Source organism: Streptomyces sp. NPDC051664, from assembly GCF_044453545.1.
In the GTDB taxonomy this organism is placed as follows: domain Bacteria; phylum Actinomycetota; class Actinomycetes; order Streptomycetales; family Streptomycetaceae; genus Streptomyces.
The window spans coordinates 1-230,686 of sequence record NZ_JBITCU010000004.1; the positions used below are offsets into that span (position 1 = coordinate 1).

Below are 230,686 nucleotides of genomic sequence, written 5' to 3' on the forward strand. Positions count from 1 at the left end.
AGGCCCTGTTCAACGACAAGGCCAACGGGTCCGAGATCAAGTCGGGGGGCAAGGTCGTCGGCTCCGAACTCATCGGCCAGACGTACAACCTGCCGCTGAAGAAGGGCGAGGAGACTGCGGCCCCGGACCTCAAGTGGTTCCAGCCGCGCCCGTCCAACGGGCTGGGCAGCAACAGCGTCAACACCCAGTACAAGCTGATCCTGTCCGGCGCGACCAACCGGTCCGGCGACAACGGCGTCAGCAAGGACGAGGACGGTCTGTACGACTGGGTCATCGCGGCCAAGGCCGCCGTGGTCAAGGACAACTCCACGGCCACGTACAAGGTGAAGCCCTCGGACGTGCCGGCCGACGCCGTCACCTCCTCCGGTTCCGGTCTGGACCCGCATATCTCCCCGGAGTACGCCGAGCTCCAGATCCACCGTGTCGCCGAGGAGAACAACCTCGACGTCAAGCAGGTCGAGAAGCTCGTCGCGGACAACACCGACGGCCGCACCCTCGGCTTCGTGGGTGAGCCCCGGGTCAACGTTCTCAAGCTCAACATCGCACTCAAGGAACTCACCGAGAAGTGATCGTCTTACGCCGGTGGGCGGAGGCCGCCGGCCCGAGGAGTTCCCTCGGGCCGGCGGCTCCTTCCCCAGTCCATGACGCGACGCTCCTCGTGCACAGCAGAAAGGCGGCACAGCTATGACTCGGGTGCTGGTGGTGGAGGACGAACTACAGCTCGTACGGGCTCTCGAGATCAATCTCAAGGCACGCAAGTACGAGGTGGACGCAGCCTCCGACGGAGAGACGGCCCTTCGGCTGGCTGCCGCGAGCCCTCCGGACGTCGTACTGCTGGATCTCGGCCTGCCCGACATGGACGGTATCGACGTGATCAAGGGACTTCGCGGCTGGAGCCGGGCGCCGATCCTCGTGGTCTCCGCCCGACGGACCTCCGACGAGAAGGTCGTAGCACTCGACGCGGGCGCCGACGACTACATCACCAAACCCTTCAGCATGGACGAGCTGCTGGCCCGGCTTCGGGCCGCATCCCGTCGAGCTGCGGCTGTGCCGGCCACCGATGATTCGGTGATCGTCGCGACCGAGGCGTTCACCGTCGACCTGCTGAAGAAGAGGGTCAATAGGGAGGGGCGCGATGTCCGTCTCACTCCGACCGAATGGCATCTGCTGGAAGTGCTGATCCACCATCGTGGGCGACTCGTCGGCCAGAGACAACTGCTCCAGGAAGTGTGGGGCCCCACCTACGGCACGCAGGCCAACTATCTCCGGGTCTATATGGCCCAGCTGCGCCGCAAACTCGAGGCAGACCCTTCGCGTCCCCGGCATCTCATCACTGCCCCAGGCATGGGCTATCGCTTCGAGATGTGAGGCGCTCCGCGGTCCGGCCGACCGCGGCGGACCTGTAAACAAGCCCCTCAACTGCAAAGATCGGAACCATGGGACGCGGCAAGCTCCGGATCTACCTCGGCGCGGCACCCGGTGTCGGCAAGACCTACGCGATGCTCTCCGAGGCCCACCGCCGGACCGAACGTGGCACGGACTGTGTGGTGGCGTTCGTGGAACACCACAACCGGACCCGCACCGAAGTGATGCTGCACGGCCTCGAGCAGATTCAGCGCCGCGAGATCGAGTACCGGGACACCGTCTTCACCGAGATGGACGTCGACGCGGTACTGGACCGTGCCCCGGCCGTCGCCCTGGTGGACGAACTGGCCCACACCAATGTGCCGGGCTCCCGCAACGCCAAGCGCTGGCAGGACGTCGAAGAACTGCTCCAGGCGGGCATCGACGTCGTCTCCACCGTCAACATCCAGCACCTGGAGTCGCTCGGCGACGTCGTCGAGTCGATAACCGGTGTACGGCAGCGCGAGACCGTCCCCGACGAGGTCGTCCGCCGCGCCGACCAGATCGAGCTGGTCGACATGTCACCCCAGGCGCTGCGCCGCCGGATGGCCCACGGCAACGTCTACAAGCCGGACAAGGTCGACGCCGCGCTCTCCAACTACTTCCGGCCCGGCAACCTCACCGCGCTGCGGGAGTTGGCGCTGCTGTGGACGGCGGACCGGGTCGACGAATACTTGCAGGAGTACCGCACCGAACACCGGGTCTCCAAGATCTGGGGCTCCCGCGAACGCATCGTGGTCGGCCTCACCGGCGGTCCCGAGGGACGTACACTCATCCGCCGCGCCGCCCGGCTCGCCGAGAAGGGCGCCGGCGGCGAGGTGCTCGCGGTCTACATCGCCCGCAGCGACGGACTGAGCGCCGCCTCGCCGAAGGAGCTCGCGGCCCAGCGGACCCTGGTCGAGGACCTCGGTGGCACGTTCCACCACGTCATAGGCGATAACGTCCCGTCCGCCCTGCTCGACTTCGCGCGTGGTGTGAACGCAACCCAGATCGTGCTCGGCGTCAGCCGCCGCAAGGCCTGGCAGTACGCCTTCGGCCCCGGCGTCAGCGCCACCGTCGCCCGCGAGTCGGGACCCGACCTTGACGTGCACATCGTCACCCATGGAGAAGCAGCCAAGGGCAGGGGTCTGCCTGTGGCCCGTGGCGCCCGCCTGGGCCGAGCCCGGATCATCTGGGGCTGGCTCGTCGGTGTCGTGGGCCCCGTCCTGCTCACTCTCCTGCTCAACGGCGTCGCACCAGAGGTCGGCCTCGCCAACGACATGCTGTTGTTTCTGACGTTGACGGTGGCTGCGGCGCTGATCGGCGGGCTCCTCCCGGCACTGGGTTCTGTCGCCATCGGCTCACTGCTGCTCAACTACTACTTCACCCCGCCGCTGCACGAGTTCACCATCGCGGACCCCAAGAACATCGTCGCTATCGTGATCTTCGTCGGCGTGGCCGTCTCGGTCGCCTCTGTCGTGGACCTGGCAGCCCGCCGCACCCATCAGGCCGCCCGGCTGCGCGCCGAGTCCGAGATCCTCTCCTTCCTCGCGGGCAACGTGCTGCGTGGCGAGACGAGTCTGGAATCGCTCCTGGAACAGGTGCGCGAGATCTTCAATATGGAGTCCGTGGCGCTGCTGGAACGCGAGAGCGACGTCGATCCTTGGACCTGCACCGGCCGCGCAGGGACGTCCCGGCTGCTCGCACGCCCCGAGGACGCGGACGTGGACATGCCGGTCGGCGACCATATGGCGCTGGCCCTCTCCGGCCGTGCCCTGCCCGCAGAGGACCGCCGGGTGCTGGCAGCCTTCGCCGTCCAGGCCGCCGTGGTGATCGACCGTCAGCGCCTGGTCGGCGAGGCGGAGCACGCACGTGAACTGGCCGAGGGCAACCGCATTCGCACCGCCCTGCTCGCCGCGGTCAGTCATGACCTGCGTACGCCACTGGCCGGCATCAAGGCCGCCGTCTCCTCCCTCAGGTCCGACGACGTGGAGTGGTCCGAGGCGGACCACGCCGAGCTCCTCGAAGGCATCGAGGCGGGCGCGGACCGGCTCGACCACCTTGTCGGCAACCTCCTCGACATGTCCCGCCTCCAGACCGGAACCGTCACCCCGATCATCCGGGAGATCGATGTCGACGAGGTCGTCCCGATGGCGCTCGGCGGCGTACCGGAGGACAGCGTCGTTCTCGACATCCCGGAAAACCTTCCGATGGTCGCGGTCGACCCGGGCCTGCTGGAGCGCACCGTCGCCAACATCGTCGAGAACGCGGTCAAGTACGCCCCCGAAGGTGAGCCCGTGGTGGTTTCCGCCAGCGCGATCGCCGACCGTGTGGAAGTCCGGGTGACGGACCGTGGTCCAGGTGTCCCGGACGAGGCGAAGGGCCGGATCTTCGCGCCGTTCCAGCGCTACGGAGACGCCCCGCGAGGGGCGGGCGTCGGCCTCGGTCTCGCGGTCGCCCGCGGGTTCGCAGAGGCGATCGGCGGCACGCTGACCGCCGAGGACACCCCCGGCGGCGGCATGACCATGGTCCTGACGCTGTCCGCCGCGGTCGATCAGCCCTCGGCCCACCCGGACCTCCCGGCGGCGGCCACATCCTGAATGGGAGCTGCGGACGCCGTTCATGGTGCCTGTCGCGCCCCTGGGCGACGGAGCGCGAGACGCCGAGCAAGCCTCGGCCATCAGCTGACCGTTTGAGGATCGACAACAGTCGGTCACTCGGCGGTGAGTTCCATGAGCTGCTCGGCGGCGGTGGTGTTGCCCTTGTCGGCGAGGCGTCGCAGTTCGCCCATGTCGTCGAGCTCGGTGGCGAGTTCGATCAGTTGGTCGGTCGCGGTGGCGTTGCCCCCGTCGGAGAGACGCCGCAGCTCATCCATGTTGCCGAGTTCGGTGGCGAGTTCGATCAGTTGGTCGGCGGCGGTGGTGTTGCCCTTGCCGGCAAGGCGTCGCAGTTCATCCATGTCGTCAAGCTCGGTGGCGAGTTCGATCAGCTCGTCGACGGCAGTCTCGTCGCCGTTCTCGGCCCGTTCCCGCAGGACGGTCAGGTCGGAGTCAGTCATGATGGGCAACCTCCAATGGTCTTGGCCCGGGCCTGTCACCCGGGGCCTGGCGTGTCCTCGCAGGGCGTCTCTCTGCTATCCGCCCGGCGTGGGCAGCTTTCCCGATGCTCGATGCTCATCGCAATGTGTAGGCCACTCATCCAGCAGCGTGGGCAGTCGCTCGCCGAGGAACTCGGCCGGCGCGACCATTTCCTCGAGCGGAGCACCGCCCGTGCGACTGGTCAACGCCACCTCACCGTCAGCGCGATGGGCGTCCTCGCCGCCGCCTTCCCGTCGCCCGACCTCCGAAGGCAGGCCCGGTCGACTCTGCCGTTCAAGTGCTCGCCCGGCTCAGCCGACGTGGACGCGAGGGCGGCGGGCCCGGTCGGGTTCGGCCTCGCGGAGGACCTCACGGGTGACGGGGGCGACCTCGCCCTGACCGAAGAGGAAGAAGCGGAGGAAGTTGGCGAAGGGACTGCCCTCGGTCCACTCGAAGTAGATGTGCGGGGTGCAGCCGGTGGTGTCGCGGACGTGCAGGAGCAGGGCGGCGAGGGCGTTGGGGATGGAGGAGCTCTCCAGGGTCAGGACGCGGTAGCGGCCGTGCAGGACTTCGCCGCGTACGTTCAGGCCCGCCTCGAACTCCGAGGGGTCGAGGACGGTGACCTCGACGAAGACGAAGTCCTCCGGGGTCGGGACGTCGTTGTCGTGACGGATCTGCTCGATCTTGTCGCGGTACTCGGCTTTGTCGCGGTTGTCGGGCTCGTTGGCGATGAACCGGATTCTGCGGCTGGCGACGTCGCGCACGAAACGTTCCGCCATGTCGTCCATGGTCACGCTGGTGACCCGCAGTTCGAAGGCGCGGGCGAGTCGTGAAAGCAGTGAGACGAGGATGATCCCGGCGATGAAGCAGGCACCGATCTTCACGCCGTCGGGGCGCTCGATGACGTTGACCACGGTGGTGTAGAGGAAGATCGCCGAGATGACGGCGAAGGCGATGGTCCAGTTGCGCTGGCCGGCCTTGCGCGCGGCGATGGTGACGGCGATGGCGGCGGAGCTGATCAGCACGAGGACGCCGGTGGCGTAGGCACCACCCTGGGCGTCGACGTCGGCATCGAAGATCCATGTGACCAGGAATGCCACCAGGGTGAACACGATCACCATCGGGCGTACGGCGCGCGCCCAGTGCGGGGCCATGCCGTACCGGGGCAGGTAGCGGGGCATCAGGTTGAGCAGGCCGGCCATGGCGGACGCGCCGGCGAACCACAGGATGGCGATGGTGGAGACGTCGTAGACCGTGCCGAAGAAGTTTCCGAGGTACTCGTGCGCCAGGTACGCGAGTGCGCGGCCGTTGGCCTGGCCACCCGACTCGAACTCCTTCTCCGGGATGAGCACGGTGGTGATGAAGCTGGTGGCGATCAGGAACACGCTCATGATCACCGCGGCGGTGGTCAGCAGCTTCTTCGTGTCCCGGATACGGCCGGTGGGCTTCTCCTCGGTGTCGTCGGGGTCGCCTTCGACGTGCGGCATGACTGCGACACCGGTCTCGAAGCCGGACAGGCCAAGGGCCAGCTTCGGGAAGACCAGCAGCGCGACGCCGACCATGGCGATGACGTTGCCGTGCTCGGTGGTCAGGGCGCTGGTCCAGTCGGTGACCACGTGCGCGGCGGCGGCGACGTGCCACAGGCCCACCACCACGACGACGACGTTCAGGGTCAGGTAGATCCCGACCAGGACGACGGCGACGCCGATGGCCTCCAGGAAGCCCTTGAGGAACACCGCCCCGAGCAGCGCGACCAGCAGCAGCGTGATCAGCAACTGTTTGTCGTGCAGTACATCGGTCAGGTGCGGGTTCTCCACCAGGTGGGTGGAGGCGTCCGCCGCCGACAGCGTGATCGTGATCAGGAAGTCCGTGGCAGCGAAGCCGAGCAGCGTCAGGACGAACAGCTTGCCCTTCCAGAACGACAGCAGTCGCTCCAGCATCGCGATCGATCCCTCGCCGCGTGGGCTCTCCTCGGCCACCCTCCGGTAGACCGGTAGCGCGCCCGCCAGGGTGACGATCACGAGCACGATGGTGGCCACCGGGGACAGGAGTCCTGCCGCAAGGGCGGCGATGCCCGGCTGATAGCCCAGCGTGGAGAAGTAGTCGACGCCGGTCAGGCACATCACCCGCCACCACCGCTGCCCCTTGTGCGCGGGCTCCGGCTCGGCAGGCGGTCCCTGCTGGTGCCTGGCCATGTCGGACAGGCCCTCCAACATCCACGCCCGCAATCGACTCGTACGGGCGTGTTCGGTGGTGGCCATCTGCGTGCTCTCCTGACGTGCTGCGCGGCGTGCGGATCCGGCCATCACGCGGACGGCTGGGCCAGCGTATGCAACCAGTGATCCACGGCCCCAGGGGGGCGCGCACGCTGAGAGGAACGTCCCTGTTCGTCCCGGCCGCTCACAGTCGCCGGCGGCGGCAGGGCGATATCAGGAGCGCATACTCAACGACATGTCGTACGACGTCTCGAGGTCGCCCTGCAGGTGATGCGGACGAGGGAATCGGCGGCTTCCGACCGGGGAGCACCGGCCGCTCGCCGGGCACGGCAACAGTCCTCGGGGACCCCGACGCCGCTGACAACCTTCTGAACAAGCTGCGCAACGTACCGGCGTCCCGGGGCTGCGGCGTCCGAAGTCATTGCGTCAGGAGTTCCTAGACGTCCGCGAGGCGCGCCTCCTCCAGGTCCAGTGAGCGTTGAAGTCGGCGGCGGGTCGTGTCGCCTATGCGGTGCTCGTCGTACAGGCGCTGGAGCTCGGCCGCCTCCACGGTGATCAGGTCGCGGCGCAGCTGGCGGTAGGTGAGGTCGGCGGATTCCGTCGGGGTCCCGTCGCCGTTGGCCTGCGTGAGCCGGTCGCGGGCGTGGTCGAGTCGAGCCGTCAGGCCGCGGCGGAGGCGGTCGAGGACGACCTCCGGGACGGCTTCCAGGTCCGAGATCTCATCCAGGCGGCTCAGCCCCGCGGTCGCCAGGCTGCAGCGGGCCTCGGCCTCCTCCCGTTCAGTGTGGTCGGGTTCCAGTGCGATGCCGGATCGGCGGACGACCGAGGAGAGGGAGAAGCCCTGAACGACGAGGGTGGCGACCACGACCGAAGTGGTGAGGACGAGGACGAGGGGGCGTTCCGGGAGCGTGGCCCCCGCCTTTGTGGTCACCGGGATGGACAGGGCGGCGGCCAGCGGTACGACACCCCGGGTGCCGGCCCAGGTCAGCACCACCGGCACGCGCCAGTTCATGCGCTGGATGCCGCCCTTGCGTTGCACGACCGCCGACAGCGGCGCCAGCCACAGCATGCGCATGGCGATGAGCGTGGCGGCAACGGCGAGCGCGTACAGCGGCCACGCCCGGTCACCGTCGGAGAGGGCGCGTACTTGGGCCGGCAGGGCCAGGCCGATGAGGCTGAAGACGACACTCTCCAGCAGGAAGACCACGGTGCCGTAGACGGCGTGCAGCTGGAGCCGTATGCGGGCGTTGGTGAGCCGATCGCCCCGGCCGCCCAGGACGACACCGGCCACCACCACGGAGGTGACACCCGACGCGTGTGCCGCCTCGGCCAGGACGTAGGCCGCGTACGGGGTGACGAGGGAAATCACCGTCTCCAGGACCGGGTCCTCCGTACGCCTACGGATCAGGGCGACCACGCCCGCAACGGCCGCCCCGATGAGCATGCCGCCGCCCGCCAGCAGCGCGAACTCCTGTGCCGCTGCTCCCCAGCCGACCGCCGCCGATGCCACGGCGACGCTCACCGCGACCCGGAACAGGACCAGCGACGTCGCATCGTTGAACAGGCTCTCGGCCTGGACCAGTACCTGCACCTTGGGCGGCAGCGCCAGTCGCCTGCCCAGCGCGGTGACGGCCACCGGGTCCGTACTGGCCAGCACCGCGCCCAGCACCAGCGCCATCTGCCACGACAGCGGCGTGACGAGGGACGCCACCGCGCCGACCGCTGCCGCCGAGGCCAGCACCAGGCCGATCGACAGCACCCCGACCGGCTTCCACACCGCGCGCAGCTCGCGCCAGGACAGCTCCTCGGCGCTCGCATACAGCAGTGGCGGCAGCACGACGAGCCCGATGATCTCGGGGCTGATCTGGATGTCGGGAGTGCCCGGCAGCAGGGCGACGGCAAGGCCGGCGACCACGAGGAGAGAGGGAGCGGGGATCCGCCAGCGGCGCGCGAAGGTCGCCACCACGGTGGCGAGTACCACGAGAGCCAGGACCGTCCCTACGCTGCGCATGCCGTCCCCTTGGTCATGAGAAGGAGACCTTGTGGCTCCTTGCCGACCAGACTTCCCGGCGCACCGCTTTCACTCTATCGGTCCAGGGCTTGTCAAAGCGGTGTCAACGTCCACGTGACCGGCGCCAAGGTTGCGTCAAGGGGCCCGCCGAGCGACTCGCACAAGCGCTTCGGTAGGGGGAAGGAACCCTTCCCTCCGGGGAGTTGATCGCCAGTGAGCGGAGCACATCGGCTGCGATGAGTGACGTACGGGCCCACATGAGTGGCGCATGGACCGGCGGGAGTGAGGAACGGACCGGCGGCGGGGATGTACGCCCCGGACGCCTGAAGGTCTACCTCGGGGCCGCCCCCGGGGTGGGCAAGACCTACCGCATGCTCGACGAGGCGCGACGCAGGGCGGCGCGCGGCGCCGATGTCGTCGTGGGGTTCGTCGAGTGCCACGGGCGCCCCAGCACGGAGGCGATGCTCGATGGCCTGGAAGTCGTCGAGCGAGCCCCGTGCTCCTACCACGGCGCCGAGTTCGCGGAGATGGATCTCGCCGCGGTCCTCGCGCGCCGCCCACAGGTCGCGATCGTCGACGAGTTCGCCCACAGCAACGTCCCTGGCGGCGGCCGCAACCCCAAGCGCTGGCAGGACGTCGAGGAGCTGCTCGCGGCAGGGATCGATGTCATCAGCGCGCTCAACATCCAGCATCTCGAATCCCTCAACGACGTCGTCGAGAAGATCACCAGGGTGCCGCAGCACGAGACGGTGCCCGATGAGGTCGTCCGAAGAGCCCATCAGATCGAACTGGTGGACATGCCGCCCGAAGGGCTGCGCCGCCGGATGGCGCACGGCAACATCTATGCGCCCGCGAAGGTGGACGCGGCGCTCGCCAACTACTTCCGGCCCGGCAATCTGACGGCGCTGCGTCAGCTTGCCCTGCTGTGGGTGGCCGACCGCGTCGACGAGGCGCTTCAGTCGTACCGCTCCGAGCACGGCATCGGTGGGGTCTGGGAGATTCGGGAGCGGGTCGTGGTCGCGCTGACCGGCGGCCCCGAGGGCGGCACCCTCATCCGGCGGGCTGCCCGCATCGCCGACCGGTCGGCCGGTGGTGATCTGCTCGCCGTCCATGTCACGCGCAGCGACGGGCTCGCCGCGGGCTCCTCGCACGCTTCCCTGGTCCGGCAGCGGCGGCTGATCGAAGACCTCGGCGGCAGCTACCACTCCGTGGTCGGCGATGACGTCGCCACCGCCCTCGTGGAGTTCGCGCGTGCCGAGAACGCCACTCAGCTCGTGCTCGGCACCAGCCGCCGCGGCCGCCTCGAACGCTTCGTCACCGGACGCGGCACCGGCGAGACCGTTGTCGAACTCTCCGGCGACATCGACATCCACACGGTCACGCACGAACGCGCCAGGCGCGGCACGCTGCTGCCCTCGCGCAGACGTACTCTGTCGACCGCACGCCGGATCGCGGGCCCGGTCGCCGGCCTGCTGCTGCCGGTGGCGCTCACCTTCCTGTTGGATCTGGGCGCAGCCCGGGACAGACTCAACCTCACCAGCGAGGCCCTGCTCCTCCTGCTCGCCGTGGTGGGGGTGGCCTGCATAGGTGGGGTCGCGTCGGCGGTGATCGCGTCGGTGACGGCGTCCCTGCTGCTCAACTACTGGTTCATCCCGCCCATCGGGCAATTCACGCTGGACGATCCGAATGCCCTGCTTGCGCTGGCGGTCTTCGCGGTGGTGGCCGCCATAGTGGCTGCTGTCGTCGACCGTTCCCTGCGTCTGTCACGGCGCTCGGCGCGGGCCACCGCCGAGGCGGAGACCATGTCGTCCCTCGCGGGCACCATCGTGCGCGGCGGCGCGACGATCCCGGCGCTGGTGGAACGCACCCGCGAGACCTTCGGCATGGACTCGGCGGAGCTGGTGGACGAGCCGCCCGGCGGGGACGACGTGACGGCTGTACCCGCGGGACCCGGCGCCTTCCTGGTGCTGCGCGGCCGCCCCCTCCCGTCCTCCGAACGGCGCGTCCTGGCCGCCTTCGCGGCGCACGTGGGCGCCGCCGTCGAACGGGCCCGGCTCGCCGAGGCCGCCGCCGAGGTCGAACCGGTCAAGGCCGCCGATCGGATGCGTACGGCGCTGCTGCGGGCGGTCGGCCACGACCTGCGCACCCCGCTCGCCGCCGGCTGGGCAGCCGTCTCCTCGCTGCGCAGCCGTGACGTGGAGTTCTCCGACGAGGACCGGGGCGAGCTCCTAGCCACTGCCGACGAGTCGATGGCCAAACTGAACCGACTGGTGGAGAACCTGCTCGACCTCAGCCGATTGCAGGCAGGGGCGCTCGCCCTGAACCTGCGCGCCACCACGTTCGAGGAGATCCTGCCGGCGGCACTGGCGGACACCCCTGAGGTCGAGGTGGGGGACCTGGAGGAGGTTCCGGCCGTGCTGGTCGATCCGCCCTTGCTGGAGCGGGTGGTCGCCAACCTCGCGGGTAACGCCGCCCGCCACAGTCCGGCCGGGCACAAGGTGCTGCTGACCGCCAGCACCCACGCAGGCCGCGTCGAACTGCGCGTCGTGGACCGGGGACCCGGCCTCCCGCCCACCGACCGCGACCGCATCTTCGAACCCTTCCAGCGCCTCGGCGACACCGACAACACCACCGGACTCGGCCTCGGCCTGGCCCTCTCCAGGGGCCTGACCGAGGCGATGGACGGCACCCTCACTCCGGAGGACACACCCGGTGGGGGCCTGACCATGGTGCTGTCCCTGCCCTTCGCCGAGCGGGCGGAGCACCGCGGTGGCACGCAGAGCGTAGGAGGGCGGGGCGGCCGGTGAAGTACGGCTGAAACCCGGTCGGCACGGGCGGCCGGCCCGCGGTACGCCGGACACGCCCACACCGCTGACGGGCACATACGGAATGTTGACGCCGAACCGCTCGGTCACTCGGAACCGGGCACGTCTGCCCTGTCGTTCCTGACTGATGTGACGTCAACTCTTCATCTTCCAATGGGACTTGGTCCCCGCTCTCAGCACATGGTGATCGGCGGCGACGACGGGCTCGCGCGTCGGCCCGCCGTCGAACTGGACGCCGTGTGCGGCGAGGCCGTCACCGTCGTGCTGCCGTCACGAAGGGACGAGCACGGCGCCGAGATCGCCGCGCTGCACCGCGACCCGCGCTCGCCCATCGAGCTGCTGGTGGCGGCACGCCTGGACGAACAGACCCTGCGGGCCGCGGGCGTACAGCGTGCCGCGGCCCTCGCGCTGACCTACGCCGACGACCAGGTCAACATGACCGCGGCGCTGCTGGCCCGAGGCCTCAACCCCTCCGTACGCCTGGTCATCCGTATGTTCAACTGCGAGCGCGGACGCCATCTGGAACGCCTCCTGGACCGCGCGGCCGCTGAGGCCAGGGCCGGAAACCACGACGATCCCCGGCCGGACATGTCGACCACGGTGCTGCGTCCTTCGAGGTCGGGATACCGCGTCGTGCCGGCGACGACGCGGCGTGGCCTGGACATCCTCATGACTGGGGTGCAGCCGCATCCGGCGGACAGGGATGAGGTCTGCCGCTTTCGCCGACACCGGTGTTGCGGCCACCCGACCATTCTGCGGTGCGGGACTTCGTGTGACGGGCGCGGCGGGCTCAGTCCAGGTCGGACCCCGAAAAGGCGTGCAGCCTTGGCGCGTCCTTGACGCATCTCGTCGTGGTGGCCCGGTCAAACTGGCCCCGAACAGCACGCATCCCCCGCACCCTGCACCGCGAGGTCCCTCATGGCGTACGGCATGGCCCGCCGCGAACTGCGGCCGAGAGTTCCGTTGCGGCCCGGGGAAGGTGAACGGCACCACCTGACCAGCGCCGAAGGGCTCGCCGCGCTGTCCCTGGACGCGTTGAGCTCGGTCGCGTACGGACCCGAGGCGATCGTGCTCGTCCTGATCGCCGCCGGGACCGGGGCGCTGACCGCCACGCTGCCGGTGACATTGGTCATCGCCGCACTGCTGGCGGTGCTCGTCGTGTCCTACGGGCAGGTGATCGCTGTTCACCCGGACGGGGGCGGCGCCTACGCGGTGGCGAAGAAGGATCTCGGCCCCAGGACGAGTTACCTCGCGGCGGCCAGTCTCGTCGTCGACTACGTGCTGACCGTGACCGTCAGCCTGGCGGCAGGCGCGGCCAGTCTCGCCTCCGCCTTTCCTTCCCTCGGCTCGCATCTGCTGGAAATCTGTCTCGTCGGGCTTGTTCTTCTCACCGCCGTGAATCTGCGCGGCGTGGCCGAGAGTGCGCGGGTGCTGATGCTGCCCACGGCGCTGTTCATCGTGAGCATCCTCGGCATCATCGTGCTCGGGCTGTTGCGCTCCCACCCCGCGGCCGTCGTCGGGACCGCCCAACCCGCGCATGCCACTGAGGCGTTGGGCGTGCTGCTGCTCCTGAAAGCGTTCTCCTCCGGATGCTCCGCGCTGACCGGGGTGGAGGCCATCGCCAACGGTGTGCCCGTCTTCCGCGAGCCGCGCGTCAAGCGGGCGCAGCGCACCGAGCTGATGCTCGGCGCACTGCTCGGGCTGATGCTGATCGGGCTGGCCGTCCTGATCCGCCGCGACCATGTGGCCCCGCGTGGCGGCGTGACAGTACTCGCGCAGCTCACCGCGGGCTCGTACGGGACGGGCTGGCCGTACTACGCGACCAACCTCATCGTCACCCTCGCGCTGGCCTTCGCCGCCAACACCAGCTTCGGCGGCCTGCCCGTCCTGATGAGCCTGCTCGCCAGGGACCACCGGCTGCCCCATCTCTTCGGTCTGCGCAGAGAGCGCCCTGTCTACCGCTGGGGAGTGGTGGCCCTCGCTCTGCTCGCGGCGCTGCTTCTGATCGCCGTGAACGCGGACACGCACCGGATGATCCCGTTGTTCGCGATCGGGGTGTTCATCGGCTTCACCATCAGCCAGATCGGGCTTGTACGGCATTGGGCGCGGGAGCGGCCGTCGGGCTGGGTGCGGCGCGCGGTGCTCAACGGGGTCGGCGCGATCCTGACCACCGTGGCGGGCATCGTCCTGCTGGCCACCAAGTTCCTGGAGGGGGCCTGGGTGGTGGTTGCCGCCGTTCCGCTGCTGATGCTGCTGTTCGCCCGCATCCAGCGGTACTACACCGCGGTCGGCAGGGAACTGGGGCTGGGTGAGGTCCCGCCACCCGTGCGCGTCACCGACTCCCTCGTCATCGTGCCGGTCGGCGAGGTCAGCAAACTCACGCAGCACGCGCTGACGGCCGCCCGTGCCCTCGGCCACGAGGTCGTCGCGGTCGCCGTGCACGGCGATCCCGCCAAGGCTCGTGCGTTGGAGGAGAGTTGGGCCCGCTGGCATCCCGGTGTACGGCTGGATGTCATCGACAGCCCGCAGCGCTCACTGGTGCAGCCCATCGTCGACTACGTCCAGCGGGCGGCGGAAGGAGGACGGCAGATCGCCGTCCTCATCCCTGAGGTGGAGCCCCTCCACCGCCGCTACCAGATCCTGCAGAATCAGCGGGGCCTGCTGCTGGCGGCAGCGCTGAGGGCCCGCACCGACGTCGTCGTGTGTGTCGTGCCGTACCGGCTGAGTCTGTGAGGATCGCAGGCTCAGCCGGTACTCGGGCCGCTACAGCAGTCCGCCGGCGATGGTGCCGAGGGACAGCGCCGGAAGGAAGTTGAGCAGCGCCAGGATGACGGCAGCCGCAGTGGCAAGGACGACGAAGTTGATGCCCTGCGCGCGCAGCGTGCCGACTGTGACGACGCCCGGTTGCTGCTTGGCGAGGCGTCCGGCCAAGGCCAGGACGCAGGCCATCGGGAGGTAGCGGCCGGCCAGCATCGCGAACACCATCAGCAGGTTGTGGAAGTCGGTTGCGCCGTTGAAGCCCGCCATCGCGCTGCCGTTGCTGTTGGTGTTGCTGGTGTAGGCGTAGATGAGCTCGGTCAGGCCGTGCGCTCCCGGGTTGCCCATCGAGGTCCGGCCGTCATCGAAGGCGAGTGCGATACCCGTGCAGGCGAGGATCACCGTGGGCGGGATCAGGGCGTACACGACCACCCACCGCATCTCCCCGAAACCGATCCGTTTGCGCAGGTATTCGGGCGTGCGGCCGACCATCAGGCCGCCGATGAAGACGGCCACCAGGACCACCATGATCAGGCCGTAGAGCCCGCTGCCGGTGCCGCCAGGTGCGATCTCGCCGAGCATCATCGCGGACAGCAGCACCCCGCCGCCGAGGCTGGAGAAGCTGTCGTACGAGGAGTTGGCCGCGCCGTCCGCCGAGCCCGTGGCGCTCACGCCGAACAGGGTGGAGCCGGGGATGCCGAACCGGGTTTCCGTGCCCTCGTACTGTCCGCCGACCGCCTGCGTGACCGTGCCGGTGTGCGCGGTCTGGGCCAGCGTGCCAGCCGCGAGGAGCAGGCCGAAGAGGATCCCGACGACGGTGAGCAGGGTCCAGCTCTGCTTCAGGCTGCCGATCATCCGGCCGAACATGCGGATGCAGGCCGTAGGGATGAGCAGCATCAGCACGATCTCGAAGGCGTTGGTCCAGGCGCTCGGGTTCTCGAAGGGGTGGGCGCTGTTGGCGTTGAAGACACCGCCGCCGTCGCCGGTGAACAGCTTGATCGGTTCCCAGGAGCCGACCGGTCCCTCGAGGATCGTCTGCTTGCCGCCCGCGACCGTGGTGAAGGTGTGTCCGGTGCCGAGGCTCTGGACGACACCGCCGGCCATCAGGATCAGGCCGCCGACGACCGCGATCGGCACCAGGACGCGGAAGATCGTGCGCAGCAGGTCGACCCAGAAGTTGCCGAGGTCGTCCGTGGACCGCCGGATCAGGCCCCGGACCAGGGCGAGGGCCACACAGATGCCGACCGCCGCCGACGCGAACGCCTGGACACCCAGGCCCGCCATGACAGCGAGATGCCCGGTGGCCGACTCGCCCGCGTAGTTCTGCCAGCTGGTGTTCGTCGTGAAGGAGACAGCGGTGTGCAGCGCGAGCCGCCACGGCATGCCCTCGTGCCCCGTCGACCAGGGAAGCCTTCCCTGGAGCGTGAACAGGGCGAAGAGCGCTGCGATGCTCATGACGGAGAAGGCGACCAGGGCGGTGAGATAGTGCCGCCAGGTCTGCTCCTTGTCCGGGTCGATTCCGCAGACGCGGTAGAGGGTTCTCTCTCCTCGCCAGTGCATCCCGCCGTCGAGGACGCGGGCCATGTGGTCGCCGAGCGGGACGTGCAGCCCCACGACCACGGCGAGGACGAGCGATGCCTGGATCCAGGCCGCCATGATCAGGCTCCCTGCTTCGGATACGTACGGTCGAGGGCGATGTTGAGCTCGACGACATTGATGCCGCGCTCGCCGAGCACGCCGAGCGCGCGGCCGGTGGTGTATTGCTCGATCAGCTTGTGTACGTCGGCCGCGCTCGCCCCGCGCTCACGAGCGATCCGCGGTGCCTGAAGGTTCGCGTACGCCGGGCTGATGTGCGGGTCGAGGCCGCTGCCGCTCGCGGTGACCGCGTCTGCGGGGACGGCAGGGTCCGCCGGGGCGTTCCCGCGCACGGGGACGATCACAGCGTGGCTGTAGTCCGCGCCGGGCTTCGCGCATGTGACGCGAACTCTCCTGTAGCGGGTGAGGAACGGCTTCGCCGGGCAGGCCTGGTTGAGGCTGACGGCCTGGGTGGCACGTCCGCTCGTGCCGCCGTCGTAGAAGACGCCGAGGACCGCACCCACGCCGTCGTCCGTACAGTACGGGCGCGAGCTGTCGACGCCTTCGAGGCCGCCGACGGCCTTGCTGCGCCCGCACACCAGGGTGAGCAGGCTCGGCCTGTCCTTGGTGTCGACGACGGACTCGGGGCCCTGGTTGCCGGCGCCGGACGCCGTGGCGTCGTATCCCGTACCGGCGTTGGAGGGCCGGGACTGGAAGTACTTCTTGATGGGGTTGCCCTTGGCGTCCGTGAACGTCTGGCCGATCAGCGAGGATCCGGCCGGTCTGCCGTCGGCGCCGGTCACTTCCGACGTGCCGCCGAGGCCCGGGACCTGGGCTGCCGCCACCATGGCCAGCGGATAGGCCAGGCCGGTAAGGAGAGTCAGCACGAGGACCACCCGCAACGCTGCGATGTGCTGGGCGAGCCAGTGTGGGATACGTGTCATGGTCAGATCCCCGGGACGAACTGGACGAGGGCGAAGTCGATGAACTTGATGGCCAGGAACGGGGCGATCACGCCGCCGAGTCCGTAGATCCACAGGTTGCGGGTGAGCAGGGTGGAGGCGGAGGAAGGCCGGTAGCGAACGCCGCGCAGGGCGAGCGGGATCAGCGCCACGATGACCACCGCGTTGAAGATGACCGCCGAGAGGATCGCGGACAGCGGCGAGTGCAGGTCCATGATGTTGAGCCGGTCGAGCCCCGGGTACACCGCCGCAAACATCGCGGGCAGGATCGCGAAGTACTTGGCGATGTCGTTGGCGATCGAAAACGTCGTCAACGCGCCTCGCGTGATGAGGAGTTGCTTGCCGATCTCGACGATCTCGATGATCTTCGTGGGGTCGGAGTCGAGGTCGACCATGTTGCCGGCCTCCTTGGCGGCCGACGTACCGGTGTTCATCGCCACGCCGACGTCCGCCTGCGCGAGTGCCGGGGCGTCGTTCGTACCGTCGCCCGTCATGGCGATGAGATGGCCGCCGGCCTGCTCGCGCTTGATCAGCTCCAGCTTGTCCTCGGGGGTCGCCTCGGCCAGGAAGTCGTCGACACCCGCCTCCTCGGCGATCGCCCGGGCTGTCACCGGGTTGTCACCGGTGATCATCACCGTGCGGATGCCCATGCGGCGCAGCTCGTCGAAGCGTTCGCGCAGGCCCGGTTTGACGACGTCCTTGAGGTGGACGACGCCGAGTACCTCGGCCGTGCCGTCACCCCTCGACTCCGCCACCACCAGCGGCGTACCGCCGGACGCGGAGACGTGATCCACGGTGGCGTCCAGCGCGATCGGTACCTTGCCGCCCTGCTCGCGCACCCATGCCGCGACCGACGCCGCGGCGCCCTTACGCAGCCGCTGACCGCTGGGGAGGTCGACCCCGGACATGCGGGTGGCGGCGGTGAACGGCACCCACTCGGCGCCGTTCGCGGAACGGGTGTCCTCGACGACCGAGGGGTGCTCGGTGTGGGCGTACTCGACGATCGACCGGCCCTCGGGCGTCTCGTCGGCAAGGCTGGAAAGGAGCGAGGCCTCAGCCAGCCGCTCCATGGAGACTGCCCCGACCGGAAGGAACGCGCTCGCCCGCCGGTTGCCGAAGGTGATCGTTCCGGTCTTGTCGAGCAGCAGGGTGTTGACGTCGCCCGCGGCCTCAACTGCCCGTCCGGACATGGCCAGTACGTTTCTCTGCACCAGCCGGTCCATGCCCGCGATGCCGATCGCCGAGAGCAGCGCACCGATGGTCGTCGGAATCAGACAGACCAGGAGTGAGACCAGCACGATGGCGGTGACGCCGTCCGCGGTCAGCGCCGCGGTGTCGTGCGCGGCGGCCATCGCATCCTTGGAGAAGATGGCCATCGGCTGCAGGGTCACGACCGCGATCAAGAAGACGAAGGTCAGCATGACCAGCAGCAGGTTGAGCGCCAGCTCGTTGGGGGTCTTCTGCCGGTTGGCGCCCTCGACCAGGGCGATCATCCGGTCCAGGAAGCTCTCTCCGGGTTCTTGGGCGATCCGTACGACCAGGTGGTCGGAGAGCACCCGGGTGCCTCCGGTGACGGCGCTGCGATCGCCGCCGGACTCGCGGATGACCGGCGCGGACTCACCGGTTATGGCGGACTCGTCGACGCTGGCGGCGCCCTCGATGACGTCGCCGTCACCGGGAATCAGATCCCCGGCCGGTACGGACACGATGTCGCCGCGCCTGAGCTCGGAGGCGGCGACAGCCTCTTCGACGTAGGAGTCCTCCGCCGCCCCGGGCTCCCAGCCCGCGAGCCGCCGTGCGGTGGTCTGCTGCCGGGTCTCGCGCAGAGCGTCGGCCTGCGCCTTGCCACGGCTCTCGGCCACGGCCTCGGCGAGGTTGGCGAAGACCACCGTCAGCCACAGCCAGCCGGTGATCAGCCAGCCGAAGAGGTTGGGGTGGACGACCGCTATGCCGGTGGTGAGCGCAGCACCGACCTCGGTGACGAACATGACCGGATTTCGGAACAGGGCCACCGGATTCAGCTTGCGGAGCGCCTGGGGGAGCGCGAGCCACAGCTGTTTGGGATCGAGCATTCCGGCACCGACCCGGCGCGGCCGTTCTTCGCGCGGAGGTGGCACGTCGTGGACGGGGGCGGGTTCGACCGTGGCGGGGGCGGACATCAGAACTTCTCCGGCTTGATCAGGGCAAAGATCAGATAGGCGAGCAGTGCGACGGCCACGACCAGGCCGACGGTGTTTTCGACGGTCATCGAGACCTCGTCCTCACACATTGGGGTATGCGAACAGGGGGCACTTGGTGACCTTTCGGGCCATTCGTGGTGTGGGTCGAGCGGCGTCCGCCGAGAGGGGGGTTTCGGCGGACGCCGGGAATGGGGGCTGGTGGACACCGCGACGACGGGCGGTCGGCCGACCAGGTTGTATCCGGAGGCCATGGAGAGGTGGTAGGCCCCGGCTGTGGGAACGGCGAGAAGGTATGTCGCCCGGGAGGGCTACGTCGTCGGCGAGGAGGTAGCCGGCTTCGCAGTGCCGGCCCACGACGGTGACGAGGCGGGGCGGCGCCGACGAGGGGCGGCCGATGAGACGGCACCGACGTGCTGGGGATGCCAGCGGCTCCAGGAGTTCTCGCGCTCACGGACCTTGGCCGCGGTGCGGTGGGCCGCGGGGGCGGAGAACTGCGGGTCGACGGTGAGGGTGGTCACACCCAGGGAGGCCGCGAGAGCGCGCAGTGCGGGTTCGGAGAGCCTGATGCCGGCCTGGTCCGTGCCCAGGGTGGCGGTGAGCTTCTCCGCCGAGGTGAATCCGACGGCCGTGCGGCCGCCCAGGGGGGTGCGGAAGAACCGCGTCGTACATCCGGAGGGCCCCGACCGGACAGGGACGTAGAGAAGTCCGGCCGGGAACCGTTCAGAAGGCTCGGGGTCCTCGGGAAACTCGATGGGAGACATGGTGCTGCTCCTCGCAGGAGGCGACTGGTGTCGTCCGGTCGGACCGGCCGGGCGTTTCACTGAAGCTATGCCCGCCTGTCGGAGACGGGCCGCCACACTGACGGATACTTGACGCCGAGCCCCCACCCCGTAACGCGACGCTGACGGGCCACGGCGTTCCTGGTCAGCCTGGCGCCAGGGCCTTCGGGCAGACCTCACAGGGACGGCGCCCTCACGGTAGGCGTCGCGGACCTGGGCGAGGACGGCGACAAGGGCACCTGCCACTCGCCCTTGTGCGACAGGCTCTCAACACCCCTGCGGGGCTGCCCGCTGCCCGTGGGCGCCACGGAGGATCGGCCGCGCGCGACGCCACATGTCCTGGTGCACCGCACCACACGGTAGATCCGCTGTATGCCGCGCGGATTCGGGTCGCCTCCTCGGTGATGTTCTCTCTTCAGAGTTCTGCGCCTTGCGGCAACACGACATCAGGCTGCGCCGAGTGAATCCCTGCAGTTCACCGTCATCCCATCGGCCCACAGAGCATCAGGGCATTCTCGGGGTCATCTGATATAGCGTCAGAATCGCATCGACCTCGCATTCCACGTCAACGCCAAATCCCAACCGGGTGGGCCGAACAGGCCTGCCCCGATGACTCTGCGGGGTGTCTCGCGCATGTCGGACGTCGCGTACATCGGCCTCACGGTCGTGGTGTTTGCCCTCATCGGCCTGGCCGCCAAGGGGGTCGGACGCCTGTGAGCGTGGAGAACATCGTCGGCCTGATCGTCGCCGCGTGCCTCGTGGTCTACCTGGTCGTCTGCCTGATCTTCCCTGAGAAGTTCTAGGAGACAGCCCGATGACCGACACCCTCGCGGGATGGCTCCAGGTACTCGCCCTGGTGGTCGCGCTAGGTCTCACGTTCCGCCCGCTGGGCGGCTACATTGCCCGCGTCCTGACCACCGACCATCATTGGACGGCTGAACGCCTGATCTACCGGGCAGGTGGAGTGAACGGCGACGCCGACCAGAAGTGGTCGGTCTACCTGCGCAGCATCCTGGCCTTCTCCGCGGTCTCGGTACTGTTCCTGTACGCGTTTCTGCGCCTGCAGAACCATCTCCTGCTGTCCCTGGGAATGAAGCCCGTCACCACGGACCAGTCGTTCAACACCGCGGCATCCTTCGTCACCAATACCAACTGGCAGTCGTACTCCGGCGAGTCGACGATGGGTCATCTGGTCCAGATGGCGGGCCTCGCGGTTCAGAACTTCGTCTCCGCGGCCGTGGGTATCGCCGTCGTCGCGGCGCTGATCCGGGGCTTCAGCAGGAAGATGACCGATCGCGTCGGGAATTTCTGGGTGGACCTGACACGAATCGTGCTGCGCGTTCTGCTGCCCCTTGCGTTCGTCTTCGCGATCGTTCTGGTGGCCGCCGGTGCCGTTCAGAATTTCCATGGCATCCACGACATCACCACCATCGCGGGCGGGCACCAGAGCATGACCGGCGGCCCCGTCGCCTCCCAGGAGACCATCAAGCAACTGGGCACCAACGGCGGTGGTTTCTACAACGCGAACTCCGCGCACCCCTTCGAGAACCCCAACGCCTTCACCAACTTGATCGAGATCTACCTCATGCTGGTCATCGCGTTCTCGCTCCCGCGGACCTTCGGGACGATGATCGGTGACAACCGCCAGGGCTACGCGATCGTCGCCGTGATGGCATCGCTCTGGGTCGCGTCGGTCGCCATCGTGACCGCCAACGAGCTGCACAGCGTAAGCAGCGCGGCCGGTCATGCGGCCGGCGGAATGATGGAGGGCAAGGAGACACGGTTCGGGATCTGGGCCTCGGCTCTGTTCGCCGTGTCGACCACCCTCACGTCGTGCGGAGCGGTCAACTCCTTCCATGACTCGTACACGCCGGGCGGCGGCGGAATGACGATCTTCAACATGATGCTGGGTGAGATCGCGCCCGGCGGCGCCGGCTCGGGGCTCTACGGGATCCTGATCCTGGCGATCGTCGCGGTGTTCGTCGCCGGGCTGATGGTCGGCCGTACGCCCGAGTACCTGGGCAAGAAGCTTCGGGGCCAGGAGATGAAGTTCGCCTCGCTCTACATCCTGACCACGCCCGCGCTCGCGCTGGTCGGCGCGGGGCTGGCGATGGCGTTCCCGGGGGAGAGGGCGGCCATGCTCAATTCCGGGCCGCACGGCTTCTCCGAGGTCCTGTACGCCTTCGCGTCGGCTGCGAACAACAACGGCTCGGCATTCGCAGGGCTGAGCGTCAATACCGTCTGGTACAACACCACACTTGGTGTGGTCATGCTCGTCGGCCGGTTCCTGCCGATGGTGTTCGTCCTGGCGCTCGCCGGCTCGCTCGCCGGGCAGCAGCCTGTACCGGTCACCGCGGGCACCCTGCCCACTCACCGGCCGCAGTTCGTCGGGCTGTTGACCGGAGTGATCCTCATCGTTGTCGGTCTGACATACTTCCCGGCGCTCGCGCTCGGCCCCCTCGCGGAGGGTCTGCACTGATGTCCACGACCGCCACTCCCGCTCCCACCCCGCCGAGCGCCGGGCGTCAGCAGCACCGGGTCTCGGGCGGACTGCTCGATCCCAAGCAGCTACTGACGTCCTTCCCCGACGCCTTGCACAAGCTGGATCCGCGCTCGATGGTCCACAACCCCGTCATGTTCGTGGTGGAGGTCGGGGCGGTGCTGACCACGTTGTCGGCCATCAGGACGCCCAGTGTCTTCGCCTGGGTGATCACGGCGTGGCTCTGGCTGACGTCGGTCTTCGCCAATCTCGCCGAAGCCGTGGCCGAGGGACGCGGCAAGGCCCAGGCGGAGACTCTGCGCCGCACGAAGACCACGACGATGGCCCGCCGTCTCACCGGCTGGCGGCCGGGCGCGACCGACGCCGCAGAGGAGGAAGTTCCGGGTGTCGACCTCCGACTGAGCGATCATGTCGTCGTCGAGGCCGGGCAGATCATCCCCGGCGACGGCGATGTGGTCGAGGGCATCGCGAGCGTCGACGAATCGGCCATCACGGGCGAGTCGGCGCCGGTGATCCGCGAGTCGGGCGGCGACCGGTCGGCGGTGACGGGCGGCACCAAGGTGCTCTCGGACCGGATCGTCGTGAGGATCACCTCGAAACCGGGGGAGACCTTCATCGACCGGATGATCGCACTCGTGGAGGGGGCAGCGCGGCAGAAGACGCCGAACGAGATCGCGCTCAACATCCTGCTGGCATCGCTCACGATCGTCTTCCTGATCGCGGTGGCGACCCTGCAGCCCTTCGCCGTCTTCGCAGGGGCCGAGCAGACCATCGTCATCCTCGTCGCCCTCGTGGTGGCCTTGATCCCCACGACGATCGGCGCGCTGCTGTCGGCGATCGGCATCGCGGGCATGGACCGGCTCGTGCAGCGCAACGTGCTGGCGATGTCCGGGCGTGCGGTGGAAGCCGCGGGTGACGTCAACACGCTCCTGCTCGACAAGACCGGCACCATCACCCTCGGCAACCGCCAGGCCGCCGAATTCCTGCCGGTGGACGGGGTGAGCGTCGAGGAACTCGCGGACGCCTCCCAGCTGTCGTCGATCGCCGACGAGACGCCCGAGGGCCGCTCGATCGTCGTCCTCGCCAAGCAGGAGTACGCGCTACGTGGCCGTAGCGAGGGAGAGCTGGCCCAGGCACAGTTCGTACCCTTCACCGCTCAGAGCCGGATGAGCGGTGTCGACCTCAACGATCCTCAGGAGAACCGGTTCTTGCGCAAGGGAGCGGCGACGGCGGTGATGCGCTGGGTCCGTGAAAACGGCGGCCAACCCACGGCGGAGGTCGGCGGCATCGTCGACGGAATCTCTGCGAGCGGCGGCACCCCCTTGGTCGTCGGCGAGGTGATCCGGCATGGCGATGCGCCCGGCGCCCGCGTTCTCGGTGTCATCCACCTCAAGGACGGCGTCAAGGAAGGGATGCGCGAACGCTTCGACGAACTGCGCCGCATGGGCATCAAGACCGTCATGATCACCGGCGACAACCCGCTGACCGCGCGCGCCATCGCCCAGGAGGCAGGGGTGGACGACTTCCTCGCCGAGGCCACGCCCGAGGACAAGATGGCCCTGATCCGGCGTGAGCAGGCGGGCGGCAAGCTGGTCGCGATGACGGGCGACGGTACGAACGACGCGCCCGCGCTGGCTCAGGCGGACGTCGGCGTGGCGATGAACACCGGTACCTCGGCCGCCAAGGAGGCCGGGAACATGGTGGACCTGGACTCCAACCCGACCAAGCTCATCGAGATCGTCGAGATCGGCAAGCAGTTGCTGATGACCCGCGGTGCGCTGACGACCTTCTCGATCGCCAACGACGTGGCGAAGTACTTCGCGATCATCCCCGCGATGTTCGCGGTGGTCTACCCGGGCCTGGACAAGCTGAACATCATGCGCCTGCACAGCCCGACCTCGGCGATCACCTCCGCGATCGTCTTCAACGCGCTGATCATCATCGCACTGATCCCGCTCGCGCTGCGTGGCGTGCGATACCGGCCGTCCTCCGCCGCGAAGCTGCTCAGCCGCAACATCTGGATGTACGGGCTCGGCGGGCTGGTACTGCCCTTCGTGGGCATCAAGTTGCTCGACCTCGTCATCCAGTTCATCCCCGGCCTGCGCTGACAGACGGCCCGACGAGAGAAGAAGGCGATCCCACGGTGCGCACCAACCTTCCCCGCGTACTCCAGCACCATCTGACCGCCTTGCGGATGCTGCTGGCGTTCACCGTGATCACCGGTATCGGCTATCCGCTGCTCGTCACCGGCATCGCCCAGGCCGGCCTCTCGCACCAGGCCAACGGCGCCCTGCTGACGACGAACGGCACGCCGGTGGCCTCGAGCCTGATCGGCCAGAACTTCGCCCTGCCGAAGAAGAATCCAGACGACGCGCAGGAGCCGCTGCGCCCGGACCCCAAGTGGTTCCAGCCCCGGCCGTCCGTGGGCGGCTACGACCCCATGAACTCCGGCGCCTCCAACCTGGGCCCGAACAACACCGACCTGATCAAGACCGTCAGGATCCGCCGCGCCGCCGTCGCGGCCTTCGACGGGGTCCCGCCCGCATCGGTCCCCGCAGACGCGGTCACCGCCAGCGGTTCCGGGCTCGACCCGGCGGTCTCCCCGGCCTACGCGTACGAACAGGTCGATCGCGTCGCGAAGGTCCGCCACCTCGCCCCCGTCAAGGTCAGGACGCTGGTCGCCCACCACGTCCAGGCACGTGTTCTCGGTTTTCTGGGTCAGAGAAGCGTCAACGTCGTCGAACTCAACCACGCGCTGGCCAACCTGATGTGACCAGAATGTGGGGGCGCCTGTGCGAGGGCGGCCAAGGCGAGGACACACATCGGAGCGGGGCGTGACATGGACGTGGGTGCCGTGGCCGAACTGGCGGGGATCGCCGCGTTCGGAGGCATGTTCGCCGTCCTTGTGGGGGTCTACGGCTTGCGCCAGGCACGACGAGTGAGCGAGACGGGCGTACGTGTCCAGGCGCTCGTCAAGCGACACCCGGGAGAGGTCCGTGAGGAGTCGGCCCTGCTGCGCCCGCTGCTCCAGTTCGTGACGGAGGACGACAGGGTGATGGAAGTCGTCTGTCCCGTTCCCTCCACCCGGCGACAGCCGTTCAGTGACGGCGACAACGTACATGTCTCCTACGATCCGGCCGACCCGCGAAACGTCGTGGTCCACGGGCGGGAGCGCTTGGGTCCTGAACGCGTATTCATCGCCGGGGGCGCCTTCGTCGTGCTGCTCTCGGTGACTCTGCTCGTTGTCGTGATCGCGGGTCGGTGACGGATCCGGAGCGCTTTTCGTCGTGCCCCTCCGGACGGCGTCCGAGCAGAGGTCCACCGAGCCGGTCGATGCGGACTACGTCGGCGCCCAGGCCGATGAGGATCACACAGGGGAGGGCGAACTGGTCCAGATCCGTGCAAAAAGAACGTTCAACCCCGTGCGGCGACGCATTCCGTGCCGTGGTGTGGCCATGGGGTCCGGTCGCGGGATGCGCTCAGGCGGCACCGTTTGAATGTTCAAAGTAGCGGGGGGTTGCGAGCTGCTGTCGGTTTACTGCATTGAAGTGAGTGATGGTGAGCGGGAGTGAGTCCTGTGGGTGGGTTTGTGGGGGTGGGAACGAAGGTTCTGGGGTCGAATTGGTGACCTCGGTGGCTGTCGCTCGTTGGGTCGGGTGACAGGTGTACGGCCTTGAGCGAGGGGTGATGTGGTGGGCGGCGTGCGGGAACTGGCCGTGTCCTTCGTGGTGTCTGGGCCGTGCGGGGTGGCGGTCCGGGACCGTCTCAAACACCTGACCGCCCAGGACGAGAGGGTGCTGCGTGCGGTCGGTGCGCATCAGGGTGCGCTGGCTTCCGGTGATCTCAAGGCCCGCTGTGCGGATGGTCTGGAGCACGGTGCGCAGACCTGGGCGGCGCGTAAGCGGGAGCTGACGGCACTGTCGTCGTCGCGGATCGCGGGTGCGATCACCAAGGCCACGCATGATCAGTGGGCGCTCGCACGCCGCTGCCAGGCGGCGTACATCCAGAACCTGGCGGCCGGGATCAAGACGCTGCGGCACCGGCTGTCCCTCCCGATCGGGGAGAGGGGCACCAAGCGCGCGGCGGGTGGCTACCGGTCGAGGAACGAGTGGTTCCACAAGTCCCGCCGCCTCGCGGCACTGGTGGCGCGGCACACGGCGGCTGTCGCCGAGTGGCAGGCCGGGCGGGTGCGGGTGGTGCGGGGCGGCAAGCGTCTTTTGAACACCCGCCACCACCTCACCGAGGCCCGTCTCACCGAGGACGAGTGGCGGCAACGGTGGGAGGCGGAACGCGGTTCCTCGCTGCCGATGGTGAGTCGGGGAAGCGGTTCGGGAACGAGACGATCCGCGTCACCCTGGACGGCGAAGTGTCCATCAAGCTGCCCGTTCCGCTCGCGCACCTGGCCAACACCCGGCACGGCCGGTACATCCTCACCGCCCGTATCGCGTTCGCGCACCGGGGTGCGGAGTGGGCCGACCGCATCGAAGCCAACCGGGCCGTGGCCTACCGCATCCACCTCGATACGGAGCGAGGCCGCTGGTACCTGACCGCATCCTGGCAACGCCCCATCGTGCAGACCATCCCGTTGGAGACCGCCCGCGCCCGGGGCATGATCGGTGTCGACACCAACGCGGACCACTTCGCCGCCTACCGGCTCGACCGGCACGGCAACCCCATCGATGGGCCCCGGCGGTTCTTCTACGACCTGTCCGGGACCACCGGTCACCGCGACGCACAGATCCGCCACGCCCTGACCCGACTGATCAACTGGGCCAAGTGTGCCGGTGTCGCCGCGATCGGCATCGAAGACCTCGACTTCACGCCTGAGTAGACGGCAGCTCATCTCCGGCATGCCGACCGGGAAGCTCAAGGCCCGGCTGGTATCGATGGCCGCCGAGCACGGCCGAGCGTTGTCGCGGTCGACCCCGCCTACACCAGCCTGTGGGGTGCCCAGCACTGGCAGAAACCCCTGACCACCCCACACCGAAAGATGTCCCGTCACGATGCCGCCGGTATCGCGATCGGGAGACGCGCCCTCGGACACCCGGTCCGGCGTCGGACGGCACCGGCCCCACACGACCGGAGTGATCGTGCGGGGCATCGGACCGCCCAGGCCGGACCAGGCGACCGGGGACGTGAAGGAACCCGCCCACCCACCACGGACCGGCCCCCTGGAGGGCCGTCGCCGAGCGGGAAGCGAAAGCGGGGGACCAGTGCATCCAACACCGTTCGGGATGCGCCCAGTACGCAGCAGTGGGTCCAGGACTCACTTATGTGCACTGGCTAGGAACGGTTAGCATATGAGCACCGCCTAGCTCGAAAGATAAACCTGTGACTGTCAATGAGGACTCGTTCACCAGCTGGAAGAACCGCGAGAGGATCGCGGAGTCGATGATCCCGATCATCGGGAAGTTGCACCGGGAGCGGGACGTCACGATCCTGCTTCACAGCCGCTCCTTGGTGAACAAGTCAGTGGTCAGCATCCTCAAGACCCACCGATTCGCCCGGCAGATCGCCGGTGAGGAACTCTCGGTCACCGAGACGCTGCCGTTCCTGCAGGCTCTCGCCACGCTCGATCTCGGCCCTTCCCAGATCGACATCGGCATGCTCGCCGCAACGTACAAGACCGACGACCGCGGTCTCTCGGTGGAGGAGTTCACCGCCGGAGCCGTCGCCGGCGCCACGGGTGCCAACAAGATGGAGCGCAGCGAGCCGCGCGATGTCGTCCTTTACGGCTTCGGCCGCATCGGCCGCCTCGTCGCCCGCCTGCTCATCGAGAAGGCCGGCTCCGGCAACGGCCTGCGGCTGCGTGCCATCGTCGTCCGTCAGGGCGGCGACCAGGACATCGTCAAGCGCGCCTCCCTGCTGCGCCGCGACTCGATCCACGGCCAGTTCCAGGGCACGATCACCGTCGACGAGGCGAACAGCACGATCATCGCCAACGGCAACGAGATCAAGGTGATCTATGCCAACGACCCGTCGGAGGTCGACTACACGGCGTATGGCATCAAGGACGCCATCCTCATCGACAACACCGGCAAGTGGCGCGACCGCGAGGGCCTCTCGAAGCACCTGCGCCCCGGCATCGACAAGGTCGTCCTGACCGCTCCGGGCAAGGGTGACGTCCCCAACATCGTGCACGGCGTCAACCACGACATGATCAAGCCGGACGAGCAGATCCTGTCCTGCGCGTCCTGCACCACCAACGCGATCGTCCCGCCCCTGAAGGCGATGGCGGACGAGTACGGCGTCCTGCGCGGCCACGTGGAGACCGTCCACTCGTTCACCAACGACCAGAACCTGCTGGACAACTATCACAGCGCCGACCGCCGCGGGCGCTCGGCGCCGCTCAACATGGTCATCACCGAGACCGGTGCCGCCTCCGCCGTAGCCAAGGCGCTGCCCGACCTCAAGGCGCCGATCACCGGCAGCTCGATCCGGGTCCCGGTGCCGGACGTCTCGATCGCGATCCTCAGCCTGCGGCTCGGGCGCGAGACCACCCGCGAGGAGGTCCTCGACTACCTCCGCAACGTCTCGCTGACCTCGCCGCTCAAGCGCCAGATCGACTTCACCACCGCCCCCGACGCGGTCTCGAGCGATTTCATCGGCTCGCGCCACGCCTCGATCGTCGACGCCGGCGCCACCAAGGTCGAGGGCGACAACGCGATCCTCTACCTGTGGTACGACAACGAGTTCGGCTATTCCTGCCAGGTCATCCGGGTCGTCCAGCACGTCTCCGGGGTGGAGTACCCGACCTACCCGGTTCCGGCGGTCTGATCTCGGTGGACTGTCCGATCCGCTGTCCCGGCGGGTAGGGCGGCGGTGGGGCGGCAGCCGATCCCGATGGGTATCCGGTTGCTCTCCCACCGCCGGCCGGGCTGGTGTCGGCCTCGCACCGGCCAGGGAGCTCGCCGGCACTCGGACGCCGCGGAAGACGTGGTTGACGAGGGATGGCGGCCTCGGCCTGGGGCATTTCGGTCTCCAGGGGCGTGAGCAGGTCCTCACCCCAGGAATGTCGTAGTGGTCGCCACGAACCGGTCGGCGTCGTCGAGCCAGGGATAGTGCCCCGCCCCCGGCTGCACCACGAGCGTGGCGTCAGGGAACAGCCCCGCGAACTCGGCCGCCGACTGAGGTGGGCTGTTCAAGTCGCACTCTCCGGCGACCAGCAGGACGGGTGCCTCGCAGGAGGCGAGCGCCGCACGAGTGGCCTCCGGGCTGAAGGCACCCTCGGCCGCGAAGAGAGCGACAGCTTCCTGGTTGCTCGGCCGGCCGGCTGCGTGGTGCTTCTGTGCCACGGCGTCCCAGCGGCCGTAGAAGAAGGGGGTGATGGCCTCCGAGTCGCTGCCCGTGCCCGTGGTGAGCGCCTCCAAGGCGGCGAACGCCGCCGGGAACCACGGCTCGTTTCTACGAAGCTGTGCGAGCTCGCGTCGCGTCTCCCCGGTGATCGCTATACCGACAGCTCTCGTGCTGGGGCCGATCAAAGCGAGCTTGCTGACGTTCTTCGGGTACCGAGCCACGTACTGCGTCGCAATGTTCGTGCCGGCGGAGTGGCCGAGCAGGTCCATCCGGGGAAGCCCGAGGTGTTCGCGCAGCGCCTCGACGTCGTCGACCAGGCGATCGCAGCGGTAGGAGGAGGTGTCTTCGGGAATCGCGGACCGGCCGGTGCCGCGCAGGTCCAGGACGATCAGCCGGCGGTGCGTGGACAGGCCGCCGAGGTCGCCGAGGTAGCGGGAGTCCGTGGGACCTCCCGGGAGGCAGACGACCGGGTCGCCGTCTCCGATCATGCGGTAGGCGAGCCGGGTTCCGTCAGCTGCGGAGAAGGTAGGCATGACAGGAACCCTGCCAGCTACAACCAGGTTATACAACCCGGTTATGACTGTGGAGCGCTCGGGTATATAACCGAGCTATGGCAGGCGAAGAGGACACACATCGGAACCCCGAGACGCTGACCGAGGAACAGGCCGAGCGGATGCTCGCCGGCATGAACGAGGTCATCCGTGCGGGCGAGGAGATGCGGAAGCTGCGCACCGAAATGATCAAGCTGTTCGCCGGCTTCGGCTGGACCCAGGACAGAATTGCCCAGCTCACCGACATGAGTCAGCCCGCCGTGTCCAAGCAGGTGACGAAGTACAGGACGGGCGACCCGCTGCCCCCGACGAATCTCTCCCTCGATCAGCACGACGAGCCCTGGCTCGAAGGACGCCTGTGGGGCCTTGCCGAGGAAATCTCCGAGATCTTCTACGACACCGCCCGTTGTACGCGCTACGTCCACGCCATCGCCCGGGGAAAGAAGCGCTTCACGCCCCAGAATGTCGACGAGTTGCGGCGCCTCGTCGAAGAGGACCTGATGCTGCATCAGGCGGAGATGCCCGGCAGCTACCGGAACGCCTACGACCAGATCAGCCGTGGTCTCGACATCCCCTCGAAGGTCACCACCACCACCGCTTCGGCGTCTGTGCGTCGCGCCCTCGCACACCAGATCCAGCGCGACCGTCTCAGGGGTGACGCCTGAGAGCCTGTCGGGTGGCCTTCGATCGGATAGCGGGCGCGGTCTGGTGCGTGCGATTCCAAGGCGCCGGAGTGTCCTCGATGGGGGTCCCCTGCTCGAGCGAAGCCGAGAGCTTGGGGGAGGAGCTACTAGGGCATTTCGGCAACGCGGGAAGCGTGCTTGCCAGGGCGTGGCCGCCCGATCAGAGGTCACCCGACAGGCTCTGAGTCCCGCGGATCGGTGGCCGTCCGGCCACCGCTCAACGGCCGGTATTCCAATGGATCGCCGTGGTGGCACGTTGTTACAGTCCGCGAATGACTCGACGTGTTCCCGCCACAGGCGGCGAAAAGGAAAGTTTGCGCATCAGTCTCGACCGGCACCGCGATGTCGTGCTCTGGAAACTCCGGGGTCTCGACGAGGATCAGGTGCGACGGCAGATGACGCCGTCCGGGACTTCCCTGTTGGGGCTCGTGAAGCACTTGGCGGCCACTGAGTACGGCTGGTTCAGCGAGACCTTCGGACGCGAGACGGAACCACTCCCGTTCGACGACGACGACCCGGAGGCCGATCTGCGCCCGACGCCCTCGGAGACGACCGCGGACATCGTGGCGTTCTACGGCCGCGCCCGTGCCGCGTCCGACAAGGTGATCGACGAGCTGGAGATCGACAGCGTAGGCACCGCGTGGCACGGCGAATCCGTGTCGCTGCGCTGGACGCTCATCCATATGATCGAGGAAACCGCGCGTCACGTCGGGCATATGGACATCGTGCGCGAACTCGTGGACGGGCGAACCGGCGACCACCCGCAGGACTGAAACCGCATCGTCCGCTCCTGGCCGCGCCGCCGTGGCATCCGGCATGTGATCCCGGAGAAGTCGGACCCCAAGTCCGCCCGCCTGCGGCGTGGTTCGGCAGGCGGACGGCCACCCGGCTTCGATTCCGAGGGGTGCAAGAAGCGCAACACGGTCGAGCGGGCGATCAATGAGGTGAAATGCTTTAGGGTCGTGGCCGCGCGTTATGACAAGCGCGGGTACGTCTATCCGGGCACCGGCCCCTGCGCTCGGTGCAGATGGTGCGTTTCTTGAAGTCATGGTTGTGCCAGGAGTCGGTGCGCTCGACAACCTGGCGGGCGCGGGCTCGACTCCATTCCGTCGCGGCGTACCAAGTAGCCTTGCGACGTGACGATGCACAGGACCGTCGACGTGACTGTTGACGCGATGATCGAGGACCTCAGGAAACTCGTCGAAATCGAGTCTCCCTCGCGCGATCTCGACGCCCTGGCAGCATCGGCCAAAGCCGTCGCTGCTGTCATCGAGAGCCGCCTCGGTGGGCAGGCCGTCCTGGTTGAGAGCGAAGCCGGGCCGCACGTCCACTGGTCAACTGGTGACGATCCCGAAGTTCTGATCCTCGGTCACCATGACACGGTGTTTCCGCTCGGCACCCTTGAACGCCGCCCGTTCATGGTCGAAGACGGGCACGCAACCGGCCCCGGGGTCTTCGACATGCTCGGCGGTTTGGTCCAGGCCGTTCATGGCCTGGCAACGCTCGACGACCTGTCAGGCGTCGAAATTCTGGTGACCGCCGACGAAGAGGTCGGCTCCCGCTCCTCTCGAGCGCTCATCGAAGAACGAGCCCTTGCCTGCGGCGCGGTACTCGTGCTCGAGGGGGCCGCTGACGGCGGAGCCCTGAAGACCGGCCGTAAGGGCTGTGGCACGTTCCAGGTCTCCATCGCGGGCCGGGCGTCGCACGCAGGTCTTGAACCCGCAGCCGGGGTCAACGCCCTGATCGAAGCGTCGCATCAGGTGCTGGACATCGCAGCGCTTGGTCGACCCGATATCGGCACGACTGTCACCCCGACCGTCGCGTCCGCAGGAACTCTGGACAACGTCGTTCCCGCGGAGGCGACCGTCATCGTCGACGTCCGGGTCGAGTCGACCGGTGAGAAGGACAGAGTCGAATCTGCGTTCGCGGCACTGGCTCCGCATCTCGACGGGGCGGCGATCGCGGTTCAGGGAGCTGTCGGCCGACCCCCGATGCCCGAGTCGGCGTCGGCCGAGCTCTTCGCGGTGGCCAAGCAGCTGCTTCCTGACCTCGAAGGCAAAGCAGTCGGCGGCGGAAGCGACGGCAACTTCACGGCCGCACTGGGGGTGCCGACGCTCGATGGCCTCGGAGCAGTCGGGGGCGGTGCCCACGCCGACCACGAGTACCTGGTGATCGAAGCCATGGCCGAGCGGGCGAATCTTGTTGCCGGACTGGTGAACGCGATTCGTGTCAGTCGGCGGTGAGCACCGCGGCTCCGTTCACCCGGTCCGCGGCCAGGTCGGCCAGTGCTTGATCGGCCCGCTTCAGGGGGTACCGGCTGACGGTGACCTGGATACCGATGCGCTCGGCGAGCTCGAGGAACTCGCGGCCGTCCTGGCGGGTGTTGGAGGTGACGCTGCGCAGATTCCGTTCCTGGAAGAGATGCCGCTGGTAGTTGAGCACGGGAATGTCGGAAAGATGGATTCCGGCGATCGCGAGGGTGCCCGACCGGTCCAGCGCCTCCAGAGCCACCGGGACCAGGTCACCCACCGGAGCGAACAGGATCGCCGAGTCCAACGGCTCGGGTGGACTGTCGTGGGCACCGCCGACCGATGAGGCACCCAGCGACATGGCGAGTTCACGCGCCTGCGCGGAACGCGTCATCACATGGACGGTCGCGCCCTCGGACAGGGCTACCTGGGCGGCCAGATGGGCCGACGCGCCGAAGCCGTAGATTCCGAGCCGGCCGCCCGTCGGCAACGCGCTCCGCCTCAGCGACCGGTAGCCGATGATTCCGGCGCACAGGAGAGGAGCGAGCAAGGCCGCGTCCTGTGCCTCGGGGAGACGATAGGCGAACGCCTCGGGAACGAGGACGAAGTCTGCGAATCCGCCGTCCCTGTCCCATCCCGTGTACGTGGACCTGGGGCATAGATTCTCCCGTCCCGCTCTGCAGTAACGGCAGGACCCGCAGGTATGGCGCAACCAGGCGCCGCCGACCCGGTCACCCACGCGGAACATGCTGACCGACCCGCCGACGGACGCCACACGGCCGACGATCTCGTGGCCGGGAATGGTCGACGGACGGTGGGGGGTGAGATCACCCTCGGCGAGGTGAAGGTCCGTGCGGCAGACACCGCACGCTTCAACCTCCAGCAGAAGTTCATCCGGGCCGGGCGCGGACACCGGGCGATGTGTCGGTACCAGGGGACCCGTACGCATGGGCCCAGGTGTCCCGACGGCCCAGCCGTTGAGCATCTGTGTGGCGTGGTCGGATCGCCCCATGGTCCCAGCCTGCGGCTGCCGGGCGGGTCCGGCAAACCGGCCGTCGTCTCGCTCGAGCACCCCCGTGCGCCGCCGGCATGGACGGATCGGAGTGCAGCCTGCGGGCAGCGGGCCGGTCAGCGGCGAGAGCAGAGCGGATGCGACCACCGCCCTGCTTGTCGTTTCTCGGCCCGCCTCGTGACGCTCGGTCCGGAATGGTTCTACGGTTCGATCCCGGTTGGGCCGGCCGACACGACGGTCCTCCGACGTGAACGTGTGTCCCACCGCAGGATTGCCGTGGACGCGCCTGGGCACATACCCGGTGAGCGCCAGGAGGTGGTGGCAGTGAGCCGCATCAGAATCGTCCGCCGCCCACCGCCGGTCTCGGGGCCGCCGCCCCTCGACCTGCGAACCCCGTCCGGGCGGCCTCTTCCCTACTGAGAACCACGACGCGCCCGCGTCCTGGAACCGTGATGCCAGAATCTGCCGGCCGCACCCGAGCCCCGACGTCCGCGTGGACTGCTCTTCGCCGACCTGGTCAGTAGCGGGCGCTGCTGGCCTGCAGCAGCGGGGACACCGTCGAGGGGCGCCCGTCCACGGTGGCTCCGCCGAACTGGATCATCGGCGCCAATGCCCTGTTGTTGTCGGCGGGGAAGTTCAGCATGGGGGCGGACACGTCATCCAGCACACCGCGCTGGGCCTCGGTGAGGGTCAGGTCCAGGGCATGCAGGTTCGCCTCGAACTGGTCGATGCGGCGCGCGCCGACCAGAGTGGAGGTGATCCCGGGACGACCCTGCACCCAGGCCAGGGCCACTGCGGCGGCGCTGGCGCCCACTTCGCCGGCGACGGCGTTGAGCGCGTCGATCACGACATAGTCGGCCTCGCTCGGGGCACCGACCAGCTGCGTGCGCGTGGTGTCGACCGGGCCCGTGGCGGCGCTGGAGTACTTGCCGGACAGGAACCCGCTCTTCAGCGGGCCCCATGGCATCACACCCATGCCCAGAGCCTGAGCCATGGGGATCAACTCCCCCTCCGAGGTGCGCTCGAGCAGGGAGTACTCCAACTGCAGCGCGATGATCGGAGCCCACCCGCGGAAGCGCGCGATGGTTGCCGCCTCGGCAGCAGCCCACGCCGGCACGTCGGAGAATCCGACATAGCGGACCTTGCCGTCGCGGATCATGTCATCCAGTGCGCGGAGCGTCTCCTCGACCGGCGTGGCCGGGTCGAAATTGTGCAGCCAGTAGATGTCGACGTAGTCGGTCTGCAGACGCCGCAGCGAGTTCTCCAGCTGTTGCACGATCGCCTTCCGGCCGGGTCCGCCGCCGTTGGGGTCGTTCTCGTACAGGTTGCCGAAGAACTTCGTCCCGATCACGACCCGATCACGCAGCGTGGACCGGCTCGCGAAGTAGTCGCCGATGATCTTCTCGGAGTGGCCGTTGGTGTAGATGTTGGCGGTGTCGATCGAGTTGCCGCCCCGGTCCAGATAGGCAGCCAGAATGTTCACGGACTCCTGTGGGCTGCTGCCCCACCCGAGATCCTCACCGAAGGTCATCGTGCCCAGCGTGAAGGGGCTGACGCGCAGACCCGAGCGGCCGAGCGTTACGTAGGAATCGAGCGACATGGCGGAACTCCCTGGTGGAACGATGTTCGGGGACGCCGTGGAGGCCGTCCCAGTGCCCCTCCATTCGACCCCGCCGCCTGGCGATCTCCTAGACCGATGTGCGCGGATCGTTGCACAATCCGCTCAACCTTGCCCCGATCGCGTTGGCCTCGCGCACCATGCCATGGTCCACTGGTGTGGTGCATCACCTGGACGAAATCCGTAGCCGGATCGCGCGGCTTGCCGCAGGCAGCCCACGCCCGGTGCGGGTCGAGGGAATGACGGTGTTCTCGACCGAGCACGTGACCGAACCGCTGGGCACGGTCACCGAACCCGTGATCGCTCTGGTGGCCCAGGGGGCGAAGCGCTCGGTTCTCAATGACCGCGTATTCGACTACCACTCGGGCCAGTACCTCGTCGCGACTGTCGACCTTCCCCTGACCTCACAGATCACCGACGCCACGCCCACCGAGCCGTTTCTCGCGTTCGGGCTTCCGTTGCAACCGGAGATCGTCGCGCAACTGCTGGTGGAAGCCGGCCCCACCGGCCACCCCTCTCATGACGGACCGGGCATCGCGACCAGCAATGCCGACGACGAGCTGCTCGACGCCGTCGTCCGGCTGCTGCGCCTGCTGGACGAGCCACGTGACATCCCGGTGCTGGCGCCCGGCGTGCGACGCGAGATTCATTGGCGACTGCTGAACGGGCCCCAGGCGGCCCTGGTCAGGCAGATCGGCCTGGCCGACAGTCGCATGACCCTCGTCGCCCGTGCGACCGAGTGGATCAAGAATCATTATGACCAGGTGATCCGCATCGAGGACCTCGCCCGCGAAGTCGGTATGAGCGTCTCCTCGCTCAACCGGCACTTCCGTGCGGTGACCGCCATGAGTCCGCTGCAGTATCAAAAGCAACTCCGACTCCAGAAGGCCCGCATTCAGCTCATCGCGGCGTCGCACGACGTGGCCACGATTGGACACGCCGTCGGCTACGACAGCCCGTCGCAGTTCAGCCGCGAGTACCGGCGCATGTTCGGAGCCCCGCCGGGACAGGACGCGGCACGCCTCCAAACCGCAGTGATCGTCCAGGAGTAGACGCTCGGTCACGCCGCCTCCCGCCGTCGGACCGCGCCTGTCAGGGGCACGGGACCAGCAGGGCCACGCCCGGAGACGTAACAAGGCCTACGGGTCGTCCAGGAAGCCCTTGGCTGACGGCCAGGGCGGGTTGGCGGGGCGTGGGCCGCGGGCCACACCCACGGCTTGAGATCTCCCGGGGTGAGGGGGCGTTTCAGAAGAGCTGGACGAAGCAGCCGAAGGCAATGGTCACCACACCCACGGCTACCGACACCCTCTTCAGCGCCATCGACATTTTCATGGGAATCCCTTGCTGGATGGTCGGAGCGTCTGGCACGTCACAGACACATGCGGGCGAGCCACTCGTCGTAGTTGTACGCATTCCTCGCCGGATCCAGGACTGTGGCTGCGTGCCCTTCGGTCGTGTCCTCCAGGCGGATGCGCTCCGGCAGTTTGCCGAACCGGGCGTGACGGGCCACTTCGGCGTCGCTCGGAACCTTCTCTGTTCGCGACATGGGTCGCCTCCTGCGCTTGTTGTGCTGAAGCGTGGGTCGTTACCGGTTGCCGGGGATGCGGCACCGTCGAGGGTGATGGCCCGTGTGATCACGTGTACGGCGCCGAAGACGAACTGCCGAACTTCCGGAGAGTCCGTGTCGGACGCCGCAGGTGCTACGTACTCACAGTTGCATCACTGGTCAGAGTGGTGACGATGTTTGCACGCAAGTTCGTCACCTGTCAAGGTGGTGACATGGAACACGTCTTTCCCAGTGGCACCGTGTCGCTCGACTTCGTGGGAACGCTGCGGGCGCGGCGCAACGCCGTGCCCTGGGACATGCTCAGATCGCCGGAGAGTCTCGACTCCTGGTTCCGCGAATCCGGAACCACTGACGGGGGCACGAACTGCAAGGCGTCGGACGTCGAGGAGGCGGTCGCTCTTCGAGAGGCGATCTATCTGCTGGTCACCGCCAGGCTGGCGAACGAGAGCTACGACGAGGGGGCGCTTTCGTCGGTGAACCGCGTAGCGAACACGCCCCCTGCAGTTCCGCAGCTCACTCCGGCGGGGCGCCGGATCGAAGCCACCCCGCAGCAGGCACTCTCCTCCGTGGCCCGGGACGCCATCGACATCCTCAGCGGGGTGGACATGCCGCTGCTCAAGGAGTGCGCGAATCCCGAGTGCACGCAGATCTACATCGACCGTTCACGGGGAGCGCGCCGAGAGTGGTGCGCCATGGATCCGTGCGGCAACAAGATCAAGGCGGCGGCCTACCGCGCCCGCAAGCGTGCGGGCAAGTCGGCATCAGTCGCCACGCGTCCTTGATCGGGGCGGGGTGACGATCTCGATCCCGCTCGTCGAGCCGCAGCAGCCGGCGCTCCGGTCCGGTTGCAGGTCCGCCGGCTGACAGCGGCGAGGCGTTCCGATGAGCCGGAGGTTGGTGACGTCGAGTTGCGCGGACGGACATCCGTTGGACGGCCGTAAGCAGACAGCGGGTTGCCCGATCAGAAGCCGTCGACCTCGACGACGGCTTGGGTAAAGGCTTCGGGGGCCTCCTGCGGCAGGTTGTGGCCGACGCCCTTCAGCGTCCGGTGGGCGTATTTGCCCGTGAAGCGGCCGCGATAACTGGCGCCGTCTCCGGGAGGAGTGAAGGGATCCAGCTCACCGTCAAGGGTGATCGTCGGGAGCGAGATGACGGGGCTTTGGGCAAGTTGCTTTTCGAGATGATCGAATTGTGGGTCGCCCCCGGCCAGGCCAAGTCGCCAGCGGTAGTTGCGAATCACGATGGGGACCCAGTCGGGATTGTCGAAGGCCGCTGCAGTGCGCTCGAACGTTGCGTCATCGAAATGCCACGTCGGGGAGACGTTCTTCCAGATGAGCTTCGCGAAAGGGTGCTTGTACTGCTCGAGGCCGAGCCTGCCCCTTTCCGTGGCGAAGTAGTACTGATACCACCACGTCCACTCGGCCTCCGGCGGCAGCGGCGCCTTGTTGCGCTCACGGTTGGTGATCAGATAGCCGGTCACCGAGACCAGCGCCTTGCAGCGTGCCGGCCAGAGCGCCGCGATGATGTCGGCCGTCCGTGCGCCCCAGTCGAAGCCGGCGAGGACCGCCTTCTCGATCTTCAGCGCATCCATCAGCGCGATGATGTCGAGAGCGAACACCGACTGCTGAGCATTCCGGAACGTCTTGCTCGAAAGGAAGCGCGTCGTGCCATGACCGCGCAGATACGGGACGATCACCCTGTAGCCCTTGGCGGCCAGCAAGGGTGTCACGTCGACATAGCTGTGAATGTCGTAGGGCCAGCCGTGCAGAAGGACGACCACGGGGCCGTCGGCGGGGCCGGCCTCGGCGTATCCGATGTTCAGGACTCCGGCATCGACCTGCTTCAGTGGACCGAAAGACGTGTGACCCGGCCCGCCTATGGGGGGCACCGTGTACTTTTCCCGGTCGGGCGCCGAGGCGGATGTCACCGACAGTGCCGGCAGCGAGGCTCCGACAGCCCCTGCGGTGAGCATTCTGGAAAACGCGCGCCTGTCCATCGGGTTTTCCTTTCTACGAAGTCTCTACGCGCTCATGCATGCCGGGCGAGCGGCCACATCGGACGTGGCGGACGAATCAATTGGGTACCTGCGTGACGTCATGGGCCGACGGCGCAAGTTGGCCATCGGGTTCCATGACGGCCTCATTCGGGGCTCATCGCCGGTGACTGAAGCTCCCGGCTTGTGGACGCGGTTCGCGGTCCGCCCGTGCCCCGTCACTGGCCGCGCCAGATGTTGTCGAAGGCCGCATCTTCGATGGCTCGCCGTTGCCGTACGGCCTCCAGTTCCATCACTGCGTCGTTGACGGCGGCGAGCACCGTCTCGACCGCGTCGTCGGCCACGCTCGGGGAGGCCTCAGCAGGCATTTCGCGGATTCCGACGGCGGCGGCGAGGACCGCGAGGACGGGCTCACCCGACGTCCAGCGTTCCGCCGCGTGGCGGCGAGCGGGCGAGTCGACCAGTGCCGTCCGAGCGGTCCGCGCGGGACTCCAGCGGCCGTGCTGCCGGGTGACCTGTCCTTCCGCCTCCAGGGCGGCCAGATAGGCCGAGGACAGTCCGCGGCCCCGGCGCCACAGCCAGTCCTCGACCGACTCGTAGGGAATCTGCCGAACAAGCGACGACGCGGCCTCGTCCAACAGGCGATCAGCCAGTGTCGACCGGGCACTCGGCACGATGCGGTCGTCATCCAGTGTCAGGGCCCGGGCGTCGATGAGGTCGATCACCTCGGCTCCCGCGAGCGCGAGCGACAGATCGCCCTGCTCCACGGGACGGCTGGGTTCCACGTCCAAGGCGACGATCAACAGATCTTGCGGTGTGGTCATGAAGGGCTCCACGTCAGAAGCATCGGTGACGATACGTCGCTGAGCAGCTGGCCCGGCACCGGGCGCGAGGCCGAACGCGGTCGGGCCTGAGGACCGGCCGGACACCGGGGACGGTGTCCGGGGATGTCCGGGGATACGAGCTTCTTGTACCTGGCCGACTGTAGCCCGGTCGCGTCGGCGGCGGTCGGTCGAAGCCGGGGCGGTTACTCCGGTGCGGGCCATCCGGGGAGTGCGCGCCGCACGAGCGCCATGGCGGTACGGGAAGCCGATCCGCGGGACAGCGACTGCAACGCGGCGGCGCGGATCACGAGGGCGGCCGGGGCCAGGGACCGGATCCCGTTCCGGGCGTCCCCACCGGCGAGGCCGTCGCTGTCACTGGTGGCGCCGTGCCCGTTCAGGGTGTGGGCCGGTGTCGACGCGCCCGATGCCGTGCTCGGCGAGCGGGCCGGCCGTCAGACCGAGTCGGCGGCACTCGGCGAGCAGGCCGGGCAGCGCACCCAGCGCGGCCCGCCAGGCGCCCGGCGCGCTCCACCCGTCCGCGTCGTGCAGCAGCACGGTGCCACCGCCGGCCAGATCTGCGAGGACCGATGCCCGCACGGAGCGGGCATCGGCGTGCGCCGTCCAGTCCCGGCCCCAGGCCGACCACAGCACCGGTCGCAGCCCGGCGCGGCGGGCAGCGGCCAGGCGGCCGCCGGTGAGGATGCCGTAAGGCGGCCGGTACCACTGCGGAACGGTCCCGCAGATCTGCCGTACCGCGCCGACGGTGCGCGTCACCTCCCGTACGTCGCGCAGCGGCGTGGGGAACCAGGGGCGCTCGTGCTGCCAGCCGTGCACCGCGACCTCGTGACCACCCGCCACAAGCGCCCGGCCGAGGGCCGGATGCCGTTCCAGTGAGCTGCCGATGACGAAGAAGGTGGCCCGCACCCGGTACTCGTCCAGGACGTGCAGGAAGTGTGGGGTGCTGGCCGGGTCCGGCCCGTCGTCGAAGGTCAGCGCCACGTGGGCGGGATGGCCGCGGCCGTCCAGCGCCGGGCTGAGGATCCTCCGTACGGGCGGCAGCCAGGTGGCGGCGGGCCCGATGTGCCACGCGGCAGCCACGGCAGCGGCCGCACCCACCGCGCCGGCCACCGCGCCGGACGACACTGCCGTCCGCCCTGCGTCGGAGCGTCCTACCATCGCTGTTCCTCCTTTCCGGAGACAACCGGTGAACTGCTCAGATGCACGCTGGCGAGCGCGATGAGCCCCAGTGCCGCAGCCTCCGGCAGCACCCGCCAGCCCAGGTCGATCTGCTCTTCGAAGAGCGCGACGCCCAGAATGACGCTCAGCAACGAGTCGCCGAGCGTGAGCGCGGGCTGCGACGCCGCCAGCGAGCCGGCCCGCAATGTGGCCTGCAACAGGAGGAAGGAGCTCAGGCCCACGGCCGCGGCCGTGTAGATCTGCCACGTCGCGAACAGCCCCTCGACCCCGTCGGACACCAGGCCGAGAGTGTCCTTGATCAGCGCCGCGGTGAAGGCGAAGCCGATGGCGGTCGCCGACCCCAGTACCGCCGCACGGGCGGAACCCCGCAGTCGCATTCCCACCACGATCAGCACGGTCGACACGGCGGCGGTGGGCACGGCGCTGAACAGCCACCTCTTCGGCGGCACGGTATCCAGGCCGCCGGTCGGACCGGCCAGCACGAGGAAGACCGCCAGACCCAGCGCCATCCCGAGGAACGCCCCCCATGTACGCAACCCGGGCGGCCGCCGGAAGACGATCGCAGCCAGTACCAGCGTGAACAGCAGCTCCGTCGTCATCACCGGCTGCACCACAGCCAGTGGGCCGTTCGCCAGGGCCAGGACCTGTGCCAGCCCGGAGACGACCAGCAGCCCCGCGCCCCAGCGCCAGGCAGGCCGGCGGATGAATCCCATCTTTCCGAACAGACGGCTGCCCGGGAGGCCGGGCAGGTCGACCGCCGCGGCGCGGCGCTGCAGCACGGAGGCTCCCGCGTTACCCAGCGCGGCGAGCAGCGCCAGTACGACGGAGAGGATGATCACGTGTCACCAACCCTGCGCGCGTGTCCGTTGCCGTGGGCCCGCTCAGCCAAAGCGCGTGGCCAGCCTGCGGAACAGCCGCGGCGCCACACCCTGCACCCGTCCCGGCACGCCCAGCCAGCGCGGCACGGCGATCTCGTCCCGCCCACCGGTCAGCGCCTCCTCGACCGCAGCCGCGACCCGCCCGGCGGGTACCGGCCGGGGCCAGGACCGTGTGTAGGGGGTGCCACGGCGGGTGAAGAACGGCGTGTCGACGGGACCCGGCAGCACCAGGCAGAGCTGGACGCCGGTGCCCTGGAGCTCGTAGCGCAGGCTGTCCGCGAACGCGATCAGCGAGCCCTTCGTCGCCGCGTACGCCGCCTCACCCCGCACGCCGAACCGGCCGGCGACAGAGCCGATGAGCACCAGCCGGCCCGATCCGCGGGACACCATTTGCGGCAGGACCAGGCGCACGAGATGGAGAACGGCGCAGACGTTGACATTCACCAGGCGTTCCACGGTGGCGGGCGGCATCTCTGTGTAGGCCCCCGCCCAGCCGAGCCCCGCTGCGGCGACGAGTGCGTCGACTCGGCCGCTGTGCGCCAGTGCAGCCTCGGCCAGCTTGCGGCAGCCCTCCCCGGAGGCCAGGTCCATCGGCAGCGCGACACCGGAAGTACGCGCGGCGACACTGCCGAGCCGGTCTTCGTCCCGTCCGTTCAGCAGCAGCTCCCATCGGCCGCCGACTGCGAGCCGCGAGGCGACTTCGGCGCCGATACCGGAGGAGGCCCCGGTGATCAACACGACCGGACGTGGGCCGCGGGCAGACGGACCGGCCGCAGCCGACAGCGACACATCGGCCTCGGCTGCGGGCGTACCGCGGGGTAGGGGGCTCTTGCGCATGGGCCTTCCGTCCTCCGGGGCCGCCGACATCCTGGTGCTCTCGAGGCACCGCCTGTACCGACCCGTACTGAGTAATCCTTCGGTGCAACGGACGCACCGGCAAACGCGCTAGACCGCACTGGGCTAACGGCCCGCCCGTCCGGGTGTGGCGCACCGGCTGCCATGCGCGGATCCTCCATGCGGGGGAACATCCAAGAATGGGACGTCGGATTCTGATCGTCAGCGCGAGCATGGGCGCCGGACACGATGCCGTCGCCGCCGAACTGGCCGTGCGTCTGCGGTCGGGCGGCCACCTGACGGCATGTGTTGACCTCCTCGACCTCCTGCCCCCCGGCGCCGGGCGCGGGCTGCGCGCCCTCTACCGCACGACGCTGCGCCGCTGCCCATGGGCCTACGGAGCGGTCTATTCGGCATTCTTCCGCGAGCGCGGAGACCCGGGCGACCGGAACAACTGGGCGCTGGGCACCGGGCCGCTGGCCGCAGTCCTGGAGCCACGCCTGCGCAACGTCGTGGAACGCCGGCGACCGGACGCGCTTGTCTCCACCTTCCACCAGGCTGCTCAGGTCACGGGGCGGCTGCGATCCCGGGGCGGTGTCTGCCCGCCCAGCACGGTCGTGGTCACCGACTTCGCCGTGCACCGACAGTGGCTGCATCCCGGCAACGACCTGCACCTGTGCCTGACCGAGGCCGCCGCGGCACGAGTCCGCGCCACGACCGGACGCCCGGCGGATGTGTGCGGCCCGATCGTGCCGCCGGCCTTCGCCTCGGTCGGCCACGAGACCCCGGGCGGTCAGCCGTCGCGCTGGGCGCGGGAGTTCGCGCGGCGCGGCCCCGGCCGCCCACCTGTGCTGATTTCGGCCGGGGCCTGGGGCGTGGGACACGGGCTGACCGACACGGCGCTGCTGCTCGCCGGCGCGGGCCACATACCGGTGCTGCTGTGCGGCAGGGACGAACAGCTGCGGGAGCGTGCCGCGCTGCTTCCTGGCGTTCTGGCGCTGGGCTGGGTCGAGGACCTGCCCGACCTCATGGCGGCTTCGAGCGCCCTGGTGGACAACGCCGCGGGGCAGACGGCCCAGCAGGCCCTCGCCGCCGGCGTACCGGTCGTCGGATACCGGCCGATCGCCGGTCACGGCGCTGAGGGCGTCAGCGAGATGGCTGCCGCAGGCCTCACCGATCATGCTGCCGACGAGATCGCGCTGCTCCGCTCGCTGGATCGGCTGGTGCGCCCCGGCCCGGACCGGGACCGGCAGGTCGCTGCCGGGCGGGCTGTCTTCACCGTGGACGCGGCCGGACTGGTCGCCTGCTCCTGACGACCACTGACGACCGCCTGTTGTTCGGGGTGCGGGAGGGCGCCACCCACCAGGGCAGGCCGCACGGGCCGGCCGGTCGCCACCTCGTGTGAGCCGCAATTCGGCTCGTACGTCCGACCCCGGACGCCGGCGACAGCGACCGTGGCCCCTGCGGAAGGCTCAGGATGGGGTGTCGCCGGCCGCCGGCCCGGTCGGGGACGTGGCCGGCGTCGGGGTCCCGCTCGTGGTCGCGAGGCGCTGGAGCCACTCACGCAGCAGCACGGCCTCGCCGGGCGAGAGCGCATCGGAGAGGTCCGGCAGGACGGCGGCCAGGGCGATCGCCCTGGCGGCTGGCGTGTCCAGGTCGTTCGCGGGCCGGGGATCCGTGACGGGTGCCGCCCCTCATCGGCGGCGCACGGCGACCACCCCACCCGGAGCCGCCCCATGTCCTCCGCACCCGCTGCCTCCCCGGCTTCGTCGGTTCTCGGCGACGTCTGCCGGCGCATCGTGGCGTCGTCATTCCCGCCGACCGGCGAACATCTGCAGGGGCCCGTGTTCGGGAGTGGCTGACCCCATGGACTGCCGTCGGACTCACACCGAGGTCGGCTACGTCGTACTCGCCTGCATGCAGTAGTCCGGCGCGCGCGGCGAACCTCCTGCCGCAAGGCTGAGGGCTGTCCCGCAATCCCTGGCGGGCGCGCGACGACACCTACGGCGCCCCGCCGCGTCGCCGGAACGCCCGAATGCATCCAGTATGCGGACGTCCCTCCGCCTTGCGATGCACCGCATCTGACGCCGTGCGCTGACCCACCAGGGATTACGGGACAGCCCTTAGCGGGCTTACGTGCTCCCCGCCGCCCGCTCGGCGAAGAGGAAAGAAGGCCCCCTGTGCGTATGTGGCGAATCGTGCTGCCCCTCACGGCTTCCATAGCGGCAGTTCCACTCGTGGCGGCACCGGCCAGGGTGACGATGGCCGGGGCCGTCGGCGGGACGATGCCGCGTAGCCCTGCTTCGGTGCTGCCGGCCGGTACGGGGCCGGCGCCGACCGTCGATTCCACGCGGTCACTCGTTGCGCTGAGTGCGATGGTGGTGGCGTTCCCCCACGCGGCACTTCGCCCCACCATCGTGTCGCGTGCGCAGTGGCGGGCCGACGAGACCAAGCGCGATCCCCGGGCCCACTACGCGAACGGGGTGACGGCGATCTTCATTCACCACACGGACACCCCCAATGCCTACGACTGCGCCGACGTGCCACATATCCTGCGCAACCTGTACACGGGCCAGACCCGTGATCAGCAATGGGGGGACTTCGGTTACAACTTCCTCGTCGACCGATGCGGCAACATCTACGAAGGCCGTGCCGGAGGTATCGACCGTCCCGTCGTCGGCTCCCACACACTCGGGTTCAACCAGGGCACTGCAGGGATCGCGGCGATCGGCACCTTCGGGCCAGGGACGAAGGTGCCGGCGCCCATGGAACATGCGATCGCGGCCCTCGCCGCCTGGAAACTCGGCCTGCGCGGTGTCGACCCCCGCAGCAAGGTGCGACTCACGTCCACCAATGACAAGAGCCGCTACCCCAAGGGAACTTCCGCCAGTTTTCATGCCATCTCCGCCCATCGCGACGGCTTTGCCACCGACTGCCCGGGGGAGGCGCTGGTCGCCCGTCTCCCCGCGATCCGGGACCTCGCGGCCCGCCTCCAGGGCAGGGTTCTGCGCGAACCCGCTCGTGTCCAGCTTTCCCAGGCCTTGCCGAGCCTCGACGGCTGACCGCCCACCTGTACGGGGGCCAGCGGCCCCTGGAACCTGCCGGTCAGCCGCCTCCGGCCCGCTCCAGCACCTCGTGCAGATCCTGGGCGGCTTCGACCGTGCACAGGACGGCAGCCGTGAGGTAGGCGGCGGTGACCATCGCTCGCCACTTCCCGCCCGTCGGTGCGGGGGACAGGAGCGCAGCCACCCGCCGCGGCACAGGTCCCGCCTTGTCCAGCCCGGTTGGCTCCCCGTCCATCCGGCGCTCCGCGCCCCGGCGGCCGAGAAGTCCCAGGGCCGCGGCAGGCAGTCGTCCCAGACCTCCGGAGCGCTTTGTCGCCAGCGCCGCCTTTCCCACGGTGACCGCCACCCGCCGCCGGTCGCCGGTCGTGCTTGCCGCGGCCTCGTCCGCCCACCGCTCCACCGTGTAGGAGACCTGAGCCGCCAAGGGGCGTACCAACGGGTTGGCGGTTGCCGCCAGTTGGGCGGCCGCGGCGAACAGATAGTGGTGCGCGCGCAGATGGGCCCGCTCGTGCGCGAACAGGATTGCCCGCTCGGTTTCGTCGAGCGTGGACAGCATGCCCGTCGAGACCACGATGCGGCCGGGCAGTCCAGGCATCGCGAACGCGTCGGCGGCCGACTCCTCCATCACCACGAGCGGATCCTGACCCGGGAAGCATGCGGACTCCAGAACAGCCGCACACACCGCCCGCACCCGACGGACCAGGAAACGGGAGGCGACCACGGTCACGGCGAGCAGCAGTACCGCGGCCGGTACGGCCACCGGTACCCACGCCGGATCGTCGCGTCCCAGCACGGCCGGTGACAGATCGGCGAGCCGGGCGATCCTCGGGATACGCACCAGACCGGCGAGGGCGAGCAGGCCGAGTACCGTCGTACTGCCCGCGGCCAACACCACGGACGCCGTCGTCAGCACCCAGGTGGCCAGCCGCGGTTCCAGCCGGTCGGCAAGCGGCCGGGCGGCGGGTCCCGCCAGCAGCGGGAAGAACAGCGGCAGATAGATGGCGAGATGCATGGCAGCCTCCGTGGCCCTACCGGCCGGAGTCCAGGTCGCCGCCGAGCAGGCGGCGCAGAAGCGCCTCGTCACCGCTCGACAGGTCGTCGACGAAACGGGTGAGAACCGTCTCGCGATCCGGAACCTCCTCCATGGCCTGGCGCATCCGCCGGGCCGCGAAACCCGGTTCGTCGGTCGCGGGCGCGTAGGCGAAGGCCCGGCCTCGTGGGACCCGGGTGAGGACGTCCTTCTCGTACAGCCGGGTCAGGATGGTCACGACGGTGCTGTACGACAAGTCGTCGTCCATGACTTCACGTACGGCTCTCGGGGTGAGCGGCTCCTGCGCCGACCGGAGCACGGCGAGCACCTCGGCCTCCCGCCTCCCGTTGGCCAGGCGGCCGTCCGTCTCGTGTGTCCCGGCACGCTCGACCGCATCCACCGTTGGCTGCCTCCTTGCTCATCCTCTACAGTCACACCCGTCTTCTACGCGCGCGTAGAAGACGCTGGCCTTCCCCGAGTGTGCCACGCATGCTCTTGGACCCGTGACGCCCGCCGCCATGACAGGAATCCCATGCTCCGTCACACGCCCGAGCCCAGGGCACTGCCCGGCCCGGGACGGGTGCAGCCGCCGACCGGCTGCCGGCGGCTGCGCGGGCCTTGCTTCTCGGAGCTGCGGGCCTGAGCCGATAGCGCCACCGCACCGCACCACCACCGTCATCCCATCGAATGCTTCGCAAGGACGGAACACTTGAGCGCCATCACCATCGGACAGGCCATCGTTCTCGGGATCGTGGAGGGGGTGACCGAGTTCCTGCCGATCTCCTCCACCGGGCACCTGAAGATCACCGAGGGGCTGATGGACATCCCGGTGGACGACAAGGGCGTCGTTGCCTTCACCGCCGTCATCCAGGTGGGTGCGATTGCCGCCGTCCTCGTCTACTTCTTCAAGGACATCGTCCGATTCGTCACCGCGTGGGTACGGGGCCTGGCCCATCGCGACCAACGGGACAACCACGACTACAAGTTCACCTGGTGGGTCATCTACGCCACGATCCCGATCGTGATCGTCGGACTCGCCGCGAAGCCGCTCATCGAAGGACCGCTCGCCTCGCTGTGGGTGGTGGCCGGATCGCTGATCGTCGGCAGCGGTGTGATGTGGGCGGCCGATCAGATGGGCCGGCACAGGCGCGGCGAGGAGGACACCACGCTCAAGGACGCGATGCTGGTCGGCTGCTCCCAGATCCTGGCGCTCCTCTTCCCCGGCTTCTCCCGCTCGGGCGCCACCATGTCCACCGGCCTCATCCTGGACCTCAACCGGGTCGCCGCGACCCGCCTTTCGTTCTTCCTCGGAATCCCGTCACTGACCGGCGCCGGGCTTTACGAGCTGAAGGACGCGGTCGGCGGCGGGGCGGGCGCGGTTCCGCTCGCCGTGGGCACGGTGGTCTCCTTCGTCGTCGCGTACGCCTCGATCGCCTGGCTGCTGAAGTTCGTTGCCAAGCACTCGTTCAACGCGTTCGTGATCTACCGCATCATCGTGGGCGTGCTGCTCTTCGCTCTGCTGGGCGCGGGTGTCCTCAACGCCTGAGGGGCGACTGCACCGGAGACGGCGAGGCCGATGGGCCTCGCCGTCTCGGCGTCGGTGGACCGTCGTGCCCCGTCACCCAGGGGACGGCGGGACTCGAGGGCCGGGGTTCGTCAGGTCGGGCCGGAAGTGGTCACCTCCGTCGCCGACGCCGGCTCGGCCGTCGCGGATCTGCCGCGGCCGGCTGTGTGGTTGAAGAGCAGGTTCAGGAGGAACGCGGCGAGGGTGGCGCTGGTGATGGCGCTGCCGCCGATGATCTGGACCCAGGTCGGGAAGGCGTGATAGATCGACGGCGCGACGACGGGGAGCATGCCGATCCCGATGGAGACAGCGACGACCATCAGGTTGTTGGTGCCCTCGAACTCCACTGTGCGCAGGGTCTTGATGCCCACGGCGGTCACGGTGGCGAACATGACCAGACCGGCCGCACCGATCACCGGTTCGGGGAGCGAGGCGACGATCTCGCCGAGCTTGGGGACCAGGCCCAGCAGGACCAGGATGCCTCCGGCGACGGCGGCGACGTAGCGGCTGCGGACCTTGGTCATTCCGACCAGCCCGACGTTCTGGGCGAATACGGTGTCCAGGAAGCCGTTCATGATGCCGCCGAGGATGCCGGAGACGCCGTCGGCGGCAAGACCTCGGGCCAAGTCACGCTTGGAGAGCGAGCGGCCGGTCATCTCACCGACGGCGAGCATGTCGGCGGTGGACTCGGTGAACGTCACAAGCATCACGACGCACATCGAGATGACGGCGGCGATCGGGAACTGCGGGGCGCCGAAATGGAACGGCGAGGAGACGCCCAGCCAGCCGGCCTGCCCGACGGAGGAGAAATCGGTCAGGCCCATCGGAACGGCGACCAGGGTGCCGCCGACCAGGCCCAGGAGCACGCCGATCTGCGCGAGGAAGCCGCGGGTGAATCGGCTGACGACGATGATGAGCAGGATGATGCCGCCCGCCAGCGCGAGGTGGCTGGGGGCGGCGTAATCCTTGGCTGTGGGGTCGAGACCGGCGATCAGGCCGGCGGCGACTCCGATGAGCGAGAGCCCGATGACGGTGATCACCGAACCGCTGACCAGCGGCGGGAAGAACCGTACGGCGCGGGCGAAGGGCACGGCGACGAGCAGGCCGAAGACGCCTGCCGCGATCATGGACCCGTACACGGCCTGGATGCCGTACTCGCCCGCGATGAGGATCATCGGGGTCACCGCCGTGAAGGTGGCTCCGGCGACGACCGGCAGCCGCACGCCGAGGAGTTTGCCGATGCCGAGCGCCTGGATCAGCGTGATCAGGCCGGCCACCAACAGGTCGGCGTTGATCAACAGCCCGATGGTGGACGTGTCCAGCTTGGCGGCGGAGCCGAAGACAAGCGGGACGGTGACGCAGCCTGTGTACATGACCAGCACGTGCTGCAGACCGAGAATCCCGAGCCGGCCGGGTGGCAGCACCTGGTCGACGGGGTGGCGGGCGGGGGCGGGCGAGGACGGTGCCTGTGACACGGATGCCTCCGTAACGGGGCGGGGGACGGGTGCGCCTGAGAACGGGTGGGTGCGCGTGAGCGCGGACGGACGGCGTGTTCGAGCGTGGGGGAGCGGTGACGCGACAGCGGGTCAACTTTCTGTTGAAGGTGTTTCCCGTTCGTTGCCGCATTCCTAAGGCGCGGTTGCGGCTGCGCCCCGCGTCCCCGGCCACCGAGCGGTTCCACTGCCGGTACTCCGCGAGGCCCGCGAGCCCCGGATCGGCCGGCCGATCCGGGGTCTTCGGTGTCGGCTGCGCCGGTCGATCTCGACACATCGGCACCCGTCCGGTCGATTCGTGGGGCTGCAAGTGGTCGCGCAAGGGAAGGGGAGTGAGATGCCAGAACTCTCCGCACCTGTGGTCAAGCTCGTACGGCGAACCACCGAACCTGTCGCGGCGCAGACCCTGCGCTCGACGGCGGCGGCAGTCATCGCCTATGTCGTCGCGGTGTGGACCCTTCCTCAGCCCGCTCCGCTGACAGCTCCGCTCACCGCGCTCCTGGTCGTTCAGGTCACCCTGTACGCGACACTCACCACGGGCATCCGGCGAGTCAACTCCGTCGTCGTCGGGGTGCTCATCGCCATCGGATTCAGCGCTCTGGTGGGGCTGACCTGGTGGAGCCTGGGGCTGACCATCTTCAGTTCACTGATCATCGGACGCATGGTGCGGGTCGATGAGTTCGTGCCCGAGGTGGCCATCAGTGCGATGCTCGTCCTCGGCGTGTCCCAGATCGCCTACACCGCGTGGGACCGCGTACTCGAGACTCTGATCGGTGCGGGCGTCGGCCTGTTGTTCAACCTGCTGTTCGCACCGCCCGTATGGGTGCAGACCGCCGGGGCGTCCATCGACACCCTGGCACGGGAGATGGGACGGTTGTTCCGTGCCATGGGCGAGGAGACCGGCGGACACATCTCCGTCCCCCAGGCGGCGGCCAGACTGCACGACGCCCGCCGGCTGGACCACGACATCGTGGCTGTCGACGCCTCGCTGCGGCAGGCCGAGGAGAGCCTCATGCTCAACCCCCGGGTCCGCCAGGGACTCCTCTACCGGATCGTCCTGCGTACCGGACTCGACACGCTGGAGATCTGCGCAGTCGTGCTCCGCGTGCTGGCACGCACCCTGACGGATCTGGCCAAGGCCCGCACCGAGGAATCGCTCTTCCCCGAGGACGTGGCGCTGTCACTCCGAGAACTCTTCGCCCAGATGGCCGAGGCCATCGAAAGCTTCTCCACGCTGATCACCACCCCGGTGTCCGCCAATGCCGAGGAAGCCGAGTCGCGGCTGGCCGCCGCACTGGTGTCCAGCCGCGCCGCCCGGGACGTGGTGGCCGACCTTCTGTTGGAGGACGTCCAGGAACACCCCAGAGAGTGGCAACTCCACGGTGCCCTGCTCGCCGAGATCGATCGCATTCTGGATGAGCTGGACATCGACAAGCGCGCCGAACGGCTCGGTCACGAACTCGACCGCCACTCGGCCGAAATGCATGAACGACATCCCCGACTCGCCGCACTCCGACGGCGGCTGGTCGACAGCCGGGAGACGCAGCCGTCGGCCCCGGTGGGGTGAGGGACGACCGACACAGGCGCACCGTCCCACCAGGCCTTACGATGCAGAAGGGGAAACGGAAGGCCTCAGCGTGTCGAGCCAAGACCTTTGAGGTCCGTGTGCTCACGCCTGATCACGGAGGCACGTCCCATGGCACCTGACCGGATTCCAGGTATCGATCCCACCGCGGCTCCCAGTGGCACAGGGTGTGCGGACTGTCTGGCGGGCGACGCACCGGGGTGGTGGTTCCACCTGCGTCGCTGCGCCGCCTGCGGACACATCGGATGCTGCGATTCCTCACCCGGGCAGCACGGAACGAAGCATGCCCGCGACGCGGGACATCCGTTCCTGGCCAGCTTCGAGCCGGGGGAGAGCTGGATGTGGAACGTCGAGACCGAGGAGTACTACGAGGGGCCGGATCTGCTCGCACCCACCTGCCACCCCGCGACTCAGCCGACCCCGGGTCCGCAGGGGATGGTCCCGGCGAACTGGGAGGCGCAGCTGCGCTGAGCTCGCACGGATCCGCGCCGCGTGATCGTCACTCGTGCTCTTCGTTCACGAGCAGCGGGACCTGTGGAGCGGAAGCGCAGGAGTGGATCCGTCACCCTGCCACGTACAGCGAGGGCATCGCTCCCACCCACCCGATGACGGCACCGCTGTCCCGCCCGCGTCCCGACGCTCGCGGAACCGAACTGCCGCTGTGACACGCGTACTCGCCCTGGTCCCGGGACGGCGCGATGATGAAAGAGTTCTCGGTGCAGCGGGACACATCGATGTCCGCGCTGCCCGAATTCCGACGATGGGACAGATGCCATGCCTCTCAAGGGTGAGTACGAGCCGAGCCCCGAGCAGTGGGTCCGCGATCAGGTCGAGCTGTTCGAGAGTTCGGGAGGGGCGGAGGGGACCGCGATGCGGGGCATGCCGGTCATCATCCTGACCACGCGCGGAGCCAAGAGCGGCAAGATCCGCAAGACACCGCTGATGAGGGTCGAGCACGACGGCGCGTACGCCGTGGTCGCCTCGCTGGGCGGAGCTCCCCGGCATCCCGTCTGGTATCACAACATCACCGCGGATCCCCGGGTGGAGCTGCAGGACGGCCCGGTCCGCCAGGACATGAACGCCCGTGAGGTCACCGGCGACGAGAAGCGTGTGTGGTGGGAGCGCGCGGTCGAGGCCTTTCCCGACTACGCCGACTACCAGGAGAAGACGGACCGGCAGATTCCTGTCCTCGTCCTGGAACCGGCACCCGAGAGCCACTGACCACGGCCCGGAGGAGGCGTCGGCCCGGTGCCCGCCGCGTCTCCTCCGGCGCGCCGCCCGCCCGGTGTTCGTCAGCGGCTGAGCGGGAGCGTACGAGACGCCGCCGCCTGGGGGTTGTGCCGACGTGGGAAGGCCCCCGGTGCGCAGCCCCGTCGTGTCGTGGCGGGACGGGAGGTACCGATGGACCCGGTCGACGCCCTGCGCCGGATCGCCTTCCTGCTGGAACGCGACCGGGCAGCCACGTACCGCGTACAGGCGTTCCGTACAGCGGCTGGTGCGATCGGAGCGATGACGGGCCACGAGATCGCGCAACGCGCAACTGCGGGGATGCTGGAGTCGGTCAGAGGCATCGGGCCGAAGACGGCACAGGTCGTACGGGAAGCCCTGGCCGGGGAAGTCCCGGGCTACCTCCGGCAGCTGGAGGACACCGCCGCTCCGCTCACCGAAGGCGGCAGCACGCTGCGTGCCGTGCTGCGCGGCGACTGCCATCTGCATTCCGACTGGTCGGACGGCGGAAGCCCGATCGAGGAGATGGGCCGTACGGCCATGGAGCTGGGACACGAGTGGGCGGCCCTCACCGACCACTCTCCCCGGCTGACCGTGGCACACGGCCTGTCGCCGGAACGGCTGCGCCGCCAGTTGGCGGCCGTGGCCGAACTCAACGAGCGCTGGGCGCCGTTCCGGCTGCTCACCGGAATCGAGTGCGACATCCTCGCGGACGGCTCCCTCGACCAGGAGGAGCAACTGCTGGAACAGCTCGACGTGGTGGTCGTGTCCGTGCACTCCGAACTGCGCATGGACGCGCGGACCATGACCCGTCGGCTGGTCGCCGCCGTCCGGCATCCGCAGGCGAACGTTCTGGGGCACTGCACAGGCCGTCTGATCACCGGCCGGGGGCGCCCGGAGTCGCAGTTCGACGCGGACGAAGTGTTCGCCGCGTGCGCCGAGTCCGGCACCGCCCTCGAGATCAACAGCCGGCCCGAACGGCTCGATCCGCCCCGGCGTCTGCTGCGTCGCGCCGTCGATGCCGGAGTGCTGTTCGCCATTGACACCGACGCCCACGCACCGGGCCAGCTCGACTGGCAGATCTTCGGCTGTGCCCGGGCCGAGGAGTGCGGTGTGCCGGTGGAACGGGTCATCACCTCATGGCCGGCGGGCAAACTGCTGGCCTGGTCAGGACGGTGAGCCCGGTCCCTCCGGGGCGACCTCGCCGTTCGGGCCCGGCGGGCGGGGCGCCGAGGTGGTCGTCGGCGGTCAGGAGAGCGTCGTAACGTACGCGTTGAGATCGCTGCGATCAGGGTCGAGCGGGTCGCGGCGAGTCGTGGATGCTGAAGCACACGTCAGCCATTCGGCCGAAGGTATGCGGAGCCAACTCCGGACGGCCACTCAGTTTTGCCGCACCCAGTGGCTTCGAAATGGCCACCGTCCGTGGCACGCGTCGGTTGCCTCCGCCCCTCCGGCCGTCTCTCACGGAACATGAGCGGCATCGGTGAGCCGGTCGTCCGAGGAGAGAACCTGGCCGATGCCTGGCATGAACGGGCCGTCCGGTCGGCACATGAAGCGGTCGGGTGCCGTACGGCCCCTGGTGGGCCGTTGCACCCCAACAGGCACACGACACGCGATGATGGCCCCGTGACACACGCCGCCCCTTCCTCCCCTCCTCCCTTCCAGGAGCAGAGCACGCGTGACCCGGGGACCCGGACACCGCTACGCGCGTTCCTCGCGACCGAGTCCGGCAGCGCGGCGGTGCTGCTGGCCGCCACCGTGGCGGCGCTGGCGTGGGCGAACGCGGCTCCCGTGGGGTACGCATCCTTCTGGGAGACGCATTTTTCGGTGACCCTGGGATCGGCAGGGGTGTCGCTGGACCTGCGCGAGTGGGTGAACAGCGGCCTGATGACGTTCTTCTTCTTCGTCATCGGGCTGGAGGCGCGCCGGGAGTTCGACACGGGCGAGCTACGGGAGCGGCAGCGGGTCATGCTGCCACTGGCCGCAGGGCTCGCCGGCATGATCGTCCCCGTCGGTGTCTACCTCGCATTCAACGCGGGCGGTGCCTCGGCCCACGGATGGGGTGCGGCCATGTCCACGGACACCGCATTCGCCCTGGGCATGCTGGCGATCCTGGGGCGACGGTTCCCCGACGCGCTGCGCACGTTCATCCTCACGGTGACCGTGGTCGACGACGTGCTGGCCCTGGTGGTCATCGCCCTCGTCTACAGCGAGCACATCACCGTGCCCGCCCTGCTGGCGGCCGTGGCCTTGTTCGCCTTGATCCTGCTGGTCAGGGCGGCGGGCGTGCGCCGCGGATTGACGTACCTGCTGATGGGGGTCGCGACCTGGGTCGCCCTGCTCAAGTCCGGTGTCGATCCGGTGGTCGTGGGCCTGGCCATGGGGCTGCTGACCTATGCCTACCCGGCGGCGCGCAGCGACCTGGAACGCGCAAGCGATCTCTTCATCTCATTCCGGGAGCAGCCCACACCCGAACTGGAGCGTTCGGCACGCCAGGGACTGGCCTCGGCGGTGTCGCTCAACGAGCGGCTGCAACAGATGTACCACCCGTGGACGAGTTATGTGATCGTGCCGCTCTTCGCCCTCGCCAATGCCGGCATCACCATCGACGCAGGACTGCTGTCGCGGGCGGCAACGTCCCCGGTCACTCTGGGCATCCTGCTCGGCTATCTGGTCGGCAAGCCGGTGGGTATCACCGGTGCCTCCTGGCTGCTCACCCGGCTGAGCCGCAGTCGGCTGAGACCTCCGGTCGGTTGGGGCGCCCTGGCCGGGGGCGGCACCATCGCCGGGGTCGGGTTCACCGTCGCCCTGCTGATCTCCACGCTCGCCTTCGAAGGAGACCGGCTCGAAGAGGCGAAGATGGGCATCCTGAGCGCGGTGATCTGTTCCTTCCTCGCAACCTGCGCCGTGGCGACGGCGATCAGGCTCCTGTCGCCGCACAGGCGTGCACGGGTGCTGCTCGGCACCGCCGAGAGGGTGATCGATCTCGCGGTCCCGGTCGACCCCGCCCGTGACCACGTCCGGGGCCCGATGAACGCCCCGGTGACCCTGGTCGAGTACGCCGATTTCGAATGCCCCTACTGCGGCCAGGCCGAACCCGTGGTCCGCGATCTTCTCGCCGACTTCGGTGATCTGCGCTACGTGTGGCGGCATCTGCCGCTCACCGACGTCCATCCCAGCGCGCAACTCGCCGCCGAGGCGGCCGAGGCCGCGGCGGAGCAGGGGGCCTTCTGGCAGATGCACGACCGCCTCCTGGAGCACCAAGGCGCGCTCCAGGCGTCCGACCTGAAGCGCTACGCGGACGAACTGGGCCTGGACGCCAAGCGCTTCCATCGCAGTCTGCGCACTCATGCGGGGGCCGGCCGGGTCGCCGAGCACATGGAGTCCGCCGATCTGAGCGGGGTGTCCGGAACTCCCACCTTCTTCATCAACGGCCTGCTGCACCGCGGCGCCTACGACATCGACGCATTGTCCGCCGCAGTGCGAACAGCCCGTGCGCGTGCAGGACTGACGCGGTAGATCCGCCGGACGGCACCGGTGGCAGCACGGCGTTCCTTCAGTAGCCGGGCTCGAGGAAGGTTTCGCAGCTGTCGGCTCTGCGTTCCCGGGTGGGGACGGAGGCGTTCGAAGCCCTGAAGCCAGGAAGAGGATGCGTTCGACCACCCGTCTGTCGGGACGATCTGTCGCGATCTGCGCGGCGGGCCGGGGCGGTCTACGGTGAGAGGTGATGCCTCTCAATCGGCTGGGTCTGGTTGTCCACCAAGGCCGGCCCGCCGCCGTCGCGGCGGCGCGGACTGCCCGCCTGTGGTGTGCCGCTCGCGGCATAGCCTGCACCGATATCGACGTGTGGCGGGAGGGGGAACCGAGGCACGGAGGCCAGGAAGAGGCCGAGGCGGCGGGACATCCTGGGTCGATCATCACGTTCGGTGGTGACGGTACGTTTCTGCGTGGGGCACGGATCGCCGCCAAGGACGGGGCGTCGGTGCTGGGCGTGAACGTGGGCCGGGTCGGCTTCCTGACCGAGATCACCACTGACCAGGTGGAGGACGCTCTGGATGTTCTTCACCGGGATCAGGCGGTGATCGAGGAGCGGATGGTGCTCACGCTGCGCGCGTCGCGCCCGCTTCAGACGCCCGTCGGCATGGACACGGTGCTGTGCTACGGGCGCGGCCCCGCGCTGCCGGCGCCGACGCTGCGTCCCGCCGGGCCGCAGCCGGTCGGCTGGGGTGTCGCCCTGGACGTCACCGCCGTGAACGACGTGGTCCTGGAAAAGCTCGCCCGGGACCGGCAGGCGAGCGTGGCCGTATACCTGGCCGGGCAGCTGCTCGCCTCCTACTCGGCCGACGCGGTGATCATGGCAACCCCCACCGGCTCGACCGCCTACAACTTTGCCGCGGGAGGGCCGGTACTGGACCCTGCCGCCGACGCCATCGTTTTCACCCCGGTCGCCCCGCACATGGCCTTCGGCCGTACCGTGATAGCCGCCGCCGACGAGGCGGTCGCGGTCCGCGTGCTGCCGCATTCCGGCCGGGTGGCCGTCAGTATCGACGGGCAGACGCGCGGAGTGCTGGACCCCGGGGACTGGGTTGCGGTCTACCGGGCACCGTACCGGCTGCGCCTGGCCCGTCTGGCGCCGCTGGAGTTCTACCACCGGCTGCGCGAACGCTTCCAGCTGGCTGACGCCCCGGCGGCCGCCATCGACCAGACCCCGCTTTTCCACCGGCCCGACAGCCCGCCACCCGACGATCTGGCCCACCTGCGCCTGCCCACGCCGCCTGCCGCATAGACGGACGGATGGTGACGATCGCGCGGTCGCGGCACGGCACACGGCGCTGGTGCAGCTGAGGAGAGAAAGATAAGTCCGATTGTGTGGCGATTTAGACTCTTATCAGGATTGTTTTCGGTTTCACGGCGGTGGCGCCGCGGTGGCAGGGAGGCCTGGCATGGCGTTCGAGAATGCCGGATTCGGTGGATACGGGCAGGGAGCGGGGTCCGGACGCTATCTGCCGATCGCCGAGCACGGCCTGATTGGCGACCTTCGTACCGTCGCGCTCGTGGGCACCGACGGCACGATCGACTGGTACTGCTGCCCGCGATTCGACGCGCCCAGCGTGTTCGGCTCGATCCTGGACGCGGACCGGGGCGGATCCTTCGAGCTGGCAGCCGACGTGCCTGCGCGGACCCGACAGTTCTATTTTCCCGACACCAATGTGCTGATCACGCGATTCTTCGCCGCGGACGGGGTGGGCGAGATCCAGGACTTCATGCCCATCGGTGATGAATCGGGCGAGGCCCACCGGCACCGGCTGATCCGACGTCTGCTGTGTGTCCGGGGATCGCTTCCGTTCACCGCGCGGGTGGCTCCCCGCTTCGGTTACGGGACCGAGCCGCACAGCGCCCGCCTGCAGGGCGACAGCGCGCTGTTCGTATCCGAGAACCTGTCCTTGGCTCTGACGGCCACCGTCCCGCTCGAATGCGACGGCACGGATGCCTGGTCACACTTCAAGTTGCTGGAAGGCGAGTCCGCGGTCTTCGCCCTCGACCGGGTGGGGGAAGAGGTCGCTCAGCGGGGGTGTGCCAGGCGTGAGGCGGAGGACGAGTTCCAGGCTACGGTCCGCTACTGGAGGCAGTGGCTGAGCGCCTCCCGCTACCACGGACGGTGGCGGGAGATGGTGCACCGGTCCGCGCTGACGCTGAAGCTGCTCGTCTACGCGCCGACCGGCGCGATCGTGGCTGCGCCGACGACGAGCCTGCCCGAAGAGATCGGATGCGAGCGCAACTGGGACTACCGGTACACCTGGGTCAGGGACGCAGCCTTCTGTATCTACGCCATGCTCAGGCTGGGCTTCACATCGGAGGCCGAAGCGTTCATGGGCTTTCTGTCCTCCTGCATCAAGTGCGGGGACGACGCCAACGGGCCGCTGCAGATCATGTACGGCATCGACGGGCGCCGCGAGCTGCCCGAGCGCGAACTGTCGCATTTCGAGGGGTACATGGGGTCGTCTCCGGTGCGGGTGGGCAATGGTGCCGCGACCCAGCTCCAGCTGGACATCTACGGAGCGCTCATCGACTCCATCTACCTGTACGACAAGTGGGGGCAACCCATCAGCAGCCACCACTGGGACGAAGTCTCCACCGTGGTGGACTGGGTCTGCAACCACTGGGACCAGCCGGACGAAGGTGTCTGGGAGACCCGTGGGGGGCGACGAAACTTCTTGTACTCGCGCCTGATGTGCTGGGTGGCGATCGAGCGGGCCATGCGCATGGCGACCCGGCGTGGCCTGCCTGCCGATCTTGTCCGGTGGGGGCGGAGCCGTGACGCGATCTACCGGCAGATCATGACACGCGGCTGGTCGGCCGAGAGCGGCGCCTTCGTCCAACAACTGGACGGCGACGTCCTGGACGCCGCCGTGCTGATGATGCCCTTGGTCAAGTTCGTCTCCCCTGTCGACCCCAAGTGGCTCTCGACGCTGGACACTCTTGGTGCGAACCTGGTCACCGACTCGCTTGTCCACCGCTACGACGTGGGAGCAAGCCCGGATGGCCTCCTGGGCACGGAGGGGACTTTTTCGATCTGCTCATTCTGGTACATCGAAGCCCTCACCCGAGCCGGCCGCCTGGAAGAGGCCCGCCTGGCCTTCGAAAAAATGCTCACCTACTCCAACCATCTCGGCCTGTACGCGGAGGAGATCGGCCCCACGGGCGAACAACTCGGCAACTTCCCGCAGGCCTTCACTCACCTTTCCCTCATCAGCGCTGCATTCAACCTCGACCGTGCCCTCGGCTGAGCACCGATCAGGCGTGCTCGGCGTCAAGCGGTCATTCGGGGGGCGCGACGGCATGCCTGTCGGATTCCGGCAGGAGCGGAGCCGGGATGTCGGATCCGTGCATCGTCTGTGCGGTCCAGATGCACTTGCCGGCAGCGGTGTAGCGAGTGCCCCACCGCTGGGAGAGCGCGGCGACCAGCTGCAGTCCCCGGCCGCCCTCGTCCGTCTCGGACGCGTGGCGGACCCTGGGCATGGTCAGGCTGCCGTCGGAGACCTCGCAGATCAGGTCGGCGTCGAGTAGCAGCCGCAGTTGCAGCGGTCCCCTCCCATGTCGTACGACGTTCCCGACCAGCTCGCTGACGAGCAGTTCCGTGGTCGTCGCCATGTCGTCCAGCCCCCACGTGGACAGCTGCTCCCGGACGTGCCTGCGGGCCAGGCCCGCTGCCTGGGGGTCTTCCGGGAGTGGCCAGGAGGCCATCCGGTCCGAGCTGAGCGCGTGCACACGGGCGACCAGGAGGGCGGCGTCGTCGCTGGTGTGCTGTCCGGCGGGGAGCAGGCCGGCGATGAGGTTCTCGCAGAGCCGGTCCAAGTCTTCGTTCTCCGTGGCGTGCAGGAGCTGCGCCAGCTCGGTCATGCCCTGGTCGATCTCGCGCTCGGACGATTCGATGAGGCCGTCGGTGTACAGCACGAGGAGGCTTCCCGGGGGCATCGTCAGCTCCACCGTCTCGAACGGCGGCTCTGCCACGCCCAGAGGCGGATCCGGGACCGGATGCAGGAAGTGCACGGTGCCGTCGGGGTGGACCACTGCCGCCGGTGGGTGGCCGGCGCGGGTGATGGAGCAGGTCCGGTTGGTGGAGTCGTACAGCGCGTACAGGCACGTGGCGTACGAGTCCTCCCCGAGGCCACTGACGATGTCGTTGAGGTGGCTCATGATCTCGTCGGGTGGCAGTTCGAGGTCGGCCAGCGTGTGAACGGCCGTGCGCAGCCGCCCCATCGTGGCAGCTTCGGAGAGGCCGTGGCCCATCACGTCGCCGATGACGAGCGCGACCCGTCCGGCGGAGAGCGGGATGACGTCGTACCAGTCGCCGCCGACGTCCATGCCGTGTCCGGCGGGCAGGTAGCGGGCGGCGGTGGTGCACGCCGGCAGGTCGGGCAGTGTCCGGGGGAGCAGTGCGTGCTGCAGCTCCCGGGACCGGGTGTGCTCGGCGTCGTAGAGCCGTGCACGTTCCAGGGCGTGCGCGACCAGGGCGCTGATGGCGGTCAGCAGGGTGCGCTCTTCGTCGGCCAGGTGGCGTGGCTGGTCGAACGCGATCACGCAGACACCGAAGGTGTGTCCGGAGGCGGTCAGCGGCAGGAACGCCCAGGACTGCTTGCCGATGTCCTGCGGGTGGTCGGCCATAGCGGGATAGCGCGCCACGTACTCCTGGACCGAGGAGACGAACAGCGGCCCCTGAGTGGAGATCGCGTCCCAGACGGGGTCTTTCGCGACTCGCGAACGGCCGTCGACACGCTCGAGGAACGCGCGGGGGTAGCCGACGGCTCCGACGTTGTGGACCCGGTTGCCCTCGACGGCCTGTACGAGCAGTCCGGTGGCGCGGAACGGCGGCAGCACCCGCTGGGCCACCGCATCCACCACGTCCCGCGAGGTCGTCGCCGTGGCGAGTGCTGCCGTCAGCTCCGTGATCCGGGAGGCGCGCTCGGCGGAGGCCGTCTCGGCGGCGATCCGCTCGGCCTCGTGCCTGCGCATCTCGGTGACGTCGGTGAAGTACAGCGTGACCCCGTCGGGCACCGGGACGAGCCGCAGGTGGTAGCAGCGTCCTGTATCCGGCATGTGCACGTCGAAGCCTGCGGGCGTGGCCGTTGCGGCGGCCCGGCGACACCGGGCCTCCATGTCGGCGACCTGCTGCACGGCGGGCAGTGTCCACAGCACGCGGCCGAACAGCTCCTCCTCGGAGGAGCCCAGCATGCCTTCGGCCTCAAGGTTGACGAAGGTGATCCGCCAGTCGTCGTCCGCCGAAAGGAAGCCGTCGCTCATATGGCGCAAGGCGTGGCTGAGCGCGTCACGGGCGGACCGGGACTCGTTGCTGTCCCATGCCGTCCCGATCATCCGGTAGGGCTCGCCCGTGTCATCGAGCACCACCCTTGCGCGAGCCTGGGTCCAGCCGTAACTGCCGTCGGGGCGTCGTACTCGGTACTCGGCCTGGAATACACCGTGGTTGCGAATGGCCTTCTCGACGGCGGCGAGCGCCCACGGCACGTCGTCGGGGTGGACCACCTTCATCCAGCTCTCGACCTGGGGCGTGAAGTCGGCGGGCTCGGTGCCGTAGATGGCCATGGCCGCATCGTCCCAGGACAGGGCGCCGGTGCGGATGTTCCAGTCCCAGGTACCTACCTGGACGGCCTTGAGCGCCTGCCGCAGGAAGTTGCCGCTCGGCTCCTCCCGGGCAGGGCGAGCGGGTGGCGGAGCCTGGATCATCCGCTCCTTCGCCCAGGCGGCCACCGCTGTGAGGAAATCCCAATGCTTCCTGGTGGGCTCTCCCGAAGCCCCTGTCACCACGGTGAGGGCGCCGACCGGGCGCTCCGCGCCGAACACCGGTACGGCTGCCAGGCCCGTGCCGGGCCAGCCAGTGGCCGACGTGGGCGGGCGGGTGCCTGAGGGGTCGTGGAACTCCCACACGCCGGTGCCCTGGCGCACGGCGCGGGCCGGGACCGCGGTGTCCTCCTGGTCGATGATCTCCCACGGCCGGACGAGGGCCGGAGGCAGTCCGGTCACTGACACCAGACGCAGCGCCGACATGGGACCACGCAGGTGCACCGTCCCGCCCAGGCCGTCCAGCTCGGCGACGGCGTGCTGAAGCGCGAGCCGCAGCACCTCACCTTCCGTGACGCCCTGTTCCACACTGTCGAGCAGGACCAACCGAGCATTCATGGATCAACTGTATATTTCGGGCGCGAAGTCGGTAGGGTGTGGCGTTACGCCGCGGCTCTCTGCGGGTGAGGCGATCGGTAACTCGATGTACGGCCGTACTGCGCCCGCGCCATCGACCGCGACACTTGTGGAGGCCGGACTCCGGGGCCTGCCCCGGAGTCCGGCCTGGCGGCTCCGGCTCCGACTTCGGTCGACGTCAGTGTTGTCACCACCTCCGCTTCAGCTTGCGTCATCCTCCGCCCGGCGCTCGCCCTCGGCCTGGGACGGCTGGGTGCGTGTCGTGGCGGGATGCCGTTCCTCGGCCGGATTCAGATCCTCTTCCAACCTCTCGCCCTCGGCCTGCGACGGAGTCGGGTACTCGTCGGTAGGGCGCATGGCTGCCTCCATAGTCGGATGAATGCATACAAATTGAGCGTAACGCTGCGGGTGATCGGCTGCTGCTGCACGTACCGCGTGGGCGAAGAGGTTCTTGGTGAGTCCGGGCCTCGTTCGCCTGCCGTGGAGAGAAGCAGTCAGGATGTGTTCAGGTTCTCCGTGCCAGCCTCACCGGTCATGACGAATGAAACAGCTGCGTATCCGGCACGCGCCGGAGCGCGGCAGATGCTGAACAAGGTCCCCGAAGTCACGGTGTACTTCTGGGTGATCAAGGTGCTGTGCACGACGGTGGGCGAGACCGCGGCCGATCTCCTCAACGAAAACCTCGGTCTGGGTCTGACGAACACCTCGCTGGTCATGGCAGTGCTGCTGATCGGCACGCTTTGGTTCCAGTTCCGGGCCAAGAAGTACGTTCCCGGGCTCTACTGGCTCGCCGTGGTGCTGATCAGCGTGGTCGGCACGCTCGTGAGCGACAACCTCACGGACAACTTCGGGGTGGCGCTGGAGACGACGACAGTCGTCTTCGCCGTGTTGCTCGTCGCGGTGTTCGCCGCCTGGTACGGGAGCGAGCGGACGCTCTCCATCCACTCCATTCACACGGTCCGCCGCGAGGCGTTCTACTGGGCGGCGATCCTCTTCACCTTCGCTCTCGGCACCTCGGCGGGCGACCTCACGGCCGAGCGGATGGACCTGGGGTACTGGGTGTCCGCGGTGCTGTTCGCGGTGCTCATCGCCGCCGTGGCCGCCGCCCACTACGGGCTCGGCCTCGCAGCCGTCCCGGCGTTCTGGATCGCGTACATCCTCACCCGCCCGCTGGGCGCCTCGCTCGGCGACTTTCTCTCCCAGGCGCGCGGTGACGGCGGCCTCGGCCTCGGTACGGTCGGGACCAGCGCGATCTTCCTCGTCCTGATCCTGGCCCTGGTCAGCTATCTGACGGTGACCCGGCGGGACGCGGCCACCGCTTCCGTCAGCCTGCCGGAAGGCTGACCACGAACCGCGCGCCGGTGGCGGCCGGATCCCACTCGATGTCGCCGCCGGACGCGCGGGCCAGCCGCCGGGCCAGCGCCAGTCCGAGACCGGCCCCGTCATGACCGTCGTCCGGATCCGCCCGGCGGCCCGGCTCGAAGACAGCCGGGCCGGTCTCCGCGGGCACACCCGGGCCGTCGTCGGTCACGGCGAGCTCCACACCGTCCGGGGTCTGTGCGAACGTCAGGGTGACGGCGGTGGCGGCATAGCGGCGGGCGTTGTCGAGCAGCGGCGTGAGCATGCGTTCCACGAGTGCGGGGGAGACCCCCGCGGTGACGGCCGCGTCGCCCCGTACGGACAGCGGCGGGGCGTCGGGGTGCTGACGCGCGTACTGCTCGGACAGGTGATCGGCCGTTGCGGGCAGTCGGCAGCGGCCGGGGGGTTGCGCGGTGCGGGCGCGCGCCTCGGAAAGCAGGGTGTCGCAGATGTGCCGCATCGTGCCGGCTGCGGCAGCGATCGCCTGGTGGGAGGCGTGCTGTCCGGTCGCGTCCCGTGGCCGGGCGGTGAGCCAGTCGGTCTCGGCGACGATGCGGGCCAGCGGGGTGCGCAGCTCGTGCGAGAGCTCGGCGGTCTGCAGCTGTTCGTGGCGCAGTACGGCGGCCAGCCGGTCCAGGAGTTCGTCGAGGTTGGTGGCGAGCGAAGCGAGCTCGTGCGGGCGGTGGCCGGTGCCGAAGCGTTCCGCGGCACCGAGTTCACTCCAGCGGGCGGCCCGGGTACTCATCTCGGCGACCGGGCGCAGGGCCCGGCCGACGATGGTGCGGGTGAGCAGGTACACCCCGGCCAGGAGCAGCAGCCCGAGGACCGCCGAACCGGCGAGGGCGGCGCGGGCGGTGCTGCGGTACGGGTCGAGGGAGACGGCGACGACAACGGTGCCCGTCTGGCGGTTGCCGACGTGCACCGGCAGGGCGTAGAGCCGGGAGGCGTTCCTCCCGCCGGACTCCTGGTATCTGCTGCCCCGACCGGTGAGCCGGTCGGCCTGCCGTTGGAGGGCGGCGGGCGCGCTCGGCCGTTCGACGGCCGTGCTTCCGCGGTAGATCCACGTGCCGACATCCAGGGCGCGGTCGTCGGGCGGTTCGTGGACGACGATCCCGCCGTCCGGGCGTGCCTCGACGGTGGTGGCCACCGCCGCGGCTCGGGTCTGCAGCAGGTCGGCGGCCTGGCTGCTCAGTCGTCCGGCGAGGACGATGTCGAACGCGACGGTGAGCGCGGCGACCCAGGCCGTGGCGGAGGCCAGGGCGAGCAGGGCGAGGCGGCCCCGCAGAGTGCGGGGCCGCGCGGTGCGGAGCCGTCCGGTGACGCGGAGCCGCCTCATATCAGGCGGTACCCGACGCCTCGAACCGTAGTGATCGCCTGTGGGCTGTCCGCCTCGCGCAGCTTCCGGCGCAGCCGGGCCAGGTACTGGTCGAGCGTGTTGTCGCTGACCTGAGCCCCGTCCGGCCAGGCCACGCGAAGGAGTTCCCGTCTGCGTACGGCGGTTCCGGGCACGGCCATCAGCGCGGCCAGCAGGCGGAACTCCGTGGGGGTGAGTGCCACCGGCTTGCCGTGCACCTCCAGCAGGTGGCGTACGGGGTCGAGCCGGAGCTCCGCCAGCTCGACCACAGGGTCCGGCCCTGCGCGGCGGAGCGCAGCGCGGATCCGGGCGGCGAGTTCGGCAAGGTGGAAGGGTTTCGCGAGGTAGTCGTCGCCGCCCGCGGAGAAGCCCGAGAGCCGGTCGGTGAGCGTGTCGTGCGCGGTGAGGAAGACCACCGGGGCCTTCAGCCCCGTCGAACGCATGGCCTGGCACACGTCCCGGCCGTCCGAGTCGGGCAGTCCGACGTCAAGGACGACGGCATCCACCCGGTCATCGAGGGTGCGCAGGGCGCCGGCCCCACTGGCGGCGGTCACGACGGCGAAGTTCTCCTCGCGCAGTCCGCGGGCGAGCACGTCGCGCAGCCCGTGGTCGTCCTCGACGACCAGGACGCGGCGTTGCACAAGGTCCTTCACGGCAGTCGAGTCCTTCTGTCGGGGCCCGCAGTCCGGCGGCATGGCGTTCGTCTACAGGACTGTAGACGAAACCGATGGCCGCGCGCTCCGCGGCTGCGCAGATCGCGTTCCCGACACTCCTGCGGCGCAGCGAGGACGGGGGCGGGGGAGTGCAGGACACATAGTTGAGACGACGTTCGGCCGTGGCGGCCACCGAACGGAACGGGAGAGCATGTGACTACACCACGGATCGACTACCAGGCGCTGTTCGCCGCCACGCCCAGCCCCTACCTGGTGCTCGGTCCCGACCTGGTGATCATCGACGTCAACCGGGCGTACCTGACAGCGACCGGCCGCACTCGGGAGCAACTGGTCGGGCAGTACCTCTTCGACGCCTTCCCCGACAACCCTGCAGATCCGGGCGCGGACGGGGTGCAGAACCTGGGCGCCTCCCTGCGCCGGGCCCTGCGCTCCAAGGAGTCGGACACGATGGCGGTGCAGAAGTACGACATCCCGGTTGCGGACAGGCCCGGCGCGTTCGAGGAGCGATGGTGGTCCCCGATCAACACCCCTGTGCTCGGGCCGGACGGACAGGTGGCGTGGATCATCCACCGGGTGGAGGACGTGACCGCGTTCGTGCTGTCCCATCCCTCCCGTCCGCGAGGAGGCGGGGAGCTCAGCAAATGGGAGGTGATGGAATCCGAACTGTACGCACGGGCGCGTGAGCTCCAGGGGTTGAACGAGGAACTGCGCCAAGCCCACGCCCGTGAACGCCAGGTCGCCGTCACCTTGCAGGAGGCCATGCTCTACTCGCCCGACCTGGCCCGGCATCGAGATGTCGCGGTCCGCTACCTGCCCGCCGCCGGATCTCTGAACGTGTGCGGCGACTGGTACGACCTGGTCGACCTGCCCGACGACGGCTGCGCCCTGGCCGTCGGTGACGTTGTCGGCCACGGCCTGGAGGCCGCTGCCGTCATGGGAATGCTTCGCAGCGCGCTGTCCGCCGCCGTCCGAGCCCGCCCCGAGCCCGCCAAGGCGCTGGAGGTTCTGGGTCTGTACGCGCGCTCGGTCGAAGGTGCGCTGGCCACCACCGCGGTCCAAGTCGTCATCGCCCCCCACGACCACCGCATCACCTACAGCAGCGCCGGCCACCTCCCGCCGGTCCTGGTCCACCACGACGGCACCTTCGATCTGCTCGACCAGGCCACCGACCCGCCGCTGGGAGCCCGCCCCAAACACGTCCCCCGCCCCCAGGCAGAGCTGTCCTACACCCCCGGCGACACCCTCGTGCTCTACACCGACGGCCTCATCGAACGCCGCGGTGAGGACATCGATGCCGGTCTGCACCGCCTCACCGACGCACTCGCCCGCTTCACCCGCCTCAGCCCCCAACGCCTCGCTGACGCCGTGCTCGCCCGCCTCGGCGTCAGCGCCGGAGCCCGCGATGACATCGCCCTGGTCGTTCTCCGCCTGTAGGCCCAGGGGCCCGCCTGACCCCAGGCCGACAGCGCCGACTCCACCGCCGATGTCACCAGGACCGCCGATTCCCCGGCCCAGGCCGCCCGGACCGTCCGCCGACGAGGTCTGCGACGCCGGTACGGCCGCCTGCCCTGAGCACGTGTGGGGCGTGGAGCCGACCACCGGCGCTGGGTCCCGTGTCGGCGCATGGAGCCACGGAGTGTCCCTCTACGGCTGGCAGCTAGGCCGCGACGCCGGTTTCGCCACGCGCCACCCCGCGCTCACCTCAGGCAGGGCGACCATCCGGCTACGACCCGACGACGCGGCTTCCATCCCGGATGACGAGCTCCGCGACCGGGCGCGGGCCGCCTTGGACAACTGAGCCGTCGGCGCGACCGGTGACTGCGCCTGCTGGGTGACTTCGCGTGTATGCAGCCGCGGGAGCTGGGATGATGCGTCGCCGACTGGTACCAGCAAGGAATGCCCAGGCGATCGCATCTGCAGCCCGACGACCCGGACCCCGGTTTCCGGCCTGAAAGACGGAGGCACCGGGCTGGTGCGGCGTCGCGCCAGGCGCTGCGTGGCATCAACGGCCATGCTTCCCGGGGCCAGGGCTCGCAGCATGCGCCAACCGACCAGCAGGGGCCGCGTGTGTCCCCTGCGCTGCGGACGGCCGCTGCCTACGCCTGGCGGACCCTCGTCGTGGGAGCTGTCGTCTACGCCGGTTTTTCGGCGCTGGGACGGTTCCACGAGGTTGCGGTGGCCGTCTTCCTCGGGCTGGTCGTCACCGCGGTGCTGCGCCCGCCGACGGACTTCTTGGCCCGTGTGCTGCCGCGGCCGCTCGCAGTGGCAGTGGCGCTCCTCGGCAGTTTCGTCCTGGTCCTGGGTGTGCTGTCTCTTGTCGGTGAGACGGTCGCCGGAGAAACGGCCGGGCTGGAGCGGCAGTTCAGCGACGGCCTCGCCAGGATCGAGCGCTGGCTGGCGGAGCCACCGTTCCGTCTGAACCCCGGGGCGCTGAAAGACCTGCAGGCGCGGATCGGGCAATATCTGTCCAGCCATCGGTCCACCCTGATCAGCTCGGCACTCAGTGGCGTGGGCCGACTGGTGGAGGTGATGACCGTGTTCGTTCTCGCGCTGTTCTGCTCGGTCTTCTTCATCTACTCGGGCGACCGGCAATGGGACTGGGTGTGCGAACAGCTGCCGGGGACGGCGCGGGAGCGGGTGGAGATCGCGGGCCGAGCGGCGTGGCGGACGTTCACGGGGTACACCCACGGCATCATCGTGGTGGCTGCAACCAATGCCGTACTCGTCGGACTCGCCCTGTTCGCACTGGGAGTGCCGCTGGCGCTTCCGCTGGCGCTGCTGGAGTTCTTCGCGGCTTTCGTACCCCTGATCGGCTCACCTATCGCCCTTGGAATTGCTGCCGTTGTGGCTCTGGCGTCGAAGGGCCCGATCGTAGCGGCCGTCGTCGTCGTGCTGATCGTCGTCATCGGCCAGATCGAGGGGCACCTGCTCCACCCGATCGTGATGAGCTGGGCCGTCCGCCTGCATCCCGTCGTGATCGCGCTCTCCGTGATCGCCGGCGCGATCGCGGCGGGGGTGCTGGGAGCGATCGTGACGGTGCCGCTCGTGTCCGTCGTCTGGTCGGTCCATCAGGCTCTGCAGCGGGCGCGGAGATCCACACAGGCGAAGGCCACCCGTGCGCGGTCGGCGACCGGCATCCGAAGGGGACGAGGGCCGGACCGTCCCAGCACGTAGTGGACCCAGGAGGGGGACGCCTCCGGGCCGGGGGCGTGTTCAGCGGATCGTGACGGTCCGAGTGCGTTCCTACATCTCGCGTTGCGCCATCAGCCGTCCTACCGCCTGTTCCAGCTCGACGATGCGGTCGGCGAGGTCCGCCCCGCCCGGACCGTTGGTATCCCGTAGCAGGAGTTCCGCCTGGGCGAGTTGGCCGACGACCTCAGCGAGTCGGTCGGGCTCTTCCGGGGGTGCAGGGCGTTCTGCGGACTCCGTAGTGTCCTTGAGGCCCGTATCGTATGACGGCTCAGTGGATGCGCAAGCCGGGGCGGGGGCGGCCGGCGCAACCCCGGGGTGGCCGCCGTCCGCCGTCAGGAGGCGCGTCAACTGTTCGGACTGGTCCACGAGTTGGCGGTTCTTACGGAACAGATCGAGGAAGACGTTGACCTTGGTCCGCAGCAGCCAGGGGTCGAAGGGCTTGATCAGAAAATCGGCTGCGCCCACCGTATAGCCGCGGTAGGCGTAGTTCGGATCGACTGCGGCCCCGGTCAGCAGGATGATCGGGACGTCCTTCGTCTGGTCGAGGCCCTTGATGTTGGCGGCGGTCTCGAATCCGTTCATGCCCGGCATCAGCACGTCGATGAGCACGACCGCGAACTCCTGGCGCAGCATCGCCTTGAGGGCGTCCTCACCCGAGTGCGCGCGGACCACATGGCCCAGCGAGCCGAGTACGGCTTCGAGGGCGACCAGGTTCTCCTCCATGTCGTCGACGATGAGGATGCTGGCGGTCTCCGGTGCTGCTGGCTGTGTCGCCGTCATGATGGCCGTCCTGTCGCCCCGTCGTCATCGTCCTTGTTCCTGAGAGCGTCGCCGTCGTCCCGGTCGATGGTGCCGACGTTGTCGGACGGATCCGGCCTTGGCTCCGGCAGAGTGCACTGGGGGTCGAGGAGCCGGCAGATCACCGACAGCAGGCGGTCGACGTCCACCGGCTTGGGGACGTAGTCGTCCGCGCCGCTCTCGATGGCCTTCTCGCGGTCACCGGGCATGGCCTTCGCGGTGAGCGCGATGATCGGCAGGTCCGCGAAACGAGGTGTGCGCCGGATCGCTCTGATCATCTCGTATCCATCCATCTCGGGCATCATGATGTCCATCAGCACCAGTGATACGTCAGGTGTCCGATCAAGGACCTCGAGGCCCTCGCGGCCGTTCTCCGCGTACTTGACGCTGATGCCGACGCGGCCCAGCACATGCGTCAGTGCGAAGACGTTCCGGATGTCGTCGTCGACGATGAGGATGCAGCGGTTGGCCAGCACCCCGGCGAGGCGGCCACTCAGCCAGTCCCTGAGCCGGGTCGTCTCCGGCCAGTTGACGCCGTCGTCGCCGCTGTCGGGCCGGGTTCCGGTGCGGGGCGCGGTCTCCTGGGGCCTGAACACATCGATCTGCGACGCGGGCCCGGCCGCGGCCGGGGCTCCGGGCCGGCCGGTCAGGGCGGTGCCCCCGGCGACGGCGCGGGTGGTGCCGCTCGCGGGGCGGGCTTCCACCGCGGGGAGGACACCGGAGGGCGGACCCTGGTAGTGCACGGGGACGAAGAGGGTGAAGGCGGAGCCGACGCCCGGTTCGCTCTCGGCGATGATCCGGCCGCCGAGCAGTCCCGCCATGTCGCGGCTGATGGAGAGGCCGAGCCCGGTGCCGCCGTATTTGCGGTTGGTGGTGCCGTCGGACTGCTGGAAGGCCTCGAAGATCCCGTCGAGCTTCTCCGGCGCGATGCCGATTCCGGTGTCCTTGACCGTCAGGGCGATGACGGCGTCGGCGTCGCGCAGCGTCTCCTCCTCGAAGTCCGAGACCGTCCCGCGTTCGACGATCAGTTGCACTCCGCCGGACGAGGTGAACTTCATTGCGTTGGAGAGGAGGTTGCGGAGGATCTGCTGGAGCCGCTGCTCGTCCGAGAAGAGTTCGAGCGGTACGTTCTCGCCGACCTTGATGTCGAACGACAGGCCGCGGTCCAGAGCGAGCGGCTGGAACGTCGCCCGTACGTAGTCGAGCAGTTTGATCAGCGGCAGCTTCTTGGGATGCACATCCATCCGGCCCGCCTCGATCTTCGACAGGTCGAGGATGTCGTTGATCAGTTGCAGCAGGTCGGAGCCCGCGCGGTGGATGGTGACGGCGAACTCCACCTCCTGCGGGGAGAGGCGGTCGTCGGGGTTGTCGGCGAGGAGCCGCGACAGCACGAGGAGCGAATTGAGCGGGGTGCGCAATTCGTGCGACATGTTCGCCAGGAATTCCGACTTGTACTGGGAGGACGTGGCCAGCAGCGCCGCCTTCTCCTCCAGCTCGGCGTTGGTGAGCTGCAACTCGTCGGAGCGCTTGCGCAGTTCGGCGGTGAGGCGCTGGGATTCCGAGAGGAGGGACTCGGTGCGGGAGTTGGCGATGATGGTGTTGATGGAGACACCGATGGTGTTCACGAACTGGTCGACGAAGGCCAGGTGAACCTCGCTGAAGCTGCTGAACGAGGCCAGTTCGATGACTCCGAGCACCCGGTCCTCGAAGAGGATCGGCAGGATGACGACGCTGGCCGGGGGCGCGGCGCCGAGGCCCGAACTGATGGTGATGTATTCGGTGGGGACCGCCTCGATGAGAATCCGCCGTTTCTCCGTTGCGGCCTGGGTGACCAGACCCCAGCCCGGGGCGTCGAGGCTGAGCCGGGTACGCCGGCGCCGGCCTTCGGGCTGGCCGGTGCCGTAACCGGCCAGGAGCTCAAGGTCCTCGCCGGGCTCCGTACTTGCTTCTGCCAGGAAGAATGCTCCGTACTGGGCGTTCACCAGAGGGGTCAGCTCGCGCAGGATCAGGTCGGCGACTTCGACCAGGTCGCGGTGGCCCTGCATGAGTCCGGCGATGCGGGTCAGGTTGGACTCCAGCCAGTCCTTGGCCCGCGTGGTCTCGCGGAGGTTCGCCACCATGAGGTTGATGTTGTTCTTCAGGGCGGCGACCTCGCCCTGGGCCTCCACCGAGATGGAACCGGACATGTCGCCCTGCGTGACGGCGCTGGCGACCTCGGCGATCGCGCGCACCTGGGTGGTCAGGTTCAGTGCCAGCTCGTTGACGCTGGTGGTCAGCCGCTTCCACGTCCCGAAGACGCCCTCCACCCGGGCCTGGCCGCCCAGCTGCCCTTCGCTTCCCACCTCGCGGGCCACTCGTGTCACTTCGGAGGCGAACGCGGAGAGCGTGTCGACCATGGTGTTGATCGTGGACTTGAGTTCCAGGATCTCGCCGCGCGCGTCCACGTCGATCTTCTTGGACAGGTCGCCCTCCGCGACGGCGGTGGCCACCTGGGCGATGTTGCGGACCTGGGAGGTGAGGTTGTCGGCCATGAAGTTGACGTTGTCGGTGAGGTTCTTCCAGACCCCCGAGACACCGTGGACCTGGGCCTGGCCGCCGAGTCGCCCGTCGGTGCCGACCTCGCGGGCCACCCTGGTCACCTCGTCCGCGAAAGCCCTCAGCTGCTGGACCATCGTGTTGACGGTGTCCTTGAGCTCCAGGATCTCGCCGCGTGCGTCGACATCGATCTTCTTCGACAGGTCGCCGTTGGCGACGGCGGTGGTCACCTGGGCGATGTTGCGGACCTGGGAGGTCAGGTTGAGCGCCATGCGGTTGACGTTGTCCGTGAGGTCCTTCCAGACCCCGGAAGCGCCCCTGACCTGTGCCTGACCGCCGAGGTTGCCCTCGGTGCCGACCTCGCGGGCGACGCGGGTGACCTCGTCGGCGAAGGCGGAGAGCTGGTCGACCATGGTGTTGATCGTCGACTTCAGCTCCAGGATCTCGCCCTTGGCCTCCACGGTGATCGTCTTGCCGAGGTCGCCCTCCGCGACGGCGGTGGCGACCTGGGCGATGTTGCGGACCTGGGAGGTGAGGTTGTCGGCCATGAAGTTGACGTTGTCGGTGAGGTCTTTCCAGACCCCGGATACGCCCCTGACCTGGGCGCGGCCGCCGAGCTGGCCTTCGGTGCCGACCTCGCGGGCGACGCGGGTGACCTCGTCGGCGAAGGCGGAGAGCTGGTCGACCATGGTGTTGATCGTCGACTTCAGCTGCAGGATCTCGCCCCGTGCGTCCACGGTGATCTTCTGACTGAGGTCGCCGTTGGCGACGGCGGTGGTCACCTGGGCGATGTTGCGGACCTGGGACGTCAGGTTCGACGCCATGAAGTTGACGTTGTCGGTGAGGTCCTTCCAGACCCCGGATACGCCCCTGACCTGGGCGCGGCCGCCGAGCTGGCCCTCGGTGCCGACCTCGCGGGCGACCCTGGTCACCTCATCGGCGAACGCCCGCAGCTGGTCGACCATGGTGTTGACCGTGAGCTTCAGCTCCAGCAGCTCGCCGGTGGCTTCGACCGTCACCTGCTGTGTCAGGTCGCCGCGCGCCACCGCCGTCGTCACGACCGCGATGTCCCGCACCTGCGCCGTCAGCCGGGACGCCATCGTATTGACCGCTTCGGTCACATGGAGCCAGTCACCCGACAGTCCCTGCGCCTTGGCCCGGCCGCCGAGGCGCCCCTCGGTGCCGACCTCGCGGGCGACCCGGGTCACCTCACCGGTGAAGAGCGAGAGCTGGTCCACCATGCGGTTCACGCCGATGCCCAGGCGCCGCAGGTCACCGCGGAGCTGGCGGCTTCCCTCGTGCAGATCGACGTGCTGTGTCAGATCACCGTCCGCGACGGCGTCTAGCACCCGGGTGGCCTTCGCGACGGGTACCACCAGTGCTTCGAGCACCGTATTGGCGGCCTCGATGTTCGTCGTCCAGGTCCCCGTGCCGGGACTCGCCGAGATCCGCTCCTCCAGCCGTCCCTGTCGGATGATCTCGTGGCGCACCCGCTGGAGCTCCGAGGCGAGATGTGCGTTCCGCGCGACGATCTGTTGGAACACCCCGGCCATTTCGGCCAGCACCCCGTCCGGCAGGGCGTCCCCGCCCCGTTTCTTCGGGTCCTCCACGCGCGCTGTGAAATCACCGTCGCACAGGGCCTTCATCGCGGCGAGCAAGGGGCGCAGATCGCTCGTACGAACCTGTTCGTCCGGCTCTGTGTCGGGCCGGGTCGAGTCCAGTGTCATGGAGCACCCTCCGCCCAAGATCCATTGGTGCACACCAGAGGTTCATTGGTCACACATGTCATAGTATAAAGCGCACGAAAATACTGCTTTTCAGGCGTATTTGGTACATAGGGGGGTGAGGGGTTTCGTTGTCCGTCCACGCGACCGAATCCGTGTCCAGGAAGGGGCTGCCGGCGAACCAGCTGGCGGCCGCCCGGGCGCGGGAATTCGTGTGTGCGGCGCTCCAGGGGTGGACGGTGCCCGTGAACGGGGACAGGGCGCCGGCCGCCGATGCGGATCTCGATGCGGGCGCCGCCCCTGTTCCGATGGCGGTCCCCGAGGAGCTCGTCGACGACGCCGTCCTGCTCGTCAGCGAGCTGGTCACCAACGCCGTCATGTACGCCGGCACCGATATCGACGTGGTCTGCCGCCTGGAGCGGAACCCGGCCACCCGGTTGGGTGTCGTCGTGGAGGTCGCGGACCGCCACCCCTCCAGGGGGGTACGCGGCGGAGTGGACACCAAGCGTGGTGAGCCCGGCTACGGCCTCCAGCTGGTGAGCGCGCTCTCGGAGTCCTGGGGCGTGACCTACCGGCGGGCGGAGAAGAGGGTCTGGTTCCGGCTGGAGGCCGCGGAGGGAGAGACTGCTGCGACAGATTCGGCCACTACCGGGCCCGGTGTCACCGAGCCCGGTACCAAAGGACGCGACAGCGACGCACAGCCCCATGGCGCAGGGCCATCCCTGCATCCGGCGCATGCCGCGGGGTACGCCGCCGAGTGGGACGACCGCGGCGGCCCGTCGTTCCTCGCCGAGACCAGCGAACTCCTGGCAGGCCAGCTCGACGAGGCCATGGTCACCGCGCTCGCGGCCCAGATGCTCGTGCCCCGGCTCGCAGACTGGTGCGGCATCTGGCTGAGCATGCCGGGGATGGGCCTGCAGCTGTCCCGGGTCTGGCATGCCGACGAGCTTCGCATCACTCCGCTGCGCGAGGAACTGGAACGGATTCCGCCGCCCGCCGCGGTCCGCATCGGGGGTACGCCCTGGCCGTGGCCGGAGAGCGCCGGCATCGACCATGAGGGTGGGTCGGCGTTCGCCTTCCCGCTCATCGCCCGCAACACCGACCAGGGTGTACTGCTGCTCGGCCGGGCCGGGCAGCCGCAGATGACCGACGCCGTGGTGCGGATGGTCCAGGACGTTGCCCGCAGGGTCGCGCAGGCGGTGTTCACCGCCCGCCAGTACACCCGGCAGCGCAGGATCAGCGCCGCGCTCCAGCGCAGGCAGCTGCCGGCGACGCTGGCCAGGATCGTCGGCGTCGATACGGCGATCGTCTACGAGCCGCACGGCGAGGGGCAGACCGTCGGCGGCGACTTCTACGACATCTTCCCGAGGGGCGAGAACCACTGGTGCTTCCTGCTCGGCGACGTACAGGGAAAGGACCCGGAGGCGATGTCCGTCACCGGCCTGGCCCGCCACCTGGTGCGGCTGCTGGCGCGCGAGGGCCATGGCGTCGAGTCGGTGCTCGGCAGGCTGAACGCCGCCATGGCGGAAGAGAGCGCCGAGGCATTCGCGCTCGGCGCCGAGCAGACCGGCTCCCGCTTCCTGAGCCTGCTGTACGGGGAGCTGACGGTCGACCCGGGCGTGCCCGGAGCCCACTGTACGGTCGCCACTGCCGGCCATCCTCCGCCGCTGCATCTGTGCGCCGACGGCAGGGTGGAACCGGCCTCCGTACCCCAGATGCTGCTCGGCATCGATGAAGGCGCTGAATTCCGGGCCGTCACCTTCGACCTCGCGCCCGGTGAGACGTTGCTGTGCGTGACCGACGGCGTCACCGAACGCCGCTGTGGCAACTGGCAGTTGGACGACAACGATGGCCTGGCCGACGTGCTCCGGCAGGGTATGGGGCTGGGCGCGAAGGCACTTGCGGAGCACGTACGGCGGGCGGCGCACGACTTCGGGACGGGTCCGGTCGAGGACGACCTCTCGGTACTGGTGCTGCAAGCAGTGGCGGAGGAGAAAACCTGTGCGAGGCAGACCTGAACGTCGACGGGCAAGCCGAGAGGCCGCTCGCTCAGGCCCGATCGCCGTCGTCGAGAGCTACGGATGCCGCGCGAAGTGACCCGCCGGCGGCGAGCAGTTCGCGCAACACCTCGGACCGGACGAGACCTTGGGCGGTAACGTGCGGATCGACGGTCCACTCGTCGGCAGGACATACAAGAGCGTCAGCTGAAGGAGCGCCGGTAGGTGTGGGGGCTGACGCCGGTGGTGCGCCGGAAGCGGTCGCGGAAGGCGGTGGGCGATCCGAAGCCGACCTGGGCACCGATGCGTTCGACGGAGTGCCGGGTGGTCTCCAGAAGGTGCTGGGCCTGGCGGATGCGGGCCCGGTGGAGCCACTGGAGCGGGGTGACCCCGGTCTGTTCGCGGAAGCGCCGGATCAGGGTCCGGGTGCTGATTCCGGCCTGAGCGGCGATGTCGGCGAGGGCCAGATCGCGGCCCAGGTTGTCCTGGAGCCAGATGAGCAGGGGGTCGAGGGCGGAGCCCTGCGGGGTGGGTATGCGGTCGTGGACGATGAACTGCGCCTGACCACCCTCACGTTCGAGAGGGACGACGGACAGGCGTGCGGCGTCGGCGGCGACGGCCGAGCCGTAGTCGCTGCGGATCATGTGCAGGCACAGGTCCAGGCCGGCGGCGGCTCCTGCCGAGGTGAGGATCTGCCCGTTGTCGACGTACAGGACATCCGGGTCGACGTCGATGTCCGGGTGGGCGGCGGCCAGGAGACCGGCCGCGATCCAGTGGGTGGTGGCGCGCAGGCCGTCCAGCAGGCCGGTGGCGGCGAGGGGAAAGGCGCCCGTGCAGATGGAGGCGATACGGGTGCCGTCCTTCGCCGCGGCGCGAAGCGCGTCGTGGACAGCGGGGGTGAGCGGGGCGGCGGGGTCGGCGGTGCCGGGCACGATGATCGTGTCGGCGCCCTTGAGGCCGTCCAGCCCCCAGGGCGCTCGCAGTCGGAAGGTGCCTGCGTCGATATCCGGCTGCTCAGCACACACGCGGACCTGGTAGCCGGGGCGCCCGTCCGGGAGGCGGGTGCGGGCGAAGACCTCGATCGGGGTGGACAGGTCGAAGGGGATCACCTGGTCCAAGGCGAGAACAGCGACGGTGTGCATGGCCAGAACATACCTGCCCGCCCTGTGGCCGACTCGCCATCAGAGAACCAGGCTCGGCCATTTGTCCAGCTCAAGGCCCATGATCTGGCGATGGCGATATCCCGTTGAAACATGTCACTAACGCCACTGGGCGGTCGAATGAAACATGTTTAGCGTCGAGGTCTACCCGGTGCAGACCGGTCCCTCGCACGTGAAGGAAATTCCATGCACGCCCAGATCGTCCTGTTCGACGGTTTCGATCCGCTGGATGTCATCGCCCCCTACGAGGTGCTGTACGCCGGTGGAACTGCCTCCGGCGGGGCGGTGAGTGTGGAGCTGGTGTCCGCGGAGGGGCCCCGCGCTGTGGTCAGCGGAACCGGGGGGCTGGCACTCCAGGCGGTTGCCGCTCTTGACCCCGGCCGTGCGGGCCTGGTCCTGGTTCCCGGCGCCTCGGGCCGTGTCGGGGCGCCTGGCGAAACACCTGACCTGGAGGCCGGGACAGGCGATCAGAAGCAGGACGAGCTCATCCCCGTGCTGCTGGGCCGCACCTTGAACACCGAACTGCCGGCGCTGCTGAAAGCGGCCATGCGCAATCCACTGGTGACGGTCGGCGCGGTGTGCGGCGGCTCGCTCGTGCTGGCCATGGCCGGCCTGCTCGAGGGCCGCCACGCCACGACCCACCACATGGGCCTGGACCTGCTCGATGCCACCGGCGTCCACGCGGTTCACGCCCGTGTCGTCGACGACGGCGACCTGGTCACCGGCGCCGGTGTCACCTCCGGGCTCGACCTGGGCCTGTACCTGCTGGAGCGCGAGGTGGGCCCCCGGATCGCCCACGCCGTCGAGGAGTTGTTCGCCCACGAGCGTCGCGGCACCGTCTGGCGCCCCCAGGGCCCGGCTCCCACCGGCCTCTGACCATGCCCCTTCTTTGGCACCTGTTCACCGCACGCACCGTAAGGAAGTACAGCAGCATGTCTGTCGAAGGTACCTGGGACCTGTCCATCTCGACCCCCATCGGCACGATCAAGGCAGTGGTCGAACTTCGCCGACAGCACCGTGTCCTGACCGGAGTCGCCCACGGGGCGGCGGAGGAGGTCCCGCTTGCCGAAGTCGCCCTCGACGGCCAGCTACTCACCTGGAGGCAGGCCGTCACCCAGCCCATGCGCCTGAACCTGGCCTTTGCCATGACGGTCGACGGAGACACCCTGATCGGCACATCCAGGGCCGGACGGCTGCCCGCCTCCAAGGTCACCGGCCGGCGCCGGGCCACCCGGCCGACGGCGGAACACTGACCATGACGAAACTCCTCCTCTCCCTGCACGTGCTGGCCTCCGTACTGGCCATCGGCCCGGTCACCGTCGCCGCGAGCATGTTTCCCAGAGCTCTACGCCTCACGCACACCGACCCGGGCGACCGCGAGGCGCTCACGAACCTGCGGATGCTGCACCGCATCTGCCGCGTCTACGCGGCCATCGGCATCGCCGTCCCGGTCTTCGGGTTCGCCACGGCCGGCAGCCTCGGCGTCCTCGGCAGCGGATGGCTGATCACATCGATCCTGCTGACCGCGGCGGCCGCGGCCACCCTCGTCCTGCTGATCCTGCCCGCCCAGGACCGCGTGCTCGCCGCCGTACAGACCCCGGGCTCCGGACCCGGGCCCCGCTCAGCCGGCCGCCTCGCCATGCACACCGGCGTCTTCAACCTGCTGTGGGCCACCGTCACCATCTTGATGATCATCCGCCCCGGCTCCACGACGGGAGTGTGACCCGTGCACCTCCGTAACCTGCGTATTGCGGCCCAGGGCGAACTCATCTCACTGATCATCCTGCTGACCAACCTCGCCACCGCCCACCTCAAACCCATTTCCTCCCTGATGGGCCCCACCCACGGCTGTGCCTATCTGTTCGTCGTGGTGGCCACCTGGCGCCTCAAGCAGGCCACACCCGTCACCAGGGCCACGGCCGTCATCCCTGGCATCGGCGGCCTCCTCGCACTGCGCCGGCTCAACCGCCCCGACCTCGTCGATCAGCAAGGTGAGGACGCCATCCGGCCGTGACCCGCGCTCCACGGTGAGTGACAGCCCGGCGGGAACGGGGCCGGTTCAGTCGAGATGGTCGTACCTGTCCGGCTCCCAGTCGGCGAACAGCGTCAGCGCCTTCTCCGTCTCGGTGCGTTCCGGTGCGGTGGAAGTGGCCGGCCACCAGTTCTCCACCTGATGTGCGTCCACGAGGACGAAGCCGCGGTACCCGTCGAAGTCACCGGGGTCGCTTGCCACACCGATATGGATGGGCGCGTCATCGGGAAGATCCTTGAGGGCATCGCGCAGCTGGGCGGCGTTCCAGATCTGAGGGGTGTGCTCGAAGGTGTCGGTCATGCGCACAGGTTGCCGCAACGGGGTGTCCTGCCGGCGGAGACACGGCTGCTTCCCGGGCCGAAGCGCTGATCCGGTGCAAGGGCGGGGCAAGGCTCGGACGAATCGCCGGGGCAGGCGGCAAAGAACAAGCTAAGAGGGCGCTTCACCGACGGCAGGGCCTGCCGGCAGGGCCTGCTCCACCCAAATGGTCTTGCCGGTGGGCGTGTAGCGCGTGCCCCACTGCTGCGCCATCTGGGCGACGATGAACAGGCCACGGCCGCTCTCGTCGTCAGTGGCGGCATGGCGCAGATGGGGTGAGGTGTGCCCGGTGTCGGCGACCTCGCAGATCAGGGTTTCGTCACGGATGAGTCGGACGTGGATCGGACCGGCGGCATAGCGGATGGCGTTGGTGACCAGCTCACTGACGATGAGTTCGGTGGAGAACGCCAGCTCGTCCAGCCCCCATGCGCCGAGTTGCCCCGTGGTCACGGCCCGGGCTTTGCCGACCATCGCCGCCTCCGCGGTCAGCTCCCACGTAGCCACCTGGTGTTCGTCGAGCATCCGTGTGCGTACGAGGAGCAGGACCGCGTCGTCGTTCGCCGGCCCTGGCACCAGGGTCGCGACTGCGCGGTCACAGAGTTCTTCCAGGGGACGCCGGTACTGGGCGAGGGCTTCTGTGAGCAGCCCGAGTCCGACGTCGATGTCATCGGCGGCCGCCTGGACGAGGCCGTCGGTGAAGAGGGCGACGAGGCTGCCCTGCGGCAGCTGGAATCCCGTGGTCTCGTAGGGCAGACCACCCAGCCCCAGCGGAGGGCCCGGCGGGAGATCCGGGTAGGTGGCGACGCCGCTGTCCGACAGGACGACCGCAGCCATCGACTGGCCGGCGCGCGCCATGCTGCACTGTCCCGACACCGGGTCGTACACCGCGTACAGGCACGTCACCCCCAGGGCGTCGTCCTGCCGGGGCCCCGTGCCGCCCGCACCATGAACGGCTGCCCGCTCCTTGGCGGTCTGCCCGACCAGGTCGTCCAGGCGCGAGAGGAGCTCGTCCGGGTCGAGGTCCAGGCGGGCGAGGACGCGAACGCCGGTGCGCAGGCGCCCCATGGTGGCGGCGGCGAGCAGTCCGTGGCCGATCACCTCCCCGACGACCAGGCCGACTCGCGTTCCCGACAGTGGGATGACGTCGAACCAGTCACCGCCCACCCCGGAACGGCTGTCGGCGGGCACATAGCGGCTCGTCATCTCGACAGCGGTCGGTTGCGGCAGCCGGTGAGGAAGCAGACTGCGCTGAAGTCTGAGGGCCGCGGCGTGCTCGCGTGTGACGACCAGCATCAGCACGACGCCGAGCAGCAGGGCTCCGAGGCCCACGACGGTGACCCCGCCCGTCCGTCCGATGAACGGCAGGTCGATGGAGGTCGCACCGTAGCTGGGGTCGGCGTAGACGACGAAGGCGGCGTAACAGAAGAGGAAGAGCATCGTCAGCGCGCCCAGACCCGGCAGTAGGCCCTTGAACAGGAAGTCTCTGCGGCTACGGGTGAGCACCCTGCGGAAATACCAGACACAGGCGAAGCCGGTGAGGCCGTAGTAGAACGTGATCGCGAGCCCGACCGACTCGATGGAGTCGGCCAGGACGTTGTTGCTGATCGCCGTCAGGAGGACGAGGAAGGCGACGGAGGCCAGGCCCAAGGAGACGGTCGACCAGGTCGGGGTGAGGAATCTGCGGTGCACTCGGGCGAATCGGGAGGGGACGGCCTTGTGCGCCGCCATGGAGAAGACGGTCCGGGCCATGGGGAGGATGGTGGTCTGGGCGGAGGCCACCGCGGAGGTCAGCACCATGAGGATCAGCAGCTTGGAGAAGAAGGGCCCCGCCCCGTGGCTGCCGAAGACGGCGTTTCCCAGACCCGAGAGCACGTCGCCCGCGTTGTCCCTGTTGCCCAGCCCGGTCCCGGCGGGGCCGACTCCGGCGAAGGCCTGCGCCGAGGTGGCGACCAGGGCGTAGATGACCAGCAGCAGCACGACGGAGATGACCGCGGCGCGTCCGGGGGTGCGCGTGCTGTCCGCGGTCTCCTCGTTGACCGTGACGGCGGTGTCCCAGCCCCAGTAGATGAAGACGGCGGCGAGGATACCGGCCGTCAGCGCTTCGGCCGATGGCACGTGGAGGGGGTTGAACCAGGAGGCGGAGACGTGGATCGCCATCTCGGGGTTGCCGGTGTAGACCTTGACCAGGGCGGTGACGGCGAACAGCAACAGTACGGCCACCTCGATGAACAGGAGCCAGCGCTGAACGGCAGCCGAGATCTCGATGCCGATGTAGCAGATCGCGGTCATGACGCCGATCCAGATGACACCCGCGAGGGTGGTCCACACCCTGTTTTCCGTGAGGGAGTCGTAGCCCAGGAGCCGGAAGCCGTAGATGCCGGCGATCTCGGCGAGGTTCGCCATGACGATGATGTCGGCGACGATGATGCCCCAGCCGCCCATCCAACCGGTGCGCGGGCCGAAGGCGCGGGTCGCCCAGGTGAAGGTGGTCCCGCAGTCGGCGTTGCTCGCGTTGAGTTCCTTGTAGGCGTACGCGATCATCAGCATCGGGACGAAGGCCAGCATCGTGATGATCGGGGCCTGCAGTCCGACCCCCGCCACGATGAGGCCCAGCGTGGCCGCGAGGCTGTACGCCGGGGCGGTGGACGCCAAGCCGATGGCAACGGAGGAGAGCAGTCCCAGGGCACCGGATTTGAGCCCTTTCTCACCCGCGCCCGAGTCGAGCGCGAGCGGCGCGTCGGACGCGCCAGGGCTACGGGAGAGCTTCACACCGGATGCCAACCTCCTCATTTGCCTTCCGACCACCATTTTCGCCGCAGGCGAGGAGGCCTGCCACGGGAAACCGGCTGGATGATCCACGCCGCTGAAAAACAGGACCAGTGGTACCGGACTGCCGAACGTCCAGCCCGAGGGGTCCCGGGGGAGTACGCGGGTATCCGGAGCTGTGATGCCGTCCTCGATTTCCATCCTGGACCTGCGCCTCACGTTCCTGGGGCAAGGCGAACTGCTCGTGTCGGTGGCGAGCTGCTCGGGCCGGCCGCCGGCTGACTCCGTTGCCGCCGCCTCACCCCGTCGAGCAGTCGGCTCCGCTGGGCCTGCGACGTCGCCAGACCAGCACCGGTCAGGGCGAGCGCGGTCGCCCCGTCGAGCACCGCCCGGTCGGCTCCCGGGCTCTTGCCGTACGCGGTGAATTCGGGAGTGTGCTGCTTGGCGCCGTCTGTGTCGTAGCCGATCGTGGGGTGGATCGTGGGGATGAGCTGCGAGACGTTGCCCATGTCCGTCGACGCCATCGTCTCGCCGCACCGTGACATCGCCGTACGGCCCAGTTCGCCGAGCGCCCTGACGTAGAGCTCCGTCATGTCGGGGTCCTGGCGCAGATCGGCGAAGTTCCTTCCGTGCGGGCGCAGCTCGAGCTCGGCACCTGTGGCGAGCGCCCCGGCCTCGAAGCAAGCGCGCACCCGCTGCCACGCCTCGCCGAGCTGCTCCACGGTCAGCGCCCTGACCTCGCAGCGCGCGCGGGTGCGGGCCGGGATGACGTTCACGGCCTGGCCGCCGTCGGTGACGATGCCGTGCACGACCACACCGGGCGGCAGCTGCTGGCGGAGCAGTCCGACCGCAGTGTGGGCGACGGTCATCGCGTCGAGGGCGTTGATGCCTTCCCATGGGGCGAGCGCGGCGTGGGAGGGCTTGCCGCGGTAGGTGATGTCCCAGGCCCCGATGGCCAGTGAGGAGGCGCCGACGCTGTCGTCGGGGGCAGCGTGCACCATCATCGCTGCAGCTACGTCGTCGAAGACTCCGGCATCGAGGAGGAGGACTTTCCCTCCGATGTCCTCCTCGGCGGGGGTACCGATCAGCTTCACCGTCAGATCGAGTTCGTCCGCGACGGCGGCGAGTGCGAGCGCGGCGCCGACGGCTGCGGCCCCGTTGACGTTGTGCCCGCAGGCGTGGCCGATGCCGGGCAGGGCGTCGTACTCGGCGCAGAATCCGATGACGAGGTCGCCGGATCCGCGGGTGGCGACGAGGGCAGTGGGGAGGTCGGCGGCGCCCCGGGTGACGGTGAAACCGGCTGTCTCGAGGAGATCGGCGATCCTGGCCGCCGAGCGGTGTTCCTGGAGGGCGGTCTCGGGTTCGTCGTGCAGCCCGTGGCTGAGGGCCACGAGCCGATCGCTCCAGGAACGCACTGCTTCGGTCACTGTCCTCTGCATGCCCAGGGGGTTCGTCATGCGAGCTCTCCACTCTGCGCCGGCTGCTGTCCGTATGTCGCGTGCGCTTCGCGTGGGCTGCGATAGCGCAGCGCGAGGGCCGTGCCGACAAAGGCGGCGCAGGCGCACGCGCCCCAGCCCCACAGGTAGCCGGACTCGGCGATGCGCGTGGTGCCGCGCACGGCGTGGGCCGCGAAGAACGCGCCGATCACGGCGGCGCCGATGGCCGCGCCGAGGGAGAGGGCCAGTTCGTTGAGGCCGACGGCGAGAGCGGTCTCCTGTTCCTCGACGACCTCCGCAGACAGGGTCCGGGTGATCGACTCGAAGAGCCCGGTCGCGAGGCCCACGACGAGGGCGCAGGCCACGTACTGGGTGAGGGTGTCGTGGAAGAGAGCCATCCCCAGGAAGCCGAGCGCGATGAGTCCGCCGCCCGAGGCGAGTACGGCGCGGTCGCCGAGCCGCCGGGCAAGGCGCGGGGTCAGCGTGGAGCCGGCGAATCCCGCGGTCACCATGGCCAGCGAGATGGTGGCGATCGCCTGCGGTCCCAGACCCATGCCGTAGCCGTTCGCGGACCGTGAGGCACCGAGAAAGAGGGCGTTGGCGCCGAGGAAGCCGATGGTGCCGAAGGAGGCGCAGAAGGTGTAGCCGCTGACCACCGCGAGACGGGGATTGCTCAGCATCCGCACGCTGACCAGGGGATGTGCGGACCGCTGTTCGACCGCCACCCAGGCCGCGAGGACGGCGAGGGCCGCGACGCCGAGAGCGATTGTGCGCGGCGCGCCCCAGCCCCACGTACTGCCCTGCGCGAGGACCAGGACGAGCGCCACCAGGCCCACGGTGAGCAGCGCCGCCGCCCCGTAGTGGAAGCGCCCGCCACGCGGGGCGTCGCTGTCAGGCAGGACGAGGCCCGCGACCACGGCGAGGACGGCGACCGGGACGGCCGTCCACAGTCCGGCTTCCGCATGGTGCTCGCTGAGTGCACCCGCCACGAGGCCGCCCACTCCGATCGCGATGAGCAGGACACCCACGAGGAGGGAGATGCCGATGCGGTTCCGCTCGGGTGCGCGGGAGCGGAGGATGCCCACGAGGAGCGGGAAGAAGCCGACCAGGGCGCCCTGGAGCGTCACGCCGACGGCGAGGGTCACGGCGGACGGCCGCACGGCGATCAGGAGCGAGCCGCCCGCCACCATCGCGAGGGCCACCCGCAGGAGTTTGCGGTGCCCGTACAGGTCGCCGAGCCGGGAGAGCAGCGGCGTCATGACCGCGAAGGCCAGTTGGGACAGCAGGTAGATGTTGTTCTGCCCCACGGCGCCGATGTGCAGGCGCAGGCCGACCTCGGGCAGCAACGGCGTCAGATAGCCCTGGACGATGCCGCTGAACAGGATGACCACAGCCATCGTCGCGAGCATGCCCGAGCCGGAGCTCAGCGCTCCGGGTCCGCGTCGTGTTCCCGATATGCGTGTGGACACAGGTTCACCTCTGGATCATCTGGTGGCCGGAACCGAATGTGGTGGCTACTGTGCGGGCCGAGGCACACATGGCCCCGAATATTCATGGATTCGTACGTACGGAGTGCTTGTGATGCGAGAAACGGTCACCGCCAGCGAGCTCGACCTCGCTCTCGTGAACGCCCTCCAATTGCGGCCCCGGTCCTCCTGGTCGGAGCTGTCACCGCTGCTCGGCGTGACCGCGGGAACGCTGGCGCGGCGCTGGGAGCGGCTGACCGGGGCGGGGCTCGCCTGGGTGTACGCGGCGCCCGGACGAGAGTTCACGCGTAACCGCTGTACGGCCTTCGTGCTGCTGCGCTGCCTTCCTCAGGAGCGGTCCCGGCTGATCACGGAGCTGAGCGCCCTCCCGGAAGCAGTGACGATCGAGCTGACCGGGCCCGGCAGTGCCGACCTGCTCCTCGACGTGCTGGCCCCGGACCTGCCCTCGCTCAGCCGATTCCTCAACGAGAAGCTGGACCGGCTGTCCGGCATCGTCTCGGTGACCTGTCTGTTCGCCACGTCGCTGTACGTCGAAGGCAGCCGCTGGCGGCTACGCTCCCTGGAACCCGCCCAGCTGACCACGCTCGGCAGCGCGGAGGGGGCGCGGGAGCCGGTCCGTACGCTCGCACTCGATCCCGTCGACCGGGCCCTGCTCGACGAACTGGTCCGCGACGGCCGCCTCGGCCTGTCCGAACTCGCCGAGCGCACGGCCACCAGCCCGGCCACCGTCCGCCGCCGCCTGCGCCGTCTCACCGACTCCGCCGTCCTGACCTTCCGCTGCGACATCGCCTCCGCGCTCGCCGGGCACCCCGTCCCGGTCTCCCTGCTCGGCCAGGTGCCCGCGCGGGACATCGGCACCGTCCACCGCACCTTCGCCGCCCTGCCCGAGTGCCGTCTGATCGCGGCCGTGACCGGTCCCGCGAACATCTTCGCCACGCTCTGGGTGCACGACCTCGGTGACATCCAGCGGCGCGAGACCGCCCTGTGCGCCCGCTTGCCCACCCTCACGGTGACCGACCGCATCGTCGGCCTGCACACAGCCAAACGCATGGGCCACCTGCTCGACGAGCAGGGGCGCCGCATCGGCGTCCAGCCGATCTCGCCCTGGTAGCCGGTGCGAGGGGGCTCGCGCGAGACAGGCCTGCTCGGCCGCGTCCAGGGCGCGGCCGAGCAGGCCTGTCACGAATCCGACACGAGCGGGCCAGAACATTCCGGACAGGCATAGCGTGAGCGGACTCAGGACCACGCGCATCCCATGAGGGGATCACATGTCGTACGGCTACCCGCCTCAGCAACCCGGCCAGCAGCCGGGTCAGGAGCCCCAGCAGCCGCCCCAGTGGGGGCAGCAACCTCCTCCGCCGCCGTATCAGCAGTGGCCCCAGCAGGGCGCGGGGTGGGGCGCGCCGCCGCCCAGGAAGTCGAATACCGGGCTGATCGTGACGCTGTCGGTGCTCGGTGGGCTGGTACTGCTCGGCGGCTGCGGTGCGCTGGTGGCAGTCACGGTCAGCCATGCACCGAAGACGCGGACGCTGCCGACGACCGAGGCGCCGCAGGACAAGGCACCTGGGAAGGACGCACCCTCCGAGAAGCCCGCCGTCGAGGAAGGGAGCCCCGAGGCGGATGTGAAGCTCACCAAGTGCGTGGTGGATTCGCTGACGACGTGGCCGGTCGCTGATGTGGAGATCGTGAACCACGGCGACTCGAAGGCGACCTACGTCGTCAACGTGGAGTTCGTGGACGGTTCCGGTACACGTCTCGGCGAGGGCTTGGCCGCAACCGACAGCCTGGCCGTGGGGCAGAAGGCCAAGGAGAAGGCGCAGGGCCTCGTGAAGGTGCCGGCCAACGTGACGTGCAAGGTGTCGAAGGTGACGCGTTACCCGACGAACTGACGGCATGACGATGCCCTGTCGCCCATGGTGGTGGCGGGGCATTCGTGTGATCGGTGGTGCCCGCTCCGGCTCTGCTGCAACTCCGGCCGCACCTGTGACGAGGTCAGGTGCGGTTCCGGCGTCGGCTGCGGATCATCGACATCAGCAGCCCGTGGGTGTCGGCGTCGGCGGCCACGACAAGCCCGCGGCCTGCCCGCCCGATCGGGGCGCCGTCGATCCCGGTGACGACGCAGCCGGCGGCCCGGCACACGGCGATGCCCGCGGCGAAATGCACGCTCCCGGAAAGGTCGCCGCCATCGGTGACATACGCGGCGCGCTTGCCGGCGGCGACCCAGGCCAACGCCAGCGTCGTGGACACGACCCGCGGCCGGAACCGCTCGACGAACCCGGGGTGGCCCAGCAGGTCCACGGCCCGGAACCCCGGTGCACTCGGGAACGGCGGATCCAGGTTGACGTCCACCAGTTGGGTGGCGGGCGTGGGCGTCAGCCGCGCGTCTGCGCCGTTCCGCCGCACCCCGGCGGTCTCACCGTCGGTGAAGAAGACCTCGCCGCTGAACGGGTCGGCCACCGCCGCCGCCCCGTCGCGGAGTGCCACGTTGACGGCCACCAGCATGTTGCCGACGGCGTAGTTCAGCGTGCCGCACAAGGGATCCACCAACCACTGGCGCGCCGCGTCGGCGGCACCCTGCTGCCCACCCTCCTCGCCGAGCACCGCATCATCGGGCCGGGCGGCACGGATGACGCCGAGAATCGTCTTCTCGGCCTCCACGTCTGCGGCGGTGGCGAAGTCTCCGGCGCCCTTGTCGATGCGGGTGAGATGCCGGCCGTACATGGTGTGCACCACGTCCGCGCCGGCACGTGCCGCAGCTATCGCAACACCTGCATCGTCAAGGCCCGCACATGAGTTGATCACGTCCTGCAGAATATCGGCGCGAAGCCTGTCCCCGTCGGTCGGACCGGCATCGTCCCGAAGTATGGCCGGGACATGGACATGGCACGGCGGGTGCCAGGGCTCACACCCCCTGGCACCCGCCGCGATTCAGCCGGTCAGGTCCGCGCTACCGTTCCCGGCGCCTCATGCGGTGCCGCGCTGCAGGTACGCGCGGTCCACTGTCTGCCGGACGGTGTTGCCGGCCGCGTCCTTCGCGGTCACGCGCAGCGTCACGTACGCGTCGCCGTGCATCCGGGCCGGCCGCTCCACGACGGCGGTGAAGCCGCTGCCCTTGCGGGCCGTGGTGGCAGTGGTCCAGGTCCGCCCGTCGTCGTAGGACGTCTCGACCTTCAGCGTCACGCCGCGCGGCGCCGCCATGCCGTCCTGCATCCGGACGTCCAGGCCGAGAGTGTGCCTGCGCTGCGAGCCCACCGCGTTCCGGACGTCGACCGGCACGGTGTAGTCGACCTGGAGCATCGGCAGCAGGGCCGTGTGGGCTGCGGTGTCGGAGCGGAAGGTCCACGACGTTCGCGTGCCGGTGCCGAAGCGCCAGTCGTCCGAGGTACGGGCGGTCGTCAGGTCCATCCGGTATTCGGCGTCGCCCGCGGGTACCTCGAAGTTGCCCCACGCGCCCTGGTCGGACTCGGCGATCCGCTTTCCGTTCCGGTACAGCGCCGCCGTGGCCGTGTCGCTCACCGCGGCCGCCGTGACGCCGGTGCCGACGCCGCCACCGAAGGGGTCGGCCTCCGCGAACGACCAGTGGCCGGCGCCGGAGTCGTTGAACTCCGGCACGTACACCGACAAGGTGTCGCCGTTGCGCACCGACGGCAGTTGCCCACCACGCGGGATCGACGGGCGGACCACCGCTCCGTACCAGCGCTCCGTGGCGCGCTGGCCCGGCCGGTAGGTACGCGTGTCGTCGTGCATGCCGGCCGCCAGCGGGAAGTCGGGGACGTCGATGACGTTGTGGTGCACGACATGCTTCCACAGCGTGTCACCGCCGGTCACGTACTCGACGCGTTCCTGTCCCGCCGGAACGTAGCGCGTGTACTGGTTCCACGCGGTGTCCTGGTACGGCCGCCATCCGAAACGCTGCTCGCTCGCCCAGGACGAGGCACCGGTGCGGGTGTACGTGCTGCGGACAACCGCGCTCTCGCGCTCGGAGACGGTGTACACCAGCCGCTTGGGGACGGAGCCCTTGGACACCTGCATCACGTCGTACAGGTACGGGCTGCGGACCGTGCCGGAGAACTCCACCGTCGTGGTCCGCTGCTTGGCGCGCTCGAGCAGCGCGGTGCCTTCCGCCGTGCCGGCGCGCATGGTGGGCACGGCCATCCGGTCACCGGTCGGGTTCCACCGCGTCCAGGGGTAGAAGCCTTCCTCCACGACCAGCATCAGTGCCTTGGCCCCGGCGTCCGCCGCGGCCTGCGCGAGCGCCCGGTCGTCGGAGAAGTCCCAGCGGACGACGGCCAGCTTGCCGCGTACGTGTGCGGCGCGAAGCTCGGCGCTCGTGCCCTTGCCGGCGTCCACGGCGGTCAGCCGTGCTCCCTTGTCACTGAAGGCCGGGGAGGTGTTCACGTAATACGGGCTGAAGTCCAGCGACGTACCGGACACCTTCGCCTGCAGCTGCGGGGCCACCATCTGCCAGCGAGAGGAGAACTCGAAGTCGCCGTCGGTGACCTTGGCGGTGGGGCTGACGTAGATCCGCTTGGCGATGTCGAAGAACATCACGCCCTGGATCAGGCCGTTGCCGTCGATCTTCCGGTACGTCTGGTAGCTGAGCACACCGCGCTGCTCGGCCGGGCGGGGCGTGCGGATCTGCACCGGGGTGGTGTCGGCGGCGTTGAGCGTCACCGACATGTCCTTGGTGACCTTCACCTCCGGGTTGACCACCTCGCGCAACTCCTGGCCGTCGGCCGCCCGGTCCAGCGTGCCGAAGCTGAGCTGGTAGGTGCCCTCCTCCACTTCGGCGACGGCCGGCTCCAGGCTCGTGTAGTTCACGAAGCCGTCGGCGCCCCAGATGACCGGAGCCGCGCCCTCGATGACCTTGCCGTCGCGGTCGCGGGCGACCACGGTGAGCTTGTGCACCGGGGCGTGCACGTTCAGGGCCACAGTGGTGTGGGCGAGCACGGTGCCGTCGGCAGATGTGGCGGTTACGTAGCCGTAGTACTTGCCGCGGACGGCGTTCGCCGCCTCGGTGCGCAGCGGTACTTCGGCCGTGGCGCCGGGGGCCAGCCGCACCGTGTCGGAGCCGAGGGTGACCACGCCGCCGGCGAGGGTGCGCCCGGTGTTGGTGGCCAGGGCGGCAGCCAGGGAGAGCGTCACCGCCTTGTCGCCGGTGTTGGTGTAGCGGACGGTGGCCCCCTGCTGCTTCCCGCTGCCGCCGGTGTAGACGGGAGCGAGGGTGACGCTGCCGGTGGCCGTGACAGGGCCCATGGCCGTGGCCAGGTCGATGCGGCCGCCGCCCTGCTCGGTCACCTTGGTGCCGGGCACCGTGTGCGAGGTGCTGATCAGGGCGTCCTTGAGTTGCTGGGCGCCCCAGTCGGGGTGCTGCTGGGCCAGCAGTGCGGCGGCGCCGGCGACATGCGGGGTCGCCATCGAAGTGCCTGACGCGGAGGTGTAGTTGGCATCGACCGGGTCGCCCATGGTGGTGCCGGACGCGCGGGCGGCGACGATGCCGACGCCGGGGGCGGTCACGTCGGGCTTGACCGCCGCGTCGCCCAGACGCGGGCCGCGGCTGGAGAAGGAAGCGAGGGAGTCGTCGCGGTCGACGGCCCCGACGGTCAGCGCGGCGTCGGCCGCACCCGGCGACCCGACTGTGGACGGGCCCGGGCCGGCGTTGCCCGCGGCGACCACGAAGAGCGTGTCGGTCGACGCGGTCAAGGTGTTGACGGCCTGGCTCATCGGGTCGGTGCCATCGGTTTCGCTGTCCGAACCGAGGCTCATGTTGACGACCTTGGCGTGCTGGGAGGCAGCCCATTCCATGCCGTCGATGACGGACGACTCCGAGCCGTAGCCGTCGTCGCCCAGTACCTTGCCGATCAGCAGGTCGGCGCGGGGCGCGACACCGCGCCGGGTGCCCGAGGACGCGGCGCCCGTGCCACCGACGGTCGCGGCGACGTGCGTGCCGTGGCCGAAGTGGTCGTCCGTGCTCGGGCTGCCGGAGAAGTCCTTCGCCTCCGCAACGCGGCCGGTCAGGTCGGGGTGGTTCGCGTCGACACCGGTGTCCAGCACGGCCACCTTCACGCCCTGGCCCTCGTAGCCGGCCTTCCAGGCGGCGGGCGCGTTGATCTGCGCGGTACTGCGGTCCAGCACGGCCTTCACCTTGCCGTCCAGCGAGACCCGCGGAGCGACCACGGCACGGGCGGCGTCAGACTTTCCGCCGGGGTTCAGCGTCTTCCAGAAGCGGCCCAGGTCGTCGTCGGCGACCCGCAGCGACCGCGCGTCGAGGCTCTCCAGCCTACGGGCAGGCGTCGCGGCCGCCTTGAACGCCACCAGCCGGTCAGCGGTCGCCGCGGCGGCCTTCGCCGCCTGCGAGCTGACCCTGGCCCCGACCCGTGACGGCTCCGAGGAGACGATCAGCGGAAGCACGGAGGCATGGGCCTCGTCGTAGCCATCGGCGATCAGGGCCGTCACATTGAAGAGGCGGCGGTCCAGCGTGCCGGCGGACACCAACGGCTCGGCGTCGAACGGGATCACGGTCAGTGCCTTGTCGTCCCCCTCCAGCGTCCGGAAGGGGACACGCTCGCGCCCGGGGCCGGGCTGCACCGACGCGGTGTGCCGTCCGCCGGGCAACGACGTCACGGTCACCCGGTCACCGGTCACCAGTCGCACGGTCGCGGAGCGAGCCCCCGGCACGGTGGCGGGACGAGTGGCGGTCCCGGTGGCTGCCTTCCCTGCGGTGGTGGCAGCGGCCGGCACACCTCCGCCAACCAGCAACAGCCCTGCCGATATCGCCCCCGTCAGGCGTATCCATGTCATCAGTGAAAACCCTTTCGTACAGCTGGGGGTCACAACCTGTCCGAAAGAATCCACTGATGAAGCTGACGTGTCGCCGACCTCACGTGTCACAACGGCGACATGTCCCAACGGCGACACGCGCCGCCGACGCGCCTGACCCACGTGGGAACCCGGGTTCGGGTCGCTGGGGCTGCGGCGACTCACGCAGACCCTCGAGCCCGTCCGGCGTGCTGTGACCTACGAGTTCCGCGAGCTTCCGGCCGTTCTTCCGGCCGACCGGCTCCGGCAGTCCGCGCACGTGGTCACGCATCCGCGGCCGCAGCTCGAAGTGTCAGTCGACACGGAGTCTCACACACACGTCGTGAAACCCTCCACGTCCACCTTGCGGGCCCCTCGGATCGCCCCAGTCGCCGTTCCGGCTCCCGGATTCAGCGGTGTTCGGGGTTCTCGAAGTCGAAGTGGCAGCCGGCGTCCCCCTCCGAGCGCTGGTTCCCGTGCGCCGGAATGCCACCCGCGTCCTTGAGCAGCCGCGCCAGGTGCAGCAGATTCCACATCATGAACGTCGATTCAACGCCGGTTCCGATACCGCGTGGACCGTCCTCATCTGCGGACTGCTGGTGTCGTCGGTGCTGACGGCGGTGAGCCGGCTCCTCTCGTGGAGACGGACCCGGGCCGCCGTCGTCCGGTCCTGGCCGTCCTCGCCCCGCCATGGTGATCTGCACTTGTACGGTGTTCGTGGGGCTCGTCGACCGGCCCATGGAGGCGATACGCCACAGGAGGTGAACGGGCCCGACGGGGCGGGTCACCGCTTGCTCAGCGGGCGATCGCAGCCTCGGCCGCCGCCTTGATCCGCTGTCCGAACGCGGGGGCGTCCTTGCGCGCGGCACCGGCGGCGAAGCCCACGAGGAGCTTGCCGATGCCGTGGCCCTCCAAGACGTTGAAGATCCGCACCTTGGTCGTTCCGTCGGCTGTGGCCTCGAGGTCGTAGCCGCCTTCGGCGGCGGTGACCAGGTTCTTCGAGAGCTCCTCCCAGCGGATGCGGGTGGGCGTCGCCAGTTCCTTGATCCGGAACTCCCGCCGGGTCTTCATGCCGGCGTCCTTGACCGTGCTCCGAAACATCGTTCCCACCGCCGTCGGCCCGGCCGGCGACTTCTCGATCCTCATCACACGTGGACTGAACTCCGGGTCGTGCTCGCCATCGGCGAGATAAGCGAAGACTTCGGCGATGGGCCGGTCGATCTCGACCGTAGCCTCGAACTGAGTGGCCATGACTTCTCCTCGTCACCCTGATCAGGTGCGCTCGGGCTGCGGGGGCGGTACGCGAACGCAGGCCCGCGAAGGCGCGGGACGGCGATCATAAGTCCGCCGGGGGCGGACGGCAGGCAGAACGACATGCGGCGGTGCTGCCTGTTACCCCGGCCAGACGGTGGCGGCTCCGAGGGCGCCCGGGCGCGCCGCCGCCCCGTCGGCCGTGGCGGCACCGGAGCAGCCGCGGGGCCGCCCGGTCCGACGGCATGCGATCGCCGCGGGGTCCGCTCCGGCCGGCCGCGCAGCCCCCGAACAGTCGATCAAGGCGCGCGGCTCCCGCCTCGCCGCGCTCCAATGAACACGTGACCGCGCCACCCGACGACTGCCTCGCGCGCAACGACTGGCTCTGCGGGGCCTATCTGACGAGCCGTCGCGAGATCCTCCAGGACGCCGTCATCCAGCATCTCCAGCTGACCGCGGTCTCCGTGCTCGTCGGACTGCTCCTCGCCGTCCCGCTCGCTCTCGCCGCCCGGCGCCGGCGCTGGGCGGCCGGACCCGTGCTCGGCGTGACGACCATCCTCTACACCGTGCCGTCGCTCGCGGTGTTCTCGCTGCTGCTGCCGGTCTACGGACTCTCCGCCTCGCTCGTCGTCGCGGGGCTCGTCCTCTACTCGCTCACCCTGCTGGTACGGAACATCCTCGCCGGACTGCGCGCCGTGCCCGAGGAGACCCGGCAGGCCGCCCGCGGCATGGGTTACGGGCCCATCCGTCTGCTCGTCGCCGTGGAGCTTCCACTCGCTCTCCCCGCCGCCATGGCCGGGCTGCGGATCGCCACCGTCTCCGCGGTCTCCCTGGTCACCGTCGGCGCGATCGTCGGCTACGGCGGGCTGGGCAATCTCATCTACTCCGGGATGAACACCTACTTCAAGGCCCAGGTGCTCACCGCATCCGTCCTCTGCGTCGTCATCGCCGTCTGCGCCGACCTGCTGCTGCTCGGCGTCCAGCGGCTGCTGACCCCATGGACCCGGAGGCAGCCGTGAAGACCCTCTCCGACACCTGGTCCTGGCTCACCAGCCCCACCCACTGGGCCGGCGACAACGGCATCTGGCACCGCCTCGAACAGCATCTGTTCCTCACCGTCGTCTGTCTGCTGATCAGCTGCCTCATCGCACTGCCGGTGGCCCTGGTCCTCGGCCATCTCGGCAAGGGCGGCGCGCTCGCCGTCAACATCTCCAACGTCGGGCGGGCCGTCCCCACCTTCGCCGTCCTCGTCCTGCTGCTCCTCACCCCGATCGGCAGGTACGGCGAGGGGCCGACCGTCGTCGCCCTGGTGCTCTTCGCCGTCCCGCCGCTGCTCACCAACGCGTACGTGGGGATGCGGGAGGTCGACCGCGATGTCGTACAGGCCGCCCGCGGCATGGGCATGACGGGCCGGCAACTGCTGGTACGCGTCGAGGTGCCGCTCGCTCTGCCGCTCATCCTGACCGGCGTACGGATCGCCGCCGTCCAGCTCGTCGCCACCGCCACCCTTGCCGCACTGGCGGGCGGCGGGGGACTCGGCCGGATCATCACCGCGGGCTTCAAGCTCGCCTCCACGCCGCAGGTGGTCGCAGGAGCGATCCTCGTCGCCGTCTTCGCCCTGATCGTCGAAGGGGCCTTCGAGATCGGACAGCGGTTCGCCCCCGCCCGGGTGCGCGGCGAGGACACCGGATGAAGGCCTGCCGGACCGTACCCGTACTCCTGACGCTGCTGCTGACGGGGACCGCGTGCGCCACCGGGCCCGCCCTGGAGAACCAGGGAGACATCACAGCCCCGCCGGGCGACAGCAGACACCTCACCATCGGCTCCGCGGGCTTCACCGAGAGCGATCTGCTCGCCCAGATGTACGCACTGCTGCTCGACCGGGCCGGTTACTCCACGAAGATCATCTCTGTCACCGACCGGGAGATCTACGAACCGGCGCTGGAGAGCGGCCAGATCGACGTGGTACCGGAGTACGCCGCCACCTTCGCCGACTGGCTGAACGCCAAGAAGAACGGCGCCGACGCCACCCCCGTCGGCTCGCCCGACCTCGGCACCACCATGAAGGCCCTGCGCGCCCTGGTCGCCCCCCGCGGCCTCACCGCCCTGGACCCAGGACGCGCGGTCGGCCGGAACGCGTTCGCCGTCGCCGCCCCGTACGCGGCCAGGCACCGGCTGAAGACGCTCAGCGACCTCGGCAGGTCCGGGCTGCCGGTGCGGCTCGCCGCGGGCGACGAATGCGTGCAGCGGCCATACTGCGCACCCGGGCTGAAGAAGACGTACGGCATCGACATCACCACCGTCGACCCCAAGGGTGCCGGCACCACCCAGGCCAAACAGGCCGTGCAGAGCGGTCGGGACCAGATCGTTCTGACCACCACCACCGACGCCACCCTCGACAACTTCGGGCTCGTGCTGCTCGCCGACGACAAACACCTTCAGAACGCCGACTACCTCGTCCCCGTCGTCGGCCGGTCGCGGGCCGGCAGCGCCGGGGTGCGCGATGCACTTGACCGGCTCAACATTGAGCTGACGACCTCCGACCTTGCCCACATGAACGAACAGGTGGACAGCTGGCGACGGCTGCCCGAGGACGTCGCACGGAACTACCTGGAGTCCAAGACGCTCCTTGTGGGTGGCTAGGGCCTTTCTTCGGGATCAGGCTGTCAGCTTCCCGGGCAGCCAGCCCAGCTGCGCGGCCTCCTGGAACGGCCCACCGCCCTCGTGATCATTGAAGTCGTACACCTCGATGGCCTTGTCCTGGTGGGCGTACGCGTTGAAGGCGGCGAAGACGGTCGAGGGCGGGCAGGTCATGTCCTCCAGAGCCGTCGAGAACAGCGCCGGTGCACGCCCGCGTGCGGCGAAGTGCACCCCGTCGAAGTAGGACAGAGTGGCCCTCGCCCGTTCGGCCCGGCCCCGGTGCGTCTTGAGGTAGCTGCCCACCTCGCGGTACGGGTTGCGGTCGGTGACGGTGAGCGCGCGGGGGAAGTCGCACAGGAACGGGACGTCCGGCGCGATCGCCGTGAGGTCGGGTATCAGCCCGCCGACGGCGAGCGTGATGCCGCCGCCCTGACTCACACCGACGGCCGCGGTGCGCGCCGCATCGCTCAGCGGATGCGAGCGCGCCGCCTCCACCGCACGTACCGCGTCGGTGAACACGCGCCGGTAATAGAACGCGTGCGGGTCCTCGATGCCACGGGTCATGAAACCGGGGTACGAGGGCGCGCTGCCCACCGGGTCGGGGGTGTCGCCGACGAGCCAGCCGCTGCCCTGGCCCCGGGTGTCCATGACGAAGTGGGCGAAACCGGCCGATGCCCAGAGCAGATGGGTGTGGACCAGGCCCCGCCCGCCGCCGTAGCCGATGAACTCCACGACCACTGGCAGTGGTTCGGTAGTGCCCGCCGGGACGACGAACCAGCCCTTGACCGGGTGACCGCCGAAGCCCGCGAACGTCACGTCGTACACGTCGACGGTCGTCAGCCCTGTGCCGGTACGCAGCTCGAACCGGGCGTCGAGGTCGTGGGACCTGGCCTCGTCGAGGGTCTTCGACCAGAACGCGTCGAAGTCCTCCGGCTCCACCGAACGGCTGCGATAGTCGCGCAGTTCGTCGAGGGGCAGATCGAACAGCGACATGCGGAACCGCCTTCTTCGCAGGGGTGAGTGATCACCGTGGGGATGGTTGATCACACCGTACGGGCTGGCGGCGCGCGGGCGGGGGTGCCCTTGCGCCGGGGAGAAGTTGTGTCCGAACCCTTGACGGGCACCGGACCGACCTTCACAGTACTCGTTAATGCGCATTACTAATACGCATTACCTGATCTGAGGAGCCATGGTGGAGGAACCCAGGAAGCGGGCCAGGCCCGGCCGTTCACCCGCACCGGCAGGCCGCACGGCCCGCCCGCGTCAGGCCGAGGTCGCACGGCTCGCCGGGGTATCGCAGGCCACGGTCTCGCTTGTGCTTGCGGACAAGAAGCAGGGCGCCACGATCTCGGAGGAGACCCGGCAGAAGGTTCTGGAGGCGGCACGCAGCCTCGGTTACGTCCCCGACCCGGCGGCCCGCAGACTCGCGGCGGCGCGCAACAACCTGCTGGGCGTCTTCAGCTTCACCGCGACGTTTCCGACCGATGTGCAGCACTCGTACTACCCGTTCCTGGTGGGCGTGGAGCGCGAGGCCGCGGAACGCGGTTACGACCTGGTGCTGTTCACCGGTTCGAGCACCGGCGGCGCGGGGGCCGCCGGGCCCGACGCGCTGAGCCGGGTCCGCCTCGCCGACGGCTGTCTGTTCCTGGGCCGGCACGCGCCGGCCCAGGAGCTGCAGAGGCTGGTCGCCGACGGCTTCCCGGTGGTCCATCTCGGCCGCCGGGACGAACTGGAGGGCCTGGCCTGGGTCGGCGCCGATTACGTGAGCGCCAGCCGCGAGGTCGTCGCCCGCCTTGCCGCACTGGGGCACCGGCGGATGCTGCTGATCCGCGAGGACGACGAGGCAACCGCCTCCACCGACCGTGAACACGGCTTTCTCAAGGGGCTGGAGGCGGCCGGGCTTCCCGGCGGCCCCGAGACAGTCTTCCGTTCCGCGGACCCGGAACGAGACCTCACCCCCGAACGGCTTCGGGACTGGCTCGCCGAGGGCGTCACCGCGCTTGTCGCCGAGGAGACCGACACCGGAGCTGCCTGGCGCGCCCTGCGCCGCGCCGTCACCGAAACCGGGATCGACTGCCCGCGCGACGCCTCGCTGGCGCTCCTCGGCAGCCCGCCCGCCGACCTCGCGGACGGCCCCGAGCCCACCGGCTTCGACATCCCCCGCACCCAACTCGGCGCGGCGGCTGTACGGATGCTCGCCGCGCTGGTCGCGGGGGAGGAGGCCACCGAACCCCTGGTGGCCTGCGCGTTCCGGCCCGGCGCAACGGCCGGACCACCGCCCCCGGCCCACCGAAGCTGACCGACCGCACCACCTGTACGTACTGCACAAGGAGACCTGTGATACCCGAACCGGACATCCTCATCGTGGGCGCCGGACTCGGCGGCGTCGCCGCCGCACTCGCCGCCTGCCGCGCCGGACGCACCGTCGTCCTCACCGAGGAGACAGACTGGATCGGCGGCCAGCTCACCTCCCAGGCCGTCCCACCGGACGAGCACCCATGGGTGGAGCAGTTCGGCACCACCGCCTCGTACCGCCGACTGCGCGAAGGCATCCGGGCGTACTACCGTCAGTGGTACCCGATGCGCTCCGAAGCCCTCGCCCTCACCGACCTCAACCCGGGCGCCGGCCGGGTCAGCAAGCTCTGCCATGAACCACGCATCGCGCTCACCGTGCTGGAGGCGATGCTCGCCCCGCACCGGGCGGCGGGCCGGCTCACGTTGCTCACCGAACACCGGGCCGTGACGGCGGAGGCGGAGAACGATGTCATCAGGGCGGTGACCCTGGAGAGTCTCCGGACCGGCGACCGCACCACCGTCACCGCCCGCTACGTCATCGATGCCACCGAGACCGGCGAACTCCTCGAACTCGGCGGCGTCGAGCACGCCATCGGCGCCGAGGCGCAGAGCGAGTTCGACGAACCGCACGCTCCCGAACAGGCTCAGCCGCTCAACCAGCAGGGCATCACCGTCTGCTTCGCGCTCTCGCACCACGAGGGCGAGAACCACACCATCGACCGCCCTGCCGACTACGGGTTCTGGCGCTCCTACCGCCCCGACTTCTGGCCCGGCCCGCTCCTCGGCTTCCAGGCGCCCGACCCTCGCTCCCTGGAATCGGTGCCGCGCACCTTCGTCCCCAACCCGGACATCGACCCGCTCGCCGTCAGCGCCGACCAGAGCGCGGACGCGGGCGACAAGGAACTGTGGGGCTTCCGCCGCATCCTCGCCCGCGGGATGCACCGCCCCGGCGCCTTCGACTCCGACCTCACGCTCGTCAACTGGCCGCTGAACGACTACTGGCTCAAGCCCCTCGTCGGCTCCGGTGAAGAGGTGTCGGCCCAAGCCGTCTCCGAGGCGCGGCAGTTGTCGCTCTCGCTCCTGTACTGGCTGCAGACCGAGGCTCCGCGTCAGGACGGTGGCACCGGCTTCCCCGGACTGCGGATCCGCCCCGACATCACCGGTACCGACGACGGCCTCGCCAAGGCCCCGTACGTACGCGAGTCCCGCCGGATCAAGGCCGTCACCACCGTCACCGAGCACGACGTGGCGATCGACCTCGTCGGTCCGCACGGCGGGACACGCCACCGGGACGCGGTCGGAGTCGGCAGCTACCGCATCGATCTGCACCCCTCCACCGGAGGCGACAACTACATCGACATCGGCTCGGTGCCGTTCGAGATCCCGCTCGGCGCCCTCGTGCCGCGCCGCGTCCGCAATCTGCTGCCGGCCGGCAAGAACATCGGCACCACCCACATCACGAACGGCTGCTACCGGCTCCACCCGGTGGAGTGGAACATCGGCGAGGTCGCCGGTGCCCTGGCCGCCCACTGTCTCGCCGAAGGCGTCGAACCGCACCAGGTCCAGGCCGAGGACAAGCGGTACGAGGCGTTCGCGCGGCTGCTCGACCGCGACGGGGTCCAGCGCCACTGGCCCGACGTACGCGGTTACTGACCGCCGGCCCCGCCGGACCCGAACCAGTGAAACGCCGGGTGGGACAGCTCCACCTGTCCCACCCGGCCCGCCCACGCATCAACCCACTCGCACAAGGAGGTGCCCAGCTATGACCACCCACCGCATCCGCGTCGGTATCGACGTGGGCGGAACCTTCACCGACGCCGTGGCCGTCGACGCCACGACCCTCGACCTGCTGGGGCAGGTGAAGGTACCCACCAGCCACCACCACGAGGACGGGGTCGCCCACGGCATCGTCCAAGCGCTCGACCGGCTGCTGGAGCAGACCGGCCGTGCCGCCGAGGACGTCGCCTTCCTGGCACACGGCACGACACAGGCTACCAACGCCCTGCTGGAGGGCGATGTCGCCACCGTCGGACTGATCGGCATCGGAGCGGGGCCGGGCGGTGCGCTCACCCGCCGCCTCTCCTCGCTCGGCAGGCTCGAACTCACCCCGGGCAAGCGGCTCCCGCTCTCCTACGCACATGTGGCCGACCCCGACGACCCGGACGAGGTGCGGCGGGCCGTCGACGCGGTCACCCGTGACGGCGCCCAAGTCCTTGTCGCCAGCGAGCCGTTCAGCGTCGACCGCCCGGAGGGGGAGCAGGCGGTCCTCGAAACGGCCCGCCCGCACGGCCTCCCGATGACGGCCGCGCACGAGATCACGTCTCTGTACGGACTCGCCAAACGGACCCGTACCGCCGTGGTCAATGCCGCCATCCTGCCCCGCATGCTCGCCACCGCCGACCTCGTCGACGCCTCCATCACCAAGGCCGGGGTGAGCGCACCTCTGATGGTGATGCGCTGCGACGGCGGTGTGATGTCGCTCGACGAGATGCGCAGGCGCCCCCTGCTGACCGTACTGTCCGGGCCTGCCGCGGGGGTGGCGGGTGCGCTGATGCAGGAACGGATCAGCGAGGGCCTGTTCCTGGAGACCGGGGGCACCTCCACCGACATCAGTGTCGTCCGCCGCGGCAAGGTCGCCGTCCGGCACGCCACCATCCTCGGGAAGGCGTCGTACCTCTCCGCACTCGATGTGCGGACCGTGGGCGTCGGCGGCGGCTCCATGGTCCGGATCGGCGGCGGAAAGGTGATCGGCGCCGGGCCGCGCAGCGCGCACATCGCCGGGCTGCCGTACGCCTGCTTCGCCACCCTCGACGAACTGCGCGACGCGCGCATCACCACCGTCCGGCCGATGGAGGGCGACCCCGACGACTACGCCGTCATCGACGCGGCCGGTGGCAGGTACGCGATCACGATGACCTGTGCGGCCAACGCGCTGGGCCGGGTACCCGAGGGCGACTTCGCCCGCTGCGACCAGGACGTCGCCCGTGCCGCCCTGGCCCCGCTGGCCGCCGTACTCTCCACCGATGTCGCGACGGCAGCCGCCCAGCTGCTCGACAAAGGTGCCGAACAGGTCAGGGCCGTGACCGACGCGATGATCCGCGACTACCGGCTCGACAAGGACACCACGGTACTGGTCGGAGGAGGCGGAGGCGCTGCATCCGTCACCCCCCATCTCGCCTCGGTCACCGGACAGGAGGGCCGGATCGCCCAGCACAGCGAGGTCATCAGTCCCATCGGGGTCGCCCTCGCCCTGGTCCGTGAGCAGATCGAGCGGATCATCCCGGGCGCCGGCCAGGAACAGATCCTCGCCGTCCGCGCCGAGGCCGAGGCAGCCGTCGTTGCACAGGGCGCCGCGGCGGACGGGGTGGAGGTCGAGGTGACCGTGGACCCGCAGACCAGCACCGTACGGGCGGTGGCCACCGGCGCCACCGAACTGCGCACCCAGGACCGCGCACACCGCGCCGACGAGAACGAACGGCTGCACGCCGCGGCGGCCAGTCTGAAAGCCGACCCGTCGGCCGTGAGCGTCCTGGCCAGGACCCCTGCCCACACGGTCTACGGCACCGAGATCCGCCGCCGGTTCCGCACCGCCCGGCACCCGGTGCGGGTCGTCGACGCCGACGGCGTCGTCAGGCTGCACGCCCTCGACGCCCTGGTGGAGACCACCACCGTGGGAAGCGCCCCCGAGACCCTGGCCCGGCTCGTCGCCGACGCCACCTCGTACGGCGACGGCGGTGTCCGCGCCCCCGCCCTGCGGCTGCTGCTCGGTTCCCGCATCGCCGACCTCTCCGGCGTCCTGGACCCGCAGCCGCTGCTCGCCCTGGCCCGCAGCGAACTCGGTACCCGTTCGGCGGACGAGTCCGTGGTCGCGGTCGTGGAGGTACGCACATGAGCGCGCTCATCGATCTCTCCGCCACGGACGACATCGAGTTCGGCGTACAACTTCTGGCGGGAACCCCCACGCACGAAGGCCGCGACCGTGACCTGCTGCGCCACTGGGCCACCGTGGCAACGGAGTTCGGCGCCCGGCTCACCCCAGTTCCGTCCCGCGCCCGCATCGTCGAACGCGACGGCGGACTGGAGCACGGCCTCCTCGCCCGCTACACCTCACGCCCCGCGACCGTGGAGCTGTACACCGACACGCTCGCCCGTGCCGAAGCCCTGATCGACGAGCGCGGCTGGCGCCATTGGTACCCGGCGGGCTCGGTGCGCGCCGCAGCCCTCGCGCACGAGGCCGTCCATGAACAGCTCCATCACGGCCCGGCGAAGGCGGCGCTGAAACGCGCGCTCGGCCATGTCCTGCTGAGCGCCGGACGCAGGCGACTGTACGGCCATGTCGCCGGGGCAGAGGAGATCGCCGCTCACGCCTACGCCCGTACCGCCTGTGGACTCGGCCGCAGCCCGCTGCTGCTGACCGCCGCGCTCGCCGAAGCCGGCGACCGCACCACCCTTGCCCCGCACGGAAGAGAGAAGTAACGCCATGGGCGTCGTCATCCTCCTCGTCATGGCGGCCGGTGTCGCCGCGATGCTCACCCGGAAACTCCCCACGGCCTTCGCGCTCGTCGTCCTGGCCCTCGTCATCGCCTTCGTAGCGGGGGCCCCGCTCACCGGCAAGAACAGCGTTCTGGACACCGTCCTCCAGGAAGGCGCCCCGGCCCTCGCGGCCACCATGATCGCCATCCTGCTCGGCTCCTGGCTCGGCAAGCTGCTGGACGAGACGGGCATTGCGGGCACCCTCGTCCGCAAGATCGTCGAATTCGGCGGTGACCGCCCGGTCGTGGTGGCCCTCGGTGTCCTCGCCGTCTCCACCCTCGTCGGTACGGTGACGGGCTCCGCGCCCGCCGCGATGCTCGCCGGGATCATCGGCATCCCCGCGATGATCGCCGTCGGCATCCCCAAGGTCACCGCAGCCGGCACGATCCTCATGGGTATCGCGGCAGGAATGCCGTTCGAGCTCCCCATCTGGCAGTTCTTCTCCACCGCGCTCGAACTGCCCGTCCCCACCGTCCGAGGCTTCATGATCAAACTGTTCCCGTTCGCACTGGCAGCCGCGGTCCTCTTCGTCCTCATCGAGTCCCGCCGCCGCGGCGTCGAACACGCCTGGTCCGCCAAGTCCCTCGCCGCCAAGCCGCGCCCCGGCCGGCGCGTCCGGCTCGGTGACGCCCCCTGGTACGCGCTGCTCACCCCGGTCGTGCCCCTGGTCCTGGCCCTCGGTCTGGAAGTAGCCATCATTCCGTCGCTGCTCGCGGGCGTGCTGTACTGCCTGGTCACCACCACCCGGCCGCGCGAGATGAACAAGCGGCTGCTGCGCACCCTCTACGGAGGCTTCGAGGTCGCCGCCGCACCGATCGCCCTGTTCATCGCCATCGGCATCCTGCTCGCAGCCGTGAAACTGCCCGGAGCGATCGACGCGCTCGAACCCCTCGTCAAGGCGGTCAGCCCGCAGAACGCCGTGCTGTTCGTGCTCGTCTTCACCGTCCTCGTACCGCTCTGCCTCTACCGCGGCCCGCTCAACGTCTTCGGCCTCGGCGCGGGCATCGCCGGTGTCCTGATCGCCGCGGGAATCTACCCCGCCACCGCGGTGCTGGGTCTCGCCACCTCGTACAACCAGGTGTTCGGCGTCGCCGACCCCACGAGTACCCAGACGGTGTGGAGCGCGCAGTACGCGGGCGTCACGCCCCAGCAGGTGATGGTCCGCACGCTGCCGTACGTCTGGGTCGTCGCCCTCGGCGGCTTCTGCGTGACCGCCGCCACGTACCTCTGACACGTTCACCACTCCTGGGACGGAGTTCACCCATGAACGAACCGCAGATCCACCCCGAGAGCGAGCCGCGGATGGGCCGCCGCCTCTTCCTGCGCTCGGCCGCGGCCGCCGGTACGGTCCTCGCTGTCGGCGCCACCACGACCGGCACCGCGGCCGCCGCGCCCGCCGGCTTCCCCGACTACCGGTACGTCAAGACGCTGCTGCAGCCCTCGCAGCTGAAGTACAACCCCACCGGTGAGATCATCTTCCCCTGCATCAGGGGAGCGGCGGGCCGGGTGCCGGCGCCGCTGGGCCGGTACTACCTCTATTACGCGCCGCACGACGCCCCCGGTGGCATCTGCCTCGCCTACGGCGACGACATCGAGGGCCCCTTCACCGAGTACCCCGCCAACCCGATCGTGGCCAACGACTGGCAGCCGCACTACAAGGTCAGTCATGTCTCGTCGCCGCACGTCCTGTGGAACGAGGACGCGCAGGAGATGTGGCTCTACTTCCACGGCGAGAACACCACGACCCGCCTCGCCCGCTCGAAGGACGGCATCCACTTCACGTACGACAAGGTGGTGCTGACCACGGCGATGCTCCCGGCCGGGACGACGGAGACGTCATACGCCCGGGTCTTCCGGCACGATCTGCCCTCGCGCGGCGCCCGCTACGTGATGCTGTTCATGCTGAACAACACCACCAATCACCGTGACATCCACTGGGGCTGGTCCGCCGACGGCCGTGACTGGACGTTCGACCAGAAACCACTGGTCAGCCATGCCGACGTCGGTGCCGTGAATGTCGGGGGCCCGCATCTTCTCACCCGGAACGGCAGCGCGTACGTCGTCTACAACAACGACAAGGAGAGCGGCGGCAACCTCCTGATCACCGAGGTCGGCAACGACTTCTCCCGCCGCGACCACCTGGGTCTCTTCCATGACTCGCTCTCCGGCGCACCGGACAACGGGCGCAGCGCCGCGCCGAGTTTCGGTACGCAGGACGGGGCGGCGTACATGGTCTACGAGGCGGGCGAGCGGCTCCAGGGGGCCATTGCGGTGGCCCGAGCGGTCTAGGGCCTGCCCGGCGGATCGGGGTCGCCAGGCCCCGTCCGCCATCCGGCCCGCGGGCGCGGCGAAGGCACGTTGCCCGCGGGCCGGAGGCCTGCGACGCTCCCTCTGACGCCTGACAACGTCTGACGCCTGACAACGTCTGACGCCTGACAACGATTCGAGCGGTTCGCATCAGGTCGTGGCGCTCTTCCCGTACGGCCGTCCGACGGTGATCCCCCGCAAGACGGCCCGCCGCGAGCAGTTGCTGGTCCAACTCGTCGAGACGCTCTTCGAGCGGGGCCGGACCTACACCGAACGTGAGGTCGACGACTCACTGCTCACGGTGCACGAGGAATGCTCGGCGCTGCGCCGCTACCTGGTCGTCGCCGGTCTGCTGGCCGCCCCAAGGACGACAGCAGCTACTGGCGCGGGCGGTAGGACGAGTCCTGTCGGGCGCGTGGCGTGCGACGCGCAGCGCGCTCCCTACGCGTCCGCGACCGAGTCGAACCGCACCTCGTCGCGTGCCACTCCTCGCGCGTCCGCGTCCACCGACCGACGCAGCGCCTCATGGAGCTTTGCCGGAGTCAGTACGCCGAGGAAACGCGCACCATCCAGCACCGCCACCCACCCGGCGTCCTGCTGGAGCATCTCGCTGAATGCCTGCTTCAGCGGGGCGCCGACCGGTACCCACGCGTCCATCCGGCGGGCCAGGTCCCCGACTGTGCCGTGTTCCCCGGCGGTCCGCAGCGCGTCCGCCGACACCCAGCCGTGCAGCTCGCCCTTGCCGTTCAGTACGACCGCCCAGCGGGCGTCCGCACCGTTCAGCCTGGCCGCCGCCGTCCGGGCGGGTTCGTCGAGCCGCGCGACCGGCGGTTCCTCCAGGTCGTCCGGCTCGATCGTGGTGACCGACAGCCGCTTCAGCCCCCGGTCCGCGCCCACGAAATGGGCCACGTACGGAGTCGCGGGCCTGCCGAGCACGGCCGCCGGGCTGTCGAACTGCTCGATGCGCCCCTCCCCGTACACGGCGATCCGGTCGCCCATCCGGACCGCCTCCTCGATGTCATGGGTCACCAGCAGGACCGTCTTCCTGACCGCCGCCTGCAGGCTCAGGAACTCGTCCTGCAGCCGCTCGCGCACCACAGGGTCGACCGCGCCGAACGGTTCGTCCATCAGCAGAACCGGCGGGTCGGCGGCCAGCGCCCGTGCGACGCCCACCCGTTGGCGCTGGCCGCCGGAGAGCTGGGCGGGGTAGCGGGACCCGTACGTCTTCGGGTCCAGTCCGACCAGAGCCAGCAGCTCGGCCGCCCGCTCCCGCGCCCTCGCCCGCTTCCAGCCGACCAATGAGGGGACGGTCGCCGTGTTGTCGAGGACTGTCCGGTGCGGGAAGAGCCCGACCTGCTGGATGACATAGCCGATCCGGCGGCGCAGCTTCACCGGGTCGACCTCCGCGATGTCATCGCCGTCGACCAGGATCCTGCCCGAAGTCGGCTCGATCAGCCGGTTGACCATCATCATCGTGGTCGTCTTGCCGCAGCCGGACGGTCCGACCAGCGTGACGAGTTCCCCCTCGCCCACCTCGAAGGACAGCCCGTCGACCGCGGTCGTCCCGTCCGGATAGACCTTGCTGACCTGCTCGAACCGGATCATGACTGCACGCTAGGAGCGCCCCGCGCGCGGCGCACACGGGCCGGGACTGTCCGAGTCACGGCCGTGTGCTGAACTGTCCGTGAAACATCTGATACAGGAGCATCTCTTGAGCAGTTACCGGCAGCCCGGCGTCGTTCTCACCGACCGTCATTTCACGGTTCCTCTCGATCACACCGATCCGGGCGGTGAGCAGATCGAGCTCTTCGGCAGGGAAGCCGTCGCCCGCGGCAAGGCCGAAGAAGAGCTGCCGTGGCTGGTCTATCTGGAGGGCGGACCCGGCTTCGGGGCCCGCCGTTTCGTCGGTACGGAGGCCTGGCTGGGGCGGGCGGTGGAGGAGTTCCGCGTGCTGCTCCTCGACCAGCGCGGCACCGGTCTTTCCACCCCCGCCAACCGGCAGACGCTGCCGCTGCGTGGCGGCCCGCGTGAGCAGGCCGACTATCTCGCTCACTTCCGCTCCGACAACATCGTGCGCGACTGCGAGCTGATCCGGCCGCAGCTGACCGGCGGCGCCCCGTGGACCGTGCTCGGCCAGTCGTTCGGCGGCTTCTGTGCGGTCCACTACCTGTCGGCCGCCCCCGAGGGGCTCAAGGCTGTCCTGATCACCGGCGGGCTGCCCTCGCTCGATGCCCACGCGGACGACGTGTACCGCGCCGCGTACCCACGGATCGAGCGCAAGGTCGCCGCCCACTACGCCCGCTACCCGCAGGACGTCGAGCGCGTCCGCGAGATCGCCGCGTACCTTGCTGAGCACCGCCCGGAGAGCGCCGGACACCGGCTCACGCCCGAGGGGTTCCAGTCCCTGGGCATCATGCTCGGCAGCGGAAACGGCAGCCACCAGCTGCACTACCTGCTGGAGAACGCCTTCGTCCGCACGCCGCTGGGCGTCGAGCTCTCCGACACGTTCCAGGAAGCCATGCGCACCGCCAATTCGTTCGCGGGCCACCCTCTGTACGCCCTGATGCACGAGGCGATCTACGGCCAGGGCAAGCAGCCCACCGGCTGGGCCGCCGAGCGGGTCCGCGCCGAATTCCCCCAGTTCGACGTCGCCACCGCCCTGGCGGGCGACGGCCCGGTGCTCCTCACCGGCGAGACCATCCACCCCTGGCACTTCGACGTCGACCCGGCGCTGCGCCCACTGCGCGAGACCGCCGAACTGCTCGCCTCCCGTACCGACTGGCCCGAGCTGTACGACCCCGAGCGCCTCGCCGCCAATCAGGTGCCGGTCGCCGCGGCCGTCTACCACGACGACATGTACGTCGACACGGAGCACGCGCTGCGCACCGCCGCGTCGATCCGCGGACTGCGCACCTGGGTGACGAACGAGTTCGAGCACGACGGTCTGCGCGCCGGGGGACCGCGGGTGCTGGACCGGCTGCTGGCCCTCGTCCGGGACGACGTCTGACCTGTTTGCTCACGGCGGGAGCCGGTCACGCGGGTGGCGTGACCGGCTCCCGCCGTACGGGCACTTCCTTACCGCTTCAGTTCTGCAGTGCGTCCAGCGTGGTGTGGAAGTCCGCCGCCGAGTGCGGGGCCCGGTTGTGCGGCAGCTTCGAGAGAACGGCGGCCATCCCGCAGGTGTTGGTCACCGCGGAGAAGACCAGACCGGAGCCGATGCCCGCCGACAGCCAGCGTGCGGCCGGGAAGCGCCGGCCCGCGAGCAGACCGGCCACCACGAGCGAACCGGCGGCGAACCGGACCTGACGCTCCATCGGCCAGGTGGCCCGGGCTCCGGCGGGGCGGTCCAGGCCGTGGCCCTCGCCCTCCCATGCCGACGTGCCGCCGGACAGCGTGACGGCGTCGATGTCCGCCGCGGAGAGAACGTCGCAGGCTCGGGTGGAACGGACACCGGAGGCACACACCACGAGCAGGGAGCCGCGGGCCGACGCCGCCTTCAGGGCGGGCAGCGCCTCGTCGAGACGGTCCAGCGGGATGTTCAGCGCGCCCGGCACGTGCCCGGAGGCGTACTCGCCCGGGGCGCGCACGTCGATGACGGTGAATTCGGCGATCCGGGCTGCGGCCTGGGTGGGGGAGAGAGAGGCGGGGCTGGTCACGAGGGGGGCTTCCTTTCGTCGCCGGGGCGTACCCCGGACAGGCTAGAATACCCCTTGGGGTATTCGGAGGAGGATGTGTGGAACTCGACATGGCGGCCGACGAACTGAAATCGGTCCTCAATCGCCTTCGCCGCGCTCAGGGCCAGCTTGCCGCGATCATCAGGATGATCGAGGAAGGCCGGGACTGCGAGGACGTCATCACCCAAATGGCAGCCGTTTCGCGCGCGCTCGACCGGGCGGGTTTCGCGATCATCGCGACGGGCCTTCAACACTGCATGGCCGACGACACCGCCGAACCGGCCGACCGGAACCGGATGCGCGCCCGGCTGGAGAAGCTGTTCCTCTCGCTCGCCTGAGTACGGATCCCGGTCCGCCGGCCACGGCGTGGCGTGGCCCGGACCACGGTATCGACCAGCATGAAGAGGGCGACGGCGAGCAGCGATGAGCCGAAGATCCGCTGGAGTGCGGCAGGGGACACCTTGGTGGCCAGGCGCTTGCCGTCCCGGGCCTCGCGGACCGTCGCCGTGGACGGGGCGGCCACCGCCCGGTCCAGCGAGATGGGCGCCACGCGATGGTTCTCCCGGGTGGTCATGGAAACGGGAACGCCGGGGGCGGGTAGTCAACAGATCTGTGCCACCCGTCCTTTCCCCTCAATCCTCGACGGAGCCGCCGTGAAATTCGGGGTATCGACCTTTATCACCGACCAGGGAATCGGCCCGACCTCGCTCGGGGCCGCGCTCGAAGAACGGTCTTTCGACTCGTTGTTCATCGCCGAGCACAGCCACATCCCTGCCGACCGTCAGACGCCCTATCCGGGCGGTGGTGAACTGCCGGACATCTACTACCGCACCCTGGACCCCTTCGTGGCCCTGACCGCGATCGGCGTGGTGACCGAGCGGCTGCTGCTGGGCACCGGCATCGCCCTGATCCCGCAGCGGGACCCGATCATCACGGCGAAGGAAGTCGCTTCGCTCGATCTGATCTCCGGTGGCCGCGTGATCTTCGGTATCGGTGTCGGCTGGAACCGTGAGGAGATGCGGAACCACGGCACGGATCCCTCGACGCGTGGCCGGCTCACCGACGAGCGGCTGCGCGCCATGCGAGAGCTGTGGACCTCGGAGAGAGCCGAGTTCCACGGTGAGTTCGTGAACTTCGATCCGGTCTTCGCATGGCCCAAACCCGTACAGCGGCCCCATCCGCCGATCTACGTCGGCGGCGGCGAGGGTGCGTTCCCGCGGGTGGCGCAGCTCGGAGACGCGTGGCTGGCCAACAGTGCGTCGCCGCAGGAGCTCGGTCCACGGATCGAGCGGCTGCGCGCACTTGCCGAACGAGAGGTGCCGGTGACGGTGTACGCGGCTCCCGACGACCCCGGTCAGATCGAGGGCTACATCGGTCTGGGCGTCGAACGGCTGCTGTTCTACGTGCCGACGATGCCCGAACGGGAGACGCTGGAGTACCTCGACCGACTGGCCGATGTGGCTGCCGGGTACCGCTGAGACGCCGGAGACGGCTGCGCCTCGGGGCGCGGGACCGATCCGGAAATCCCCGGCTGTCCGCCGTGACTGCCGCAACTGTCGTAAGGGGTGCGATGCCCGCTCTGACGAGCGCTGAGGCCCGGGAGAGGTTCGCCGCGGCGCGCATCGCCCACCTGGCGACGATCGACACGGCCTCCCGCCCGCACCTGGTGCCGGTGGTGTTCGCCCTCGACGGCGACACGGTGATCCTGGCCGTGGACCACAAACCGAAGCGGACGACGCGGCTGAAACGCCTGGCCAACATCGCCGCCCACCCTTCGGTCTGTCTGCTCACCGACCACTACGAGGAGGACTGGGACCGACTGTGGTGGGTGCGGGCCGATGGCGGGGCCCGGGTGCTCCCGTCACCCGACCGCTCCTCCGAGGCCGCCCGCTGCATCGGCCTGCTCAGGGCGAAATACCAGCAGTACGCCGAGCACCCTCCTGACGGACCGGTGGTCGAAGTCTCGGTCCTGCGGTGGAGCGGCTGGCGCGCGTCGTGAGCCGGCCACACACGTGGTCCGGCGCCCGCCGAGCGATCGGCTACAACTCCGCTGCGGGAGAGCGGTAGTTGGCCGACGCGTTGTTGGTCAGCACGTCCGGTGGACCTCGTACCGCCTCTGCCGTGTCGAACAGCTCCGTGATCTGCCCCCGCCCGGATGCCGCCGCCCGGGGGCGTCACTGTACCCGCCGTGAGCTCCGCCGGCTCCTCCCGCGTCTCTGGCCCGCGGCCCACGACCCGTCGGGCTACGTGCGTCTCGCTACCCCGCTTGCGAAGACAAAACCCCAGGTCCAGGCATTGATGTTGTCCAGACCATTGACATGTCGGCGCCACGATGTTGAATTCGGTCTCGTTGTGTTGCGCGACTCTGGTGACTTGAGTGACCCATGGAGGACCTGTGACGCCTCGCCCACCCCGTCTCACCGCGCTTGCCGCGGCCGCGAGTCTGCTCGTCGGCGGCCTGCTGACCGCCGCGCCAGCCGCCCGGGCCGCCGACAGCGGCCGGACGGACGCCCTGAGGAATGCCGCGACCGGCCAACGTACTCCGGCCATCACCCCGACCCCGCAATCGGTCAAGACCCGGTCCGACCGGATCACGATCAGCCCCACCGTCACCCTCGTGACGGGCGACACCTCCGACGAACCCTCGGTGAAGGCCGTCGAAGCCGCGTTGCGCCGCGCCGGTGCGCAGCGGATCGTACGGAGCGACAGCCCCGGCAGAGGTGGACTCACCGTTCACATCGGTGTCTCCGCCGCCCTCGCGGCCCAGCACATCGAAGGACCCGACGCGCTGCCCGCCGACGGATACGTCCTGGGCATCGGCGCCGACCGCATCGTCCTCGCGGGCAAGGACACCACCGGCACGTACTACGCCGCCCAGACCCTCCGTCAGATCCTGCCGCGGCAGAACCACCCCGGCGCCAAGGTCGACGGGCTTGCCGTGCGCGACTGGCCGGGCACCGCGCTGCGCGGCGTCATCGAGGGTTTCTACGGCACGCCTTGGTCCCATGCGGCGCGCCTCGACCAACTCGACTACTACGGCGAGCACAAGATGAACATCTACGTGTACTCGCCGAAGGACGACGCGTATCTCCGCGCGAAGTGGCGCGACCGGTACCCCGCCGATCAGCTGGCGCAGATCAAGGAACTCGCCGACCGTGCCGTGCAGCGGCACGTCGAGTTCACCTACGCCCTCTCGCCCGGACTTTCCGTCTGCTACAGCTCCGACGCCGATGCCAAGGCGCTCGTCGACAAGTTCCAGACGATCTGGGACATCGGTGTACGCACCTTCGCCGTCCCGCTCGACGACATCAGCTACACCGACTGGAACTGCGCGGCGGACAAGGAGAAGTGGGGGACCGGCGGCGGTGCGGCGGGCGCCGCGCAGGCGTACCTCCTGAACAAGGTGAACAAGGAGTTCATCGCCACTCACCCGGGCGCCCAGCCGCTCCAGATGGTGCCCACCGAGTACTACAACGTCTCGGCCTCGCCCTACAAGACGGCGCTCGCCGAGCAGCTCGACCCCGATGTCCTCGTCGAGTGGACGGGTGTCGGCGTCATCGCGCCGACGATGACCGTCGCCCAGGCCAAGGCCGCCCGCACGGTCTTCAACCACCCGATCCTGACCTGGGACAACTACCCGGTCAACGACTACGTCACCGACCGGCTGCTGCTCGGCCCGTTCAACGGCCGCGAGAAGGGGCTGCCGGAGGAGCTGGCCGGGATCACCGCCAACCCGATGATCCAGCCGTACGCCTCCAAGCTCTCGCTCCACACCGTCGCGGACTACTCCTGGAACGACGCCGCGTACGACGAGCGGACCTCGTGGCTGCAGGGGCTCAAGGAGTACGCGGGCGGCGATGCCCGCACCGAGAAGGCGCTGCGGGCCTTCGCCGACATCAACTACAGCTCGGCCCTGAACAAGCAGGAAGCACCCGACCTGGCAGCCGAGTTCGATCGCTACTGGAAGTCCGGCGACGCGGCGCGGCTCACCTCGGTGCTCCGTGACCTGGGCAACGCCCCGGACCGTCTGCGCAGCAGCCTCCCGGACCGTGGGTTCATCGACGACTCCGGACCCTGGCTGGACGCCACCGAGGCCTGGGCAACCGCGACCCGCACCGCCCTGCGCATGGTCGAGGCGGCGCGCGGCGGAAAGGGCGCGCAGGCCTGGGAGCTCCGCCAGCAACTGCCCGCACTCGTCGCCGAGGCGAAGTCCTTCACCTACACGGGCCTTGACGGCCGCAAGGTGCCGGTCGTCGTCGGCAACGGGGTGCTGGACGGATTCGTCGACAAGGCGAATGCCGAGCATGACCGGATCATCGGTGTGAGCGGCAGGCCCACGGCATCGACCAGCCTCGGTACGTACCAGACCAACACCGTCGCCCGGGTGCTCGACGGCGACGACTCGACGTACTTCTGGAGCGACGCGGCCCCCGCCGCCGGTGATCAGCTCACCGTCGACCTGGGCCGGGCACGGGAGATCGGCGGCATCACCCTTGCCATGGCCAAGCCCGGCAGCGTCGGCGACTACCTCCACGACGGCGTGCTGGAGTACTCCGTCGACGGCCAGAGCTGGCAGCAGCTCACCGCGTTCTCCGGAAAGCCGGACGTCACCGCGACCGCCCCCGCCGGTACGAAGGCCCGCTATGTGCGGGCACGGGCGACCGCGGGCCAGACGAACTGGCTTGTCGTGCGTGAGTTCGCCACCGAGCTGAAGGACGGTGCGGTGGCCGGCGGACCGCCCGCCGCCACCGGATCCGCTCTGCGCTCGGCGGCCGACGGTGACCCGGGCACCGTCTACCGGGCGGCGCGCGCGCCCGAGGCCGGTGAGGCGCTGGAGCTGGGGCTCGGCTCCGCGCGCTCCGTGGGGTCCGTCACCGTGCTGCAGCCGGCCGGGTTGGACGCCCTCGCCGACATCCAGCTGCGGGGCGCCGACGGAACCTGGCACACCGTCGGTGAGCTCGACGGTCCGTACACCAGGGTGAACACGACCGGTCGCACAGCTGATGCGGTACGTCTGGCCTGGCGCGCCGGGTCTGCGGCGCCGCAGGTCGCCGAGCTGGTGGCCGGCTGAACCGGTAGGGGCCGTCGGAGCGGCCCTCGACACCGGCCGGCTCCGCTCCGGCCGCGCGCCCGGCATCCCCGGATCTCTCTCGGTGCGTGCCGGGCGCGCAGTCATGTCCCGGCCCGGCCGAATCGGTCCGGGCAGGCTGTTCCCAGGTGGGCAAGCGACCGCTTAGTATGCGGCGGAGCAGTGGTAATGCCGACAGTGTTGTGGAGGCCCCTCATGCAGGCATGGCGAGTGCACCGGAACGGCGAGCCGAGCGAGGTGATGCGGCTCGAGGAGACGGACCGGCCCACGCCCGGCAACGGACAGGTGCTCCTCAAGGTGCTCGCGGCGAACATCAACTTCCCGGACGCGCTGCTCTGCCGCGGCCAGTACCAGGTGCGGCCGCCCCTGCCGTTCACCCCGGGGGTCGAGATCTGCGGCGAGACGCAGGACGGGCGCCGGGTCCTCGCCACCCCCGCCCTGCCGAACGGCGGCTTCGCCGAGTACGTCGTCGCGGACGAGGCGGCTCTTCTGCCCGCCCCGGACACCCTGGACGACGCCGAAGCGGCTGCTCTGCACATCGGCTACCAGACGGGCTGGTTCGGACTGCACCGCAGGGCGCGCCTCCAGGCGGGCGAGACCCTCCTCGTGCACGCCGCGGCGGGCGGTGTCGGCAGCGCGGCCGTCCAGCTCGGCAAGGCCGCCGGGGCCAAGGTCATCGGTGTCGTCGGAGGCCCCGAGAAGGCGAAGATCGCCCATGACCTCGGCTGCGACCTGGTCATCGACCGCCGCACCGAGGACATTGTCGCGGCGGTCAAGGAAGCCACCGGTGGGCGCGGTGCCGATGTCGTGTACGACCCGGTCGGCGGCGACGCGTACGCCAAGTCGGTGAAGTGCATCGCCTTCGAGGGCCGGGTGATCGTCGTCGGCTTCGCGAGCGGCGTCATCCCCACCCCGGCGCTCAACCACGCACTGGTCAAGAACTATTCGATCGTCGGGCTCCACTGGGGTCTGTACAACACCAAGGACCCGGCCGCGGTCCGCGCCTGCCACCAGGAGCTCACCGCGCTCGCGGCGCGCGGTGTCATCAAGCCGCTGATCAGCGAGCGTGTCGCGATGGACGGCGCGGCGGACGCGGTCCAGCGTGTCGCCGAGGGCACGAGCACCGGCCGTATCGTCGTCCTTCCGGCGGGAGCCGCCCGATGACGGCCGTCGACGCGAAAGAACTCCGCCGCCGCACCCGGGAGCTGCTCGCCGCACACCCCCTGGCCACCACCGAGCGCACGGACTTCCTGCGGGCCCGTTTCGACGCCGGCCTCGCCTGGGTGCACTATCCGGCCGGGCTCGGCGGACTCGACGCACCGCGCTCCCTGCAGCCGGTCGTCGACGCCGAACTCGCCGCAGCGGGCGCCCCCGACAACGACCCGCGACGCATCGGTATCGGCCTCGGCATGGCCGCTCCCACCATCCTCGGCTTCGGCACCGATGAGCAGAAGCGGCGCTTCCTGCGCCCCCTGTGGGTCGGCGAGGAGGTGTGGTGCCAGCTCTTCAGCGAGCCGGGCGCCGGGTCCGACCTGGCCGCGCTGGGCACCCGCGCCGTGCGCGAAGGGGCCGACGGGGACTGGATCGTCGACGGCCAGAAGGTCTGGACGTCCAGCGCCCATGTGGCCCGCTGGGCGATCCTCATCGCCCGCACCGACCCGGACCTGCCCAAGCACCGCGGCATCAGCTACTTCATCTGCGACATGACCGACCCGGGTGTCGAGGTACGGCCGCTGCGTCAGATCACCGGCGAGGCCGAGTTCAACGAGGTCTTCCTCACCGGCGTACGCATCCCCGACAGCCGACGGCTCGGCCCGGTCGGCGCCGGCTGGAAGGTCGCCCAGACCACCCTGATGAACGAGCGCGTCTCGATCGGCGGATCCCGGATCCCGCGCGAGGGCGGCATGATCGGCCCGGTTGCCCGGACCTGGCGCGAACGTCCCGAACTGCGCACCCACGATCTCCACCAGCGGCTGCTCACCCTCTGGGTCGAGGCCGAGGTCGCCAGGCTCGCCGGTGAACGGCTGCGCCAGCAGCTCGTCGCCGGGCAGCCGGGCCCCGAAGGCTCCGGCATGAAACTCGCCTTCGCCCGCCTCAACCAGGAGATCAGCGGACTGGAGGTCGAACTCCTCGGCGAGGACGGCCTGTTGTACAGCGACTGGACGATGCGCCGGCCGGACCTGGTCGACTTCACCGGACGCGATGCGGGCTACCGCTATCTGCGGTCCAAGGGCAACTCGATCGAGGGCGGCACGAGCGAGGTTCTGCTGAACATCGTCGCCGAGCGCGTCCTCGGGCTGCCCGCCGAGCCGCGCAACGACAAGGACGTCGCCTGGAAGGACCTGTCCCGATGACAGCACAGACCGAAGAGACCGTGGCGCCCGATCTGCTGTACTCGGAGGCCGAGGACGACCTGCGGGCCGCCGTACGGTCGTTGCTCGCCGACCGGTCCGACGCGCCGACGGTGATCGCCCGCATCGAGTCCGACACGCCGTACGACCCGCAGCTGTGGAAGGCTCTCGGTGCCGACATCGGCGCCGCCGGGCTGCTCGTGCCGGAGAAACTCGGCGGCCAGGGCGCCGGCCATCGCGAGGCTGCGGTCGTCCTGGAGGAACTGGGCCGCAGCGTTGCCCCCGCCCCCTATCTGACCAGCGCGGTCGTCGCGACCGAGACGCTCCTCGCCCTGGGGAGCGAGGACGGTCCGGTCGGCGGACTCATCGGCGATCTGGCCGCAGGACGCAAGGTCGCGGTCCTCGCCGTGCCGTTCCCCACGGCGCCGGAGAACAGCTCTGCAGCCGAGGCGGTGACCGGCACCCTGGACGGCACCGTCACCGCCGTCGCCGACGCGGCGGCAGCCGATGTACTGCTCGTGCCGACCACCGACGGCCTGTACGCGGTCGAGGCGGATGCGCCCGGCGTCACCGTCGAGCCGCTCGTCGCGCTCGACCAGACGCGCCCGCTCGCCACCATCACCCTCACAGCCGCCACCGGTACCCGCCTCGCCGGCACGGAAGCGGCACGCTCCGCCGTACGCCGCGGGCTTCTCGCCGGTGCCGGACTGCTCGCCTCCGAGCAGCTCGGCCTCGCCGAGTGGTGCCTGACCGAGACGGTCAGGTACACCCGCGAGCGGCATCAGTTCAACCGGCCCATCGGGTCGTTCCAGGCGCTCAAGCACCGGATGGCGCAGCTCTGGCTGGAGGTCGTCTCGGCCCGCGCCGCCGCGCGAAACGCCGCGGACGCCCTCGCGACCGGCAGCCCCGACACGCCGCTCGCGGTGGCCGTGGCACAGGCGTACTGCTCCAAGGTCGCGGTCCACGCCGCGGAGGAGTGCGTCCAGCTGCACGGTGGCATCGGTATGACGTGGGAGCACCCCGCGCACCTGTATCTGAAGCGGGCCAAGGCCGACGCGATCGCGTACGGCACGGCCGGAAGCCACCGCGAGGCGATCGCCGAACTGATGGAACTGCCCGCGCCGTAGCGGAACTGCGGCCAGGCCGGCGGGATGTGGGGCAGGGACACGTGTCATGGATCCCTGCCCCTTCGTCGTTCCGGGCGGGTGGCCGGGCGGTGCAGAGTGCGCGCCCGACCGGACAGGACCATGCAGACCGGACACGCCCCGCTCCACCCGCGAGCCCGTGCGCCCGGGGAACGGCAGTCGACAGACGGTCGACGACCACGGCAACTCTTGGCAGGTACCTGCCCAGCAGTGTCGCTCCGGACCCATACTCGGTCGCGTCCGCCCGTCCGGTCCGCACCTCGTTCCCGGGAGAATCCATGGTGTTCCCGAACCGCCGACGCGTCGTCACCACCGCCCTTGCCGCCCTGGCCGCAGGAGCAGCCGTCCCCCTTCAGCCGGCCGCGGCCGCCGCGCCCGTCGCCGCGCGGCACCGTCCGCCCCTACGCCCGCTGCGACAGGCCCACGCGCACAACGACTACCTCCACACGCACCCACTCCACGACGCCCTCTCCCACGGGTTCACCAGCGTCGAGGCGGACATCTTCCTCGTGGACGGGGAGTTGCTCGTCGCCCACGAAGCCACCGACCTCGACCCCACCCGCACCCTTGCGTCGCTCTACCTCGACCCCTTGCTGGCCAGGGTCGGTGCCAACCACGGCACGGTGTACGCCGGCTACCGCGAACCCGTGCAGCTGCTCATCGACATCAAGACGGATGGCGCCGCCGCCTACCTGGAGCTCGACCGGCAACTGCGGCGGTACCGCCGGATGCTGACCTCGTGCCACGACGGCCGGGTACGCGCAGGCGCAGTCACCCCCGTCATCTCCGGCGACCGGGCCGCCCGGGTCCCGATGGAGGCGCAGCGCACGCGCCTCGCTTTCTACGACGGCAGGCTCGACGACCTCGGCACCGCGGCCACGGCCTCATTCATCCCGCTCATCAGCAGCAACTGGACCGAGAGCTTCGGCTGGCTGGGCACGGGCCCGTTCCCCGCCGCCGAACGGGACAGGCTCCGCGCCCTCGTCGGCGCTGCCCACCGCGGCGGCCAGCGCGTCCGCTTCTGGGCGACACCCGACGTCGCGGGGCCCGAGCGCGACGCCGTCTGGACCGAACTGCTGGCCGCCGGGGTCGACCATCTCAACACGGACGACCTGGCCGGGCTCGAGTTCTTCCTCCGTGCGAAGAACTGGGTACCCGGGACGGCGTCTGAGGGGTCGTACGGCCTGCGGCGGTGACAGTCAGTCAACACCCGGATGGCGGACACGCCAGTCCGCCGGATGGCCCCCTCGTTACGCCACACTGGCGGCCGAATGCCGCATTCCGGCGCGGCGGAGGAGGTTGGCCATGGCCATTTCGATCTCACTGGTGTTTTTACTGCTGGTCCTTGCGGTGATCTTCCTCCGCAACGGCGGGCTGAAGCTCTCGCATGCGATCGTCTGTGCGCTGCTCGGATTCTTCCTGGCGGGGACGAGCATGGCGCCGAGCATTCAGGAGGGACTGACGGCCACGGCCGACGTCGTCAGCAGCCTCAAGCCCTGATCGGACTCGTTGTGGCGCAGTGAACCAGTCATGAGACACAGGGCACTTCCGTGGACACTTCAAGGGGGTCGCTCCGGCGCCTGGCGGCGGTGCGACCCCGCACGCAAGCCGACCTCTTCGGCGACGGCGACACCTGGCACCCCGCCGCGGTCGACTTCAGCACCGGCGAAGCCGCCGGCGCAGGCTGACGGGCACGGGCCCCTTGTACAAGAACAACTCGGCGCCGATCACCATCGGTCGCGATGGCGCAGCCTGCGTCGGCGTGTTCGACGGCATCGTGGCGGTGCGCGACACGCGGTACGGACAGCGTCGGGGGCGCGGCTTGCGCGGATCAGGCGCCGACGAGGCGCGACCGGATCAGGAACCGGACCCCCTCCGGTGCCTCCAGCGAGAACCCGCTGCCGCGCCCCGCCACCACATCGACGATCAGCCGGGTGTGCGCCCACACCTCGAACTGGCTCTTCGACATCCAGAAGGGGACGCGCTCCGCGACCCCGTCGACGGTGAGTGAGGCGAGCAGCACGTCGGAGTTGCCGGTACGGAACTCGCCGTCCTGGTAGCACATGGGCGCACTGCCGTCGCAGCAGCCGCCGGACTGGTGGAACATCAGCGGCCCGTGGGCCTCGCGCAGCCGCCGCACCAGATCGGCGGCTGCGGGGGTGAGCTCCACGAGCGGTGCGTCCGAGGGGGTCACGTGTCGGCCTTTCACTGTCCGATACCGATGCGGTGGCTCCAGGTAACCCCGCACGACGTTGCGTGGAGGTTGCACGGCAACAACTGCGAGCCCTGAGGGTTGCGCTCATATGAGCGCCGCTTCATTACGGTTGCGTCTCGCTGTGCCGGTAGGGTCTTGCTTCTGAGGCATGTAATCGTTTCCAATCGTTCGTGTAATCGTTTCCACGAGGTGCGGCGCCGACCGCGCCCTCTGGATCCGATGCTCACGGAAACCACAAGGAGGTGGTCCGGCAGTGGCGAGCATCAAAGATGTCGCAGCCGAGGCGGGCGTGTCCGTCGCCACGGTGTCGCGCGTCCTCAACAGCCATCCGTCCGTCAGCCCCGACGCGAGGGCCCGCGTCCTCGCCGCTGTCGACGCGCTCGGCTACCGGCCCAATGCCGTTGCCCGGTCGCTGCGCACCGACCAGACGCGCACCCTCGGGTTGATCATCAGCGACGTACTCAACCCGTACTTCACCGCGCTGGCCCGCTCCGTCGAGGAAGCGGCGCGCGCCCTCGGGTACAGCGTCATCATCGGAAACGCCGACGAGCGGCCCGAGCTGCAGGACCACCACATCCGTACGCTCCTCGACCGCCGGATCGACGGGCTCCTCGTCTCGCCCACGGACGGCGGCTCCCCGCAGATACTCGACGCCGCACGTGGCGGCACCCCCATGGTCTTCGTGGACCGCTGGATTCCTGGGGTGGACGTGCCGGTCGTCCGCGCCGACGGATGTCCCGCCGTGCGGGACCTCGTCGCCCATCTGTACCGGCTCGGCCACCGCCGGCTGGCGATCATCGCCGGCCCGGCTGCCACCACCACCGGCAGCGAGCGCGTCGAGGCCTTCCGCGACGCCTTGGGTGAACACGGGCTTCCGCTGCCCGACGCCTACATCGGTCAGGGCGACTTCCAGGCGGACAGCGGACGCCGTGCCACCGAGCGGTTCCTGGCCCTGCCCGAGCCGCCCGACGCGGTCTTCGCCGCCGACAACCTGATGGCCCTCGGCGCACTGGACGCGATCCGTGCGCGCGGGCTGCGGGTTCCGCAGGACATCGCGCTTGCCGCGTTCGACGACATCCCGTGGTTCGTCCATACCGATCCGCCGATCACGGCGATCGCCCAGCCGACCGGAGACCTCGGCCGAGCAGCCGTACGGGCGCTGGTCGACGTCATCGAGGGCCGGCCCCCGCAGTCCGTGACCCTTTCCGCCCGTCTCGTCGTACGCAGGTCGTGCGGCGAGCCCGCTTCGAACGTGAGGAGCAACCTGTGAGCAGCCAGGACGAGTTGCTGCGCATCGAGGGAATGCGAAAGACCTTCCCCGGCGTGGTCGCGCTGGACTCCGTCGACTTCGACCTGCGCCGCGGCGAGGTGCATGTCCTGCTCGGTGAGAACGGCGCAGGCAAGAGCACGCTGATCAAGATGCTCTCCGGTGCCTACCGCCCGGACAGCGGACGGATCCTGGTCGACGGGAACGAGGTGCGTGTCCACGGCGCACAGGACGCCGAACGGCTCGGGATCGCCACCATCTACCAGGAATTCAACCTGGTGCCCGAACTGACCGTCGCCGAGAACATCTTCCTCGGCCGCCAGCCGCGGCGCTTCGGCATGATCGACCGCAAGAAGATGGAGGCGGACGCCGAGGAACTCCTGCGCCGGGTCGGCGTGCAAGTCTCACCGAAGGCCAAGGTGCGTGAACTGGGCATCGCCCGGCTCCAGATGGTGGAGATCGCCAAGGCACTGAGCCTGGACGCCCGCGTCCTGATCATGGACGAGCCGACCGCCGTGCTGACCAGCGAAGAGGTGGACAAACTCTTCCGGATCGTCCGGCAGCTGCGCGCGGACGGAGTGGGGATCGTCTTCATCACCCACCACCTGGAGGAGATCGCGGCGCTCGGCGACCGGGTCACCGTTCTGCGCGACGGCCGCAGCATCGACCAGGTGCCCGCCTCGACCCCCGAGAACGAGCTCGTACGACTGATGGTCGGGCGCAGCATCGAGCAGCAGTATCCGCGCGAACGCCCGGAGACGGGCGAAACGTTGCTTTCCGTGCGCGGGCTGACCCGGGGCGGCGTCTTCCACGACATCAGCTTCGACGTGCACGCCGGAGAGGTCGTCGGACTCGCCGGACTCGTCGGCGCCGGCCGCACGGAGGTCGTCCGCGCCGTCTTCGGCGCCGACCTCTACGACGCGGGGAGCGTCGAGGTGCGTGGCGAGCGGCTGGGCAAGGGCGACGTGAACGCAGCCATGGGTGCCGGGATCGGGCTCGTGCCCGAGGACCGCAAGGGGCAGGGCCTCGTGCTCGACGCCTCGGTGCAGGAGAACCTCGGCCTGGTCACGCTGCGTGCGGCCAGCCGCGGCGGTCTCGTGGACCTCAAGGGGCAGCGCACCGCCGCCGCCCGGATCGCCGAGGAACTCGGCGTACGGATGGCAGGCCTCGGCCAGCACGTCCGCACTCTGTCCGGCGGCAACCAGCAGAAGGTCGTCATCGGGAAGTGGCTGCTCGCCGATACCAGGGTGCTCATCCTCGACGAGCCGACCCGAGGCATCGACGTCGGCGCGAAGGTCGAGATCTATCAGCTCATCAACCAACTGACGGCTTCCGGCCACGCGGTCCTGATGATCTCCAGTGACCTTCCCGAAGTCCTCGGCATGAGCGACCGGGTGCTCGTGATGGCTCAGGGCCGGATCGCCGGCGAACTGCCCGCGCACGAAGCGACCCAGGACGCGGTGATGGCGCTCGCCGTCAGCGGCGCGTCCGTAACAACGACCCCAGATGTGAACGATGAAGTGGAGGGCTCCCGTGGCCACTGACACGCTCAAGAGCAATACGGGCGCAAGTGGCGCCTCGGCGCTCCGCCGCATCCTGCTCGACAACGGCGCACTGAGCGCCCTGGTGGTCCTGGTAGTGGCGATGTCGCTGCTCTCCGGTGACTTCCTCACGACTCAGAACCTGCTGAATGTGGGTGTGCAGGCCTCTGTGACGGCGATTCTCGCGTTCGGCGTGACCTTCGTCATCGTCTCGGCAGGCATCGACCTGTCCGTCGGCTCGGTGGCGGCGCTCTCGGCGACCGTACTCGCCTGGATGGCGACGTCCGAGGGCGTCCCCGTGTGGATCGCGGTGATCCTTGCCGTGGCAACCGGCATCGCCTGCGGTCTGGTCAACGGCGTTCTCGTCTCGTACGGCAAACTCCCGCCGTTCATCGCCACGCTGGCGATGCTCTCGATCGGCCGCGGCCTGTCCCTCGTCATCTCGCAGGGCAGCCCGATCGCCTTCCCCGACTCCGTCTCGGTGCTCGGCGACACGCTCGGCGGGTGGCTGCCCGTCCCCGTCCTCGTGATGGTCGCGATGGGGCTGGTGACGGCGGTTGTCCTCGGGCGTACGTACATCGGCCGTTCGATGTACGCGATCGGCGGCAACGAGGAAGCGGCCCGGCTCTCGGGCCTGCGCGTCAAGCGGCAGAAGCTCGTCATCTATGCCCTGTCCGGTCTCTTCGCCGCCGCCGCGGGCATCGTCCTCGCCTCCCGCCTTGCGTCCGCGCAGCCGCAGGCTGCTCAGGGCTACGAGCTGGACGCGATCGCCGCGGTCGTCATCGGCGGCGCGAGCCTCGCGGGCGGCGTCGGCAAGGCCTCCGGAACGCTGATCGGCGCGCTGATACTCGCCGTGCTCCGCAACGGCCTCAACCTGCTGTCCGTCTCGGCCTTCTGGCAGCAGGTCGTCATCGGCGTCGTGATCGCACTCGCGGTCCTGCTGGACACGGTGCGCCGCCGGACCGGCGGTGGGTCCGCGTCGTCGGCGTCCTCGCCCGGGGCATCCGGGCCCCGGGGCAAGGGGGCCGCGAAAATCGCGATCGCCGCGGTCTGCGTGGCGGCCGTCGTCGCAGCCGTGTCCTTCTTCAACTCCGGCAACTCCGGTACGACCACCAAGGTCGGAATGTCGCTCTCCACGCTCAACAACCCCTTCTTCGTCCAGATGAAGGCGGGCGCGCAGGCCGAGGCGAAGGACGCGGGCATCGACCTCACCGTGACGGACGCGCAGAACGACGCGTCGCAGCAGGCCAACCAGTTGCAGAACTTCACCGGCGCAGGCATGCAGTCGATCATCGTCAACCCGGTGGACTCGGACGCGGTGGGACCTGCGGTGCGGGCCGCCAACAAGGCAGACATCCCGGTGGTCGCCGCCGACCGCGGCGTCAACAAGGCAGACACGGCGACGCTCGTCGCCTCCGACAACGTCGCGGGCGGCAGGCTCGCCGCGAAGGCGCTGGCCGAGAAGCTCGGCGGCAAGGGCGACATCGTCGTCCTCCAGGGCACCGCGGGCACCTCCGCCAGCCGGGAACGCGGCAAGGGATTCACCGAGGGTCTGAAGGCCTACCCGGGGATCAAGGTCGTCGCCTCCCAGCCCGCGGACTTCGACCGCACGAAGGGACTGGACGTCATGACCAACCTGCTGCAGTCCCACCCGCGCATCACCGGTGTCTTCGCCGAGAACGACGAGATGGCGCTCGGCGCGGTCAAGGCGCTCGGCAGCAAGGCTGGCAACTCCGTCGACGTCGTCGGGTTCGACGGCACCCCCGACGGCCTGAAGGCGGTCGCCGCGGGCACGCTGTACGCCTCGGTCGCCCAGCAGCCGAAGGAACTCGGCAAGATCGCCGTGCAGAACGCGGTCGAGGCCGCGCGCGGCAAGCAGGTCGACAGCATGGTCAAGGTGCCGGTGAAGGTCGTGACGGAGAAGAACGTCGCCGACTTCTCCTGAGCCGCTCCACCCCCGCACCTCAGTGAAAGGAGGACAGTGATGCGCGACTACGACCTGCTGGTCGTGGGGTCGGCCAACGCCGACCTGGTGATCGGCGTCGAGCGTCGACCCGCGCCGGGCGAGACCGTGCTCGGTTCCGATCTTGCCGTCCACCCCGGCGGCAAGGGAGCCAACCAGGCCGTCGCCGCCGCCCGCCTCGGCGCCAGGACCGCGCTGCTCGCCAGGGTCGGCGACGACGCCCATGGGCGACTGCTGCTGGAATCGCAGCGCGCAGCCGGTGTCGAGACCGGTGGTGTCCGGGTCGGCGGAGCGCCCACCGGCGTCGCACTGATCACGGTGGACCCGTCGGGTGACAACAGCATCGTGGTCTCGCCCGGGGCCAACGCCCGGCTGACCCCCGGCGACATTCGGGCTGCCGACGGCCTGCTCGCCGGCGCCCGGGTCATCTCGGCGCAGCTGGAGATCCCCCTGGAGACCGTGGCCGAGGTAGTACGCACCCGGCCGGCCGGCTCGCGGTTCGTACTGAATCCGTCGCCGCCCGCACCGCTGCCCGCGGACGTACTCGCCGCCTGCGACCCGCTGGTCGTCAACGAGCACGAAGCCCGGTTCACGCTCGGCGATGCGGCGGGGCCGGCCCCCGAGGACTGGGCGCGGGAGCTTCTCACGCTCGGCCCGCAGTCGGTGGTGGTCACGCTGGGCGCGCAGGGCGCGCTGGTCGCCGACGGCCGTACGGGCACCGTGGTGCTGGTCCCCAGCCCCCGGGTCGACGCCGTGGACACCACCGGCGCCGGTGACGCCTTCACCGCCGCCCTCGCCTGGCGGCTCAGCCTGGGCGAGGACCTCGCGACGGCTGCCGCCTTCGCCGTGCGGGTGGGCGCCGCCGCCGTCACCAGGGAAGGCGCGCAGGCGTCCTTCCCGACCGCCGAGGAGGTCTCCGCGCTGTGAAGAAGGCCGGAATCCTCAACCGTCATCTGGCCGGGGCACTGGCCGAACTGGGCCATGGCGACAGGGTCCTCGTCTGCGACGCGGGCATGCCCGTCCCGGCCGGTCCGCGCGTCGTCGATCTGGCCTTCCGTGCCGGGATCCCTTCCTTCGCCGACGTGCTCGAAGGGCTGCTGGACGAGCTGGTGATCGACGGCGCCACGGCCGCGCGCGAGGTACGGGAGGCGAATCCTGCAGCCGCCCGGCTGCTGGCAGGGTGCTTCCCGGATCTGGAGCTGGTCGCACACGACGAGCTCAAGGCGCTGTCGGCAGGGGCGCGGCTGGTGGTACGTACCGGAGAGGCACGGCCCTACGCGAACGTGCTGCTGCGCTGCGGCGTCTTCTTCTGATACGCGTGCGTACGAGTGAGGCCCGGGCCCCCCCCCCCGGGGGGGGGGGGCCGGCGGGGGGGGGGGGGCGGGGACCAGGAGCGGGGGGGGGCGGCGTGGGGTGATGGGGGGGGGGCGGGGGGGGGGGGGGGGTGGTGTCGGCCGGCCCCCGGCGGGGGGGGGGGCCCGACACCCGCCCCCCCCCCGGCGGTCGAGGGCGAAACGGCGGCCGGGCGTACCCGGCCGCCCTCATCTCACAGCCCGTACTTCTCCCGGGCCTCCTTGACGGCCGACGCGGGCACCTCGCCGCGCCGCGCCAGCTGGGCCAGCGCCGCGACCGCGATCGACGGGGCGTCGACGCCGAAGTGGCGGCGGGCCGCGTCACGGGTGTCGGACAGACCGAAGCCGTCCGTGCCGAGCGAGGACCAGTCCTGCTCCACCCACTGGCTGATCTGGTCCGGGACCTGGCGCATCCAGTCGCTGACCGCGAGGACCGGACCCGGCGCACCGGACAGGGCCTGCGTCACGTACGGCACCCGCTGCTCACCGCGGAGCAGCGCCTCGTCGCACTCCAGCGCCTCGCGGCGCAGCTCGCCCCAGGACGTGGCGGACCAGACGTCGGCCGTGACGCCCCAGTCCGCGGCGAGCAGCTCCTGGGCCTCCAGGGCCCAGTGGATCGCCGTGCCGGAGGCCAGCAGCTGCAGGCGCGGCGCGTCCGCCGAGGCGGGCGTGCCCTCCTTGAAGCGGTAGAGACCCTTGACGATGCCGTCCTCGACGCCTTCCGGCATCGCGGGCTGCGGTTTCGGCTCGTTGTAGACCGTCAGGTAGTAGAAGACGTTCTCGGCCTCGGGGCCGTACATCCTCCGCAGACCGTCCTTGACGATCACCGCGATCTCGTACGCGAACGCCGGGTCGTAGTTGAGCGAAGCCGGGTTCGTGGCCGCGATCAGGTGCGAGTGGCCGTCCGCGTGCTGCAGGCCCTCACCGGTCAGCGTCGTACGGCCCGCCGTGGCGCCGACGATGAAGCCCTTGCCGAGCTGGTCGGCGAGCTGCCACATCTGGTCGCCGGTCCGCTGCCAGCCGAACATCGAGTAGAAGATGTAGAAGGGGATCATCGTCTCGCCGTGCGTCGCGTACGACGTGGCGGCGGCGATGAAGTCGGCCATGGCGCCGGCCTCGGTGATCCCCTCGTTGAGGATCTGGCCGTCCTTGGCCTCCTTGTAGTACATCAACTGGTCGCGGTCGACCGGGTCGTACGTCTGGCCCAGCGGCGAGTAGATACCGGCCGACGGGAACAGCGACTCCATGCCGAAGGTACGGGCCTCGTCGGGGACGATCGGAACCCAGCGCTTGCCGGTCTCCTTGTCCCGCATCAGATCCTTGGCCAGGCGGACGAAGGCCATGGTGGTGGCCATCTCCTGCTTGCCGGAACCCTTCTTCAGCGCGGCGAACGCCCGCTCCTCCGGCTCGGGCAGCGCCACCGCGTGCACCCGGCGGGCCGGCGCGGGGCCGCCGAGGGCGGCGCGGCGCTCCTGGAGGTAGCGGACCTCGGGAGAGCCCGCGCCCGGGTGGCCGTAGGGCACCAGGCCGTCCTCGAAGGCGCTGTCCGGGATCGGGAGTCCGAGCAGCTCGCGCATGCCCTTGAACTCGTCGATCGTCAGCTTCTTCATCTGGTGGTTGGCGTTCTTGGACTCGAAGCCCTTGCCGAGCGTGTAGCCCTTCACCGTCTGGGCGAGGATCACGGTCGGCGCGCCCTTGTGCTCGACGGCCGCCTTGTACGCCGCGTACACCTTGCGGGCCTCGTGGCCGCCGCGGGAGGTGTAGAAGCACTCGGCGATCTTCGCGTCGGTGAGCAGCTTCGCCAGCTCGGCGAGCGCCGGCTCGGCGCCGAAGAAGTGCTCGCGGATGTACGCGACGTCGCGGGTGGCGTACGTCTGGAACTGGGCGTCCGGGACCTCCCGGAGCCGACGGACCAGCGCGCCCGTGGTGTCCAGCTGGAACAGCTCGTCCCAGGCGTTGCCCCAGAGCGTCTTGACGACGTTCCAGCCGGCCCCGCGGAACGCACCCTCCAGCTCCTGGACCACCCGGAAGTTGGCGCGGACCGGGCCGTCCAGGCGCTGCAGGTTGCAGTTGATGACGAACGTCAGGTTGTCGAGCTGCTCACGCGCCGCGAGGGCGAGGGCCGCGGTCGACTCGGGCTCGTCCATCTCGCCGTCGCCCAGGAAGGCCCAGACATGCGAATTCGACGTGTCCTTGATGTTGCGGTTGGTCAGATAGCGGTTGAAGCGCGCCTGGTAGATGGCCGCGAGCGGGCCGAGGCCCATCGACACGGTGGGGAACTCCCACAGCCAGGGCAGCCGCCGCGGGTGCGGGTAGGACGGCAGACCGTCGCCGCCCGCCTCCTGGCGGAAGTTGTCGAGCTGCTGCTCGCTGAGCCGGCCGTCGAGGAAGGCGCGGGCGTAGATGCCGGGGGAGGCGTGGCCCTGGATGTAGAGCTGGTCGCCGGAGCCGTCCCCCTCCTTGCCGCGGAAGAAGTGGTTGAAGCCGGTCTCGTACAGCCAGGCCGCCGAGGCGAAGGTGGCGATGTGGCCGCCGACGCCGTGCCGGGCGCCACGGGTGACCATCGCGGCCGCGTTCCAGCGGTTCCAGGCGGTGATCCGGGACTCCATCTCCAGGTCGCCGTCGAACGCGGGCTCGGCGGCGGTCGGGATGGAGTTGACGTAATCGGTCTCCAGCAGCTTGGGCAGCGCGAGACCGGCACCCTCGGCGTGCTGGAGCGAGCGGCGCATCAGGTACGCGGCCCGGTGCGGGCCCGCGGCCTTGGTGACGGCATCGAGGGAGGCCGCCCATTCGGCGGTCTCCTCCGGGTCACGGTCCGGGAGCTGGTCGAGCTCGCTCGGAAGCTTTCCTACGGGGTCGGTCATGATCGCCGCCTTCCGGAGAGGAGGGGGGTGGAGAAAGGCCCTGACTGGCAGGACAGGGCGATGGGGCCGGTGGGCCCGCGAAGTGAACTCTAAGTCGCTGATCGATGATCGATCAAAGGATGAAAGGCAAAACTTCTCGATATGGAGAAATTGGCATCCGGTGCCCTGTTTCGCGGCACGGAGTGACGCTCCAAATGGGAACAAGCCGGGCGCGTGACTGCACGGTCGAGCACCCCTGCCCACATCTGCGCACGGGCCTCAGGCGCGCGGCGCGCACCCCAGGACATGCGCCTTCACCAGCACACCGATGTCCGGGTCCTTGCGGAGGAACGCGTCGATGAGCGCCTCGTGCTCCTCCGCGTACGACTTCTGCACCGTCCCCAGCCAGCGGATCGAGAGCGCCGTGAACACCTCGATGCCCAGTCCCTCCCAGGTGTGCAGCAGCACGGCGTTCCCGGCGGCCCGCACCATCTCCCGGTGGAACGCCACCGTGTGCCGTACCTGCGCCTCGCCGTCGGCCAGCCGGTCGGCCTCGTACAACGCCGCCACATGCGGCGACAGCCGCGAGCAGTCCTCGCCGAGCGTCGGAGCCGCCAGCTCCGCGGCGATCTGCTCGAGACCGGCCCGTACCGGGTAGGACTCCTCCAGGTCGGCCGCGGTCAGATTCCGTACCCGTACGCCCTTGTTGGGCGCCGACTCGATCAGCCGGAGGGTCTCCAGTTCCCGCAGCGCCTCGCGTACGGGCGTCTGACTGACCTCCAGCTCGGTGGCGATCCGTCGCTCCACGATCCGCTCGCCCGGCTTCCAGCGCCCGCTGACGATCCCGTCCACGATGTGCTCGCGGATCTGTTCGCGCAGCGAGTGGACGACGGGCGGGGTCATGAGGGGCTCCTTCGGGGAAACCGACGCTGCCGACCGGTCGGCGCCGAAGCGGCGACCGGTGGTGTCTAGACAATACGGCGGCGCCCCCGCCCGGAAGTGGTCCGGACGGGGGCGCCGCTGGTGAGGCTGGTTACAACGAGCCGTACTCCGCCTTACAGGCCGAGCTCGACCTCGAACTCGCCGGCCTCCAGGATCGCCTTGACCGCGGTCAGGTAACGGGCGGCGTCCGCACCGTCCACCAGCCGGTGGTCGTAGGAGAGCGAGAGGTACGTCATGTCGCGCACCGCGATCGTCTCGCCGAGGTCCGGGTGGTCGATGACCACCGGGCGGCGGACCGTGGCACCGATGCCCAGGATGGCGGCCTGGTTCGGCGGCACGATGACGGTGTCGAACAGCGCACCGCGCGAACCGGTGTTGCTGATGGTGAAGGTGGCACCGGACATGTCGTCCGGGGTCAGGCCGCCACCGCGGGCCTTGCCGGCCAGCTCGGCGGTCTTCTTCGAGATACCGGCGATGTTCAGGTCGCCCGCACCCTTGATGACCGGGGTCATCAGACCCTTCTCGGCGTCCACGGCGATGCCGATGTTCTCCGAGTCGAAGTACGTGATGGTGCCCTCGTCCTCGTTGATCCGGGCGTTGATGACCGGGTGGGCCTTCAGCGCCTGGGCCGCCGCCTTCACGAAGAACGGCATCGGGGACAGCTTGACGCCCTCACGGGCGGCGAACGCGGCCTTCGCCTGGTTGCGCAGCTTCATCAGCTTCGTGATGTCGACCTCGAGGACCGAGGTCAGCTGGGCCTGCGAGTGCAGCGCCTTCATCATGTTGTCGCCGATGACCTTGCGCATGCGGGTCATCTTGACCGTCTGACCGCGCAGCGGGGAGACCTCGAGCTTCGGCGCCTTCGAGGCCGCCGGGGCAGCCGCGACGGGGGCCGGAGCGGCGGCGGCGGCCTTGGCGGCCTCCGCGGCGGCGACGACGTCCTGCTTGCGGATACGGCCACCGACACCGGTGCCCTTGACCGCAGCCAGGTCGACACCGTTCCCGGCGGCGAGCTTGCGGACCAGCGGCGTGACGTACGCGCCTTCGTCACCGGAGATCGCGGCCGGAGCGACCGGGGTGACCGGAGCCGGGGCGGCGACCGGAGCAGCCGGGGCGGCCACGGGCGCCGGAGCGGCAACCGGGGCGGCGGGCGCCACCGGGGCCGGGGCCGGGGCCGGAGCGGGGGCAGCCGGAGCGGCCGGGGCCGGGGCAGCCGGAGCGACCGGGGCCGGGGCGGCCACGGGAGCCGGAGCAGCCGGGGCCGGGGCAGCGGCCGGAGCGGCGCCCGCGGCACCGATGACGGCGAGCTTGGCGCCGACCTCGGCGGTCTCGTCCTCGGCGACCACGATCTCCAGCAGCACACCGGAGACCGGGGCGGGGATCTCGGTGTCGACCTTGTCCGTGGAGACCTCGAGCAGCGGCTCGTCCTCCGTGACCTCCTCGCCGACCTCCTTCAGCCAGCGGGTGACGGTGCCCTCGGTGACGCTCTCGCCGAGGGCCGGAAGGGTGACGTCGGTACCGGCGGCGCCACCGGCCGGTGCGGCGGCCGCGGGGGCCGGAGCAGCGGCAGGGGCCTCGGCGACCGGGGCCGGTGCGGCAGCGGCAGGCGCGGCCACGGGCTCGGCGGCCGGAGCCGGAGCCGCGGCGGGTGCGCCCGTGCCGTCGTCGATGATGGCCAGCTCGGCGCCGACCTCGACGGTCTCGTCCTCGGCGACCTTGATGGAGGCGAGGATGCCGGCGGAGGGGGCCGGGATCTCGGTGTCGACCTTGTCGGTCGACACCTCGAGCAGCGGCTCGTCGACCTCGACGCGCTCGCCCTCGGCCTTCAGCCAGCGGGTGACAGTGCCCTCGGTGACGCTCTCGCCGAGCGCCGGAAGGGTTACGGAAACCGACATGGTTTCAGTTGCTCCTAAGGATGTGGTCTCCCCGGCTCGCGAGCGGGACCGCGAGCTCGGGGAAGTGCGGAAGTGTCGGTCGTCGCGCCCTGACCGGATCAGTCGTGGGAGTGCAGGGGCTTGCCGGCCAGGGCCAGGTGGGCCTCGCCGAGCGCCTCGTTCTGCGTCGGGTGGGCGTGGACGAGCTGCGCGACCTCGGCCGGCAGCGCCTCCCAGTTGTAGATCAGCTGGGCTTCGCCGACCTGCTCGCCCATACGGTCACCGACCATGTGGACGCCGACCACGGCACCGTCCTTGACCTGGACGAGCTTGATCTCGCCCGCGGTCTTCAGGATCTTGCTCTTGCCGTTGCCCGCGAGGTTGTACTTGAGAGCGACGACCTTGTCCGCGCCGTAGAGCTCCTTGGCCTTGGCCTCGGTGATGCCCACGGAGGCGACCTCGGGGTGGCAGTACGTCACCCGGGGGACACCGTCGTAGTCGATCGGAACGACCTTCAGACCGGCCAGGCGCTCCGCGACCAGCATGCCCTCGGCGAAGCCGACGTGCGCGAGCTGGAGGGTCGGGGCCAGGTCGCCCACGGCCGAGACGGTCGGGACGTTGGTCTGCATGTACTCGTCGACGAGGACATAGCCGCGGTCCATCGCGACGCCGGCCTCCTCGTAACCCAGGCCCTGCGAGACCGGACCGCGGCCGATCGCGACCAGCAGCACCTCCGCCTCGAAGGTCTTGCCGTCGGCGAGGGTGACCCGCACACCGTTCTCGGTGTACTCGGCCTTCTGGAAGAAGGTGCCGAGGTTGAACTTGATGCCGCGCTTGCGGAAAGCGCGCTCAAGAAGCTTCGAGCTGTTCTCGTCCTCGACCGGGACGAGGTGCTTCAGACCCTCGACGATGGTGACGTCGGTGCCGAAGGACTTCCACGCCGAGGCGAACTCGACGCCGATGACGCCGCCGCCCAGCACGATCGCGGACTGCGGGACGCGGTCCAGCTTCAGCGCGTGGTCCGAGGAGATGATGCGGTTGCCGTCGATCTCCAGGCCCGGCAGCGACTTCGGCACGGAGCCGGTCGCCAGGAGCACGTGGCGGCCCTGGATGCGCTGGCCGTTCACGTCCACGGAGGTGGGGGAGGAGAGCCGTCCCTCACCCTCGATGTACGTCACCTTGCGCGAGGCGATCAGACCCTGCAGGCCCTTGTACAGGCCGGTGATCACCTCGTCCTTGTACTTGTGGACGGCCTCGATGTCGATGCCCTCGAAGGTGGCCTTGACGCCGAACTGGCCGGCCTCGCGTGCCTGGTCGGCGATCTCACCGGCGTGCAGCAGCGCCTTCGTGGGGATGCAGCCGTTGTGCAGGCAGGTGCCGCCGACCTTGCCCTTCTCGATCAGAGCGACGTCCAGGCCCAGCTGCGCTCCGCGCAGGGCCGCGGCATAACCGCCGCTACCACCGCCGAGGATCACTAGGTCGAAAACGGTGCTGGCGTCGTTCGCCACGTCACGTCCTCCATGCATGTGCGCCGTACGCCGGGCCCCGTCGCTGGGGTGTGACCGGCCGGTCGGCTGGTGTTCGGCCGCTTTTGTCTTTCGGCCCTGTGGTGGGGGCCCTGTCCTGCCGAGAACCCATCTTCGCACTTGTTGACGGTGGGCGGGACGCGGGGCCCTGGTCTGGGACGGCTGATGGTCCGTTCCAGAGGGTTACCGCTGCGTAGAGACATACGGGTTTCGTCGAGAGCGAAACCCGCGTGACGCTGTGCAGCGGCGTCAAGAGGGGAACACGTACGGCCCCGGACGTATGCCCGGGGCCGTACGCACACAGCTGCCTCAGCCGAGGTCGCCGGTCGCGGTGCGCTCCGCCAGCTTCACCAGCGTGCGGACCGCGGAACCGGTGCCGCCCTTCGGCGTGTAGCCGTACGGCGCGCCCTCGTGGAAGGCCGGGCCCGCGATGTCCAGGTGCGCCCAGGCGATGCCCTCGCCCACGAACTCCTTCAGGAACAGACCGGCCACCAGGCCGCCGCCCATCCGCTCGCCCATGTTGGCGATGTCGGCGGTCGGGGAGTCCATGCCCTTGCGCAGGTCGGCGGGGAGCGGCATCGGCCAGGAGGCTTCGCCGACCTCCTCGGCGATCTCGTGGATGGAGGTACGGAAGGCGTCGTCGTTCGCCATGATGCCGAAGGTGCGGTGGCCCAGCGCCAGCACCATCGCACCGGTCAGGGTCGCCACGTCGACGATCGCGTCCGGCTTCTCCTCGGAGGCGCGGGTCAGCGCGTCGGCGAGGACGAGCCGGCCCTCGGCGTCCGTGTTGAGGACCTCGACGGTCTTGCCGCTGTACATGCGCAGCACGTCACCCGGACGGGTCGCGTTGCCGGACGGCATGTTCTCGGCGAGCGCCAGCCAGCCGGTGACGTTGACCTGGAGCCCCAGACGGGCGGCCGCGACGACGGTCGCGAACACGGCGGCGGCGCCGCTCATGTCGCACTTCATCGTCTCGTTGTGACCGGCCGGCTTCAGCGAGATGCCGCCCGAGTCGTAGGTGATGCCCTTGCCGACCAGGGCCAGGGTCTTCTCCGCCTTCGGGTGCGTGTAGGCGAGCTTCACCAGGCGGGGGCCGTGGGTCGAACCCTGGCCGACGCCCAGCAGACCGCCGAAGCCGCCCTTGACGAGCGCCTTCTCGTCGAAGACCTGCACCTTGATGCCGTGCTCCTTGCCGGCGGCCGTGGCCACGGCGGCGAAGGACTCGGGGTACAGGTCGTTCGGCGGGGTGTTGATCAGGTCGCGGGCGCGGTTGATCTCCTCGACGACCGCGACGGCGCGCTCGGCGGCCGCCTTGAAGGCCTTGTCGCGCGGCTTCGCGCCGAGCAGGGCGACCTCGGCGAGCGGCGGCTTCGGGCCGTTGCCGTTCTTCTTGTCCTTCGAGGCGAGCTTGTTCTCGCCGCCCTGGTACACGGTGAAGGCGTACGCACCGAGGAGCGCGCCCTCGGCGACGGCCTCGGCGTCCTCGACCGACGTGACCGGCAGCGCGAAGCCGGCCTTCTTCGAACCGGCCAGCGCACGCGAGGCGGAGCCGGCGGCGCGGCGCAGCGCCTCCGCGTCGAACGCCGCGTCCTTCTCCGGAACCGAACCGAGCCCGACCGCGATGACGACGGGGACCTTGAGGCCGGCCGGCGCGGGGAGCTTGGTGACTTCGCCCTCGGCACCGGAGGCACCCAGGGTCTCCAGGACGGTGGCGAGCTTTCCGTCGAACGCCTTGTCCACGGCCTCGGCGCCCGGTGCGACGACCGGACCCTTGGCGCCCTTGGCGACGCCGACGACGAGTGCGTCGGCGCGCAGCGTCGCCGCACCGGCAGTGCTGAGAGTGAGAGCAGTCACGGTGGTGAAATCTCGCTTCCGTTGAGTTCATTTGTCGGTCGAGGGGTGGGCCGACCGTGCCCGGCGCATCGTAGACGCCGCCGCAATGTGCCGGTAATGAGCCTACGCGCGCCTTTGCTGCCGGATCACGTCGGCGGGCCGTAGGCGACCCTTTCCGGCGGTAGGGCTCCGGCACCGGCCGGCCCGGGCCGGGGCCACGGAGCCGCGAACGCCCTTGCCAGTAGGGTCGGTTGGAAGTGCCGGGGCGAACGGGGGAGAGGGATGCGCGCCCACTGGGCTGCACGCACGTCGGGACCGGGGCCGGCGCTGCCCGCTGTTCTGATTCTGTTGGCGGTCCTGGCCGGCTGCACCTCGGCGCCGGAACCCGCCCCCACGGAGCGCTGGGGGCCGAGGCCCGGTGCCGACTGGCAGTGGCAGCTCTCCGGCCGCCTCGACCCCACCGCGGACGTCCCGGTGTACGACATCGACGGCTTCGGGCACGACGCGTCGGCGGTCGCCGATCTGCACCGGCGGTGCCGCAAGGTCATCTGCTATGTCTCCACGGGAGCCTGGGAGGACTTCCGCCCGGACGCCGCGAGGTTCCCCGCCTCGGTACGGGGAAGGGGCAACGGCTGGCCGGGGAGCGCTGGCTCGACATCCGCCGCACGGACGTGCTGGAACCGCTGATGGAGGCCCGGATCGAGATGTGTGCGAGGAAGGGCTTCGATGCGGTGGAACCCGACAACATGGACGGCTACCGCAACCGGACGGGTTTCCCGCTGACCGCCGCCGACCAGCTGCGCTACAACCGGCTCGTCGCCCGCATCGCCCACCGTCATGGACTGGCCGTCGGCCTCAAGAACGACCTGGACCAGATCCCGCAGCTGGAGCCGGACTTCGACTTCGCGGTCAACGAACAGTGCGCGCAGTACGACGAGTGCGCGGCCCTCACGCCCTTCGTCGAGGCGGACAAGGCGGTGTTCCACCTGGAGTACGAGGCGCCGGTGGCGCGGTTCTGCCCGCAGTCGACGAAGCTGCGTCTGAGCTCACTGCGGAAGAAGTACGAGCTCGGAGTCCGGCGCCGGAGCTGTACGTCAAGCCAGTCCGGCAATTGACGACATATCGGTAATCCGACCGTCCCGCACTCTCTCAGCCCAGGGCCAGCCCCACCAGCGCCCCGGTTGCCGCCACCTCCGCGACCGCCCCGAACACATCCCCCGTGACCCCGCCGAACCTCCGTACGCAGTGCCGCAGCAACACCTGGGCAGCGGCCAGCCCGCCCAGCACGGCTAGTCCCTGGTGCAACGGCGCATACCCCCCGAACACCGCCCCCGCCCCCGCGCACGCGGCCACCACCACCGCGGCCGCACCTGCCGCCGCCCGCAGCGGAACCGTGCCCGCCACCGCCGCCCCCAGCCCCTCCGGCCGGGCCGGCGGTACGCCCTGACGGGATGCCAGCGTGAGCGCGAGCCGGGCGGTGACCCCGGCGACGACCGTCGCCATCGCGCCGAGCGCCCAGCCCTGCCCGTACAGCTGGTGGAGGACGGCGACCTGGGCCAGCAGGACGAACAGCAGAGTGATCACACCGAATGGCCCAATGTCCGACTGCTTCATGATGCGCAGCGCGTCCTCAGCGGGTCTGCCGCTGCCGAGCCCGTCCGCCGTGTCCGCGAGGCCGTCGAGATGCAGTCCTCTCGTGAGGACCGCGGGCACCGCGGCCGAGACGACCGCGGCGAGCAGTGGCCCCGAGCCGAGCAGCAGCAACAGCGCACCGGGCACCGCCGCCGACAGCCCCACCACCAGACCGGCGAGCGGGGCGCACAGCATCCCGGCGCGGGCCGCTTCACGGTCCCAGCGGGTGACGCGGACGGGGAGGACGGTCAGGGTGCCGAAGGCGAAACGTATGCCGTGGCTGTTCGGGGAGGTCACGGCGCGCAGGCTAATCGCTCCTCCGGGTCGATAGATTGGCCGAAACGCTGCAGAACGCCACAAAATGGATCATCAGGAGAGGGTGGCATGGGTCACTGGTTCGATCAGAACTTCGTCGAGCCGGGGAAGCTGCCCCTGCTCCTCGCGCTGGCCGCCTTTCTGCTGACCTTCGCCATCACCCGTCTCATCACCCGGCTGATCAGGGCCGGGAAGGGCCCGTTCCGCAACATCACGCCCGGTGGCGTGCACGTCCACCATGTGGTTCCCGGTGTGGTGCTGACGGTGATCGGCGGTTTCGGTGCGGTCTCCAGCGGGCGGCACGGTGTCACGGCGGGTGTCTGCGCGGTGATCTTCGGGATGGGCGCGGGGCTGGTGCTGGACGAATTCGCCCTGATCCTCCATCTCGACGACGTGTACTGGACCGAGGAGGGCCGGCAGAGCGTGGAGGTCGTCGTCCTCACGGCGGCGCTCGTCCTGCTCCTCCTCGGCGGCTTCTCACCGCTCGGGGTGAACGAACTGACCAACGATCAGGAGCAGGGGCGGCTCGGCATCATCCTGACCCTGTTGATCAACTTCTGTTTCGTGCTGATCGCGCTCTTCAAGGGCAAGGCCCGGATGGCGGTGATCGGCACCCTGGTGCCGTTCGTCGCTCTGTTCGGCGCGATCCGCCTGGCCCGGCCGACGTCGAAGTGGGCGAAGCGCTTCTACCGCAACCGGCACCGCGCCCGCTCCAGGGCGGTGCTGCGCGCGTACCACCACGACCGGCGCTGGGTGGGGCCGCGCCGCAGATTCGAGGATCTGATCGGCGGCGCACCGGACCGGACCTCGGCCCCGGTGCGCAAGACCTGACCGCGGCGGGCGCGCAGACGGCGGCGCCGGTCGTACCGGACCGTGAAGCCGCACAGGATCAGCACCGCGACGATCGCCGCGAGATGCTCCTTGCCCGCCAGGTTGTTCTTGAGGACCACCTCGACGACCATCGCCGCGATCACCACCGCCCCGGTGAACCAGGCCCGGTAGGCGTGGCACAGATACACCGCGATCCCCACCACCGCCGCCGACGGGCCGGTGTCGACGACCTGCGCGTCCGATGCGGGCAGTCCGAACAGGCCGTCGGGGCCGACCGCGACGCCGACCCGTGCGTACAACGTCCCGGCCAGCGTCGCGACGTACGCGATCAGCAGGGTGCGCCCCCGGCCCGGACGGATCTCGGCGATCCCGAACACCACCAGGACCTGCGCCAGCGCACCCCACACCGGCAGATCCGGCGCGGGTACGAACAGCGACAGCGGGGTACGCAGCAGGGCGATCCACAGCGGGTCCTCGGCCCGCACCGAGCCGAGGACCTGCACCGGTCGCCGGCCCCAGGACTGGTTCTGCACCACCTGGAGCAGGGCCGTCAGGCAGACCGCCCCCAGCGTCATCGGCACGGCCCGCAGCCGGGAGCCGGTGAGCGCGCAGCGCACGGTCGACAGCAGCGGCCCCCACTCGCGGCGGGCGGCTGTGCGCAGGGCGGTCACCGGTCTCATCTACGGGTCCCCAGATGCGAGCGGTGCATCCACTTGGGCAGGCCGGGGGCCTCCAGAAACCCTTCGGCGCGGGCTGCGGCGATGCCGATGCGCAGCAGGTCGGAGCTCTTCTCGAAGAGCATGAAGCGCGGTTCCCAGATCGGTCGGTACTTGGCGTTGGCGCGGTAGAGCGACTCGATCTGCCACCAGCGCGAGAAGAAGCTGAGCAGCGAGCGCCACAGCCTCAGCACCGGTCCGGCGCCGAGCCGTGATCCCCTCTCGAAGACGGACCGGAACATCGCGAAGTTGAGCGACACCTGGGTGATCCCGATCTCCGGTGCGCGCTGCAGGAGTTCGATGACCATGAACTCCATCAGGCCGTTCTCGGAGTCCCGGTCACGGCGCATCAGGTCCAGTGAGAGACCGTTCGGACCCCAGGGGACGAAGCTCAGCACGGCGCGCAACTCGCCCTGTCCCGGGGCGTCCCCGCTGTCCCGGCAGGCCAGCATCACGCACTGCCCGTCCGCCGGATCACCGAGCCGTCCGAGCGCCATCGAGAAGCCGCGCTCGGTCTCCCCGTCGCGCCAGTCGTCGGCGCGGCGCAGCAGTTCGGCCATCTCGTCGTCGGGGATGTCTGCGTGGCGGCGGACGGTCACCTCGTACCCGGCGCGCTTGACCCGGTTGTACGCCTGGCGGACGGTCCGCATCGCCCGCCCGTCGAGGGTGAACTCGGCCGTCTCCACGATCGCTTCGTCGCCGAGCTCCAGCGCGTCGAGGCCGTGCCGGGCGTAGACCGTGCCGCCCTCCTCGCTCACCCCCATCACCGCGGGGATCCAGCCGTGCTCGCGGGCCTCGGCGAGCCACGGCTCGATCGCGCCGGGCCAGGCCTCCGGGTCGCCGATCGGGTCACCGGAGGCGAGCGACACCCCGCCGACCACCCGGTAGGCGACGGCGGCCTTCCCGGTCGGCGACCAGACGACGCTCTTCTCCCGGCGCAGCGCGAAGTAGCCGAGCGAGTCGCGGTCGCCGTTCCTGTCGAGCAGGACGCGGAGCCGGTCCTCGTCCTGCGGGGTGATCGGGTCGACGGCCCGGCGGGAGCGGAAGGCCGCGTACACGACGGCGATCAGGAGCAGGGTGGACAGGATGTTGATGACGACATCGACCCAGCCGGGCACGGTGATGCCGGGGAAGCGGGAGTTGTCGGCGGCGACCGAGATCAGCCGCAGCGCGCCGTAGCGCCAGCGGTCGAGGAAGGTCGAGCGGTACTCGTCGTGCGCCGTGTTGGTGACGGTGACGAGCAGGGTCGCGATCAGCGAGGTGATCATCAGGCCGCCGACGGCGACCACGGCCGCCAGCTTCGGGTTGGTTCTGTCGCCCTTGGCGTAGAACTCGCGCCGTCCCAGGAGCAGCGCCAGGACGAACGCGGCGGTCAGTGCCAGGGAGATCCAGTTCTGCGGGTACTGCCGGATCTCCGGGAACGAGATCACGAAGGCGAAGAGCAGGAGCAGCAGACCGCTCAGCACCATGTTGACGATCCATGCGGCCCGCTTGCGGCGGCGCATGGTGACCGCCAGGAAGAGTGCGACCACCCCGGAGGAGAAGCCGGCGGTGAGCAGATAGGGCGTGAAGTAGTTCTCGGTGTTGTGCCGGCGGAGGTCCTGGCCGAGCGTGACCCAGACAGCGCTCAGGAAATTGATGAACGACACGGCGCGCAGATACCAGATGGCGAATGCCGCGCTGCGTCGTGAGCGGACGGTGCTCCGCCGGGCACCCCCACCGGCCAATCGGACCTCTCCCATGAAAGGCGATCATATGGGGCATCGCCCTTCACGAAGGGCTGCGCTGCGGCCGGTGTCCGTGGCCGGCGGCCGCAGCCCGGCAGGGTCTGTCAGTCGTCGGCCGTGTCGCCGTTCCCGCCGGTCGTCCCGGCCTCGGCGCCGTCCTTCTCGATGTCCTTCTCGACGTCCTCGCGGATGTCCGCCGGTGCGCGCTCGGGCAGCTCCGCCGCCAGCGCGGCCGCGGCCTGCACCAACGGAAGCGCCAGCAGGGCCCCGCTCCCCTCGCCCACGATGACGCCCTGGTCGAGCAGCGGGTTGAGCGCCATCCGGTCCAGCGCCTTCGTCTGCGCCGGCTCACCGCTCACCTGGCCCGCCAGCCACCAGTCCGGCGCCCGGAAAGCGGCCCGCTGGGCGACCAGTGCGCACGCCGAGGAGACCACGCCGTCCAGGATCACCGGCAGCCTGCGCACCGCGCACTGCAGCAGGAATCCGGTCATCGCCGCCAGGTCGGCGCCGCCGACCGTGGCCAGCAGCTCCAGCTGGTCACCGAGGACCGGCCGGGCCCTTCGCAACGCGTCCCGGATCGCCGCACACTTGCGCATCCAGGCGAGATCGTCGATGCCCGCACCGCCGCGCCCGGTGACCACCGAGGCGTCCGTGCCGCACAGCGCCGCGATCAGAGTGGACGCCGCAGTGGTGCCGCCGACGCTCAGATCGCCGAGCACCACCAGATCGGTGCCCGAGTCGGCCTCCTCGTCGGCGATCGCGATCCCGAGCCGCACCGCCCGCTCGGCCTCCTCGGCCGTCATCGCGTCCTCGATGTCGATCCGGCCGCTGCCGCGCCGCACCCGGTGACGTACGACCGACTCGGGCAGCAGTTCCGGATCGCAGTCCAGGCCGGCGTCGACGATCCGCACCGGTACGGAGAAGCGGCGGGCCAGCACGGCGAGCGGCGTCGCACCGTCCAGCGTGGCCCGCACCAGCTCGTGCGCGGACCCGGCCGCACGGCCCGAGACGCCCAGCTCGGCCACCCCGTGATCACCGGCGAAGAGCACCACGCGCGGCTGCTCGATCGGCTTGACCGGTACGGCCTGCTGTGCAGCCGAGAGCCATTCGCCCAGCTCGTCGAGGCGGCCGAGGGCACCCGGGGGCACGATCAGTCGCTCCCGGCGTTCCTCGGCGTCGCGCCGTACGCCGCCGTCGGGGCGTTCGATCAGGTCGGAGAAGTCGTCCAGATTCACGGGGGTCTGCCTCGCGGGTCGTTACGTGGTGTGGGCCGGTGAGCCCGCCGCCGGGCTCATTGCGGAACAGTACCTGCCACATTTCTGACGCCCCATCAGGGCGGCGGGCGGTGGATCAGGCCCCGAACCGCAGCAGCGTCATCGCGGGGGTCAGCGTCCGCAGACCCGGGGTCAGGTGCTGGAGCCGGATCAGCTCGCCCATCGCACCCCGTCCGCGTGGCAGCCCCAGGGCGTGCACCTCGGTGATGTTCGGATGCGCACTGCGCAGCTTCTTCCGCTCGTGAGGGTTCATCGCCCAGCGCATCGGCGGGATGGTCATGGAGCCGACCTTCGACGTACCGGCCACCGTCCCTCGCGCCAGCCAGCGCGCCATCGAGTCCAGGACGAGTACGCCGCCCGGCAGCCGTTCGGCGCAGCCCGCCAGGATCTTCCGCACCTCCGCGGGTTCCAGATACATCAGCAGCCCCTGTGTCGTGACGGCCACACCCCGGCCGGCCGGGTCCTCGATCTCGTCCAGCCAGGAGAGGTCGGTCGCCGAACGGGACAGCGTCCGAAGCCGGTCCGACGCGGGCAGCAGCGTACGGCGCAGCGCGGCGACCTCCGGCAGCTCCACACTCAGCCAGTTGAGGCGGCCGTTGTCGACCCGCCAGAAGCCGGTCTCCAGACCGTCGCCGAGCCCGACCACGGTGGCCTGCGGATGGGCGCGCAGATAGCCCTCCACTGCCAGGTCGAAGCAGCGCGAACGCAGCCCCTGCGCCTGCGAGTGGAACGCGTTCGGCCGCCCGAACCGCTCCTCGAAGGGGTAGTCGAGGTCCGCCACCAGCTGCAGCGCCATCGGATCGTCGATGACGGGATAAGGCTGCCCCGCCTCGTGCGCCCGGTTGTAGAGCGTCCACAACAGGGTTTCCGGAACCCCGTTCAGCATCGGCCGTACACGTGCCATGTCCGCTCCTTTCCCGCTCTGCCGTTCCGTCCGTCCGCTCAGCCGCGCAGTGTCACTGCCTGCCCGGCCACCACCAGCAGTACGTACTCGCACTCGTCGGCGAACGCCGCGTTCAGCCGCCCCAGTTCGTCCCGGAACCGCCGCCCGGAGGCCGTCGCGGGCACCACGCCGGAGCCGACCTCATTGGTCACGGCGACGACGGTACGCCGCGTCCCGCGTACCGCGCCGACCAGTTCGGCGATCCGCTCCCGCAGTGCGGTCTCGCCGCCGTTCGCCCACGTCGCGTCGGACCAGGCGTCCACCCGGTCCATCGCGTCCGTCAGCCACAGCGACAGGCAGTCGATCAGCAGCGGCGGCCCGTCCGACTCCAGCAGCTCCGCCAGTTCACAGGTCTCCTCGGTGCGCCAGGCGGCAGGCCTGCGCTCCCGGTGCAGACCGATCCGGGCAGCCCACTCCGCGTCGCCGTCCCGGCCGCCGCCGGTCGCCACGTACACCACCTCGGGGAACGTCTCCAGACGCCGCTCGGCCTCCACCGACTTCCCGGACCGCGCACCGCCCGTCACCAGCGTGCGCCGCGGGACATCCGGTACGGCTTGGTAGTCGCCGACCACCAGCGTCGTCCCGTCCGGCACGGTCCGCGCCCCGGACGCCGCGAGCCGCCGGTCCAGCTCGGGGCCGGGCGGTGCGTCGTGGTCGATATGGACGGCGATGACCTCGGTGGCCGGCCCGATCGCCTCGACAGCCCGCAGCCGGGCCACCGCGTCCGGCCGCCCGGTCACATCGCCGACGACCATCTCGTACGGCTGCGCCACCCGGTCCGTGAGACCGGCGGGGGCGGCCCCCGGAGGCATGTACAGCAGCCGCTCGCCCTCCGGGGCCGTCACCTCGTACCCGGTCCCCGGCGCGTCCATCGGCACCGCCCGGATCCGGTGCCCGCTGATCAGTGTCAGCTCCTGCCCGTCCGGCACCCGGGCGGCCGGGGGCAGCCCGGCGGGCAGCTCCATGGCGGGCCCGTCGTGCGGATGGGTGAGCAGGACCTGCCGTACGCCGGTCAGCGAATGCCCGGCACGGGCGGCCGCGAACACGGCCCCCGGAGTGAGATCGAGCAGCAGCGCATCGTCGACCAGCAACGCGGTCGCCGCCCGCGCCCGCGGCCCGCGGGCGGTGGCGCAGGCGGCGCACGGACATTCGGGGCGAGGCAGCCCGTCGGGGGCTCCGGTGCCGAGCAGAGTCAGTTCCACGTTCCTGATCCTCCCGCGTCCCCGCACCGACTGCGCGACCAACCCTGCGCGTCCAGCCACTAGGCTGCGGGCAGCAACGTGACCCAGGAGGCGGACATGGCGTGGACGTGGCGGTTCGAGAAGTCCGACGGTACGGAGACGGAGCCGGCCCTGCAGCCGGAGGAATTCACGACCCAGGGCGACGCGGAGTCCTGGATCGGCGAGTTCTGGAAGGAACTCCTCGACGGCGGCGCGGACCAGGTGACGCTGTTCGAGGACGCGACGAAGATCTACGGCCCCATGAGTCTCCAGGCCGACCAGGGCTGACCCGTTCCCCCGGCATGCACGGGCCCCGGGTGCCGTTCGTCGGCACCCGGGGCCCGCGCGAGTGCGGTCCCGCAGACGGTCAGATCTCGCCCAGCGTGACGTCCGCGGTCCTCTGCGCGGTGCTGCGCAGGTATGTCACCGTGACCTTCTGACCCGGCCTGCCGGCGGCCAGTGCCTCCGACAGCGAGGTGATCGTCGTGACCGGCGCGTCGCCGATCTTCGTGATGATGTCGCCGACCCGCAGCCCCGCCTTGTCGGCGGCGCCGCCCTTCGTGACGCTGACCAGCGCCACCCCGGCCGGCTGGTAGTTGTCGTCGACGACCGTGCGGCCGGTGATGTTCAGTGCCGCCCGGCCCGAGTCGGTGACCTTGCCGTTCTTGATGATCTGGTCGGCCACCGTCCTGACCATCGAGGCGGGGATCGCGAACCCGATGCCCGGCGCGGCGCTGTCACCCATTGCCGGGTCCACCGCTCCCAGGGTCGGGATGCCGATCACCTCGCTGTCCAGATTGACCAGCGCGCCGCCGCTGTTGCCCGGGTTGATCGCCGCCGAGGTCTGCACCATGTTCGCGATGGTCGCCCCGGTGCCCCCGCCCGCGCGGCTCTCGGTCACGGTGCGGCCGACCGCCGACACAATGCCCTGGGTGACGCTGCTGGACAGCCCGAGCGGCGAACCCATCGCCAGCACGATCTGACCGACCTCGACCTTCTCCGAGTCACCGAACGTCGCCGGCCGCAGCCCGCTCGGTATGTCGTCGAGCTTGATGACGGCCAGGTCCTGTTCCGGATACGCGGCGACCAGCGAGGCGCTCAGCACCTTCTCGCCGGTGGCGACGGTGACCTTGAAGGTCTTCTCCTCGCCCACCACATGGGCATTGGTGACGATATGGCCCTTGTCGTCGTAGACGATGCCTGAGCCGAGACTGTTGGAGGCGTCGATCTGCACGACCGACGGCAGGACGTTCTTGATGACGTTCTGGAAATCGGTCTGCAACTCGTCGGCGGACGGGGTGGTCGAAGCCTGCTGCTTCGCGCCCGACGGCGTGGCACCGGCCTGCGACGCGTTCGATATCGATCCGGAGCAGCCGCTCACCAGGGCTATGGCGCAGAGGCCTGCCGTCAGCGGCAGCAGCAGCCGGCGGACACGGGTACGCGAGTGGGAAGCATCCATGTCCGGATTATTACTTTTAACCCCATTAGCAGCCTGTTGGGCGCAGCCGATCGAGCGGGACGCCCGGTATTACGGGGCGGCTCAGCCCCGCACGCCGCACAGATGGAGCAGTGCCGCCACCCTGCGGTACGGGTCCGTCCGCCCGGCCCGGTCCTCCGCGGCCAGCACCCGGTCCAGTTCCGCCGCAGCCGGCAGTTCCACGTCATTGCTCATGTGGTCCGTGAAGATCCGCACCCCGTACCAGGCATGCAGCGGCGCCGCGATCCCGGCGAGTGTGGCGGTGAGGTCGTCCAGCCGGTCGGCGCGGACCGTCAGTCCCAGCCGATTGGTGTACGCGTCCGTGTCGAACGCTGCCAGCGCGGTGTCCCAGTCCCCGGCGGTGCCGGGCCGCATCGCCAGCGCGTCCCCGTTCCGTACGAGCAGGGACAGCAATCCGCCGGGCGCCAGCATCCGGGCCAGGCCCGCCAGCATCGCGTCCGGCTCCTGGACGTACATCAGCACGCCGTGGCAGAGCACCACATCGAAACTGCCCGGCAGGAAGTGCACCCCGGTCTCCAGGCCGTCGCCCTCGATCAGCCGGACCCGCTCCCGGATGCCCGCGGGCTCGTCGGCGAGTGCCTCGCGGGCCACCCGCAGCATCTCGGTGTCGGACTCCAGTCCGGTCACCGTGTGACCGGCCCGGGCCAGCCGCAGTGCCTGGGTGCCCTGTCCCATGCCCACATCGAGGACCCGCAGCCGCTGCCCGACCGGGAAGCGCGCGGCGATCTGCTCGTCGAGCTGCCGGGCGACCAGCTCCTGGCGGACGGTGTTGCGCAGCCCGCTGAGCCCTTTGAGCCAGGTGGAGGAGGCCCCGGCGAACGGGGCGGTGCCGCGGCGAGGCGGACCGACGGACGGACCGGCGACTGAGCCGGAGACCTCCGTACTCAGGGCCGCTCTCCGCGCTTGACCTGCGGCTTCGGCAGACGGAGCCGGCGCATCTGAAGCGTACGCATCAGTCCGTAGGCGACCGCGCCGCGCTTCGGCGTATCGGGGAAGCGCGCGTCCAGCTGCTTCTTCAGCCGGAACGCGAGACCGATCGAGTCGATGACGATCAGCACGATCACGCCGAGCCAGAGCAGCAGCGAGATGTTCTGGATGTTCTGCACCTGGATCACGCTGAGAATCAGAATGATCACTGCGAGCGGCAGGAAGAACTCCGCGATGCAGAAGCGCGAGTCCACGAAGTCGCGGACGAAGCGTCGCACCGGGCCCTTGTCACGGGCCGGCAGATAGCGCTCGTCGCCACTCGCGAGCGCCTCCCGCTGCTTGGCCATGTCCACGCGGCGCGCTTCGCGCTGGCGCTTCATGGCCTCCTTGCGGTCGAGCGGCGCACCACTGGAGGCACGACGGCGCTGCGACTGGGCATCGCTGCGCTTGGGGGTGGGGCGACCCTTGGGTGACTGCGGGTCGCGGGGCTGCGTGGAGAGGTCCGCCGTCACCTTGGAGGTGGGCGCCTTCTCTTCCTTCGAACGGCTACGGAACACAAAGCCCAAGGGTACGGGGTCGGCGGCGGCGACCCCAGCCCGGTCGGGAACGATCCGGCAACGGCCTGCGTCCTCACATGTGTCCCGAGAGGGGCAGAACGGACGTTGCCGCCGGTTTCCCTGACGGCCACCTACTCCCTGGGCCGGAGCTGTGACCGGGCGCAGTCGTCCTTGGGGAGGACCACATCCTTGCTCGAACAGTGCGGTAATAGAGACAGGGCCCGTACTGTGGGTTCTGTTGGAGTGCTGGAGCCCAGTCCGTCAGAAGGGGGCGCGCGAAGCCCATGAGCGGTGTCATGAAGCGTATGGGGATGATCTTCCGCGCGAAGGCAAACAAGGCCCTTGACCGGGCCGAGGATCCGCGCGAGACCCTCGATTACTCGTACCAGAAGCAGCTGGAGCTGCTTCAGAAGGTGCGCCGCGGTGTCGCCGATGTGGCGACCTCGCGTAAGCGCCTGGAGCTGCAGCTGAACCAGCTGCAGGGCCAGACGTCCAAGCTGGAGGACCAGGGCCGCAAGGCGCTCGCGCTCGGTCGTGAGGACCTGGCCCGCGAGGCGCTGTCCCGGCGGGCGGCCCTCCAGCAGCAGGTCACCGACCTGGAGACGCAGCACTCGACGCTGCAGGGTGAGGAGGAGAAGCTCACTCTCGCGGCCCAGCGGCTGCAGGCCAAGGTCGACGCCTTCCGTACCAAGAAGGAGACCATCAAGGCCACCTACACCGCCGCCCAGGCGCAGACCCGGATCGGCGAGGCTTTCTCCGGGATCTCCGAGGAGATGGGCGACGTCGGCCTGGCGATCCAGCGGGCCGAGGACAAGACCCAGCAGCTGCAGGCGCGCGCCGGTGCGATCGACGAGCTGCTCGCCTCCGGCGCACTCGACGACCCGACCGGGACGGCGAAGGACGACATCGCCGCCGAGCTCGACCGGATCTCCGGTGGTACGGATGTGGAACTGGAGCTGCAGCGCATGAAGGCCGAACTGGCCGGCGGCTCCGCTCCGCAGCAGGCGATCGAGGGCGGCTCGCAGGACGCCGCCCAGCAGCAGTCGTCGCAGTCCCCGCACAAGTTCGACAAGCAGTGAGGCAGACGTCATGATCGTTCGGATCATGGGGGAGGGCCAGCTGACCCTGGCCGACAGTCATCTCGCCGAGCTGAACAAGCTCGACAACGAACTGCTCGCCGAGATGGAGAGCGGTGACGGCCCAGGCTTCCGCACCACTCTGCACGCGCTCCTCGCCAGGGTGCGCGAGCTCGGCACACCCTTGCCGGACGACTCCCTGGAGCCGTCCGAACTGATCCTGCCGTCGCCCGACGCCACCCTCGAAGAGGTACGCGACATGCTCAGCGACGACGGGCTGATCCCCGGCTGACGTCAGCCGCTCCAGCACCCGCACGCAAGCGCTCTGCCCCGTGTCCGGTCCGCCGGCCCCGGGGCAGTGCGCTGTCCGGACCGGTACGTCGTGCCGCCGGACCGATTCGTCCGGATCGGTGCGTTTCTGCGTAAGGGCCCGGGGCGACCGGACCGGATCCGTGCGCGACACGCCGTACCGTTGCTTGACGTGACCACCCTCGGAACCGGGTTCCTGCGCGTTCGGCGCTGGCTGCGCGACCATCCCCTCGCTTTCGACGGCGCGCTTGCCGTGGCCGTGCTCGCCTCGATGATCGCCGGGTCGTTCACCGACCCGAACGCCCCGAACGGGCCCAGCTTCGGCACCCGCACGCCCGAGGTGGCCAGCGTGGTCCTGATGGTGCTGGGCGCTGCCGTACTCGTGCTGCGGCGGCGCAACCCCATGGCGGTGCTCGCCGCCACCGGTGTGCTGGCGATCGTCGAGTTCGTGCTGGTGGATCCGCCCGCCCCGGTGGTGATGAGCGCGGTCATCGCGCTGTACACGGTCGCCGCCACCACCGACCGGCCCACCACCTGGCGGGTCGGCCTGCTGACCATGAGCGTTCTGGCGGCGTCCGCGATGCTCTTCGGTGCTTCCCCCTGGTACAGCCAGGAGAACCTCGGGGTCTTCGCCTGGACCGGCATGGCCGGTGCGGCCGGGGACGCCGTCCGCTCCCGGCGGGCGTTCGTCGACGCGATCAGGGAACGGGCCGAACGTGCCGAGCGCACCCGTGAGGAGGAGGCCCGCCGCCGGGTCGCCGAGGAACGGCTGCGGATCGCCCGCGATCTGCACGACGTGGTCGCCCACCACATCGCTCTGGTCAATGTGCAGGCCGGGGTCGCCGCCCACGTCATGGACAGGCGCCCCGACCAGGCCAAGGAGGCGCTCGCCCACGTCCGGGAGGCCAGCCGCTCCGCACTGGGCGAACTCCGCGCCACCGTCGGCCTGCTGCGCCAGTCCGGCGACCCGGAGGCGCCGACCGAGCCGGCCCCCGGCCTCGCGGTCCTCGGGGAACTGGTGGACAAGGTCCGGCGAGCCGGACTCCCGGTCGAGGTGGCGTGCGCCGACCGGCTGACCCCGCTGCCCGCAGCCGTCGATCTTGCCGCGTACCGGGTGATCCAGGAGGCGCTGACCAACGTGCAGAAGCACGCGGGCCCCGGGGCGAAGGCCGAGGTGAGTGTCATACGGGTCGGGGGGACGGCCGAAGTGACGGTCCTGGACAACGGCACGGGCCGGGCCGAGGACGCGGGCACTGCCGCCGACGGCGGCGGCCACGGACTGCTCGGCATGCGCGAACGCGTCACCGCCCTCGGCGGCACCCTTACCGCAGGGCCTCGCTACGGCGGCGGATTCAGGGTCCATGCGATCCTGCCGGTCAAGGCCCGCACAGGACAGCCGGAGTCGCCGGGCACGGCGGGCCGGACGGGGGAACGCCCATGACACCGCCCATCAGGGTCCTGCTCGTCGACGACCAGGCGCTGCTGCGCAGCGCGTTCCGGGTGCTGGTCGACTCCGAGCCCGACATGCAGGTGGTCGGCGAGGCGGCGGACGGCGCCGAAGCCGTGGCGCTGGCGCGTTCGACGCGCGCCGACGTGGTGCTGATGGACATCCGGATGCCCGGTACGGACGGGCTCGCCGCGACCCGGATGATCAGCGCCGACCCGGAGCTGGCAGGCGTGCGGATCGTCATGCTCACCACCTTCGAGGTCGACGAGTACGTGGTGCAGTCGCTGCGGGCCGGCGCGTCCGGCTTCCTCGGCAAGGGGGCGGAACCGGATGAGCTGCTCAATGCCATCCGTATCGCCGCGGGTGGCGAGGCGCTGCTCTCCCCGGCCGCGACCAAAGGACTGATCGTCACCTTCCTTGCGCAGGGCGGCAGTTCGGACGGCTCGGGGCCGAGCGCCGCCGAATACTCCGAGCGGCTCGGCGCGCTCACCGGTCGCGAACGTGAGGTGCTGGTCCTCGTCGCGGGCGGGCTCTCCAACGACGAGATCGCCGAACGTCTGGTCGTGAGCCCGCTCACCGTCAAGACCCATGTGAACCGGGCGATGGCGAAGCTGGGTGCCCGCGACCGGGCTCAATTGGTGGTAATTGCGTACGAATCAGGCCTGGTGCGCCCTCGGGTGGAGTAGCAGGTGGAGCAGGGGCGTACTCCACCTGCGGTATGCGCCGCATGAGAATGCGACCCTGGGGCCGACGCTTTCCCCCCGGCGGATGAGCGATCGTATAGCTGGGCCGGGTCTGTCCCCGAGTCACCCGCCCACCTGCCGCGTAAGCCACAGAAGAGAGACCCACCCATGTCCTGGCTGTCCAGATTCAGCCTCGCGCAAAGGGCCCTGATCGGGCTGATCTCGATCGTCGCGCTCGTCTTCGGAGCGATCGCGATCCCGCAGCTCAAGCAGCAGTTGCTGCCCACCATCGAGCTCCCGATGGTGTCGGTGCTCGCCCCCTACCAGGGTGCGTCTCCCGATGTGGTCGAGAAGCAGGTCGTCGAACCGCTCGAGAACACCATCAAGTCCGTCGACGGAGTCACGGGCGTCACCTCGACCGCCAGCGAGGGCAACGCCGTCATCATGGCGTCCTTCGACTTCGGCGACGAGGGCACGAAGCAGCTGGTCGCCGACATCCAGCAGGCGGTCAACCGCGCCCGCGTCCAGCTGCCCGACGACGTGGACCCGCAGGTCATCGCCGGTTCGACGGACGACATCCCGACCGTCGTCCTCGCCGTCACGTCCGACAAGGACCAGCAGGCGCTCGCCGACCAGCTGGACCGCACCGTCGTCCCCGCCCTGGAGGACATCGACGGTGTCGGCCAGGTCACCGTCAACGGTGTCCAGGATCTCCAGGTCTCCGTCACCCCCGACGACAAGAAGCTCGCGGCCGCCGGACTGAACGCCGGATCCCTCGCCCAGGCCCTGCAGGCGGGCGGCGCAACGGTCCCGGCCGGTTCCTTCTCCGAGCAGGGCAAGAGCCGCACCGTCCAGGTCGGCGGAGCCTTCAGCTCGCTGCAGCAGATCGAGGACCTGCGGGTCACCGGTCAGAACCCGGCCGCCGACAAGCCCGGCAAGCCGGTCCGCGTCGGTGACATCGCCACGGTGAAGCAGGAGCCGGCCACCGCGGTCTCCATCACCCGGACGAACGGCAAGCCGAGCCTCGCCGTGATGGCGACGATGGACAAGGACGGCAGCGCCGTCGCCATCTCGGACGCCGTCAAGGACAAGCTCCCGGACCTTCGCAAGGACCTCGGCGCAGGCGCCGAACTGACCGTCGTCTCCGACCAGGGCCCCGCCGTCTCCAAGGCGATCTCCGGTCTGACCACCGAGGGCGCGCTCGGCCTGCTCTTCGCGGTCATCGTGATCCTGGTCTTCCTCGCTTCGCTCCGCTCGACGCTCGTCACCGCGGTCTCCATCCCGCTCTCCGTGGTCCTCGCACTGATCGTGCTCTGGACCCGCGACCTGTCGCTCAACATGCTCACGCTCGGCGCGCTGACCATCGCGATCGGCCGCGTCGTCGACGACTCGATCGTCGTCCTGGAGAACATCAAGCGTCACCTCGGCTACGGCGAGGAGCGCCAGTCCGCGATCATCGCCGCGGTGAAGGAAGTGGCCGGCGCGGTCACCTCCTCGACCCTCACCACGGTCGCCGTCTTCCTGCCGATCGGTCTGGTCGGCGGCGTGGTCGGCGAGCTGTTCGGGTCGTTCTCCCTGACCGTCACCGCAGCCCTGCTCGCCTCCCTGCTGGTCTCGCTGACCGTGGTCCCCGTCCTGTCGTTCTGGTTCCTGCGCGCGCCCAAGGGCAGCACGGAGAACCCGGACGAGGCCCGTCGCAAGGCCGAGGAGAAGGAGGCCCGCAGCCGGCTCCAGCGGCTGTACGTCCCGGTGCTGCGCTTCGCGACCCGGCGCCGTATCACCAGCATCGTCATCGCCGTCGCCGTGCTCTTCGGCACCTTCGGCATGGCCCCGCTGCTGAAGACCAACTTCTTCGACCAGGGCGAGCAGGAAGTCCTCTCCATCAAGCAGGAGCTGGTCCCCGGCACCAGCCTGGCGGCTGCCGACGAGGCGGCCAAGAAGGTCGAGACGCTCCTCGACGGCGACAAGGGCGTCAAGGACTACCAGGTCACCGTCGGCTCCTCCGGCTTCATGGCGGCCTTCGGCGGCGGTACGGGATCCAACCAGGCCTCGTACCAGGTCACTCTGAAGGACTCGGCCGACTTCGACGCCACCCAGAAGCGCATCGACGAGGGTCTCGGCAAGCTCGACGGCATCGGTGACACCACCATCGCCGCGGGCGACGGCTTCGGCAGCCAGGACCTGAGCGTCGTGGTGAAGTCCGCCGACGCGGACACCCTGAAGAAGGCCTCCGAAGAGGTGCGGGCCGAGGTGGCCGAGCTCAAGGACGTCACCGACGTCCAGAGCGACCTGGCGCAGAGCATCCCGCGCATCTCGGTCAAGGCCAACGCCAAGGCCGCGGCCGCCGGCTTCAACCAGACCACGCTCGGTGCGGCTGTCGCCGGAGCGGTGCGCGGCACCCCGTCCGGCAAGGCGATCATGGACGACACCGAGCGCGACGTCGTCGTCAAGTCCGCTCACCCGGCCACCACGATGGACGAGCTGAAGAACCTCCCGCTCGGCCGGGTCAAGCTCGGTCAGATCGCCGAGGTGAAGCTGGTCCCCGGTCCGGTCTCGATGACGAGGATCGACGGCCAGCGCGCCGCCACGATCACCGCCCGGCCCACCGGTGACAACACCGGCGCGGTGAGCACCTCGCTCCAGTCGAAGATCAACGCCCTGGACCTGCCGGACGGTGCCACCGCCACCATCGGCGGTGTCTCCGAGGACCAGAACGACGCCTTCATGAACCTCGGTCTGGCCATGCTGGCCGCGATCGCGATCGTCTTCATGCTGCTCGTCGCGACGTTCCGCTCGCTCGTCCAGCCGCTGATCCTGCTGGTCTCCATCCCGTTCGCGGCGACCGGTGCCATCGGCCTCCTGGTCGTCACGGGCACCCCGATGGGCGTTCCGGCAATGATCGGCATGCTGATGCTGATCGGCATCGTGGTGACCAACGCGATCGTGCTGATCGACCTGATCAACCAGTACCGGTCGCAGGGTATGGGCATCGTCGAAGCGGTCGTCGAGGGCGGCCGCCACCGTCTCCGCCCGATCCTGATGACCGCACTCGCGACGATCTTCGCCCTGCTCCCGATGGCGCTCGGCGTCACCGGCGAGGGCGGCTTCATCTCGCAGCCCCTCGCGGTCGTGGTGATCGGCGGTCTGGTCACGTCGACGCTGCTGACGCTGCTTCTCGTACCGACGCTGTACGCGATGGTGGAGCTCCGCAAGGAGCGCCGCGCGAAGAAGAAGGCGATCAAGCGGGCGAAGAAGGCGGGCCTGTCCGCCCCGGCCCAGCCGGAGGAGACCACCTCCGAGGAGCCGGAGCCCGCGAAGGCATAACGCAGGACACGCAAAGGCCCCGGCACCGTTTCGACGGTGCCGGGGCCTTTGCGTGTCTCGGGTACAGCGGGGGTGGGGAGAGGACAACGCCCGCCCGCAGGCGCAACGGCTACGGCAGCGCCAGCATCCGCTCCAGCGCCAGCTTCGCGTACTTCTCCGTCTCCGGGTCGACCTCGATCCGGTTGACCAGATTGCCCTCGGCCAGCGACTCCAGCGTCCACACCAGGTGCGGCAGATCGATCCGGTTCATCGTCGAGCAGAAGCAGACCGTCTTGTCGAGGAAGACGATCTCCTTGTCCTCCGCCGCGAACCGGTTGGCCAGGCGCCGCACCAGGTTCAGCTCGGTGCCGATCGCCCACTTCGAGCCGGCCGGCGCCGCCTCCAGGGCCTTGATGATGTACTCCGTCGAGCCGACGTAGTCCGCAGCCGCCACGACCTCGTGCTTGCACTCGGGGTGCACCAGCACATTGACACCCGGGATGCGCTCGCGCACATCGTTGACGGACTCCACCGAGAAGCGCCCGTGCACCGAGCAGTGCCCGCGCCACAGGATCATCTTCGCGTTCCGCAGCTCCTCGGCGGTGAGGCCGCCGTTCGGCTTGTGCGGGTTGTAGAGGACGCAGTCCTCCAGGGTCATCCCCATGTCCCGGACCGCGGTGTTCCGGCCCAGGTGCTGGTCGGGAAGGAAGAGCACCTTCTCGCCCTGCTCGAAGGCCCACTCCAGGGCCCGCTTCGCATTGGACGAGGTGCAGATCGTGCCGCCGTGCCGGCCGGTGAAGGCCTTGATGTCGGCGGAGGAGTTCATGTAGGAGACGGGGACGACCTGCTCGGCGACCCCGGCCTCGGTGAGCACGTCCCAGCACTCGGCGACCTGCTCGGCAGTGGCCATGTCGGCCATCGAGCAGCCCGCGGCCAGGTCCGGCAGCACGACCTTCTGGTCGTCGGTGGTCAGGATGTCCGCGGACTCGGCCATGAAGTGCACGCCGCAGAAGACGATGTACTCGGCCTCGGGCCGGGCGGCCGCGTCGCGGGCGAGCTTGAACGAGTCGCCGGTGACGTCCGCGAACTGGATGACCTCGTCGCGCTGGTAGTGGTGGCCGAGGACGAAGACCTTGTCCCCGAGCTTCTCCTTGGCCGCGCGGGCGCGCTCCACCAGGTCCGGGTCGGACGGGGAGGGCAGATCGCCAGGGCACTCGACGCCGCGCTCGCTCCTGGGGTCGGCATCTCGGCCGAGGAGCAGCAGGGCGAGGGGTGTCGGCTGGACATCCAGTGGTTGGGCGGTGGTCACGTCACGCACCCTTTCTGTTCTGCGGTCAGTGCGGCGAAGCCGCTCCAGTGGAGCCGGGGCTTGCGCCGGGAAGCCTTTTCGTCTATTTGACGCTATCTATCATATCCGCTTCATGTCACTTTGACGACACCGATCGCGTCGATGTGACGCATTCCGTCCCGGGTCCGCGATGCCCGCCGCTGGCGGACTCTTCCCGGACCGGTGTGCGAGCATGAAAGGAACAGGCAAGCGCTCGGCCCGGAATGAATCCGCGGTCCCGACGGTTGCAACGTCGGCAAGCAGTCCGTACAACCCGGGAGAGAAGCAGATGTCCGTATCGGACGAGACCACCACCGTGAGCGACGGCATCCTCCTGTCCGACGCCGCCGCAGCCAAGGTCAAGGGCCTGCTGGAGCAGGAGGGCCGTGACGACTTGGCGCTGCGCGTCGCCGTCCAGCCCGGCGGTTGCTCGGGCCTGCGCTACCAGCTCTTCTTCGACGAGCGTTCGCTCGACGGCGATGTCGTGAAGGACTTCGACGGCGTCAAGGTCGTCACCGACCGGATGAGCGCTCCGTACCTGGGCGGCGCCTCCGTCGACTTCGTCGACACCATCGAGAAGCAGGGCTTCACGATCGACAACCCGAACGCCACGGGCTCCTGCGCCTGCGGCGACTCCTTCAGCTGAGGCGCGAAGGCGACAGCGGGCAGCGGTACCCGCAGAAGGCGATGGCCCCCGGAATCCCGGGGGCCATCGCCTTCTCTCGTACACCCCTCAACCGCGCGGCACCACGCCGCCCGTCGTGTCGAGCACCTTCCGGTCACCCAGCGGCGCGTCCAGCGTCACCGTTCGCATCAGCTTCTTGGCGATCATGATGCAGACCTTCTTCGGGTCGGGGTTCGACTCGGTGATCGTCACCCGTACCGCGTCCGCGCTCTCGGTCGCGCTCGCCGCGTACGTACTGCACACCCCGCCCCAGAACGCCACCTCGAGCGTCCGCCCGTCGGCGCTGTACGAGATGAGCGGTCGCTGGGACCGTGCATCGTCCCCCGGGCCGGGGTCCGGAGTCCTCCGGGGCGTCGGGGTCTTCGAGGGCTTCGCCAGCGAGTCCGGGTCCACCGCGACCTGCGTGACCGTCTTGCCCGTTCCGCCCGCAGCCGGGTGCACCGAGAAGAGCCATGACGGTACGAGCGTCTGCTCGCCCTCCACGTACCGCATCGCGAGGCCGAACACCGCCTTGTCGACCGTCACGGTCGTCGTCCCGCGCTCCGCCCCGGTCCGCGTCCCGCAACTGTTCCCCGGCGACTTCAGGGTGCCGTCCTCCAGCGGCACGGGGGTGGCGCACCCTCCGATGCCGCTGCGCGAAGCGTCCGCCCGGCCCGCCCTGTTCAACTGGTTCAGCGCGTCGCCCGCGCTGATCACCGGATACTCGGCGCCCTTCTCCAGGCCTTTCAACTGCCCGCTGCCACCGGTCACTTCACCGTCGGGGCCCACCTGGATCCCGGTCGCCCAGCCGTAGGTGGGCAGCCCGTCGACCACCGGATTCGCGTTCACCACCCGTACCGGGCCCATCAGCTGGCGGGCGTCGAGAGCCGCGTCGTCCTGACCGACCGCCTTCAGCACGGGCGCCGCGGCGGCCTTGGCCGCCTTCTCACTCACCGGCGACCCCGTGCCGCCCGGCGCCATGTCCTTGCTGGAACACACGGTGGTGCTCTCGCAGTTGTCCGTCCCGCCGGATCCGTACCTGGCGAATGTCCAGGTGCCCGGCGCCTGCTTGTTCACCCGCAGCAGCGGACCTGAGCCGTCCCCGTCGGAACCCACCTTCCAGGCCGTGCCTTCGGCCTGCGGCGTACCCGCCACGCCCAGTGCCTTCGCCAGCCGTGCCACCTGCGCCGCCGATACCGTGCCCTTCGCGCGGTGGACAGCGGCCGTATCCGGCCCGTCGGGCAGCTTGCCGGCCGCGCGGTAGAGCACGCCGCCGCCACCCGGATCGGGCTCGCCGACAGCAATGCCCTCGGGGGGCGCCGTCGGGCCGTCCGAGTCCGAGCCGCCCGGCGTCTCGTCGAGCGCGAGCAAGGGAGCGGCGTCGTCACTGCCGCCCGACCGGCTGCCCCCGTCGTCCGCCGCGGTGGCGGCCCAGTACGCACCGCCGCCCCCGGCCAGCAGCACCGCTGCCGCCACCGAGGCCACGGCCAGCCGGGACCGCCGCCGCCGGGGGCGGATCACGTCGTTGTCGGGTCGCTCGGTGCTCACCGGATCGCTCCTTCGACTGCGTTGCCGTCACCGTGACCGTCGCACGGTCATCGCCTGTCCCGCGAGTCGGGGACAACGGTGGGACGGAGCACGGGAGCACTCGGTTCCCCGATGCGGCATCCGGGGGGTGTCCGGTGCGAGCGGCCGCCGCCCTCAGTCGCCGTACTCGGCCATCGAGTCGATCAGCCGTGCGGACGCGGCCGGCACGGTCACGCCGTGAATCAGGGCCGGCGTCACAGGGGTGGGAGCGACCGCGGCGGGTACCACCCAGTGCGGAGCCATCCGTGCGCAGTCACCACGCAGCTCGGCCAGGCTGATCTCGGACTCGCGCGGGGCGATGTTCTTCGACATGTCCGCACCGTAGGCACCGCGAGCCTCAGGATAAAAGCCCTACTATCGGGTAGTTTTTCCCCCTTCAAGGCGAGTGCGGCGAACGGGTAGCGTGGACTGTCACGCCGTCCCGGGAGCGCAGTCACCCGTTCCCCTCGACCTCCGCAGGAGCAGTCTCCCCGTGCGCATCGCAGTCACCGGCTCCATCGCCACCGATCACCTCATGACCTTCCCAGGCCGTTTCGCCGACCAGCTGGTCGCCGACCAGCTGCACACGGTCTCGCTGTCCTTCCTGGTCGACAACCTCGATGTACGCCGGGGCGGTGTGGCTGCCAACATCTGCTTCGGCATGGGCCTCCTCGGCACCGGCCCGATCCTGGTCGGTGCCGCGGGCTCCGACTTCGACGCGTACCGCGCCTGGCTCGACCGGCACGGTGTCGACACCGGATCGGTCCGGATCTCCGAAGTCCTGCACACCGCCCGTTTCGTCTGCACGACGGACGCCGACCACAACCAGATCGGCTCCTTCTACACGGGCGCGATGAGCGAGGCCCGGCTGATCGAGCTGAAGGCCGTCGCCGACCGCGTGGGCGGGCTCGACCTCGTCTCGATCGGCGCCGACGACCCCGAGGCGATGCTCCGCCACACCGAGGAGTGCCGCTCGCGCGGCATCGCGTTCGCCGCCGACTTCTCGCAGCAGATCGCCCGGATGGACGGCGAAGAGATCCGGATCCTCCTCGACGGCGCCACCTACCTCTTCTCCAACGAGTACGAGAAGGGGCTCATCGAGTCCAAGACCGGCTGGACGGACGAGGAGATCCTCGCCAAGGTCGGCCACCGCGTGACCACGCTCGGCGCCCGCGGCGTCCGGATCGAGCGGGCCGGTCAGGAGACCATCGAGGTCGGCTGCCCGGAGGAGGAGACGAAGGCCGACCCGACCGGCGTCGGCGACGCGTTCCGTGCTGGATTCCTCTCCGGCCTTGCCTGGGGCGTCGGCCTGGAGCGGGCCGCCCAGGTCGGCTGCATGCTCGCCACGCTGGTCATCGAGACGGTCGGCACGCAGGAGTACACCCTGCGCCGCACCCACTTCATGGACCGCTTCACCAAGGCGTACGGCCACGACGCCGCCACCGAGGTCCGCGCGCACCTCGCGTAGTCAGGACAGCCGGCGGACCACATAGGCCGAGCCGCGGTCCGCCGGCTGCTCACCCACGTACTCCTGCTCACGCATCACGCACCACGCCGGGATGTCCAGCCGCGCGGCCTCGTCGTCGGAGAGCACGGTCACCGTCCCGCCCACCGGTACCTCTCCGATCACCTTTGCGAGTTCGATCACCGGGATCGGGCACCTCTTGCCCAGGGAGTCGACGACCAGGGACGTGGCGGCGACGGGGGAGGGGGCCACCGAAACGGGCGCGCCCAGCCTCTCCCGTACTTCTGACACCACCCCCGGCAGCACCCGGAGGAAGCGGTCGACGACCTCCGCCGTGGTGCCGGCCGGCAGGGACACCCGGACGTTCCCCTCCGACAGCACCCCCATCGCCCTCAGTACATGGCTCGGCGTCAGCGTGCTGCTGGTGCAGGACGAACCGGACGATACGGAGAACTCCGCCCGGTCCAGTTCATGGAGCAGGGTCTCCCCGTCGACATAGAGACAGGAGAAGGTCACCAGATGCGGCAGCCGCCGCACCGGATCGCCGACCACCTCCACGTCGGGCACCAGCTCCGGCACCCGCGCCCGGATCAGGTCCACCAGTGCCCGCAGCCGTACGGACTCCGCCGCCGCCTCCGCACGGACCGCGCGCAGCGACGCCGCCGCCGCCACGACCGCGGGAATGTTCTCGAACCCGGCGGCCCGCCCCGACTCCCGCTCGTCCGCCGGGCCTTGAGGAGCGAACCGGACCCCCTTGCGCACGGCGAGCAGCCCCACCCCCGAAGGCCCTCCCCACTTGTGGGCGCTCGCCGCCAGCAGCGACCAGCCCGCCGGCACCGGACCCCAGCCCAGCGACTGCGCGGCGTCCACCAGCAGGGGTACGTCCGACGCCCGGCAGAGCTCCGCGACCTCGGCCACCGGCTGCTCCGTACCGACCTCGTGATTGGCGGACTGCAGGCAGGCCAGCGCGGTGTCCTCGCGCAGGGCCTCCCCGTACGCGGCCGCACTCACCGCCCCCGCCCGGTCCACCGGCACCTCGGCGAACGTCCCGCCCTGTGCCTCATGGGTGGCAGCCGCATGGAGCACCGACGAGTGCTCGACCGCCGAGACCACCAAGTGGCGGCCGACACGCCGACGCCCGGCGAGTGCTCCGGAGATCGCGGAGTGCACCGCCCGGGTCCCCGAAGAGGTGAAGGTGAGCTCGTCGGGGCGGCATCCCACGGCCTCCGCGGCGGCCTCCCGGGCCACGTCCAGCAGCAGCCGCGCCCGCCGCCCCTCCCGGTACAGCCGGGCAGGGTCGGCCCAGCCCTCGTCCAGGGCGGCAAGCAGCGCCTGGTGGGCGACCGGGTGCAGGGGGGCGGAGGACGCGGCGTCGAAGTAGGGCACATGTCCACGCTAGCCCGCGACCGCCACCATGTCGGGACGGGCCCCGTCGCACAGCCAGGAGAGGGCCCGTCAGATGGCGGCCGGAGGCCCGGATTCCACCCCTTCGGGGAGTCGGGCGGCGCGTTGGGCACCCTCCCCGCGCGACCCCAGATAGCGTCCAGTAGGGTTTGGTCCGCATAAACATCCAAACCCCTGCCCGCGTCAGGGCGGCGACCGACAACGAGACGGCCGCGCCGAACGCGCGGGCGAGACTCTCGGGAAGGCGCTACGTGAGTCCCAACGGCTCCGACCGCTCGTCGCGGCGCCCGATGCGGCGGAAGCTGCCGCAGGTGCTGACTGCGGGCCTGATCCTGGCGACCGCCACCGGTTGCACATACAAGGACTTTCCCCGCCTTGGTATGCCCACGCCGGTAACGGAAGAGGCACCACGGATCCTTTCCCTCTGGCAGGGCTCGTGGGCGGCAGCGCTCGCCACGGGTGTGCTGGTCTGGGGCCTGATCCTGTGGAGCGTCATCTTCCACCGGCGCAGCCGCACCAAGGTGGAGGTTCCTCCGCAGACCCGGTACAACATGCCCATCGAGGCGCTGTACACCGTGGTCCCTCTCATCATCGTCTCGGTGCTGTTCTACTTCACCGCGCGCGATGAATCGAAGCTCCTCTCGCTCTCGGCGAAGCCCGCCCACACCGTCAACGTGGTCGGCTACCAGTGGAGCTGGGGCTTCAACTACATCGAGAACGTGGACGGCTCGACCGCCACGGGCAACGAGATCCCCAAGGAGCTCGACGCCATCCCCGACCGGTTCCGTAAGCAGTTCCCGCCGGGTGCGGACGGCGTCTACGACGTCGGCGTCCCGGGCACCCGGAACCCGCAGAACGGCAACCCGGGCCCGACCCTGTGGCTGCCGAAGGGCGAGAAGGTCCGCTTCATCCTGACTTCGCGTGACGTCATCCACTCCTTCTGGGTGGTGCCGTTCCTCATGAAGCAGGACGTCATTCCGGGCCACACCAACTCCTTCGAGGTGACTCCCAACCAGGAGGGCACCTTCATGGGCAAGTGCGCCGAGCTCTGCGGCGTCGACCACTCCCGGATGCTCTTCAACGTCAAGGTCGTCTCCCCGGAGCGCTACCAGGCGCACCTCAAGGAGCTGGCCAAGAAGGGCCAGACGGGCTACGTGCCGGCCGGTATCGAGCAGACGAACCCGGCCAGGAATGCGGAGACGAACAAACTGTGAGCATTCTCAACGAATCTCAGGGTGCCGCGGCAGCAGACGACTCGTACGAGGACGAGCTGCCGGTCCGGCGCAAGCAGCCGGGAAACGTCGTCGTCAAGTGGATGACCACCACTGACCACAAGACGATCGGCACGATGTACCTGGTCACGTCGTTCGCGTTCTTCTGCATCGGCGGTCTGCTGGCGCTCTTCATGCGCGCCGAGCTGGCCCGTCCCGGCACGCAGATCATGTCGAACGAGCAGTTCAACCAGGCGTTCACGATGCACGGCACGATCATGCTGCTGATGTTCGCGACGCCGCTGTTCGCCGGGTTCGCGAACTGGATCATGCCGCTGCAGATCGGTGCGCCCGACGTGGCGTTCCCGCGGCTGAACATGTTCGCGTACTGGCTGTACCTCTTCGGCTCGATCATCGCGGTGGCCGGCTTCCTCACCCCGCAAGGTGCGGCCGACTTCGGCTGGTTCGCCTACTCCCCGCTCTCGGACGCGGTCCGTTCGCCGGGTATCGGCGCCGACATGTGGATCATGGGTCTGGCCTTCTCCGGCTTCGGCACGATCCTCGGTTCGGTCAACTTCATCACCACGATCATCTGCATGCGCGCACCGGGTATGACGATGTTCCGCATGCCGATCTTCGTGTGGAACGTCCTGCTGACCGGTGTGCTGGTCCTGCTGGCCTTCCCGGTGCTCGCCGCCGCGCTCTTCGCGCTGGAGGCGGACCGCAAGTTCGGAGCGCATGTATTCGATGCGGCCAACGGTGGCGCACTGCTCTGGCAACACCTCTTCTGGTTCTTCGGCCATCCAGAGGTGTACATCATCGCGTTGCCATTCTTCGGAATCATTTCCGAAGTGATCCCGGTGTTCAGCCGTAAGCCGATGTTCGGCTACATCGGCCTGATCAGCGCGACGATCGCGATCGCGGGCCTGTCCGTGACCGTGTGGGCGCACCACATGTACGTCACCGGCGGTGTGCTGCTGCCGTTCTTCTCGTTCATGACGTTCCTCATCGCGGTACCGACCGGTGTGAAGTTCTTCAACTGGATCGGCACGATGTGGAAGGGATCGCTGTCCTTCGAGACACCGATGCTGTGGGCCGTCGGCTTCCTGATCACCTTCACCTTCGGTGGTCTGACCGGCGTCATCCTGGCCTCGCCCCCGATGGACTTCCACGTCTCGGACTCGTACTTCGTCGTCGCGCACTTCCACTACGTCATCTTCGGCACCGTGGTCTTCGCGATGTTCTCCGGATTCCACTTCTGGTGGCCGAAGTTCACCGGCAAGATGCTGGACGAGCGGCTCGGCAAGATGACGTTCTGGACGCTGTTCGTGGGCTTCCACGGCACGTTCCTGGTGCAGCACTGGCTCGGTGCCGAGGGCATGCCGCGTCGTTACGCGGACTACCTCGCCGCCGACGGCTTCACCGCGCTGAACACGATCTCGACGATCTCCTCGTTCCTGCTCGGCCTGTCGATGCTGCCGTTCTTCTACAACGTGTGGAAGACCGCCAAGTACGGCAAGAAGGTCGAGGTCGACGACCCGTGGGGGTACGGCCGTTCGCTGGAGTGGGCGACCTCCTGCCCGCCGCCGCGGCACAACTTCCTCACCCTGCCGCGGATCCGTTCCGAATCCCCGGCGTTCGACCTGCACCACCCGGAGATCTCGGCGCTCGAGCAGCTGGAGCATCACTCCGAGGCTGACAAGGCCCTCGCGGGTGGCAAGGAGGCCGGCAAGTGAAGATCCAGGGCAAGATGTTCCTCTGGCTGAGCGTCTTCATCCTCGCCATGGCAGTCACCTATGGCGTGTGGTCGAAGGAGCCGGCCGGTACCACCGCGCTCGTCCTGGCCTTCGGCCTGAGCGTCATGATCGGCTTCTACCTGGCCTTCACGGCGCAGCGGGTCGACGCCATGGCTCAGGACAACAAGGAAGCCGATGTCGCGGACGAGGCCGGCGAAGTGGGGTTCTTCTCCCCGCACAGCTGGCAGCCGCTCTCGCTGGCCATCGGTGGCGCCCTCGCCTTCATGGGAGTCATCTTCGGATGGTGGCTGCTCTACTTCTCGGCCCCGGTCATCCTGATCGGCCTGTTCGGCTGGGTCTTCGAGTACTACCGCGGTGAGAACCGCACCCAGTGACACCGCTCCACCTGACGGGGGGCCCACACTTCTCATGTGAGAAGGGCGGGTCCCCCGTTTGCAGTCACCCGGCGCGCTGAAACTGATGAATCTTCTTAGCGTGGTGACCATGAACACGCCGCGCATTCGCCCCGTAGTGAGCTGCACGCTGCTGGTCATGACCCTGGTTGCAGGGGCGACCGCGTGCGGCGGCCCACATGGTCATCCGCTCGCCGAACAGCCGTACGACGCGGCGGACGAGATCACCTCCAACGCCCCGGAGGGCGACAAGAAGGCCGATCCCGACAAGCCCCTCGAAGTCACCGCCAGCGGTGACGACGGCCGGATCACGGACGTGGCCGCCGTGGACACCGCCGGGCGCCATCTCGCGGGCGAACTCTCGGCCGACGGGCTGCGCTGGCACTCCACCGTCCCGCTCGCGGCCGGCACCCGCTACACCGTCAGGGTCAGCGTCGAGGACGACGACGGCGCCCCGGGCAGCCGTACGCTCTCCTTCGAGACGGCCCCGGCGAAGAAGCTCCTGCATGTCACCTTCGGCCCGCACGCGGGCACCTACGGCGTCGGACAGCCCATTACGGCGGAACTCAGCGCTCCGGTCAAGGACAAGGCCGCCAGGGCCGCCGTGGAGCGTGCGCTGAAGGTCCGCTCCACGCCCGCCGTGACGGGCTCCTGGTACTGGGTCGACGACAAGACCCTGCATTACCGCCCGCAGGAGTACTGGCCGGCCCGGGCCGCGATCGAGGTCAGCAGCAACATGGCCGGCATCAGGGTCACCAAGGGGCTGTACGGAGCCCCCACGAAGGCGTTGAAGATCACTACCGGCGACCGTATCGAGGCCATCACCGACGCCGCCGCGCACTCCATGACGGTCAAGCGCAACGGAGAAGTGATCAACACCATTCCGGTGACCACCGGAAGGCCCGGCTTCGACACCCGCAACGGTGTCAAGGTCGTGCTGAGCAAGGAGTACTCCGTACGCATGCGCGGGGAGACCATCGGTATCTCGGAGAATTCCAGCGACGGGTACGACCTGATGGTCTACTACGCGACCCGCGTCACCTGGAGCGGTGAGTACGTGCACGCCGCCCCCTGGTCCACCGGCTCACAGGGGTACGCGAACGTCAGCCACGGCTGTACGGGCATGAGCAACGCCCAGGCCCAGTGGTTCTTCAACACCGTGCGCGAGGGCGACCTCGTCTCGGTCGTCGGCAGCCAGGGCGCCACGATGACGCCGTTCGACAACGGCTACGGCGACTGGAACCTGTCCTGGGCCAAATGGCAGCAGGGCAGCGCCCTGCAGAACAACGCCACCCCGGACGGGTCGACGGTGGAGGCGGCGCGCCTGCGCCCCGAGGTCTGACCGGCCAGGGGAGTGCGCCGCCCCTCGAAGCGACATGAAGCAGTCCGGCCCGCGGCGGAACCGCGGGCCCGGGCCGCAGCAGGACTCAGGACTGTACGCAGAGCCTGCTGCGCAGCAGAGCGGCCAGGGCGTCCGCGAACTCGACCGGCTCGACCGGAAGGGTCACCGCAGCGTCCGCGCGGCTCCACGTGGCCAGCCAGGCGTCCTGCGGACGCCCGATCAGCAGCAGCACCGGCGGGCAGTGGAAGATCTCGTCCTTGATCTGCCGGCATACGCCCATGCCGCCCGCCGGGGCCGTCTCGCCGTCCAGCACGCACACGTCGATGCCGCCGTTGTCCAGCGCGGTCAGGACGGCGGGCAGCGTGGCGCACTCCACGAACTCCACCGGTGGCACGTCTGCCGCAGGCCTGCGACCGGCGGCCAGCCTCACCTGCTCACGGGTGTTGGCATCGTCGCTGTAGACCAGGACCGTGGCGGTCGGCTGCATTGTTCCTCCGTGACATCTGTGTCTTCGGGGCTCTCGGGGCATGAACCGATGCGCGGATCGTACTCCGACCGACAGCCTGTCAGCACCGTTAATGACACCGATTCGATGGGCCGTTCGGGCAGGACACACCCTGCTGACACACCGAACGGCACCCCCCGGAGTGAGGGCGGGATAAGCGACCGACATAATGTCGGTCGTGGCGACAGCAACGACAGTAGAAACCGGGCACGCGCACCCGTCGGTCAATCGACCGAACCTCACCAGCGTCGGAACCATCATCTGGTTGAGTTCCGAGCTGATGTTCTTCGCGGCCCTCTTCGCGATGTACTTCACCCTCCGATCGGTGATGGGACCCGACCACTGGAAGGAAATGGCTTCCGCCCTGAACTTCCCGTTCTCGGCGACGAACACCACGATCCTGGTGCTCTCCTCCCTCACCTGCCAGCTCGGCGTCTTCGCCGCGGAGCGGGGCGATGTGAAGAAGCTCCGTGCCTGGTTCGTGATCACGTTCGTGATGGGTGCGATCTTCATCGGAGGCCAGGTCTTCGAGTACACCGAGCTGGTGAAGAAGGACGGCCTCTCGCTGTCCTCCGACCCGTACGGCTCGGTGTTCTACCTGACCACCGGCTTCCACGGTCTGCATGTGACAGGCGGTCTCATCGCCTTCCTGCTCGTACTGGGCAGGACATACGCGGCCAAGAGGTTCACCCATGAACAGGCGACCGCTGCCATCGTCGTGTCCTATTACTGGCACTTCGTCGATGTCGTGTGGATCGGCCTCTTCGCCACGATCTACATGATCAAGTAACCGGGCTCGAACCCGAACCACATCCAGCATCGACGCAGAAGATCCTGACACCGGGGTAATCCGTGAAAAAGCTCTCCGCACGACGACGCCATCCGTTGGCGGCGGTCGTCGTACTACTCCTCGCGCTGGCGGCTACCGGGGGGCTGTACGCCGCGTTTGCGCCCGCGAGCAAGGCGCAGGCCGACGACACCGCCCAGTCCCTCGCCATCGATGAGGGCAAGAAGCTGTACTCCGTCGGTTGCGCCAGCTGCCACGGAGCCGGCGGTCAGGGCTCGTCCGACGGGCCGAGCCTGGTCGGCGTGGGCTCCGCCGCCGTCGACTTCCAGGTCGGCACGGGCCGTATGCCGGCCCAGCAGCCGGGTGCCCAGGTACCGAAGAAGAAGGTCATCTACACCCAGGCCGAGATCGACCAGCTCGCGGCGTACGTCGCGTCGCTCGGCGCCGGCCCGATCGTGCCGACCGAGGACCAGGTCAGCCCTGACGGTGCGGACATCGCCAAGGGTGGCGACCTGTTCCGTACCAACTGCGCGCAGTGCCACAACTTCACCGGCGAGGGCGGTGCCCTGACGAAGGGCAAGTACGCGCCCAGCCTTGAGGGCGTGGACCCGAAGCACATCTACGAGGCCATGCAGACCGGCCCGCAGAGCATGCCGTCCTTCCCCGACTCGACGATGCCCGAGCAGCAGAAGCGGGACATCATCGCGTACGTCAAGACCGTGAACAGCGCCGAGTCCGAGACCCCTGGTGGCCTCAAGCTGGGCGGGCTCGGTCCGGTCAGCGAGGGTCTGTTCGCCTGGATCTTCGGTCTGGGCGCACTCGTCGCAGTTGCCGTTTGGGTCGCGGCCCACACCGCTAAGGCCAAGAAGTCATGAGTAGCCAAGAGAAGATTCCAGAAGAGAACCTGCCCGCTGAGCAGGAAGCCGCGCACGGCGCGGTAGAGGGCGCGGACGACCCGTTCGCCGACCCGGGGCTGCCGGCCCACCGGCCGCGCATCCAGGACATCGACGAACAGGCCGCAAAGCGCTCCGAGCGCACGGTCGCGTTCCTGTTCGTGCTGTCCATGCTGGCGACCGTCGGCTTCATCGCCTCGTACGTCATCTTCCCGGTGGACAAGATCGTGTTCATCTGGCCGTTCGGCCATGTGAGCGCGCTCAACTTCTCCCTCGGGCTGACCCTGGGCGTGGCGCTCTTCACGATCGGCGCGGGCGCCGTCCACTGGGCGCGCACCCTGATGTCCGACGAAGAGGTCGCCGACGACCGGCACGCCATCGAGGCGGAGCCCGAGGTCAAGGCGAAGGTTCTCGCCGACTTCGCGGCCGGTGCCGAGGAGTCCGCGTTCGGCCGGCGCAAGCTGATCCGCAACACCCTGTTCGGTGCGCTGGCCCTGGTGCCGCTCTCCGGCGTGATGCTGTTGCGCGACCTCGGCCCGCTGCCGGAGAAGAAGCTCCGTCAGACCCTGTGGTCCAAGGGCAAGCAGCTCATCAACATGAACACGATGGAGCCGCTGCGTCCCGAGGACGTCGCCGTCGGTTCGCTGACCTTCGCCATGCCCGAGGGCCTGACGGAGGACGCTCACGACTTCCAGACGCAGATCGCCAAGGCTGCGCTGATGATCATCCGTATCCAGCCGGAGAACATCAAGGACAAGCGTGAGCGCGAGTGGGCCCACGAGGGCATCGTGGCCTTCTCGAAGATCTGCACCCACGTCGGTTGCCCGATCAGCCTGTACGAGCAGCAGACGCACCATGTGCTCTGCCCGTGCCACCAGTCCACCTTCGACCTCTCCGACGGCGCCCGCGTCATCTTCGGTCCGGCCGGTCACTCCCTTCCGCAGCTGCGGATCGGTGTGAACAGCGAGGGCAACCTCGCGGCGCTCGGTGACTTCGAAGAGCCCGTCGGTCCTGCATTCTGGGAGCGCGGATGAGTACTGCGACCGACACGAAGCGCAAGGCGCCCGCCGGTGAGCGGGTGGCCGACTGGGCGGACGGCCGGCTCGGGATCTACTCCCTGGCCAAGGCCAACATGCGCAAGATCTTCCCGGACCACTGGTCCTTCATGCTCGGTGAAGTCGCCCTCTACAGCTTCATCATCATCATCCTCACGGGTGTGTATCTGACGCTGTTCTTCCACCCGAGCATGAACGAGGTCGTGTATCACGGCTCGTACGAGCCGATGCAGGGCATCCGGATGTCCGAGGCCTACGCCTCGACGCTGGACATCAGCTTCGACATCCGCGGTGGTCTGCTGGTCCGCCAGATCCACCACTGGGCCGCGCTGATCTTCCTCGCCGCCATGTTCGTGCACATGATGCGCGTCTTCTTCACGGGTGCGTTCCGCAAGCCGCGTGAGATCAACTGGCTGTTCGGCTTCCTGCTGTTCGTGCTGGGTATGTTCACCGGCTTCACGGGCTACTCGCTCCCGGACGACCTGCTCTCGGGTACGGGTGTCCGCTTCACCCAGGGCGCGATCCTGGCCACGCCGATCGTCGGCACGTACATCTCGATGTTCCTGTTCGGCGGAGAGTTCCCCGGCGGCGACTTCGTCGCCCGGTTCTACTCGATCCACATCCTGCTGCTGCCGGGCATCATGCTCGGCCTCGTGGTCGGCCACCTGATCCTGGTCTTCTTCCACAAGCACACGCAGTTCGCGGGTCCCGGCCGCACCAACAAGAACGTGGTCGGTATGCCGTTGCTGCCGATCTACATGGCGAAGGCCGGAGGCTTCTTCTTCCTGGTCTTCGGTGTCATCGCGGTCATCGCGGCGATCGCCTCGATCAACCCGATCTGGGCCATCGGTCCGTACCGCCCGGACCAGGTGTCCACCGGCGCCCAGCCCGACTGGTACATGGGCTTCGCCGAGGGTCTGATCCGAGTGATGCCTGGCTGGGAGATCAACCTGTGGGGTCACACGCTCGTCCTGGGCGTGTTCATCCCGCTGATGGCCTTCGGCCTGGTGCTGGCCGTGATCGCGGTCTACCCGTTCGTCGAGTCCTGGGTCACCGGGGACAAGCGCGAGCACCACATCCTGGACCGCCCGCGCAACGCCCCGACCCGGACGGCCTTCGGCGTCGCCTGGATCGCGGAGTACATCATCGTCTTCATCGGCGGTGGTAACGACCTCTGGGCCACGCACTTCGATCTCTCGCTGAACTCCATCTCGTGGTTCGTCCGGATCTTCATCTTCGTGGGCCCGGTCCTGGCGTTCCTCGTCACGAAGCGGATCTGCCTCGGCCTTCAGCGTCGCGACAGGGAGAAGGTGCTGCACGGACGCGAGTCCGGCATCATCAAGCGCCTGCCGCACGGTGAGTTCGTCGAGATCCACGAGCCGCTCAACCCCGCGCAGCTGCACACGCTCACCGCGCACGAGCAGTACAAGCCGGTCGAGATCGGCCCGACGGTCGACGAGAACGGTGTCGAGCGCAAGGTGCCCGCGATGCAGAGGCTGCGGGCCAAGCTCAGCAAGGGTTACTTCGGCGAGCACAACCAGATCGAAAAGCCCACTGCCGAGGAGTACAAGGAGATCACCAGCGGCCACGGCCACCACTGATCGCCTCGACTGATCGCCACAGCGGGAGCCCCGTCCATTCGATGGACGGGGCTCTTTGCTGTCCCGGGCGCTCGATAGGGTGGGGTCCATACCCTTTTCGGCTGTGGACCCCCAGGAGCGGACCATGAACGTTGTGACCCCGGTCGGCGGCGACAGCGTGGCGGCTCGTTCCTGGCCCGGCGTGCTGAACGCTCTGCTGCGCGGCCAGGACCTGACCGCCGACGACACCGCGTGGGCGATGGACAACATCATGAGCGGCGAGGCGACCGACGTGCAGATCGCCGGTTTCGCCGTCGCCCTGCGCGCCAAGGGCGAGACCGTCGACGAGGTCACCGGACTCGTCCGCGCCATGTACGAGCACGCCACCACGATCCAGGTGCCGGGCCGCACGGTCGACATCGTCGGAACCGGCGGCGACCTCGCCAAGACGGTCAACATCTCCACGATGTCCGCGATCGTCGTCGCGGGCACCGGAGCCAAGGTCGTCAAGCACGGCAACCGCGCCTCCTCCTCGGCCAGTGGCGCCTCCGACGTCCTGGAGAAGCTCGGCGTCAATCTGGAGCTGGCCCCGCAGCGCGTCGTCGAGGTGGCGGAGGAGGCAGGTATCACCTTCTGCTTCGCGGTGAAGTTCCACCCCGCCCTGCGGTACGCGGCGCGGGCCCGTAAGGAGCTCGGCGCGCAGACCACGTTCAACATCCTCGGTCCGCTCACCAACCCGGCCCAGGTGCGCGCCCAGGCCATCGGTGTCGCCGATCTGAAGATGGCCCCCATCGTCGCGGGCGTGCTCGCGGCGCGCGGCAACTCGGCGCTGGTCTTCCGCGGCGACGACGGTCTGGACGAGCTGACGACCACGGCGACCTCCCGGATCTGGGTGGTCCGGGACGGCGAGGTACGCGACGAGGCCTTCGACCCGCGCGACGTCGGCCTCCAGCTGGTTCCCGTCGAGGCGTTGCGCGGCGCCGACGCCTCGTACAACGCCGATGTGGCCCGCCGGCTGCTGGCCGGTGAGACCGGTCCGGTACGCGAAGCGGTGCTGCTCAACTCGGCGGCGGCGCTGGTGGCGCTGGACCCGGGCGAGGGCACGTTGAACGAGCAACTGGCCGCCGGGATCGCCAAGGCCGCCGAGTCCATCGACTCGGGTGCGGCCCGGGCGGCGCTGGATCGCTGGGTGACGGTCAGCAACGCCTGACCGAACGGGAAATGCGGACCGGGGCGCAGTCCAGATCTTGGACTGCGCCTTGCACGTCGACGCACGTATGGCAAGATGCTGGTCAGGTCATGAGTGACAGCGACTACGGCCCCGGCCCGCTGTCCGGCAACCCTCCGTCCGTGGCGGGGTGCCCCGGGTGAAGACCAGGCCGTAGGCAGCGAGGTCTGCGGCAAGCGCGGACCCCTCGACATCTGTGAATGTCACATCCCTGGGGTCCTGGTCCTCAAGGAGCCTCTTGTGAGCAAGCGAATGCGATAGGGCCCCGTCCGGCCCCTCTCCGCACCCCCTTTTTCTTCCTCCTGCGCTGCCGCGTACCCGCCGGCGCAGTGAATTCGCCTGCCTCTTACGGGAGTTCGCCATGTCTGTTGTCACCGCTGCCACCGACCGGTCCATTTGTTCCCCGCTGCCTGTTCTGGGAAAGGATGTGACCGTTCCGCTCGTTACCGGCGGAGAAGTCACTTATGCCGCCCTGGACTACGCGGCCAGTGCCCCGGCCCTGCAGCGGGTGTGGGACGACGTCGCCGCCTACGCCCCGTACTACGGCAGCGTCCACCGCGGCGCCGGCTACCTCTCGCAGCTCTCCACGGACCTCTTCGAGAACAGCCGCAAGGCGGTTGCGGAGTTCCTCGGCTGCCGCGCCGGGGACCAGGTGATCTTCACCCGGTCGACGACGGATTCGCTGAACCTGCTGGCCGCGGCGGTGCCCGCCGACTGTCAGGTCTTCGTGTACGAGACCGAGCACCATGCCTCGCTGCTGCCCTGGCGCGACGCCCGTGTCACCTACCTCAACGCTCCCCGCACCCCGGCCCAGGCCGTCGAGACGCTGGAGCGGGCGCTCGCCGGCCGTGACCCCCACGGCCCCGCGCTGGTCTGCGTCACCGGCGCCTCGAACGTCACCGGTGAGCTGTGGCCGGTGAAGGAGCTGGCCGCCGCCGCCCACGCCCACGGCGCCCGGATCGTGCTGGATGCCGCACAGCTCGCGCCGCACCACCCGGTCGACATCGACGAGCTCGACGTCGACTGGGTCGCCTTCTCCGGACACAAGCTGTACGCGCCGTTCGGCTCCGGTGTCCTCGCGGGCCGCGCCGACTGGCTGCAGGACGCCGAGCCGTACCTGGCCGGTGGCGGCGCCTCCCGGAAGGTCGCCCGGCGCACCGACGGCGGTGTGGACGTGGAGTGGCACTCCACCGCCGCCCGGCACGAGGCCGGTTCGCCCAACGTCATCGGCGTCTACTCCATCGCCTCCGCCTGCAAGGCGCTCACCGAGGCCGGCTTCGACCGCCTCGTCGCCCGCGAGCAGCAGCTCGTCACCCGGGTCCGCGAAGGCCTCGCCGAGGTCCCCCAGGTCAAGGTGCTGTCGCTGTTCGGTGACGACGCCCCGCGGGTCGGCGTCATCTCCTTCGTGGTGGAGGGCTGGAACAGCTCGCACTTTGCCGCGGCGCTCTCCGCCGAGTACGGCATCGGGGTACGCGACGGACTGTTCTGCGCCCACCCGCTGGTGCGCACCCTGCTCGGCAGCGACCCGCAGGACCCGGGCGAGTGCGGCGCGCCGGAGGCCGAGCCGGGCGAGCGTTCGCTGAACGCGATCCGGGTCAGCTTCGGCGCCGGTACGCCGGACGAGCACATCGAGCGCTTCGTCCGCGCGGTCAAGGTGCTGGTGAGCGAAGGGGCCCAGTGGAAGTACCGCACCGAGGACGGCCGCTGCGTCCCGGACCGGGGCACGGCTCAGGTCTGACCGGCCGGGAACCGAGGCCGTAATACTTCGGCCGGGGACGGGCAGCTGCCCGTCCCCGGCCGAAGTATTACGCCGTGATGTGGCGTACCTATGCGTCGAGACCGATGGCGAAGGCCGCTTCCAGGTCGTGCTGCGAGTACGTACGGAACGCGACATGCGTGTCGGTGCCCTCGACACCCGGGATCTTGCTGATCCGGCCGGGGATGACATCCGCCAGATCGTCGTGCTTGGCCACCCGGACCATGGCGATCAGGTCGTACGTACCGGTGACCGAGAAGACCTCGCTGACGCTGTCCAGCGCCGCGATGGACTCGGCGATCTCGGGAATCCGGTCCACGCTGGTTTTGATGAGCACGATCGCGGTGATCACGGCTGGCTTTCTCCCTCGGTGGCCGTGGCTGGAGTCTTCACTCTAGCCCCACGGCGGTAGCGCCCCCAGGCGTAGAGGAAGCCGGTGGCGAAGCCGACCACATGGGCGAGATAGGCCACCCCCGGTCCGCTGCCCGCACCCTGCGCGGCCATCCACTGCAGGACGAACCAGAAGATCAGCACGATCCAGGCGGGAAAGCGCAGTGGCAGGAAGAGCAGGAACGGGAAGAGGCTGGTGACCCGGGCCCGGGGGAACAGGTACAGGAACGCCCCGAGCACCGCGGAGATCGCCCCCGAGGCGCCGACGAGGGTCTGGTCGGAGTCGGCGTGCGCCGCCGCGTACGCCAGCAGGGCGAGATAGCCGCAGCCGAGATAGAAGAAGGCGAACTCCGCACGGCCCATCCGCTCCTCGGCCATCGCCCCGAAGACGTACAGGAAGAGCATGTTGCCGAGCAGATGCAGCCAGCTGCCGTGCACGAAGAGTGCGGTCAGCGGGGTGAGCAGGGCATGTGCGGAGCCGCCCCACAGCTCGGTGGGGATCACCCCCCAGCGCTCGAAGTACCCGGCCTGGGCGGCGAGCAGGGTGTCGGCGGTGCCGTACGTGGGGTTGAACCCGGAGAGCGGGCTGATCAGGAAGACGGCACAGCACAGGCCGATGAGGGCATACGTCACCGGGGCGCCGCCCGCGGTGGCGGCGCGCAGGAGTCTGCCGGTCAGTCCACCCGTCACAGCCCGCCGTTCGATCATGAACAGAGCATGACGCAAGGTGATGGAACGGGACAGACCGCCTCGCCGTGCCGATGGGTATGCACAAGGCCGTAGGGTTACAGCAGGACATCCGCAGTTCGACGGCGCACCGCGAGATCCTTGGCAGGCAGCAGCACGACGCTCGACGCTCGACGAAAGAGGACGCAACGATGACGACGGTTCCACAGCCGACCGACGGGACCCGCTGGCGCTGCACGCTCTGCGGGAATCTCACGCGCTTCGACGTGACGCGTTCGTCCAAGGTTGTCGAATACGTGCATCTCGACCTCGCAGGAGAGGCGACCGTCGAAGAGCGCGAGGTGGTCAGTGAGACCATCGAGTCGGTCCGGTGTCGTTGGTGCAACGCGGTGGACCAGATCGAACTAGTCGACAGGCCGGGTGCCGACTCCTGACGGGGCCGTGCGGACAGACATTTGGGGTGACGGATCGTGGAGCAGCCCGCAAGCGGCGCCGAGCCGGCAGGTGGAGCCGGCGACGCCGTCGAGGCGCTCGACCGCCCGCTGCCCGAAGGCGTACGGCGGCGGGTCGTCGCGCTGGTCTCGGACGCGTTCGGTGGCCTCACGGTCACCGAACTCCCGGCCCAGCTGAGGCAGTACGCCCGCTTCACCCCGACCCGGCGCGCCAAGTTCGCCGGGAACGCGATGGCGGCCGCCCTGGAGAGCGACACGCTGTTCCGTCAGCGCATCGGAGAACGGCTCCGGGAGTCCCAGCCCGAGCTGACCGCGGCTGTGGGGGCAGGATCGCCGCCCGCTGCCGCCGACCCTGTCGATGTGGCCGCCGCAGCCTATGTGCTGCGCCCGGTCGGCTGGGTGAAGCTGGTTGCCGCAGCCGGCGAGGAGGTCCAGCGGGCCGACGCGGAACGGGCCGACGAGGAGAGCCGGCGCGAACTGGAACGGCTGCGCGAGGAACTCGCCCAGGCCCGGACCCAGACCAAGAGCGAGACCGAACGGCTCCGCGGTGAGCTGGACGCGGCCCGCAAGGAAGCCGACGCGCTGGGGCGCAAACTGCGCTCCGCCCTGAATGAGGTCAAGCGTGGTGAGGCCGCGGTCCGCCGGGGCAAGGCCGAGACCGAGACCGTACGGACCGAAGCGGCCGCCCGGATCTCCGCGGCCGAGAGCGAGACCCGGCGGCTGCGGGCCCGGCTCGGAGAGGCGGAGGCGTCCGTCGAGGCGAGCCGCAGGGCAGCCAGGGAGGGCCGCACGGTCGAGGACATGCGGCTGCGGCTGCTGCTCGACACGGTGCTCGACGCGGCCCGCGGGCTGCGCCGCGAACTTGCCCTGCCGCCCTCCTCGATCCGTCCCGCGGACAGCGTCGACGCTGTCGAGCCGGGCGCGATGTCGCCCAAGGACATTGCCGCCAGGGCGCTTTCGGACACCGATCCGGCCCTGCTCGACCAGCTGCTCGCACTGCCGCAGGCCCATCTGATCGTGGACGGCTACAACGTCACCAAGACCGGCTATCCGCAACTGCCGCTGGAGAAGCAGCGACTGCGCCTGCTGGGCGGTCTCGCGGTGCTCGCGGCGCAGTCCGGCGCCGAGATGACCTGCGTCTTCGACGGGGCCGAACTGGCCGCTCCGGTCCTGCTCGCGCCGCCGCGCGGGGTGCGGGTGCTCTTCAGCAAGCCGGGTGTCACCGCCGACGAGCTCATCCGTCAACTGGCCCGCGCCGAACCGCCGGGCAGGCCCGTCGTGGTGGTCTCCACCGACCGCGAGGTGGCGGACGGTGTGGCGAAGGCGGGGGCCAGGCCCGTTGCGTCCGTCTTGCTCCTGAAGCGACTTTCGCGCGCCTAGTGCGAGTTGTGGTGACTTGCCGGAATTTATGGAACGGACCGTCAAGCTGTCGCTACACGCGGTGTGATGTGAGTAAAGAAGTGACTGCTGGGGCGAGATTTTGCTTGTGAGGATTTGAACTGATCACAAGATGGTCACTAAGGTCGGGCCTCGAACCTTCGCACGGTTGATCGCCCATCCGGGGTGGCAGCGAAGGAACCGCCGAGTCCGTGACGTGCACGGAGCCGGGGATCCGATCCCCCACAGCCCGGTAGGCGGCTCGAGGAAGAAGGAGCTCGCCTTCGTGGCGTCCCACCGTCGTCCCAAGCAGCCGAGCCGCACCCGCGTGACCGTGCTCACCGCGACCGCCGCCGCGGCCGTTGCCCTGACCTCCCAGGCCGCCCACGCCGACCCCAAGCCGACCAAGAGCGAGGTCAAGGCGAAGGTCGACAAGCTCTACCACGAGGCGGAGACGGCCACCGAGAAGTACAGCGGGGCCAAGGAGCAGCAGCAGAAGCTCGAGAAGCAGGTCGACGCGCTGCAGGACAAGGTGGCCCGCGGCCAGGAGGAGCTCAACACGCTCCGCAGCGGCCTCGGTTCGCTCGCCGCCGCGCAGTACCGCTCCGGTGGCATCGACCCGTCCGTGCAGCTCTTCCTCGCCTCCGACCCGGACAGCTTCCTCGACGAGGCCTCGGCCCTCGACCAGTTGACGGCCAAGCAGACCGAGTCCCTGGAGAAGATCCAGGAGAAGCAGCGGGCCCTCGCGCAGCAGCGCAAGGAGGCCCAGGACAAGCTGGCCGACCTCGCGGACGTCCGTAAGACGCTGGGTGAGAACAAGAAGAAGTTCCAGGGCAAGCTCGCCGAGGCGCGGAGCCTGCTCAACACCCTGACCGCCGCCGAGCGCGAGAAGATGCGCCAGGACGACCTGCGGGCGAGCCGCGCCGCGGGCAGCCGGGTCGATCTGGGCAACGAGGTCCCCGCCTCCGCCCTCGGTGCCGCCGCCCTCCGGGCCGCCGCCACCCAGCTCAACAAGCCGTACGTCTCCGGCGGTACCGGCCCCAGCTCCTACGACTGCTCGGGCCTCACCCAGTGGGCCTATGCCCAGGCCGGCGTCGCCATCACCCGCACCACATACACCCAGATCAACCAGGGCACCCAGATAGGCCGCAGCGCCCTCAAGCCGGGCGACCTGGTCTTCTTCAACAACACGGCGCACGTGGGCCTGTACGCGGGCAACAACACCGTCCTGCACTCCCCGAAGCCGGGTGCGGTGGTCCGCTACGAGTCGATGAACACCATCGGCAGCTTCCAGGTCGGCGTGCGCATCTGACGACGCCCGAACGGGCGAATTCCCACGCCCCGACCGACTGCCCGCCCCGCCGGAGATCACAGGTCACCGGCGGGGTGGCGGCTTTCGTGCCCCTCACCCGACCGCCACGGCCGTTGGGCGCTCCGTAGTCGCGCGGCTACTGTCTGCCTGCTGTGCAGCTCCCGTCCGTCGGTCCGCCCGCCCCGGGCGGCAGGGGGCTGCGCACCTCTGCGTACAGCGGAAGGGAGTGCGGCGTCCTGTGGTGTCCCATCGCCGTTCCACACAGCCCGGTGTCAACCGGAGCGTCCGGATCACAGTCCTGTCGGCGGCGACCGCCGCCGCCGCACTCGGGGCGGCCACCGCGAGCGCCGAACCGCAGGACACGCCCCGGACCGCGAAGGCCGAGGTCGACCGGTTGTACGGCGAGGCCGAGCGCGCCACCGAGCAGTTCGACAAGGCCGGGGAGGACGCCGAGCGGCTGCGCGGCGAGGTGATCCGGGCCCAGGAGCGGGCGGCCCGCGACCAGGAACAGATCAACCGGCTCCGCACCGCGGTCGGTTCGGCCGCCGCCGCGCAGTACCGCGCAGGCTCCATCGATCCCTCGCTCGCCCTGCTGCTCTCTTCGGACCCGGACAGCTACCTCGACCGGGCGGCCACCCTCGACCGGCTGAACGTCCGTCGGGCGAGCACTCTGCAGAAGCTCCAGCGCGCCCGGCGCGGGCTCGCACAGGCCCGGGCGGAGGCCGCCCGCTCGCTGGCCGGTCTGGAGCGCAACCGGGCCGCCGCCGTCCGCCACAAACGGACCGTCGAGCAGAAACTCGAGCGGGCCCGGCAGCTGCTGAGCTCGCTGCCGGGCGCGGACCGGGCGGCCTTCGACCGGTCCTCGCGCACCGGCCGCGACGACGTCTTCCCGGGCATGACCGATCTCCCGCCGGGTTCGTCCCGGGCGGCGGCCGCCGTGACGGCGGCCCGGCATGCCGTCGGACGCCCGTACATCTGGGGTGCCAACGGGCCTGCGGGATTCGACTGCTCCGGGCTGATGCAGTGGGCGTACGCCCAGGCCGGTGTCAGCCTGCCGCGCACCTCCCAGGCCCAGCGGTACGCCGGACGCATGGTGCCGCTCTCCATGGCCCGCCCGGGCGACCTCGTCGCGTACCGGGCCGACGCCAGTCACATCGGGATGTACGTCGGCAACGGCCAGGTGATCCACGCCCCGTACCCGGGCGCCCCGGTCCGCTACGACCCGGTCGGCATGATGCCCGTCTCGTCGGTCACCCGTATCTGACCCGTACCCTCGACCGGGTGGCTGATCAGGGGCGTACGGCAGGCCGGGGACGTGACGGACGGTGGCGCGCGGCGGGCGCGGCACTCACCGCTCTGCTGCTCGCGTCCGCCTGCACGGCCCCCGCCACCACCTCCCCCGACACCACGGTCCGCGACGTCCGCGCCACCCTGGACCGCCGAGCCGCCGCCGTCCTGGACCACGACCCGGACGCCTATGCGGCCACGGTCGCCCCCGGGGCCACCGGCCTGCGGACGGCCCAGCGCCGTGAGCTGGCCAACCTCGCCGACGTGCCGCTGAGCTCGTGGACGTACGAAGTGACGGACGTGCACGAGCACGGCGCCGCCAGGGCCACCGCCGACGTCGAACTGCGGTACCGGATCGCGGGCTACGACAGTGCCCCGGTCACCACCGACCGGGTCCTCGACCTGGAGCGGCACGGAGCGGACGGCCGCTGGTACATCGCTGCCGACCGGGCCGGGAAGGACGGCGGCCGGCAGCTCTGGCAGCAGGGCGACGTGCGGGTCGTACGCGGCACGCACAGCCTCGTCCTCGGCGTCGGCCGCACGCAGGAGGAGCTGCGCCGGATCGCGGACACCGAGGACCGCGCGGTGCCCGCCGTCTCCGCCGCCTGGCCGGAGCGCTGGGCCGCCCGCGTGGTGGTGGTCGTGCCGAAGACGGTCGACGACATGGCCGGGCTGCTCGGGGCACCGGTGGCGAACTACCGGGGCATCGCGGCCGTCACCACCGGGGAGACCGGCGGCCCGGGCCGGACGCCCGCGGACCGGGTGATCGTCAACCCGCAGGCGTACGCGATGCTCGGCACGTTCGGACAGCGGGTCGTCCTCACCCACGAGACCGCCCATGTCGCCACCCGCGCCCGTACCTCCGCCGCCACCCCGACCTGGCTCTCCGAGGGCTTCGCCGACTGGGCGGCCTACCGCGCCGAGGACCGGACCCCCGCACAGGCCGCGCCGGAACTGGCGGAAGCCGTCCGGAGCGGCGAGCTGCCCGCCGCACTCCCCACGGACGAGGATTTCCGCTTCGGTGGCGACTCCGGGCGCCTCGCGAGGGCGTACGAGGGCGGCTGGCTGGCCTGCGCGCTGATTGCCGACCACTGGGGCGAGAAGAAGCTGTTCGCCCTCTACCGGGCCGTCGGGGGGCACTCAGGGCGGGACGGAGCGTCGGAGCAGGCCCTGCACGAGGTGCTCGGCACGACCGAGCAGGACTTCACGGCGCGCTGGCGGCAGTATCTGCGGTCCCGTCTCGGCTGACGTCCCCGGCCGGCGCGGACCCGCGGTAGCGGACCGGCCGGACCGGCACCGGCTGCTCCGGCCTTCCCGGCTCGGTCACCGTCCGCCGCCACAGCCGCCTCGCCGCGACCAGGGTCGCCGCGACCAGCAGGCCATTGCGTACGAACATCAGCGTCACGCCCGTTGCGTCGCTGGTCACCACGTGGATGAACCCGAGCGGGAACTCCAGCTGCGTGACGCCCGTCGCGGCCAGTACCAGTCCGGCCGGCAAGCCCATCCGGCCGGACCGGAAGACCAGACAGACCGCCGCAAGGCCGACCAGCCACAGCATGTACTGGGGGCTGATCACCCGGCTGGTGGTCGTGAACAGCAGGACCGCGGTGAACGCCGCGTCGGCGGTGGTGCTCGCCCCGGACGTGCGGGCCCGCAGGCGCCACACCAGCAGCCAGCCGCAGGCGATCAGGCTCAGACCGAGCGCCAGCGTGCTCACCAGTGGTACATGCGGACCGAGGAACTCCAGCGATCCGTAGTTCAGCTCCACCCGGCCCTGCCAGCCGAACTGCCGCGCCACATGGAATACCAGCGCGCCCAGCGACTCGACCTCGGTGCCCCGGTCGCGCTGGAAGCCGAGAAAGGCCAGCGCGCCCGGCATCGCCGCCGCAGCCGCCACCAGCAGACCGGCCGCCGTCACCGCGGCCGCCGTCCACGAGCGGCGGGTGTGCTCCCCGCGTGCCGTGCCGACGAGCAGCAGCACCGGCCACACCTTCAGCAGCGCGCCGAAGGCGGCCAGCGCCCCCAGCACCCGCGGATGCCGCGCCCCCGCCAGCAGCGCCGCCACCGCGACCGCCGTCACCATCACGTCGTAACGGGCGTACGCGGTCGTGCCGAGCAGCGGCACCCCCGCCACCCAGACCCAGCCGCCCGCCGTCCGCCTGCCGGCCCGCCGGCCCGCGTACAGCAGCAGGCCCAGTACCAGCGCGTCGCACAGGCACACGAGGGCGAAGAAGGCCGAGGTGTAGTCCAGGAACGGCAGCAGTGCGGGGGAGAGGATGGCGAGCGCCGCGACGGGTGGGTACTGCCAGGTGACGTCGGACTGCGGGTACGTACCGCTCTTCAGTACCTCGGACCAGCCGTGGTAGATCACCGAGACGTCACTCGTCACGTCCGGGCCCGGCAGCGTGATGACCTTCAGGACGCAGAGCAGCAACACGGCCCTGGTGAGGGCCCACACCGCCACGGGTGCGAGAAATCTGCCGGTTCCGCCTGCTGCCGTCATGGCCGCACTCATTCCCTTCGCCGGTGGCTCGATGAGCCATGATGCACGGCGTCTCTGTGCGGGAGCCATCAGGCCCAGCTGTTCGGTACTGTCAGCGGCGATGGACAAGACCCTGATCGTGACCAATGACTTCCCGCCCCGACCCGGCGGTATCCAGGCATTTCTGCACAATATGGCGCTGCGCCTGGACCCCGGACAAATTGTTGTCTACGCCTCCACCTGGAAGCGGAGCCCCGAGGGCGTCGCGGCCACCGCCGCGTTCGACGCCGAGCAGCCGTTCACCGTCGTCCGCGACCGTACGACGATGCTGCTGCCGACCCCCCGGGTGACCCGGCGCGCGGTTCAGTTGCTGCGCGCACACGACTGCACATCCGTCTGGTTCGGCGCCGCCGCCCCTCTGGGGCTGATGGCACCGGCGCTACGGAAGGCGGGCGCCCGGCGCCTGGTCGCGACCGCCCACGGGCACGAGGCGGCCTGGGCCCAACTGCCCGCGTCGCGGCAGCTGTTGCGCCGGATCGGCGAGGGCACGGACACCATCACGTACCTCGGCGAGTACACCCGCTCCCGGATCGCGGCCGCGCTCACCCCCGAGGCCGCGGGCCGCATGGTCCGACTGCCGCCCGGTGTCGACGAGAAGATCTTCCACCCGGACTCCGGCGGGGACCGGGTCCGGGCCCGGCTCGGGCTCACGGACCGGCCCGTCGTCGTCTGCGTGTCGCGGCTGGTGCCCCGCAAGGGACAGGACACCCTGATCCTCGCGATGCCCGCGATCCTGGCACGTGAGCCGGACGCCGTACTGCTGATTGTCGGCGGCGGACCGTATGCCAAGGAGCTGAAGAAGCTCGCCGAGGAGACGGGCGTCAGCGACTCCGTACGGTTCACCGGACCGGTGCCGTGGGAGGAGCTGCCCGCCCACTACGGCGCGGGCGACGTCTTCGCCATGCCGTGCCGCACCCGCCGCGGCGGCCTCGACGTCGAGGGCCTCGGCATCGTCTACCTGGAGGCGTCCGCGACCGGACTGCCGGTGGTGGCGGGTGACTCGGGCGGCGCCCCCGACGCCGTACTGGACGGTGAGACCGGCTGGGTGGTGCGGGGCGGCTCCGTGGAGGAGTCCGCCGACCGGATCGCCACCCTGCTCGGCGACCCGGAGCTGCGGCAGCGGATGGGGGAGCGGGGCCGGGCCTGGGTCGAGGAGAAGTGGCGCTGGGACCTGCTGGCGGAGCGGCTCAGAACGCTGCTGTGAGACACACAGCGATGCCCGGCGCGTCCCGCGCCGGGCATCGCTGTGTTTTCAGCCGCAGTTGCCCCAGCTCATGCGACCGCCGCTGGCGTTGGCCCCGGCCTGTCCGTCCGGCCCGGTGTTGATCGAGCCCCAGTACTTCACGCACTTGCCCGCGGCGCTGCCCCGGACCGGCCCGGCGTAGCTGGTGTAGTTGCCTTGGTCGACGTACGTGTTGCCGTTCTGGATGATGAGCTGGGCCGTGGTGAAGGTGGCCGTGCCCGTGTACGAGGTCTTGACCGTCACGACACAGTTCTTGCCGTTCCCACTGCTGTACATCAGGTAGACGGTACCGGCGACCGTGCCGCTGCTGAACTTCACGGGGGACGAGGCGACGACGGAGTAGCCGTGGCCGTCGGCCCCGCAGACCGCGGTCGGACTGGCCGCGGCCGCTGCCGCGTCGGCCGTGGCAGGCACCGCCACGAAGGCGGAGGCTGCCACGGCCAGGACCAGACCGGCCCGCTGGAAGGCAGTACGCACAGGGGTCTCCCTAGGGAAGCGGATCAGTTCGAGTGATCCCGACCCTTGCACCGCCCCCGCATGGGGGAGAAGACCAGGTTTCGGCCAACGACCCGGTCAGCGCTGGTAGATGGACTCGACCTCGTCCGCGAAGTCCTTCGCCACCACATTCCGCTTCAGCTTCAGCGACGGCGTGATGTGGCCCGCCTCCTCGGTGAACTGCGAGGCAAGGATGCGGAATTTACGCACGGACTCCGCCTTGGACACCGCCGCGTTGCCGTCGTCCACCGCCCGCTGCACCTCGGCCAGCAGCTCCGGGTCCTCGCGCAGCGACACCGCCGTCGAGCCGGCCGGCTTGCCGTGCTCCGCGGCCCAGTGGCCGAGGAACTCCTCGTCCAGGGTGATCAGCGCACCGACGAACGGCCGCCCGTCGCCGACCACCATGCACTCGGCGACCAGGGCGTGGCTGCGGATCCGGTCCTCGATCACCGCGGGTGCGACGTTCTTGCCACCCGCCGTGACGATGATCTCCTTCTTGCGGCCGGTGATCGCGAGATAGCCGTCCTCGTCGAGGGTGCCGATGTCGCCCGTGTGGAACCAGCCGTCGGCCAGCGCCTCGGCCGTCGCCGCCTCGTTGTTCCAGTAGCCCGCGAACAGGTGCTCGCCGTGCAGCAGCACCTCGCCGTCGTCGGCGATCCGGACGACCGATCCGGGCAGCGGCTGGCCGACCGTACCGATCTTCTGCCGGTCCCACGGGTTGAAGGCGGTGGCCGCGCACGTCTCGGTGAGGCCGTAGCCCTCCAGCACCGTGAAGCCGATGCCGCGGTAGAAGTGCCCGAGCCGCTCGCCCAGCGGCGCGCCGCCGGAGATCGCGTACTCGCCGCGGCCGCCGAGCACGGCCCGCAGCTTGCTGAAGACCAGCCGGTCGAACACCTTGTGCTTGAACTTCAGGCCGATGGACGGACCCTCGGGGGTGCCCAGCGCGCGGCTGTACGCGATCGCCGTGTTCGCGGCCTTGTCGAAGATCTTGCCCTTGCCGTCGGCCTGCGCCTTGGCACGCGCCGAGTTGTAGACCTTCTCGAAGACCCGCGGCACACCGAGGATCAGCGTCGGCCGGAACGAGGCCAGCTCATCGGTGAGGTTCTTGATGTCCGGGACGCAGCCGAGCTTGATGGGCGCCATCACCGACGCCACCTCGACCAGCCGTCCGAAGACATGGGCCGCGGGCAGGAAGAGCAGAACGGAGCACTCGCCGGTGCGGAAGAGAGGCCTGAGCCGCTCCACCACGTTGCCGCACTCCGCGAAGAAGCTGCGATGGGTGAGCACACAGCCCTTGGGGCGGCCGGTGGTGCCCGAGGTGTAGACGATGGTTGCCGGGTCGTCGGCCCTGGCGCTCGCGCTGCGCAGGTCGACGGTCTCCTCCGAGACCTGGGCGCCCGCCGCGGTCAGCTCGTCGACCGCGCCCCTGTCGATCTGCCAGACGTTGCGCAGGCCGGGCAGCCGGTCGCGCACGGAGGTGACGGACTCGGCATGCGCGTCGCTCTCGACGAGGGCCGCGACCGCGCCCGAGTCGCCGAGGATCCACTGGACCTGCTCGGCGGAACTGGTCTCGTACACCGGGACGGTGACCGCCCCGGCGCTCCAGATCGCGAAGTCGAGCAGGACCCATTCGAAACGGGTACGGGACATGAGTGCGACCCGGTCGCCAGGCTCGATGCCCGCGGCGATCAGGCCTTTGGCGGCGGCTCTGACCTCGGCCAGGAACTGGGTGGCGGTCACATCGGCCCAGACGCCTGCCACTTTGCGGCTCATCACCGCGACGTCGGGATGCTGCGCGGCATTGCGGCGGATGAGATCCGTCAGGTTGCCGTCCGAGGGGACCTCGTACAGGGCCGGAAGGCTGAACTCGCGCAAGACTGCTGCTCCTCATCGGGCTCCGGTGCCACGGCACTGTGTGACGCACCGGATGCGGTCCAAGATTGGCGGGTGCTCAGTGGGGTGAGCACGACTGGACTGCCCGGACGTTACCCATCAGTACTCGGTTCCGGATAGGGGGTTCCGGCCAGATGTTTTATGCGTCACACATATTGGTGGTCCTTGCGCGCACAGTAGTGCACCCGGGTTACGACCAGGAAGTAACCGCAGGTCCGGCGGCTCTACCCATGCTGCGGGCGTCGTCCTAGGGTGATCGTCATGCGAGCCGGACCGAACAGCCGTGATGCCGCCACCGCACGCCGTACCCGCATCCATGTGGTCAGTGACGTGCATGGGAACACCGAAGCGCTGGCCCGTGCCGGGGATGGCGCGGACGCGCTCATCTGCCTCGGTGACCTGGTGCTCTTCCTCGACTACGCCGACCACTCGCGCGGTATTTTCCCCGATCTCTTCGGTGTCGAGAACGCCGACCGGATCGTCGAACTGCGCACCGCCCGACGCTTCGAGGAGGCCCGGGACTTCGGTCGCGGTCTCTGGGCGGGCCTGGACCGCAACGCCGCCATCGTCGGCGCGGTGCGCAAGCAGTACGCCGAGTTGTTCGATGCGCTCCCCACCCCCACGTACGCCACCTACGGCAATGTCGACATCCCCGATCTCTGGCCCGAGTACGCCCGCCCCGGCACCACCGTCCTGGACGGTGAACGCGTCGAGATCGGCGGCCGGGTCTTCGGCTTCGTCGGCGGCGGACTGCAGACCCCGATGCGCACCCCGTACGAGATCAGCGACGAGGAGTACGCCGCCAAGGTCGAGGCGATCGGCGAGGTGGACGTCCTGTGCACGCACATCCCGCCCGACGTCCCGGAACTGACGTACGACACCGTGGCGCGCCGCTTCGAACGCGGCAGCCGGGCCCTGCTCGACGCGATCCGCCGGACCCGCCCCCGGTACGCGGTTTTCGGCCATGTCCACCAGCCGCTGGTCCGCCGGATGCGGATCGACGCCACCGAATGCGTGAACGTCGGGCACTTCGCGTCGACCGGCCGGCCATGGGCCCTGGAGTGGTGACCTGGACCGGCGACCGGGACCGGTGGCCCGTGCCGACCGGACCCTGGGACGATGCGCCCCGCGCACGCGATAGCCTTCTGGCGGCAGGCCTCTGCCTACCGACCGGTACCCCGCACTGGAGGAGCCACAGCGATGGCTGAACACACCAGCTCGAGCATCACGATCGAGGCGGCACCGGCCGACGTCATGGGCGTGATCGCCGACTTCGACCGCTACCCGGAATGGACCGGCGAGGTCAAGGAGGCCGAAATCCTCGCCAAGGACGACAACGGCCGCGCCGAGAAGGTCCGCCTCGTCCTCGACGCCGGTGCGATCAAGGACGACCACACCCTCGCGTACACCTGGACCGGCGACCACGAGGTCAGCTGGACCCTGGTCAAGTCCCAGATGCTGCGTGCCATCGACGGCTCCTACGCGCTGGCCCCGATCGGTGACGGCAGCCGCACCGAGGTCACCTACCGGCTGACCGTCGACGTCAAGATCCCGATGCTCGGCATGATCAAGCGCAAGGCCGAGAAGGTCATCATCGACCGCGCACTGGCCGGTCTGAAGAAGCGCGTCGAGTCCGTCCCGCGGGGCTGACCCGGTGCGTACGGTCCTCGTCACCGGCCCCGGCGGCGCCGGCCGTACCACCGTCGCGGCGGCGACCGCACTGGCCGCCGCCCGTCGCGGCCGCCGCACGCTGCTGCTGTCCGCCGACGCCATACCCGGTTTCCCCGACGCCACGGAACCCACCGAGGTCACCGAAGGACTCCGGTTCGCCCGCGTCGACTCCGGCGAGCACTTCCGCACCGAACTCCTGGCCCTCCAGGACCAGGCGTCCCCGGTACTCGACCTGCTCGGCGGCAACCGGCTCGACGCCGAGGAGCTGACCGAACTCCCCGGCAGCGGCCAACTCGCCCTGCTGCACACCCTGCGCCGCGTCGTCGAGGGCGACTGGTCGCACGACGGCCACGAGCTTCTCGTCGTCGACCTGCCGCCGCTGCGCGAAGCCCTCGCCGTCCTCGCCCTGCCCGAGCAGCTGCGCCGCTATCTGCGCCGCCTGCTGCCCCCGGAACGCCAGGCCGCCCGCGCCCTGCGCCCGATGCTCGCGCAGCTCGCCGGCGTTCCGATGCCCGCCCAGTGGCTGTACGAGACCGCCGCCCGCCGCGACGCCGAGCTGGCCGCCGTCCAGACGCTGATCGAGGACCGGGGCACCACGGTCCGCCTCGTCGCCGAACCCGGACCCGCCGCCGAGGATGCCCTGCGCCTCGCCCGCACCGGACTCGCCCTGCACGGGCTGCGCGTCGACACCCTCACCGTCAACCGGGTGCTGCCCCGCCACTCGTCCGACCCGTGGTTCGCCGCGCTCGCCGCACAGCAGGAGAAGTGCGTCGACCACTGGTACGAGGAGTGGGCGCCGGCCACCTCGCTGTGCGAGGTGCCCCACCTCGGCCGGGACCCGCAGGGGCTCGACGACCTCACGCTCCTCGACACCGGGGCGAACCGCACCGCCTTCGAGGTGGCGGGCAACGGGGGAGGCCACTTCGAGGGCGACGGGCTCGCCGTCGAACCGGCCTACCGGCCGGGCGGGCGCGCCGACAACCCCTGGTGGATCGAGGGCCCGAGCGTCCCGGACGGCCCCGATGGGGTCCTGGTCTGGTGCCTGCCGCTGCCCGGAGCCGTCAAGGAGGAACTCCAGCTGGTGCGGCGCGGCGACGAATTGGTCCTGACCGTCGGCCCGTTCCGCCGGATCGTGGAGCTGGAGTCCGGGCTGCGCCGCTGCACCGTCTCCGGCGCGGCGCTCACCGACGGTGTGCTGCGCGTCCGGTTCACCCCGGACCCGGGCCTGTGGCCGCGGACCTCCTGAACGGCGTACCACCGTTCGGGTAACGTCGGTAGTGCGTGTCCCTTATGCGCCACCGTACGTGTCCCGTACGCGTCACCGTCCGCAACCATGTCGCAGGAGTCCGCCATGAGCGAAGCCACCGATCGTCCCGTCGACGACGACGCGTGGGCGAAGGCCTGCGCCGAGGATCTCGAAGCGGAGAAGGCCCGCCGCCGCGCCCAGCACGGCCCGCCGCCCGGCTCCGCCGCCGAAGAACTGCGCAAACTGGTCGATGCCGTGGCCGACAAGGTCTCCGCCCTCCAGTCCCCGCTGTTCGGCGTGGCCGCCCAGGGCGCCGTACAGCAGGTGATCAAGCAGGCGAAGTCTGTCGTCGAACCCGTCATCGAGCGCAACCCCGATGTCTTCGACCACATCGCCGCGGCCGGCAGCGAACTCCTCGCCGCCTACCGCTCCGCCGTCGAGAGCCAGGAACGTCGCTGGACCCAGGGCGCCACCGACACCGGCGGCCCCTCGAAGAAGGCCGACGACCCCACCGACCCGCGCGACGGCGGCACCGGCGCGGGCGAACACATCGACCTGGACTGACCGGCACCGATAGGGCGGGGTCCGGCGCTCGGGTACGGTTGCCCGTAGCGGGGCTCGACCGAAACTGAGGGATTCATGGGACTCACCATCGGCGTCGATATCGGCGGCACGAAGATCGCGGCTGGAGTGGTCGACGAAGAGGGCCGGATCCTCTCGATGTTCAAGGTGCCGACCCCGCCGACGGCTGAAGGCATCGTGGACGCGATCGCGGCGGCGGTATCCGGCGCGAGCGAGGGACACGAGGTCGAGGCAGTCGGCATCGGCGCTGCCGGATACGTCGACGACAAGCGCGCCACGGTGCTGTTCGCGCCGAACATCAACTGGCGGCACGAGCCGCTGAAGGACAAGGTCGAGCAGCGCGTCGGCCTCCCGGTCGTCGTCGAGAACGACGCCAACGCCGCGGCCTGGGGCGAGTACCGCTTCGGCGCCGGCCAGGGCCACGACGACGTCATCTGCATCACGCTCGGCACCGGCCTGGGCGGCGGCATCATCATCGGCAACAAGCTGCGCCGCGGACGCTTCGGTGTCGCCGCCGAATTCGGCCACATCCGGGTCGTTCCGGACGGGCTGCTCTGCGGCTGCGGGAGCCAGGGATGCTGGGAGCAGTACGCCTCCGGGCGTGCGCTCGTCCGGTACGCGAAGCAGCGCGCCAACGCCACCCCGGAGAACGCCACGATCCTGCTCAGCCTCGGCGACGGCACGGTGGACGGCATCGAGGGCAAGCACATCAGCCAGGCCGCACGCCAGGGCGACCCGGTGGCGATCGACTCGTTCCGCGAGCTGGCCCGCTGGGCCGGCGCCGGGCTCGCCGACCTCGCCTCGCTCTTCGACCCGTCCGCGTTCATCGTCGGCGGTGGCGTCTCCGACGAGGGCGAGCTCGTGCTCGACCCGATCCGCAAGTCGTTCCGGCGCTGGCTGATCGGCGGCGAGTGGCGCCCGCACGCCCAGGTGCTCGCGGCCCAACTGGGCGGCAAGGCCGGACTGGTGGGCGCGGCGGATCTGGCCCGGCAGGGCTGAACCACCCGGTCACGGACATCACCGGACGCCCGTCGCGCCCTTGTGGGAGCGGTGGGCGTCCGTCGTATCGTGAGCGGTATGGTCCTGACGCCGCTGCCCGACTCCCGTACCGAGCCGGATGGTTCGGCCGTCATCAGAGTGCTCAGCTACAACATCCGGTCGATGCGCGACGACCGCGAGGCCCTGGCCCGCGTCATCCGCGCCAGCGCACCCGATCTGGTCTTCATCCAGGAAGCCCCGCGCTTCTTCCGCTGGCGCAAGCGCGCCGCCTGGCTGGCGGCCCACACCGACCTGGTGCTCCTCTCCGGCGGCGCCACCGCGGCCGGGCCCCTGCTGCTCTGTTCGCTGCGCGCCACCGTGGAACGAACGGAGGACCTGCTGCTGCCGCACACCCCTGGACTGCACCGCAGGGGGTTCGCCACGGCGGTGGTGCGGATCGCGGGCACCCGGATCGGTCTGCTGAGCTGCCATCTCAGCCTGCGGCACGACGAACGCCTGGCCCAGGCGGATCTGCTGCTCGACCGGCTGGACGCCATGCAGGTCCAGCACGCCATCGCGGCCGGCGACCTCAACGACGGCCCGGAGGGGAAGGCTTTCCGGCTACTGGCCGGGCGGCTCCAGGACTGCCGGTCGGTCCGGCCGTGGGGCGCCGACCAGACCTTCCCGGCGCACGATCCGCGCCTGCGCATCGACGCGATCTTCGCGACCGCCGGGATCGAGGTCCTCGGCTGCGGAGTCCCGTCGGGGCTGCCCGGCATCACCGAGCCGGACCTGCGGGCGGCCACGGACCATCTGCCGGTACTGGCAGCACTCCGGGTGCCCGCCCTCGCCTCCCTCGCCGAACCGGCCTGATCCCGGGGAGCGGCTCGCCGCACTGCCCCGGGAGCCGTGTCAGACGACCGCGCCGCGCCCCGGATCGTCGTCGTCCTCGTCGGCGTCCTGCATCCGCGCGACCAGGGTGACGAAACCGCCCAGGAAGCCGCCGACGCAGAGCGTGGTCAGCCACCATGTCATGTCCCACTGCAGCAGCACCGCGATCAGCAGCAGCACCGGCCCGCCGACGACTGCGAGCCAGGCGAACTTCGCCGGGACGTCGGCCTCCGGCAGCGGCGGCGGCTCCGGCGGGACGAAATGCCCCTCGTCGTGGTCGTCCGCGTCGTCCCCGTCGGTCGGCTCCGTCACCTCGTAGTCACGCGGACCGTTGACACCGGGCGCGAAGACGACCGAGCTGCCGAGCGGCTTCTCCGGCGGCTTCGGCGGCCCCTGCTTCCCGGCACCCTTGTCGGGGTCCAGGACATTGCGCTGACCGTCCTCCAGCTGCGCGAGGTCACCGATCGACTTGAACGGCTTGGCACCCGGCGGGTCCGGCGGCTCCTCGCCGTACCCGGCGACGATCGCCTCCCAGACGGCCGCCTCGTCGAGCGGGTCGCCCTCGCCCTTGGGCCTTGCGGGGGCATCCTGCGCACCCGCGCCCCCGTCGGGCACGGCTGCTCCCTCGGTGGGGCGCGGTTCGCGCTCCTCCTCGCTGCCCGCGCGCTCCGCGTCGTGCTCAGCCACCGGATGTGCTCCCCTTCTTTCCGACGCTCGGAGCGAGGCGGCCGATGAACGAAAAGCTCTCGTCGAAGATCCGCTCCGCATCGTGGTCCAACGTCGCCACGTGGTAGCTCTGTTCCAGCAGGATCTCCTCGACATCCGTCGACGACACCCGGCTGAGGATCCGCGCCGAGTCGGCCGGCGGCACCACGTGGTCCTGCGGGCTGTGCAGCAGCAGGAGCGGCTGGGTGACCTGCGGCAGATCGGTGTCGACCAGCCGGAAGAAATTCCGCAGCGAATGCGCCGCGTGCAGCGGCACCCGGTCGTAGCCGATCTCCACGGAGCCGTCCCGCGCGATGTCGTTGGCCACGCCCTTCGTCGACGGCAGCAGATGACGGACGACCGGCAGTGCGTACGCCGCCAGGCCGTGCACCTTGTTCCCCGGATTGACGAGCACCAGACCGCTGATCGCGTCCCCGTGCTTCGCCGCCAGCCGCAGCGCCAGCGCGCCGCCCATCGACAGCCCGAAGACGAAGACCTGACTGCACCGCTCCGACAGGGCCCGCAGCTCCCGGTCCACCTCCGCGTACCAGTCCTGCCAGCCCGTGACCTGCATGTCCTGCCAGCGTGTGCCGTGCCCGGGCAGCAGCGGCAGCGAGACCGTGAGCCCGCGCTCCGCCAGATGGTCGGCCCAGGGCCGCAGCGACTGCGGTGAACCGGTGAATCCGTGACAGAGGAGGACGCCGACCTCTCCGCCCTCGTGGCGGAACGGCTCGGCTCCAGGAAGGACCGGCACCGGGGTCTCCTGTTCGTGAGGCTCGAAGGGGAGCGAAAGGGGGAGTGCAAGAAGGATTACTTCACCGTACGCGACCGGACTGACACCGACCAGGGTCGTCACCGGTCACAGCCGTGCTTCGGCCCCGTGCCGGGCAGGAACGGCAGCTGCACCAAGGGTTAAGGTCAGTGCGACAGCACACAGGAGGCACTCGAGTTGATCTACGGCGCAATGAAGTTCTCCATCGGTGGGTCATTGAAGCTCGCCTTCAGGCCGTGGGTGGAGGGCCTGGAGAACATCCCTGCTCAGGGGCCGGCGATCCTCGCGAGCAACCATCTCTCGTTCTCCGACTCCTTCTTCCTGCCGGCCGTCCTGGACCGCAAGGTCACCTTCATCGCCAAGGCCGAGTACTTCACCGCACCCGGCGTGAAGGGCAGGCTCACCGCCGCCTTCTTCAAGGGTGTCGGCCAGCTCCCGGTGGACCGCTCCGGCGCCCGCGGTGCCGGTGAGGCGGCCATCAAGGCGGGCATAGAGGTCATCGAGAGCGGTGGACTCTTCGGTATCTACCCGGAGGGCACCCGGTCGCCCGACGGCCGGCTCTACCGCGGCAAGCCCGGCGGACTGGCCCGCGTGGCCCTCGCCACCGGAGCGCCGGTCATCCCCGTTGCGATGATCGACACGGAGAAGATCCAGCCGCCCGGTCAGCTGATGCCCAAGCTGATGCGCCCGGGTATCAGGATCGGCAAGCCGCTCGACTTCAGCCGGTATCACGGCATGGAGGGCGACCGCTTCATTCTGCGCTCGGTCACCGACGAGGTGATGTACGAGATCATGAAACTCTCCGGCCAGGAGTACGTCGACATCTACGCGACCGCGGCCAAGCGGCAGATCGCGGACGAGGCGAAGCGCCGGGCCGAGGAGGAGAAGCACGCGGGCGGAAAGCCCGGAACGCAAGGGTGACGAATCGGTCCGGCGCGTCACCGCGCCGGCGTCCGTCGGGGGGGGGTGGGGGGGCATGGCCAAGCGCGAGCGGGTCGTACGCATGTCGGTCGAGCAGCCGCTGTGGCGTGCGCTGACCGCGTACCGGATTCTGACGATGCTCTATGCGAGTCTGCTCGCCGTCTTCGGCCGGGGCGAGTACGAGCGGCCGTGGGTGGCCTTCGCCTACCTGGTCGCCATGGCCGCCTGGACCCTCGCCACGCTCCCCAAGGTCGCGGGCGCGGTGAGCTGTACCAAGCGCTTCCTCGGCGCCGACCTCGCGCTTGCCCTGTTCGGCATTCTGCTGACCCCGCTCGCCGACTTCGACGCCCAGCACATGGACGGCTCGACCCTGCCGTCCATCTGGACCGCGGGTTCCGTCCTGGCGTTCGCGATCAAGGGCGGCTGGCGCTGGGCGGCCTTCGCCTCCACCTTCGTCGCCGCAGCCAACATCGTCGAGCGCGGCGAACCCAGCCGCGACACCTTCCACAACGTCCTGCTGGTCTGGGTCGCCGCCATCGCCATCGGTTACGTCGTCGAGGTGGCCAGGGCCAGTGAGCGCACCCTGGCCCGCGCTCTGGAGATCGAGGCGGCCACCCGGGAACGGGAGCGGCTGGCCCGCGGCATCCACGACAGCGTGCTCCAGGTCCTCGCGATGGTCCAGCGCCGTGGCACGGCGCTGGGCGGCGAGGCGGCCGAACTGGGCCGGATGGCCGGGGAACAGGAGGTCGCCCTGCGCACCCTGGTCTCCAGCGGACTCGTGCCCACCACCCGGGTCTCCGAGGACGCCGCCGACGGCGCGGTGGTCCGCAGCGTCGAGGTCGACGACGAGGAGGACGGCCCGGCCGGCGGGGCCGCATGCGATCTGCGCTCCCTGCTCGCCCCGCACGCCGGCTCCCGGGTCAGTTTCGCGGAGCCCGGCGCCCCGGTACTGCTCGCTCCGGCGGCGGCGAAAGAACTTGCGGCTGCTGTCAGTGCCGCCCTGGACAATGTGCGGGTGCACGCGGGGCAGGACGCCCAGGCCTGGATCCTCGTCGAGGACTGGCCGGACGAGGTGATCGTGACGGTCCGGGACGACGGCCCGGGTATTGCCGAGGGGCGGCTGGCGCAGGCGGAGGGGGAGGGGCGGATGGGGGTCGCCCTGTCGATCCGGGGGCGGCTGCGTGATCTGGGCGGCACGGCAGAGCTGATCTCGGTGCCCGGCCAGGGCACCGAGGTCGAGTTGAAGGTTCCAAAGGTTTCGAGGACTCCGAACGATTCACGGGGGAAGGCAGGTTCCGGCCGATGAGCGCGGACAACGTGACGAACACGACCGGCGCGACGAGCGCGGCGGGCGGGCAGGGCGCCACCCGGCGGGCGATCAGGGTGATGGTGGTCGACGACCACCCGATGTGGCGCGACGCCGTCGCCCGCGATCTCGCCGAGTCGGGCTTCGACGTGGTGGCGACCGCCGGTGACGGCCCGCAGGCCCTACGCCGGGCGAGGGCCGTCACCCCTGACGTCCTGGTGCTCGACCTCAATCTGCCGGGAATGCCCGGCGTCCAGGTCTGCAAGGAGCTGGTCGGCTCCCACCCCGGCCTGCGGGTCCTGGTGCTCTCCGCGAGCGGCGAGCACGCCGACGTACTGGAGGCGGTGAAGTCCGGCGCCACCGGCTACCTGCTCAAGTCGGCCAGTACGCAGGAGCTGACCGAGGCCGTGCGGAGGACCGCGGCCGGCGACCCGGTCTTCACCCCGGGCCTCGCCGGACTGGTGCTCGGCGAGTACCGCAGGCTGGCCTCCGAGCCGGCGCCCGTCGCGTCCGACGAGCCGAAGGCCCCGCAGCTGACCGACCGGGAGACCGAGGTGCTGCGGCTCGTCGCCAAGGGGCTCTCGTACAAGCAGATCGCCGAACGGCTCGTCATCTCGCACCGCACCGTCCAGAACCACGTCCAGAACACCCTGGGCAAACTTCAGCTGCACAACCGGGTGGAACTCGTGCGGTACGCGATCGAACGCGGCCTCGACGACGCCTGAGACCCGGAACGCCGAGATCGGCTCCGCCTCGGCGACGCCCGTGATCAACTCCGATTTATTGCGCGGGAATTGACCTTCCGACCCATCCCTGAGTGACCTGGATCACCATTAGCGTGGTCGTAGCGAGCTCACTTCGGCGAAGGGATGCTTCCATGCGGGTCGGAGTACTGACCGGGGGCGGCGACTGCCCCGGGCTCAACGCGGTCATCCGCGCCATCGTCCGCAAAGGCGTGCAGGAGTACGGCTACGACTTCATCGGCTTTCGGGACGGCTGGCGCGGCCCGCTGGAGGGGGAGACCGTCCCGCTCTCCATCCCGGCGGTGCGCGGCATCCTGCCGCGCGGCGGCACCATCCTCGGTTCCTCGCGCACCAACCCCCTCAACGCGGAGCACGGCGTCCGCCGGATCAGGGACAACCTCGCCAAATACGAGGTCGACGCGCTCGTCACCATCGGCGGCGAGGACACGCTCGGCGTGGCCGCCACCCTGTCCGACGACTACGGCATCCCGTGCGTCGGCGTTCCCAAGACCATCGACAACGACCTGTCGGCCACCGACTACACCTTCGGCTTCGACACGGCGGTCGGCATCGCGACCGAGGCCATCGACCGTCTGCACACCACCGCCGAGTCCCATATGCGGGTCCTCGTCGTCGAGGTGATGGGCCGCCACGCGGGCTGGATCGCGCTCCACTCCGGGCTGGCAGGCGGCGCGAACGTCATTCTCATCCCCGAGCAGCGCTTCGACATCGAACAGGTCTGCGCCTGGGTGACTTCCCGCTTCCGGGCGAGCTACGCCCCGATCGTCGTCGTCGCCGAGGGCGCCATGCCCGCCGAGGGGGAGATGATCCTCAAGGACGGATCCCACGACTCCTTCGGCCATGTCCGGCTGTCCGGCGTCGGCGAATGGCTGGCCAAGGAGATCGAGCGGCGCACCGGGAAGGAGGCCAGGACCACGGTGCTCGGCCATGTCCAGCGCGGCGGCACCCCCAGCGCCTTCGACCGCTGGCTGGCCACCCGCTTCGGGCTGCACGCCATCGAAGCCGTCCGGGACGGCGACTTCGGTGTGATGGTCGCCCTGCGTGGCACGGACATCGTGCGGGTGCCGATCGCGGAGGCGACCGCCCGGCTCAAGACGGTCGACCCGGCGCTCTACGCGGAGGTCGGCGTCTTCTTCGGCTGAGCGCGTCTCTTCGGCTGAGCACGGCAGGGGTACGGGCCGTATATTCGCGGCCGTCCGGCCCGCACCCTGCCTTCCAGGAGAAATCATGGAAATCCTGGCATTCGGTGTGCAGTCCGACGAGAAGCAGCTGATCGAGAAGGCCTTCGCCGGACAGCACGAGGTCCGGCTGCCTGGCCCGCCGCCGCAGCGACAACGTCCTCGTTCCCGCGCTCCGTGAGGACTGAGCCCCGGATCTCCTCCGGAGCCCCGCCCACGTACGCCGTCAGCTGTGCACGGGCAGCCCCGCCAGCAGCTCGGCGACGATCGACGCCCCGCGCAGCGTCAGCACCGACTCCGGGTGGAACTGCACCGACGCGAACCCGTCCCCGCGCAGTGCGTGCAGTTCCCCGGTGGCCGCGTCCCGGCTCACCTCGATGGAGTGCGCAGCCAGCTCGGTGACCGTCTCGTCATCGCAGCGAGCGGTGAAGCTGTTGTAGAAGCCGACCGTCTCCGGGCGCCCGAACAGTTCGATCCGGGTCTGCGCGCCCTGGTAGGGCACGGTCTTGCGGACGATCTCCAGTCCCAGCTCCGCCGCGATCAGCTCATGTCCCAGGCAGACCCCGAGCAGCCCGTGCCGATGGTCCCGGACCAGCTCCGCGGCGAACTCGCGCAGCAGCCGCATCTTCGGATCGCCGGTGTCGGCCGGATTCCCGGGCCCGGGGCCCAGCACGACCGGGCCCAGGTGCGCCCGGACGGCCTCGCGCAGTCCCGGCTCGTCGTAGCGCCGCACCGACACCTCCAGGCCCGAGGCGCGCAGCAGATGCGCCAGCATCGCGGTGAAGGTGTCCTCGCCGTCGATCACCAGCGCATGGCCGGACAGCTCCTGCGTACGCTCCTGCATCCGCAGCCAGAACGGTGCGAGCCCGTCCCGTCGGGCGTCCAGCGCGGCCCGCACCCGCGGGTCGCCGGCCAGCCGCGGACGCGTCCCCTCGGCCTGTGGCCGCCCGGGCCGCACCCCCAGCGCGGCCAGCACCCCGGCCGCCTTCGCATGGGTCTCGGCGACCTCGCTCGCGGGATCGGAGTGGCGTACGAGCGTCGCCCCGACCGCCACCCGCAGCCGCCCGTCGGCCGCGATGTCGGCGGTACGGATGAGGATCGGCGAGTCGAGGGTCTGCGCCCCGCCCGGCTCCTGCCGCAGCAGGGCCAGCGCGCCCGCGTAGTATCCGCGCCCGCCGGGCTCGTACCGCTCGATGACCCGGCAGGCGTTCTGCACGGGCGAGCCGGTGACCGTCGCCGCGAACATGGTCTCCTTCAGCACCTCCCGTACGTCCAGCGAGGAGCGCCCGCGCAGTTCGTACTCGGTGTGCGCGAGATGGGCCGTCTCCTTGAGCCGTGGCCCGATCACCACCCCGCCCATGTCACCGACGGTGCACATCATCTTCAGTTCCTCGTCGACCACCATGGAGAGTTCCTCGGTCTCCTTGCGGTCACCGAGAAAGGTCAGCAGGCTCTCGGCGGTCGGCCCCTCGGCGGGGTAGCGGTACGTCCCGCTGATCGGGTTCATCACGACCGTCCCGCCGGACATCCGCACATGCACCTCGGGACTGGCGCCGACCAGCGTCCTGTCGCCGGTGTGTACGACGAACGTCCAGTACGCGCCCCGCTCACCGGCCAGCAGCCGCCGGAAGAGCGCCAGCGCGTCGGCCCGCCCGAATCCGGGGATCCCGCCCTGGAAGGTACGCCGGATGACGAAGTTCGCGCCCTCGCCCTGTCCGATCTCGTCCTCGATGACCCGCCGGACGATCCCGGCGTACTCCTCGTCGGGCACGTCGAAGGCCCCGCCCTCGACCTGCACGTCATGGGTGGGCAGCACGTCGAGCACGGTGGCGAGCGGCAGCTCGTACGTCTCGTCCGCGACCAACACGGACAGCGGTGTCCCGTCGTCGCGCACGTCGAAACCGCGCTCGGCGATCTGCCGGAACGGCACCAGGGAGAGCGACGGCTGCGGACCGACGGGCAGATCGGCGAGCCGGTTCACCTCCCGCACCCGGCCGATCAGGACCTCGACGGTGTCGTGATCACGGCCGGGGGTGCGCCTGCGCAGCAGCGCGAAGGGCGGGCAGTCGTCCGTCAGGAGCCGCTGGACGACGAGCTCGGTGGGGTCGGGCATGAGGTGTTCCTTCCGGATGGAGGAACGGCTCCCGAAACGCAGAGAAGGCCGCCCCTCGGGCGGCCTTCGCGTGGTCTGTCGCGCGATGAATCAGTGGGCCGCCGGATGAGCGGTCCACCACCAGTTCTGATGTGTCTGCGCGAACATGTTCCGCACCTTACCGGACGTCCACCGGTCCAGACGCGCGTCTCATCTGTTGAGCCTACGGATGAGTGCCCCACGAGACCCCGTAATGTTGTGGATGTGACCGTGAACGCCAATACCTCCGTCGCCGGTGGCAACACCTGGCGAGACCTTCCCGCGGCGCAGCAGCCCGAGTACCCCGATGCCGAGGCTCTGCGCGATGTACTCGCGGACCTCGCGTCGTATCCGCCGCTCGTCTTCGCGGGCGAGTGCGACCAGCTGCGCGCCCGCATGGGAGCCGTCGCCAAGGGCGAGGCGTTCCTGCTGCAGGGCGGCGACTGCGCCGAGGCCTTCGACGCCGTGTCCGCCGACCACATCCGGGCCAAGCTGAAGACGCTGCTCCAGATGAGCGCCGTCCTGACCTACGCGGCCTCCGTGCCCGTCGTCAAGGTGGGCCGGATCGCCGGCCAGTACTCCAAGCCGCGCTCCAAGTCGACCGAGACCCGCGACGGCGTCACCCTGCCGACCTACCGCGGCGACTCCGTCAACGGCTTCGCCTTCACCGAGGAAGCCCGGATCCCGGACCCTGAGCGGCTGAAGCAGATGTACCACGCATCCGCTTCCACGCTGAACCTGGTCCGCGCCTTCACCACCGGCGGATACGCCGACCTGCGCCAGGTGCACGCCTGGAACCAGGACTTCGTGAAGTCGTCCCCGTCCGGTCAGCGCTACGAGGCGCTGGCCCGCGAGATCGACAACGCGCTGAACTTCATGAAGGCGTGCGGCACGGACCCGGCCGAGTTCAAGGCGGTCGAGTTCTACTCGTCGCACGAGGGACTGCTGCTGGACTACGAGTCGGCGCTGACCCGCACCGACTCGCGCACCGGCCGGCTGTACGACACCTCCGGCCACATGGTCTGGATCGGTGAGCGCACCCGTCAGATGGACGGCGCGCACATCGAGTTCGCCTCGAAGATCCGTAACCCCATCGGCATCAAGCTGGGCCCGACGACCACCGTCGACGAGGCGCTCGGCTACGTCGAACACCTCGACCCGGAACGCGAGCCCGGCCGGCTGACCTTCATCGTCCGCATGGGCGCCGACAAGGTCCGCGACAAGCTCCCCGCGCTGGTCGAGAAGGTCACCGCCTCCGGTGCGGTCGTCGCCTGGGTCACCGACCCGATGCACGGCAACACCTTCGAGGCGGCCTCCGGCCACAAGACCCGTCGCTTCGACGACGTCCTGGACGAGGTCAAGGGCTTCTTCGAGGTGCACAAGGGCCTCGGTACGCACCCGGGCGGCATCCACGTCGAGCTCACCGGTGACGATGTCACCGAGTGCGTCGGCGGCGGCCACGAGATCTTCGTGGACGACCTGCACCAGCGTTACGAGACGGCCTGCGACCCGCGCCTCAACCGCAGCCAGTCGCTGGACCTGGCCTTCCTGGTCGCCGAGATGTACCGGGACCAGTAGGGCAGTCACCGCAGGTACCGCACGTACGACTGTGGGGCACGGATCGATGTGATCCGTGCCCCACAGTCGTACCGGGGCTTTACGGGAGAGGAGCGCCGGGTAAGGTTAGGTTAGCCTCACCGATCAGTCGGGACGGCGCCAACGATCGATCCCGTCGGGAGGTGAACCGCATGTACGTCTGCTCGTGCTTCGGCATTACGGAGCAGCAGGTCAAGGAGCATGCGGACGCCGGGGCGTGCACCCCCCGCCAGATAGCCAACGCCTGCAAGGCGGGCACGGACTGTGGCGGCTGTGTCCGCAGGATCCAGGCGATGCTGGGCCGCGGCTCGTGCGCTCGTAGCGCGCTGCTCGAGCAGAAGCTGACCCCCGGTGGCGTCCCCGAGCAGCCGCTCGAGCCCGGTGACCCCGATGCCGACCCGGGCAGGGCCCCGGGCATCGCTCCCGGCAGGGCCCCGGGCATCGCTCCCGGCAGAGTCCCGGGCACCGCTCCCGGCAGAGTCCCGGGCATCCGGCTCCCCGACGCGGCCTGAACTCAGGGCTCGGGAGGCTCGGGACCTCAGCTGTCCGGCTGCTCGATCTGCTGCGCGATGTAGTGCGGTTCACCGAGTTTCTCGATCAGCTCCAGCTGGGTGTCGAGGTAGTCGATGTGGTGCTCCTCGTCCTCAAGGATCGACTCAAAGATATTTGCGGACGTGATGTCGCCCTTGCCGCGCATCAACTCGATCCCGCGCTTGAGCCGATCGATCGCCTCCACCTCGACCTGGCGGTCGGCCTGGAACATCTCCGTGACGGTCTGGCCCACCCGCACATGGAAGAGTCGCTGGTAGTTGGGTAGTCCATCGAGAAGGAGAATGCGGTCCGTCAGCTTCTCGGCGTGCTTCATCTCGTCGAACGACTCGGAGCGCGTGTACTTCGCCAGCTTCGTCCAGCCGAAGTTCTCCTGCATCTTTGCATGCAGGAAGTACTGGTTGATGGCAGTCAATTCGGCGGTCAGCTGTTCGTTCAGGAACTCGAGGACCTCGGGGTCGCCCTGCATCGCAGAGGCTCCTTCCAACCGTGAACCGGGCAAGTTGGCCGCATCCTCGCACCGCACCCATCCACCGTCCAGTAAGTACACGCTTAGTAGGGTTTGCCTTAATCGCCTCTGCCCTGGTCATGACCACCCCTGCCTGTCTGTCACCATGGAGTCATGGGTCAGCCGGAAAGCCGGGAATACCGCGAATCAGAGCAGTCCGAGCTTCCGCCGGGACAGCGACTGCAGCGCGGCTGGCCGGTTACCCACTACGGGCCCGTTCCCAAGTTCAAGCCCGACCGCTGGGAGTTCCGGGTCTTCGGAGCCACGGCGGACGGCGAGAAGCACTGCTGGAACCATGAGGAGTTCTCGGCCCTGCCGTTCTCCTCGGTCGTCGCCGATCTGCACTGCGTCACCAAATTCAGCATGCTCGGTGCCGAATGGGGCGGGGTCCTCGCCCGTACGATCCTCGAACTCGCGCCGCCCTCGCCCCAGGTCACCCATGTGATGGTCTGGGCCGAATACGGATTCAGCTCGAACCTGCGGCTTGCCGACTTCACCTCGGACCGAACACTTTTCGCCACTCACCAGGGCGGTGAACTGCTCACCGCTGAGCACGGCTTCCCGCTGCGTCTCGTCGTACCGCATCTGTACGCCTGGAAGGGGCCCAAGTGGGTCCGGGGCATCGAGTACATGACCGCCGATCGCCGGGGCTTCTGGGAGGAGCGCGGCTATCACAACCTCGGCGACCCGTGGAAGGAACAGCGCTACTCCTACCAGGAGGAGCCCGGGGACGGCCCCGAGCTCTGACCCGTCGGGCCCGGTCGCTGTGGGCCCGCCCTCAGTGGTGGTACCGGTGCACCACCGCGTGCCCCTTGCCGCGGCCGATCATCCACTTGTTGACCGGTGTGGTGACGGCGAAGGCGACGGCCAGCGACAGCGCGAGGGCTCCCCAGAACAGTGTGTCGGCGAGCTGTGCGTCCATGGCGCCCGGCCACAGCGCGATCACACCGTTGTCGATCAGCTCCATCACCGCGATGGAGACGGTGTCGGCGGCGAGGGCGACCCGGATCGCCGTACGGAAGTCGACGTCGGCCTTGAGGATGGAGCGCAGCGTCAGCGTGTAGCCGAATGCGAAGGCCAGGATGATCGCGAGGATCGTCGTCGCCGCGTTGCCCCAGCCGAGCGCGGTGCCGATCACCATGCCGAGGATCTCGCCGATGGCGCATCCGGTGAGGCAGTGCAGCGTGGCGCGGGCCGCCATGGACCAGCCGGCCGCGCCGGGGGCGTGCGCCGTGTGGCCGGCGTGAGCTGAACGGCCTGTGTGGTCTGCGTGCCGGCTGTTGTGGCCCTGGTGCTCGTGGTGCTCGTGGTGCTCGTGGTGCTCGTGCCGGCCTTGCTGTTCGTACTGTTCGTCGCGCGTGTCGTGCTGCATGGCGATCCCCCAATGCCGGTAGCGGTTCCCTCCCCATACAGGAACCGCATACCCCCTGGGGGTATTCCTCATGCCTTCGCGAATTCAGCCCCGGTCGCGCAGCTCCTTGAGCCGCGCCACATCCGCCGCGTGGCCTTCCTTGCCACCCGGCGTCTCGATGACCAGCGGCACCCCGGCCGTCGCCGGATGCGAGAACAGCTCCTGGAACGGCTCCTCGCCGATGTGCCCGGCGCCGATGTTCTCGTGCCGGTCCTTCTGGGCTCCCACCACGTCCTTGGAGTCATTGGCGTGGATCAGTTTCAGCCGGCCCTCGCCGACCGTCTCCACCAGCAGATCCAGGGTCTGCTTCATGCCCGCCGGGCCCGCCAGGTCGTGGCCCGCCGCGTAGATGTGGCAGGTGTCGAGGCAGATACCGAGCTTGGGGTGGGCGTCCAGCGCCTCGAAGTACGGGCCGAAGTCCCAGGTCCGTGAGCAGAGTGAGAACCCCTGTCCGGCGGTCGACTCCAGCAGCAGAAACGGGTCGTCGTCGTGGGTCAGCTCGTCGAGGAGCGGCCGCATGTGCGTACGCACCTGGGCCAGGGCCTCCGCGCGCGGCCGGCCACCGGTCGCGGAGCCCGTGTGCACCACGACGCCCAGGGCGCCGATCTCGCGGGCCCGGCGCAGGGAGTGGCGGAGCGACTCCACGGACCTCTCGACAGTCGCCTCGGTGTGCGAGCCGAAGTTGATCAGATACGGGGCGTGGACGTACGCCGGTATCGACTCGGCGGTGCACTCGGCGCGGAACTGTTCGTCCTGCGCCGGGTTCCCGGCCGGTGTCGCCCAGCCGCGCGGATTGGCGACGAAGACCTGGACGGCCTCCGCCCCCATCTCGCGGGCGTAGGGCAGGCCGACCTTGGCGAGGCCGCCGGCCACCGGGACATGGCCGCCGACTGGGTTGCGCATACGGATCTAGAGTCCCTTGGTCTTGATGGTGATGGTGCTGCCCTCGGGGGCCCGGTCGCCGCCGTCGACCGACTGGCTCGCGATCGTGTCGCTGAAGGAGAGGAACGGGCGGTCGACCTTGACGTCGAAGCCCGCGGCCTTCAGCAGGCGCGTGGCCTCGTCGACGTCCTGGCCGGTGACATCCGGGACATCGATCATCCGCGGGCCCTTGGAGACCGTGAGCGTGATGGTGTCGCCCTCGGCTGCCTGGGTGCCCCCGCCCGGTGACTGGCGCGCGATGTCGCCCGCGGCCTCGGGCGAATTGACCCGGCCCGGCAGCACCTCGGCCTTCAGGCCTTCCTCGTCCAGCGCGTCGGTGGCCTCCTGGACCGACAGCCCGGTCAGGTCGGGGACGTCGACCGGGCTGCCCTTGCTGACGACCAGGGCGACTGCGGATTCGGGGTGGCGCTCCGCGCCGGCTCCGGGATCCGTACGGATCACTTCGCCCTGCCCGATGTCCTCGCTGAACTCCTTGGTGACCATGCCGGGCACCAGACCCACCTTCTTCAGTGCTCGCCTGGCCTCGGTGAGCCCGGTGCCCCGGACGTCGGGGACCTTCACGATCTCGGGGCCGCGCGAGACGACGATCTTCACCGATCCGTTGCCCCGGATACGGGCGCCCGACTTCGGGTCGCTGCTGACGACCTTGCCGCGGTCGACGTTGTCGCTGTAGGCCCGCTCGACGCCCTTCAGCTCGAGGCCGGAGTCCGAGAGCCGCTCGCGGGCGGCCTTCTCGGTCTGGCCGAGCAGCGAGGGGACCCGGGTGAACTGTCCCGAGTTGATGTACCAGACACCGGCGCCGACCCCCAGCACCAGCAGCACGGCGACGATCGCAGCGAGCATCCCGCGCCGCGGCCCTCCGTGCCGTGGCCCGCCCCTCGCCGGCTCGGGCGGCAGCGGCGGGGGCATCTCCAGCCGGCTGGTGTGATGGGCGATGCCCTGGCCGACCGGGAGCACCCGGGGGATCACGCTCGTCCGGTCCTCGGCGTCGGTGTGTGCCTCGGCGAGGGCCTGCGGTGGTACGGCGTCCAGTTGGCTGTCCCTGAGCGCGGCCCGCGCGGTTCGGGACTCGGCGAGCAGGGCCACGGCGTCGAACGGACGGGCCTCGGGGTTGCGGGCGGTGGCGCTCGCGACGAGTTCGTCCAGCTCGGCCGCGAGCCCCGGGACAACGGTCGAGGGCGTCGGCACGTCCTCGCTGAGGTGCTGGTAGATGACCTGGGCGGGGGAGTCGCCGGTGTGCGGCTTGGCGCCCGTCAGCATCTCGTACAGCACGACGCCGCAGGCGTACACATCGGTGCGGGTGTCCGCCGTACCGTGCTCGATCTGCTCGGGGGCGAGATAGGAGACGGTGCCGAGGATTGTTCCGGTGGTGTTGGTGTCGGAACCCACGGCCCGTACGAGACCGAAGTCCGCGACCTTCACCCGGCCGTCGTCCCCTATGAGGACGTTCTCCGGCTTCATGTCGCGGTGCACGAAGCCTGCCCGGTGTGCGGCACCGAGCGCGGCGAGGACCGGCTCCAGGATGTCCAGCGCGGCTCTCGGCTGCAGGGCGCCGCGCTCACGCAGGACGTCGCGCAGCGTGCAGCCCGCCACGTACTCCATCGCCAGGTAGACGTACGCCCCCTGGGCGCCCTGGTCGAAGACAGCGACCACATTGGGGTGCGCGAGCCGGGCCACGGACTTGGCCTCGCGGATGAAACGCTCGACGAACGAGGCGTCGGTCGCGAGGGCCGGGTGCATCACCTTGAGGGCGAGAACCCGGTCGAGCCGGGTGTCCATGGCCCGGTAGACCGTGGCCATCCCGCCCACGGCGATGCGGGCATCGACGCGGTAGCGGCCGTCGAGCAGCTGCCCGACGATGGGGTCTCCCTGGCCGAAGGCCGGGGAAGGGTCCTGGAGGGTCGTATCCACACGAGCGAGTCTACGAGCCGCCGAGGACATGGCTGACGGGCCGGGCGATCCCGGGTCCGTACTGCAGCCGAGCCGTGACAGGGACATGTGCGTCACACGCCTGCGGCACCGTGCGCTCCGCGTGCGTACGAGTGCTCAGAACGCGGGCCGCTCCGGGTCCAGCGCAGCCCGCCCCTCCATCGGTGACGACGCCTCGGCGAAGTGGCGCCGGGGGATCCGGCCCGCGCGGTAGGCCAGCCGTCCGCCGTCCACCGCGTGCCGCATCGCCGCCGCCATCAGCTCGGGTTCCTGCGCCCGGGTCACCGCCGACGCCAGCATCACTGCCGCGCACCCCAGCTCCATCGCGAGCGCCGCGTCCGATGCGGTCCCGGCGCCGGCGTCGAGAATCACCGGTACCCGGGCGTGCTCGACGATCAGCTGGAAGTTGTGCGGGTTGCGGATGCCGAGACCGGAGCCGATCGGGGAGCCGAGCGGCATGATCGCCGCACATCCCACGTCCTCCAGCTTCCGGGCCAGCACCGGGTCGTCATTCGTGTACGGGAGGACGGTGAAGCCGTCGTCCACCAGCGTCTCCGCGGCGTCCAGCAGCTCGATCGGGTCGGGCAGCAGGGTCCGCTCGTCGGCCACCACCTCCAGCTTGATCCAGTCGGTGCCCAGCGCCTCGCGGGCCAGCCGCGCGGTCAGCACGGCCTCGCCCGCGGTGAAGCAGCCCGCCGTGTTCGGCAGGACGCGGATCGAGAGCCGTTCCAGCACGGAGAGCACCGAACCCTGCACGGTCGGATCGAGGCGGCGCATCGCGACGGTGGTCAGCTCGGTGCCCGACGCGGTCAGCGAGCGTTCCAGCACGTCGAGGCTGGGCGCCCCGCCCGTTCCCATGATCAGCCGGGAGCCGAACGTCGTGTCGCCGAGGGTGAAGAGATCGTCGGACATGGTCAGCCTCCCTGGACCGCGGTGAGAACTTCGATCCGGTCGCCGTCGGCGAGCGCGGCGGTGGACCACCGGCTGCGGGGGACGACGGTCTCGTTGACGGCGGCCGCGACGCCGGAGGGCGCAGCGGTGAGGGTGGCGACGAGGGCTTCCAGGGTGGTGCCGGCGGCGATCGAGCGGGGGTCGCCGTTCACGGACACGGAGAGCGCGACGGAGTCGGTCATGCGGGCTGCTCCTGACGTGCGGAGGCGGTGGCGGGGGGCGCGGCGGGCGGCGGTACGGCGGGCCCGAACCGCCCGGGGGTGAACGGGCGGGCCACGGCGGGCAGCTCGCCGGTGGTCAGGAGCTCGGCCATGGCGTCGCCGGTGACGGGGGTGAGCAGCACCCCGTTGCGGTGGTGGCCGGTGGCGAGATACAGGCCCGGCAGGGCGGTGGGGCCGAGCAGCGGGGCGTTGTCGGGGGAGGCGGGGCGCAGGCCGGCCCGGGTCTCGGTGAGCGGCAGTTCGGTGATGCCGGGCACCAGCTCGTGGGCGTCGCGCAGCAGCTCGTACACCCCGCCCGCCGTGACCGTGGTGTCCCAGCCCATCTCCTCGCTGGTGGCGCCGACGACCAACTCGCCGTTCTCGCGCGGGACGAGATAGACATGGCTGCCGCGGACCACGGCTCGTACGGTCCGGGTGAGGAACGGCGCGTACACGGCGGGCACGGTCAGCCGCAGCACCTGCCCCTTCACCGGCCGGACGGGCGGCACGACCTCGTCCGGCAGCCCCGCGAGCCGTCCGCTGAGGCTGCCCGCGGCGAGCACGATCCGGTCGGCTGCGAGCTCCGTGCCGGCTGCCAGTACGGCTCCGGCTGCCCGGTCCCGCACCACCACGAGGCGTTCCGCCCGGTCGCGGTGGAAGACCACCCCGGCCCGTTCGCAGGCCGTCAGCAGGGCGGCGGCCAGCCGGCGGGGGTCGACCTGGTGGTCGCCGTCGACCCGCAGACCGCCGCGCACACCCGGCGCCAGCATCGGTTCCAGGCGGCGGCACTCGCGGCCGGTGAGCCACTCCGACTGCAGCCCCGAACGGTGCTGGAGCGCGTGCAGTTCCCGCAGATGGGCGCGGTCGTCGGAGTCCAGGGCGACCGCGAGGGTGCCGCAGGCCCGGAAGCCGATGTCCTGGCCGCTCGCCGCCTCCAGTTCGGCCGCGAAGGCCGGGTAGCGCGCGGCGGAGGCGAGATTGAGACCGAGCAGCATCTGCTCGCCGTAGTGGAGTTCGGTGACGGCGGCGAGCATTCCGGCCGCGACCCGGGCAGCACCGCCGCCCGGGTCGGGGTCGACGACCGCGGTGCGCAGGCCGCGCTGCGCCGCCCGCCAGGCGGTCACCAGACCGATGATTCCGCCCCCGATGACGAGGACGTCGGATCCGGGTACGCCGGATCCGTCTGCTGATGTGCTCCCGGAGGATCGCATGGGCGTCCAGCCCCTCCCTTCGCCGGCATGACCCGGATCAGGTTCGTACGGTCGGAGGCCGCCCAGCCTCCCTCTCAGCCCGGTGCGTCCGGGCTCCCGCGAGTGTCTTACGTCGGCCACCCTAAACCCCGTCACCCGGCCCCAGTAAGGGAGCGGCCACCGTGGCCCGTTCACTCGACGGACTTGTCCTCTCGCCGGTCGCCGACCAGGCGCCGGGTCAGGTCGGCACCCGGACCCGCTTCACGTACCACGAGGAGAAGGGCGCGATCTGGGCCGACTACGCGGGCGGGGACGTGGTCCGGGGCCATCTCGTCGGCACTCGCACCGGCGATCGACTCGACTTCCGCTACGTCCAGTTGAAGCAGGACGGATCGACCTCCTGCGGACACTGCGTCTCCACCGTCGTCGGCCTTGCGGACGGCCGGGTGCGGCTGGAGGAGCGCTGGGAAGGGGAGTCGCAGGAGGGCAGCGGGACGAGCGTGGTCGAGGAACTCGCAACCTGATGGTTCGTCAGATGCTTAAGGTGGACAGGTGAGCGAACAGCAGACAGAGCAGCCTGGCCGGCGGACAGAGCGCCGCGTCGTCATCGTCGGTGCGGGCATGGCCGGCGTGCAGACCGCGGTGGCCCTGCGGGAACAGGGCTTCACCGGCCCGGTCGCCCTGATCGGTGCCGAACCCCACCAGCCGTACGACCGGCCCCCGCTGTCCAAGGCGGTGCTGCTCGGCACGGCCGAAGGCTCCGCCTTCGACATCGACTTCGAAGAGTTGGGCATCGAGCTGCAACTGGGCCGTGACGTGACCGGCGTACGGGCCGACGCGCACGAACTGGACACCCTGACGGGCCCCGTACCGTACGACGTCCTGGTCATCGCCTCCGGCGCCGAACCGGTGGTGCTGCCCGGCTCCGAGGGGGTGCCCGGCGTCCATCTGCTGCGCACCCTCGACGACGCCGCACGGCTACGGCCGGTCCTCGACCAGCAGCACACCGTCGTGGTCGTCGGCGCGGGCTGGATCGGCGCCGAATTCGCCACCGCAGCCCGCGCCGCGGGCTGCGAGGTCACCGTCGTCGAGGCCGCCGAACGGCCGCTCGCGGGCGTCCTGCCCGCCGAGGTCGCTGCCCCGATGGCCCGCTGGTACGCGCAGAGCGGCGCCGAACTCCTCACCGGCGCCCCGGTGGCCCGGATCGAGCCCGGCAGTGTGGTCCTCGCGGACGGCCGCACGGTTGCCGCCGGAGCGGTGGTCGTCGGGATCGGCGCCCGGCCCGCCACCGGCTGGCTGGCCGGCTCCGGCATCGCCCTCGGTCCGGACGGATCGGTGACCGCCGACGCCGCGCTGCGCACCTCGCTGCCCGATGTGTATGCGGTCGGGGACTGCGCCTCCTTCCCCTCCGCGAGGTACGGCACACGGCTCCTCGTCCACCACTGGGACAACGCCGTCCAAGGGCCCCGGACCGCCGCCGCCAACATCATCGGTGCCGGTGCGGACGGGGCGTCGCAGCTCCTGGCATACGACCCCGTGCCGTACTTCTGGTCCGAGCAGTTCGACCGGTTCGTGCAGTACGCGGGCCATCACGGGGGCGCGGACACCCTGATCTGGCGTGGTGACCCGGCCGATCCCGCCTGGTCCGTGTGCTGGCTGCGGGGCGGCGCACTGGTCGCCGTCCTCGCCGTCGGGCGGCCGCGCGATCTGGCCCAGGGGCGCAAACTCATCGAGGCGGGGGCACGGCTGGATCCGGTGCGGGCAGCCGACCCCGCCGTACCGCTGAAGTCGGCCAGGGCCGATGCCCCGTAGCGGCACGCCCGGAGGGGTTCCGGAGCCCTTGCGGGCACTGGGTCGACCCCCGTCCGGTCGGGTCCGCGTGCCGACTGTCGGTCCGGGATGGCACGCTTGACCCCGTGACCGAGATTGACGCAAAGATTGATGCTCTCGTCCCCGCCTGGCTCCACCTTCCCGACATCGCGGAAATGCTCGATGTCGAGGTGACGCGCGTGCGGCAGCTGGTCAAGGAGGGCCAGCTCATCGCCGTACGACGTGGTGAGAACCGGACGCTCCAGGTGCCTGTTGCCTTCATCGACGGCAACAAGGTGGTCAAGGGCCTCTCCGGCACCCTGACGCTCCTGAGGGACGACGGCTACACCGACGAAGAGATGCTGGAGTGGCTCTTCACTCCCGACCCGACCCTGCCGGGTACCCCCGCGCAGGCGCTGAGCGAGAATCGCGGCACGGAGGTGAAGCGCCGCGCCCAGGCGCTCGCCGTCTGACCGGGACAACCGCACGCGGGGTACGGGCACGGTCCGTTCCGAACGGCCCGGCCCGTACCCTCGCAGCACGCCGCACCGCTGTACCAGCCCGACCGTGTCGTACCGCTGAATTCCGTACAGCTGTATCAAGGGGGAACCTCGCCATGCCCACGCCTCGCGAGCTGCTGTCCGACGCCCGGCTCTATCTGTGCACGGATGCCCGCAGGCGCCAGGGCGACCTGCCCGCCTTCCTCGATGCTGTGCTTTCCTCCGGGGTGGACATCGTCCAGCTGCGCGACAAGGGCATGGAGGCGGCCGAGGAGCTCGAACACCTCGCGGTCCTCGCCGACGCCTGCCGACGCCACGGCAAGCTCCTCGCCGTGAACGACCGGGCCGATGTCGCCCACGCCATCGGGTCCGACGTGCTCCACCTCGGCCAGGGAGACCTGCCGGTCCCCGCCGCCCGCGCCATCATCGGCGAGGACGTGGTGATCGGCCGCTCCACGCACGCGGAGCCCGAGGTCGACGCCGCCGTCGCCGAGCCCGGCGTGGACTACTTCTGCACCGGACCCTGCTGGCCCACCCCCACCAAGCCCGGCCGGCACGCCCCCGGCCTCGACCTCGTGCGGTACGCCGCCTCTCTCGCCCAGCCGCGCCCCTGGTTCGCCATCGGCGGGATCGACGCGGGCAACCTCGACGAGGTGCTGGACGCGGGAGCGCGCAGGGTCGTCGTCGTACGGGCGATCACCGAGGCCGACGACCCGGTGGCGGCCACCGCGGAGCTGACGAAGCGGATCAGGGCGCGCGCCGACGGCTGACAGGCGCGTCACGGAAATCACAGGTCATCCGGAGCAGGTCGGAGGACTGTCCGAAGGGTGGACAAACCACCAGTCAATTCGGGCAATTGCCGCTGGTCCGGTTGGGGGACCGTCGCGCCCTGGTTAATCTGCAGTATGGCCCTTGGCACTCCCTCTACCAGGACGGATCACGCACGCACCGTGCGTGAGCTGCTGGCGACCGGCAAGACTTCGTATTCGTTCGAGTTCTGGGCGCCCAAGACCGAGAAGGGCGAGCGTAATCTCTGGAATGCGTTGCGCCGGGTCGAGGCGGTGGGCCCGAGCTTCGTCTCCGTGACGTACGGGGCCGGTGGTTCCACCCGGGCCGGGACGGTCAGAGCCACCCAGCAGATCGCCGCCGACTCCACGCTCACCCCGGTCGCGCACCTCACGGCCGTCAACCACTCCGTCGCCGAACTGCGCAACATGATCGGGCAGTACGCCGACGCCGGGATCAGGAACATCCTCGCCGTGCGCGGCGACCCGCCGGGCGACCCGATGGGCGCGTGGGTCGAGCACCCGGAGGGTGTGCGGTACGCGGCCGACCTCGTCCGGCTCATCAAGGAATCCGGCGATTTCTGCGTCGGGGTCGCGGCATTTCCCGAGATGCATCCGCGCTCGACCGACTGGGACACCGACATCCGGCATTTCGTGGACAAGTGCCGCGCGGGTGCCGACTATGCGATCACGCAGATGTTCTTCGATCCGGACGACTATTTGCGGATGCGTGACCGCGTGGTTGCTGCGGGTTGCGACACGCCCGTCATCCCCGAGGTCATGCCGCTCACCAGCGTCAAGCAGTTGGAGCGGTTTCCGCAGCTCAGCAACGCGACGCTGCCCTCGTCCCTGAAAGACCGCATCCTTGCCGTCAAGGACGACGCAGCCGCTGTACGCTCCATTGGCATCGAGTTCGCGACGGAGTTCTGCGCGAGGCTGCGCTCCGAGGGTGTGCCCGGGCTGCACTTCATTACGCTCAACAACTCGACGGCAACGCTCGAAATCTACGAGAATCTCGGACTGCACAAGCAGTCGTGACCGGCCGTACCCGCCATGATCCCGGGCGGCGGCCGTAGAAATGGGGGCGGGCATGGGCTGGACGGTCCTCTACATCGCGTTCGGCATCGTGGCGCTGTGGCTGCTCGGCGAGGTGCTCCTGCAGTACAAGGCGCGGCTGCGCTGGCGTCTGCTCGCCTTCACCGGCTTCGCCGGTGTGGTCGTCGGCGTGCTGATGCCGTCCGTGCCCGTCATCGCCGTCGGAGCGATCGCGTTCGCCATCGGCCAGACGTACGTCACGCTCTCCTTCCGGCGCGGCTTCTCGACCGGCTGGGCCATAGGGGGCAGCCCGGGCGAGAGCCGTCGCCGTCGAAGCAGCGGTGACCGGGACACCCGCCGGGAGCCCACGCTCGAGGTGTCGGACCTGGAAGTGGGGTACGACCGGGAGGGCGAGGACGAGGCGGAGAACGCCGCACCCGCGCCGGCGGCCGCCGTCTACGAGCCGGAACCGCTGCCGGACGACACCGGGCAGTACGGCATCTATACCGATCCCGTCCCGCAGCAGGAGTCCCAGCAGGCTCAGGGGCAGCCCCAGTACGGTGCGTACGACCCGTACACCGACTACTCCACGTACAGCGGCGTGCCCGGCCAGGAGAGCTATGGCGGGCAGGGCGTGTACGCCGACCAGAACGCGTACGCAAGTCAGGACAGTTACGCCGGGCAGGAGACTTACGCCGGGCAGGACAGCTACGCCGGGCAGTACGACTACGGCACCGGCCAGCAGCAGTACGCCGCGTACTCCGACCCGTACGTCGGCACCACCGGCGGCCCCTCGCAGTACGGCGCGCACGACACCTACGCGAGCTACGACAGCTACGGCAACCAGCAGCAGTACCCGGCAGACCCCTACGCCCAGCAGTACACCTCCGAGACCCCGCCGGGCGGCGTCTGGGTGCCCCAACAGCGCGAGGGCGAGCAGTACCCGCCGGAGCAGCAGCCCGCACCGTACCCGAACACCTACGACAGCGGCTACAACGAACAGCAGTACCGCTACTGACGGACGCCGGGGCCCCGGTCCTGCCCTCTCATGCCCCTGAGGTCATGGGAGAGACAGAGGGCGAGGCGGTACCCGATGCGCCCGGCCCCCGTACCCGCACTCCTGCCTTCTCGATGCCGGCCGGTCACCGGGAGCCGCGGAAGCCGTCCCCCTCCACGATGAGCCCGGCGACGAGCGTCCCCGACATCCCGGCGTGCGCGAGCCCGCCGCCCGGGTGGGACCAGCCGCCCGCGAGGTAGAGACCCGGCAGCCGCGTGCGGTTCCCCGGATGCAGATACGCGCCCCCGGCCCCGGCCAGCGCCGGTGCGGGCACCGAGCCGCCCTCGGCGCCGGTGTCGGCCGCCGTTTGGGCGGGCGTCCGCACTTCGGCGTGGAGCAGCCGCTCACGTATGCCGCGGACGGCAGCGCCGGCCGTCTCGATCAAGGTGTCCGCATACCGCTCGCGCAGCGCCGCGTCCGTCCAGTCCACCGCGCCGTGCGGGGCGACCGTCGCCGTCACCGTCACGGCCTCGTGCGCGTCGTCGGGGCGGGTCGACGGATCGTCCGGGCGGATCACCGTCACCGTGGGACGCTCGGCGAGCCGGCCACCGAACACCGCCTCCCGTTCCGCCGCGCCGTCCGCGCCGTGCACCACGGTCCGGTGCACCGTCCCCGCGGGCCGGGCGCCGCTCAGCGACAGCAGGACCTGGAACCGGCCCGGCACCGTCGCCAGGTCCGCCGGCCGCGGCTGAGCCGTCACATCGCCGTCCTGCCAGAGCCCCTGACCCGGCACCAGCCCCGGGCGCGGCCAGGCCCCGAGCACCACGTGATCGGCATCGGCGACCGTCCCCGTCGCCAGCTCGACCCCCGCTGCCCGGCCGTCCTTCTCCACCACCCGGGCCACTTCGGCGCCGAACACGAACTCCACCCTCCGTGCCAGGCACCGCTCGTACACCGCCTGCGCCAGCGACCGGATCCCGCCGGCCACGTACCAGCTGCCGAACGTCTCCTCCATGTACGGGAGCAGGGCCGCGCTCGCCGGCGCGCGCAGCGGATCCAGGCCGTACGACAGCGCGTATCCGTCGAGCAGCGCGGTCAGCCGGGGGTCCGTCAGTTCCCAGGCGCCGACCTCCGCCACCGTGTCCGCCTGCCGGGCGGCCCGCAGTATCCGGCGCTGCCGGAGCGCCGGATACGGATCACGGCCCAGCACCTGCCAGTCGGCGCGCAAAGGCTCCTCCAACAGCGGCCGCCGGGACCGGTCCCACGCATCCCGGGCCCGGTCGAGGAACTCGCCCCAGCTGTTGCCCGCACCGGCCCCCAGCGCGCCGTCCAGGGCGGCGACCACCCCGGCCCGCGAGGCATTCGGCAGGGAGACCGCCGTGCCGTCGGCGAAGAGGTGGCGGCTCGCCGGGTCGACCTGCGTCATCGTGACGCACCGCTCCAGCGGCTCCTTGCCGGTCTTGACGAACAGATCGCGGTAGACGGCGGGCAGATGCAGCAGCGAGGGACCCGTGTCGAACGCGAAGCCGTCCCGGGCATACCGGCCGACCGAGCCGCCGTACGTCCCGGACCGCTCGTACACCGTCACCCGGTGCCCTGCCACGGCCAGCCGGGCAGCCGCCGCCATTGCGCCCATCCCGGCGCCGATCACCGCAATACGTGCCATGTCAGTGACCTTAACGGCCACCGCTGACAAGTCAGCCGAGAGGCCAGTGCGAACCCGTCCCGGCCAGGTGTCTCTCCTCGCGCCGCTGGGCCCTGCGGCGCAGGAACCGGCGAATCCGGGAGGCCAGGAAGGCCAGTATCACGATGCCGAGCACCAGCAGCGTCGCGGCGATGATCGCGGCCGCCAGCGGATGGAATATCGCGAACGTGATGATCCCGGCGACGCCCAGATCCTCGGCGGTGCTCACCGCGATATTGCTGAACGGCTCGGGCGAGGTATTCACCGCCATCCTGGTGCCGGCCTTCACCAGATGGCTCATCAGCGCGGTGGAACCGCCGACGGCCCCGGCGGCGAGCTCCGGCAGCGAACCGCTCTCACCGGCCAGCAGCGCCGCCACGACGGCCCCGGCGATCGGCCTGACGACGGTGTGCACCGAGTCCCAGAGCGAGTCCACGTACGGGATCTTGTCCGCCACCGCCTCGCACAGGAACAGCACGCCGGCCACCACGAGCACATCGGTGCGCTGCAGCGAGGCGGGCACCTCGTCGCTGATGCCGGTCGCACCGAAGACGCCGAGCAACAGGACCACCGCGTAGGCGTTGATCCCGCTCGCCCAGCCGCTTGTGAACACCAGGGGGAGTACGGACACGGACGTGATCGTAACCAGGTGGTGCGGCGCCGCGGGTGGGGTCGGGTGCGCAGCTCTGAGTATCCGTACCTAGTGGACGAGATGAGTAGGTACGCGGATGGGCTGCCACCTGCGCGGACGGAAGAGTGGAGACCACGGAAGGGGCGCTGCGCCGGTACCGCCGACACGGGGCGGCGGAACACAGGCACGGCACTCCTTCCGAAACGGGGGTGCACCACGGAGAGCCCGGGGACCACGGGGGAACACGGGGTCACGGGGGAAGGCTCTCCGGCAGCACGGGAAGCGCCGGTCGGACGAGGCTCGGGGGGATCGAGCCTCGTGGGACCGGCGCTTCTGTGCGTGCGCACGCTCTCGGGAAGGAGCGCGTGTCAGCGTCCGCTGACCCGGCCGTGCAGCAGCAGGGACAGCGCCGAGTGCACATCGTCGATGGACCGCTCGGGTTGGAACGCCTGCCAGTCCAGCGCAGCCACCAGCACCATGCCGACCAGTGCGGCCGCCGTCAGCGGGATGTCGATCTCCTGGCTGAGCTCGCCGTTCCCGACGGCTTCCCGGAGCACGTCCTCGACCACGGCGACGGCCTCCTGACGTACCACCAGGAGGGTCGCCTGCCAGGCACGGTTGGTGCGCCACAGCTCGGCGACGTACAGCTGGGTGAAGGCCGGGTAGCGGTCGATGAAGACCAGACCGGCCCTGATCATTGCGTCCAGGGCCTCGACCCGGGTGCCGCCGCGCTCCTCGGTCTGCTCGGCCGCGGACCGCAGTGACGCGGTCAGCAGTCCGACACCGTGCCGCAGCAGTTCCTCGAAGAGCTCGGTCTTGCTCTTGAAGTTGTAGTAGACCGTGCCCTTGGCGACCCCGGCGCGCTCGGCGATCTCGTCGACCGTGGTCGCCGAGAAACCCTTCTCCGCGATGAGCGTGACGGCCGCCTCGTAGAGCTTCTGCCGGGTGGCCTGGCGACGCGTGGTGCTACTGCTTTCCATGCGGTCGATTCTCACAGGTCCCGGCGCGCTCACAGGCTCAGCTCCGGATGGAGCCGGTCCAGCGTCCACACCTGCTTGCGGCGCGCGGCGACCGCGGTCAGGGCCAGCGCCCCCGCCGTGAACGCCAGGAGCACCGCACAGCCCTGCCAGACCGGACCGAGGCCGCCGCCCGTGATCAGCCGGCGCAGCCCCTCGACGATGTAGCTCATCGGCAGATACGGGTGGATCGCACCGAAGAAGCCGGGGCTGGTCTGGACGGGATACGTGCCTCCGGCCGAGGTCAGCTGGAGCATCAGCACGGCAAGTACGAGGATCCGTCCCGCCGCGCCGAACCGTGCGTTCAGCCACTGCACGATCGCGCCGAAGCAGCAGGTCACAAGGGCGAGGAAGCCGATCGTTCCGGCGGCGTGGGCCATCTGCAGTCCCAGCCCCCAGTGCAGCACGGACATCAGGGCGGCGACCTGCAGCAGACCGATCGCGGCCACCGGCAGCCAGCCCGCGAGGGCGATCCGCCAGGTGGAGGCCCCGGCGGCGAGCGCCCTCCGGTTGAGCGGCTGGATCAGCATGTACGCCACCATCGCGCCCACCCAGAGGGAGAGAGGGATGAAGTACGGGGCGAACCCGGTGCCGTAGTTGGGGGCCTTGTGCAGCGACTGGGAGGCGAGCTTCACCGGGTCGGCCATCACATCGGTGCGGCGGTCGCGGTCCTGCTTGTCGTAGTCGGGGATCTTGCCGACCCCGTCGTTCAGCCCCTGGGCGAGCGAGGCCGAACCGTCGCCGAGCCGGATCAGCCCGCCGTCCAGGCTGGTCGCGCCCTTCTTGAGTTCGCCGACGCCGGTGTTCAGGTCGACGGATCCGGTCCTCGCGGTGGCCAGGCCGGTGTGCAGTTCGTCCGCGCCCTTGGCGACCTTGTGGGCACCGGTGTTGAGCGCGTTGACCTTCGCGACGGCGGACTTCAGGTCCTCGTCCAGGTGCGGGGAGCGCTCGGCGAGGGCGTCGGCCTGCTTCTGCAGTGTCGCCAGCTGTCCGCGCAGCTTCTTCAGATCCCCGTTCTGGTCCTTGACCAGTACGTTCACATCGTCGGCGACCTTCGCGACATCGGCCGCGGCGGTCGTGGCCCGCTTCAGCGGGGGGCAGACGGTGGGGTCGGGGAGCAACTGCTCCGTGCAGCGGGTGCGGTAGACGTCGGCCAGATCGTCGGAGGCCTCGTGGGCGGCGGTCGCTGCGGTCGGCGCCGCCTTCACCAGCAGGTCGAGGTTGTCCCGTACGGCCTGCGAGGAGTCGGCGACCAGCCGGGCGGTGTCGCCGATCGTCCTGCCGTTGTCCTTCAGGAACGGGCGGATGTCGGCCGCCACCCCGTTGACCTTGTCGGCGAGCAACTGGGTGCCGTCGGCGACCTGCCGGGACCCGGTTTCGAGGTCACCGGCGCCCTTGTTCAGCTTGGCTATTCCGCTCTCCAGCCGACCGCTGCCGGACTTGGCGTCCTTGAGCCCGTCCGCGAGATCCTTCGAGCCCCTCTTCGCCTTGCCGATCCCGCCCTTGAGGTCGTCGGCGCCCTGGGCGGCCTTCGCCGTCGCGTCGTGGAGGTCGGAGAAGGAGATGAAGATCCGGTCGAGGAAGCCGCGCGAGGCATTGACCGAGGCGGCGGTGCGGACCTCGGAGAACACCGTCCGGGAGATCTGCCCGACGATGTAGTTGTTGGCGTCGTTCGTCCGCACCTGGAGCGCACCGGTCTCGGGGGAGTCACCCGAACTGGACGCGATCCGCTTGCTGAAGTCCGCCGGCATGGTCAGCGAGAGGTAGTACGTACCGTCCTCGACGCCCCGGTCGGCCTGGGCGGAGCTGACCTCGTGCCACTCGAAGATCTTGGAGTCGAGCAGCTGGCCGGTGATCTCGCCCCCGGCCTCGATGCGCTTTCCGGCGGCGGTGGCACCCTTGTCGTTGTTGACCAGGGCGACAGGGATCTTGTCGAGGCGGCTGTACGGGTCCCAGAAGGACCACAGGTACAGGGCGCCGTAGAGCAGGGGCAGGAGCAGGAGTGCGACGAGTGCGGCGCGGGGCAGCCTGCCCCTGCCGAAACGCTTCAGCTCAAGCGCGGCCAGTTTCGGCGAACGCATCGGCCGTCCCCTCATCAGTGGTCTTCTCGGTCTTCGTCGCCTCGGGGGCCTCTGCGGGCTCGGAGGCGTCTGTGGCGTCAGCCTCTGTGATGTCCGCGGTGTCCGAGGTGGCCGTGTTGTCCGTGCGGACGGTGATGGCGCCCCCGGGCGCCTGGCTGCAGACGGCGAGCACGGTCGTTCCGCTGTCGGCGACGGAACGCAGCAGCTCCCAGGCCTCGGTGCGCTCGGCATCGGAGAGCTTGAGATCGGTGTCGTCCACGGCGAGCAGCCGCGGCCGGCCGATCAGCGCGAGGGTGACGGACAGCCGCAGCGCCTCCAGCCGCTCCAGATCGCGTACGGAGGTCCGCTCGGCCTTGGGCAGGGTCGCCGGGTCGAGTCCGGCGGCGTCCAGTGCCGCGTCGATCCGGTTGCCGGCCGTGGCCGTGCGCTCGGCGCGGGGGCGGAGCAGGGCGCGCAGCGAACCGTCGTAGCGGCGCTGCAGCAGGGCGCGCTCGCGCAGGTGCTCGGCGACCGTGAAGGCCGGGTCGAGTTCGCTGACCCCCGGCACCGGGCCGAGCGCGCTGATCCTGCGTACGGCGGCCATCTGGCGCGGCAGGTGCAGACCACCCGCCTCGGCACGGCCCTCGGAGGGGCGCATCCGGCCCGTCAGGGCGAGCAGCAGGCAGGTGCGGCCGGAGCCGGACGGGCCCTCGATCGCGACCAGGGCGCCAGGTGGGGCGTCGAGGCGTACGCCCCGGAAGGCCCAGCCGCGTGGTCCCTTGAGCCCGAAGTCCTCGGCGGTGACAGCTGCCCCGTGCGGGCTGTCCACAGACCCTCCCCTTTTAAACTGACTGGTCAGTACAAAAGATAGCTCGAACTCGCGAACGAGGCAAAAGGCCAGGTCAGGGGCTGATCGAGGTCGATTGTCAGTGGTGGGCCCCACGATGGATACATACGGCCACGGAGCCGTCACACGACGACAGGAGGTTCGTCATGGCCAACTCGTCCGCAGCTGCCGCCTCTCGGCGCCGCGCAGGCGGCCTTGCCCCCTCACCGACCGGCCCCGCCCCGTCATCGCGCGGTCCGGCGAACGACGTCCACCCGGTGCAGCGCCGCACCACCGCGCCGCCCGCCGCCCTCGATCTGCTGGCCCAGGCCCGCGGTGGCCTCGAAGAGGCCGCCGTGCTCGCCGTACCGAACGAGCGCTATGCCACCGCTCATCTCGCCGCGCTGCGCACAGCCGCCGCCGTGCTCGCCGCCCGCGGTCGGCCCGAAACGACCAGGCGACGCAGGGAGAGGATCCGCAGCGCCTGGGAAGTCCTCCCGGAGATCGCTCCGGAGCTCACCGAATGGAGCGCCCTGTTCGCTTCGGGGGCCCGCCGCAGGGCCCGGGCGGAAGCGGGCATACCGGGGGCGGCCAGCAGTCGCGACGCCGACGATCTGCTGCGCGACGCGGCCATGTTCCTGCGCCTGGTGGAGCGGCTCCTGGTGCTCCAGCCGACGCTCCCTCAGGCCCGGCAGGAGCGGCCCGACGCGGGATGACGGCGGCGGTGGCCCGAGGCAATAGGGTGGACAGCACCTGTATCACCTGCACCGTTCACGCTCCGCCGTCAGTGGCGGCACCGTGCCGAGGAGTCAACTGCCGTGTCGGATCAGCTGCGCCCCCGCGCCTCCCTCCGTACCGCCGTGGTCTGGGAGGTCCTGAAGGACGCTCTCGACCGTCAGGTCAAGGCGACCGGCAGGGACGCCCTGGACGTCCTGGACACCGGCGGCGGCACCGGAAACTTCGCGGTGCCGGTCGCCCGCCTCGGCCACCGGGTCACCGTCGTCGACCCCAGCCCCAACGCGCTCTTCGCACTGGAGCGCCGCGCCGCCGAGGCCGGGGTCGCCGACCGCGTCCGAGGCGTCCAGGGCGACATCCTCGGCCTCTTCGAGGTGGTCGAGCGCGGAGGTTACGACGCGGTGCTGTGCCATGGCGTCCTGGAGTACGTCGACGACCCCGCCGAGGGCGTACGCAACGCTGTCGACGCCCTCCGCCCCTCCGGTGAGCTCAGCCTGCTTGCCGCCGGACTCGGCGGCGCCGTCCTGGCCCGGGCGCTCGCGGGTCACTTCACCGAGGCCCGGCAGGCGCTCAGTGACCCGGCGGGCCGCTGGGGCGCAGGCGACCCGGTGCCCCGGCGGTACACCGCGGAGCAGCTCACCGAGCTTGTCTCCGCGGCCGACGTCGAGGTCGGCGCGGTCCACGGCGTACGGGTCTTCGCCGACCTCGTACCAGGTGTTCTGGTGGACACGGAGCCCGGCGCGATGGAGGCACTGCTGAAGCTGGAGACCGCGGTTGCGGAACTCCCGGCGTTCCGCTCGGTCGCGACCCAGCTGCACGTTCTGGGCACGAAGCGCGCCTGAGCCGCGGCCGGGGCCTGGCCGCCGGCAGTGCGGGACCGGGCCGATGCGCGGCGGCAGCGCGGCTGATCAGCGACGCAGCTGCAGATGGAGTACGCCACAGCCCCCCCGATCGGGGCGCAGTCACCGTATGATCGGGGGACACCATCCGGCATGACGGATCGGATGTTGGGGAATCTACGCCTCAGCAGCTGAGCCGTTGTGGCGGCCCGGACTGGCTGATTGGCGAACAGGGCGGGTTTCACGGGGGCGAATCCCTGCCTATCCTGGAAGGGCCGCATACCGGCCGCCCCCCGCGGCCGACGACGAGGAGGACTCCGTGCCGCTCTCGGAGCACGAGCAGCGAATGCTCGAGCAGATGGAGCGAGCGCTGTACGCCGAAGATCCCAAGTTCGCGACAGCGCTCGAGGGAAGCGGGCTGCGTACGTACACCCGGCGACGGGTCTACCAGGCGGTCGCAGGCTTCCTGGTGGGTATCGCGCTCCTCATGGCCGGAATGGTCGCCCAGCAGATCTGGATCAGCGTGGTGGGATTCCTCGTCATGCTGGGCTGCGCGGTCCTTGCGGTCACCGGTTGGCGCAAGGCTCCCAAGCCCGGCGAGCAGCAGGCGTCCGGGGACAAGGGCGAGCGCCGACACCCCAGGCAACGCCGAACCGTGATGAACCGGATCGAGCAGCGGTGGCAGCGCCGCCGTGACGGGCAGGGTCAGTAAGCGCTTCTGAACGTGTGCTGGTGAGGGGCGGCCGCATCATCGCGGCCGCCCCTCACCCATGTCTGCGCACCGCCTGCGCACCGCCTGCGCACCGCCTGCGCGCCGCTCGGCTGCACCGTCCTTCGATTTCCCCCCGTGGTCCCAAGGGCATACGAAGGCCTTCCCACCGGACAGCGGCCCATGCCGCTCACGGCGTTCGCTCCAACCCCTGGACGGGTCGAAAACGGGCCCGTCCGTCCGCGACGAGGTGGGAGCGCGGCCCGGTGACCGCGCCCCCTTCTCAGCCCCGCTGGCGGGACGGCCACCGCGGCAACCCGCGCCACCGCGCCGCCCACCGGCCGACGAGCGCGGACCAGCTTTCGGACGCCGCCCATATCACCCGAACGGCCGAACGTGGTGCCACCACCGCACGGTTCCGGGCGAAGCGGTCGGCGGAGGCCCGCACCCCGTCCCGCACCGTCTGCACGTCCTCGGCTAGCCCGGTGGCCGCCCGGGGCTGCGGGGCGTAGAGCACCTGTTCCACGGCCCCTGCCACCCGGTGCACGGCCGCGGCCTCGTCGGTGTCCAGCCGCCCCAGCCGTACCACCCGCGCTGCCGCCTTGCGCGGGGTCAGCGAGTCGTCGGGGCCGATGCCGTGGTCCCACGCCGTGTCAGTGATCTCCCGCCAGGCCGCCAGCGTTCTGGCCGTCGCGTCCGCCGGCGTACGCCCCGCGGACGAGTTCAGCCTGCGCGTACGCACCCGAACCCGCCAGAACAACGGCAGCAGCAGCAGCGCGAGCACCAGCAGGGCTGCCAGAACCACCAAGGCGATGGTGCCCACCGGCACCCCCGGGTCCTTCGGAGCCGTGACGCCCGGCGCCGTCGACGAGCCGCACTCGCCCTGCCTGCGAAGCTGTGGCGGGCAGCTGTCCGACGCGGACGGCGCGGCCGACGGCGCGGCCGAGACACTCGCCTGCGGACGGCTCGGGTTGGCCGAGCCGCCGGCGGGGGCGTCCGGCAGGGTGTACTCGGGCGCGCTGCCCCGCGTCGGGGTCGGTTCGAAGCGGGTCCAGCCGATGCCTTCGAAGTACAGCTCCGGCCAGGCGTGCGCATCGCGCAGCCCCACCGACACCGAACCGTCCGACTGCCCGGTGCCGGGCGTGAAGCCCACCGCGACCCGGGCCGGAATGCCGAGCGTCCGCGCCATCGCGGCCATCGTGAACGAGAAGTGGACGCAGAAGCCCCGCTTGGCCTTCAGGAACCGGCCGATCGCGGCCGAGCCGGTGCCGGAGGTCACCGAGGTGTCATAGCTGAAGCCGCCGTCCAAGGCGAAGAAGTTCTGCAGCTTCACCGCTCGCTCGTAGTTGTTGGTGGCACCCTTGGTCACCTGGTCCGCCGTCTCCTTGACGACCTTCGGCAGCGAGCCGGGTACCTGGGTGTACTCCCGCCGCATCGCGGCCGACGCCGGACCCGCCGCGGCGAGCTGATCCGCGGTCGGCTGCACCACCAGGCTGGAGACCCCGTACTGCGCCCCACGGGTCGTCTGGCCGCGGTCTCCGACGAGGGTGCGTCCCTCGGGCTCGTACCGCCAGTGCCCGCCGATCTTGATCTCGGTCGCGGGGTAAGGGAGCGGCAGGTAGGTCTGCTGGTACGAACGGGACGCGGAGATGTTCGACCTGATCTCCGTGACGGCGACGTCCGTGGCCAGGCCGTCCGGGGCGGGGAGCCGCTTCGGCACGTCCTGCAGGCTGCGCCGCGAGGGCCGCCACTCGCTCCCGGTGAACTGGTCCAGGGCCAGGATCCGCAGATAGAAGTCCTGTGGGCTACCGGAATTGGTGCGGTACGACATCACCTCCCGGTTCTCCGGCTGGTTCAGATCGTTCTGCAGCGAGACCAGCGGGTTCACCGCGGAGATCGTGCCGCCGCCCCCGCCCTTGCCGGACCCGCTCCCCGAACCGGCCAGCCAACCGCCGTTGAGTGCGGACGTCGGTACGACCAGGGCCATACCCAGCGCCAGCGCACCGATCCGCCACCCGGTGCGGGCCGGGGCGAGCGGCCGGCCGCCCGACATCTCGAGACCGGCTGCCAGACCGTTCGGTGACCGGCCCGCGCCGCCGAAGACCCGCCCCCACTGGGAGATCCGGTCCCGGCCCTCGGCCAGCAGCAGGAGCAGATAGCCGGAGGCCGCCAGCAGGAAGCACAGCCGGCCGGCACCGCCGCCGCCGGACAGTCCCGCGGCGACCGAGTAGAGCGCGAGGAGCGGCAGCCCGGCCGGAGCCGCGCTGCGGAACGTCACCGCGAGAGTGTCCACGGCAAGACCGATCAGCAGCACACCGCCGACCAGCATCAGCCGGATGCCGTCCGTCGCGGGCGCCGGGATGGCGTACCTCCCGACATCGTCCGCACCCGAGGTGAGCAGATCCGCGAGCCGCTGGACGGCCTCGGGACCGGGCAGGAAACCGACCAGGGCCTGCCCTCGGGCGAACACAACGGTCAGCAGTACCAGAGTGACCAGGAACTGCACCGTGACGATCAGCAGCCGCGGCAACGGCACCCGACGGGCGAGTGCGCCCACCCCGCTCTGGATCGCCAGCAGGAACGCGGCCTGCACGATCCAGGTGGCAGGGTTGACCAGCGGCCACATCGAACCCGCCGCCAACAGTGTCGCCGCAAAGGCGCACAGTGCCAGCCGACCACGACCGCTCATGACCATCCCCCGGTGAAACCTGTCGTACCGCCCGTGGCGCCGCCCGACAGGGCGGACTGCGTCACGGCGCTCTGCTGCCCCGCCAGCTGCCACAGCTCGGCGAGATCGGCCCCGGGCTTCACCAGGACCGCTGTCCAGCCCGATTCGCGCAGCAGCCGCAGCCGCTCCTCCGCCCCCGCGAGTGCGGCGCCGTGCGACTCTCCCTGCACCCAGGTGTCGCTGTCCAGCACGAACGCGACGGCGCCGCCGCTGCGCTGCCGCATCCGGGCCGCCACCGCCGCCTGCTCCTCGTCCAGATCGCCGAAGAAGGCGACCAGCAGCCCATGGTTGCCGCCGCGCAGCACGTCGTACGCGCGCGAAAGGCCGCCCCCGTCGGAGTGGTCGACGACCGCGAGCGTGTCCATCATCAGTCCCGCCGAGTCGGCGGACTCCTGGGTCGGGCCGGCGAAGCCGCCCTCGCCCTCGCCCGGTACCGAACTGCCGTCGTCGGTCAGCAGCCGCACCGCGAAGCCCCGCTCCAGCATGTGCACCAGCGCGGATGCGGCCCCCGACACCGCCCATTCGAAGGCCGAGTCGGGCCCGGTCCCCGCGTAGGCGATCCGCCGGGTGTCCAGCAGCACCGTGCATCTGGCCCGCTGCGGCTGCTCCTCGCGGCGCACCATCAGCTCGCCGTAGCGCGCGGTGGAGCGCCAGTGGACCCGGCGCAGATCGTCGCCGTGCCGGTAGCCGCGCGGAATCACGTCGTCCTCACCGGCCAGTGCCAGCGCGCGCTGCCGCCCCTCGCCGTACCCGGAGGCCTCGCCCGCCAGCCGGACCGGCGGCAGCGGCTCGGTCCGCGGGATGACGACCAGGGTGTCGTACGCGCTGAACGAGCGGGTCAGCTCGCACATCCCGAACGGATCGCTCAGCCGCAGCTGCAGCGGTCCGAGCGGATACCGCCCGCGCAGATCCGACCGCACCCGGTACGACACCTCGCGTCGGCCGCCCGCTTCCACCCGGTCCAGGACGAACCGGGGCCGCGGCCCGAGCACGTAGGGCACCCGGTCCTGCAGCATGAGCAGCCCGGTGGGCAGCCGCGACACGTTCTCGATCCGCAGGTGCACCCGCGCCTCGGTGCCCGCAGGCACCCGGGACGGGGAGAGCCGCCGGGTGCCCGCCACCCGGTAGCGGGTGCGGAACAGCACCGCCACGCAGACCAGAGGCAGCGTGGCGATCAGCAGCCCGACCCGCAGCAGGTCGCCCTGGCCCAGCACATACGCGCAGACCACAGCCGCGATCCCGGCCGCGAGGAAGGACCGCCCGCGTGTGGTGAGCCCGCCCAGCGCGGCCCGCAGACCGCCCTTGTCGTCGCCGTCGTTCATCGCGGCCGGCCCCCCTGCTGCCATCACACCCGCCGCATGCCGGGCGGCTGCTGCCGGCCGTACATCACAGGGCCCGGCTGGTGCTGCGGCGGCGCCGGGACGGTCGCACCGCCACCCGCGGTCGGCACGGGCGTCTGCTGCAGGATCTCCAGCACGACCTGCTCCGCGGTACGACGGTTCAACTGGGCCTGCGCGGTGGGCAGCAGCCGGTGCGCGAGCACCGCGACCGCCAGCGCCTGTACATCGTCGGGCAGGCAGTAGTCCCGCCCGCTCAGCGCCGCCGAGGCCTTTGCCGCGCGGAGCAGATGCAGCGTGGCGCGCGGCGAGGCGCCGAGCCTGAGATCCGGGTGGATACGGGTGGCCCCGACCAGCTCCACCGCGTACCGCCGCACGGATTCGGCCACATGGACCGTCCGTACCGCCTCGATCAGCTTCACGATGTCGTGGGCGTGTGCCACCGGCTGCAGGTCGTCGAGCGGCGAGACCCCGCCGTGCACATCGAGCATCTGCAGCTCGGCCTCCGCGCTGGGATAGCCGATCGACACCCGGGCCATGAACCGGTCACGCTGGGCCTCGGGCAGCGGATACGTGCCCTCCATCTCCACCGGGTTCTGGGTGGCCACCACCATGAACGGGTCCGGCAGTTCGTAACTGTGCCCGTCGATGGTGACCTGGCGCTCCTCCATCGACTCCAGCAGCGCGGACTGGGTCTTGGGCGAGGCGCGGTTGATCTCGTCGCCGATCACGATCTGGGCGAAGATCGCGCCCGGTTTGAATTCGAAGTCGCGCCGCTGCTGGTCGAAGATGGACACACCGGTGATGTCGGAAGGCAGCAGGTCCGGTGTGAACTGGATACGCCGCACGGAGCAGTCGATCGACCGCGCGAGCGCCTTGGCCAGCATGGTCTTGCCCACCCCGGGGACATCCTCGATGAGGAGATGCCCCTCTGCGAGCAGCACGGTCAGCGAAAGCCTAACGACCTCAGGCTTGCCCTCGATCACAGCCTCCACCGACCTGCGCACCCGCTCCGCTGTGGTCGTCAGATCTGTGAGGCTCGCTCGATCGTCATAGGTCGTCACCCGGCCCTCCTCGGCCCTGCCCCACGCTCTCAAGGAGCAGGGGATACCCCATTCACGGGCCGATGCGCTGGTAGTTGGCCCGGCCACCCCGAAAAACGGACCCCCGCCGGAACGGTCCGGTGGGATGTCACACCCGCATTCTTGTTGCCGTTACCGCTTCGTGTCACTCGCCTGTGGATAAGTGGGTGCGAAATGTCAGGGTCGGGGGCATTTTAGGTGCCCGAAAAAAAATCCGCGATCGTCAGATGACGGGGTGGATCTCGCGCAGCAAGCCGCTGGTCACGTCGAAGACGAAGCCGCGGACGTCATCGGTGTGCAGAAGGAACGGCGAGGTGCGGACACGCTGCATCGACTGCCGTACGTCCTGATCCGCGTCCTTGTACGCCTCCACCGCCCAGACCGGCCGCTGGCCGACCTCCACCTCCAGCTCCTGGCGGAACTCCTCGGTGATCGACTCGAGGCCGCAGTTGGTGTGGTGGATGAGTATGACGCTGCGGGTGCCGAGCGCCCGCTGGCTGATGGTCAGGGAGCGGATCACGTCGTCGGTGACCACGCCACCCGCGTTACGGATGGTGTGGCAGTCGCCGAGCGCCAGGCCGAGCGCGTCGTGGAGGTCGAGCCGGGCGTCCATGCAGGCGACCACGGCGACCCGCAGCACCGGCCGCGCGTCCATACCGGGATCGTTGAACTCGGCCGCGTAACGGATGTTCGCCTCGACCAGGTGGTCGGTGACCGTACCGCCGGTGCGGGCCTGGCCGGCAGCGGGTGCGGGGTGCTCAGCAGGGGACTGCGCGGAAGTCGACATGGATATGACGTTAACTGCCACGGTTCGCCTTGGCGTGCCGTGAGAAGGGACAAAGAACGTCAACGAGGCTTGTTGTGAGGTAAGCCACAAGCCTTAGGGCAGGTCACTCGGCCGAGTGAACAGAGGGCGGGGCGACGCGCTGCCGGGCTGATTGATCGGGAATCGATCGAATGGCAGGGTGGACTAAAGTGACGGGAAGTTACCGACACCTTGCACATTCCGAAGATTTCCCCTGTGTGCGCGGCGTACGTACGGCCCGGCCCTCTCCCGCTCGCCGGTCGGCCGACGCCACTTCCCCGGCGCCGGCGGACCTCCCCTTCCGAGCGGGCGGGGACCAGGCCGTACGTGCAGCCACACGGGACCTGAGCCTGAGAGGGCGCATGAGCCAGACCCGACACGTCCCGGTGATGCTCCAGCGATGCCTGGACCTGTTGGCCCCGGCTCTGGAGGTGCCGAGTCCGCACCAGCCCGTGGTCGTCGACTGCACCCTCGGTCTCGGAGGCCACAGCGAGGCCCTCCTCGCCGCCTTCCCGACCGCCCGGCTGATCGCGCTGGACCGGGACAAGGAGGCGCTGCGGCTCTCCGGCCAGCGGCTCGCCCCGTACGGTGACCGGGCCACGCTGGTGCACGCCGTCTACGACGAGCTGCCCGAGGTGCTCGCCCGGCTCGGCGTCCCCAAGGTCCAGGGCATCCTGTTCGACCTCGGCGTCTCCTCCATGCAGCTGGACGAGGCCGACCGCGGATTCGCGTACGCCCAGGACGCCCCGCTCGACATGCGGATGGACCAGACGACCGGCATCAGCGCGGCCGAGGTCCTCAACACGTACCCGCCGGGCGAGCTCGTCCGGATCCTGCGTGCGTACGGCGAGGAGAAGCAGGCCAAGCGGATCGTCTCCGCGATCGTGCGCGAGCGCGAGAAGAAACCGTTCAGCAACAGCGCCCGGCTGGTCGAGCTGATCCGTGACTCACTGCCGCAGGCCGCCAAGCGCACCGGCGGCAATCCCGCCAAACGGACCTTCCAGGCGCTGCGCATCGAGGTGAACGGCGAGCTCTCCGTCCTGGAGCGGGCGATCCCGGCTGCCGTGGGGGCCCTCGCCGTGGGCGGCCGGATCGCCGTCCTCTCGTACCACTCGTTGGAGGACCGGCTGGTCAAGCAGGTCTTCGCGGCAGGCGCGGCCAACACGGCGCCGCCCGGACTGCCCGTCGTCCCCGAGCGCTATCAACCGAGACTGAAGCTCCTGACCCGCGGTGCGGAGCTGCCCACGGAGGAGGAGGTCGCCGAGAACCGGCGCGCCGCCCCCGCCCGGCTGCGCGGCGCCCAGCGGATCCGCGAGGAGGAGCGATGAGCGCAGCCGGCCCGGCCGGTACGGCACCGGGAGAGGCCGAGGTGACGCGGTGAGCGGACCGGCCGGACAGCTCAAGGGGCGGGCCGCGAGGCTCGCCCGGCTGATGCCCTCCGGGTCCAGCAGCGCGGCCCGTACACCCTTCGTGCTGCTGGTCGTGCTGCTCCTCGGCGGCGGCCTGATCACCCTGCTGCTGCTGAACTCCGCGCTCAACGAGGGATCGTTCAGGCTGAGCGAACTGAGGAAGCGGACCACCGATCTCACCGACGAGGAGCAGGCCCTCCAGCGCGACGTCGACGGCCGCTCCGAGCCGGACGCACTGGAGCGGCGGGCCCGCGAGCTCGGCATGGTGCCCGGTGGCAGTCCCGCCTTCCTCAACCCCGACGGCACGGTCCGCGGCGCCCCCTCCGAGGCCGTCGCCCAGCGGACCCGGGCGCCCGCGGCCGCGCCGCCTGCCGGTGCCTCGCCGTCGAAATCCGTACCGCCCCCGGCCCCGCCGTCCGCTTCCGCCACGTCCCCGGCCCTGGCCGCCACGAAGCCCAGCACCTCGGCAGCCCCGCCCGTGCAACCGCCTGCCCCGGCCCTGCCCGCCACCAAGCCCAGCACCTCGGCAGCCCCGCCCGTACAACCGACTACCCCGGCACACCAGTCCTCGACCAGTCCCGGCAGGTGACGCAGTGCCCTCGAAGGAACCGCCGCGCCGCCGGGTCCCCGGCCCCGCGCGCCCCCGCAGCGCCGCAGCCGGCTCGGGCCGCCCCCGGCCCGCCGCCCGCCGCCCGTCGTCGCAGGTCCCGCGCGGCCGCGCCCCGCGGGGGCAGTCGGCGCGCCCGCTGCGCCTCGGCAGCCCGCGCCCCCGGCTCCGCCTGGTCAGCCTGGGGCTGACACTCGTCATGCTGGCGTTTGTCGTCCGGCTCCTCCAGGTCCAGGCCGTCGACGCCAGTGCGTACGCCGCCAAGGCCGAGGAGAACCGCTACCTCGAGTACACGGTCTCCGCCGAGCGCGGCGAGATCACCGACCGCAGCGGCATCGCTCTGGCCATCAGCGTCGACGCGTACGACATCACCGCCGACCCCAAGATGTTCACGCCCGAGGACAGCAAGGCCCCGGACGCTCCGCAGCAGGCCGCGGCCCTCCTCGCCCCCATCCTCGGCGTCGACGCCGAGGAGCTGACGAAGAAGCTGTCGAAGCCGAAGAGCCGGTACGCCGTCCTGGCGCGCCGCCAGACCCCACAGGTCTGGAAGCAGATCAAGGACCTCAAGTCAGTCTTCGCCGAGAAGGCCCAGAAGGACAGGGCGAACGGCGGCCCCGGAGCCAATGTGCTGGCCGGCGTCTTCCAGGAGTCGACCACCAAACGGGTCTATCCCAACGGTGGGCTGGCCGCCGGGATACTGGGCTACGTCAACGCCGAAGGCAAGGGTGCGGGCGGCCTCGAATCGCAGCTGGACAAGGAGCTCGCGGGCGAGGACGGAAAGATCAAGTACGCCCAGTCCGGCGGCCGACGGGTGCCCACCGCGGGCACCAAGGAGGTTCCGGCCGTCGCCGGTTCCGACATCGAGCTGACCATCGACCGTGACATCCAGTGGGCCGCCCAGAAGGCCATCTCGGACCAGGTGAAGAAGTCCAAGGCGGACCGAGGCTATGTGATCGTGCAGAACACCAGGACCGGCGAGGTCCTCGCCATGGCCAACGCCCCGGGCTTCGACCCCAACGACCTCTCGCAGGCCGACGCGGCGTCGCTGGGAAACGCGGCCGTGCAGGACGTGTACGAACCCGGCTCCACCAGCAAGGTCATGTCCATGGCCGCCGTCCTGGAGGAGGGGGTGGCCACCCCCGGTACCCATGTCACCGTCCCCAACCGGCTCCACCGCGGCGACCGGCTCTTCAAGGACGACATCGACCACGCCACCTGGTACCTGACGCTCAACGGCGTACTCGCCAAGTCCAGCAACATCGGCACCATCCTGGCCACCGGACAGCTCGGCAAGACGCAGGCAGAGGCCAACAAGGTCCTCTACTCGTACCTGCGCAAATTCGGCATCGGCAGCCCGACCGGACTGGACTACCCGGGCGAGACGCCCGGCATCCTCGCCAAGCCGCAGGACTGGTCGACCTCGCAGCAGTACACGATCCCGTTCGGCCAGGGACTCTCGCTCAACGCCATGCAGGCCGCCTCGGTCTACTCGACGATCGCCAACGGCGGTGTCCGGATCCAGCCCACCCTGGTCCGCGGCACCAAGGGCGCCGACGGCCGCTTCACCCCCGTGACCACCCCCGAACAGACCCGGGTGATCAGCGAGAAGACCGCGAAATCGCTCGCGGGCATGCTGGAGTCGGTGGTCGGTGACGAGGAGGGCACCGGTACCAAGGCCCGTATCCCCGGCTACCGGGTCGCGGGCAAGACCGGCACGGCCAACCGGGTCGATCCGGTCCGCGGCGGATACCACGGCTACACCGCGTCCTTCGCGGGCTTCGCGCCCGCCGACAAGCCGCAGATCACTGTCTACTGCGCGATCCAGAACCCGACGAAGGGCAGCTACTTCGGCGGCCAGATCTGCGGTCCCATCTACAAACAGGTCATGGAGTTCGCGCTGAAGACGCTCCAGACCGCACCGTCCGGCAGCGGGTCCGCCCGCCTGCCGGTGTCCTTCCAGCCCGGCGAGTGAACTCGGGGTAATCAGCCAGTGACAACCATCACCCCCGATCCCGGGAACCGGAACGGGAACCACCCGGGAGCGGCCCCCTCACTTCGCGAGAGGCCGGGTGCGCCCGGTACGCTCACCGCCGTGCCCCACGCTGAACAGTCCCAAACCATCCAGAAGGACGCCCCTGTGAACTACCCGGGAGCGCCCCGCCCGGATCGGCTCCGGCCGACCGCCCTCGGCGAGCTGGCAGCCCGGCTGGGAGTCGAATCGCCCGGATCCGGCGAGGTCACCGGCATCACCCATGACTCACGGGCGGTACGGCCCGGCGATGTGTACGCGGCGCTGCCCGGCGCCCGCGTCCACGGCGCCGACTTCGTCGCCCAGGCGGCCGGCCTCGGCGCGGCGGCGGTCCTCACCGACCCGGGGGGCGCCGAGCGCGCCGCCGCCACCGGACTGCCGGTACTGGTCACCGATAACCCGCGCGGCCGGATGGGCGAACTCGCCGCGGAGATCTACGGGCGGCCCGGCGCCGGCCTCCTGCAGATCGGCATCACCGGCACGTCCGGGAAGACCACCACCGCGTATCTCATCGAGGGTGGCTTCCGGGGCGCCGGACGCAGCACCGGGCTGATCGGCACCGTGGAGACGCGGATCGGCGACGAGCGCATCAAGTCCGAGCGCACCACCCCCGAAGCGACCGACCTCCAGGCCCTGTTCGCCGTCATGCGCGAGCGCG

195 protein-coding genes, 7 pseudogenes and 2 riboswitches (1 of these 204 cut by a window edge) are annotated in these 230,686 nt (G+C 70.0%); of the genes and pseudogenes, 118 read left to right on the top strand and 84 right to left on the bottom strand.

The genetic code is table 11. The annotated features are described in order from the left end of the window. From ACIA8E_RS09090 to ACIA8E_RS09100, 3 genes are all read left to right on the top strand, one after another. Positions 1–569: potassium-transporting ATPase subunit C (locus ACIA8E_RS09090; protein ID WP_399296061.1), on the top strand; the 569-nt coding region annotated here is incomplete at its 5' end. A gap of 115 nt (positions 570–684) precedes the next feature. After that, a complete protein-coding gene (locus ACIA8E_RS09095; RefSeq protein ID WP_399296062.1) occupies positions 685–1,368 on the top strand; it encodes a response regulator in 684 nt (227 codons plus the stop codon). Positions 1,369–1,436: 68 nt separating this feature from the next. After that, a complete protein-coding gene (locus ACIA8E_RS09100; protein ID WP_399296064.1) occupies positions 1,437–3,983 on the top strand; it encodes an ATP-binding protein in 2,547 nt (848 codons plus the stop codon). Between the two features lie 113 nt (positions 3,984–4,096). Here the strand turns inward: ACIA8E_RS09100 and ACIA8E_RS09105 are convergent, their stop codons facing one another. From ACIA8E_RS09105 to ACIA8E_RS09115, 3 genes are all read right to left on the bottom strand, one after another. After that, positions 4,097–4,441, bottom strand: a complete 345-nt coding sequence (locus ACIA8E_RS09105) for a hypothetical protein (protein ID WP_399296066.1) — start codon at positions 4,439–4,441, stop codon at positions 4,097–4,099. Between the two features lie 330 nt (positions 4,442–4,771). Continuing rightward, positions 4,772–6,721, bottom strand: a complete 1,950-nt coding sequence (locus ACIA8E_RS09110; protein ID WP_399296068.1) for an amino acid transporter — start codon at positions 6,719–6,721, stop codon at positions 4,772–4,774. A gap of 391 nt (positions 6,722–7,112) precedes the next feature. Continuing rightward, complete coding sequence (locus ACIA8E_RS09115) at positions 7,113–8,687, bottom strand: Na+/H+ antiporter (RefSeq protein WP_399296070.1); 1,575 nt, start codon at positions 8,685–8,687, stop codon at positions 7,113–7,115. A gap of 257 nt (positions 8,688–8,944) precedes the next feature. Here ACIA8E_RS09115 and ACIA8E_RS09120 point away from each other — a divergent pair, with 257 nt between their 5' ends. The 3 genes from ACIA8E_RS09120 (at position 8,945) to ACIA8E_RS09130 (ending at position 14,245) form a co-directional block, all read left to right on the top strand. Then, positions 8,945–11,494: an ATP-binding protein gene (locus ACIA8E_RS09120; RefSeq protein ID WP_399296798.1), complete on the top strand. Its 2,550-nt coding sequence runs from the start codon at positions 8,945–8,947 to the stop codon at positions 11,492–11,494. A gap of 171 nt (positions 11,495–11,665) precedes the next feature. Then, entirely contained in the window at positions 11,666–12,352 is a 687-nt protein-coding gene (locus ACIA8E_RS09125; protein WP_399296072.1) for an NAD-binding protein, read from the top strand. Positions 12,353–12,430: 78 nt separating this feature from the next. Then, positions 12,431–14,245 (top strand): APC family permease, encoded by a 1,815-nt coding sequence (locus ACIA8E_RS09130; RefSeq protein ID WP_399296074.1) that lies wholly within the window; start codon positions 12,431–12,433, stop codon positions 14,243–14,245. Between the two features lie 30 nt (positions 14,246–14,275). Here the strand turns inward: ACIA8E_RS09130 and kdpA (ACIA8E_RS09135) are convergent, their stop codons facing one another. The 6 genes and pseudogenes from kdpA (ACIA8E_RS09135) to ACIA8E_RS09160 form a co-directional block, all read right to left on the bottom strand. Continuing rightward, entirely contained in the window at positions 14,276–15,925 is a 1,650-nt protein-coding gene (gene kdpA, locus ACIA8E_RS09135; protein ID WP_399296076.1) for a potassium-transporting ATPase subunit KdpA, read from the bottom strand. A 2-nt stretch (positions 15,926–15,927) separates the two neighbouring features. Continuing rightward, entirely contained in the window at positions 15,928–16,788 is an 861-nt protein-coding gene (locus ACIA8E_RS09140) for a potassium-transporting ATPase subunit C (RefSeq protein ID WP_399296078.1), read from the bottom strand. 2 nt (positions 16,789–16,790) lie between these two features. After that, positions 16,791–18,965, bottom strand: a complete 2,175-nt coding sequence (kdpB, locus tag ACIA8E_RS09145) for a potassium-transporting ATPase subunit KdpB (RefSeq protein ID WP_399296080.1) — start codon at positions 18,963–18,965, stop codon at positions 16,791–16,793. After that, positions 18,965–19,054 carry a K(+)-transporting ATPase subunit F gene (gene kdpF, locus ACIA8E_RS09150; RefSeq protein WP_354393805.1) on the bottom strand — a complete coding sequence of 30 codons (90 nt, stop codon included), beginning with the start codon at positions 19,052–19,054 and terminating at the stop codon, positions 18,965–18,967. Before kdpF (ACIA8E_RS09150) ends, kdpB (ACIA8E_RS09145) begins: the two co-directional genes overlap by 1 nt. Before the next feature lie 135 nt (positions 19,055–19,189). After that, positions 19,190–19,388: pseudogene (locus ACIA8E_RS09155) on the bottom strand (diaminopimelate decarboxylase); the annotation flags it as partial. Then, a complete protein-coding gene (locus ACIA8E_RS09160) occupies positions 19,295–19,747 on the bottom strand; it encodes an SAV_915 family protein (protein WP_399296082.1) in 453 nt (150 codons plus the stop codon). The pseudogene ACIA8E_RS09155 and the gene ACIA8E_RS09160, both read right to left, overlap by 94 nt. Before the next feature lie 731 nt (positions 19,748–20,478). Between ACIA8E_RS09160 and kdpF (ACIA8E_RS09165) the strand changes: the two genes are divergently transcribed. From kdpF (ACIA8E_RS09165) to ACIA8E_RS09195, 7 genes and pseudogenes are all read left to right on the top strand, one after another. Next, positions 20,479–20,568 (top strand): K(+)-transporting ATPase subunit F, encoded by a 90-nt coding sequence (kdpF, locus tag ACIA8E_RS09165; protein ID WP_107055367.1) that lies wholly within the window; start codon positions 20,479–20,481, stop codon positions 20,566–20,568. A gap of 11 nt (positions 20,569–20,579) precedes the next feature. Then, the gene (gene kdpA / locus ACIA8E_RS09170) at positions 20,580–22,244 is read left to right on the top strand and encodes a potassium-transporting ATPase subunit KdpA (RefSeq protein WP_399296085.1); all 1,665 of its coding nucleotides are present in this window, start codon (positions 20,580–20,582) and stop codon (positions 22,242–22,244) included. Next, a complete protein-coding gene (gene kdpB, locus ACIA8E_RS09175) occupies positions 22,244–24,373 on the top strand; it encodes a potassium-transporting ATPase subunit KdpB (RefSeq protein WP_399296087.1) in 2,130 nt (709 codons plus the stop codon). Before kdpA (ACIA8E_RS09170) ends, kdpB (ACIA8E_RS09175) begins: the two co-directional genes overlap by 1 nt. 35 nt (positions 24,374–24,408) lie before the next feature. Beyond that, positions 24,409–25,038: a K(+)-transporting ATPase subunit C gene (gene kdpC / locus ACIA8E_RS09180; protein ID WP_399296089.1), complete on the top strand. Its 630-nt coding sequence runs from the start codon at positions 24,409–24,411 to the stop codon at positions 25,036–25,038. A 66-nt stretch (positions 25,039–25,104) separates the two neighbouring features. Beyond that, entirely contained in the window at positions 25,105–25,530 is a 426-nt protein-coding gene (locus ACIA8E_RS09185) for a DUF3592 domain-containing protein (protein ID WP_399296091.1), read from the top strand. A 427-nt stretch (positions 25,531–25,957) separates the two neighbouring features. Next, positions 25,958–27,552, top strand: a pseudogene (locus tag ACIA8E_RS09190) (IS200/IS605 family accessory protein TnpB-related protein). A gap of 44 nt (positions 27,553–27,596) precedes the next feature. Then, positions 27,597–29,042 (top strand): glyceraldehyde-3-phosphate dehydrogenase, encoded by a 1,446-nt coding sequence (locus ACIA8E_RS09195; RefSeq protein ID WP_399296093.1) that lies wholly within the window; start codon positions 27,597–27,599, stop codon positions 29,040–29,042. A gap of 224 nt (positions 29,043–29,266) precedes the next feature. Here the strand turns inward: ACIA8E_RS09195 and ACIA8E_RS09200 are convergent, their stop codons facing one another. After that, the gene (locus tag ACIA8E_RS09200) at positions 29,267–30,094 is read right to left on the bottom strand and encodes an alpha/beta fold hydrolase (protein WP_399296095.1); all 828 of its coding nucleotides are present in this window, start codon (positions 30,092–30,094) and stop codon (positions 29,267–29,269) included. A gap of 77 nt (positions 30,095–30,171) precedes the next feature. On the opposite strand from ACIA8E_RS09200, the gene ACIA8E_RS09205 reads away from it, so the two are divergent. The 3 genes from ACIA8E_RS09205 to ACIA8E_RS09215 all read left to right on the top strand — a co-directional run bounded on the left by ACIA8E_RS09205 (position 30,172) and on the right by ACIA8E_RS09215 (position 33,038). Continuing rightward, positions 30,172–30,777: a sigma-70 family RNA polymerase sigma factor gene (locus tag ACIA8E_RS09205; protein WP_399296097.1), complete on the top strand. Its 606-nt coding sequence runs from the start codon at positions 30,172–30,174 to the stop codon at positions 30,775–30,777. 290 nt (positions 30,778–31,067) lie between these two features. Then, positions 31,068–31,568 carry a DinB family protein gene (locus ACIA8E_RS09210; RefSeq protein ID WP_399296099.1) on the top strand — a complete coding sequence of 167 codons (501 nt, stop codon included), beginning with the start codon at positions 31,068–31,070 and terminating at the stop codon, positions 31,566–31,568. A gap of 369 nt (positions 31,569–31,937) precedes the next feature. Beyond that, positions 31,938–33,038 carry a M20 family metallopeptidase gene (locus tag ACIA8E_RS09215; RefSeq protein WP_399296101.1) on the top strand — a complete coding sequence of 367 codons (1,101 nt, stop codon included), beginning with the start codon at positions 31,938–31,940 and terminating at the stop codon, positions 33,036–33,038. Here the strand turns inward: ACIA8E_RS09215 and ACIA8E_RS09220 are convergent. Next, a complete protein-coding gene (locus ACIA8E_RS09220; protein WP_399296103.1) occupies positions 33,025–34,056 on the bottom strand; it encodes a zinc-dependent alcohol dehydrogenase family protein in 1,032 nt (343 codons plus the stop codon). The two genes, ACIA8E_RS09215 and ACIA8E_RS09220, sit on opposite strands and share 14 nt — an antisense overlap. A gap of 517 nt (positions 34,057–34,573) precedes the next feature. Next, the gene (locus ACIA8E_RS09225) at positions 34,574–35,656 is read right to left on the bottom strand and encodes an aldo/keto reductase (RefSeq protein WP_399296105.1); all 1,083 of its coding nucleotides are present in this window, start codon (positions 35,654–35,656) and stop codon (positions 34,574–34,576) included. Positions 35,657–35,913: 257 nt separating this feature from the next. On the opposite strand from ACIA8E_RS09225, the gene ACIA8E_RS09230 reads away from it, so the two are divergent. Beyond that, positions 35,914–36,726 (top strand): AraC family transcriptional regulator N-terminal domain-containing protein, encoded by an 813-nt coding sequence (locus ACIA8E_RS09230; protein ID WP_399296800.1) that lies wholly within the window; start codon positions 35,914–35,916, stop codon positions 36,724–36,726. Between the two features lie 317 nt (positions 36,727–37,043). On the opposite strand, the gene ACIA8E_RS09235 is transcribed toward ACIA8E_RS09230, so the two are convergent. Further along, a complete protein-coding gene (locus ACIA8E_RS09235) occupies positions 37,044–37,220 on the bottom strand; it encodes a hypothetical protein (RefSeq protein WP_399296107.1) in 177 nt (58 codons plus the stop codon). A 233-nt stretch (positions 37,221–37,453) separates the two neighbouring features. On the opposite strand from ACIA8E_RS09235, the gene ACIA8E_RS09240 reads away from it, so the two are divergent. After that, positions 37,454–38,023 (top strand): CGNR zinc finger domain-containing protein, encoded by a 570-nt coding sequence (locus ACIA8E_RS09240; RefSeq protein ID WP_399296109.1) that lies wholly within the window; start codon positions 37,454–37,456, stop codon positions 38,021–38,023. A 179-nt stretch (positions 38,024–38,202) separates the two neighbouring features. Here the strand turns inward: ACIA8E_RS09240 and ACIA8E_RS09245 are convergent, their stop codons facing one another. The 5 genes from ACIA8E_RS09245 to ACIA8E_RS09265 form a co-directional block, all read right to left on the bottom strand. Beyond that, entirely contained in the window at positions 38,203–39,237 is a 1,035-nt protein-coding gene (locus ACIA8E_RS09245) for an alpha/beta fold hydrolase (protein WP_399296111.1), read from the bottom strand. 215 nt (positions 39,238–39,452) lie between these two features. Next, the gene (locus ACIA8E_RS09250; RefSeq protein WP_399296113.1) at positions 39,453–40,058 is read right to left on the bottom strand and encodes a GPP34 family phosphoprotein; all 606 of its coding nucleotides are present in this window, start codon (positions 40,056–40,058) and stop codon (positions 39,453–39,455) included. Between the two features lie 372 nt (positions 40,059–40,430). Next, entirely contained in the window at positions 40,431–41,234 is an 804-nt protein-coding gene (locus ACIA8E_RS09255; RefSeq protein ID WP_399296115.1) for a polysaccharide deacetylase family protein, read from the bottom strand. Beyond that, positions 41,228–42,094, bottom strand: coding sequence for a DMT family transporter (locus ACIA8E_RS09260; protein WP_399296117.1), 867 nt, complete (start codon positions 42,092–42,094; stop codon positions 41,228–41,230). Before ACIA8E_RS09260 ends, ACIA8E_RS09255 begins: the two co-directional genes overlap by 7 nt. Positions 42,095–42,136: 42 nt before the next feature. Then, positions 42,137–42,970 carry an SDR family NAD(P)-dependent oxidoreductase gene (locus tag ACIA8E_RS09265; protein ID WP_399296119.1) on the bottom strand — a complete coding sequence of 278 codons (834 nt, stop codon included), beginning with the start codon at positions 42,968–42,970 and terminating at the stop codon, positions 42,137–42,139. A gap of 197 nt (positions 42,971–43,167) precedes the next feature. Between ACIA8E_RS09265 and ACIA8E_RS09270 the strand changes: the two genes are divergently transcribed. Further along, on the top strand, positions 43,168–44,280 hold the full coding sequence (locus tag ACIA8E_RS09270; RefSeq protein ID WP_399296121.1) for a galactosyldiacylglycerol synthase: 1,113 nt from the start codon (positions 43,168–43,170) through the stop codon (positions 44,278–44,280). A 993-nt stretch (positions 44,281–45,273) separates the two neighbouring features. Next, positions 45,274–46,029, top strand: coding sequence for a peptidoglycan recognition protein (locus tag ACIA8E_RS09275; RefSeq protein ID WP_399296123.1), 756 nt, complete (start codon positions 45,274–45,276; stop codon positions 46,027–46,029). A gap of 43 nt (positions 46,030–46,072) precedes the next feature. Here ACIA8E_RS09275 and ACIA8E_RS09280 read toward each other — a convergent pair whose 3' ends face one another. After that, positions 46,073–47,044, bottom strand: coding sequence for a M56 family metallopeptidase (locus tag ACIA8E_RS09280; protein WP_399296125.1), 972 nt, complete (start codon positions 47,042–47,044; stop codon positions 46,073–46,075). Between the two features lie 16 nt (positions 47,045–47,060). Next, entirely contained in the window at positions 47,061–47,462 is a 402-nt protein-coding gene (locus ACIA8E_RS09285) for a BlaI/MecI/CopY family transcriptional regulator (protein WP_399296127.1), read from the bottom strand. A gap of 309 nt (positions 47,463–47,771) precedes the next feature. Between ACIA8E_RS09285 and ACIA8E_RS09290 the strand changes: the two genes are divergently transcribed. After that, positions 47,772–48,608, top strand: a complete 837-nt coding sequence (locus ACIA8E_RS09290; RefSeq protein WP_399296129.1) for an undecaprenyl-diphosphate phosphatase — start codon at positions 47,772–47,774, stop codon at positions 48,606–48,608. Positions 48,609–48,718: 110 nt separating this feature from the next. On the opposite strand, the gene ACIA8E_RS09295 is transcribed toward ACIA8E_RS09290, so the two are convergent. Then, positions 48,719–50,101: a nucleobase:cation symporter-2 family protein gene (locus tag ACIA8E_RS09295; protein WP_399296131.1), complete on the bottom strand. Its 1,383-nt coding sequence runs from the start codon at positions 50,099–50,101 to the stop codon at positions 48,719–48,721. Between the two features lie 355 nt (positions 50,102–50,456). On the opposite strand from ACIA8E_RS09295, the gene ACIA8E_RS09300 reads away from it, so the two are divergent. From ACIA8E_RS09300 to ACIA8E_RS09330, 7 genes are all read left to right on the top strand, one after another. Continuing rightward, the gene (locus tag ACIA8E_RS09300; protein ID WP_399296133.1) at positions 50,457–51,686 is read left to right on the top strand and encodes an aromatic acid exporter family protein; all 1,230 of its coding nucleotides are present in this window, start codon (positions 50,457–50,459) and stop codon (positions 51,684–51,686) included. Positions 51,687–51,815: 129 nt separating this feature from the next. Further along, on the top strand, positions 51,816–52,175 hold the full coding sequence (locus tag ACIA8E_RS09305) for a UBP-type zinc finger domain-containing protein (protein WP_399296135.1): 360 nt from the start codon (positions 51,816–51,818) through the stop codon (positions 52,173–52,175). Between the two features lie 303 nt (positions 52,176–52,478). Continuing rightward, positions 52,479–52,925, top strand: coding sequence for a nitroreductase family deazaflavin-dependent oxidoreductase (locus tag ACIA8E_RS09310; protein ID WP_399296137.1), 447 nt, complete (start codon positions 52,479–52,481; stop codon positions 52,923–52,925). A 180-nt stretch (positions 52,926–53,105) separates the two neighbouring features. Beyond that, the gene (locus tag ACIA8E_RS09315; protein WP_399296139.1) at positions 53,106–54,110 is read left to right on the top strand and encodes a PHP domain-containing protein; all 1,005 of its coding nucleotides are present in this window, start codon (positions 53,106–53,108) and stop codon (positions 54,108–54,110) included. 447 nt (positions 54,111–54,557) lie between these two features. Beyond that, the gene (gene nhaA / locus ACIA8E_RS09320) at positions 54,558–56,450 is read left to right on the top strand and encodes a Na+/H+ antiporter NhaA (protein WP_399296141.1); all 1,893 of its coding nucleotides are present in this window, start codon (positions 54,558–54,560) and stop codon (positions 56,448–56,450) included. 208 nt (positions 56,451–56,658) lie between these two features. Further along, entirely contained in the window at positions 56,659–57,717 is a 1,059-nt protein-coding gene (locus tag ACIA8E_RS09325; protein WP_399296143.1) for an NAD(+)/NADH kinase, read from the top strand. A 157-nt stretch (positions 57,718–57,874) separates the two neighbouring features. Then, positions 57,875–59,719: a glycoside hydrolase family 15 protein gene (locus tag ACIA8E_RS09330; protein ID WP_399296145.1), complete on the top strand. Its 1,845-nt coding sequence runs from the start codon at positions 57,875–57,877 to the stop codon at positions 59,717–59,719. A gap of 31 nt (positions 59,720–59,750) precedes the next feature. On the opposite strand, the gene ACIA8E_RS09335 is transcribed toward ACIA8E_RS09330, so the two are convergent. Together ACIA8E_RS09335 and ACIA8E_RS09340 are read right to left on the bottom strand one after the other, a co-directional pair. Next, positions 59,751–62,627, bottom strand: coding sequence for a SpoIIE family protein phosphatase (locus tag ACIA8E_RS09335; RefSeq protein WP_399296147.1), 2,877 nt, complete (start codon positions 62,625–62,627; stop codon positions 59,751–59,753). Positions 62,628–62,846: 219 nt separating this feature from the next. After that, positions 62,847–63,002, bottom strand: coding sequence for a hypothetical protein (locus ACIA8E_RS09340; protein WP_199822896.1), 156 nt, complete (start codon positions 63,000–63,002; stop codon positions 62,847–62,849). A 177-nt stretch (positions 63,003–63,179) separates the two neighbouring features. Here ACIA8E_RS09340 and ACIA8E_RS09345 point away from each other — a divergent pair, with 177 nt between their 5' ends. After that, the gene (locus ACIA8E_RS09345) at positions 63,180–63,989 is read left to right on the top strand and encodes a hypothetical protein (RefSeq protein WP_399296149.1); all 810 of its coding nucleotides are present in this window, start codon (positions 63,180–63,182) and stop codon (positions 63,987–63,989) included. Here ACIA8E_RS09345 and ACIA8E_RS09350 read toward each other — a convergent pair. Both ACIA8E_RS09350 and ACIA8E_RS09355 read right to left on the bottom strand, forming a co-directional pair. Next, on the bottom strand, positions 63,970–65,340 hold the full coding sequence (locus ACIA8E_RS09350) for an ATP-binding protein (protein WP_399296151.1): 1,371 nt from the start codon (positions 65,338–65,340) through the stop codon (positions 63,970–63,972). The genes ACIA8E_RS09345 and ACIA8E_RS09350 overlap by 20 nt on opposite strands. After that, positions 65,337–65,999 carry a response regulator transcription factor gene (locus ACIA8E_RS09355; RefSeq protein ID WP_399296802.1) on the bottom strand — a complete coding sequence of 221 codons (663 nt, stop codon included), beginning with the start codon at positions 65,997–65,999 and terminating at the stop codon, positions 65,337–65,339. The genes ACIA8E_RS09350 and ACIA8E_RS09355 overlap by 4 nt, the downstream gene beginning before the upstream one ends. 225 nt (positions 66,000–66,224) lie before the next feature. Here ACIA8E_RS09355 and ACIA8E_RS09360 point away from each other — a divergent pair, with 225 nt between their 5' ends. From ACIA8E_RS09360 to ACIA8E_RS09370, 3 genes are all read left to right on the top strand, one after another. Then, entirely contained in the window at positions 66,225–67,466 is a 1,242-nt protein-coding gene (locus ACIA8E_RS09360; protein ID WP_399296153.1) for a PP2C family protein-serine/threonine phosphatase, read from the top strand. A 202-nt stretch (positions 67,467–67,668) separates the two neighbouring features. Then, positions 67,669–67,830: a hypothetical protein gene (locus ACIA8E_RS09365; RefSeq protein ID WP_399296155.1), complete on the top strand. Its 162-nt coding sequence runs from the start codon at positions 67,669–67,671 to the stop codon at positions 67,828–67,830. 269 nt (positions 67,831–68,099) lie between these two features. Continuing rightward, complete coding sequence (locus ACIA8E_RS09370; protein ID WP_399296157.1) at positions 68,100–69,206, top strand: AI-2E family transporter; 1,107 nt, start codon at positions 68,100–68,102, stop codon at positions 69,204–69,206. Between the two features lie 69 nt (positions 69,207–69,275). On the opposite strand, the gene ACIA8E_RS09375 is transcribed toward ACIA8E_RS09370, so the two are convergent. Continuing rightward, the gene (locus ACIA8E_RS09375; protein ID WP_399296159.1) at positions 69,276–70,004 is read right to left on the bottom strand and encodes a two-component system response regulator; all 729 of its coding nucleotides are present in this window, start codon (positions 70,002–70,004) and stop codon (positions 69,276–69,278) included. Then, complete coding sequence (locus ACIA8E_RS09380; RefSeq protein ID WP_399296161.1) at positions 70,001–74,284, bottom strand: HAMP domain-containing protein; 4,284 nt, start codon at positions 74,282–74,284, stop codon at positions 70,001–70,003. Before ACIA8E_RS09380 ends, ACIA8E_RS09375 begins: the two co-directional genes overlap by 4 nt. Positions 74,285–74,412: 128 nt before the next feature. On the opposite strand from ACIA8E_RS09380, the gene ACIA8E_RS09385 reads away from it, so the two are divergent. Beyond that, positions 74,413–76,299 (top strand): SpoIIE family protein phosphatase, encoded by a 1,887-nt coding sequence (locus ACIA8E_RS09385; RefSeq protein WP_399296163.1) that lies wholly within the window; start codon positions 74,413–74,415, stop codon positions 76,297–76,299. A 182-nt stretch (positions 76,300–76,481) separates the two neighbouring features. Here the strand turns inward: ACIA8E_RS09385 and ACIA8E_RS09390 are convergent, their stop codons facing one another. After that, positions 76,482–77,420 carry a GlxA family transcriptional regulator gene (locus tag ACIA8E_RS09390; protein WP_399296165.1) on the bottom strand — a complete coding sequence of 313 codons (939 nt, stop codon included), beginning with the start codon at positions 77,418–77,420 and terminating at the stop codon, positions 76,482–76,484. Positions 77,421–77,624: 204 nt separating this feature from the next. Here ACIA8E_RS09390 and ACIA8E_RS09395 point away from each other — a divergent pair, with 204 nt between their 5' ends. The 4 genes from ACIA8E_RS09395 to ACIA8E_RS09410 are packed head-to-tail and all read left to right on the top strand — an operon-like array spanning position 77,625 to position 79,452. Beyond that, entirely contained in the window at positions 77,625–78,314 is a 690-nt protein-coding gene (locus tag ACIA8E_RS09395; RefSeq protein WP_399296167.1) for a DJ-1/PfpI family protein, read from the top strand. A 56-nt stretch (positions 78,315–78,370) separates the two neighbouring features. Then, a complete protein-coding gene (locus ACIA8E_RS09400; RefSeq protein ID WP_399296169.1) occupies positions 78,371–78,691 on the top strand; it encodes a hypothetical protein in 321 nt (106 codons plus the stop codon). Positions 78,692–78,693: 2 nt separating this feature from the next. Next, positions 78,694–79,161, top strand: coding sequence for a hypothetical protein (locus ACIA8E_RS09405; RefSeq protein ID WP_399296171.1), 468 nt, complete (start codon positions 78,694–78,696; stop codon positions 79,159–79,161). A gap of 3 nt (positions 79,162–79,164) precedes the next feature. After that, the gene (locus tag ACIA8E_RS09410) at positions 79,165–79,452 is read left to right on the top strand and encodes a DUF3817 domain-containing protein (RefSeq protein ID WP_399296172.1); all 288 of its coding nucleotides are present in this window, start codon (positions 79,165–79,167) and stop codon (positions 79,450–79,452) included. Between the two features lie 45 nt (positions 79,453–79,497). Here ACIA8E_RS09410 and ACIA8E_RS09415 read toward each other — a convergent pair whose 3' ends face one another. From ACIA8E_RS09415 to ACIA8E_RS09430, 4 genes are all read right to left on the bottom strand, one after another. After that, positions 79,498–79,770, bottom strand: a complete 273-nt coding sequence (locus tag ACIA8E_RS09415) for a DUF6225 family protein (RefSeq protein WP_399296174.1) — start codon at positions 79,768–79,770, stop codon at positions 79,498–79,500. Positions 79,771–79,899: 129 nt separating this feature from the next. Further along, positions 79,900–82,557 carry a SpoIIE family protein phosphatase gene (locus ACIA8E_RS09420; RefSeq protein WP_399296176.1) on the bottom strand — a complete coding sequence of 886 codons (2,658 nt, stop codon included), beginning with the start codon at positions 82,555–82,557 and terminating at the stop codon, positions 79,900–79,902. 212 nt (positions 82,558–82,769) lie between these two features. Then, positions 82,770–84,011, bottom strand: a complete 1,242-nt coding sequence (locus ACIA8E_RS09425) for a M20 family metallopeptidase (RefSeq protein ID WP_399296178.1) — start codon at positions 84,009–84,011, stop codon at positions 82,770–82,772. Continuing rightward, the gene (locus ACIA8E_RS09430) at positions 84,008–85,387 is read right to left on the bottom strand and encodes an MFS transporter (RefSeq protein ID WP_399296179.1); all 1,380 of its coding nucleotides are present in this window, start codon (positions 85,385–85,387) and stop codon (positions 84,008–84,010) included. The genes ACIA8E_RS09425 and ACIA8E_RS09430 overlap by 4 nt, the downstream gene beginning before the upstream one ends. Before the next feature lie 184 nt (positions 85,388–85,571). Between ACIA8E_RS09430 and ACIA8E_RS09435 the strand changes: the two genes are divergently transcribed. Both ACIA8E_RS09435 and ACIA8E_RS09440 read left to right on the top strand, forming a co-directional pair. Continuing rightward, positions 85,572–86,588: an Lrp/AsnC family transcriptional regulator gene (locus ACIA8E_RS09435; protein WP_399296181.1), complete on the top strand. Its 1,017-nt coding sequence runs from the start codon at positions 85,572–85,574 to the stop codon at positions 86,586–86,588. Positions 86,589–86,745: 157 nt separating this feature from the next. Then, a complete protein-coding gene (locus ACIA8E_RS09440; RefSeq protein ID WP_399296183.1) occupies positions 86,746–87,366 on the top strand; it encodes an FxLYD domain-containing protein in 621 nt (206 codons plus the stop codon). 103 nt (positions 87,367–87,469) lie between these two features. Here ACIA8E_RS09440 and ACIA8E_RS09445 read toward each other — a convergent pair whose 3' ends face one another. From ACIA8E_RS09445 to ACIA8E_RS09460, 4 genes and pseudogenes are all read right to left on the bottom strand, one after another. Continuing rightward, positions 87,470–88,279, bottom strand: coding sequence for an inositol monophosphatase family protein (locus ACIA8E_RS09445; protein WP_399296185.1), 810 nt, complete (start codon positions 88,277–88,279; stop codon positions 87,470–87,472). A 162-nt stretch (positions 88,280–88,441) separates the two neighbouring features. Next, complete coding sequence (locus tag ACIA8E_RS09450) at positions 88,442–92,278, bottom strand: S8 family serine peptidase (protein WP_399296186.1); 3,837 nt, start codon at positions 92,276–92,278, stop codon at positions 88,442–88,444. 407 nt (positions 92,279–92,685) lie between these two features. Next, positions 92,686–92,820: pseudogene (locus ACIA8E_RS09455) on the bottom strand (flavodoxin family protein); the annotation flags it as partial. Between the two features lie 250 nt (positions 92,821–93,070). Then, on the bottom strand, positions 93,071–93,526 hold the full coding sequence (locus tag ACIA8E_RS09460) for an SRPBCC family protein (protein ID WP_399296188.1): 456 nt from the start codon (positions 93,524–93,526) through the stop codon (positions 93,071–93,073). A gap of 341 nt (positions 93,527–93,867) precedes the next feature. Here ACIA8E_RS09460 and ACIA8E_RS09465 point away from each other — a divergent pair, with 341 nt between their 5' ends. From ACIA8E_RS09465 to ACIA8E_RS09475, 3 genes are read left to right on the top strand one after another with little or no spacing between them, the layout of a single operon-like run. Further along, the gene (locus ACIA8E_RS09465; protein WP_399296190.1) at positions 93,868–94,545 is read left to right on the top strand and encodes an ABC transporter permease; all 678 of its coding nucleotides are present in this window, start codon (positions 93,868–93,870) and stop codon (positions 94,543–94,545) included. Beyond that, positions 94,542–95,219 carry an ABC transporter permease gene (locus ACIA8E_RS09470; RefSeq protein WP_399296192.1) on the top strand — a complete coding sequence of 226 codons (678 nt, stop codon included), beginning with the start codon at positions 94,542–94,544 and terminating at the stop codon, positions 95,217–95,219. The genes ACIA8E_RS09465 and ACIA8E_RS09470 overlap by 4 nt, the downstream gene beginning before the upstream one ends. Then, positions 95,216–96,169: an ABC transporter substrate-binding protein gene (locus tag ACIA8E_RS09475; RefSeq protein WP_399296194.1), complete on the top strand. Its 954-nt coding sequence runs from the start codon at positions 95,216–95,218 to the stop codon at positions 96,167–96,169. The genes ACIA8E_RS09470 and ACIA8E_RS09475 overlap by 4 nt, the downstream gene beginning before the upstream one ends. 15 nt (positions 96,170–96,184) lie before the next feature. On the opposite strand, the gene ACIA8E_RS09480 is transcribed toward ACIA8E_RS09475, so the two are convergent. Beyond that, complete coding sequence (locus ACIA8E_RS09480) at positions 96,185–97,159, bottom strand: acetylxylan esterase (protein WP_399296196.1); 975 nt, start codon at positions 97,157–97,159, stop codon at positions 96,185–96,187. 196 nt (positions 97,160–97,355) lie between these two features. Here ACIA8E_RS09480 and ACIA8E_RS09485 point away from each other — a divergent pair, with 196 nt between their 5' ends. The 7 genes and pseudogenes from ACIA8E_RS09485 (at position 97,356) to ACIA8E_RS09515 (ending at position 105,697) form a co-directional block, all read left to right on the top strand. Beyond that, positions 97,356–98,465 carry a LacI family DNA-binding transcriptional regulator gene (locus tag ACIA8E_RS09485; protein WP_399296198.1) on the top strand — a complete coding sequence of 370 codons (1,110 nt, stop codon included), beginning with the start codon at positions 97,356–97,358 and terminating at the stop codon, positions 98,463–98,465. Positions 98,466–98,503: 38 nt separating this feature from the next. Then, positions 98,504–100,114 (top strand): FAD-dependent oxidoreductase, encoded by a 1,611-nt coding sequence (locus tag ACIA8E_RS09490; protein WP_399296200.1) that lies wholly within the window; start codon positions 98,504–98,506, stop codon positions 100,112–100,114. Between the two features lie 109 nt (positions 100,115–100,223). After that, on the top strand, positions 100,224–102,353 hold the full coding sequence (locus ACIA8E_RS09495; RefSeq protein ID WP_399296202.1) for a hydantoinase/oxoprolinase family protein: 2,130 nt from the start codon (positions 100,224–100,226) through the stop codon (positions 102,351–102,353). Then, positions 102,350–102,937 carry a hypothetical protein gene (locus ACIA8E_RS09500; protein WP_329158213.1) on the top strand — a complete coding sequence of 196 codons (588 nt, stop codon included), beginning with the start codon at positions 102,350–102,352 and terminating at the stop codon, positions 102,935–102,937. Before ACIA8E_RS09495 ends, ACIA8E_RS09500 begins: the two co-directional genes overlap by 4 nt. A 4-nt stretch (positions 102,938–102,941) precedes the next feature. Further along, complete coding sequence (locus tag ACIA8E_RS09505; protein WP_399296205.1) at positions 102,942–104,225, top strand: transporter; 1,284 nt, start codon at positions 102,942–102,944, stop codon at positions 104,223–104,225. A 32-nt stretch (positions 104,226–104,257) separates the two neighbouring features. Further along, a complete protein-coding gene (locus ACIA8E_RS09510; protein WP_399296207.1) occupies positions 104,258–105,283 on the top strand; it encodes a hypothetical protein in 1,026 nt (341 codons plus the stop codon). Positions 105,284–105,419: 136 nt separating this feature from the next. Further along, positions 105,420–105,697 (top strand): annotated as a pseudogene (locus ACIA8E_RS09515) (DUF2087 domain-containing protein). 45 nt (positions 105,698–105,742) lie between these two features. Here the strand turns inward: ACIA8E_RS09515 and ACIA8E_RS09520 are convergent. Beyond that, a complete protein-coding gene (locus ACIA8E_RS09520; RefSeq protein WP_399296209.1) occupies positions 105,743–106,906 on the bottom strand; it encodes a betaine/proline/choline family ABC transporter ATP-binding protein in 1,164 nt (387 codons plus the stop codon). A gap of 106 nt (positions 106,907–107,012) precedes the next feature. On the opposite strand from ACIA8E_RS09520, the gene ACIA8E_RS09525 reads away from it, so the two are divergent. Then, positions 107,013–108,308, top strand: a complete 1,296-nt coding sequence (locus ACIA8E_RS09525) for an alpha/beta fold hydrolase (protein ID WP_399296211.1) — start codon at positions 107,013–107,015, stop codon at positions 108,306–108,308. 76 nt (positions 108,309–108,384) lie between these two features. On the opposite strand, the gene ACIA8E_RS09530 is transcribed toward ACIA8E_RS09525, so the two are convergent. Further along, positions 108,385–108,957 carry a rhodanese-like domain-containing protein gene (locus tag ACIA8E_RS09530; protein ID WP_399296213.1) on the bottom strand — a complete coding sequence of 191 codons (573 nt, stop codon included), beginning with the start codon at positions 108,955–108,957 and terminating at the stop codon, positions 108,385–108,387. Between the two features lie 77 nt (positions 108,958–109,034). On the opposite strand from ACIA8E_RS09530, the gene ACIA8E_RS09535 reads away from it, so the two are divergent. The 10 genes from ACIA8E_RS09535 (at position 109,035) to ACIA8E_RS09580 (ending at position 119,248) form a co-directional block, all read left to right on the top strand. Continuing rightward, positions 109,035–109,313: a metal-sensitive transcriptional regulator gene (locus tag ACIA8E_RS09535; protein ID WP_399296214.1), complete on the top strand. Its 279-nt coding sequence runs from the start codon at positions 109,035–109,037 to the stop codon at positions 109,311–109,313. Between the two features lie 315 nt (positions 109,314–109,628). Next, positions 109,629–110,453, top strand: a complete 825-nt coding sequence (locus ACIA8E_RS09540) for an LLM class F420-dependent oxidoreductase (protein WP_399296216.1) — start codon at positions 109,629–109,631, stop codon at positions 110,451–110,453. A gap of 92 nt (positions 110,454–110,545) precedes the next feature. Next, entirely contained in the window at positions 110,546–110,974 is a 429-nt protein-coding gene (locus ACIA8E_RS09545) for a TIGR03668 family PPOX class F420-dependent oxidoreductase (RefSeq protein WP_399296218.1), read from the top strand. A 396-nt stretch (positions 110,975–111,370) separates the two neighbouring features. Further along, positions 111,371–114,046, top strand: coding sequence for a beta-N-acetylglucosaminidase domain-containing protein (locus ACIA8E_RS09550; protein WP_399296220.1), 2,676 nt, complete (start codon positions 111,371–111,373; stop codon positions 114,044–114,046). 213 nt (positions 114,047–114,259) lie between these two features. Continuing rightward, positions 114,260–115,228: an NADPH:quinone oxidoreductase family protein gene (locus ACIA8E_RS09555; RefSeq protein WP_399296222.1), complete on the top strand. Its 969-nt coding sequence runs from the start codon at positions 114,260–114,262 to the stop codon at positions 115,226–115,228. Beyond that, entirely contained in the window at positions 115,225–116,418 is a 1,194-nt protein-coding gene (locus ACIA8E_RS09560; RefSeq protein WP_399296224.1) for an acyl-CoA dehydrogenase family protein, read from the top strand. The genes ACIA8E_RS09555 and ACIA8E_RS09560 overlap by 4 nt, the downstream gene beginning before the upstream one ends. Then, positions 116,415–117,542, top strand: a complete 1,128-nt coding sequence (locus tag ACIA8E_RS09565; protein WP_399296226.1) for an acyl-CoA dehydrogenase family protein — start codon at positions 116,415–116,417, stop codon at positions 117,540–117,542. The genes ACIA8E_RS09560 and ACIA8E_RS09565 overlap by 4 nt, the downstream gene beginning before the upstream one ends. 296 nt (positions 117,543–117,838) lie before the next feature. Further along, complete coding sequence (locus ACIA8E_RS09570) at positions 117,839–118,756, top strand: phosphatidylinositol-specific phospholipase C/glycerophosphodiester phosphodiesterase family protein (RefSeq protein ID WP_399296228.1); 918 nt, start codon at positions 117,839–117,841, stop codon at positions 118,754–118,756. 109 nt (positions 118,757–118,865) lie between these two features. Then, entirely contained in the window at positions 118,866–119,060 is a 195-nt protein-coding gene (locus ACIA8E_RS09575) for a hypothetical protein (protein WP_399296230.1), read from the top strand. Between the two features lie 50 nt (positions 119,061–119,110). Continuing rightward, entirely contained in the window at positions 119,111–119,248 is a 138-nt protein-coding gene (locus ACIA8E_RS09580; protein ID WP_399296833.1) for a hypothetical protein, read from the top strand. Between the two features lie 143 nt (positions 119,249–119,391). Here ACIA8E_RS09580 and ACIA8E_RS09585 read toward each other — a convergent pair whose 3' ends face one another. After that, entirely contained in the window at positions 119,392–119,754 is a 363-nt protein-coding gene (locus ACIA8E_RS09585) for a DUF779 domain-containing protein (protein ID WP_313940666.1), read from the bottom strand. A gap of 274 nt (positions 119,755–120,028) precedes the next feature. Between ACIA8E_RS09585 and ACIA8E_RS09590 the strand changes: the two genes are divergently transcribed. The 5 genes from ACIA8E_RS09590 to rbsD are packed head-to-tail and all read left to right on the top strand — an operon-like array spanning position 120,029 to position 125,859. Next, a complete protein-coding gene (locus tag ACIA8E_RS09590; protein WP_399296232.1) occupies positions 120,029–121,045 on the top strand; it encodes a LacI family DNA-binding transcriptional regulator in 1,017 nt (338 codons plus the stop codon). Positions 121,046–121,077: 32 nt separating this feature from the next. Continuing rightward, complete coding sequence (locus tag ACIA8E_RS09595) at positions 121,078–122,586, top strand: sugar ABC transporter ATP-binding protein (protein WP_399296804.1); 1,509 nt, start codon at positions 121,078–121,080, stop codon at positions 122,584–122,586. After that, on the top strand, positions 122,576–124,528 hold the full coding sequence (locus tag ACIA8E_RS09600) for a substrate-binding domain-containing protein (RefSeq protein WP_399296234.1): 1,953 nt from the start codon (positions 122,576–122,578) through the stop codon (positions 124,526–124,528). The genes ACIA8E_RS09595 and ACIA8E_RS09600 overlap by 11 nt, the downstream gene beginning before the upstream one ends. A 39-nt stretch (positions 124,529–124,567) precedes the next feature. Continuing rightward, positions 124,568–125,473, top strand: a complete 906-nt coding sequence (locus ACIA8E_RS09605) for a ribokinase (RefSeq protein ID WP_399296236.1) — start codon at positions 124,568–124,570, stop codon at positions 125,471–125,473. Beyond that, on the top strand, positions 125,470–125,859 hold the full coding sequence (rbsD, locus tag ACIA8E_RS09610) for a D-ribose pyranase (protein WP_399296238.1): 390 nt from the start codon (positions 125,470–125,472) through the stop codon (positions 125,857–125,859). Before ACIA8E_RS09605 ends, rbsD begins: the two co-directional genes overlap by 4 nt. 233 nt (positions 125,860–126,092) lie before the next feature. Here the strand turns inward: rbsD and aceE are convergent, their stop codons facing one another. From aceE to ACIA8E_RS09635, 5 genes are all read right to left on the bottom strand, one after another. Then, positions 126,093–128,762: a pyruvate dehydrogenase (acetyl-transferring), homodimeric type gene (gene aceE / locus ACIA8E_RS09615; protein WP_399296240.1), complete on the bottom strand. Its 2,670-nt coding sequence runs from the start codon at positions 128,760–128,762 to the stop codon at positions 126,093–126,095. Positions 128,763–129,020: 258 nt separating this feature from the next. Beyond that, positions 129,021–129,644 carry a GntR family transcriptional regulator gene (locus ACIA8E_RS09620; protein ID WP_267005536.1) on the bottom strand — a complete coding sequence of 208 codons (624 nt, stop codon included), beginning with the start codon at positions 129,642–129,644 and terminating at the stop codon, positions 129,021–129,023. A 152-nt stretch (positions 129,645–129,796) separates the two neighbouring features. Beyond that, on the bottom strand, positions 129,797–131,578 hold the full coding sequence (gene sucB / locus ACIA8E_RS09625; protein ID WP_399296243.1) for a 2-oxoglutarate dehydrogenase, E2 component, dihydrolipoamide succinyltransferase: 1,782 nt from the start codon (positions 131,576–131,578) through the stop codon (positions 129,797–129,799). Between the two features lie 98 nt (positions 131,579–131,676). Then, positions 131,677–133,065, bottom strand: a complete 1,389-nt coding sequence (lpdA, locus tag ACIA8E_RS09630; RefSeq protein WP_030970745.1) for a dihydrolipoyl dehydrogenase — start codon at positions 133,063–133,065, stop codon at positions 131,677–131,679. 327 nt (positions 133,066–133,392) lie between these two features. Beyond that, entirely contained in the window at positions 133,393–134,937 is a 1,545-nt protein-coding gene (locus ACIA8E_RS09635) for a leucyl aminopeptidase (RefSeq protein WP_399296245.1), read from the bottom strand. A gap of 261 nt (positions 134,938–135,198) precedes the next feature. Here ACIA8E_RS09635 and ACIA8E_RS09640 point away from each other — a divergent pair. Then, positions 135,199–136,031: pseudogene (locus tag ACIA8E_RS09640) on the top strand (endo alpha-1,4 polygalactosaminidase). A gap of 34 nt (positions 136,032–136,065) precedes the next feature. Here the strand turns inward: ACIA8E_RS09640 and cobS are convergent. Beyond that, the gene (cobS, locus tag ACIA8E_RS09645; RefSeq protein WP_399296246.1) at positions 136,066–136,845 is read right to left on the bottom strand and encodes an adenosylcobinamide-GDP ribazoletransferase; all 780 of its coding nucleotides are present in this window, start codon (positions 136,843–136,845) and stop codon (positions 136,066–136,068) included. An 87-nt stretch (positions 136,846–136,932) separates the two neighbouring features. Here cobS and ACIA8E_RS09650 point away from each other — a divergent pair, with 87 nt between their 5' ends. After that, the gene (locus ACIA8E_RS09650; RefSeq protein WP_399296248.1) at positions 136,933–137,694 is read left to right on the top strand and encodes a hypothetical protein; all 762 of its coding nucleotides are present in this window, start codon (positions 136,933–136,935) and stop codon (positions 137,692–137,694) included. On the opposite strand, the pseudogene ACIA8E_RS09655 reads toward ACIA8E_RS09650, so the two are convergent. The 5 genes and pseudogenes from ACIA8E_RS09655 to ACIA8E_RS09675 form a co-directional block, all read right to left on the bottom strand. Then, positions 137,640–138,374: pseudogene (locus ACIA8E_RS09655) on the bottom strand (hypothetical protein); the annotation flags it as partial. The gene ACIA8E_RS09650 and the pseudogene ACIA8E_RS09655 overlap by 55 nt on opposite strands. Next, the gene (locus tag ACIA8E_RS09660) at positions 138,371–140,152 is read right to left on the bottom strand and encodes a phosphatidylglycerol lysyltransferase domain-containing protein (protein ID WP_399296249.1); all 1,782 of its coding nucleotides are present in this window, start codon (positions 140,150–140,152) and stop codon (positions 138,371–138,373) included. The pseudogene ACIA8E_RS09655 and the gene ACIA8E_RS09660, both read right to left, overlap by 4 nt. 89 nt (positions 140,153–140,241) lie before the next feature. Continuing rightward, entirely contained in the window at positions 140,242–141,372 is a 1,131-nt protein-coding gene (gene cobT, locus ACIA8E_RS09665) for a nicotinate-nucleotide--dimethylbenzimidazole phosphoribosyltransferase (protein ID WP_399296251.1), read from the bottom strand. Positions 141,373–141,487: 115 nt separating this feature from the next. Further along, a complete protein-coding gene (locus ACIA8E_RS09670; protein WP_399296253.1) occupies positions 141,488–142,315 on the bottom strand; it encodes a class I SAM-dependent methyltransferase in 828 nt (275 codons plus the stop codon). Between the two features lie 38 nt (positions 142,316–142,353). Then, a complete protein-coding gene (locus ACIA8E_RS09675; RefSeq protein ID WP_399296255.1) occupies positions 142,354–143,556 on the bottom strand; it encodes a bifunctional adenosylcobinamide kinase/adenosylcobinamide-phosphate guanylyltransferase in 1,203 nt (400 codons plus the stop codon). 96 nt (positions 143,557–143,652) lie between these two features. Here ACIA8E_RS09675 and ACIA8E_RS09680 point away from each other — a divergent pair, with 96 nt between their 5' ends. Next, positions 143,653–143,862 carry a hypothetical protein gene (locus ACIA8E_RS09680; RefSeq protein ID WP_030933634.1) on the top strand — a complete coding sequence of 70 codons (210 nt, stop codon included), beginning with the start codon at positions 143,653–143,655 and terminating at the stop codon, positions 143,860–143,862. Positions 143,863–143,941: 79 nt separating this feature from the next. Here ACIA8E_RS09680 and ACIA8E_RS09685 read toward each other — a convergent pair whose 3' ends face one another. The 3 genes from ACIA8E_RS09685 to ACIA8E_RS09695 all read right to left on the bottom strand — a co-directional run bounded on the left by ACIA8E_RS09685 (position 143,942) and on the right by ACIA8E_RS09695 (position 146,556). Continuing rightward, positions 143,942–145,033: a S1C family serine protease gene (locus tag ACIA8E_RS09685; RefSeq protein ID WP_399296258.1), complete on the bottom strand. Its 1,092-nt coding sequence runs from the start codon at positions 145,031–145,033 to the stop codon at positions 143,942–143,944. A gap of 81 nt (positions 145,034–145,114) precedes the next feature. After that, positions 145,115–145,849, bottom strand: a complete 735-nt coding sequence (locus tag ACIA8E_RS09690) for a class I SAM-dependent methyltransferase (protein ID WP_399296806.1) — start codon at positions 145,847–145,849, stop codon at positions 145,115–145,117. 107 nt (positions 145,850–145,956) lie between these two features. Beyond that, a complete protein-coding gene (locus ACIA8E_RS09695; protein WP_399296260.1) occupies positions 145,957–146,556 on the bottom strand; it encodes a DUF3043 domain-containing protein in 600 nt (199 codons plus the stop codon). Positions 146,557–146,852: 296 nt separating this feature from the next. Here ACIA8E_RS09695 and ACIA8E_RS09700 point away from each other — a divergent pair, with 296 nt between their 5' ends. The 5 genes from ACIA8E_RS09700 to ACIA8E_RS09720 all read left to right on the top strand — a co-directional run bounded on the left by ACIA8E_RS09700 (position 146,853) and on the right by ACIA8E_RS09720 (position 153,395). Then, positions 146,853–147,635 carry a PspA/IM30 family protein gene (locus tag ACIA8E_RS09700; protein WP_030933623.1) on the top strand — a complete coding sequence of 261 codons (783 nt, stop codon included), beginning with the start codon at positions 146,853–146,855 and terminating at the stop codon, positions 147,633–147,635. A 10-nt stretch (positions 147,636–147,645) separates the two neighbouring features. Next, complete coding sequence (locus tag ACIA8E_RS09705; RefSeq protein ID WP_030970777.1) at positions 147,646–147,924, top strand: hypothetical protein; 279 nt, start codon at positions 147,646–147,648, stop codon at positions 147,922–147,924. Between the two features lie 189 nt (positions 147,925–148,113). Next, on the top strand, positions 148,114–149,382 hold the full coding sequence (locus ACIA8E_RS09710) for a sensor histidine kinase (RefSeq protein WP_399296263.1): 1,269 nt from the start codon (positions 148,114–148,116) through the stop codon (positions 149,380–149,382). Beyond that, entirely contained in the window at positions 149,379–150,074 is a 696-nt protein-coding gene (locus ACIA8E_RS09715) for a response regulator (protein ID WP_399296265.1), read from the top strand. Before ACIA8E_RS09710 ends, ACIA8E_RS09715 begins: the two co-directional genes overlap by 4 nt. Before the next feature lie 165 nt (positions 150,075–150,239). Next, positions 150,240–153,395: an efflux RND transporter permease subunit gene (locus ACIA8E_RS09720; protein ID WP_399296266.1), complete on the top strand. Its 3,156-nt coding sequence runs from the start codon at positions 150,240–150,242 to the stop codon at positions 153,393–153,395. Positions 153,396–153,504: 109 nt separating this feature from the next. Here ACIA8E_RS09720 and nadA read toward each other — a convergent pair whose 3' ends face one another. After that, a complete protein-coding gene (nadA, locus tag ACIA8E_RS09725; protein WP_313936925.1) occupies positions 153,505–154,692 on the bottom strand; it encodes a quinolinate synthase NadA in 1,188 nt (395 codons plus the stop codon). A gap of 298 nt (positions 154,693–154,990) precedes the next feature. On the opposite strand from nadA, the gene ACIA8E_RS09730 reads away from it, so the two are divergent. Beyond that, the gene (locus ACIA8E_RS09730; RefSeq protein ID WP_030970782.1) at positions 154,991–155,347 is read left to right on the top strand and encodes an iron-sulfur cluster assembly accessory protein; all 357 of its coding nucleotides are present in this window, start codon (positions 154,991–154,993) and stop codon (positions 155,345–155,347) included. An 87-nt stretch (positions 155,348–155,434) separates the two neighbouring features. Here ACIA8E_RS09730 and ACIA8E_RS09735 read toward each other — a convergent pair whose 3' ends face one another. After that, positions 155,435–156,913, bottom strand: a complete 1,479-nt coding sequence (locus tag ACIA8E_RS09735) for a hypothetical protein (protein ID WP_399296269.1) — start codon at positions 156,911–156,913, stop codon at positions 155,435–155,437. 153 nt (positions 156,914–157,066) lie between these two features. After that, the gene (locus tag ACIA8E_RS09740; RefSeq protein WP_399296271.1) at positions 157,067–157,264 is read right to left on the bottom strand and encodes a hypothetical protein; all 198 of its coding nucleotides are present in this window, start codon (positions 157,262–157,264) and stop codon (positions 157,067–157,069) included. Positions 157,265–157,424: 160 nt separating this feature from the next. Between ACIA8E_RS09740 and ACIA8E_RS09745 the strand changes: the two genes are divergently transcribed. After that, positions 157,425–158,399 (top strand): carbohydrate kinase family protein, encoded by a 975-nt coding sequence (locus ACIA8E_RS09745; RefSeq protein ID WP_399296273.1) that lies wholly within the window; start codon positions 157,425–157,427, stop codon positions 158,397–158,399. Here the strand turns inward: ACIA8E_RS09745 and ACIA8E_RS09750 are convergent, their stop codons facing one another. Further along, on the bottom strand, positions 158,400–159,782 hold the full coding sequence (locus tag ACIA8E_RS09750) for a cysteine desulfurase/sulfurtransferase TusA family protein (protein WP_399296275.1): 1,383 nt from the start codon (positions 159,780–159,782) through the stop codon (positions 158,400–158,402). Between the two features lie 269 nt (positions 159,783–160,051). On the opposite strand from ACIA8E_RS09750, the gene coxB reads away from it, so the two are divergent. From coxB to ACIA8E_RS09770, 4 genes are all read left to right on the top strand, one after another. Next, entirely contained in the window at positions 160,052–161,014 is a 963-nt protein-coding gene (gene coxB / locus ACIA8E_RS09755) for a cytochrome c oxidase subunit II (protein WP_399296277.1), read from the top strand. Beyond that, entirely contained in the window at positions 161,011–162,747 is a 1,737-nt protein-coding gene (ctaD, locus tag ACIA8E_RS09760; RefSeq protein WP_313936920.1) for a cytochrome c oxidase subunit I, read from the top strand. Before coxB ends, ctaD begins: the two co-directional genes overlap by 4 nt. Then, positions 162,744–163,142: a cytochrome c oxidase subunit 4 gene (locus ACIA8E_RS09765; RefSeq protein ID WP_399296279.1), complete on the top strand. Its 399-nt coding sequence runs from the start codon at positions 162,744–162,746 to the stop codon at positions 163,140–163,142. Before ctaD ends, ACIA8E_RS09765 begins: the two co-directional genes overlap by 4 nt. Before the next feature lie 85 nt (positions 163,143–163,227). Then, positions 163,228–164,502, top strand: a complete 1,275-nt coding sequence (locus ACIA8E_RS09770; protein WP_399296281.1) for an Ig-like domain-containing protein — start codon at positions 163,228–163,230, stop codon at positions 164,500–164,502. An 85-nt stretch (positions 164,503–164,587) separates the two neighbouring features. Here the strand turns inward: ACIA8E_RS09770 and ACIA8E_RS09775 are convergent, their stop codons facing one another. Continuing rightward, entirely contained in the window at positions 164,588–164,989 is a 402-nt protein-coding gene (locus ACIA8E_RS09775; protein WP_030933587.1) for a response regulator transcription factor, read from the bottom strand. 187 nt (positions 164,990–165,176) lie between these two features. On the opposite strand from ACIA8E_RS09775, the gene ACIA8E_RS09780 reads away from it, so the two are divergent. The 6 genes from ACIA8E_RS09780 (at position 165,177) to ACIA8E_RS09805 (ending at position 172,288) form a co-directional block, all read left to right on the top strand. Next, complete coding sequence (locus ACIA8E_RS09780; protein ID WP_030933584.1) at positions 165,177–165,797, top strand: heme-copper oxidase subunit III; 621 nt, start codon at positions 165,177–165,179, stop codon at positions 165,795–165,797. Positions 165,798–165,859: 62 nt separating this feature from the next. Next, positions 165,860–166,669, top strand: a complete 810-nt coding sequence (locus tag ACIA8E_RS09785; protein ID WP_313936919.1) for a c-type cytochrome — start codon at positions 165,860–165,862, stop codon at positions 166,667–166,669. Then, entirely contained in the window at positions 166,666–167,721 is a 1,056-nt protein-coding gene (locus ACIA8E_RS09790) for a Rieske 2Fe-2S domain-containing protein (RefSeq protein ID WP_399296284.1), read from the top strand. Before ACIA8E_RS09785 ends, ACIA8E_RS09790 begins: the two co-directional genes overlap by 4 nt. Then, the gene (locus ACIA8E_RS09795; protein ID WP_399296286.1) at positions 167,718–169,343 is read left to right on the top strand and encodes a cytochrome bc complex cytochrome b subunit; all 1,626 of its coding nucleotides are present in this window, start codon (positions 167,718–167,720) and stop codon (positions 169,341–169,343) included. The genes ACIA8E_RS09790 and ACIA8E_RS09795 overlap by 4 nt, the downstream gene beginning before the upstream one ends. 124 nt (positions 169,344–169,467) lie before the next feature. Then, complete coding sequence (gene trpD, locus ACIA8E_RS09800; RefSeq protein ID WP_399296288.1) at positions 169,468–170,532, top strand: anthranilate phosphoribosyltransferase; 1,065 nt, start codon at positions 169,468–169,470, stop codon at positions 170,530–170,532. Positions 170,533–170,617: 85 nt separating this feature from the next. Next, positions 170,618–170,735: riboswitch (SAM riboswitch) on the top strand. 176 nt (positions 170,736–170,911) lie between these two features. Continuing rightward, positions 170,912–172,288, top strand: a complete 1,377-nt coding sequence (locus ACIA8E_RS09805) for an aminotransferase class V-fold PLP-dependent enzyme (protein WP_399296290.1) — start codon at positions 170,912–170,914, stop codon at positions 172,286–172,288. Between the two features lie 88 nt (positions 172,289–172,376). On the opposite strand, the gene ACIA8E_RS09810 is transcribed toward ACIA8E_RS09805, so the two are convergent. Both ACIA8E_RS09810 and ACIA8E_RS09815 read right to left on the bottom strand, forming a co-directional pair. Beyond that, on the bottom strand, positions 172,377–172,658 hold the full coding sequence (locus ACIA8E_RS09810; RefSeq protein ID WP_005318592.1) for an Lrp/AsnC family transcriptional regulator: 282 nt from the start codon (positions 172,656–172,658) through the stop codon (positions 172,377–172,379). Then, on the bottom strand, positions 172,655–173,404 hold the full coding sequence (locus ACIA8E_RS09815) for a rhomboid family intramembrane serine protease (RefSeq protein ID WP_399296292.1): 750 nt from the start codon (positions 173,402–173,404) through the stop codon (positions 172,655–172,657). Before ACIA8E_RS09815 ends, ACIA8E_RS09810 begins: the two co-directional genes overlap by 4 nt. 170 nt (positions 173,405–173,574) lie before the next feature. On the opposite strand from ACIA8E_RS09815, the gene ACIA8E_RS09820 reads away from it, so the two are divergent. The 5 genes from ACIA8E_RS09820 to ACIA8E_RS09840 all read left to right on the top strand — a co-directional run bounded on the left by ACIA8E_RS09820 (position 173,575) and on the right by ACIA8E_RS09840 (position 179,059). Further along, complete coding sequence (locus ACIA8E_RS09820) at positions 173,575–173,817, top strand: hypothetical protein (RefSeq protein ID WP_030933560.1); 243 nt, start codon at positions 173,575–173,577, stop codon at positions 173,815–173,817. Between the two features lie 36 nt (positions 173,818–173,853). Further along, positions 173,854–175,215 carry an NYN domain-containing protein gene (locus ACIA8E_RS09825; RefSeq protein WP_399296294.1) on the top strand — a complete coding sequence of 454 codons (1,362 nt, stop codon included), beginning with the start codon at positions 173,854–173,856 and terminating at the stop codon, positions 175,213–175,215. A 283-nt stretch (positions 175,216–175,498) separates the two neighbouring features. Further along, entirely contained in the window at positions 175,499–176,524 is a 1,026-nt protein-coding gene (locus tag ACIA8E_RS09830; RefSeq protein WP_399296296.1) for an NlpC/P60 family protein, read from the top strand. Positions 176,525–176,762: 238 nt separating this feature from the next. Next, entirely contained in the window at positions 176,763–177,788 is a 1,026-nt protein-coding gene (locus ACIA8E_RS09835; RefSeq protein WP_399296298.1) for an NlpC/P60 family protein, read from the top strand. 17 nt (positions 177,789–177,805) lie between these two features. Continuing rightward, positions 177,806–179,059: a hypothetical protein gene (locus ACIA8E_RS09840; RefSeq protein WP_399296300.1), complete on the top strand. Its 1,254-nt coding sequence runs from the start codon at positions 177,806–177,808 to the stop codon at positions 179,057–179,059. Here ACIA8E_RS09840 and ACIA8E_RS09845 read toward each other — a convergent pair. Continuing rightward, on the bottom strand, positions 179,016–180,314 hold the full coding sequence (locus ACIA8E_RS09845) for a glycosyltransferase 87 family protein (RefSeq protein WP_399296302.1): 1,299 nt from the start codon (positions 180,312–180,314) through the stop codon (positions 179,016–179,018). The two genes, ACIA8E_RS09840 and ACIA8E_RS09845, sit on opposite strands and share 44 nt — an antisense overlap. 100 nt (positions 180,315–180,414) lie before the next feature. On the opposite strand from ACIA8E_RS09845, the gene ACIA8E_RS09850 reads away from it, so the two are divergent. Further along, positions 180,415–181,557 carry a glycosyltransferase family 4 protein gene (locus tag ACIA8E_RS09850; protein WP_399296304.1) on the top strand — a complete coding sequence of 381 codons (1,143 nt, stop codon included), beginning with the start codon at positions 180,415–180,417 and terminating at the stop codon, positions 181,555–181,557. Positions 181,558–181,605: 48 nt separating this feature from the next. Here ACIA8E_RS09850 and ACIA8E_RS09855 read toward each other — a convergent pair whose 3' ends face one another. Together ACIA8E_RS09855 and ACIA8E_RS09860 are read right to left on the bottom strand one after the other, a co-directional pair. After that, the gene (locus ACIA8E_RS09855) at positions 181,606–182,073 is read right to left on the bottom strand and encodes a spore-associated protein (RefSeq protein ID WP_399296306.1); all 468 of its coding nucleotides are present in this window, start codon (positions 182,071–182,073) and stop codon (positions 181,606–181,608) included. 96 nt (positions 182,074–182,169) lie between these two features. Beyond that, positions 182,170–183,966: an AMP-dependent synthetase/ligase gene (locus tag ACIA8E_RS09860; RefSeq protein WP_399296308.1), complete on the bottom strand. Its 1,797-nt coding sequence runs from the start codon at positions 183,964–183,966 to the stop codon at positions 182,170–182,172. Between the two features lie 279 nt (positions 183,967–184,245). Here ACIA8E_RS09860 and ACIA8E_RS09865 point away from each other — a divergent pair, with 279 nt between their 5' ends. The 6 genes from ACIA8E_RS09865 to ACIA8E_RS09890 all read left to right on the top strand — a co-directional run bounded on the left by ACIA8E_RS09865 (position 184,246) and on the right by ACIA8E_RS09890 (position 189,334). Beyond that, positions 184,246–185,052 (top strand): metallophosphoesterase, encoded by an 807-nt coding sequence (locus tag ACIA8E_RS09865; protein ID WP_399296310.1) that lies wholly within the window; start codon positions 184,246–184,248, stop codon positions 185,050–185,052. Positions 185,053–185,184: 132 nt separating this feature from the next. Beyond that, positions 185,185–185,634 carry an SRPBCC family protein gene (locus ACIA8E_RS09870; RefSeq protein WP_399296312.1) on the top strand — a complete coding sequence of 150 codons (450 nt, stop codon included), beginning with the start codon at positions 185,185–185,187 and terminating at the stop codon, positions 185,632–185,634. A gap of 4 nt (positions 185,635–185,638) precedes the next feature. Continuing rightward, the gene (locus ACIA8E_RS09875) at positions 185,639–186,901 is read left to right on the top strand and encodes an ArsA family ATPase (protein WP_399296314.1); all 1,263 of its coding nucleotides are present in this window, start codon (positions 185,639–185,641) and stop codon (positions 186,899–186,901) included. Between the two features lie 105 nt (positions 186,902–187,006). Beyond that, positions 187,007–187,465: a DUF5304 domain-containing protein gene (locus tag ACIA8E_RS09880; protein WP_399296316.1), complete on the top strand. Its 459-nt coding sequence runs from the start codon at positions 187,007–187,009 to the stop codon at positions 187,463–187,465. Positions 187,466–187,540: 75 nt separating this feature from the next. Further along, the gene (locus ACIA8E_RS09885) at positions 187,541–188,482 is read left to right on the top strand and encodes an ROK family glucokinase (protein WP_330244310.1); all 942 of its coding nucleotides are present in this window, start codon (positions 187,541–187,543) and stop codon (positions 188,480–188,482) included. Between the two features lie 78 nt (positions 188,483–188,560). Further along, complete coding sequence (locus tag ACIA8E_RS09890; RefSeq protein ID WP_399296319.1) at positions 188,561–189,334, top strand: endonuclease/exonuclease/phosphatase family protein; 774 nt, start codon at positions 188,561–188,563, stop codon at positions 189,332–189,334. A gap of 39 nt (positions 189,335–189,373) precedes the next feature. Here ACIA8E_RS09890 and ACIA8E_RS09895 read toward each other — a convergent pair whose 3' ends face one another. Both ACIA8E_RS09895 and ACIA8E_RS09900 read right to left on the bottom strand, forming a co-directional pair. Then, on the bottom strand, positions 189,374–190,039 hold the full coding sequence (locus tag ACIA8E_RS09895; RefSeq protein ID WP_399296320.1) for a hypothetical protein: 666 nt from the start codon (positions 190,037–190,039) through the stop codon (positions 189,374–189,376). After that, positions 190,032–190,811: an alpha/beta hydrolase gene (locus tag ACIA8E_RS09900; RefSeq protein ID WP_399296322.1), complete on the bottom strand. Its 780-nt coding sequence runs from the start codon at positions 190,809–190,811 to the stop codon at positions 190,032–190,034. Before ACIA8E_RS09900 ends, ACIA8E_RS09895 begins: the two co-directional genes overlap by 8 nt. A 210-nt stretch (positions 190,812–191,021) precedes the next feature. On the opposite strand from ACIA8E_RS09900, the gene ACIA8E_RS09905 reads away from it, so the two are divergent. From ACIA8E_RS09905 to ACIA8E_RS09925, 5 genes are all read left to right on the top strand, one after another. Then, a complete protein-coding gene (locus ACIA8E_RS09905; RefSeq protein WP_399296808.1) occupies positions 191,022–191,750 on the top strand; it encodes a lysophospholipid acyltransferase family protein in 729 nt (242 codons plus the stop codon). A gap of 55 nt (positions 191,751–191,805) precedes the next feature. After that, the gene (macS, locus tag ACIA8E_RS09910; RefSeq protein WP_399296323.1) at positions 191,806–193,056 is read left to right on the top strand and encodes a MacS family sensor histidine kinase; all 1,251 of its coding nucleotides are present in this window, start codon (positions 191,806–191,808) and stop codon (positions 193,054–193,056) included. 80 nt (positions 193,057–193,136) lie between these two features. After that, complete coding sequence (locus tag ACIA8E_RS09915; RefSeq protein ID WP_399296810.1) at positions 193,137–193,781, top strand: response regulator; 645 nt, start codon at positions 193,137–193,139, stop codon at positions 193,779–193,781. Positions 193,782–193,933: 152 nt separating this feature from the next. Next, the gene (locus ACIA8E_RS09920; protein WP_313936897.1) at positions 193,934–194,962 is read left to right on the top strand and encodes a 6-phosphofructokinase; all 1,029 of its coding nucleotides are present in this window, start codon (positions 193,934–193,936) and stop codon (positions 194,960–194,962) included. An 85-nt stretch (positions 194,963–195,047) separates the two neighbouring features. Further along, entirely contained in the window at positions 195,048–195,179 is a 132-nt protein-coding gene (locus tag ACIA8E_RS09925) for a hypothetical protein (RefSeq protein WP_399296834.1), read from the top strand. A 45-nt stretch (positions 195,180–195,224) separates the two neighbouring features. On the opposite strand, the gene ACIA8E_RS09930 is transcribed toward ACIA8E_RS09925, so the two are convergent. Both ACIA8E_RS09930 and ACIA8E_RS09935 read right to left on the bottom strand, forming a co-directional pair. Next, positions 195,225–197,111: an anthranilate synthase family protein gene (locus ACIA8E_RS09930; RefSeq protein WP_399296325.1), complete on the bottom strand. Its 1,887-nt coding sequence runs from the start codon at positions 197,109–197,111 to the stop codon at positions 195,225–195,227. Positions 197,112–197,201: 90 nt separating this feature from the next. Further along, positions 197,202–197,258 (bottom strand): trp operon leader peptide, encoded by a 57-nt coding sequence (locus tag ACIA8E_RS09935; protein ID WP_107063558.1) that lies wholly within the window; start codon positions 197,256–197,258, stop codon positions 197,202–197,204. Between the two features lie 102 nt (positions 197,259–197,360). On the opposite strand from ACIA8E_RS09935, the gene ACIA8E_RS09940 reads away from it, so the two are divergent. Continuing rightward, positions 197,361–198,707 (top strand): class II 3-deoxy-7-phosphoheptulonate synthase, encoded by a 1,347-nt coding sequence (locus ACIA8E_RS09940; RefSeq protein ID WP_327124510.1) that lies wholly within the window; start codon positions 197,361–197,363, stop codon positions 198,705–198,707. A 170-nt stretch (positions 198,708–198,877) separates the two neighbouring features. Continuing rightward, positions 198,878–199,075: pseudogene (locus ACIA8E_RS09945) on the top strand (bacterioferritin-associated ferredoxin); the annotation flags it as partial. A gap of 188 nt (positions 199,076–199,263) precedes the next feature. On the opposite strand, the gene bfr reads toward ACIA8E_RS09945, so the two are convergent. Continuing rightward, on the bottom strand, positions 199,264–199,743 hold the full coding sequence (gene bfr, locus ACIA8E_RS09950; RefSeq protein WP_399296328.1) for a bacterioferritin: 480 nt from the start codon (positions 199,741–199,743) through the stop codon (positions 199,264–199,266). 153 nt (positions 199,744–199,896) lie between these two features. Here bfr and ACIA8E_RS09955 point away from each other — a divergent pair, with 153 nt between their 5' ends. Continuing rightward, a complete protein-coding gene (locus ACIA8E_RS09955; RefSeq protein ID WP_399296330.1) occupies positions 199,897–200,529 on the top strand; it encodes a sulfite oxidase-like oxidoreductase in 633 nt (210 codons plus the stop codon). A gap of 31 nt (positions 200,530–200,560) precedes the next feature. On the opposite strand, the gene ACIA8E_RS09960 is transcribed toward ACIA8E_RS09955, so the two are convergent. From ACIA8E_RS09960 to thiO, 6 genes are all read right to left on the bottom strand, one after another. Beyond that, positions 200,561–201,154 (bottom strand): DUF4396 domain-containing protein, encoded by a 594-nt coding sequence (locus ACIA8E_RS09960; RefSeq protein ID WP_399296331.1) that lies wholly within the window; start codon positions 201,152–201,154, stop codon positions 200,561–200,563. 84 nt (positions 201,155–201,238) lie between these two features. Continuing rightward, positions 201,239–202,096: a deoxyribonuclease IV gene (locus ACIA8E_RS09965; RefSeq protein WP_030972947.1), complete on the bottom strand. Its 858-nt coding sequence runs from the start codon at positions 202,094–202,096 to the stop codon at positions 201,239–201,241. A gap of 6 nt (positions 202,097–202,102) precedes the next feature. Further along, entirely contained in the window at positions 202,103–204,046 is a 1,944-nt protein-coding gene (gene pknB, locus ACIA8E_RS09970) for a Stk1 family PASTA domain-containing Ser/Thr kinase (protein ID WP_399296333.1), read from the bottom strand. Between the two features lie 135 nt (positions 204,047–204,181). Further along, positions 204,182–204,976, bottom strand: a complete 795-nt coding sequence (locus tag ACIA8E_RS09975; protein WP_313936887.1) for a thiazole synthase — start codon at positions 204,974–204,976, stop codon at positions 204,182–204,184. Between the two features lie 2 nt (positions 204,977–204,978). After that, entirely contained in the window at positions 204,979–205,197 is a 219-nt protein-coding gene (gene thiS, locus ACIA8E_RS09980; RefSeq protein WP_389031596.1) for a sulfur carrier protein ThiS, read from the bottom strand. Next, positions 205,194–206,426 (bottom strand): glycine oxidase ThiO, encoded by a 1,233-nt coding sequence (thiO, locus tag ACIA8E_RS09985; protein WP_399296335.1) that lies wholly within the window; start codon positions 206,424–206,426, stop codon positions 205,194–205,196. The genes thiS and thiO overlap by 4 nt, the downstream gene beginning before the upstream one ends. Further along, positions 206,424–206,536: riboswitch (TPP riboswitch) on the bottom strand. Its footprint overlaps the gene before it by 3 nt. A 51-nt stretch (positions 206,537–206,587) precedes the next feature. On the opposite strand from thiO, the gene ACIA8E_RS09990 reads away from it, so the two are divergent. The 6 genes from ACIA8E_RS09990 to ACIA8E_RS10015 all read left to right on the top strand — a co-directional run bounded on the left by ACIA8E_RS09990 (position 206,588) and on the right by ACIA8E_RS10015 (position 211,552). After that, on the top strand, positions 206,588–206,929 hold the full coding sequence (locus ACIA8E_RS09990) for a hypothetical protein (protein WP_399296337.1): 342 nt from the start codon (positions 206,588–206,590) through the stop codon (positions 206,927–206,929). Positions 206,930–207,026: 97 nt separating this feature from the next. Further along, complete coding sequence (locus tag ACIA8E_RS09995; protein WP_399296812.1) at positions 207,027–208,217, top strand: NAD(P)/FAD-dependent oxidoreductase; 1,191 nt, start codon at positions 207,027–207,029, stop codon at positions 208,215–208,217. Positions 208,218–208,321: 104 nt separating this feature from the next. Further along, on the top strand, positions 208,322–208,687 hold the full coding sequence (locus ACIA8E_RS10000) for an Rv2175c family DNA-binding protein (RefSeq protein ID WP_399296339.1): 366 nt from the start codon (positions 208,322–208,324) through the stop codon (positions 208,685–208,687). Positions 208,688–208,830: 143 nt separating this feature from the next. After that, on the top strand, positions 208,831–209,484 hold the full coding sequence (thiE, locus tag ACIA8E_RS10005; RefSeq protein ID WP_399296341.1) for a thiamine phosphate synthase: 654 nt from the start codon (positions 208,831–208,833) through the stop codon (positions 209,482–209,484). Positions 209,485–209,619: 135 nt separating this feature from the next. Beyond that, positions 209,620–210,537 (top strand): methylenetetrahydrofolate reductase [NAD(P)H], encoded by a 918-nt coding sequence (gene metF, locus ACIA8E_RS10010; protein ID WP_399296814.1) that lies wholly within the window; start codon positions 209,620–209,622, stop codon positions 210,535–210,537. A 52-nt stretch (positions 210,538–210,589) separates the two neighbouring features. Beyond that, positions 210,590–211,552, top strand: coding sequence for a hypothetical protein (locus ACIA8E_RS10015; RefSeq protein ID WP_399296343.1), 963 nt, complete (start codon positions 210,590–210,592; stop codon positions 211,550–211,552). Between the two features lie 124 nt (positions 211,553–211,676). Here the strand turns inward: ACIA8E_RS10015 and ACIA8E_RS10020 are convergent, their stop codons facing one another. The 5 genes from ACIA8E_RS10020 to ACIA8E_RS10040 form a co-directional block, all read right to left on the bottom strand. Further along, complete coding sequence (locus tag ACIA8E_RS10020; RefSeq protein WP_399296345.1) at positions 211,677–213,197, bottom strand: phytoene desaturase family protein; 1,521 nt, start codon at positions 213,195–213,197, stop codon at positions 211,677–211,679. 31 nt (positions 213,198–213,228) lie between these two features. After that, positions 213,229–213,846, bottom strand: a complete 618-nt coding sequence (locus ACIA8E_RS10025; protein ID WP_399296347.1) for a DUF4126 domain-containing protein — start codon at positions 213,844–213,846, stop codon at positions 213,229–213,231. A 368-nt stretch (positions 213,847–214,214) separates the two neighbouring features. Next, positions 214,215–214,826, bottom strand: a complete 612-nt coding sequence (locus ACIA8E_RS10030; RefSeq protein ID WP_399296349.1) for a TetR/AcrR family transcriptional regulator — start codon at positions 214,824–214,826, stop codon at positions 214,215–214,217. Positions 214,827–214,855: 29 nt separating this feature from the next. Next, positions 214,856–216,943 (bottom strand): YhgE/Pip family protein, encoded by a 2,088-nt coding sequence (locus ACIA8E_RS10035; RefSeq protein ID WP_399296351.1) that lies wholly within the window; start codon positions 216,941–216,943, stop codon positions 214,856–214,858. Then, positions 216,915–217,751 carry an ATP-binding cassette domain-containing protein gene (locus tag ACIA8E_RS10040; RefSeq protein WP_399296353.1) on the bottom strand — a complete coding sequence of 279 codons (837 nt, stop codon included), beginning with the start codon at positions 217,749–217,751 and terminating at the stop codon, positions 216,915–216,917. Before ACIA8E_RS10040 ends, ACIA8E_RS10035 begins: the two co-directional genes overlap by 29 nt. Positions 217,752–217,915: 164 nt before the next feature. Here ACIA8E_RS10040 and ACIA8E_RS10045 point away from each other — a divergent pair, with 164 nt between their 5' ends. The 3 genes from ACIA8E_RS10045 to ACIA8E_RS10055 all read left to right on the top strand — a co-directional run bounded on the left by ACIA8E_RS10045 (position 217,916) and on the right by ACIA8E_RS10055 (position 220,034). Continuing rightward, positions 217,916–218,464, top strand: a complete 549-nt coding sequence (locus ACIA8E_RS10045; RefSeq protein ID WP_399296355.1) for an SAV_6107 family HEPN domain-containing protein — start codon at positions 217,916–217,918, stop codon at positions 218,462–218,464. Positions 218,465–218,566: 102 nt separating this feature from the next. Beyond that, on the top strand, positions 218,567–219,325 hold the full coding sequence (locus ACIA8E_RS10050) for a methyltransferase (protein ID WP_030919297.1): 759 nt from the start codon (positions 218,567–218,569) through the stop codon (positions 219,323–219,325). A gap of 316 nt (positions 219,326–219,641) precedes the next feature. Next, on the top strand, positions 219,642–220,034 hold the full coding sequence (locus ACIA8E_RS10055) for a DUF3040 domain-containing protein (protein WP_399296357.1): 393 nt from the start codon (positions 219,642–219,644) through the stop codon (positions 220,032–220,034). Positions 220,035–220,314: 280 nt separating this feature from the next. On the opposite strand, the gene ACIA8E_RS10060 is transcribed toward ACIA8E_RS10055, so the two are convergent. The 4 genes from ACIA8E_RS10060 to ACIA8E_RS10075 form a co-directional block, all read right to left on the bottom strand. Then, on the bottom strand, positions 220,315–222,720 hold the full coding sequence (locus ACIA8E_RS10060; RefSeq protein WP_399296359.1) for a DUF3488 and DUF4129 domain-containing transglutaminase family protein: 2,406 nt from the start codon (positions 222,718–222,720) through the stop codon (positions 220,315–220,317). Then, the gene (locus ACIA8E_RS10065; protein WP_399296361.1) at positions 222,717–224,105 is read right to left on the bottom strand and encodes a DUF58 domain-containing protein; all 1,389 of its coding nucleotides are present in this window, start codon (positions 224,103–224,105) and stop codon (positions 222,717–222,719) included. The genes ACIA8E_RS10060 and ACIA8E_RS10065 overlap by 4 nt, the downstream gene beginning before the upstream one ends. Further along, positions 224,105–225,160 carry an AAA family ATPase gene (locus tag ACIA8E_RS10070; RefSeq protein WP_399296363.1) on the bottom strand — a complete coding sequence of 352 codons (1,056 nt, stop codon included), beginning with the start codon at positions 225,158–225,160 and terminating at the stop codon, positions 224,105–224,107. Before ACIA8E_RS10070 ends, ACIA8E_RS10065 begins: the two co-directional genes overlap by 1 nt. Positions 225,161–225,401: 241 nt before the next feature. Beyond that, the gene (locus ACIA8E_RS10075) at positions 225,402–225,965 is read right to left on the bottom strand and encodes a beta-class carbonic anhydrase (protein WP_399296365.1); all 564 of its coding nucleotides are present in this window, start codon (positions 225,963–225,965) and stop codon (positions 225,402–225,404) included. Positions 225,966–226,345: 380 nt separating this feature from the next. On the opposite strand from ACIA8E_RS10075, the gene rsmH reads away from it, so the two are divergent. The 4 genes in view from rsmH to ACIA8E_RS10095 are tightly spaced (at most 49 nt apart) and all read left to right on the top strand, a layout consistent with a single transcriptional unit that may run on beyond the window. Further along, on the top strand, positions 226,346–227,311 hold the full coding sequence (rsmH, locus tag ACIA8E_RS10080; protein WP_399296367.1) for a 16S rRNA (cytosine(1402)-N(4))-methyltransferase RsmH: 966 nt from the start codon (positions 226,346–226,348) through the stop codon (positions 227,309–227,311). A gap of 49 nt (positions 227,312–227,360) precedes the next feature. Continuing rightward, on the top strand, positions 227,361–227,981 hold the full coding sequence (locus ACIA8E_RS10085; protein WP_399296369.1) for a septum formation initiator family protein: 621 nt from the start codon (positions 227,361–227,363) through the stop codon (positions 227,979–227,981). A gap of 4 nt (positions 227,982–227,985) precedes the next feature. Continuing rightward, positions 227,986–229,971: a penicillin-binding transpeptidase domain-containing protein gene (locus tag ACIA8E_RS10090; protein WP_399296371.1), complete on the top strand. Its 1,986-nt coding sequence runs from the start codon at positions 227,986–227,988 to the stop codon at positions 229,969–229,971. A gap of 18 nt (positions 229,972–229,989) precedes the next feature. Beyond that, on the top strand, positions 229,990–230,686 hold the 5' portion of the coding sequence (locus ACIA8E_RS10095) for a UDP-N-acetylmuramoyl-L-alanyl-D-glutamate--2,6-diaminopimelate ligase (RefSeq protein ID WP_399296373.1). It continues 1,043 nt past the right edge of the window; only the first 697 of its 1,740 coding nucleotides appear in the window; the start codon lies at positions 229,990–229,992; its stop codon lies off the right edge, out of view.

Bases quoted from the DNA above. Each gene is read 5' to 3' on its own strand.
- ACIA8E_RS09095 (WP_399296062.1), top strand. From the start codon at position 685: ATGACTCGGGTGCTGGTGGTGGAGGACGAACTACAGCTCGTACGGGCT.
- ACIA8E_RS09100 (WP_399296064.1), top strand. From the start codon at position 1,437: ATGGGACGCGGCAAGCTCCGGATCTACCTCGGCGCGGCACCCGGTGTC.
- ACIA8E_RS09105 (WP_399296066.1), bottom strand. From the start codon at position 4,441: ATGACTGACTCCGACCTGACCGTCCTGCGGGAACGGGCCGAGAACGGC.
- ACIA8E_RS09110 (WP_399296068.1), bottom strand. From the start codon at position 6,721: ATGGCCACCACCGAACACGCCCGTACGAGTCGATTGCGGGCGTGGATG.
- ACIA8E_RS09115 (WP_399296070.1), bottom strand. From the start codon at position 8,687: ATGCGCAGCGTAGGGACGGTCCTGGCTCTCGTGGTACTCGCCACCGTG.
- ACIA8E_RS09120 (WP_399296798.1), top strand. From the start codon at position 8,945: ATGAGTGGCGCATGGACCGGCGGGAGTGAGGAACGGACCGGCGGCGGG.
- ACIA8E_RS09125 (WP_399296072.1), top strand. From the start codon at position 11,666: ATGGGACTTGGTCCCCGCTCTCAGCACATGGTGATCGGCGGCGACGAC.
- ACIA8E_RS09130 (WP_399296074.1), top strand. From the start codon at position 12,431: ATGGCGTACGGCATGGCCCGCCGCGAACTGCGGCCGAGAGTTCCGTTG.
- kdpA (WP_399296076.1), bottom strand. From the start codon at position 15,925: ATGGCGGCCTGGATCCAGGCATCGCTCGTCCTCGCCGTGGTCGTGGGG.
- ACIA8E_RS09140 (WP_399296078.1), bottom strand. From the start codon at position 16,788: ATGACACGTATCCCACACTGGCTCGCCCAGCACATCGCAGCGTTGCGG.
- kdpB (WP_399296080.1), bottom strand. From the start codon at position 18,965: ATGTCCGCCCCCGCCACGGTCGAACCCGCCCCCGTCCACGACGTGCCA.
- kdpF (WP_354393805.1), bottom strand. From the start codon at position 19,054: ATGACCGTCGAAAACACCGTCGGCCTGGTCGTGGCCGTCGCACTGCTC.
- ACIA8E_RS09160 (WP_399296082.1), bottom strand. From the start codon at position 19,747: ATGTCTCCCATCGAGTTTCCCGAGGACCCCGAGCCTTCTGAACGGTTC.
- kdpA (WP_399296085.1), top strand. From the start codon at position 20,580: ATGACCGACACCCTCGCGGGATGGCTCCAGGTACTCGCCCTGGTGGTC.
- kdpB (WP_399296087.1), top strand. From the start codon at position 22,244: ATGTCCACGACCGCCACTCCCGCTCCCACCCCGCCGAGCGCCGGGCGT.
- ACIA8E_RS09185 (WP_399296091.1), top strand. From the start codon at position 25,105: ATGGACGTGGGTGCCGTGGCCGAACTGGCGGGGATCGCCGCGTTCGGA.
- ACIA8E_RS09200 (WP_399296095.1), bottom strand. From the start codon at position 30,094: ATGCCTACCTTCTCCGCAGCTGACGGAACCCGGCTCGCCTACCGCATG.
- ACIA8E_RS09205 (WP_399296097.1), top strand. From the start codon at position 30,172: ATGGCAGGCGAAGAGGACACACATCGGAACCCCGAGACGCTGACCGAG.
- ACIA8E_RS09210 (WP_399296099.1), top strand. From the start codon at position 31,068: ATGACTCGACGTGTTCCCGCCACAGGCGGCGAAAAGGAAAGTTTGCGC.
- ACIA8E_RS09215 (WP_399296101.1), top strand. From the start codon at position 31,938: ATGCACAGGACCGTCGACGTGACTGTTGACGCGATGATCGAGGACCTC.
- ACIA8E_RS09220 (WP_399296103.1), bottom strand. From the start codon at position 34,056: ATGGGGCGATCCGACCACGCCACACAGATGCTCAACGGCTGGGCCGTC.
- ACIA8E_RS09225 (WP_399296105.1), bottom strand. From the start codon at position 35,656: ATGTCGCTCGATTCCTACGTAACGCTCGGCCGCTCGGGTCTGCGCGTC.
- ACIA8E_RS09230 (WP_399296800.1), top strand. From the start codon at position 35,914: ATGACGGTGTTCTCGACCGAGCACGTGACCGAACCGCTGGGCACGGTC.
- ACIA8E_RS09235 (WP_399296107.1), bottom strand. From the start codon at position 37,220: ATGTCGCGAACAGAGAAGGTTCCGAGCGACGCCGAAGTGGCCCGTCAC.
- ACIA8E_RS09240 (WP_399296109.1), top strand. From the start codon at position 37,454: ATGGAACACGTCTTTCCCAGTGGCACCGTGTCGCTCGACTTCGTGGGA.
- ACIA8E_RS09245 (WP_399296111.1), bottom strand. From the start codon at position 39,237: ATGGACAGGCGCGCGTTTTCCAGAATGCTCACCGCAGGGGCTGTCGGA.
- ACIA8E_RS09250 (WP_399296113.1), bottom strand. From the start codon at position 40,058: ATGACCACACCGCAAGATCTGTTGATCGTCGCCTTGGACGTGGAACCC.
- ACIA8E_RS09255 (WP_399296115.1), bottom strand. From the start codon at position 41,234: ATGGTAGGACGCTCCGACGCAGGGCGGACGGCAGTGTCGTCCGGCGCG.
- ACIA8E_RS09265 (WP_399296119.1), bottom strand. From the start codon at position 42,970: ATGCGCAAGAGCCCCCTACCCCGCGGTACGCCCGCAGCCGAGGCCGAT.
- ACIA8E_RS09270 (WP_399296121.1), top strand. From the start codon at position 43,168: ATGGGACGTCGGATTCTGATCGTCAGCGCGAGCATGGGCGCCGGACAC.
- ACIA8E_RS09280 (WP_399296125.1), bottom strand. From the start codon at position 47,044: ATGCATCTCGCCATCTATCTGCCGCTGTTCTTCCCGCTGCTGGCGGGA.
- ACIA8E_RS09300 (WP_399296133.1), top strand. From the start codon at position 50,457: ATGCCAGAACTCTCCGCACCTGTGGTCAAGCTCGTACGGCGAACCACC.
- ACIA8E_RS09305 (WP_399296135.1), top strand. From the start codon at position 51,816: ATGGCACCTGACCGGATTCCAGGTATCGATCCCACCGCGGCTCCCAGT.
- ACIA8E_RS09310 (WP_399296137.1), top strand. From the start codon at position 52,479: ATGCCTCTCAAGGGTGAGTACGAGCCGAGCCCCGAGCAGTGGGTCCGC.
- ACIA8E_RS09315 (WP_399296139.1), top strand. From the start codon at position 53,106: ATGGACCCGGTCGACGCCCTGCGCCGGATCGCCTTCCTGCTGGAACGC.
- ACIA8E_RS09325 (WP_399296143.1), top strand. From the start codon at position 56,659: ATGCCTCTCAATCGGCTGGGTCTGGTTGTCCACCAAGGCCGGCCCGCC.
- ACIA8E_RS09330 (WP_399296145.1), top strand. From the start codon at position 57,875: ATGGCGTTCGAGAATGCCGGATTCGGTGGATACGGGCAGGGAGCGGGG.
- ACIA8E_RS09335 (WP_399296147.1), bottom strand. From the start codon at position 62,627: ATGAATGCTCGGTTGGTCCTGCTCGACAGTGTGGAACAGGGCGTCACG.
- ACIA8E_RS09340 (WP_199822896.1), bottom strand. From the start codon at position 63,002: ATGCGCCCTACCGACGAGTACCCGACTCCGTCGCAGGCCGAGGGCGAG.
- ACIA8E_RS09345 (WP_399296149.1), top strand. From the start codon at position 63,180: ATGACGAATGAAACAGCTGCGTATCCGGCACGCGCCGGAGCGCGGCAG.
- ACIA8E_RS09350 (WP_399296151.1), bottom strand. From the start codon at position 65,340: ATGAGGCGGCTCCGCGTCACCGGACGGCTCCGCACCGCGCGGCCCCGC.
- ACIA8E_RS09375 (WP_399296159.1), bottom strand. From the start codon at position 70,004: ATGACGGCGACACAGCCAGCAGCACCGGAGACCGCCAGCATCCTCATC.
- ACIA8E_RS09380 (WP_399296161.1), bottom strand. From the start codon at position 74,284: ATGACACTGGACTCGACCCGGCCCGACACAGAGCCGGACGAACAGGTT.
- ACIA8E_RS09390 (WP_399296165.1), bottom strand. From the start codon at position 77,420: ATGCACACCGTCGCTGTTCTCGCCTTGGACCAGGTGATCCCCTTCGAC.
- ACIA8E_RS09395 (WP_399296167.1), top strand. From the start codon at position 77,625: ATGCACGCCCAGATCGTCCTGTTCGACGGTTTCGATCCGCTGGATGTC.
- ACIA8E_RS09400 (WP_399296169.1), top strand. From the start codon at position 78,371: ATGTCTGTCGAAGGTACCTGGGACCTGTCCATCTCGACCCCCATCGGC.
- ACIA8E_RS09405 (WP_399296171.1), top strand. From the start codon at position 78,694: ATGACGAAACTCCTCCTCTCCCTGCACGTGCTGGCCTCCGTACTGGCC.
- ACIA8E_RS09415 (WP_399296174.1), bottom strand. From the start codon at position 79,770: ATGACCGACACCTTCGAGCACACCCCTCAGATCTGGAACGCCGCCCAG.
- ACIA8E_RS09425 (WP_399296178.1), bottom strand. From the start codon at position 84,011: ATGACGAACCCCCTGGGCATGCAGAGGACAGTGACCGAAGCAGTGCGT.
- ACIA8E_RS09430 (WP_399296179.1), bottom strand. From the start codon at position 85,387: ATGGCTGTGGTCATCCTGTTCAGCGGCATCGTCCAGGGCTATCTGACG.
- ACIA8E_RS09435 (WP_399296181.1), top strand. From the start codon at position 85,572: ATGCGAGAAACGGTCACCGCCAGCGAGCTCGACCTCGCTCTCGTGAAC.
- ACIA8E_RS09440 (WP_399296183.1), top strand. From the start codon at position 86,746: ATGTCGTACGGCTACCCGCCTCAGCAACCCGGCCAGCAGCCGGGTCAG.
- ACIA8E_RS09450 (WP_399296186.1), bottom strand. From the start codon at position 92,278: ATGACATGGATACGCCTGACGGGGGCGATATCGGCAGGGCTGTTGCTG.
- ACIA8E_RS09460 (WP_399296188.1), bottom strand. From the start codon at position 93,526: ATGGCCACTCAGTTCGAGGCTACGGTCGAGATCGACCGGCCCATCGCC.
- ACIA8E_RS09475 (WP_399296194.1), top strand. From the start codon at position 95,216: ATGAAGGCCTGCCGGACCGTACCCGTACTCCTGACGCTGCTGCTGACG.
- ACIA8E_RS09480 (WP_399296196.1), bottom strand. From the start codon at position 97,159: ATGTCGCTGTTCGATCTGCCCCTCGACGAACTGCGCGACTATCGCAGC.
- ACIA8E_RS09485 (WP_399296198.1), top strand. From the start codon at position 97,356: ATGGTGGAGGAACCCAGGAAGCGGGCCAGGCCCGGCCGTTCACCCGCA.
- ACIA8E_RS09495 (WP_399296202.1), top strand. From the start codon at position 100,224: ATGACCACCCACCGCATCCGCGTCGGTATCGACGTGGGCGGAACCTTC.
- ACIA8E_RS09500 (WP_329158213.1), top strand. From the start codon at position 102,350: ATGAGCGCGCTCATCGATCTCTCCGCCACGGACGACATCGAGTTCGGC.
- ACIA8E_RS09505 (WP_399296205.1), top strand. From the start codon at position 102,942: ATGGGCGTCGTCATCCTCCTCGTCATGGCGGCCGGTGTCGCCGCGATG.
- ACIA8E_RS09510 (WP_399296207.1), top strand. From the start codon at position 104,258: ATGAACGAACCGCAGATCCACCCCGAGAGCGAGCCGCGGATGGGCCGC.
- ACIA8E_RS09520 (WP_399296209.1), bottom strand. From the start codon at position 106,906: ATGATCCGGTTCGAGCAGGTCAGCAAGGTCTATCCGGACGGGACGACC.
- ACIA8E_RS09545 (WP_399296218.1), top strand. From the start codon at position 110,546: ATGCCCGCTCTGACGAGCGCTGAGGCCCGGGAGAGGTTCGCCGCGGCG.
- ACIA8E_RS09555 (WP_399296222.1), top strand. From the start codon at position 114,260: ATGCAGGCATGGCGAGTGCACCGGAACGGCGAGCCGAGCGAGGTGATG.
- ACIA8E_RS09560 (WP_399296224.1), top strand. From the start codon at position 115,225: ATGACGGCCGTCGACGCGAAAGAACTCCGCCGCCGCACCCGGGAGCTG.
- ACIA8E_RS09565 (WP_399296226.1), top strand. From the start codon at position 116,415: ATGACAGCACAGACCGAAGAGACCGTGGCGCCCGATCTGCTGTACTCG.
- ACIA8E_RS09570 (WP_399296228.1), top strand. From the start codon at position 117,839: ATGGTGTTCCCGAACCGCCGACGCGTCGTCACCACCGCCCTTGCCGCC.
- ACIA8E_RS09575 (WP_399296230.1), top strand. From the start codon at position 118,866: ATGGCCATTTCGATCTCACTGGTGTTTTTACTGCTGGTCCTTGCGGTG.
- ACIA8E_RS09595 (WP_399296804.1), top strand. From the start codon at position 121,078: ATGCGAAAGACCTTCCCCGGCGTGGTCGCGCTGGACTCCGTCGACTTC.
- ACIA8E_RS09605 (WP_399296236.1), top strand. From the start codon at position 124,568: ATGCGCGACTACGACCTGCTGGTCGTGGGGTCGGCCAACGCCGACCTG.
- aceE (WP_399296240.1), bottom strand. From the start codon at position 128,762: ATGACCGACCCCGTAGGAAAGCTTCCGAGCGAGCTCGACCAGCTCCCG.
- ACIA8E_RS09620 (WP_267005536.1), bottom strand. From the start codon at position 129,644: ATGACCCCGCCCGTCGTCCACTCGCTGCGCGAACAGATCCGCGAGCAC.
- sucB (WP_399296243.1), bottom strand. From the start codon at position 131,578: ATGTCGGTTTCCGTAACCCTTCCGGCGCTCGGCGAGAGCGTCACCGAG.
- ACIA8E_RS09650 (WP_399296248.1), top strand. From the start codon at position 136,933: ATGGGTCACTGGTTCGATCAGAACTTCGTCGAGCCGGGGAAGCTGCCC.
- ACIA8E_RS09660 (WP_399296249.1), bottom strand. From the start codon at position 140,152: ATGGGAGAGGTCCGATTGGCCGGTGGGGGTGCCCGGCGGAGCACCGTC.
- ACIA8E_RS09670 (WP_399296253.1), bottom strand. From the start codon at position 142,315: ATGGCACGTGTACGGCCGATGCTGAACGGGGTTCCGGAAACCCTGTTG.
- ACIA8E_RS09680 (WP_030933634.1), top strand. From the start codon at position 143,653: ATGGCGTGGACGTGGCGGTTCGAGAAGTCCGACGGTACGGAGACGGAG.
- ACIA8E_RS09685 (WP_399296258.1), bottom strand. From the start codon at position 145,033: ATGGATGCTTCCCACTCGCGTACCCGTGTCCGCCGGCTGCTGCTGCCG.
- ACIA8E_RS09700 (WP_030933623.1), top strand. From the start codon at position 146,853: ATGAAGCGTATGGGGATGATCTTCCGCGCGAAGGCAAACAAGGCCCTT.
- ACIA8E_RS09705 (WP_030970777.1), top strand. From the start codon at position 147,646: ATGATCGTTCGGATCATGGGGGAGGGCCAGCTGACCCTGGCCGACAGT.
- ACIA8E_RS09715 (WP_399296265.1), top strand. From the start codon at position 149,379: ATGACACCGCCCATCAGGGTCCTGCTCGTCGACGACCAGGCGCTGCTG.
- ACIA8E_RS09720 (WP_399296266.1), top strand. From the start codon at position 150,240: ATGTCCTGGCTGTCCAGATTCAGCCTCGCGCAAAGGGCCCTGATCGGG.
- ACIA8E_RS09730 (WP_030970782.1), top strand. From the start codon at position 154,991: ATGTCCGTATCGGACGAGACCACCACCGTGAGCGACGGCATCCTCCTG.
- ACIA8E_RS09740 (WP_399296271.1), bottom strand. From the start codon at position 157,264: ATGTCGAAGAACATCGCCCCGCGCGAGTCCGAGATCAGCCTGGCCGAG.
- ACIA8E_RS09770 (WP_399296281.1), top strand. From the start codon at position 163,228: ATGAATCTTCTTAGCGTGGTGACCATGAACACGCCGCGCATTCGCCCC.
- ACIA8E_RS09775 (WP_030933587.1), bottom strand. From the start codon at position 164,989: ATGCAGCCGACCGCCACGGTCCTGGTCTACAGCGACGATGCCAACACC.
- ACIA8E_RS09780 (WP_030933584.1), top strand. From the start codon at position 165,177: ATGTCGGTCGTGGCGACAGCAACGACAGTAGAAACCGGGCACGCGCAC.
- ACIA8E_RS09790 (WP_399296284.1), top strand. From the start codon at position 166,666: ATGAGTAGCCAAGAGAAGATTCCAGAAGAGAACCTGCCCGCTGAGCAG.
- ACIA8E_RS09795 (WP_399296286.1), top strand. From the start codon at position 167,718: ATGAGTACTGCGACCGACACGAAGCGCAAGGCGCCCGCCGGTGAGCGG.
- trpD (WP_399296288.1), top strand. From the start codon at position 169,468: ATGAACGTTGTGACCCCGGTCGGCGGCGACAGCGTGGCGGCTCGTTCC.
- ACIA8E_RS09805 (WP_399296290.1), top strand. From the start codon at position 170,912: ATGTCTGTTGTCACCGCTGCCACCGACCGGTCCATTTGTTCCCCGCTG.
- ACIA8E_RS09815 (WP_399296292.1), bottom strand. From the start codon at position 173,404: ATGATCGAACGGCGGGCTGTGACGGGTGGACTGACCGGCAGACTCCTG.
- ACIA8E_RS09820 (WP_030933560.1), top strand. From the start codon at position 173,575: ATGACGACGGTTCCACAGCCGACCGACGGGACCCGCTGGCGCTGCACG.
- ACIA8E_RS09845 (WP_399296302.1), bottom strand. From the start codon at position 180,314: ATGACGGCAGCAGGCGGAACCGGCAGATTTCTCGCACCCGTGGCGGTG.
- ACIA8E_RS09850 (WP_399296304.1), top strand. From the start codon at position 180,415: ATGGACAAGACCCTGATCGTGACCAATGACTTCCCGCCCCGACCCGGC.
- ACIA8E_RS09865 (WP_399296310.1), top strand. From the start codon at position 184,246: ATGCGAGCCGGACCGAACAGCCGTGATGCCGCCACCGCACGCCGTACC.
- ACIA8E_RS09870 (WP_399296312.1), top strand. From the start codon at position 185,185: ATGGCTGAACACACCAGCTCGAGCATCACGATCGAGGCGGCACCGGCC.
- ACIA8E_RS09880 (WP_399296316.1), top strand. From the start codon at position 187,007: ATGAGCGAAGCCACCGATCGTCCCGTCGACGACGACGCGTGGGCGAAG.
- ACIA8E_RS09885 (WP_330244310.1), top strand. From the start codon at position 187,541: ATGGGACTCACCATCGGCGTCGATATCGGCGGCACGAAGATCGCGGCT.
- ACIA8E_RS09890 (WP_399296319.1), top strand. From the start codon at position 188,561: ATGGTCCTGACGCCGCTGCCCGACTCCCGTACCGAGCCGGATGGTTCG.
- ACIA8E_RS09905 (WP_399296808.1), top strand. From the start codon at position 191,022: ATGAAGTTCTCCATCGGTGGGTCATTGAAGCTCGCCTTCAGGCCGTGG.
- macS (WP_399296323.1), top strand. From the start codon at position 191,806: ATGGCCAAGCGCGAGCGGGTCGTACGCATGTCGGTCGAGCAGCCGCTG.
- ACIA8E_RS09915 (WP_399296810.1), top strand. From the start codon at position 193,137: ATGGTGGTCGACGACCACCCGATGTGGCGCGACGCCGTCGCCCGCGAT.
- ACIA8E_RS09920 (WP_313936897.1), top strand. From the start codon at position 193,934: ATGCGGGTCGGAGTACTGACCGGGGGCGGCGACTGCCCCGGGCTCAAC.
- ACIA8E_RS09925 (WP_399296834.1), top strand. From the start codon at position 195,048: ATGGAAATCCTGGCATTCGGTGTGCAGTCCGACGAGAAGCAGCTGATC.
- ACIA8E_RS09930 (WP_399296325.1), bottom strand. From the start codon at position 197,111: ATGCCCGACCCCACCGAGCTCGTCGTCCAGCGGCTCCTGACGGACGAC.
- bfr (WP_399296328.1), bottom strand. From the start codon at position 199,743: ATGCAGGGCGACCCCGAGGTCCTCGAGTTCCTGAACGAACAGCTGACC.
- ACIA8E_RS09955 (WP_399296330.1), top strand. From the start codon at position 199,897: ATGGGTCAGCCGGAAAGCCGGGAATACCGCGAATCAGAGCAGTCCGAG.
- ACIA8E_RS09960 (WP_399296331.1), bottom strand. From the start codon at position 201,154: ATGCAGCACGACACGCGCGACGAACAGTACGAACAGCAAGGCCGGCAC.
- ACIA8E_RS09965 (WP_030972947.1), bottom strand. From the start codon at position 202,096: ATGCGCAACCCAGTCGGCGGCCATGTCCCGGTGGCCGGCGGCCTCGCC.
- ACIA8E_RS09975 (WP_313936887.1), bottom strand. From the start codon at position 204,976: ATGTCCGACGATCTCTTCACCCTCGGCGACACGACGTTCGGCTCCCGG.
- thiS (WP_389031596.1), bottom strand. From the start codon at position 205,197: ATGACCGACTCCGTCGCGCTCTCCGTGTCCGTGAACGGCGACCCCCGC.
- thiO (WP_399296335.1), bottom strand. From the start codon at position 206,426: ATGCGATCCTCCGGGAGCACATCAGCAGACGGATCCGGCGTACCCGGA.
- ACIA8E_RS09995 (WP_399296812.1), top strand. From the start codon at position 207,027: ATGGCCGGCGTGCAGACCGCGGTGGCCCTGCGGGAACAGGGCTTCACC.
- thiE (WP_399296341.1), top strand. From the start codon at position 208,831: ATGCCCACGCCTCGCGAGCTGCTGTCCGACGCCCGGCTCTATCTGTGC.
- metF (WP_399296814.1), top strand. From the start codon at position 209,620: ATGGCCCTTGGCACTCCCTCTACCAGGACGGATCACGCACGCACCGTG.
- ACIA8E_RS10015 (WP_399296343.1), top strand. From the start codon at position 210,590: ATGGGCTGGACGGTCCTCTACATCGCGTTCGGCATCGTGGCGCTGTGG.
- ACIA8E_RS10020 (WP_399296345.1), bottom strand. From the start codon at position 213,197: ATGGCACGTATTGCGGTGATCGGCGCCGGGATGGGCGCAATGGCGGCG.
- ACIA8E_RS10030 (WP_399296349.1), bottom strand. From the start codon at position 214,826: ATGGAAAGCAGTAGCACCACGCGTCGCCAGGCCACCCGGCAGAAGCTC.
- ACIA8E_RS10035 (WP_399296351.1), bottom strand. From the start codon at position 216,943: ATGCGTTCGCCGAAACTGGCCGCGCTTGAGCTGAAGCGTTTCGGCAGG.
- ACIA8E_RS10045 (WP_399296355.1), top strand. From the start codon at position 217,916: ATGGCCAACTCGTCCGCAGCTGCCGCCTCTCGGCGCCGCGCAGGCGGC.
- ACIA8E_RS10060 (WP_399296359.1), bottom strand. From the start codon at position 222,720: ATGAGCGGTCGTGGTCGGCTGGCACTGTGCGCCTTTGCGGCGACACTG.
- ACIA8E_RS10065 (WP_399296361.1), bottom strand. From the start codon at position 224,105: ATGGCAGCAGGGGGGCCGGCCGCGATGAACGACGGCGACGACAAGGGC.
- ACIA8E_RS10075 (WP_399296365.1), bottom strand. From the start codon at position 225,965: ATGTCGACTTCCGCGCAGTCCCCTGCTGAGCACCCCGCACCCGCTGCC.
- rsmH (WP_399296367.1), top strand. From the start codon at position 226,346: ATGAGCCAGACCCGACACGTCCCGGTGATGCTCCAGCGATGCCTGGAC.